This is a genomic window from Nocardia sp. GCM10030253, from assembly GCF_042675075.1.
In the GTDB taxonomy this organism is placed as follows: domain Bacteria; phylum Actinomycetota; class Actinomycetes; order Mycobacteriales; family Mycobacteriaceae; genus Nocardia.
Map to the genome: position 1 here is coordinate 628786 of NZ_JBHTDL010000004.1, position 229113 is coordinate 857898.

Here is a 229113-nt window from a genome sequence, read left to right on the forward strand (position 1 = left end):
GGGTCGTCGTTACCGGCAAGCGGGTCGGACTTGCTGCAGTCCATCGCCGCCATCGCGGCTTGCTGGACGGCCGGGTCGGTGCTCTGCCGGACGGCCTTGGCCGCGGCGATCTCCTGCTGCGCCTGTTGCTGGGCCGTGCCGGTGGGCGGGGCGGACGGGGTAGGCGGGGCGGTGGGCGCCTGCGCTGGGAAGACCCTCGGCTGGGGCGTGGGCGCCTCCTCCATGGCGGGTGGTGCCTCGGTGCTGGGCGGCGCCAAGGGCGTCGCGCCGGGGAGCGGCTGCGCTCCGGGCGTCGGCTGCTGAGGCGTCACGCCCTGGCCCGCCACCGGCGTGGCCTGCAACACCGGACGGATGTAGAGCTTGGCCGTCGTCGCCAGCGCGCGCGCCTGCTGCCCGTCGTCACCCGGCACGGTGATCACCAGGTTGTCACCATCGATGACGACCTCGGAGCCGGAGACACCGAGGCCGTTCACTCGATTCTCGATGATCGCCTGTGCCTGTTTCAGGCTGTCCTGGCTCGGCTTGCTGCCGTCGGGGGTCCGGGCGGTCAACGTGACCCGGGTACCACCCTGTAGGTCGATGCCGAGCTTCGGCGTCGGGGCCTTGTCACCGGTGAAGAACACCAGCGCAAAGATCACACCCAGCAGCGCGGCGTAGACGCCGAGCAGCCGGAGCGGATGCGCCGATCCCTGGGAAGGTGGCACAGTACGTCATCTCCTAGGCGGGAAGTCGAGGGTGGAACAGGCGGGCACGCACCAGCGGCGCCGGGTACCCGGAAGCGTGCCCGCGGGCATCATCCGGCGCGCGGGCTCACCGATAACCGGTAGGCCGGTCAGTCCTTGGTCAGCCGGGTCTCGGTCTGGTCCGCGGACTCTTCGACAGCCTCGGTCGCGGCCTCGTCGGTCGCGGCCTCGTCGGTCACGGTCTCGTCCGTGGTCGCGTCCTCGGTACGCACCTCGCGGATGGCCTGGCGCAGCCACGTGGTAACGACCTCTTCGGCAATCTCGAGATCGACGGTGATGTCGTCGAGATCGACCACGGTGCCGTACAGCCCCGACGTGGTGGTGACCTGATCGCCGACCTTCAGGCTGTCCTGCATCTCGGCGACCTTCTGCGCCTCACGCTTCTGGCGGCGAGACATCAGGAACATCGGCACGAACAGGGCTAGCAGCAGGAGCGGAAACAGAAGTTCCATCGTCGAAGTCAGTCCCTAGTCTGTGGGTGGGGGTGGACAAGTATCTCAACAGTCTGCCAGCTCGTGTCATCACTGCCACACCGGCACACCCTTGACGTCCCGATTCGCGCTCCGGCCGGTAATTCGGCGGGCCGCTGCTCGGTTGCCGGGCAACGGAGACGAACCAGTCGGCATCAAACTTCTCGTCGAAAGCGCAAGGTAGATGAATCTTGTTGCGTTACAGTTAATCTCGCAGGAAATTCACCTTACAGGACGTCCCGCCTGCGCTGCCGGGAGCCTGTCTTCGCACGAACTCATCGCTTTACCGAGCCCGTGGATCGGGACGTTCTGTGCATTCAGAAAGAAGGACGATGATGAAGCAAGAAGCCAGAATCGACGTCAAGACACTTTTCCAGAAGGCAGCCGGTGACCTGTCCGCGCCGGAGCTGTACGAATTGGCCAGGATCGCCGAATCCGGCCCCTGGTTCGGCATGCCCGCCGCCAGAACCAACGGGGCCGCCCGCCAACCGAACTTCGAATGGCCGCTGGTCTCCGAGCATCCCTACCTGGGCAAACACGGAAAAGGTACGGCGGCGGTCCATCTCGCGGACGGTCACGACCGGCTGGTCCGCCCGCTGATTTTCGCCGACGGATTCAGCTACGGCGCCAGCGACCTCGATGGCCTGTGGAACTGGTTCAACGAGCCCTATTCGGACGCGGGCGAGCGCCTTTTCGACCAGTTGCTGGCGGCGGGCATCGATATCGTGCTGCTCGGCTTCGACACCAGGCACGACTATGTGCAGGTCAACGCGGGTGTGGCGCGGGCTTGCATGGCCAAGGTCATCGCCGAGCGGCAGGGCAACGCGCCGCTGATCACCGGCGGTGTCAGCATGGGCGGCTTGATCACCCGCTATGCGCTCGCCGCCATGGAGCGCGACGGCGACGACCACCAGACCGAGACGTATCTGTCGTGGGACTCACCGCACAACGGCGCGTGGATTCCGCTGATCCTGCAGCAAATGGCCTACTTCTTCGAATTCTTCGAGGCCCTCACACCGGGAAAGCCGAGTAAGGCCGATCTCATCCGCAGCCCCGCGGCACAGCAGCTGCTGTGGGCCTGGGTCGACGACTCGCGGTATTCGGGTCCGGTCGCGACCGCCTCGCCGCTGCGTGCCCAGTTCCTGCAGGAACTGGCCGACCTCGGCGGATTCCCGCAGCGACCGGTCCGGCTCGGCGTCGCCAATGGCCGCGCCGACGGCGCCGGGCTCGGCCTGACGCCCGGCGAAGTCGTCTTCGACAAGAAGTTCCTCGGCGGCCTGGTCGGCAGCGCGACGGCGCGCTTCCAACCGGACTATGGCACCGAACAGCCGATCGGCGGGATGCATCTGGGATTGACCACGCGTACATCGACGACCACTGAGGTCGCGCCCTTCGACGGAGCTCCCGGCGGCACCCTCGATTCCTTCGGTCAGATCGCCACCACGCTGGGTATCGAGCTGGACGAGTCCAAGCGCTGGAGCTGTTTCGTCCCGTCGGTGAGCGCGGTCGCGCTGAAATTCGACCCGGTCACCTGGCCGGTGCGGCTCGACAAGGACCTGCGAGAGGTGACGCAGGAACAGACCGCGCTCACCGAGTTCTGTTGCAACGATGCCAATTCGGAGCACTCCGTGGTGACTCCGACGCTCGCGGAATGGGTCCTGCGAAAGATCGCCAAGTAGCGGATACCGGGCGAGCCCCGCGGCCGGAGTCCTCGGCCGCGGGGCTCGCGCAACGGGGCGCTTGTTACGCGGACTTGCCGTAGCTGTAGTCGTCCAGCGGGAACGTGACCGCCTCGCGGTGGGCATTGAGGGTGCTGGTCGGACGCAGCAGCGCGGCCTCGCCGTGCTGGTTGAAGTAGTAGCTGCGTGCGGTCGAGCAGTCGCCGCCGTAGAACACCGAGGAGCCGAGCTTTTCGGTCACCCGGTCCAGGAAGTGCGCGTTGGCCCGCTCGGTCACCTCGAAGGTTGTCTCGCCACGACGGAATGTTTCCTTCAGCAGCCTGCCCATGTGCTTCATCTGCGCCTCGATGGTGGTGAAGTACGACAGGCCGCTGTAGGAGTACGGGCTGTTGAGGCTGATGAAGTTCGGGAACTTGGGCACGGTGATGCCCTCGTAGGCCTGGAAACGGTTGTCGCGCCAGAACTTTCCGAGGTCGAGGCCCTCGCGGCCGATGATCTCGATAGCCGGGAAGTTCACGTCCCACAGGTTGAAGCCGGTGGCCAGGATCAGGGTATCGATCTCGGTCTTGTGTCCGTCGACGGTCACGATGCCGTCGGCCTCGACGTGATCGATGGAGTTCGTCTCGAGGCGCACGTTCGGCCGGTTGAAGGTCCTGAAGTACTGATTGGAGAAGGTCGGACGCTTGCAGCCGAAGTCGTAGTGCGGGGTCAGCTGCTTGCGGGTTTTCTTGTCGCGCACCTGCGCCCGCAGATGCGCCTTCGCCAGCACGCCCGCGGCCTTGTTCAGCGGCTTGGCCTGCTTGAAATGCAGCACGCCGACCACCATCAGCGCCTCCAGCATGCCGGTGTTCACCAACCTGGCGGCCTTCTGGGTGGCGGGCACGCGCGCGAACAGCTTCTGCACCGGGCCGGGGATCGCGGTATCGACCTTCGGCACCACCCAGATCGGGGTGCGCTGGAAGACGGTGAGTTCCTCGACCTTCTTGGCGGCCTCGGGCACCAGCTGCACAGCGGTGGCGCCGGTGCCGATGATCGCGGCCTTGCGACCGGTGAGGTCGAAGTCGTCCTCCCACGCGGTGGTGTGGATGATCTTTCCGGCGAAAGAGTCGATGCCAGGGAACGGCGGGGTGTAGGGCTGGGAGAGAAAGCCGGTGGCGGTGAGAAGGTAACGGCCGGTGATGGTTTCACCACCTGCGACGGAAATCACCCAGTACTGGTGCTCTTCGTCCCAGCGGGCGCCGTCGACCACGGTGCCGAAACGCATCCGACGGCGCAGGCCGTACTTGTCGGCGATGAACTCGGCGTACTTCTTGAGCTCCTTGCCCGGCGCGAACAGTCGCGTCCAATACGGATTGGGCTCGAAGGAGTACGAGTAGGTCACCGAGGCGATGTCGACCGCCAGACCCGGGTAGTGATTGACGTGCCAGGTGCCGCCGAGATCGTCTTCGCGTTCCAGGATGACGAAATTGCTCAAACCGAGCCGGTCGAGCTCGATGCCCGCACCCATTCCGCCGAAACCCGCACCGACAACGACCGCATCGAACTGAGGCGCCACGTCGAACCTCCTGCTGAGTGAAACATGAAAATGTGAATCAATCCTCACGGAATGACACATCATTCCGTTTGTGAACACAGTATCATCGTGAAGGTGACGAAGCCATCCACGCGTGCCGAGCGACGCAAAGCCGAACTGCGCCAGGACATCATCGACACCGCCTTCGTCTGTTTCGCGGAGAAGGGCTATCACGCCACCGGGATCGCGGACATCGCCGGCGTCCTCGGCATCGGGCACGGCACCTTCTACCGGTACTTCAGCAACAAGCGCGACATCATCGATCACGTCATCGACGACCTCGCCGGGCGCATCGTGGCTGCCCTCGGTACCGAGAACGCCCCGGACGCCGCGGCCTCGCTCGATGACTACCGCGCCCAGCTCGACCGCATCGGCGCCGCGCTCAACCACATCCTCGTCGAGGACCGCAGGGTCGCCCAGCTGCTGCTGTTCCACGCCACCGGTATCGACGACGAACTCACCGCCCGGCTCTACGGCCTGCTCGACATGGCCGATGCGCTGACCGCCGGATACCTCTCGCACGGCGTCGAACTCGGCTACCTGCGGGCCGACCTGGACACCACCAACACCGCCAAGGCCGTCACCGGCATGCTCATCGCGGGCATCGTGCACGGACTACGCAGCCCCGACCCCGCAGCCGTCAACGGACTCAACGAGGCAATCCGGCGGCTACTCATCGATGGAGTCCGCAAAGACTGATTCCGGTAGCGACGCCGAAGATCCGTTGTGGCGCAAGAACACTCGGGCGGCAGCGGTCAGCCGCAGGCGGTCGGCCGAATTTCAGCGGGTACACGGACGATTTTGGAGGCTAGTGTGAACACAGATCGACGGTGTCCACATGGGGGTCGCAGGTGTTCGCAAGAGACCGGGGAGTACGAAGAATTCGTATTCGGCCAGAGCAGGGCGATGACCCTGAAAGAATGTCGCGCGTGACCCCCGAGGACGTGAGCCGGACCCATTTCCCTATGCCACCGCTCGGACACCGCGGCTACCACGCCGATGAGGTCGACGCCTTTCTGGAGCTCGTCGCCGCCACCCTCGAAGGGCGGGGCACCCTAACCGCCGACGACATCCGGCACGTCGCGTTCGACGCACCTCGGTTCGGTGGGCGCGGATACCAGGCCGACCAGGTCGATGAATTCCTCGACCAGATTCGGATCGAACTGGAATACCGGCAGCTCGGCACCCGCCCGGTGCCGGCATCCGGTAACGGCTCCGGGCCGCTGCTGACGCCCGACGACGTCCATCGCATGCGATTCACCCAGGCCCCCATCGGTCGACGCGGCTACGACACCGAAGAGGTCGACGCATTCCTCGACCTGGTCGCCGCCACCCTCGCCCACGGCGGCCCAAGCAGCCTCACCGTGACCGATGTGCGCGCGGTACGGTTCACCGAGGCCAGGCTCAGCACCCGCGGGTACGAGCACGGCGAGGTGGACGCATTCCTCGACCTGGTCGTCACGGCACTCCAGCGCGCGGCACATCACCACCGCTGAGCCGGTCCGCTGTCGCGCAGTTCGTCGGATTCTCCATCACCGCCGAGCAGGGTGGTGATGCGTTTGAGGGTGGGTTCGAACATGTGCTTGAGGGTCGGTTCGATCTGTCGAAGCGCTTCCTCGCAGACCCAGTTGCGCAGCCAGTCGCAGAATGGGTATTCCACCAGATCGATGATGTGAGATTCATCGGTCTGCGTCTTCTTCGAATCGGTCATCCGGCGTCTCCCTGCCGTCGTGGACCTCCGCCTTCCACGTTGGCGAGTGATAGTCGATCACCAGTCGGTTGTCGTGTCGATCCCTCGGCCCCGAGCACCCGCGACGGGATGGGCCACGAAAGATCAGTTACAGCCTGGTGCCTGTGTCCTGGGTAAACCACCACCCTGAGGGCTGGAGAATCCTCACCCTAGGGTGTGGTTTCCACAGCTGGTGGCAGTGCAGTCCAATCCCTTCGGTATTGAACCGTTTGGTGTGCGCAGCCTGTCACACCATAGCACCTATAAACCACTTAAAAGTTATGGTTCATGTAGCATGAAGGTCACATATCGCACCATGGAGAGTGGATGTTACTTGCGGAGCATCTGCTCGGTGTTGAACCGCAAGGAACCGGTAAACCGTGTTATGTCTGTTCACCGCAAACGGAACAGAGAAGGATGATCATGACCAAATCTGCATCGCCGCGCGGGACCAGCGCATTCAGTGTGCGCCTGCCCGATGAGGACTATCAGACGCTGACCAGCCTCGCGAAGCTCCGCAACAAGTCGGTCGCGGAACTCGCCCGGGAGTTCCTCCTGGACGGCATACGCAATGCGCTCGACCCGGTCGTGATCGAGCGGATGATCGAGGAGGAGAAGCAGCGGCTCCTGCGAGCTGCGGAAGAGATGCGCGGAGCGCGGGTCACCGGTAGCTGATCTCCGATCGAACCGAGCGCGTACACACACGCGGAAGGGGGACGGCGAAAGCCGCCCCCCTTCCGCTTTTATGAACTAGAGAACCGTTGGTGCTTGTGCAATCAATGGTTCTATATATACGATGGTGCTATACCCACAGTGGGTGCCCCGGAAACCGGAGAAAGACTGAAGGAGCGGAATCATGGCGTGGTATGTATGCAAAGTCGGCAGTGTCGGCCCCGCGGAGGACGGTGATGTCTTCATCAAGCTGGATGATGAGGGCGATGGGTGGTCGGGGTTGCGGTGGTTCAAAGCGACAGGCGCGGTGCGGAAGGAAATGCTGGCGGTCGCGTTGACGGCGCTTCCGCTGGGCCTGTTGGTCCAGGCCAGACTTGCGTCGGCGACCGAGTACAGCCTGATCGAGCGGCTCTACATTCGTCGTTCCGCATAGGGCTGGGTGGTCACCATGAGCGCCTTCCCGGAACGACTCGAGCTCGGCACCAGCAGCCCGCTCACGTTGGAACCCGATGTACTTTTCGTCAGGATGTCCGAGACCACGGCACCGGCTCGGCGTCGGCTGCAAACGACACTGTCCGACCTGCGCCTCGACCGCGCGGGGACTCGGCCGGAGGCTGCCGCCGACCGCCCAGACGGGGTGCTCAACGAACCACCGAACCGTTCCTGGCTTCGCACCACGGACGCAAGATCAGTGGAAAGGGCCGAGGTCGCTGCGGTGCAGGTGGCCGACGACGTCGAGTGGGTCGCTCCCGTCTATCGCGTGGGTACGACGCCCGGACCCGCAGGGTTGGTCGCGCCTCTACCCACCGGGCTGCTGGTGCGACCGGTCCCCGGACAAGACCGCCCAGCGGTCGAGGCCGCCCTGGCGGCCGAGGGCCTGGAGTACTCCGCGCAACTGAGCAAGCACCTGACCGGTTTCCTGTACTTCACCTACCGGGACCCGGCGGACCGCTCCATCTATCAGACGGCGCCTACGATCCCGGGCCGATACCCCGGCGTCGTCGCCACCGTGCGCTTCGAGATGATGCCCATGCTCTCGCCGCTAACCGCCGAACCCGATGACATGCTCTACCCGCAACAGTGGAACATGACCCAGATCCGAGCCGGCGGTCCGGGAACGACCGGGTGGACTTTCACGACCGGCCGGGCCGACGTGCTGATCTGCATCATCGACAGCGGGGTGGACCTGGAACATCCCGACCTGCGGATCCAGGGAGACGGCATCAACCTGGGAACCATGAGCGGCACCGGAGCACCGGCAGGGGCCCGCGCTGACCGGGGGCACGGGACAGCATGCGCGGGTGTCGCTGCGGCCGTATTCGGGAACGCGCTCGGCGTCGCCGGCCTGGCCGGAGCGTGCCGCGTACTCCCAGCGGCCTTCAGTGACGGGTCGGACATGGAGGTGGCGAACGGGATCGGCTGGGCGATCGACAACGGAGCGGATGTCATCAGCATGAGCTTCGGTTGGTCGGCAAGCTTCGATTTCGACGTCATCGACGCCGCGATCGCCAGGGCTGTGGAGGCTGGGGTCGTGATGTGCGCGGCCACCGGCAACGACGACAGCAGCGTCGCCAACTACTACCCCGCCCGACACCCCGATGTGATCGCGGTCGGCGCATCCGATGAGGTCGACAATCGCAAATCCGCCAGCAGCCCCGACGGCGAGTGGTGGTGGGGATCGAATTTCGGGCCCGGTGTCTCCGTCACTGCGCCCGGTGTTCTCATTCCGGCGACCGATCTTCGAGGCGCCCGCGGGACCGACGACGAGGGTCTCAACCCGGACGGCGACTACTTCCTTAGTTTCAACGGCACCTCGGCCGCCACCCCGCACGTCGCGGGCCTGGCCGCGCTGATCCGGTCACTTGCACCGCGACTGAACGCGGTCGAAATCAGGGACACCATCGAACGCACCGCAGCCAAGGTGGGAACGATCCCATACGCGAACGAAGACGGATTCCCGAACGGAACACGCAACGATGAAATGGGCTACGGCCGAATCGATGTTTTTGCTGCACTGAGCGACGTGTGGGAATTCGACCTGAACTTCGACGTTTTCTATGTCCGCGCCGGCGTACTCGAACTGCTGCTTCTCCAGTGAAAACTGAGGCCCGGTTCGCAGGATGCCTCGCGGTAGGCGGGTTGCGGCGGCCGACGGCCGCCGCAACCCGCTGGCTTTGTGGTGAGATTCTGGCACGGGGTCGGGCACCCATGTTCAGCGAAAACCACCGTAGCGCTGCTGTCTTCCTGTCATCCCGACGAATGCCCGGTGTATCGCGCTGCGGGGCAACGTCAGTCGAAGAGGTCCAAGGTCGGTTGTGGTTCGCGACCGCGGACTTCGATCGAGCCGAATACCAGGTCCGGCGGCGGGACCAGGCCAAGGTGTTCCCACGCCGCGGCGGTGGCGACGCGACCGCGCGGAGTGCGGGCGACCATGCCCGCGCGGACGAGAAAGGGCTCGCAGACCTCCTCGACGGTGGCCGCCTCCTCTCCTACTGCGACGGCCAGTGTCGAGACTCCGACCGGTCCGCCGCCGAAGCTGCGGACCAGCGCGGCGAGCACCGCTCGGTCCAGACGGTCGAGGCCGAGGACATCGACGTCGTAGACCTCGAGCGCGGCTCGCGCGATGGGCAGGGTGATCAGACCGTCGGCGCGCACCTCGGCGTAGTCGCGGACCCGGCGCAACAAGCGGTTCGCGATGCGCGGCGTGCCGCGCGAGCGCCCCGCGATTTCGGCGGCCGCGTCGGTTTCGATGGTGACGCCGAGGATGTGCGCCGAGCGCTGCAGGATGCGCAGCAGTTCGCCGGGTTCGTAGAAGTCCATGTGGCCGGTGAAGCCGAAGCGGTCGCGCAGCGGGCCGGTGAGCGCGCCGGAGCGGGTGGTGGCCCCGACCAGGGTGAATGGGGCGATGTCGAGTGGAATCGAGGTCGCGCCGGGGCCTTTGCCGACGACCACGTCGACACGGAAGTCCTCCATGGCCAGGTACAGCATTTCCTCGGCGGGACGTGCGATCCGGTGGATCTCATCGATGAACAACACATCGCCCTCGACCAGATTGCTGAGCATGGCGGCTAGATCGCCCGCCCGTTCCAGCGCGGGGCCGGAGGTGATGCGCAGCGCGGTGCCGAGTTCGCCCGCGATGATCATCGCCATGCTGGTCTTGCCGAGACCGGGCGGTCCGGACAGCAGGACGTGGTCGGGGGTGCCGCCGCGCTGTTTAGCGCCACGCAGCACCAGGGTGAGCTGTTCGCGCACACGCGGTTGGCCGATGAAGTCGTCGAGGGACTTCGGGCGCAGGCTGGCCTCGATCTCGCCGTCGGACTTGAGATAGCTTGCGGTGACCTGAGATTCGTCGTCCGCCTCGGGTTCGGTGTCGTCGTAATCCATGCCGCGCTACCGGTTCTTGCCGAGGGCGGCGAGGGCGGCGCGCAGCGCGGTGGAGGTGTCGGCGGCGGGCTGTTCGGCCAGTACCGCGTCGACCGACTGCTCGGCCTGCTTGAGCGAGAAGCCGAGCCCGGTCAGCGCCTCGACGACCTGGTCGCGCACCGGCGTGATCACCGGGGTCGGCGTGGCACCGGGCGGACCGGACTGCACCGGAACGAGATTCACCTTGTCGCGCAATTCGACGACCATGCGTTCGGCACCGCGTTTGCCGATGCCGGGGACGCGGGTGAGTGCGGCGACATTGCTCTCCGCCAGCGCCTTGCGCAGCGCCTCGGGTTCGAGCACGGCAAGCACGGCCATGGCCAGCCGGGGGCCGACGCCGGACACCGTCTGCAGGAGGCCGAACAGGTCGCGGGATTCGGTGTCGGCGAATCCGAACAGCGTCATCGAGTCCTCGCGAACGATCATCGCGGTGTACAGCCGGGATTCCTCGCCGCGGGTCAGTGTGGACAGCGTTGCCGGCGTGACGTTGAGCCGGTAGCCGACGCCGGCCGCCTCGATCACCACGTGATCGAGCGCGATCTCCAGTACTTCACCACGTACCGACGCGATCACCTGCGTACCGCCTTCCGTTGTTCAGCAAGCCTTTCCGCATACCGCCGCTGCGCCTCGGCCGCCTGTGCCTCGGCCTTGGCCATCCGATCCAGCAACGGCGCCCGCCAACAATGGCAGATCGCCAATGCCAGCGCATCGGCCGCGTCCGCTGGTTTCGGCGCGACTCGGAGGCCGAGAATACGCGTCACCATCGCCGTCACCTGAGCCTTGTCCGCCGTGCCATTGCCGGTGACGGCGGCTTTCACCTCACTGGGTGTGTGGAACGCCACCGGTATCCCCCGCCGTGCCGCCGCGAGCGCGATCACCCCGCCCGCCTGTGCGGTGCCCATCGCCGTGCGCACATTGTGCTGCGCGAACACCCGCTCGATCGCCACCGCTTCGGGTTTGTGGGTGTCCATCCAGAGTTCGGCGGCATCCGCGACGCCGAGCAGGCGATGCGCCAAATCCATGTCCGGCGGGGTGCGCACTACATCGACGGCCAGTGCGGTCACCTTGCGGCCGAGCCCGCCCTCCACGATGCTGAGGCCGCACCGGGTGAGCCCGGGATCGACACCCATCACCCGCACGAAAACACCCCTTCGGACACGCGAACAGTTGTTCGAAGTCTAGAGGACATCGAACGCCGCCAGCGACAGCGACACGGCGCGGAGGGCGATTTCGGGAGTGGCGGTCAGGGCACCGCAGGCGCGAGACCGAGCAGCGCCGGTTCGGTGGCGCGCGAGGCCCATTCGTGCGCGGGGTTCGCCACCAGGCGCCGCGACTGTAGGTCGAGAAGTCCGCTGACGAAGGTGACGGTCGCCGACAGTTCGCCATCGGATCGGGTGAAGGTGTGCTCGACGCGATAGGTCTTGCCGCCGCCCCAGATCCATGAGCACGACACGTCCACCGAGTCACCGGCGCGCAGTTCGCGGTGGTATTTGATCACCGTCTCGAGGTTGACCGGCCCGAGGCCGGAGCTCAGTAGGTCCTCGACGGATATCCCGGCCGCCTGCACGCAGGCGAACCGCGCGTGGTCGGCGAACTGCTGGTACGCGGCGCCGGTGACATGTTGTTGGAGATCGAGGTCGGACACGCGGACGTCGATCCGAACCCGAAACGGCTCTAAAGTATTCGTCACGGCACCACCATGACAGCACCCACCGACATGTTTCGCCCGCGCTCGCCCCGGTCCGACCCATATTGCTCGATGTCGCCACGCACCGGTTCCAGCGCGACCATGACCGAATTCCGTCCCCGAGGCGGCGCGCCAGAGGCCGATGGTTTCGTGGAATCGTCTGATTCGGCTTGGCTATGCCCCTACGATCCGAAGATGAGCAACTCTGTTAAGGCAGTCCTCGAGGGCGGGCCGGAGGACTTGCAGGCCCGCATCGTTCCCATCACCCCACCGGGGATCGAACTCAAGATCTTGTTCAGGGGCGGCTACGAGCATTTCAAGGTGACCGCCAGGCACCAAGACACCCCCGAAGGCAGCCTGCCCGTCTATGAGTGGACCTTTCGCACCGAGATTGCGGAGTGAGCGCCGAGCGGTCACAGTGTCACCGGAGCGGATTCACTGCCTGTCTCGAGGAATGACCTCGACAATCCCGTAGGTGCCCGTTGTTCGAGCGCCGCTTGCCGCGCCTGCCACTCCTGTGCCGCAACCGCCGCTAACGTCCACCAGCGGATCTGAACCCCAACTATCAGAGCAACTTCCATCACGGACTATCGGTGTTGCACGGTGGCTGCCACTGACCATCGAGTTGGTGGCAGTCGCCGTGCTCATCGCGGCCCTGCGGTGTCGCACGCGAACGGTGAAGACTCACATGCGGCATCGGCCGATCTGTCGAGGCTATGGACGGACCGTGCGCTCGTGCGACCGCAGGGTGGAGGCGGTTTCTTGGGCGGGGTCGGGGCGGAAGGTGCGGCGGTAGGTGCGGGGCGAGACGCCTATTGCTTCATTGAGGTGTTGGCGTAGCGAGCCGCCGGTGGCGAAGCCGACCTCGCCTGCGATGCGGTCTACCGGGAGGTCGGTGGTTTCCAGGAGGTCGCGTGCTCGGAAGATGCGCTGCTGGATGAGCCAGCGGCCGGGGCTCATGCCGACCTCGTCGCGGAAGCGGCGGGCGAAGGTCCGCTTGCTCATGCGGGCGCGCGCGGCGAGATCGTCCATGGTCAAGGGCAATCCGAGGTTTTCCAGTGCCCAATGGCGGGCGGCCGCGGTGCCGGCGGAGGTCGAGGGCGGCACCGGCTGCTCGATGTATTGGGCTTGGCCGCCGTCTCGCCATGGCGGGATCACGCAGCGGCGGGCCACCATGTTGGCGACTTCGCTGCCGTGGTCGCGACGAACCAGGTGCAGGCAGAGGTCGATGCCTGCCGCCGCGCCCGCCGAGGTGAGAATGTCACCGTCGTCGACGTACAACACGTCCGGATCCAGTCGCACCTTCGGGAAGGTGCGGCGAAACAGTTCGACTTGATTCCAATGGGTGGTCGCGGGCCTGCCGTCCAGCAGGCCGGCGGCCGCGGCGACGAACGCGCCGGTGCAGATGGACACGATTCTCACCCCCGGCCGAATACGCGCGAGGGCGTCCGACACCGCGCGAGGCAGCTCGCCGTCGAGAGTCATCGCGATGTCGCACGCGGGAATGATCACGGTGTCGGCGATATCCAGCGCACTGCTGTCGTGTTCGACGGCGATCGCGAAATCGGAGCGGGTCGCCACCGGCCTTCCGTCGACCGAGCAGGTCCTGACCTCGTATTTGTCCGGGGCGGTACCGAATACCCTGCTCGGGATGCCGAGTTCGAAGGGATACACGCCGTCCAGCGTCAATACGACCACTTGGTGCGGCGCCGCACTCGCCGAAGCATCCACCACCATGGCACGATCATATCGAAGAATGGCAATCGTGCCATTTTCTTTGATCGGCGGCCGCGGGCATTGTCAAGTGCATGAGCGGAAACAACACGATGCGCGCGATCAACCAGCACGTTCTCGGTGGGCCCGAGGTTCTCATCGAGGTGGACTTGCCACGTCCGGTGCCCGGCCCCGGCGAGATTCTGGTCCGAGTGCGGGCGGCAGGACTCAACCCGACCGACTGGCGGCATCGCGCCGTGCCCGGCCTGTTCCTCCCGGAGCCGCCCTTCGTACTCGGCTGGGACGTGTCCGGCGCGGTAGTCGCCACCGGCATCGGCGTCACGCTCTTCGCGCCGGGCGACGAGGTCTTCGGCATGCTCCCCTATCCGGACGGCCACGGCGCGCTCGCTGAATACACGACCGGACCCGCGCGCGCCTTCGCACGGAAACCCGCCGCACTGGACCACATCCAGGCCGCCGCGATCCCCCTCGCCGCCCTCACCGCCTGGCAGGCTCTGGTCGACACCGCGAACCTGACCGCCGGGCAACGCATCCTTGTCCATGCCGCCGCGGGCGGAGTCGGACACTTCGCCGTCCAAATCGCCAAGGCCCGTGGCGCATACGTGATCGGCACCGCAAGCGCACCCAACCACGATTTCCTGCGCACTCTCGGCGCCGACGAGGTGATTGACTACCGCACAACAGATTTCGCCGAATCAGTCCGCGATATAGACGTGGTCCTCGACTCGATCGACGACGACAACAGCCTCCGCTCCCTGCGCACCCTGCGCCCCGGCGGCCTGCTGATCTCCCTGCGCGCCTTCGGCCCGACCGATCTGGCCGCCGAGGCCGAAAAGTCGGGCGTGCGCGCGGTCCGCATGCTTGTGGAGGACGATCACGCTGGCATGGCCGCACTCGCGCAACTGGTAGAAACCGGCGCATTGCGGCCAACGATCGCGGGTGTCTTCCCGCTGGCCGACGCCGCAAAAGCACACGCGCTCGGAGACACCGGCCGCACGGTAGGCAAGTTGGTGCTCACGGTGCCGTGAACCGAGGCCGGCGCCGGACACAGCTCGACGCAATCCGGCCCTACTCTCGTCCTGGTGAACCCCGCTGACGGGGTGACCGGCATATGCATCGGGGCGGCCCGCGCACTGCGGACCGCCCCGATAGCGGCGGCTACTTCCTGCCGCCGAGCAGTGGACTACTCGTCGTCGAGCTCCGCGATGACCTCGTCGGACAGGTCGACGTTGGTGTAGACGTTCTGCACATCGTCGCTGTCTTCGAGCGCGTCGACCAGCTTGAACACCTTGCGGGCGCCGTCCACGTCGACCGCGACCGACACCGACGGCTGGAAGCCGGATTCGGCCGAGTCGTAATCAATTCCGGCGGACTGCAATGCGGAGCGCACGGCGATCAGGTCGGACGGGTCGCTGATGATCTCGAAGGTGTCACCGAGATCGTTGACCTCCTCGGCGCCGGCATCGAGCACGGCCATGAGGACGTCGTCCTCGGACAGGCCGTTCTTCTCCAGCGTGACGACACCCTTGCGGTGGAACAGGTACGACACCGAACCCGGGTCGGCCATGTTGCCGCCGTTGCGGGTCATCGCGACGCGCACCTCGCCCGCCGCGCGGTTGCGGTTGTCGGTGAGGCACTCGATCAGCACCGCGACACCGTTCGGCCCGTAACCCTCGTACATGATCGTCTGCCAGTCGGCGCCGCCGGCTTCTTCGCCGCCGCCGCGCTTGCGGGCGCGCTCGATGTTGTCGTTGGGGACCGACGACTTCTTCGCCTTCTGAATCGCGTCGAAGAGCGTCGGGTTACCGGCCGGGTCACTGCCACCTGTGCGGGCCGCCACCTCGATGTTCTTGATCAGCTTGGCGAAGAGCTTGCCACGCTTCGCATCGATCCCAGCCTTCTTGTGCTTGGTGGTGGCCCATTTGGAGTGGCCGCTCATTCCCTAACTTCCTCCAGGTCGACTGCACGTCTGACTGTGCGCACGGTACCCGTTCCGCCCGGGTAGACAACTTCCCCAGCCTACTCGGCCTATCGCGGCGCCTTCTCCAGGCTCACGTTGCGTTGCGATTCGAGCTCGCTGCGTGCGATTCGAGCTATGCGGCGCGAACCAGATCCACGAACATGCCGTGCACCCGCAGATCCCCGGTGACCTCCGGGTGGAACGAGGTCGCCAGCACATTCCCCTGCCGCACCGCGACGATGCGTCCGGCGAACGGTCCGCTCGGCACCGTGGCCAGCACCTCGACGTCGTCGCCCGCGCGCTCTACCCACGGCGCCCGGATGAACACCGCGCGTATCGGGCCGTCGTCGAGACCCGTGAAGTCCAGATCGGTTTCGAACGAGTCGACCTGACGGCCGAAAGCGTTGCGGCGCACCGTCATATCAATGCCGGACAGGTGCTGGGCGTCGGGGCGGGTATCGAGCACCTCGGAGGCGAGCAGGATCATCCCGGCGCAGGAACCGAAGGCGGGCATGCCATCACGCAGCCGGGCGCGCAGCGGTTCGAGCAGTTCGAACACCTCGAGGAGCTTGCTGATGGTGGTCGACTCGCCGCCGGGCAATACCAGCGCGTCGACGGCGGCGAGCTCGGATTCGCGGCGCACCAGTACCGGTTCGGCACCGCACAAGGCGAGCGCCGCGACATGTTCACGCACGTCGCCCTGCAATGCCAGCACCCCGATGGTGGGTCGGGAAGGGGCCTGCTGCCCTCCGGTGGCGGGTGCGGCGACCGAGGATGCGTTCACGACGCAAAGCTTACGAGCCGCCGCGATGTGGTCCTGCTCACGGTTGCCGTCAACGTTTCATCAAGGCCGGGTCGATCTGCGCGAAACAGGTCGACACTCGCTTTTCATCGCGGGTCTGCTCGCCGTCCTCGTCGCCTCATACCGGCAAGTGATCGCGGCCTTCCCGAACGGTGGCGGCAACTATGCGGTGGCGAAAAGCACCTCGGCCACCACACCAGCCTCGTTGCCGCGGCCTCGCTGATCGTCGACTACGTGCTCAATGTCGCGGTATCGCAATGAAATTCACCGGAGGCGCGTGGCTGATCGTGCTGGTATTGCTCCAGCGGGAACTGCGTCGAATCACCGATACCGTCGACTGCCACCTGCGCCTTCAGGTGGTGTGAGCCTGACCGAGTTCAGGCCGGGTGGTGCGGGTCGGCCAGCAGGCGGCGCTCGGGTCAGTGCTCCCGCAGGGTGCGGATCAAACCTTCCTGCACGACCGCCGCGACCATTTGACCCTCGCGATTGAAGATCTTGCCGCCGGTCAGCGCGCGGCCGAAGCCTGCCGATGGCGAGGACTGGTCGTAGAGCAGCCAGTCGTCGGCGCGGAACGGGCGCAGAAACCACATGGCGTGGTCCAGCGACGCGTTCTGAGTCTCGTCGTCAGGGTGGATGACCTTGGAGGAACCGAGCAGCGTCATGTCGCTCATGTAGGCGAGCGTGCAGACGTGGAACAGCGGGTCGTCGGGCAACGGATGCCGGTAGCGGAACCACACCTGCTGCTGGGACACCACACCGTCACGGCGCGCCACGTTGTCCTGCGGCACCGTGCGGATATCCCAGTGCTCCCATTCCCGCATCGCCCACAGTCGCTCCGGGCTCATCGTGGTGCTGGCGTCCGGCAGGTGGTCGGGCGCCGGCACGGCAGGCATGTCGTCCTGATGCTCCGGCCCCTCGTCGCCGGTGTGGAACGACGCCGACATCGTGAATATCGCGGCACCGTCCTGCACGCCGGTCACCCGGCGGGTGCAGAAGGACCGGCCGTCACGGATCCGCTCGACCAGGTACACCGTCGGCTGATCCGGATTGCCCGGCCGCAGGAAGTACCCGTGCAGAGAATGCACCTGGTACCGCGGCTCCACCGTCCGCACCGCCGACACCAACGCCTGGCCGGCAACCTGTCCGCCGAACGTGCGCGGGAGCTGGGTCTTCGTGGAAGCACCACGGAAGATGTCCCGCTCGAGCCGCTCGATTTCCAGCGCCTCTTCGATTGTCGCCATGAGCTGACATTAACCCGACACCACACACCGCTCCCGCCCGGCTGGCCGGTCACCACCGCCATACCAGCCGGCACCGCATCGCGCGACATCGGCCGCCCGGGCGGCGGCACCGACCCGATTCGGGTTTGTTGTGATTGGCGGGTGCCACAGTTCGCAGCGATCACCCGAGACGGCCTCATCGAATTGGTGACCACCCGTATCCTCGAACTGCCCGGTCGGCTGGCGATCGCGATCGACGGCGCCGACGCCGCCGGACCGATCCCGCTCGCGGACCACATCGCGACCACCCTGCGCGCCACCGGCCGCGCCGCCGACGTGGTCTCCCTGCATGACTACGTCCGCCCCGCCTCGCTGCGCATGGAGTTCGGCCGCGACGACGAACTGTCCTATCGCACAGCATGGTTCGACTACGAAGCCCTCCGCCGCGAAGTCGTCGACGCCCTCCACGACACCGCCCGCTGGCTTCCCGCCCTCTGGGACGAACACGCCGACCGCTCAGCGCGCGCAACCATCCGCCCCGCAGGCCCCGACGCCGTCGTCCTCATCGCGGGCCCGATGCTGCTCGGCCGCACCCTCCCCTTAGACCTGACCCTCCACCTGGATATGTCCGAACCCGCTCTCCGCCGCAACACCCCACCCGACCACCAATGGACGATCCCCGCCCTGCTCCGCCACAATCACGAAAACCCGGACACGCCAACCTTCTTCGTCCGTTGGGACCACCCCCGCCGCCCAGCCCTCCGCACCGACGCACCTCGCTAGGCCGCTTACCCACGAACGGGACATAGTGGTTCGCGCACGTTGCCGCAGGCATGCCCCGCTCGTCGGCGAATCAGACCGCTTGCCGGGATGGCTAGGTGAGGCGGTGGCCGCCGTCCACGTGCAGGACTGTGCCGGTGATGAAGGAGCCGCCAGGGGCGATGTGGGCGTGCTTGGCGCCGAGGGCCGGGCCGATCAGCTTGGCCGCGACGAAGTTTCGGCCGATATCGGCGTCCAGTGAGCCGATGGGCTGATACGCGCCGCTGGCGTCCGCTGCCGTCGTCACGACGTGGTCTACCGGGCCGACGTTGGTGAACAGTTGCTCGAGATCGCGCTCTCGGGTGATGTCGGCAACGACCGAACGTCCATGTCGCACTATCTAATTCGCCTTAGCCGCGACCTAACGGCGCAGGTCAGAGGGCTCCGATCGGTTTCAGCCGCACGCCACCGACTGCTGTCCGAGGTTGGTCAGCATGGTGCAGGACCAGGCTTTTTGCACCTTCCACTTACCGTCTTCCGCGACGAACGGCACGTCGACGATATTCTCCTGGCCGTTGACGATGAACTTCGCCTTGGCGTTGACGCTGTCGCCGAACGCGGTGACGTCGGTGACCGTGATCTGCACGTTCGCGCTCTTGGCGGCCTCGGCCAAGCGGCCCGGCAGTTCCGGATCGGCCTCCGCGCCCTGCACCAGTTCGAGCTTGTCCGCGTTCGGTACCGAGGGATCCAGCGCCCGTGTCAGCGCCGTGTTCAGATCGGCCGCGCTGGGGATCGGCGGCAGATTCGAGCTCGCCACCGCGGAGGTCGTGGTGCGTGGCGTCTTCGGCGGATCCTTCGGATCATCGCTGCCACATGCGGTCAGGCTCAGCATCGCGGCGATCGCCACGGCGCCGATGGTGATCTGTCCGGTCCTACGAAGCTTCAACTGCTCGTCCTTTGCATTCGATTGGTCGCGTGTCACCCCGACACCGATGCGGCACGAACGTCCGCATGGGCAGACGGGCATCGAATCCCGAAGCTATCCAACAACTCTGTGGCGGCCATAAGGTAATCGTGTGGCCCGCCCAAGGCTTCAGCCAGAACTGGTCAGCGGCTGGCGTACGAGCGCGTCGACCACCACTCGCACCGCTGGATTCCGGTTGGTCGAACGCCGTGCATCAGCGTACGTGACCACCAGCGGTGCGCCAGGCGGCCATCTACGCGCACGAGCGGGGACTCCGCTGAGTCCCCGCTCGTCGCGGCAGTTCTCGGGCTACGCGGAAATCACCAACCGCGCTCGGCGAGCCGGTGGTCGACCGGGAGCTCCTCGACATTGATGCCGACCATGGCTTCGCCCAGGCCGCGCGAAACCTTGGCCAGCACGTCGGGGTCGTCGTAGAAGGTGGTCGCCTTGACGATGGCGGCAGCGCGCTCGGCCGGGTTGCCGGACTTGAAGATGCCCGACCCGACGAAGACACCCTCGGCGCCGAGCTGCATCATCATCGCGGCGTCGGCGGGGGTGGCGATGCCGCCCGCGGTGAACAGCACGACCGGGAGCTTGCCGGTCTGGGCGACCTCGCGGACCAGCTCGTAAGGAGCCTGCAGTTCCTTGGCGGCGACGAACAGCTCGTCCTCCGGCAGCGACGACAGCTTGCGGATTTCGCCGCGGATCTTGCGCATATGGGTGGTGGCGTTGGAAACGTCGCCGGTGCCCGCTTCGCCCTTGGAGCGGATCATGGCCGCGCCCTCGGTGATGCGGCGCAGCGCCTCGCCCAGGTTGGTGGCGCCACAGACGAACGGAACGGTGAAGTTCCACTTGTCGATGTGGTTGGCGTAGTCGGCGGGGGTCAGCACCTCGGACTCGTCGATGTAGTCGACGCCGAGACTCTGCAGGATCTGCGCCTCCGCGAAGTGGCCGATGCGGGCCTTGGCCATCACCGGGATGGAGACGGCGGCGATGATGCCGTCGATCATGTCCGGGTCACTCATCCGGGACACCCCGCCCTGAGCACGGATATCGGCCGGGACTCGCTCGAGCGCCATGACCGCGACCGCACCGGCGTCCTCGGCGATCTTGGCCTGCTCGGGGGTGACGACGTCCATGATCACCCCGCCCTTGAGCATCTCGGCCATACCGCGCTTCACGCGGGCGGTGCCGATGGTGTTGGTGGTCTCGGGCGTGGTCACGGCAAACTCCTGGGTCATGTGCGCCAATCGGGTCGCATGGACGGAACGACACCGATTCTAGGCGGGCCCATCAGGCCACTTGATAGCCAGTTGAACACCACTGGCCTTGCCGCGACCAGGAAGTCTCACCCCGGACCGGTTGGACTGGACCGATACCCAACGGGTGTGGAAACGGATTCGCCGGGCCGACGAGAAGTTTCGTCGACCCGGCGAATTCCGAGCTCATGATCAGATCGGGCCGACCACCAGCAACTGAGCCCAATGCTCCGCGGCAGTGGGACCGATCAACGGCAAGAGGAAATCGAACAACAGGTAGGACATGTACTACTTACCTCCACGCACCAATGGTTCATCCCACCTCGGTGGGATCACGACACCGAGTTTCCGAGTGCCTCCCGTTAGCACTACCCCGGCCGTGTCAATCCAGTCGCGACGCTATCACGATCGTGAAACACATCACAGTGCAGTGTGATCGGCAGTTCACCATTCGACTTGTCGCCCAATCACTCAGCGGATCGAACGGACCTCGGGATCGGAGCCACTCGAGACGACCGCCGCGGCCTCGGACATCAGCTGGTCCAGGTGATAGGGGTAGACGGTTTCGCCGGATTGGTCCAGCGCGACGATGTCCGCGGCGGTGCACCACTTGTTGCCGGTGATGGAGCGGCGTTCCACCGCTGTCATGTTGCCCGGCTGTGGTTCGTAGGCACGAACGCGGAGTGCGAAGAACAGTTCCTCGGCGCGGATCAGGTCGCCGTCGAACGGGAACACCGCGACGCGTCGCCAGATCGGGCCGCTCAGTCCGTCCGGGTCGACCCGGTGACCGGTCTCCTCCCACAGTTCGCGAACGGCGGCGGTGCGCAGGGTCTCTCCTGGTTCGACGCCACCGCCGACGGTGAACCAGAACGAGATGTCCGGTGTCTTGGGATCGTGCCCGCGCATCAGCAGCACGCGATCCTGTTCGTCGAGCAGCACCACCCGCGCCGAGGTGCGAATGGTGTCCACCGCGAGCCCGGTCGATGCGGCGGGAGTGGCACGTTCGGTGATCTCGAAGTAGGTCGGCAACGGCGCGGTGCCGCCCAGGTGCAGGATGCGGACCGGTCGCCGGGTGCGCAGGGCGAGGGTGTCGCGAACCGCGTCGTTGTGGAAGCGGCGGGCGATCAGCACCCGGGCCTCGGCGTCGGCGAGTTCGGCCACCTGCTGTGGCCGAAGCTCAGCGATGTCGATCGCGGAAAGTGCTGACGAGAGCTGGTTTTCGACGGTTTCGCGGTCGTTGCGGCCCGCGCGCTCCGCCCGATCGGCCAGCGTGGACAGGAGTCTGGCCTGTTCGGCCGACGCCGGATCGGACACCGGTCCGGCGATCGCGATCGCGACCGATCTGGCCACCACCGCCCGCCTCGCCAGCGCCGAATCCAGGGCCTGCCAGGACTGATCGGAACGCACGTGCAGGCGGTCGAGCCGATTGGCCGTCGAGTACGCCCAGATGCCTATCGAGACGATCACCGCCGCGATCAGCGCGAGTACAAGAACCGTTGTCGCGGAGAAGGTGATCATCCGGCGGCCCGCACTCGAACGTCGCCGACGGTCACCGTCTCGTAAACCCGCAAGATCTGTTCGGCGACCACCGGCCAGTCGTATTCGCCGACGATCTGGGTCGCGTTCTGCACCAACGCTTCCCTGCGCACGTCATCGGTGAGCAAGCCGTCGATCGTGGCGGCGAGCCGAGCCGAATCACCCACCGGCACCAGCACACCCGCGGCTCCGTCACGCAGCACCCGCCGGAAGGCGTCCAGCTCACTTGCCACCACGGCAGTTCCGGCGGCCATCGCCTCGATCAGGATGATGCCGAAGCTCTCACCGCCGAGATTGGGGGCGCAGTACACATCCGCGCTGCGCATCGCCGAGGCCTTCTCCTCGTCCGACACCTGGCCGAGGAAACGCAGGTGCTCGGCCAGCGGGCCTGCCTCGCGGCGCAACCGCTCCTCGTCACCGCGTCCGACGATGAGGATCTCGAGATCCGGATGCTTGCGCACCAGCGCGGGCAACCCGCCGAGCAGTACCTCCATCCCCTTGCGCGGCTCGTCGTAGCGGCCGAGGAACAGCACTGTCCTGCCCACCCGCGGATAGCCGGGCAGCATCGGCGCCCGCGCAAAAGCCGGCACGTCGACGCCGTTCGGGATTTCCACCGCGTCGGAGCCGAGCGCCTCGACCTGCCAGCGGCGCGCCAGCTCGGAAACCGCGATCCGACCGCTGATCTTCTCGTGATACGGCCTGAGCACACCCTGAAAGGTGCTGAGCACCAACGATTTCGTGGTCGAGGTGTGGAAGGTGGCCACGATCGGGCCCTCGGCGATCTTCAGCGCGAGCATCGACAGGCTCGGCGCGTTGGGCTCGTGGATGTGCAGCACATCGAAGTCGTTGCCGTCGATCCAGCGGCGAATCCTGGTGTATGCCATGGGGCCGAAAGACAGCCGCGCCACCGATCCGTTGTACGGGATCGCGACCGCGCGACCGGCCGACACCACAAAGTCGGGTAGCGGCGTATCTTCGGAGGCGGGAGCCAGCACGCTCACCTTGTGACCACGTTCGATGAACACTCGCGCCAGTTCCACGACATGCGCCTGCACCCCGCCGGGAACGTCGAACGAATAGGGGCAGACCATGCCGATTTTCATGGCGTGTCGTCTCCCCTGCCGTGTGCGTCGAAGGCAGCCTGCGCCTCGGCAATCCTGGCGCGTCGCTCCGGCGAGAGGTCGTTCTCCCATTGTGGCTGCAGCATGTGCCAGTCGGCGGGATGCTCGGCGATATTGGCCGCGAACCGATCGGCCAATGCTTGCGTCGCCGCCGCCACACCACCCGAAACATCCAGTGGAGCTTCGGTTTTCATGCCCCACCCCTCACGGCCGTCAGTGTCGACGGTAAACCACAGGTGCACCGGGATCAGCGCGGCGCCGGTCTCGATGGCCAGTTTCGCCGCGCCCGCGGGCATCCAGGTCGTCTCCCCGAAGAAGGTCACCGGGACGCCACGACCGGTGAGGTCGCGCTCCCCCATCAGGCAGACGGCTTTGTTGTCGCGCAGCCGCGCCGCCAGCTCGACGAACGGTGGCTGTTCGCCACCGGTCAGCGGGAACACCTCGAAACCGAGGCTTTCCCGGTAGGCGACAAAGCGCTCGAACAGCGATTCCGGTTTCAGCCGTTCCGCGACGGTCGCCAGCCCGCCATGGTTCTGCACGAGCCAGACCCCAGCCATGTCCCAGTTCCCGGAATGCGGCAACACCAAGACCGCGCCATCCCCCCGCGCCAGCGCCGCTTCCAGGTTTTCCACCCCGTCGACGGTCAGCTTCGCACCGAGCGCCACATGGTCCATCGACGGCAGCCGGAAGGCCTCGCGCCAGTACCTGGCATACGAGCGCATGCTCGCTCTGAGCAGCTCATCGGGTACCTGCTCGGGCGGAACCCCTGTCACCCGAGCGAGATTGCGCCGCAGCTGTTCCGGGCCGCCATTGCGCGTTGCCCGATCGGCGCCCCAATCGAACAGCCCGCGCGCGGTCGAATCCGGCAACGCGCGCACCAGCCGCCAACCCGCCGCATACCCCGCGGCCCCGATCCGTTCCCCGATACTCACAACCACTCCTGCGGAACACAAGCCAAGTCACGACTGGTCATGCGGTTTCCTGGGATTCCGCGGCTGGACGGGGCGGGATCACGTCCCGCGCGCCTGGCGAATTGCGGACCGCAAGCAGCCGCTGAAACACGGTCACGATGCTGAGTACCGCGAGAATCCACATCGCCACATACACGGCCAAGGTCAGCCATTCGAGCCCCAAGTAACCGCCGATACCGGTGAGTCCGGCGCCGACCAGCACAATGATCAGCCGGTCCGGTCGCTCGATGAGCCCGCCGTCCGCGGACAGACCGCTCGCCTCGGCGCGCGCCTTCGCGTACGAGATCACCTGCGAGGTCACCAGCACCACCAGCGTCACCACGAACAGCGGCTTGCTGTTCTCGTGGTACACCGCCCACCAAGCCAGCCCGGCGAAGATCGCGCCGTCGGCGACCCGATCGCAGGTGGCGTCCAGTACCGCACCGTATTTCGTGCCGCCGCCGCGCGCGCGGGCCATGGCGCCGTCGAGCATGTCGAACATGACGAACAGCCAGATCACCATGGTTCCCCAGAACAGGTGTCCGGTCGGGAACAGGGTGACCGCGGCCACGATCGAGGCCACCGTGCCGATCACGGTCACCGCGTCGGGCGTGAGCCCGGTCTTGACAAGCGCCTTACCCAGCGGCGCAGTCGCTTTGGAGAACGTCTCGCGGCCGAAGAAGCTCAGCACTTACTCGACCTCTTTCCACGCTTCGGCGAGCAGGGCCCTGGTTTCCCGCAGCAGCTGAGGCATCACCTTCACCCCGCCGACAATGGTGATGAAATTCGCGTCCCCGCCCCAGCGCGGCACGATGTGCTGGTGCAGGTGATCGGCGAGCGAACCGCCGGCCACCCCACCGAGATTCAGACCGACATTGAATCCGTGCGGCCGAGAGACCTGCTTCATCACCCGGATGGCCTGCTGGGTGAACGCCATCAGCTCGGCGCTCTCCGCCGGCGTGAGGTCCTCGAGGTTGGCCACCTTGCGGTAGGGCACCACCATCATGTGCCCCGGGTTGTACGGATACAGGTTGAGCACCGCGTAGACCACTTCACCGCGCGCGATGACAAGGCCGTCCTCGTCCGACATCTTCGGGATATCGGTAAACGGGTGTCCGGTCGCGTCTTTCGGGCTCGGGGTGGCCGCCTCGGCGATATACGACATCCGATACGGCGTCCACAGCCGCTGCAGCCGGTCCGGCTCGCCGGCCCCGGTATCCACGATGCTCCCCTGCTCGGTCGGTTCCGCGGTATCCGCGAGCCCATCCGGCACCGTGCGCTCGCTCATGCCAAGCCCTTCTCCGCCAGTACCTCGAAGCCCTCGGCAGTCGGTGAAGCGTTCTCCCGGTTGGCAATCCACGCCACGATGGTGGCGACCGCGGCGGCGACCGGCACCCCGTTGACCTGGGTGCCGTCGCGGAAGCGGAAGCTCACCGCGCCCGCTGTCACATCGCGCTCGCCTGCCAGCAGCATGAACGGGATCTTCTGCGCGGTGTTGTTGAAGATCTTCTTCTGCATCCGGTCGTCGCTGCGGTCGACCTGCGCACGGATCCCGACGTCCTGCAGCTTCTCGATCACTCGATCCAGGTGCGGCGCAAAGGCTTCCGCGACCGGGATGCCGACGACCTGCACCGGCGACAGCCAGGCGGGGAAGGCGCCCGCGTAGTGCTCGGTGAGTACGCCGAAGAAGCGTTCGATCGAGCCGAACAGCGCGCGGTGGATCATCACCGGCCGCTGCTTGGTGCCGTCGGAGGCGGTGTATTCGAGGTTGAACCGCTCCGGCAGGTTGAAGTCCAGCTGAATGGTCGACATCTGCCAGGTACGCCCGAGCGCGTCCTTGGCCTGCACCGAGATCTTGGGGCCGTAGAACGCGGCGCCGCCGGGATCGGGCACCAGATCCAGTCCGGAAGCCGAGGCGACCTTGGACAGGGTTTCGGTCGCCTCTTCCCAGATCTCGTCGGAGCCGACGGACTTCTTCGGGTCCTTGGTCGACAACTCGAGGTAGAAGTCGTCGAGGCCGTAGTCCTTCAGCAGATCGAGCACGAACTGCAGGGTGCTGGTCAGCTCGGCATGCATCTGCTCTTTGGTGCAGTAGATGTGCGCGTCGTCCTGGGTCATGCCGCGCACCCGGGTGAGGCCGTGCACGACGCCGGACTTCTCGTAGCGGTACACCGAGCCGAATTCGAACAGCCGCAGCGGCAGTTCGCGATACGACCGGCCGCGGGCCCGGAAGATCAGGTTGTGCATCGGGCAGTTCATCGGCTTGACGTAGTAGTCCTGACCGGGCTTGCGGACGGTGCCGTCTTCGTTGTACTCGGCGTCCAGATGCATGGCAGGGAACATGCCTTCGCGGTACCAGTCCAGGTGGCCGGAGACCTCGAACAGATGCCCCTTGGTGATGTGCGGGGTGTTGACGAACTCGTAGCCCGCGGCCACGTGGCGTCGGCGCGAGTACTCCTCGAGCTCCTTGCGGATGATGCCGCCCTTGGGGTGGAACACCGGCAGGCCCGAGCCGAGCTCGTCGGGGAAGCTGAACAGGTCCAGCTCCAGGCCGAGCTTGCGGTGGTCACGGCGCTCCGCCTCCGCCAGCAGGTGCATGTGCTCGTCGAGGGCTTCCTGGGACTCCCAGGCGGTGCCGTAGATGCGCTGCAGATCCTCGCGATTCTGATCGCCGCGCCAGTAGGCGGCGGAGCTGCGGGTCAGCTTGAACGCGGGGATGAACTTGGTGGTCGGGATGTGCGGGCCGCGACACAGGTCGCCCCACACCTTCTCGCCGGTGCGCGGATCGAGGTTGTCGTAGATGGTCAGCTCTTTGCCGCCGACCTCCATGACCTCCGGGTCGTCGATGCCGGACTTGTCGCTGATCAGCTCGAGCTTGAACGGCTCCTTGGCCAGCTCGACGCGTGCCTCGTCGATCTCGACCACGCGACGCGAAAAGCGCTGCGCGCCTTTGACGATCTTCTTCATCCTGGATTCCAGCTTGGCCAGATCCTCGGGGGTGAAGGGCTTGTCGACCTGGAAGTCGTAGTAGAAGCCGTCCTTGATGAACGGGCCGATACCGAGCTTGGCCCCGGGGAACTCCTGCTGCACCGCCTGGGCGAGCACGTGCGCGGCGGAATGCCGGATGACGTTGCGGCCGTCGTCGCTACCGGCGGCGACCGGCTCCACCTCGACGTCGGTGTCCGGGATCCAGGACAGATCCTTGAGGCCCTCCGCGTCGCGGACGACGACGATCGTGTCGGGTCCCTTGGTCGGCAGGCCCGCTTCGCGTACCGCGGCGCCCGCCGTCGTCCCGGCCGGCACCCGGACGAGGGCGACTGGGCTGATAGGGGCTGAGGTGGTCACGGCAGCGGACTCCTTGGCGTTCTGGTGGGCGGGCTTGTTCCCGCGTGTCATCGGCCGGATACAAGATTGCTCCAGCGCGGACCATGCTATCGGCACGATGGCGGCTGCGCGCAGCCCGCCTCGCTCCCTTGTCAGCTCTCCGTGGCGAGCTTCTCCAGGAGGGCCTTGCGCTCGGTGGCGGGGCGTTTGGGGCAGCTTGTGCACATTTCGCAACCGGGGACCTCGAACACCAGGCAGCAGGAGATGCGGCGCACGAAGGTGCGGCCGCCGACCTCGACGAAGCGGGGCGCCGGCAGCTTGTCGCCGATCTCGGCGGCCAGTCGAGTGCCCGCCTCGGGTATACCGGCATCCAGTGCCCGATTGCCGATCGCGTCGGCCACGATCGCCCAGAGCGACGGCACGCCGGCGCCCGATACCGCGGCGACCGGAGTGATCACGGCGGTGAGGGTTTCCCGCAGCGCGGCGCCGCATTCGACAGCATCGTCGCCGGGGGCGGTGATCTGGACGCGGTCGACCCCACCGTCGGGTCGGACCTCGCATTCGATCCGGTCCAGCACCGGCGCGGCCGCAGCTTCCTCGTGCGCGTAGGCACGCGCGATCTGCTCGACCAGCGCGGAGGCCACCATGCACCACCACAGGGTGCCCGCGATCCGCGGTGAGGTGGTGCCCCAGGACTGGCCCATCTCCGCGATCCGCGCGGCGAGCCAGTCCGGTTGGGTGAGTGTCCGTCCTTGGACGGTGTTCACCGAGAGAGGGGACTGTGCAACCACTGCCATTCGACTCCGATCCAGCCGCCGAGCAACCCGAATGTTCCCAATATCCATAGTGTCGCGACGACGAGCGCGAAGGTAGCCGCCGCCGCGAACACCCGCATAGCCGTACCCCGGCTGGAGTACCAGGCCATACCCTGCCGGTACTTGCCTCGCAGCCAGCTCAGTGCCCGGCGTGCCCAGGCGAATTCAGTGGCCAGGATGCCGAGCCCGGCGAAGACGATCGCCCAGCCGGGTCCGGGATAGGGAATCGCCAGGATTCCGAGCACCAGCACCGCGGCGCCGACCACCGCGACCCCGATCCGGTAGGCGAGGTTCAGAGTAGGTCGCACGGTCAGTCGCGCGCGGAAGGCGCGCCAGCCGGTCGGTTCGCTGGTCGATCGAGGTTCGAGCTCGGTGATCACCCTGCCAGCCTACGAGCGATCCGGCGGTCGCGAATTCGGCTCGAGCACCGACGAACCCGTCCGGACCATGATCCGGACGGGTTCACGTGTTCGCCATCTCAGACGAGCTCGGGTGTGTGGCTGTGCTCGGCGTCGTCGATCTGGACGAGCCCGTCGACGGTGATCTCGATGACGCGGGCGCTGGCGATGTCGAAGAACAGGCCCGACACCGTCACACCACGCTCGGCGACGGCAGCGCGAACCGCCGGATGCCGGTGCAGGGTCTCCACCTGGACCGCCACGTTCACCATTCCGAGCTGGTCCACCGCACCGAACCCGGCCGCCTCGGCCGCGATCGCCACCGGGTGCCCGAGGCGGAAGCGCTCCAGGCTCGGGTCGGCATGTGCCAGCCAGGGGCCGATTCCAGGGCCGGTGTCGGTCCCGGAGTACAACGCTTTCATCGCGCCGCACGACGAGTGGCCGCAAACCACGATGGAGCGCACATTCAGCTCCTGCAGCGCGAATATCAGCGCGGCCTCCACCGACGCGTCTCCGGTCAGCGGAACCAGGTTGCCCACATTGCGCACCGTGAACATGTCACCGGGTCCGCTGTTGGTGATGACGTTGGGCACGATCCGCGAGTCCGAGCAGGTCAGGAAGAACGAATCCGGGTCCTGCGAGTCGTGCAGGTCATCCAAATGCGGCCGCACCACATGCGCGTGACTGCGGTGGTAGGCCGCGACACCCGAGGTGACCCGATCGATGTTCTTGTCGTCGCTGCGCCATGGGCCCAGGATCTCGTCCATCACAGCCCGACCGAAGCCGCGCGCGGGCGGACCCGCCGTCGCATGGGCCATTCGCGCGCTACCGATCTCCACGAAACCGACAGTGCCGCCACTGCTTTCCTGCTGACGGACCCATTCCTCGATGGCCTCGAAGGCGGCGTGATCGAGGAAGTCCACGGTCATCTCGACGGTGACGTCCGCACCCGCGGGCACCTTCGCCAACTCCGCGGACAGCTTGGGCAAGGCGAGGAAGGTGCAGGAACCGTCGATGGTGACCAGCCACCGTCGCGAACCGGGGATCTGCATGGCGGCAACGGCCACCCGCACAACCCGCCACAGCAGCAACCCGAAGGCCAGCGCAAGACCGATAATCACGCCTTCCAACAGGTTCAAGAACACCACGGCGACCACGGTGACGGCGTAAACGAGCAGGTCACCGGTACGCCTGGCGAGCTTGATATGGGCCAGCTTCACCAGTTGGATGCCGATCACGATCAGCAGGCCGGCCAGCGCGGCCTTCGGAATCTGCTGCACGAGTCCGGCCAGCGCGACCGAGAACAGCAGAATCCAGAACCCATGGAGCACGGCGGAGACCCTGGTACGCGCGCCCGCCTGCGCATTGGTGGCGCTGCGGACGATCACGCCGGTGACCGGCAGACCGCCGAGCAGACCGGAGACGACGTTGGCCGCACCCTGGCCGATGAGTTCCCGATCGAAATTGGTCCGATTGCCGGTGTGCATCTTATCGACGGCCACTGCCGAAAGCAGGCTCTCGACACTGGCGATGAGTGCGATGGTCAGCACCATGATCGCCACTGCCGCCCAGTTACCGCTCGGCAGCTTCGGCAGCTCGATCGCGTCGAACAGCGAACCGCTCAACACAATTCGCTCAGCACCCGTCGGCAGCAGCAGGGATAGCACGGTGCCTGCGAAGACCGCGACCAGCGGCCCGGGGACCGCACGCACCCGATCCGGAACATAACGCCACCCGAGCATGATCACGATGACGACCGCGCCGATGAACGCGTCGCCGCCGTGTAGGTTCATCAACTGCCCCGGCAGTTCGGCGATGTTCTTCCAGGCGGAGCTGTGTGAGGAGCCGCCGAGCAGCACATGGATCTGCTGTAGCGCGATGGTGATACCGATGCCCGCCAGCATGGCGTGCACGACCACAGGCGCGACCGCGAGCGCCGCCCGGGCGATTCGGCTGAGCCCGAACAGGATCTGTAACAGACCAGCGGCCACCACGATGAAACAGGTGACACGCCAACCGAATTCACTGATGGACTCGGCGACGACCACGGTAAGTCCCGCAGCGGGGCCACTCACCTGCAGCACAGAGCCGCCGACCGTACCGGCGACGATACCGCCGACAACAGCAGCGATGAGTCCGGCGGCCACGGGGGCACCCGAAGCCAGGGCGATGCCGAGGGACAGCGGCAAAGCGACCAGGAACACCACGATCGAGGCGGGCACGTCGTGGCGGAGGACAGACGCCACCCAGCCGGATCGAGATCCGGAACTACGGCCTTCCCCCGATGCGGTGGACGGTGACAGTGGTGTGGCTACATCGTTCTCGACAGCCATTGACTTCTCCTTCGCCGAACTCGGCAGGCGCCGAGGTCGGTTGACGATCAACATGTCCAGCAGGGCATAAGACCGCGAACCGGCATCTCGCGGTGAAGCAGTTCCCGACGCGAGGTCGAGATGTAAATCCCAACAAGGGTATTGGTAAAGACTTAGCAAAGCCTGAGAAGTAGCCCAAAAGTGCCTGGCCCCATAGTCGGACGATGCCGTGACGTTCAGCACATCCGCTCCGGCCGACCGCAATGGTGAGCCGAAAGCGCCACCGCTACACGGGTTCCGCGGCGACACGGCTACCCGCATCGTCGAACTCGGCGATCCCGTCGACAGTGACCTCGATGACCCGCGCCGTAGCTATATCGAAAAACAGCCCCGACACCGCAACACCGCGTTCTTCGATCCCACCGCGCACCGCCGGGTGCGCGTACAACCGCTCCAATTGCAGCGCGACATTCACCATGCCGAGCTGGTCCACTTCGCCGAAGCCGGCGAATGCCGCGGCGTCGGCCACCGGGTGCCCGAGCCGGAACCGGTCCAGACTCGGCCGCGCATGCGCGAGCCAATCGCCGAGGCCGGGTCCGGTCCGCACCTCGCGGTGCAGCGCCTCCATCGCGCCGCAGCCGGAATGCCCGCACACCACCACCGCGCGCACGTCCAGCTTCTCCAGCGCGTAGATCAACGCGGCCTCCACCGACACATCGCTGCCGCCCGCCGGGACCAGATTGCCGACATTCCGGACGGTGAACAGGTCACCGGGACCGCTGTTGGTGATGACGTTGGGCACGATGCGGGCATCGGCGCAAGTCAGGAAGAAGGAGTCGGCGTCGGGCCGGTGACGCAATCCGTCCAGGTGCGGCCGCATGAGATGGGCATGGCCGCGGTGGTAGGCCGCGATGCCCGCCGCTATCGGATCCTCCCGGTTGCCGCTGCGCCGCCACGGCCCGATCGCCTCGTCGATGACCTGCCGCGAACGCCCGCGCTCCGGCGGGCCCGCTTCCGCCCGTGCCATCCGCGCACTACCGATTTCGACGAATTCGACTATCCGACCATCGGATTCGCGCTGCGCGGCCCAGTCGGCGATCAACTGATAGGAGCCGTGGTCGAGGAAGTCGACGGTCATCTCGATGGTGACCTCGGCGTCGGCAGGCACCTTGGCAAGTTCGGCGGTCAGCTTCGGCAGCGCAAGGAAGGTGCAGGTGCCGTCGATGGTCACCACCCAGCGCCCGGCGCCGGCCACCGGTTCAGCGATGATCGTCACCCGGACCACCCGCCACAACAGCAGCGCGAAAGACAGCAGCAGGCCGATCACCATGCCCTGCAACAGATTCAGGAACACCACGCCGAGCACTGTCGCCAGGTAGACACACAGGTCGCCGGTGCGGCGAGCCAGCCGGATGTGCGCCAACTTCACCAGTTGCACGCCGATCAGAATGAGTAGCCCGGCCAGTGCCGCCTTGGGAATCTGCTGAACCAGTCCGGCCAGCGCGACCGCGAACAGCAGGATCCAGACACCGTGCAACATCGTCGCGGCCCTGGTCTGCGCCCCCGCCTGGGCGTTGGTGATGCTGCGGACGATCACCGAGGCGATGGGCAAGCCACCGAGCAGCCCGGACACCATGTTCGCCGAGCCCTGCCCGATGAGTTCACGATCGAAATTCGTCGGCTTGTCCGGACGCGACTTGTCCACGGCTACCGCCGACAGCAGGCTCTCCACGCTGGCGATCAGCGCGATCGTCACCATCGTCACCGCGATGGCGGACCAGCTGCCGGTCGGAATCGCGGGCAGGCCGATCGAATCGAGCAGCGACCCGTCCAGCACGATGCGCTCGACATGCGTCGGCAGCACCAGCGAAAGAACCGTTGCGACGACGACTGCGACCAGCGGCCCCGGCATGACACGCACCGGGCGCGGGACGAACCTCCAGGCGATGAGGATGACGATGACAACCACACCGATGGCGAGGTCACCGCGATGTACCGACATCAGCTGATGCGGCAAGGCGGTGAGGCTGACGAACGACGAACTCAGCGAGTTGCCACCGAGTAGCACATGCACCTGCTGCAGCGCGATGATGACGCCGATGCCCGCAAGCATCGCGTGCACCACCACCGGCGCGATGGCGAGTGCGCCGCGCGCGACCCGACTCAGGCCGAACAGGATCTGCAGCACACCCGCCCCCATGGTGATGAAACAGGTTGCCGCCCAGCCGAATTGGTGCACGCTTTCGGCGACGACAACGGTGAGACTCGCGGTCGGCCCGCTCACCTGCACCGCCGAGCCGCCGAGCAGCCCGGCGACCACACCGCCGACGACAGCCGCGATCAGACCGGCGGCGACGGGCGCACCGGAGGCCACCGCGATACCCAGCGAAAGCGGCAGTGCGACAAGGAAAACCACGACCGAAGCGGGCAAGTCGTGGCGGCCGATAACGGCGAGACGTTCGGGAAAACCTGCGCGGAGCGGCGACGTCCGTGGTGCGGAATCGGTGTCGGTGGACATATTTCTCCTTCGCCGGAACGGCGGGAGCCGATCCGGTTCATCGGTCGAACATGTACTGGCATCGAAAGCGAGCGGCGGGCGAAGCTGTTGCTTCGTGGAGCAGCGACCCGATGACGCGAAGGTCAGCCAAATAGTAAAGACTTCGCAAAGCGTATGGAAAGCTTTTGGGACAAACGTTGCCAACTGCTATCAAACTGTGACATAGGTCACAGTACGGTAACCGATGGTTTGCCCTCGGACGCGACGTGGGGAGACCTGCAGGTCAGGTCGAACGCGCCCGACCTGATCAGCACGGTTCAGTCGCTCCGATCGCGGCTTGTTCGGGTTTGTCATGCGGGTTGAGGACGAACGCCGATACCGCTCCGGCAAGCGCGAGGGCGCCAGGCTGTTGATGCCACCAGATGCTTCGGCGTTCTCGCCGGTGACCTTCGGCGCTCGACAGACAAGGCCGCGATTGCGGCGACCAGTAGGCCGAGAATCCACCAATCCGCGATGCCGACGACCAGGACAAGCGAGCCCTCGACATGCAGTATCCCGCGCGCCCGCCGATCGTCGATGCCGGAGCCGACGACGACGGCCACCGACCAGTCGATCGACGGATAACGTCGGAAAACTGGCCGATATGGGCGACACCGATGCACACGGCGCATCAAACAGTCTTGACATCAATGGCCATCGTTAGCCAAAAATTGGGCGCTTATTAGCCAGATTTCCCAGTGTCGAGAAGTAGCGGCATATGCGCTCGACCAGGTTGCCGATATTATTCGACCGCTTGTGCTGCCGGAATCCGATCCGGCCGATGTTAGCTAGTGAGGTCTGCAATGAAGCGGAGCGATGAATTCGCCGATGTGGCGCCTACCGGGTCTCAGACCCGGATGGCAGATCTGCCATTGCGAAGAGGATTATTGAATAGAACATCGTATCGCGCGCCGCAGCTGTCCGTTTCCGTACGGATGAATACCAATGAGAGCCCTTTCCCGCCGACGTCATGGGTTTCCGAGGACATATTGGCGTCGCTGCGAGAGGCAGTTTCATCGCTACATCGATATCCCGACAGGGACGCGATCGAATTGCGGACCGACTTGGCCGACTACATCTCCCGACAGACCGGAGTCGCTGTTGAATTCGACAACATATGGGCGGCCAACGGATCACTCGAGATATTACAGCAGTTGATGCAGGTCTTCGGCGGCTCCGAGCGCAGCGCATTGAGTTTCGTGCCGAGCTACTCCATGTACGCGAGCATCGCGACCACCACGGAAGTCGAATGGCTGGAAATTGCTCGCGATGCCGATTTCTCACTCAACATAGACAAGGCACTCGCGGCAATTCTCGAACATGCACCCGACATCGTGTTCTTGACAAATCCACACAATCCCACCGGACAGAGTATGGCGATCGCCGACCTGCAGCGGATTCTCGAGGCAGCATCGGGCATCGTGATCGTGGACGAGGCTTACGGCGAGTTCTCCTCAGTACCCAGCGCGATCGGCCTGATCGACAGGTTCCCCACACGTCTGATGGTGACCAGAACCCTGAGCAAAGCATTCGGCTTCGCCGGCGGACGCCTCGGATACCTTGTCGCCGCTCCCGAGGCCATCGAAGCACTGAAATTGGTGAGTCTGCCATATCACCTATCGGCCCTGACCCAAGCCGCAGCGCGGGCGGTCTTGCGCCACGCCGACGAGATAATCGGACACGTTGCGGAATTCACGAAGGAGCGAGAACGCATTACCCGCGTTCTGCGCCACCACCGATTCGATGTGGTGGATAGTGCGGCCAACTTTCTCCTGTTCGGACGGTTCACGGACGCGGCACTGGCCTGGCAGTATTATCTCGACCAAGGTGTCCTGATCCGCGATATCGGCATACCCCACTATCTACGCATGAGCATCGGTAATGCTGCCGAGAACGACCGGTTTATCGAGATCACCCAGAGTCTGGAACCCATGGACCCGTGAACGCTTGGTTCAGCAGATCGGGGTCGCGTGCGGTGCGACAGGTCGCGCTCCAGCGCATTGTGCACTGCGTGCGGGATCTCGTGTCGTGGCAATGATCGTGCACCGCGCCCGGCGGGTCCTGAGGTGTGTCCAGGCACGTTTGCACGCCTGGACGATCGGTGCTGTCTCCAGGTGTTGCACAGCCGTGATGGCCACGAGCTGCGACTCGAGACAACCCCGACGACTTGCTCGACCGAGCGCCGATCGCGGCGCACGCCGGCCTCGCACCAAGCACAATCCGCGCTGACATCTCTCACGGCCGACTCGGCGAGCCGGACGACACCGAGGACGGCATTCAGCGCTGGAAGCGCGCGACCCACCGACGCGATGATCGAAAGACCGACGGCGGTACCCACACAAGAGGGGCCAAGAATCTGTCAGGATTGATCGGTGCCGCTGTGGCGCATACCTGATACGTGAAGGAGGAGGATCATGGCAAGCCAAGAGTCTTACCCTCAGTATCATCGCGGAACCGCATACAGGCCTGGAGACAGGGTTAGCAACCAGGGCACAAACTTCGAAGTGAAGCCGTTCCCGGAGGGGAGTTGGGCTTGCCAATCTCCACCGCATTACGAGCCAGGCGTCGGCACTCGTTGGCAAGACGCATGGACACCGGTGTAGGACGAAAGCAGAATCAAGATTCCGGTCGGCTAATACAGCCGCGGATCGTGAACCAGACGGAAATCGTGTCGTGCTCCCGGGCCGCCGGTCGCAGTGATTCGCGGCCCGGGACTTCACCGACCGGGGCATCACAGTCGCGGGCGGTCCGGTCTGTGAGCATGGCGCTATGCCATGGCGTCACCACATGCGCTTCGTCGCCGACCATGGAGATCACGCGGAGTGGGATCCTGCCGTTCCCTATCCGTTCGGTCCGGTCGCTGCCCTCATGACGCCGATCCTTTCACCGCCGTCGGTCATTCGCCGCCCTCTCGGATCAGCTTGTGCAGTTCGTTAGCGGCACGACCGGCCACAGCGGGGTCGGGATTGTTCATGGCTTCCTCGACAAGGTGATGCCTGCGCGCTCTGCTGCGATGCTCCAGCAGCTCCCGGAACAGCGCCGCCAGAGTCGGTTGGTAGGCGTCGTCGTAGTAGACCGGGAAAGTGTTCGATGGCATCGGTCGGTCGTAGTCCTCTGCATCCCAGTCGTATTCGGCGTCGTACAGCCATTGCCGTAGTTGCTCATCGGTTGGACGTTCCACCATCACGAAATCACCTCTTCCCAATACCCGGTCACCCGTTCGATCCTCCCGTCTCGTCATACATCCCGCGTAGCGCGTTCGGATCCCACGTCACCGCGAACGGGTCGTCGCCATCGGGTTTGTCTACACGATCACCCTGCTGATCGTCGCCCCTGACGTCCCGCGGGATAACGCCCGCCTGATCGTGATGGCTTGGAGCACAACACTTTTCCGTGTCCCTGGCACCCGCCGGCCTCTACGGTCTCGGCAGTCCTCGTCGAGTAACCGCGCCAGCAGCGTGATTCAGGCACCCGTGGATCCCATCCCGGACGTCCGACCAAACGCCCCGACCCTGCCGTGCAGAGTCGGGGCGTGCTCGGCGTTTACGCCAGAACCTCAGCTGGCCGTAACCGTAGGTCCATCGCTGGTGGTGACGCTGATGTGGGGTTGCTCGGCGATATGTGCTCACACGATCGCAAAGGCAAACCGTCCTCACCGATCGGCACGGCTTGCTGTTCAGCGTTCCAAATTTGTAGGCGACAACAGACTGATCCACATTGATCCAGGCGTTTTGGTGTGGTCTTCGGCAGGCACAAAAAAGCCCCTCGCTCAGGTTCTTGGCCTGATCAAGGGGCTTTTCCGGTGGTGGTCCCAGCTGGTTTCGAACCAGCGACCTTCCGCGTGTGAGGCGGACGCTCTCCCGCTGAGCTATGGGACCGAACTCTGTCGTTCGAGTGGCGCCGAAGCGTCATCCGAACGAGGAGGAACATTAGCACGCACCACCGGCGGTCTACCAAATCGCCACCTGGATATCGCGGGATGCCATGCCGCACTTGCGATCGAGCGCGGTTGAGGCACGGGTTCCGACGCACCTATCGCACTACTCCAGCAACGCAACTCACGTTGGCGACCCGACCGACTGTTGACGACTCCCACCTACCAGGCAACCTCCTCGACACGCCCGCCTCGGCGAAAGCCTTTACGCCCTCCTGACCGGTCCGACCCGCCTTGCCCCAACGCCAGGCGGGCCGCGGACATCCCCTACGCCCTAGCAACGCCGCCAGCGAGCCGACGAACGCCCGTCTACCTCAATCGGGCGCTATCCGCCGCCCAACACCCGCAGCAGCCATCCGAACAACACCGGTGTGATTCGAATTCAGCCCCCTCTACCAGCGGATTTGTACCTTTACGCGAACGTCGTCTAATGTTTCATCTCGCAGCACGGAGGACAGCAAGACGGCCTCTGAGATGCAAAATGCGGATGTAGCGCAGTGGTAGCGCATCACCTTGCCAAGGTGAGGGTCGCGGGTTCAAATCCCGTCATCCGCTCGAAGAGTAGGGCCAGGCAGTAACTAAGCCTTCCCCCTTCGCACGGTGGAGTGGCCGAGTGGTGAGGCAACGGCCTGCAAAGCCGTGCACACGGGTTCGATTCCCGTCTCCACCTCGCGCGATTAGCTCAGCGGGAGAGCGCTTCCCTGACACGGAAGAGGTCACTGGTTCAATCCCAGTATCGCGCACCACCGTTTTACCAGATCAGACCCGGTTTTTGCCGGGTCTGATTTTGTTTGTGCCCAACGCTTGGCCCAATCGCCGGTTCGCGCGGTCTCACAACGTCCGGCATTACACCAGCGGTCGGGGGTTCGATCCCCTCCGCGCCCACAGAAGAAGTTGCAGGTAGCGAGATCGCGATGCTCGCGAGAACGTTGCCCTACGAGGTCTAGATGGGGCAAACGTGGGGCACGGACCCGTAAATGGCAGCGCGCCCGACGTGGTGGCCCACGACCGGCAGTCGCACACATTGCAGCAACGGCACTCCTCCAACCCCAACCCCAACCGCATCCATGTCCGGTGCCGCCGGTCAGCGGCCCTCGCAGCGACCGGTCAACGAGAACGCCCGCTGATGTCGACCACGCGCGTGGGCGCAGCTACGACACGTTCATCGTCAGGAATCACGGAATGTCGACGAGCCGCCACCGCCTTGCCAAATACGCATATTGGCGCACCGCCCCAGCCCCGGTTTACGTCGGCCTGACGGTGATGGCGGAGGAGTTTGAGCTCCGGCCGCCAACGACGAACGCCAGATTCGTAGTTCCGGCAGGAGCGTCGATGGCAGCGGTTACCGCAACCCAGAGCGCCGACAGTGAACCCGGTTCCGGAATGCCCAGGTCGACATCCTTGAAGTTGAGAGTCGCACCATCGGGCGACAGGTTCCCGGGGTAGTTCCGTATGGCGCGAACGTGGTCGAACACGGTCAGGTGATAAATGGCGCCCGTTTCGGGCTCGAACCGGAGTCTGCGTCCCGGCGGGAGGGTCACAATGATGTCCTGCCCAGGCACGGGGCCGCTACCCTCGTTCTGTACCCGCGCCCCTGGATATCCAACGTTGCCACCTGCAACCAGTTCGACCGGCTCCCAGGGTGACACCGAAAACTGGATTTGAGCGGAAGTTTCAATGACCATGTCGTTCTCCTTAGCTCGAGCGTTCTGGAGAGAAGCCACAGTTCGCATCGATTCTGTCTCGAGGACACCTCGGGATAACGCTGATACGAGCAAGAGCGAACTGGGCAACTCTTCGTCCGCTACATCGAGGACGCCATCGGCAAGACCCTAGGGAACTTATGTTCGAGTATTGGAGTGACGATCTTTGCTATCCGCGGTATCTCGGGTTGCCTCGTTCGGCCGTTCTTCCCAGCGTTTCCGCGAGAGCCGAGGCGATGAGGGCCGCGGCCCGATCATCGTCGTGGACCAGTTGCTGCAGATGTCCAGCGCGATAGTCCCGGCCGCTCCTTTCACTTCAATCGAAAGGGCACTTTCGTCCTTATTCCGCCAACCGACTAGCCCAAGTCGCGGGCACGAACCCGACGTTCATAAGGGCAACGGGTCGCCTGCCTGTTCCGCCACCATGTAGGCGGCGTACCAATCGGGCCAGTTTTCATCACGCTGGCCACCTGTTCTTTTCTCATGCTCGCCGTGAGCGACGGACGCGCGCCGCATCGCGCTGGCAAGATCCTGCGCGGAGGCGAAGTTCGTGGCGGTTGACGCGATCCGGCCAGGCAATCGTGTGGTGATCTCCTGGAACAGCCAGCCGTTGCCGTCGGGATCGCTGAACGATGCAAACGAGCGGTAACTGCCGCGGTCGGGGTCTGGACCGTTCACCCGGATCCGTCCGAACAAATAGGGCTCGTCAGGGCCGACGTGCACGCCGTCGCCGCCGTGGAACACCTCACCGATCTCGACGCCGCGACGGAGCAGAGCGTCGCGGGCGGCCCCGATGTCGGAGACGATAAGATACAAACCCTGGGCGGAGCCAGGAACCGCCGAGGTCACGTTCTTGCCGAAGATGACTGATGCCGGAGAGCCTGGCGGCGTGTACTGGATCACGCGAAAGTCGTCTCCGTCGGCCAAGTCGGCGTCGAGCCGCCATCCCAAGTCGCCATAGAAGCGCTTGGCGCGATCGACATCTGAAACGGGAATGACAACGATCTCGAGCTTCATGTCGAGCATTGCGGTTTCGCCGGGTGCTCCAGGATCGGTCATATCAAACTCCTTTGGTTTGGATGACTTGCGGTGATTCTCAGCGACGGCACAAAGGCGGGAATCGTGAACTTCCTCGCCGGCGACCACTACTCACCAGGTCGCCGCTATTTACGCACTGCTGCATGATCGCCCCTGCGTTACTTGTTGTCGATCACTGGATTGAAGAGGACATCGTCGCGAAGCAGGTGTTCCAGTTCCAGCTGGAATGAAAAACATGGTCGGCGGGCCTGGCAATAGTGAACCACGGAATCGCCGAGCCGCGCCGCCGCCGCACAAGCTCGATATCCAACTGGTGGAGCCTGGCATTCCCATGGGGCGGCTCTACCATGGACCGCGGGCTGGCGCGCACGGCCGGACAGGCCAACATCCTGAAATGCCGCCGGGCGGGTGAACCGATCTGAACCACGCTCGCGACCAACAAGCGAGAGCTTCTGCGGCCCAAGACATCCTGTCATGCCGAAATCCGTCGTTCAGCTGCCAGGGACTTCGCGGAGGAGCGTCCGGCCTGAGGCGCGTCTAGGGTCGGGGCATGTCGCTCGATCTGATCGTCGTCTCGAAACGTCTGGCAACGGTTGGTCTCGCGGCTGTGACCGCGCTCGAGCAACGCCTGGGTGTCGCGATGCCGCCCGGGTACGCCGAGCTCATGGCGATCTACGGCGAGGGCAGCGTCTGCAACACGCTCGACGTCTGGGGGCCGGCGCGCATTCTGGAGCGCCTCGACGAGGCCCGAGAGATTTGGGCGGAGTGCTGGTTCTGGGAGCACCCGGAGCTGGTGCAGGCCGATTTCGCCGCCGCGGTGCCGGTCGGCGGCTCGTCGAGCGGTGACCAGGTGGCACTGGTGCCGGGACGCGGTCTTGTCGTGCTGCCGCGCCATTCGGACGACGCGATCGATGTGGGCACGTCGTATACCGAGGCTGTGCGTTGGTTCTGCACCTCGGGGCGTCTCGTGGCGGCGAGTGAGGTGCTGTGGTTCGAATCCTGGACGCAGCAGAGCTGCTGGGAGAACTGGAGCGGCGATGAGTTCCACCAGGTACAGGACGCGATCGCCGCGTTGGACCTGCACGTCGCGGTCGACGCGTCCCGCGAGGACGCGAGAACGTTCCTGATCCCGGCCATGGGCGGTCATGTGTATGTCATGGAAACCTTCGGTGACGGGGATTTGTATGTGCACGTGCGCTTCGAGCCGGAGTATGTGGCGCTCTATGCACGGATCGAGGTGGCTTTGGCCGGAGTCGGGGTGACCAGAGTTGCGCGCTGGGGTGCGGAGCCAGCGGCCTAGTCTCCGAACAGGACCCGCCGCAAGGCTTTCCCGGACAGGGGCCGCGGGATGGCCTCGACGGCATGGCAGGTCGTCGGGCCTTTCGGTTGTCCGCGCCGGACGTCCTGCAATGCCGCATACCGCGCTGACCGAACCGGCTGTCAGCAGACGCCGTTGCATCCAACGCACCATGGTGCGTCTACGGCGGTGGCATTCGCCGCGCCCGGCGCTGGCAGTCGCATAACGCTGATCGAGGGGCGGGCGGCAGTCGTTCTCTCCGCACGTGACTGGTAGCGAGACCTATTCGAAAGTTGCGGAATTCGCTGAACAGGTGGAGCTGCGTTGCCCTGAACGAGCATTCGAGGTGTGAGCGACCGAAGCTGTTGCAGGACTATGTCATCGACGATGGAGCTTTCAAACCCACAGGAACTGGCGCGAGAGCCGTGCCCAGCTGGCCAGTTGCGTGGCGTAGAGCAGGACTCCGCCGACCCAGGCAAGCCAGTGCCATGCCGAGTCCACCACTGGTAGGACGCAGACCAGGCTGGCGAGCGGAATTACTGGAATGACCAGGATGAACGCCATCTTCATCGGGAGTTGACTCCAGCCGGTGCGGTAGATCGTGCCGCGTATGTAGCCTTCCCAGCCGAAGACGCGGTCATCTTGGCATTTTTCGACGAGCACTGGCCGTATCCGCTCGTTGATGTACTCGCCAAGGTGCTGAGCGTGAATTGTGTAGGTCTGGTACAACAGGCCCAGCGCCACCGAGACGTAGGGGACCACCAGTAACAACTGAGGCGGAACTCGCTGCGAGAGTATGAAGGTCACGATCGCGGCGGTGGCGGTGATGTTGAGACTCATGACTGTGCGCTGCCCTCGTCCCAGCTCATCCAACTCGTGTCGCAGTGCCGAGAACTCGGCCAATGCGGTATCCACGACCAATTTCACTGGCTCGTCCCGAGATTCTGCACTCATGGAATTCCTTCCGGCGGTGGAACCGGTGGCGCTGCAATCAATCATGCAGCACACAAGCTGAGAAGGAATCGAATTCCGCTGAGGCGGGACGGCTTTGTCGTTCTGGATGGTCGGCACGTCGGTCCAGAGACACCCAAGCGCCTACCTATCGACGAAGGAAAGGTAGGCGCTTCTCTCTGAGAGCTGATCTCAACCTAGGAGCAGGACGGCGCGCCACCGAACCGCCTGAACCCGCACCGCATACCGCGTGGTTCCCAACGGCCACGCGGCCCGCGCCCCAGGTTCGACGGTCGGTGGCCCTATCGCGGAGTCCACAGAGGACGCCGCGACCAGCCACCAACTGCGCTGCCTCGGCCCCGCACCCGTCAGGCGGCGTCCAGAGCCGCAGCGATCTTGCGCGCCATCACAACCACCGCAGGACTGGGCCCACCCTTGCCGGACCCGACGACGGCTTCGACAGCGACCAGGACCGTGCCACGGAAGTTGTCGACCTCGCCCGGATACTGCTCACCGAGCACACCCATCGCCGCGGTCAAGCTCGGCAGCACCTGGTCGGCGAGTTCAGCGACGGACTTGCCTGGCAGATGGATGTCTCTGGACTTCGCGGCAAGCACATGCCCGACCAGCCCAGTCGCCGAAGTCAGCACGATCGAGGCATGCGTGACGGCTTTGTGTGGCGCACCGGCGGCAGCCAACAGCGACACCGCACCGTAGGCGGCGGTACGCAGGATGCTCTTGTCCTGGTCGGTCAAAGTGATGGTGATGGACATGTCGTGTACTCCTCGAAATCGGTTGTGGGCACCGACCCGAACCGTGTCGGTGCCGGTCGTTGTGTTCGATGTACACACAGTCACCGAGCGGACTGACATCGACCTGACACACACCTGACACCCCCACTGACACCACGATCAGCCATCAACACGCCAGCCAACCCCGCTGACGATCACACAACCCGAGACCGCTGTGGCTCAGAACGTCTGCAATGCAGCTGTGCGCGGACGGCAAGTGACGCCGTGGCGTCGGATTTTCGCCGATACGCCATCTGACCCGTTCGAGCTGCCGTCAAGATTCACCGATAACGACGTCAGATATCGTCGGCCTCCCCACGGTTCGGCTGCCCGTGCAGAGAGGTATGCGATCCAACTGGTTTGGCGTATTGGGCTCATCGGTGGGCGGTAGCCGCGGCGACGCCATAGAGGTCGCTGATCACGATGGCGTCGAGGTCGATGGTACTGGCGATCATCGCAGTGTTTCGGGCAGCCATTGTGCTCGTTTCGGTCCTGAAAGTGTTGCGGCAAGCCAGATTTGGGCCGGACCACCTCAATGTCGACGAGGAGGTGACGTTTCGTCATCCATTTCGATAACCGGCTATGGCCATGCTGTTGGCGGGGTTGACGACGAGATATGCATCGACGTCAGGCTGTGTAAGCCTGGTGATGCTGCTTCCGTGCCGTCGAGCCAGTTCAGGAAGTTGATGATGCTCCGGATCCGGCATCGGCTTCCCTTATCTGCGCCTTTGCGTATCTGCCCCTTTCCGGAAGGGGCCGCGCGTTGCGCGGCGGCGGATCACGATATCCGTCACTCGAGGCATCAAGAGTTGGGCCAGGCGATGGGTGTGCCACCAGATGAGGTCCCGGATAGCCCGATGAGGGCGACATCCATCACGACGGCCTCGCGTACGCCGTATTCTCACGAGGCAGTGCCTCATGAGAGAGAACCCAATCGGTTACTAATCCAGGAGGTCGACATGCGAACCCAAGACAAGATCAGCACGGGCACGTTCCGCATCGCTCTGGACAACTTCGTCGTAGAAACGGTGCACAGCGTGTCAGGTCTCGGCAATGGGCAGGATCACAAACGGCCGGGGGCCGAGCCGGGCCGTGAGGTGACCATCACCCGGAGCATGGACAAAAGCAAGATATTCACCGACTGGATCCAACAGTCACTGCAGGACCACAACGCTGCTAGGAAGAACATCACGATCACCATGCTGGACAACTATGGCAAGCCCTACCGGCAGATCAGTCTGGCGAACGCTTGGGTAAGCACATGGAACGAGCCTTCGTTCAATGCCGGTAACTCCGGGCCAGCGGATGAGAAAGTCAGCCTCTGCTATGACGAGATGAAGGTCGAGTAGCGCTGTTCGGTCAGTGGCTCGACTGCGACGCCTGCATGCCAGTCGAGATGCCTCCATCGGGTCCGCGTCGGTAGGCATCCGTAGGTAGCCCGCTCGAAGTGACAATGCCGTGCCAGTCCGGTGACAGAAAGCGACCGACGGGTAGGTCGACTGCCAGCTCGGTGATGGTGCCGGTGACAGACCACTCCGTCGAATGGCATGGTCGATGGGGCTGCTCAGACCAGTCGAGCCATCGGTTTGACGCGACGAAGGGCGGCGTTCGTGCCCGCCTTCAATGGGCATGAGCGCCGCCCTGTTCAGGACCGGTCTGCCGGGCTACTGCTGCATCTGTTCGGCTTCTGCTACCACCTATCGCTCCTGCGCGCCGTTGAGGTTGTGCAGCCTGGGTCGCGCTGAACTGACCCTCGTAGATGTTGTGGCTCACCCATCGCCGGGCTGCTATTTCGGGGGTGCGGAGGTGGTGGGCGCGACAGCAGCGTGGATGGTGACCTCCGGGGCCGGCGCGCCTGGTACCGGTGGAGTCCGAATCTGGTCGACCACCGGCGTAACTGCGTCGTAGACCGTGGCCGCGAGTGGCTCATCTCGGGCGGACGCACCACCATGCGCGTTGTAGTCCAATATTTGGAGATAGTCGACCATTTGCGGTCCGGTCAGCTCGATGGTCACCATCCCGCTTGGATCTTCAGTCAGGCTCTTGGGCTTATCGAGATTCTTTTTCGGGGAACCGCCGGAGTTGGTCCGGGTCCACAGATCCTTGGTCATGTGGAGTTTGAACACCTGCACACTGGCCGCCTTGCGTTCCCGGTCGCCCTGTTCCTTCGGCGAGACCGTACAACCCGCACCGGTCATGGCCAAAACGCCAATCGTTAGTACTGTGACAAGCAGCCGACGAGCCGACGCACTACGCATAGCCATCCCCCGTGTTATCGCATCGCAGATCGATCTGCACTGCCATGGTCTACTCAGAGTACGCACCACCACCGACAAGGAAGGCCCGCAGAGCGAAACAGCTTGCCCCACGGCGTATTCCGGGAAGCGATCCGGGACCACCACCCCGGCAAGGCTGATGCAGCGCGGCCAGCAATCAACCTGCCGCGCCAGACGTCGACGCGGTACTGCGCGGTTGATAATCCTTGGGGCAGAGTCGATTCCACACGAACCGAGAGGGAAGAACCTTGGCTGGATGGTGGAAGAGGTTGTTCGGCAAGAGCTCCGGATACGTTCCACCCGGCTACACCGAGGAGGAGATGGCCCGTATCAACGCTCAGTTCGACGAATTCAACCGCAAAGCGCGCCAGGCCGACGCCGAATTGCGGGCCAACCCCTACCATCCCGACCCGAGCGACAATTCCGGCATCGAATCCGCCCTCCGCGCCGCGCGGCCGGAAGCATGGCACCGACTGTGGTCCGCCGTCGACGAAGTCCTCACCGAGGACCCGGAGTCCCAGGCGAGTTGGCGGTTCGAGAATTCCGACGGCTCCCTGTCGATGCCCCACGTCGACTACAGCGACGCGATCAATCGAATGACCGAGACCCTCTATGCCGTCGATGCGATCGTGAGCTTCCCGTGGATGAAATGGGACTTCAAGAGTGCTTACCCGGACGGTCATGGCCTGGACACCGCCCCGGTCGCCGATGCCGCCCGCGTGCTCACGGCCGTGGTCCGTGGCGAGCGCTTCAGCGATGGCACAATCCTCGCGGCACTGCACGACGGCACCCTGCCCTCCGCTCTGCAACGGCTGCGCACCTGGTACGAGCAGCAAGCGAACCATTGATCCGAGGGTGTGTCGGGTCGTGCGGCTAGTGTCGACCTGCCTACTTACTGTGAGGCGACCGCTCTGGCCACGGGCCGCGCCAAGTGCTGCGGGAAATCCGAGCGCGACCCGTCAGCGACACCGGCGGGCGTTGAGCCGGGCGGCCTGGCGCGTCAGGTAATCGCGCTCGGCGAGGTTGGGTGCCTTTTGGGCCGCCTCGGTGTACAGCCGGGCCGCGGTCGCCAGGTCGCCGTCGCGCTCGTGGAGGTACGCCGCCACCGCAGCGTGGCGGGGCAGTGAGTCGTTCAGCGCCGCGAGCGCCGCAAGGCCGGCGCGCGGTCCGTCGGCCTCGCCGACGGCCACTGCCCGGTTGAGCCGGACGACCGGGCTGGCGGTCAGGCGGGCGAGCTCGTCATACCACTCGACGATCTGCACCCAGTCGGTCTCCTCGGCGGTGGGCGCGTCGGCGTGGAGTGCCGCGATGGCGGCCTGGGCCTGGAACTCGCCCAGCCGGTCGCGGGCGAGGGCCGCCTGCAGGATCTCGACACCCTCGGCGATCGACTTGGTGTCCCACCGGCCGCGGTCCTGCTCGGCGAGCGGCACCAGGCTGCCGTCGGGCGCGGTCCGGGTGGCGCGCCGGGCGTGGTGGAGCAGCATGAGGGCGAGCAGCCCCGCCACCTCGGGGTGGTCGATCGCGGCCGCGAGCTGCCGGGTGAGCCGGATGGCCTCGGCTGCGAGGTCGACGTCGCCGGAGTAGCCCTCGTTGAAGACCAAGTAGAGGACGCGCAGCACAGTGGCGACGTCGCCGGGCTGGTCGAACCGCACGCCGGAGACGGTGCGCTTGGCCCGGCTGATGCGCTGCGCCATGGTCGCCTCAGGCACCAGGTAGGCCTGGGCGATCTGGCGGGTGGTCAGCCCGCCGACAGCGCGCAGCGTGAGCGCGACCGCGGACGACGGCGTCAGCGACGGGTGGGCGCACAGGAAGTAGAGCTGGAGCGTGTCGTCCACCGCAAGCGCGGGCCCGGGCGCCGGCGCCTCGTCGACGAGGTCCTCACGTCGGCGGCGGGCGGCGTCTGCCCGGGTCGCGTCGAGAAACCGGCGCCAGGCCACGGTGACCAGCCAGCCCTTCGGGTCCTGCGGCGGGTCGGCCGGCCAGACGCGGACCGCCTCGACCAGCGCGTCCTGCACGGCGTCCTCGGCCGCCGCGAAGTCGGCTCCACGGCGGACGAGGATCCCGAGCACGCTCGGCGTGAGGCTCCGGAGCAGGGCCTCGTTCATCTGAGAGGTCACTCCGTGATGGTGGGCGGCGCGGCCAGGAACGGGCGCACCTCGAGCCACTCGTGGATCGGCTCCCCGCCCGCCCCAGGGGCGGCCGACAGGTCCCCGGCCAGCTCGACGGCGCGCTCGTAGCTGTCGACGTCGATCACCATCCAGCCGGCGATGAGGTCCTTGGTCTCGGCGAATGGGCCGTCGGTGACCGGCGGGCGACCCTCGCCGTCGTACCGGACGAACGTCCCCTCGGGGGCGAGCGCCTGACTGTCGACGAACTCGCCGGTCTCCTCGAGCCGGGCCGCGAAGTCGTGCATGTACCGCACGTGGGCCGAGATCTCCTCCGGCGTCCACTGGTCCATGGGCACGTCGTTGACTGAAGCCGGGGCGCCGCGGTAGTGCTTGAGCAGCAAATACTTGGCCATCGTGTTTCTCCTCGATGCTGGTGCGACCCATTTTGGTCACTTCACCGCGGGGACGGAGCCAGTCACGGGTTCTCGACATTTCCGTACAAATTTTTGGCTCTCGTAGAGAGTTCGCAACGCGGTGGCCACGCCGCAACGTGTCATGGGCACCCCAGCCGTCGGGTACCTGACCACAGTGTTCGAGCTCGAGGGCGGTGGTGATCGCGACGCCGGTGTGGTCGCTGACAGTCAGGGTCTCGGTTACTCCACGGTGGCCAGAATGTTGTTGGTGAGCCACCCCAGCACGGGCTCGGCGGGATATCCAGAGGCGGTCACGAAGATATCGTTGCAGCCGCTGACGCGTTGCATCTGGTCCCGCGCTTCACCCAGCGTCGCGGTGATCGACACGAAACCGATGGCTTCGGCAAGCCCCTTGTTCGCGGAGCTGGCCAGGAGATCGTCGAGCGAGGCCTGCGCATATTCTTCCGGCGTCACGGTGCGCGCGTACGAGTCGAGCAGTGATTGGTGAATGACGAATTCGACACTTCCTTCGTCATCAAGGATGGGGACGCGCTTCTTGCCGGTCACTGTGATGATCGCCGCGATGGACTCCAGGGGGATTGCGCCGATCTGTTCACCGCTCGTGGTCGCACGGACAATCATCTGGGCTCGACGGATCATGACGTCCGAGACGGAATCATCCTTCTTATACCCACCCGACAGCCGTAGCGTCGATTGGGTTGCAGCTTCGAGGTTCTCGCGTGCGAAGTAGAACGCCATGACGGTGCCCACCCATGTCCCGAACAGGGGTAGCACGGACGAGAACACGAGCTGTGAAACGCTGCCTTGGTCGCCGGGCTCTGCCATGGTCACGACAAGGACCGATAACGCGGTGATCGCCGCAAGGCTCAGACCGACCACCCATGCGGCCAACCTGGTTCTGAACGTGGTTTCCTTGGTGCTGCGGAGTTTCAAATGCTCGCTTCTCTCTCGAAAAGTTCCCGGTCCCGATCACACCGCGCACTTGATTGCGTCATCGGCGATCTCGCCAACCGCGCCCATTGGTTGCTTCCAGCCACACCGCGACCTTTCCGGCTCTTCCGCCAGAGCACGAAGCACATGTTTCTCGTTTCGTAGACGAGAGTCTTTCCGGTTATCTCTGCGTAGGCCGTCGGTGCAGTGCCGACCCAGGCGTCCGTGAACTCACACGCGGCATCACGGGGGCGATTCGTGCGCGGTTCGTACCCATGCGGATCCCAATCTGCCGAGGTAGACCAGCGAGACGGGTCTACCGTACGGCCACCTATTCGTTCTCAAAGGCAAGCCGGATCGGACACACCGAGCGGGAGCGCGGATCGACAGCTCGACCAACGATCAAGCCGCATCGGCTCGGGCATGCCGCGGTGGAAGCCTCCGGCCTGTCACCGAACATCCGCTCGTACCGCCTATCGAGCGGTTCGGAACACGCACGCGTCGATTACCGCGCGTCTGATTCGTCCCCAGCGGGCTAGAGGTGTCCGGGCAATCTGTCGCAGCGGCAACACGCGGAGAGCGGGCCGATGGGCGGCCACTCTCTGGGGTGATTTCCGCACCCCCGGCGGCCAAGCCACCTCCCAAGGGTGCCTTCTGGATCGAAGGCGTTTGCTCGAACATTAGTTCGGACAGGCAGATCGACAACTTCCACCAGAGAGATCCACACTTGACACACTTCATCAGCCGCGCGGCAGCAGGATTGTTCGTCGGAACGCTGACCGCCGTCGGCATCGTCGCTGTTCCCGCCACAGCCAACGCCGCGCAGCCGGACGACATCGTCACGATCCAGCAGGTTTCCAGTGGCCGCTATCTCGATGCGTGGAACGACGGCACGCACGATTACAACGTCGTCACCCGACCGAAGCAGGGCGACTCCAGCCAGCAGTGGCGCATCCACTGGGATGACAGCGGTACCGGGACCGGCACGGTGCAGCAGGTGAGCAGCCAACGCTACTTGGACGCCCACGAGATCGAGTCCCTGGACTACCGCCTGGTCACCCGACCTGTCCAGAACAACCCCACCCAGGTTTGGCACATCCAATCCATCGGCGGCGGAAAGTACACGATGCAGCAAGCCTCCAACAACCGCTATGTGGACGCACACGAGTACGCCGAGAAGGACTTCGGCGTTGTGAGCCGTCCGGCACAGAACAATCCGACCCAGCAATTCGTGCTGGTCGTAGTCGGCCACTGACCGTGAGATCGCCCCTGTTCCGCCGCATTTCTTCGGATGCGGCGGAACAGCTGCGTTTCAGGCGCCCGGCAGCGCCGGCAAGGGCTGGAGCCTTCTCGCCGTGCCCTCACAGCAGAGAATCCGCGGTCACCACCTGACATCGGGACTTGCGGACGTTCTCGATACGGATGGTGGGGGCACCACGGGCCCACTTGACGCAACCAGTTGGTTGCAATAGATTGAGTAGCAACCGGATGGTTGCTACTCATTGGAGGCTGTTATGGGATTTCCTGACCAGATCGTGCGGACGGTTGAGCTCGCGCACCCGCCGGCCAAAGTGTGGGCTGCGCTGACTACGGCCGAAGGGCTCGGCACTTGGTTCGGTCATGCGGCGACGATCGACCTGCGGCCCGGTGGCGCGGCGCAGATGTCGTGGACCAGCGGCGATAAGGCATCCATGCGCATCGAGCGGGTCGAGGAGCCGACGGTGTTCGGCTTCACCTGGCATATCTATGGTCTGCCGGAGGACGACCCGCGCCGCACCTATGTCGAGTTCACGCTGGAGCCGGTCGACGCCGGAACGCGGCTCACCATGGTGGAAACCGGCTTCGCTCAGTTGTCTGCGGAAAGCTACCGCGAGGCGTTCGACGGCAACACCAAGGGCTGGGCGAGCGAACTGGGCGAGTTGGTCGAATACCTCGATGCCGCCTGACATCGAGGCGATTGCCGAGCAGGTCTTCATCGCCTTGGCCGACCCGAGCCGACGCGGCATCCTTGCTGCGCTGGCCGCCAACGGCCCGGCCACGGCAACAGATCTGGCCGATCGACTACCGATCACTCGGCAGGCGATCGCCAAACACCTTGCGCTGCTTGCCGACGCGGGCTTGGTCACGGCCGAACCCGGCGAGCGGCGCCGAGTCCGATACCGACTTCACTCCGCACCAATGCAAGTGGCTCAACAGTTTCTGGCCGCACTGGCCCGCGATTGGGACGGCCAACTCGACGCACTACGCAAGCTTCTCGACGAAAAGGAACGATCATGAGTGATCAAAATTTCACCACTACCGTCACGGTAGACCGAACAACAGCCGAAGCATTCGATGCCATCAATAATGTTCGCGGATGGTGGTCGGAAGACATCGAAGGTGACACCGAAAAGATCGGCGACGAGTTCTTTTTCAACCTCGAGGATGTGCACCGTTGCAAGATGAAGCTGACAGAAGTCGTTCCTGGCGAAAAGGTCGTTTGGCATGTCTCGGACTCCTGGATCGACTTCATCGAGGACAAAACCGAGTGGGATGATACAGAGATTGTTTTCGAAATCTCCGAGAAGGACGGCGAAACCGAAATTCGCTTCACTCACGTGGGTTTGGTTCCCGCAATCGAGTGCTTCGATATCTGTTCGAACGCTTGGGGCTCGTATGTCACCGGCAGCTTGCGGAGCTTGATTACTACAGGAAAAGGCGACCCGAGCCGGAAAACCGATACCTTCGATACCGAATTGCTTAAACACCAGAAACAAGGTTGAGGACAATTCTGGCCCGGCGGAGACCGGGCCAGAGCAACAATTGGAGCGTCAGAGCAGCGCTGCTTCGCCACAATCCGGAGGGCGGCGGCCGGTCCAAAGTCTCGGAAGGCAGCCGCTTCGGCGGCTGTTCGGGGAGTCCACCGCGGCGCACGTCCCCCGCAAATCCGGCTTCGACGATGGCGCGTTCGGCTGCGAGCGCGGGAGCGGCCGGGATGTCGGTGCGCAGGGTTACGCTTTGCCACGTTGAAGTTGTGGAGTCGAGGTAGGGGGTTGCCGCGTTGACGATGGATCGAGACGTTGCACCGGGCGGCGATAGCCAGGATGACGCAGAGTTCGAGCTGGTCGACGACATCGAGGGGGATGTGTCGTTCGGGCTCGAGGAGATCAATGAGTTGTTGGGCGAGTTGGTCGAGATGCACGGGGATCGGAAGCGACGGGATGCGGAGATCGTGGGGTTTCGGTTGGGGGTGAGCGGGGAGACACCGGAGACGTTGGCGCGGATCGGGGCGCGATATGACTTGTCGCGGGATCGGATTCGGCAGTTGCATACGCGGGCGGTGGGGCAGATCATTCGGGCAGCGCAGTTGAGTGGACATCGGGCTGCGGGGGTGTTCGGGGCGCGTTATCCGGTGGGGACGCGGGATCAGCAGTTGGTGCGGGCGTTGTTGGTGGAAACGTATGCGACAGACACCGATATCGCGGCCAATGAGTTGTCGTATTTGAAGCTGAGGCTTGCTGGGCATGCTGGGGAGGACGCGCGGCGGATCGCGGGATTCGTGATGCAGCGGATCATGGCCTGGCAGAAGAAGACCAATCGGCGGCTGGCGAAGTTGCACAATGTGGAACCGTCGGCGACCAGCGAGGTGCATTCGTGGTTGGGACAAGTGGATTGGCCCGGGTCGGGTGTCGCCACTGCGCTACCGCGGGAATCGGCGCGGGTCGTCGACGGCGATGATGATGGGCGGGGCAGGTTCTATCTGGGCAAGGTCGGCCGCGAAGTCCCGTTCGACTCAGGGCTGGAGGCTCGGCTGTTGCGGACGCTCAACGCGAGCGATCTGGTCGCCACGTTCCTGGAGCAACCGAGCGCCATCGAATACCAAGTAGATGGCACGGATCGAGTCTTCTACCCGAGCATCGTCGCCGAATTGGCAGACAAGCGGGTCGTGCTGATCGACGTTCAACCGCTGGGACACGTTGGCTTTCATGTCAATCGGGCCAAGTCGGCCGCCGGCCGCGGGTACGCGCACGCCAACGGATGGGGATGGCTCGTATGGACAGGTAGCAAGCTCGGCCTGCCGGAACTGGCTGGGCGGCAGGTCGATTCGCAATCCGAGAGCGGCCTGCGCGAGCTGGTCGAGGATGGACCGGTGCGGTGGCCCGCGATACAGCAGCTGCGGACAGCGACCGGACTCGAGTTGCTCGACCTCGTCACTCTGACCCTGCGCGACGAATGGCGTTGGGACCGTGCACCATTCCGCTTGACCGCCGGGCACTGAATCGGCCGCGTCGATATCGGCCGTGCGCCAGGGTGACGCGCTTGTCGCAGTGCAGGCGCGCGGATGGATGAGGACGCCGGCTCGATGTTGGCCATCGACATAGATCGCAGTGACCACTGCTAGCCGGAGTATCGCCGACAACCCCGGTCACACAGTCACGCGCGGATGATGCCCTGGCCTTCAGCGCACCACCATCGCACCCGCCAAGAAGGTGACGATCAGCATCATGGCGCAGCAGGTGATCAGTTGCCAGTGACTGATGGTCTGTTGGAGGTTGACGATCGTGGCGCGCAGGCTGGTGTCGAGTCGGTTGTGGTCGGCGAGTCTGCGGTGTGCTTCGGCCAGTGAGTCGGCGTGATCCTGGGTGGATTCCTCGGCGCGCTCCAGGCGTGCGGTGAGCTTCATGATCTGTTTCTGCTTGTCCCGCACCGATTTCCGGGACAGGGCCAGCGTGGTGCGCTGATTGACCAGCTCTTGGCGTTGGCGGGCGATGACGCTGGCCTGCGTTCTGGTGTGGTGTTCCCAGTCGGTCACGGTTGCCCATCCTCCTGTCGTCACGTCGCGGTAGCCCCACACAATGTCACCGGTGACCCAGCCCCGAAGAAAGTCACGCAGTTCATACGGTTCGCGTTGTGGCACAACTACCGCACTGTGCTCGGCATCCACCATTCCGAGGTCGATCAGGTAATCGCAGGCGGGCGGCGCGAAGTCCGCGATCCCCACCGCGGGCAGATACGCCACCCAATAGCCCGGCGCGCACAGCCACAGCACGCCGTCGCACCCGGCCGCACGCAGCCGCGCCGTGTGTTGCTGTGCCGAATCCCGATCCAACGGCCCGCTGCGCACCTCGATGGCGAACTGACGGTCCCCGGCCCGCCAGTAGATGTCCACCGGCACGTCCCCGACGCGTCGATCCACCTCGGCCTCGTCGGCGCCGTACGCAAGCAGTCTGGCGGCCAGCCAATACTTCAGCCGCCGGATATTCCATTGCGCGTCGACACATTCCGGGCACCGACAGGCATATCCGGCCTCATCCCGCACCGGTCCGCCATCACGTCCCTCGGACACCCGGCCTTCGGATGTGCGACCGTCCGATATACCCAACTCGGCGAGCATCGCCCGACGCCCGCAAGGAGTATCTACTCGCTGCTTCGTCCTCACGCGACCACTCCCCTGCCCAAAACACCGCGGTTCTGGCGACCTCGATCACCAGCCATAGATCAAGAGTGCGTCAGACTCCCAGCGCCCGCCAGTCCCCTTTACCCCGCGCTCGGGTGCGCCACAACTGGTGAACTGCCGCCGACCAGGCCATGTGTGGTGCGTCACAAGGGATTTCGCAGCGACATACGAGAGCATCACCACATAAATTCCGGCGGATTGACACTTACCGCCATTTCGCGACGCGGCCGGGCCGCAGCTTCCGACACCAGCAGGCCGCCGACCTGGTACATCGCCAACCCACGACAAAGCCACCGGATCGTCGGGCAGCCTGCCGACCTTCTACCGACGACAACGGGTCCGCGGCAAGTCACCGCCGTCCGAGAAACTGGTACAGCCCCCTCGACATAGTCGCTCGTCTCGACCGCGATCTACTATCGGCGATCACCGCTGCAGCGATAGCGCACAACAGCGAGTAGTTTCCCATGCGAACGAAAGTGCCGCGGCCCAGCGAGCGTTCGTGCCTCGAGCCGCGTATCTACCGATCGACGGATAGAATCGGCCGGCCACGGGCGGAGTTCGGGCACATACGGGGAAGAAGGTATACGAATGGACCACGACGAGCAGGGTGGCGACTCGATCGGCGCGCTCTTGTCGAGCCTCGCGACGACCCTGCGTGAAGTCAGCGACAAGCTGGACGCTGTGGCCGCCCGCGTGGACGATGATCGCGATGATCGCGACGTGGTCGAGCGCCTTGCGAAGCTGGAGGCGTGGGCTTTTCGTGCCGGCGACGATATGGCGAAGCTGGATTCGCGGTTGGAACGCGTCGAATCCGGCGCCGCTCCGAGCCAAGACAAATCCGAGTCCGCTACCAGCGGACTCGATGCGGGCCGTCCGGATTCGTCGAAGCTGCCATCGCGCGCACAACGCCGCGCGGCGACCGCGATACCGCCTGCCGGTGACCAGTCCGAACGAACGCCGACAGCGCCGTTCGAACTTCCTACGAGTGCGACACGCCGGGACCCGGCTCCGGCCGTGACTCCTGATACCCGGATCGAACCCGCGGTGCCCGCCTTGCGCAACGCACGGCTCGAACCCCCAGCTCCCACAGCACAGAACGAGCAGGTCGAGCCCGCCACGATCACGCCGCGCGCGCCGCGAGTCGAATCGACGGCGACCCCGTTCCACAACGAGCCCTTCGGTCCCGCAACGCACAGCGAGCCGATGGGCACCCGTAACTCCCGGGTCGAGCAGGCACCGACCTTCGGCAACGAGCGCCTGGAACCGCCGGCCCCGAGCACCCGCAGCGAATGGCTGGAGGCCACCCCGAGCGTGCACTCCGAGCGGCCCGAGCCACGGAGCAGCGAACGCCTCGCTCCCCCCGCACAGGCATCCCGCAACGACTGGACCGAATACAGCACACCCGCCGCCGGCAACGGCCGCCTCGAATCCCCCACGACCGCACCACACAACGATCGGGTCGAACACGGCACCACCGGATCGAGCAACGGCCGCGTCGAATACAGCGCGCCCGCTTCGAGTAACGGCAGGCTCGAAACGCCCGCGCTCCGCCCCGATTCCGGCATGACCGCGCCCCGCAACGACCGCGAGGAGAACGTCGCCATCCCGCCGGGCGCCCACCGCGCCGCCGCCACCGAAGACACCACGCACGTGGACAAGCTGCAGGCCATGCTCGACGAGCTCAAGCGCAACGGCCCCTTCGGCGCCCGCCCCGAGACGCCGTCGCAGGGTGAAATGCCTGGTATCGACCCGCATTTCGCGGTGCGAACCGAGGGGTAAACCACGCACCTGCCGCTGACCGGATGCCATAGATGACACCGATCGCCATGCTTCGGCGGAGCGCATTTGCCGCAAGCGCCCCGACGTCGGCGTCGCGCTCGCCCGCAGTTCAGGGTGGCCGCGCGGCATCGGCGCGAGACAGAAGCTCGGTTCAGCCCAGCCGCCGATGAAAGGTCCGACTGTCAGTGGCCGTGCACGGGTTTGGGGTCCGCCGCATCCACGGCGCTGGTGAGGGCGGTGCGGATCAGGTTGCGGAACCAGCGGTGACCGCTGTCGGCGGTGTTGCGGGGATGCCAGGCCATGCCGATGGCGACCTCAGGTAGCGGTAGCGGAATCTTGAAGGCGCACAAGCCCAGCGCGGCCAGTGTGGTGGCGCTGAGGGCGGCGGGGGCGGGACAGATCAGGTCGCCCGCGCGGACGGCGAACAGCGCGGTGGTGAGGTCCGGGACGGTGGCAACGACGCGGCGAGTGCGGCCGTGCAGTGCCAGTCGGTCATCGATGGGGCCACGGGCGCGACCGAGGCGAGAGATGGACAGGTGCGCGGCCGAGGCGAACGCCGCGACCGTGACGCGGTCGGTGATGAGGGGGTGGCCGGGGGCAGCGACCCCGACCACGCGGTCACCGAGCACGCGTTGCACCGTCGTCTCCGGATCGGTGTGGTCGATGACACCGACCTCGATATCGACTCGGCCGTCACGTAACGCTGCGGTGCCTTCCGGACTGTCGGGCAGGAAATGCACTGTGACGCCAGGGGCTCGGGTTCGGACCGCGGTCAATAGCGGGGCGGCCAGTTCGGTCAAGACCGTGTCGCTTGCCTGCACGGCGAAGCTGCGCTTGAGCCCGGCGGGGTCGAGGGCGCCCCGCGGGGTGAGTAGCGCGCGCCCCTGCTCGACCAGCACGCTCACGTCGTAGCGCAACTCCAGCGCGCGAGGTGTCGGCACCAGATTGCGGCCTGCGCGCACCAGCAGTGGATCGCCGAGCACGCGGCGCAGCCGGGCCAGGGTTCGGCTCATCGCCGGGGCCGAGGTGTGCAGCCGCTCCGCCGCCCGGGTGACGCTGTGGGTGTCCAGCAGCGCATCCAGAGCAACCAGCAGGTTCATGTCCAAGGCTTCCACACCTGGATTATCACCAGTGGAAAGGCAAGTTACCAACATTGCACTGGCGATAATCCGCGCGACCTCCTGGCAGTGCGGTGGGACGACGCCGTCGTGCCGATCTCGAAATCCCCTGCCGGTAGGTCGTATCCACCCACGTCCACCCACGTGGTGCCGCGCCGGGCGGCGGCGCGCTTGGCCTTCTTCGATCTCACGACACGAACCGCGCGGCACGGATCAATGTTCGTCCCGAAGGACACGAACCGTGCTTCGATCCCAGCTCACGACTGTTGTACGCAGGACGCACCTATCGTTGGTGCCCCCGGCCGGCGCATCCAGCGATGGGCACGAGCTCACCCCGTGGTCGAAACTCGATACCAATGACATCGTCGATGTCATCGATCTGTGGCCGGTCCACGCGACGTCGCTCGACTCCAATGCCGGACTGCCGTGCATCAGCGTCGAGGACGGCCCAAGGCGAGCTCGAGGCGATCGACCTGGAACTCCACGCACAGCACGGCGGATCTCGGCGGGCACCGCGATCTATATCGGGCCGCATTCACTCCCTACGGCACGAATGCCTACACCAGCAACAAACGGGCACCATCTGTTTCGGTGCTCGAACTCGCCGGCCGGGGCACATTTCCTGGCGCTCGGCGACGCGGGCCTGTCACCCGATAGTTCGTGACGACACCCGCCATGAACATCCCGCGGGCCGGAGCGCAACGTGTACCGCACAGGTCACCGCTGTCGGCATCGAGCCCGTCCGTGCCACCGGCCGTCTCCTGGCTGGCCAGTGACGATTCGGCAACATCGGCTCGCCTTCGGCAACGGGCTGCTGCCGATGCGCGCGGCATGGCCTACATTCCGGCCGCCGCCTATGTTCCGGCCGACACCTGAATTCCCGGCGCGGCTTCGTTGGCCTGCGTCCGCCGCTCACCGAGGCCACGGTAGGACGACGGTTTGACAGTCCGGAACCATTGGGCGGCGCGTGTTCTCAGCGGTAGTCGGTAGTCGAGGTCGGCGAGCATCTCGTCGATATTGTGGATGGAGAACGGCGTGACGGCGGTGCCGTGCGCGTGGTGACCGTTGGTGCGTTCGGACATCCAGCTCAGGCGTTCGTCGACCTGGGTGCGCATGTCGTCGACCGCGGGCAGGGCGAGCCGACCGCGGAGCAGTGCGGCGGTCCAGTGCGCGGCAACCTCGGCATTGAGCGCACTGATCACCGAGGAGTTGTAGCCGACGAAGGTCAGGTTCGGGACGCCGACCGGCAGAATCTGGCGGTACAGGCGGAAATTGCCGTCGTCGTCGGTGAGCTGACGCTGGATGTACGGGGTGAGGAATGGGACGCGCTGATGGAATCCGGTGGCGCATATGACGACGTCGGCCTGGATCGCCTCGCCGGAGGACAGTCGCACGCCTGGTCCGTCGTCGCCCCCGAGCATTTCGGTGATGGTGGCATCGCGATGGACCGCGATGCGGCCCGCCGTCACCTGCTCGTAGAAGTTTTCGGTGGTGAGGCTGACGGTACTTTCCGCGATCTCCTCGAAGCGGCCCTCCGGCACGAGACCCAGCTCGCGCAGCTTCATGTGCTTGGTGACGAGTTCCTGGATCACATCGAGGTTGGTGTCGCGGAACGAGTGGCCGCGGCCGTGCAGGAAGCGTTCGAACCGGCCGAGTTCCTGATAGCGGAAATGCGCCTCCCCCATCCGGGTCAGCATCAGTCGCTCGTAGTCCAGGACGCGGGCCAGCTTGCGCGGCATCTTCCACAGCAGCCGTCGTGCGACCACATTGGTCGAGGCCGCCACGTGGCTGACCGCCTCGGCGATATCGCACGCGGACTTGCCATAGCCGACGACGACGACCGACTTGCCGCGCACGGATTCGACATCGTGGAATTTGGAGGCGGGCCCCAGCTGCCCGCCCGCGCGGCGGAAGCGGTCGGCACCGTGGAAGTCGGGAACCGCGGGATCGCTGAACACGCCGTTGGCGATCACCAGGTGGTCGCAGGAGGTGCGGTGGATACCGCCCTTGTCACGAATCTCCAGCAGCCAACCGCTGTCGACGGGGTCGGCGGCCACCACTTCGGTACTGAGCCGCAGGTGCTCGCCCAAGCCGTTGTGGTGGACGTACCCATCGAGATACGCCTGCATCTGCTGTCCGTCGGGCACGCGTGGGTAGTCCGCGGGCATCGGATAGTCCGAGAAGTGATAGGTGTGTTTGGTGTTCTGCGCGCGCAGCCCCGGATACCGGCGCGTCGCGCTCCACACACCCCCGACGTCCGGGGTCCGGTCGAATACCTCGACCGGAAAACCCTCCTGTCGCAATACCTTCGCGCAGGCGAGGCCTGCGATGCCCGCACCTACGATCGCGATGCGGTTCCCGCTCGTCATGGGACGGAGATTACGTCGCCATCGCCCGTGCGGCAAAGCCCGCCTTGGTTTCGCTCGACTGAACGCCGGGGTAACAAGCATCTTGGCCTTGCCGCGCGGCACCGTAGTGATATTGCGTACACGTCCGCGTTCGGGTTTCGCACCGGCAGGCGCCGACAGGGGGTATCGGGTCAGGATTTCACGCGGCACCGTGGCGCCTTCCATGAGCGAGAAGCCCGCGCCGATGCACCGGCATACCCCGCCGCCGAAGGGCAGCCGGGTGTTCGGCTCGACCTCCGCATTGCCACCGTCATGACGGCTTCGGGTGCGCTGTCGTCATCGACGCGCACCGCCGCGATAGCCTGCTGCGGATCGGAAGCCGTAGACGTGGCGGGTACGGGTGAGTCGTCAAGCACCGTCGACGCAGGGCAGGCGCGCCTGCCAGGTCGACCGGGAGGTCTTATCTCGATGGTCCTGCTCCGGTCGCGAGTTGTCTTGCGCCCCTTCGATACTGGCACGCGATGCCGAGACCGGCCACAAGTTGCGACTCGGACGTCCCCGAACCTGCGGGCTCGCGAGGCACCCGGGCACTGTTGCGCGACGCCGACCATTCACCGGGCATGAGGCCGTTGGTGTCGTTACCCTCCGGGAATGAGTTCGATTGCGCCTGTGCTGCGCGGCGCCCGAATCGCGAACTCACTCGCGTTCGGATTGCAGGGTTTCTTCTTCGCCGTGGTGCTGACTCACTTGCCGCAGCAGAAGGAGCGGTTCGACCTGTCCGACGGACTGATCGTCGGGTCGGTGGTGTTGGTGTCGCTGCTCGCGGGCTGCGGCAGTGTGGCGGCCGAACATCTTGCGATCCGCTGGTCGAGCCGAACCACGGTGCGCATCGGCCTGCTGGGGATCGCGATCACCGGCTGTGCGCTTGCGATGGCGCCGAACCAGATCGTGCTGCTTGTGGCGCTCGGACTATACGGAATCGCGGTCGGCATCGTCGATGCGAGCACCAATATGCAGGCGGTGTTCATCCAGCACGGATACGGCACCTTCATCTTGTCGTCGTTCTATGCGGCCTGGAGCGCGGGGTCGATCACCGGTGCGCTGTTCGTGTCCGGCTGCGAGGCATTGGACGTCACGTTGCGCGAATCGGTGCTGACAGCGGCGGGTGTTGTGCTCGTGATCGGGTTGGTGCTCGGGCCCCGGCTGCTCGGCACTCGGGAAGCCGAAGCAAGTCCGGCGGAAGTGGCCGCGACCGACGGCGAATCCGGAGCAACGAGGACTGTCCCGCTCTCGGCGTATCTCTTGTTCGGCATCGCCATGGCCATGGTGTTCGCGATCGACCTCGCGGTCGGCAACTGGTCCGCGCTTTACCTGACCGATGATCTACTGGCCAGCTCGGCCACCGCGGCCTTGGCGCTTGCCGCCTATCAGGGCACCTCGCTGATCGCCCGGCTCACCGGTGACATCTGGGTCCGACGCTTCGGACCACGCCGGGTGGTGCAGGTTGCCGCCTCGATCGGGGTGGTCGGCCTTGCGGTGGTGGTGGCCGCGCCCGGGCCGTTAATCGCCATCATCGGCTTCCTGGTCGCCGGAATCGGCATGCCGGTGATCGCGCCGCTGTGTTTCAGCGAGGCAGGACAGCTGACCAGCGGTCGCGCGTTGGATGCGCTGATGGCGCGGCTGAACTTGTTCAACTACGCGGGCACGCTCGTGGGTGGCGGTGTGGTCGGCGCGATCGCCGCCGGGTTCGGGCACCGCGCCGGATTCGTCATTCCACTCGTGTTCGCGGCGGTCCTCATCGCGCTCGCGCGCGTATTCCATTCGCGTTCCGAAGCTGGCAAGTTTCTCGCGTCGGGTGATGATCATGCTGTACTGGACAGATGAGCAACATCCCAGTCACCGTCGACCGGGCCGGACTGTGGGACGCCGAGGCCCTCAGTGACGTTGCGGCCGCGACCTTTCCACTCGCCTGCCCGCCCGGTGCCACCGCCGACGACATCGAGATCTTCATCAGCGATGTGCTGTCCGGCGAGCGCTTCGGCGAGTACCTGACCGATCCCAGCCGAACCGTGCTCAAGGCGGTCGCGGATGGTGCCATCGTCGGCTACGCGATGCTGCACACCGGCGACCCGACCGATCCCGAGGTCGCCAAGGCGGTGGACCTGCGCCCGGTCGTCGAGATCAGCAAGATGTACGTGCTGCCGGGCCATCACGGCAGCGGGGTGTCGAAGGCGCTGATGCGCGCCGTGCTGCAACGCGCCCGCGAGGACGGCGCCCAAGGCGTCTGGCTCGGCGTCAACCAGGAAAACACCCGTGCCCAGCGTTTTTACGCCAAGCACGGGTTCACCAGGGTCGGCACCAAGACCTTTCACGTCGGCAACCAACTGCACCACGACTTCGTGATGCGAATGGCGTTCTAACTCTTCACAAAATCCACCAGCGCCGCATGGAACGCCGGCTCGATCACCGCCATCAGGTGGTCGCCGGGCACCACGGTCAGAGTGCCGTCGGGTAGGGCGGCGGCGAGGCGTTCCGGTTCGGCGGCGAACGGGTCGGCGGCGCCTGCCAGGACCAGGCTGGGCACCGTGATGTCGGTCAGGGTTTTGATCGGTTCGTCGTCGAGGCCGGCCGCGACCGCTTCGATGGCCTCCCGGTCTGCGCCGACCACGTCGGCGAGAATCCGGAACATCATGGCGATCGAAGACGCGCCCGCGCCGTCGCCACGCATGGCCGTGCGCAGGTCGTCGATATCGATGACGCGGCGATCGACGCCACCACAGTCGAGGACACCCGAGCCGATCCCACCGACGACCAGCTTCGTCACCCGCTCGTCGGCGGCCGCGACCAGCAGCGAGATGATCCCGCCCATCGAATAGCCGACTTGCACAACGCGATCGAAGCCCAGCTCGTCGTACAGCGCGCTGACGTCCTTCGCCATCGCCGCCCACGAGTACCGCGCGGTGTCGTGTGGTTTGTCCGAGCGGCCGTGCCCGCGCGCGTCCAGCGAGACGACCGTGTGCCCGGCGGCCTGCAAGGCGCCGACCACCCCGGTGCCCATCCAGTTGGCGTTGGTGTCCGCCACCACCCCGTGCTGCAACACGACCGGGATCCCTTCGCCCTCCCACATGCGGTAGTTGAGCTCCAGTCCATCCCAGGTCTTGAACTTCGTCATGACCGGATCGTAGTGGTGTCGACCCCAAGGGTTGACAAGTTCTAGATGTTCAGTCTTTACTGAACACATCAGTTCTTGCGGAATAAACAAGACCTACAGAACGTGATCAAGAACTTCTCGAAGGAGCATCATGACCAGCGCCGCGATCCGCACCGAAGGCTTGACCAAGCACTATGGCAAGCATGTCGCACTCACCGATCTGAACCTCGAGGTCGGCCAGGGCGAGGTATTCGGGTTTCTCGGCCCCAACGGCGCGGGCAAGTCCACCACCATCCGCATCCTGCTGGATCTGATCCGGCCTACCTCAGGACACGTCGAGGTGCTCGGCGTCGATCCCCGCGCGGGCGGTGCGGAACTGCGTAAGCGCATCGGCTACCTGCCGGGCGAGCTCGAGATCGAGGGCCGCAATACCGCCCGCGACCTACTCGGATTCCTGGCCGACCTGCGCGGCACGGTCCCCGCGAACCGGATCACCGACCTCGCCGACCTGCTCGATCTGGACCTGTCCAAGAAGGTCGGCGCGATGTCCAAGGGCAACAAACAGAAGGTCGGCATCATCGCCGCCTTCATGCACAACCCCGACCTGCTCATCCTCGACGAGCCGACCTCCGGCCTGGATCCGCTACTGCAGCAACGCTTCCTGGATCTGGTCACCGCGGCCAAGGACAACGGGCAGACGGTGTTCATGTCCTCGCACATCCTCAGCGAGGTACAGCAGACCGCCGACCGCGCGGTCATCATGCGAGCGGGCCGGCTGCTCGGCACCGAGAACGTCGAGGATCTGCGTCGGCGCTCGCCACGCTCGGTCGAGCTGGTGTTCGGCGAGGACGTTTTCGCCGACGATTTCGCCGCGCTGCCCAGTGTGCGCGACCTGATCATCGACGGAAAAACGTTGCGCTGCACCACCGAAGGCGAGGTGGACGAGCTCTTCAAGACGGCGGCCAAGTACCACTTGGTCAGTGTGCTCTCCACCGAGCCCGACCTCGAAGAGATCTTCTTCAGCCTCTACGGCCGCTGATCCGCACCAGCTCCCGAACCACCGAAATACTTATCGCACAGGAGAACTCGTCATGACCCGCTCGGTTTTCACCCAGACATTGAAGGAACAGCGGCGCGGCCTGATCGGTTGGTCGATCGGCCTGGCCATCGTCCCGATGATGTACCTGCCCAACTTCCAGTCGCTGCAGCAGCAGGGCTCGCTCGACATCAAGCAGAACAAGATGTACGAGGCACTGGGTATGGGCGACTTCGCCAGCGCCACCGGCTATATGCAGTCCATGGTGTATGCGATGATGGGCACGCTGTTGCTGCTCATCTTCGCGGTCACCTTCGCAGCGCGATCGGCCGCTCAGGAAGACACCGGAACGCTGGATCTGCTACTGGCCCAACCGGTGAGCCGTCGGAGCCTGCTCGCGCAACGGTTCGCGGCGCTTGCGGTGCAGACCGGAATCGTCACCGCCGTCTTCACGCTCAGCATCGTCGCCGGAGCGAACGCGGGGCAGATGAACATTCCGGCAGGCAATATCGTCGCCGCAAGCGCGGGGCTCGGCCTGCTCGCCCTCGTAGTCGGCGCGATCACCCTACTGATCGGCGCGTTCACCGGAAAGCGTACGCTGACACTGGGATTCGCCGCGTTGGTCGCGCTGGCGGCCTACCTGGCCAACAACCTCGGCGGGATGTTCGAGGGCGCCGAATGGCTGCGCAAGCTGTCGCCCTTCTACTACGCGATCGGTGATTCGCCACTGGTAAACGGCTGGAACGGCATCAACCTCGCGGTGCTGGTCGCTGTGGTGGCCGTCGCCGTGGTGGCCGCACTCGGCGCCTTCGACCGCCGCGACCTAGCGGTCTGACTCCACCAGAACGGGGCGGGCCGACACGGCCCGCCTCGTTTTACCCATATCGATACCATCGAAGGGATACTCGACCGATGAGCGAGCCGACCCAGGACCCCACCCCCGAACAATTGGCCTTCGTCGAGGATTTGGCGCTCGTATTCGAACGGATGGGTCTGGTCCGGATGGTCGGCCGGGCCGCATCCTGGCTGCTGATCTGCGACCCGCCCGAGCAGACGTTCGGCCAGATCGCCGACGCGCTGCAGGCATCGAAGGGCTCCATCTCGAGCGCGCTGAAGACCCTGGTCACCATGCGCTGGGTGGACAAGACGTCCAAGCCGGGCGACCGAAGGGATTACTACTCGATCCGGCCCGGAATCCTCCCGGACCTGCAGCGCCAGCAGATCTCCCAGTACACCGACCTCACGGACACGACTACGCGCGGCCTCAGGCTGTTCGACGACCCGAACGGCGAACAAGCCGCCCGAGTCCGTGACATGCACGAGTTCTTCCTTTTCGTCACCAAGGAGATACCCGCACTGCTCGATCGCTGGGATGCCGAGCACCCGCGCTCCTGAGCGCGAACACCTCGGGCCGAAATCAGGCCAGCATCTTCGTCTTCAGCGCGGCGATGTCGGCGGACGACAGCTTCAGGCCGTCACGGACGTAGTTGTAGAAGCTGCCATAGGTCCGGTCGGCCTGGTCGAAGGCGGCGTCGAGCCACGGCTGCCGGACACCGTTGATGGTGTCGTCGGGGCCGGTGTTGCGGTACTGGTTGGACAGCAGGTAGTCCTGGTTCACGGTGTCGCGGTCGACGCCGAGGATGGTCAGCAGGACCGCGGAGGTCCAGCCGGTACGGTCCTTGCCCGCAGTGCAGTGGAACAGCACGGCACCGTCTTCGGTGTCGATGATGTCGCGCAGCACCGAAGAGAAGGCCTGGTTGGCGCCGGGGGCGGTGATGAAGGCGCGATAGAGATCGTCGCCGCCGGTCAGCGTGGTGATCAGGGTCTGCGGCGGGGCCTGGCCGATGACGTCGTCCCAATGGGCGGTGGCGCCCGCGGGCACCTTGTCGGGACCGATGGCGCGTTCGTAGACGGTGCGCAGGTCGTCGACGTAGCGGACCTGGCGCTGGGTCAGGTCGGCGAGGTCGACGGGTGTCGCGTTATTGAGTTGGCCGGTGCGGAAGACCAGGCCGGTGCGCACGAAGCGGCCGTCGGTGGTGCGATAGCCGCCCGCGTCACGAGCGTTCTGCACGCCCTGCAGGTTCAGCGAACGGTCGAACGTGGTGACCGTCGCGCTGGGCTGGTCGGCGAGAGCGACACCCGCCACGGGCCCGAAGGCGACGGCAAGACCTGCGGCGAGTGCCACCGGGACGCGGATCGAACGGCTGACCATGACAAGTGCTCCCATCGATTGAGCGAACAGTCCCCCGGTTTCGACACAACTTTCCGTGCCACGCACCGGCACAGAACGTGAGCTGTGCCATCACGCCGCGAACGCCTGCTAGGCGGCCGCGGCCTCGAAACGCGACAACGCCAGCAGTCGCGAGATCGCGCGCAGGTACTTCTTGCGGTACCCGCCCCCGAGCATCTCCTGCGAGAAGATCTCATCGAGCTTGGCACCGGACACGGTGACCGGGATGCTCGCGTCGTAAAGCCGGTCGGCAAGGACCACGATCCGCAGCGCGACAGCCTGATCGTTGACCTGGTGCACGTTCGAGATGAACACCGACGACACCCCGGAGATCAGCGCGCCGTACTTCGACGGGTGCAGCGTGCTCAGATGCTTCAGCAGTGCGTCGAACTCGTCGAGCGTGGATCCCGATGTGGCGATGGCTCGTTCGGTCAGCAGCTCCGGCGAGGTCGGCTCCGGCGCGGGCGGCAGATCGCGGTGACGATAGTCGGGACCGTCGACACGCACGGGCTCGAAGATGGAGCCGAGCTTCTTGATTTCACGCAGGAAGTCCTGCGCGGCGAAGCGGCCCTCGCCCAGCTGACCTGGCAGCGTGTTGGAGGTCGCGACGATGGACACACCGCGCGCGGACAGCTCGGTCAGCAGTCGCGATACCAGCATCGTGTCGCCGGGATCGTCGAGTTCGAATTCGTCGATGCACAGCACACTGTTGGCCGACAGCCGCTCGACGGCATTGTTGAACCCAAGCGCGCCAACGAGATTGGTCACCTCACCAAAGGTGCCGAAGGACTTCGGCGCGGGCGCGCTGTGGAAGATGGAGGCGAGCAAGTGGGTCTTTCCGACGCCGAAGCCGCCGTCGAGATACAGCCCGGCGCCGCTGATCGGCTTCTTCTTGCCGAACAGACTCTTCTTGTTCACCGCTTGGTTGATCTTGGCGACCTGACCGGCGAAGTCCTCGGCCTTGCGGACCGCGGCAGCCTGGCTCGGCTCCTTGGGATCCGGGATATAGGAGGCGAAACTGACCTCGTCGAACATGGGCGGGGGCACCATCTGCGCGACCAATTGGTCTGCCGGAACCTCCGGATGGCGATCGACAAGGCGTTCTTGCATAGACGGAGCCTAATGACGTGGTGTGATGTTGCTTCATGCAGCGTATCCACAATGCGATCCAGCTCACAGGGTTGAGCGACAACGACCTCGCCGAGCTGTACGCCTACCCCACTCAGGTCGACGCGCCCTGGGTCCGAGCCAATTTCGTGTCCAGCATCGATGGCGCCGCCACCAGCGGCGGACTGTCCGAGGGCCTCGGCACGCCCGCCGACAAGTCGGTGTTCACGATGCTGCGCGAGCTGGCCGACGTGATCCTCATCGGTGCGGGGACCGTGCGCGCGGAAAACTACGGCGGCGCCCGCACCGACCCGCGGCGGCGCCGCGCCCTCTACGACCGCGGTATGGGCGGCCATCGCGAAGGCGCACCGCCGCCGATCGCCGTGCTCACCGCGAGCGCCGCGATCGAGCCCGGCTCGCGGCTGTGCACCGACACCACCGTCGCGCCCATCATCATCACGACCGCTGCCGCGCCACCGGACCGCAAGCAGCGGCTGAGCGACGCGGGTGCGCGGGTGGTCGAGGCCGGCGACATCGCGGTGACCCCGAAGGGGCTGCTGCGCGCGCTCGAGGAGCTCGGATTGCGCCGCGTGCTGTGCGAGGGCGGCCCGCACCTGTTCGGCGAGCTGCTGGAGGCCGAAGCGATCGACGAACTGTGCCTGACCACCGCACCCGTGCTGGTCGGTGGCACGGCACGGCGAATATCGCTGTCCGCACACGAGTTCCGCACCCCCATGGCGCGCAAGCACATCCTGCTCGACGACGACGGCACGATACTCACCCGTTGGGCTCGTCGCTGACTCGCGGGTCACCCGCACCCGGTCGGCTCTTCTACGCCTCCTTTGTGAAACAACCGGAGGAACCTGGCAGGCTGTAGCGCATGCGCTGGACTCGGGCCGCCGTGCTGGCCTCGACACTCTCGATCATGATCGCCGGATGCGGTGCGGGACCCTCCGATCGCCCCGGTGTTGCCGTCGAGCGCGCGCCCGCCGTCGGAGGGCCCGCCGCCACGTCGACCGCGCCACCGCCGCCGACGGCCGAGCTGCCCAAGACCGACCTGAGCTGGCGGGACTGCACGGCGCCGACGCTCGACCTGCTCGGTCTCGGCCCCGCACCCGCGGGCCTTGTCCTGGACTGCGCCGAGTTCTCGACACCGATCGACGGGACGGGCGCCGTGCTCGGTAGCTTCCGCGCCGGTGCCGTGCGTGCCCGGCTGCCGCAGACCCCGGCTGACGTCGCCCCGCTGGTACTCACCTCGGGTGCGGATCGATCCTCCTCGGCCACACTGGCCGGGCTGGCTGTCGGACCGGCGAGTTCGCTGTTGGCAACGCGCCCGATCGTCGCGGTGGACCGCCGCGGCCTCGGCACCTCGCAGCCGATCGACTGCCTGCCGGCCGACGTACGCAAGGGCCTGGCCGACAACGCCCAATTCGCGCCGGGCGCAACCGATCCCGCCGAGGCGGTAACCGGGTTCAGCCAAGACGCCACCATCGCCTGCCGCGACTTCCTGCACCCCTACGAGGGCGCCTTCGACGCCCCGCACGCCGCCGACGACATCGAACAGCTGCGCAAGCTGTGGCAGGTCGAGCACATCGACCTGCTCGGCAGCGGCAACGGCGCCAAGGTCGCGCTCAGCTTCGCCCGCAGGTACGGCGACCACCTCTCGCGGCTGATCCTGGACTCCCCCGAAGCCGTCGGCGCCGACGCGACCACCCGGGCCGAACAGCAGGTCCAGGGCGCAGAGGCGGCGCTGACCGCATTCGCGCAGCGCTGCACCGGAATCAACTGCTCGCTCGGCGCCGACCCGCGCGCGGCGATTACCGAGCTGGTGAACCGGGCTAGCACCGGCGGACTCGGCGACATCTCCGCGAACGCGCTGTTGACCACGGTGTCCGGGTTCCTCGGCGGCCCGCGCGGCGACCAGGCCAATCGCATCGCCGAACTCGCCGACGCGCTCTCGGCGGCAGGGCGCGGCGACCGTGGCTCGCTCGGGAACCTCATCCTGCGCGAATCCGCCGCGACCGCGAGCGACGGACAGTTCGTGAACCGCTGCACCGACAATCAGACGCCGCCGTCCCCGAGCCGGGCCAAGGAACTCGGTGTCGAATGGGGCCAGAAGTATCCGGTCTTCGGCAAGGCCGCCGCGATCGCCATGATGGATTGCGCGGCATGGCCGGTCGCGAGTGCGCCGCCGCTGCCGACGAAGCTGGACCTGCCGGTTCTCGTCCTCGGTGGGGTCGCCGATCCGGTGGTCGGCAACGGTGGCCAGGCCTCGGTGACCGGTGCGCTCGGCGCCGCTGGCGCCCGCCACGCCTCGGTGACCTGGCAGGGCTGGGGGCATCCCGTCTTCACCCATTCCGGCTGCGCCCAACAGGCGCTACTCGACTATCTGAAGGACGCGAAGCTGCCGAAGGATGGCACCGCGTGCCCCGCATGACCCCCTGAAATCGGCGCGCCGGACAGGTCCCCGCTACCGTCAGCCGCGATCCGGTGTACCGTGCCCCAGTGTTACTTCGACAGCTCGAGCCACGCACCGCTCGTACCACCGCCGAAGCGATAAAATTCGCACTCTGGCCTTTAGCGGTCATGACTGTGCTCAATCGAGTCTTCATCAAGGCTGTCAACGGGTTCATCACCGACGACTTCAAGCCGGTCTACAACGCGTCGCTTGCCTTCCTCAACGGCAACCCGGTGTACACCGCCAATTTCGACTCGGTCGACCCGCATTACCTGTACCCGCCCAGTGGAACTCTGCTGATCGCGCCGCTGGCGCTGGTCGATCCGGAGAAGTCGCGCTGGTGCTTCATCCTGCTGAACGCCGCCGCCATCATCCTGGCCTGCTACCTGCTGCTGAAGCTGTTCAAGTTCACGCTGTCCTCGGTGGCGGCTCCGGTGCTGCTGTTCGCGATGTTCATCTCCGAAACAGTCACAAACACACTGGTTTTCACCAATGTCAACGGATGCATCCTGCTGGCCGAGGTCGTCTTCCTCCATCTGCTGCTACAGCGACGAGACCTATGGGCAGGCGCATTACTCGGATTGAGCATCGCGGTCAAACCGACGCTGGCACCGCTGATCCTGATCGCGGCTGCCCGGCGACAGTGGAAGGTCTTCTACCCCGCGATCGGCGTGCCCGTCGCGCTGACCGCGATTGCCTGGCCGCTGTCGAAAGATGCGGACAAGTTCTTCACCCGCACCGCTCGCTACATCGTCGAATCGAGGGACTACTTCAACAGCGCCATCGTCGGCAACGCGGCCTACTACGGTCTGCCGCTGTGGCTGACCTGGGGCATGCGCATCGTCATGGGCATTCTCGTCGCCATCACGCTGTGGCTGCTGTACCGCTACTACCGCGAGGACGAGCTGTTCTTCGTGACGACCTCGTCCGGTGTGCTGATGACCGCGTCGTTCCTGTTGCCCTCGCTCGGGCAGATGTACTACTCGATGATGCTGTTCCCGCTCTTGATGTCGGTGGTGCTGCGCAATTCGGTGATGCGCAACTGGCCGGCCTGGTTGGCGGTGTTCGGGTTCATGTCCTACGACAAGTGGCTCTCGGACCGCTGGCAGGGTTTCGGCCGCAACCTGGAGTATCTGCGCATCACTTTCGGCTGGGGTCTGCTGCTCATCGTGATCTTCTGTGTGCTGGGTGACCGGTACCTGGCAGCCCGGCGGGACGGTCGACTGCGGTTCGGCATCGACCCGACCTGGATGTCGGCGCCCGATTCCCACGACGACGCCGTCGCAGACCCTGCGCCGCGGCGTTCGATCGAGACGGCCGCCGAGGACACCGACCCTGCCGACAGCGAACGATCCGAATTTCGGGCCGAACCGCAGGCGAGCGTGCTCAAGTAGCGACACGGTTTGCGGCGCGGCGGCTGAAAACCTATTAGCGTGGAGCAATGAGTTCTGACGCTGACACGTCCATGCCCGCGCCTCGCATCCAGCTGACGCCACAGGAGTGGAAAGCCAAGCTGAATCCTGAGGAGTACGCGGTGCTGCGGCAGGCCGCGACCGAACGCCCCTTCACCGGCGAGTACACCGACACCACGACCGAAGGCGTCTACGTGTGCCGGGCATGCGGGTCCGAGTTGTTCCGCAGCGACGAAAAGTTCGATTCGCACTGCGGCTGGCCGTCGTTCTTCGACCCGGCGAAGTCGGAGGCGGTGATCCTGCGCTCCGACGACGCCCTCGGCATGAGACGGGTCGAAGTGCTGTGCGCAAACTGCCACAGCCACCTCGGCCACGTGTTCGAGGGCGAGGGGTACAACACGCCCACCGACAAGCGCTACTGCATCAACTCGATTGCGCTGCAGCTGCACCCCTCGGGCAACGCAGCGCAGTAGTCTTCGGCGCTCAGCGGAAGGGTACGGACTGCGGTTACGGTGCGCATGCCCCGAAATATTGGGGCATGCGGTTCGTTCTGCCGCGTTTGCTCAGCAATTGCACTTCTGGCTGCCGAAGGGCGGCGGGCCCTGATCCGAATCAAGGCGGGTTTTCGCGCGCCAGGCTCAGGGCAGCGCGGCGATGAGCTTGTCGACCTCTACGCGCGGACCGGTGTAGAACGGGATCTCTTCGCGCACATGCAGGCGGGCCTCGGTGGCCCGCAGATCACGCATCAGGTCCACGATGCGGTGCAGTTCCGGCGCCTCGAAGGCGAGGATCCACTCGTAGTCGCCGAGGGCGAACGAGCTGACGGTGTTGGCGCGCACATCCGGGTAGCCGCGAGCGGCCTTGCCATGGTCGGCGAGCATCTTGCGGCGCTCGTCGTCGGGCAGCAGGTACCACTCGTAGGACCGCACGAACGGGTAGACGCAGATGTAGTTGCCCGGGTCTTCACCGGCCAGGAACGCGGGCACGTGGCTCTTGTTGAACTCGGCGGGCCGGTGCAGCGCCACATTGCTCCACACCGGAGTGCTGGCCCTGCCCAGCTCCGTGGTGCGACGGAAGTCCGCGTACGCGGCCTGCAGATCCTCGACGCGCTCGGCGTGCGTCCAGATCATGAAATCGGCGTCGGCGCGCATTCCCGCGACGTCGTAGATGCCACGCACGACCACGTCCCGGTCGGCGAGCCCGTCGAAAAACGCCTGCGCATCGGCAACGGCCTTGGCTCGATCTTCGCCGAGCACACCCGGTTTCACCTGGAACACCGAGAACATCAGGTACCGAATGGTGGAGTTGAGGGCCTGGTAGTCGAGTCGCGCCATGCCACCCATCGTGCCACCCGCCGGAACGAGGTTGACCGCGGGCCGATCGAAGCCGCCGTGCTCCCGATCGGGATAGGCCTCACCCGCGGCCCGTCACGAGCGAGAGCGGATCCGAGCCGCGTGCCGACCAACCACCCCCCGGGTGTCGCCTGCTGCCATCCGGTGACGCGGACCAGCGTCAGCCGTAACGACCAACCGCAGGGGTGCCGCCTGTTGCACGCGACGGCACGGGCCCGGTGTCAGCGACCCCGCCCTGTTCGGAGACCTGGCATCGGCTGTATCGCGTCAGCCGCGTCCGCCGGCGATTCGCTGGGCGGCCGCCGTACCCGAGGCTACGCAGGCGGGGACGCCGACGCCGTGGAGGTAGGCGCCCGCAATGGCGAGACCTTCGAGATCCGCTACAGCCGACTCGATTTCGGCGACACGTTCGGTGTGGCCAGGTGCGTATTGAGCGAGCCCGCCTGGCCAGCGTCGGACCAGGGCGCCGACCGGCTCGATGGTGGCGCCGGTGACGGTGGCGAGGTCTTCGGCAGCGGCGGCGATCAGGTCGGCGTCGGACCAGGACAGAGTGGAATCGTCGCCGAATTTGCCGAAGGAGACACGCACGGCGGCAGTTTCGCGCTGCGCGAGGTGTGTCCACTTGCGGCTGGACAGGGTGAAAGCCTTGGCTCGCAAAGATTCTCCGGTGGCAACAAGGATGCCGGAGTGCTGCGGAAGCGCGGTGTCACGCGGAAGTGCCAGTGCGACAAGGGCAGACGAGGAAAGTTCGATGCCTGCCGCTGCCCCGGCCGCAGCGGGTGAGAGCGTGCGCAGCAGGCGGGCGGTCACCGGCGCCGGGGTGGCGAGTACCACCGCATCCACCGCGCCGACCGGGTCGACGACCCAGCCCCGCAGGCCGCGTGCGAGTCGGGTCACCGGTGTCGCGGTGACGAACTTCGCGCCGGAGCGAGCCGAGAGTGCTTCCAGGAGAACCTGATAGCCGTCGCGAATGCCCCCGAAGACAGGCGCGTTGGACGGCGGCGGCATAGCGGCGGCCACCGCATGGGTCAGGCTGGGTGCGCCGTCGTCGAGTGTCGCGGCCAGTGTCGGCACTGCCGCGCGCACGCCGATCGAACGGGAACTGCCCGCGTACACCCCGCCGAGGAGCGGGTCGACGCTGCGCTCGGCGACTTGGGCACCGAAGCGGTCGGCGATCAGGCTGTAGACGTCGATATCGGCGTCGGGGTACCAGGCCATCGGCCTGCTGGGCTCCTGGTCGATCCGTGCGAGCGTCTCGGCGTCGACCAGTCCTCGCATGGACTCGGCGTCCGAAGGGATCCCCATCAGGGTTCGCTCCGGCATCGGATGCGCCCTGCCCCCCGACCAGAGCAACGGACGCAGCCCCGCCGGAACGACCAGTTGCTGCTCCAGCCCGAGCTCACGCAACAGCTCAGGCACCTCGGGCCGTCGGCCGACGAACGCCTCGGCCCCGAGATCCAAAGGCTCCCCGGCCAATTCACCGGTATACAGAATTCCGCCCACTCGATCGGCCCGATCGATGACCACGATGTCGGCGCGCGGCCCGAGCAGCGTCCGCAACCGATACGCCGCCACCAACCCGGTGATTCCGCCGCCGACAACCGCGATTCTCATACCTGCGACCGTAACCTGCCCGCTACTCACCGACTATGTCGCCACGGACAACCAGGTCTACGTGCTCACGGGTGCGATCGGCCGCGAAGTGGGTGTCCTCGGTCGCCATCCACTGCTCCCACAGCGGCAGGGTGTGCACGCCGTCTCGGTCGAGACCACGCGCCAAACGCACCGCAGCCGGTGTCTCGACCCACACCGCGAACGACAGCCGATCACGCACAGCGGCACGAGCGGAGGACACGCCTTCCAGCACGATCACCCCGCCCGGCGTGACCTCGTGCCACTCGGCAAGGGCCCGATCGACCCAGTCATAGCGTTGATACCGACCGGACCTGCCACCGGCGATCGGTTCGAGCACCTGCTGCTCCAGACGCGGCCACCACGCGAGCTGATTGTTCTCGGCCGCGAAATCGTCGGTGTGCACCACCTGGGCCCCGCACACTGCCGCCAAAGACGCTGCCAGCGTGGACTTCCCGGCACCACCCGGCCCGTCCACCGCCACCAGTCGCGTCGATCCCAGCCGCGGTTCGCTCACGAACACCCGCGCGGCAATCTGCGCCACCGACACCACCACTGTACGAACGCCTCCGATGATCAACTCTGTTCCCAATGTGGCCGCCGACACCACCTGCCGACGAGTCGACTCGGCTGACGGCTCGGTCTCGAGCAGTCGCGCGCCGGGCAGCGGCCGTTCGATCGAGCCCCGCGCGACTGGATTCATCCGACTCGATGCATCACACGCAGCTGGTGGCGAGCTTGCTGCCCCGGGCAGCTCAGAGTTCGTGGACGAGCTCGACCAGGGCAGTCAGTACGCCAGGGTCGGTGTCAGGGAGTACGCCATGGCCGAGGTTGAAGATGTGGCCTGCCGCGCCCATGGTGATCGCTTCATCGGCCTCCCGGACGATCCGGCGCGCCTCCGCCTCGACGGCTGCCGACCCGGCGAAGAGTACGGCGGGATCCAGGTTGCCCTGCAACGCTTTTCCGGGTCCGACGCGACGCACCGCTTCGGTCAGCGGTACTCGCCAATCGACGCCGACGACATCGGCGCCCGCCTCCCCCATCGCGCCGAGCAGCTCACCGGTTCCGACACCGAAATGGATGCGCGGCACGCCCGCGGCGGCGACTTCCGCGAATACCCGCTCGGAGTGCGGCAGGACGAAGGTGCGGTAGTCGGCGAGGGAGAGCGCGCCCGCCCACGAGTCGAACAGTTGTACCGCGTCCACGCCCGCGGCCAGCTGTGCCTGCAGGAAGGCGATAGTGATGTCGGTCAGTACGCCGAGCAGCTCGTGCCAGGTCCCCGGGTCGGCGTGCATCATCGCCTTGGTGCGCTCGTGGTTCTTGCTCGGACCACCCTCCACCAGGTACGAGGCGAGGGTGAACGGCGCGCCCGCGAACCCGATCAGCGGCGTGTCGCCGAGCGCATCGGTCAACAGCTTCACCCCGTCGGTGACCGCGCCCACTTCTTCGGGGCGCAGTCGCGGCAGTGCCCGCACATCGGCGGTGGTGCGCACCGGCGACGCGATCACCGGACCGACACCGGGCACGATGTCGAGGTCGATGCCCGCGGCCTTCAACGGAACGACGATGTCGGAGAACAAGATCGCCGCGTCTACGCCGTGCCTGCGGATCGGCTGCATAGTGATCTCGCACACCAGCTCCGGATCGAAGCAGGACTCGAGCATCCCGATGCCCTTGCGCAGTTCGCGGTACTCGGGCAGCGACCGTCCGGCCTGGCGCATGAACCACACCGGCCGACGGCTCGGTGCGGCGCCAGTGGCGGCGGCCAGGAACGGGGCATCGGTCAACCGGCGGCGGGTGTGAGTGTTCATCACCGTCATCGTAAGCGGGCGACCGCCTCGCCTTCGCCCGGCCGGGCGGATATGCGACTGCCCTGGCGGATCGGCCGGGCATAGCTCAGCAAGGCGAGCTGCGCCCGATGCGCGAATGTCCCCTTCGCTCGGCCGACACAGGCCTCGGACAGACCGCGCCCGACTGTGTTGAATGCGGCTTGGCGGCGCGCCTCCGACCGCGTCGGGTGGACTAGGTCTACCGTCACTTTCGTGACACCGCTCGACTTCCGCGACGGAGCCGCACCGACCGAGGGACCCGATGAGCCAGCTCAATTTCGCGCCGCGGTCGAGGCGATGGCCACCGCTGCCGTGCACCCTCGGATCGAGCTGGCACCGATCCGGCCGCCGCAACGCCTGGCACCCTATTCGTACGCGCTCGGCGCCGAAGTCAAACACCCCGAAACCGCTGTCGTGCCAGTCGATTCCGAGGGCGATGCCTTCGGCAGGCTGATCCTCCTACACGATCCGGACGGCGACGACGCATGGCACGGCATCTTCCGACTGGTCGCCTACATCCAGGCCGACATCGACGGCGCGCTGGCCACCGACCCGCTGTTGCCCGAGGTCGCCTGGAGTTGGCTGGTCGACGCGCTCGAGACCCGCAATGAGCCGTTCACCGCGTTAGGCGGCACCGTCACCTCGACGAGTTCGGTGCGCTACGGCGACATCGCAGGGCCGCCGCGCGCGCACCAATTGGAGCTGCGCGCGTCATGGACGGCGGTCACCACCGAGATGCGGCCTCACGTGGAAGCGTTCTGCGAAGTGCTCGCCTATGCGGCCGGATTGCCGCCCGCTGGTATCACCCATCTGCGACCAGAGTCCTATACCAGCAACGACCACATCTGACCGCCACGTAAAGTTCAGATTTATGCCGGTAGCAGACGAGCCCGATCAGGGCAGCACAGCGGAAGACAACGCAGCAGAGCCGCTGCTGGTCCCCGCGGAGGGTGTACCACCCGTCCTCGCTACCGCGCGCGAGATCGTCGACGCCGCCGCCCGCCTTGCCGCGGGTACCGGTCCGCTCGCCGTCGACGCCGAGCGTGCGTCCGGTTTCCGGTATTCGGCCCGCGCTTACCTGATCCAGCTGCGCCGTGCCGGGGCGGGCAGCTTCCTCATCGACCCGATTCCGGTGACCGATGCGCTCGCTCCACTGGCCGAGGCGATCAACGACCTCGAGTGGGTATTGCATTCGGCGGACCAGGATCTGCCCGGCCTCGCTGAACTCGGCCTGCGTCCGACGCGGCTGTTCGACACCGAATTGGGTGGCAGGCTGGCCGGTTTCGAACGCGTCGGGCTCGCGGCGATGGTCGAAAAGCTGCTTGGCAGGGCGCTGCGGAAGGGCCATGGGGCGGCCGACTGGTCCACCCGGCCGCTGCCCGATGAATGGCTGAACTACGCAGCGCTCGATGTCGAACTGCTACTCGAGCTGCGTGGCGAGGTCGCGAAGGCACTCGACGAGCAGGGCAAAACGGATTGGGCTGCACAGGAATTCGAGCACGTTCGAATCACCGAGCCCAGCGCGCCGAAGGCTGATCGGTGGCGGCGCACCTCTGGCATCCACACGTTGCGCCGCACCCGGCAACTGGCCATCGTGCGTGAATTGTGGAACACCAGGGACGGATTGGCGCGCTCCCGCGACGTCGCGCCCGCCCGCATTCTGCCGGACGCGGCGATCGTTTCCGCCGCGACCGCGGAGCCGCGCACCATCGCCCAGCTACGTGCGCTGCCGGTCTTCGGCGGACCACGTCAGCGGCGCTATTCCCGCGAATGGCTCGGCGCCGTCGACCGCGGCCGTACGCTGCCCGACAGCGAGCTGCCGCCGCTGACCCAGCCGTTCGACGGGCCGCCGCCGGTGAACCGATGGGAACGTCGCGACGCCGCAGCCGCCGCCCGGCTGACCCGGGCGCGCGCAGCGATGGGTGAGCTGTCCGATGAACACGCGATCCCGGTGGAGAACCTGCTCTCCCCCGACCTCGTGCGCCGCCTGTGCTGGGATGGACTGCCGGACTACGACCGCATCCCCGAGTCGCCCGCCGAACTTTCGGCGGCGATCGATGGGTTCCTGAAGTCGGGCGGGGCGCGTCCGTGGCAGCGCGAATTGGCGGTGCCACGGCTGACGGCGGCGCTGACTCCGGAGACTCCCGGCGCATAGCGTGCGTTCCGAGGTCGATGGCGGCTAGGCGGACCGCCACCTCGAGTCAGGGATTAGTCGTGACCGCGCCCTCGACTGTCCGCTTGAAGACCTCCAGTCCTTGATCCATGCTCGCGCCGAATGCGATGGCGAGTTCGTCGGGCAGCACATCGTGGATCCAGACGAATCGGCTGCCGTTGTCCTGCGGGAACACCTGCATCGACGCATTGTTGTGTTCCGGCGCGATGCTGTCGCCGACGATGGAGTAGACGAAGCGACGCTCCGCCTCGTCCAGCTCGATCAGTCGCTCTCGCAGCACCGTTCCATTCACGAACGTGGCCACCCGCACTTCGGGCGAGTCGAGCCGACATTCGGTGACGAAACCCGGCGCCATGCGAATCGGCCCCTGGCCGAAGTCGCCGATGATGGCCCACACGTCCTCGACGGAGGCTTCGACGAAGATCTCTTTCTTGACCGATCCCATGGCCGACTCTCCCTTCAGGGCTTCATGCCCGTCGTTGATAACTATCGTTAAAGAAACGGTAGTTAGTTAACCGCCTAACGTCAATGGGTAGTTATCCTGTATTCATGCCCGCCAGAATCGAAACCACGGCCGCCGAGGACCTCACCCCAGCGGCGATGCGTCGCCTGGTGGAGTTCGTCAACACCCGCCGCGCGGACGGCGACGCCATCGGCACACCGGACCAGCTGGCGACCTGGCTCCACGAACACGCACTACTGCCCCGCGACACCGCCGTCACCGCACACGAACGCGACCGCGCGGCCCGAGCCCGAGAAGGACTCCGCGCCCTCCTCGCGCACAACAACGCCGAACCCGTCACGAGCCCACGACCCGACGGACTCGACCCCACCGCACACACCGACCTCGCCGCACTGACCGCCGAACTCCCGCTGACACTCGATGTCACCAGCACGCCCCCCACCCTGGTGCCTGCCACCCACGGACCGGTCGATACCGCCCTGGCCACTCTCCTCGCCGACATCGCCACCGCCGTCGCCGCAGGCACCTGGTCCCGACTCAAAACCTGCCGCGAACCGAGCTGCCGCTGGGCCTTCTACGACCACTCCCGCAACCGAGGCCGCACCTGGTGCTCGATGAACGTTTGCGGCAACCGCGTGAAAGTCCGTGCCTCCCACCGGCGCAACTCGACTCGATAGCCCCCTCGAGTCCCTGGACGGAGAACAACCCGCAGTCGAACCGCCGCCTGCCTCGGTGATGAGTGGATCCAGGACGGGCTGCCGCATGTCGAGGGTGAGTATGAGCGCGTCCTGCGGCTTGCCCTTCGCACCCGGAGCACGAGCTGCTGGCGTGCTGCGCGCCCAGAGTGTCGGACACTCAGCCGGCGTCGAGCCAACCCGTAATACGGCGGGCGATATCGGTGGGTGTGAGACCCAGCTCTTCATGAACCTGGGCACGCGACGCGTGGTCCAGGAAGTGTTGGGGCACACCGAGATCCCTCGTCGGCACATCCAGCCCGGCGCCGCGCAGGCGGGCGGAGATGGTGGAGCCGATGCCGCCGTGCAGGCCGCCGTCTTCGAGTGTTACCAGGAGGCGGTAGTTTTCGGCGAGTTTGACGATGGTGTCGGAGACCGGGAGGACCCAGCGCGGGTCGATGACGGTGATCGAAACGCCTTCTGGTTCCAGAAGATCGGCGACCTGCAGGGCCAGTTCGGCGAAGGCGCCGACGGCCACGACGAGGACGTCGCCGCGCTGGGTTTGGGCGGAGCCGCCGTCACGGTCCGGTAGGCGGAGGACGTCTACCCCGTCGAGGCGCTCCACTGCCGAAATATCTTCGACGACACTGCCCTTCGGGAACCGGATGGCAGTGGGGCCGTCATTGACCGCGAGTGCTTCGGCCAGTTCTTCGCGCAGGGTGCCCGCGTCGCGTGGTGCGGCAACCCGGATTCCGGGAATGATGCCGAGCACCGACAGGTCCCACATGCCGTTGTGGCTGGCGCCGTCGTTGCCGGTGATTCCCGCGCGGTCGAGGACCACGGTCACCGGCTGCTTCAGCAGCGCGACATCCATCAGCAGCTGATCGAAGGCACGGTTGAGGAAGGTGGAGTAGATCGCGACCACCGGATGCATGCCGCCGAGGGCGAGCCCGGCCGCCGAGGCCATGGCGTGCTGTTCGGCGATGCCGACATCGAACATTCGCTCCGGGAAACGCTCACCGAATGCCGAAAGCCCGGTCGGTCCCGGCATGGCAGCGGTGATGGCGACGATGTCGTCGCGACGTTCCGCGAGCGTGATGAGCTCTTCGGCGAACACCGAGGTCCAGCCGAGCGCCTTCTTACCGGCCAGCGGCCGTCCGGTCAGCGGGTCGAGCGGGTCGCAGGCGTGCATCTGGTCGGCCACGTGGTTTTCCGCGTGCGAGTAGCCACGGCCCTTCTGCGTCACCACATGCACGACGACGGGGCCGCCGAAGTCCTTGGCTCGGCGCAGTGCGGCCTCCAGCGCGACGCTGTCGTGCCCGTCCACCGGGCCGACGTACTTCATTCCGAGATCGCTGAACAGCTCCTGCGGACTGACGGCGTCCTTGATCCCGGCCTTCACCGCGTGCACCATCGAGTACGCGGATTCGCCGACCCGCGGGATGCTCTTGAGGATGCGCTTGCCCGCGTCGAGCGCGTGCTCGTAGGCGGGTTGGGTGCGCAGCGCGGTCAATCGGTCGGCAAGGCCGCCGATGGTCGGCGCGTAGGAGCGGCCGTTGTCGTTGACCACGACGACCACCGGACGGTCTGGAGCGGCGGCGATATTGTTCAGCGCCTCCCAGCACATGCCGCCGGTGAGCGCGCCGTCACCGACGACCGCGACGACGTGCCGATGCTGACCGGTCAGCGCGAAGGCTTTGGCAAGACCGTCGGCGTAGGACAGCGAGGCCGAAGCGTGCGAGGACTCCACCCAGTCGTGGGCGCTCTCGGCGCGGCTCGGATAGCCGGACAACCCGCCCTGCTTGCGCAGCGTGTCGAACTGGTCTTTGCGACCGGTGAGGATCTTGTGCACATAGGCCTGGTGCCCGGTGTCGAAGATCAACGGATCGGCTGGCGAGTCGAAGATCCGGTGCAACGCGATGGTCAGTTCCACCACGCCGAGGTTGGGCCCGAGGTGACCACCGGTCGCCGCGACCTTCTCCACCAGGAACTGGCGAATCTCCGCCGCCAGCTCCGGCAACTCGGCCATGCTCAGCCGGCGCAGGTCTTCGGGCGTATCGACCCGGGAAAGCACTCCCACCTGAACTCGCTCCCTCCGGATAGCGCATCTGATCCGATCAGTCTACGGAGTGGCTCCGGATCCTCCGCACGAGCGGAGTACCCACCTGCCGACATGGCGCTGAAATGTGAGCCTCCACACGAATCGTCGGCCGGACGGCAAACCGTCCGAAGACACGCGTACGGCCGAACTTCCGACCACCGTACAGGTCGCACGAGGTCCATACGAAGACACGCGCTCGGCGGACGAAGGTTCGACCACGGCACATACGCTACCGCGCCTACAGTGATCCTGTGGCCGAGCCCGAGCAGCAGGTTCCGCAGGCGGTCGACCCCGGCGTCGTGGCACGCATCCTCACCGAGGTCTACCAGCTGTGCCGGGCCGACGACTCCGGCGCACTGGCCGACTACATCCCGGAACTCGCAGCGGCGCAGCCCGATTCGTTCGCACTGTGCCTGGCCACCGCGGACGGCCGGGTGTACGGCACCGGAGATGTCACCACCTCGTTCACCATCCAGTCCATCTCCAAGCCGTTCACTTATGCGCTCGCCCTGGCGGATCGGGGTCCCGCGGCAGTCGCCGAGCGCATCGACGTGGAACCCTCCGGCGAGCCGTTCAACGAGATCAGTTTGGACCCGGTGACCGCGCGACCGCGCAATCCGATGATCAATGCCGGCGCCATCACCGCCGCGTCCCTGATCACCGGCCACGATCCGGCCGACAAGTTCGAACGCGTCCGGCGCAGCTACTCCCGCTTCGCGGGACGCGAATTGACGATGAACGAGGCGGTGTACGCTTCCGAGGCACGCACCGGCTTCCGCAACCGCGCCATCGGCTACATGCTGCGTTCTTTCGGCATTATCGACTCCGATCCGGACGAGGCGGTCGACCGGTACTTCCGGCAGTGCTCGCTCAACGTCACCTGCCGCGACCTCGCGTTGATGGCGGCGACGCTGGCCAACAACGGGCTCAACCCGGTGACTCACGAGCGCGCGTTGTCGGTCGCGCTGGCCGAGCAGGTCCTCAGTGTGATGACCACCTGCGGGATGTACAACGCCGCGGGCGACTGGGTGACCACCGTCGGATTACCCGCGAAGAGCGGTGTCGGCGGCGGGATTCTCGCGGTGCTGCCCGGACAGATCGGGATCGCCGTCTACTCCCCACGCCTCGACGACCGCGGCAACAGCGTGCGCGGCGTCGCCGCCTGCCGTGAGCTGTCGAGGCGGCTGGAACTGCACTTTCTGCACGTCACCCGCTCCGGGCGCACCGCGATCCGCGCCGCGTATTCGGTGGCCGAGGTGCCGTCGCGGCTGCAGCGCACCACCGACGAGACGGCGGTGCTCGCCGAGCACGGTGACCGGGCACGCGTGTACGAACTACACGGCGACTTGCTGTTCGCGGGCGCGGAACGTGCGGTGCGCGCTATCGAGGAGCAGGCGGGCGAGCTGGAAGCGCTTGTGGTCGACCTACGCCGGGTGGGCGAGGTGAGCGAGATCGCCGTGCACATGCTCGACGAACTCCAGAACGAACTGGCGGCGGCAGGCTGCCGCGTCGCGATCGTCGACCCCGACAGCAAGATGGGGCACCTCGTCTCCAGCCTGGATCCGAACGACCCACGCGGACGCGTGTTCATCGACCGCGACACCGCCACCGAATGGTGCGAGGACATTGTGCTCGACCACCATCGGCCGGAAGGCGAACCGGCGTGCACCTCCATGCCGATCGAGGACCATCCCGTACTCGCCGCGCTCAACCACGACGACCGGGCGCGGCTGGCAAAGGATTTCGAGGTGCGCACCATCGCCCGCGGCGAAGTGATCGCGCCCCGCGGCAGCACCCGCTCCGGCCTGTACCTGATCCTGGAGGGTCGGGTGCGGATCACCTTCGAAGGCGCCGACGGGCGCACGCACCGGCTGGCGTCGCTCTCGGCCGGAATGTCGTTCGGCGAGATCCCGATGCTCGTGGGCACACCGTTCGTCAACGAAGCCCACGCGGAAAGCGGCGTGCGCGTCGCGGTGCTCAGCCCCGAACGGTTCGATGTGCTCACCGAGACGGCACCCGAGCTGAAACTTGCCCTGCTCGAGCGGCTGGCAGCCGGCGCATACGCACAGATAGACGCCGCGGTACGAGCGATCGCCGTGCGCGGCGGGGACTACTGAGCCGCAGTGACCTACGCGGGGCGGGGACGTTTGCGACGCATCGACCGTTGAGCCTGCGAAATGACGATCCGACAGAATCAGGAGAGCGCCGTGAGCAACAAGAAGTCCGACTCCGACGAGTCCGCCGCCACCACGGGCACGGTCACCACCTTCGGGACCGGGACCGCGCGCGCCACCCCGGACCTGATGCGGGTCACCATCTCGATCGAGACCAGAGCGAGCAAGGTCGCGCTCGCCTACGGGCAAGCCGGTGAGCGGGTGGCCGCCGTCACCAATTCGCTGCGCTCGGACGGAGTTTCGGGAGCCGACATCGCGACCAGCGGGCTGTCGGTGCGCACCGAGACCGTCTGGATCGAAGGCGGTGGCTCCAAGATCACCGGCTATCTCGCCACGACCGACCTGACAGTGGTACTGCGCGATATCGGCGAAAGCGCCGACCCCGGACCCGCGACAATCATCGCCAACTGTGTCGAGGCCGGCGGCGACGATGTCCGCTTGGGTGGCCTCAACCTGACTTTCGCCGATCAGGAGCGCCTGCTGACCCAAGCCCGCGACGCGGCATGGGACAACGCCCTGGCCAAGGCCGAGCAATACGCCGGCCGCGCCGCACGCACCCTTGGACCCGTCCTGGAGATCACCGAGAACACCACCTCGGCACCCCCCGCGTATCCCCGCGTCAAGATGATGTCCGCACCCATGGACACCGCCTACGGCGCCGCCCCGGTCCCCGTCGAACTCGGCGAATCCGAGATCACCGCCACCATCCGCGCCACCTGGCAACTCGGCTAGACCTAACCACAAGCGCACAGTCCCCGCACCCCTTGTCGCAACCAGACACCCGCTACACGGGGTGTGCGGTGTTGACACGGGGTCCGGATGCCGTCCGATCGGGTTGTGGCGCGGTAGCGCAACCACAACGAGTCTTCGCGCTGGAAGCTGCCTGCCTGGCGGTAGCGAGCCATTCACCCCGCACCCTTTGTCGGAACCGGACACCCGCTATACGGGGTGCGCGGTTCTGACACGGGGTGCGAATGCCGTCCGATCGGGTTGTGGTCGGTCACGCAACCGCAGCCGGTCTTCACGGTGGAAGCTGTTGCCTGCCTCCCTGGCCTGCCGGTAGCGACGCCCGCCCCACACCCTTTGTCGCAGCCAGACACCCGCTATACAGGGTGTGCGGTGTTGATACGGGGTGCGGCCGTCCGATCGGGTTGTGGTTGGTGACGCAACCACAGCCAGTCTTCACGCTGGAAGCCGTGTGCCTGCCTGCCCAGGCTGCGGAAGACCAAGCCGGGTACCGCACACGACGTGCCCAGCACTGCCCGGAAAACCCTGGTAGGCGCGCCTTCTGGACGTCTCTTAACCCGCTCACCCGGTATGGATTACCCTCCATTGGTTGGCCGGGGCAGTGCTGGGCGCGTCGTGTGCCGTACCCGACTTACCTCCCGCAGTCAGTCGACAGGCAGCGGCTTCCAGCGTGGTCGACCGGCTGTGGTTGCGTTGCAGACACTCACGAGTACGCGACGTTGATCGTCGAGATTGCCCGGCGTGCGGAAGCGTGGGCCGGTCGGACGCTGTCAAAGCGACGAGATACCTAAGGCAGCAACATATTCCGGCAATCCGATCGGTCGATCGGATTTGCCACTACGCGACGAGAGCCTCACCTATATTGAGATGTCGGTGGCCCCCGTCACAGTCGCCGGTGAGGATTCCGCATGTCGTTCGTGCTCATCGATAAGCCGCGTCCCCATATCGCACTAGTGACGCTGAACCGGCCTGACCGGATGAACGCGATGGCCTTCGATGTGATGATTCCACTGCGTGAGGCGCTCGAAGAGGTCAGTGCGGACAACGATGTGCGCGTCGTAGTGCTCACGGGAGCGGGACACGGATTCTGTTCCGGCGCGGACCTGCAGAGTGCGGGGCGGGTGCCCAATACCGAGGGGCTGACCGTCACCAGCGTCGCGCGGCGCTCGATGGATCTGCTCAACGATGTGATGATCACCCTGCGGCGAATGAACCAGCCGGTCATCGGCGCGATCAACGGCGCCGCCATCGGCGGCGGATTCTGTCTCAGCATCGCCACCGATATTCGGATCGCGGGCGAGGACGCCTACTTCCGTGCCGCCGGGATCAACAATGGCCTCACCTCCGCGGAACTGGGCATCAGCTATCTGCTGCCACGCGCCATCGGCTCCTCCCGCGCCTTCGAGATCATGCTGTCCGGACGGGACGTCGATGCCGCCGAAGCGGAGCGCATCGGCCTGGTTTCCCGCACTGTGCCCACCGCGAAGCTCCTGGAAACCTGCTACGACCTGGCAGAACGGATTATCGGCTTCAGTCGCGTCGGCACCGAGCTCACCAAACGGATGCTGTGGAGCGGCATGGAGGCGGGCAGCTTCGAATCCCACATGCAGCACGAGGGCATGGCGCAGCTCTACGTCCGCCTCACCACCGACAATTTCGACGAAGCCATCCGCGCGCGCCGCGACCGCAGGCCACCGATCTACGACGACTGACCGACGGACCCGATCTTTATGACCGGTGTCCGAGCCCTTTCACCAGCAAGGTCACCGTATCCGCGCCCATGTGGCGGTCTTCGGAGATCTCCAGGTACTCCGGTGACTGCGCCCAAGCCCGGAACGCCGATTCGTCGGGAAACGACATCAACACCACCTTCTCCCGATCCGATGCCCCCTCGACCACCTGCGGGCTCTCGTCGGCAGCCAGCAACGTACCCGAGTATCGAACGAAGATCTCCATGAAGCGCGCCTGGTAGCGGTCATACGCGGCACGATCGGAGAACTTCAGCTGTGCGACGACGTACACGGTCATGCGCGCGACTCTATGCCGCCGACTGTGCGATCAACGCTCCAATAGCGCAAGACATTCGACATGGTGGGTGGCCGGGAATGCGTCGAAGGCACGCAGTTCGGTGAGCCGGTAGCCCGCCGACTGGTACAGCCCGAGGTCGCGGGCGAACGCGGCGGGGTCGCAGCCGATGTGGATGATGCGGGCCGGATCGTGCTCGGTCATCGCCGAGACGACTTCCTTGCCCGCGCCGGTGCGTGGCGGATCGAGCACCACCACTTCCGGTGCGGCACTGCCCTGTTCGGTCAGCCAGCGCTCGACGCGGTCCGCGCGCAGATCTACCCAGGGCAGATCCAGCAAGGCCGCGTTGCCGTCGGCAACGGCCGTACGCGCGGATTCCGCGGCGAGCACCGACCCGTCGGGGCCCACCTGCTCGGCCAGCCGTGCCGCGAATACCCCGGTGCCGCTGTACAGATCCCAGGCGAGATCGCCGGAGCCGAGGCCGGACCACTCGGCCACAATGTCGGAATAGCATTGCGCGGCACCATGATGCGCCTGCCAGAATCCGGTTGCCGAGAGTTCCCAGCGACGACCGGCCACATACTCGACCGTGCGCCCGCTGCCTTCCAGCACCGACTCGTCGCGCGGGGCATGGGTCGCGGCACGGCGCGCCGACGCGCTGCGCCGTTCACTCGCCTGCCCCTCGCCGTTGCGCTGCACGCGCCGGTCGGGTCGTCCGCTGTCGCGCCGACCGCGGCGGTCACCGCCACGCTCGTTGCTCCGTGGCCGTTCACTCCCCCGCCGTTCGTCCCCGCGTCCGCCTGCCGAAACCACCACCGGCACATCGAGTTCGACGATATGCCGGATCCCGTCGCCGTCGACCGCGATCACCAGATCGGCGCCGGGCGTCCAGGATTGCTCGGCCACGCCGTCCAACGCGCCCGAAACCGGTTGCGGGCAGCGCAGATCGGCGATCACATCGGTGCTGCGCAGCCGATGCACCCCGGCCCGGCCCTGCGCGTCCACCACCAGCCGAACCCGGGTGCGCCAACCACTGGTCTCGTCGGTGGAACCGGTGATCGGTTCCACCGTGATATCGCGCTCAACGCCCGCAATCCGGCGCAGTTGTTCGGCGACCACCGCCGCCTTCAATGCCCGCTGCGCGGCCGGTGTGGCAAAAGAGAAGTCGCAGCAGCCCGCACCGCCCGGCCCCGATACCGGACAGGTCGCGGGAACTCGATCCGGTGACGCTTCGAGGATCTCGATGGCGTCGGCCCGGCAGAACGAGCCGCCGCGGTCCTCGGTGACCTTGACCCGCACCAGCTCACCGGGCAGTCCGTGCCGGACGAAGACCACGCGGCCGTCGTGGCGGGCGACGCAGAAGCCGCCGTGTCCGGGCGGGCCGAGTCGCACCTCGAAGGTGGTATTACGCCAGTCGGTCATCCGTTGCGGTCCTCGTATCCGCGGCGCACGGCGCCCGGCGCATTGATCAGGCCTGCCTGCCGCGCCCGCGTGGAGGAACTCAGCTGCCACGGCACGCTGGTCACCATCACACCCGGCTCGAAAAGCAGCCTGCCCTTGAGCCGCAACGCACTCTGGTTGTGCAGCACCTGCTCCCACCAGTGCCCGACCACGTACTCCGGAATGAACACCGTCACCACATCACGCGGCGAATCCTTGCGGACCCGCTTCACGTAATCGAGCACCGGTTTGGTGATTTCACGGTACGGCGATTCGATCACCTTCAGCGTCACATTGATGTCGCTCCGCTCCCACTCTCTGACCAGCCCTCTGGTGTCGGCCTCGTCGACGTTCACCGTCACCGCCTCGAGCGTGTCCGGGCGGGTGGCGCGGGCGTAGGCCAGCGCTCGGCGGGTCGGCAGGTGCAGTTTGGACACCAGCACGATCGAGTGCGTGCGGCTTGGCAGCACGCCGTCCCACTCGTGCTCATCCAACTCGCGCGAGACCGAGTCATAGTGGCGGCGAATCATCTTCATCACCACGAAGATCGCGACCATGGTGAAGATCGCGATGTAGGCGCCCGCGAAGAACTTCGTGACCAGCACGATGATCAACACCGCGCCGGTCGCGGTGAGTCCGATCGCGTTGATGACCCGCGAACGCTTCATCCGCGCCCGCTGCGACGGGTCGGTTTCGGTGCGCAGCAATCGAGTCCAGTGCCGCAGCATGCCCGTCTGACTGAGCACGAACGACACGAACACGCCGACGATGTAGAGCTGGATCAGCTTGGTCACCTCGGCGCCGAACATCACCACGAACGCGATGGCCGCGCCAGAGAGGAACAGGATGCCGTTGCTGAAGGCGAGCCGGTCGCCGCGAGTGTGCAGCTGCCTCGGCAGATAGCGGTCTTGCGCCAGAATCGAACCGAGCACAGGGAATCCGTTGAACGCCGTGTTGGCGGCGAGCACGAGGATCAGCGCGGTCACGATGGTGATGAAGAAGAACCCGATCGGGAACCCGTGGAACACCGTCTCGGCGATCTGCGCGATCAGTGTCTTCTGATGGTAGTCGGCGGGCGCACCGGACAGCTCGGACACATTGTGCGCGTACACGATCCCGATCTTCTGGGCCAGGATGATGATGCCCATCAGCAGCACGATCGCGATGGTGCCGAGCAGCAGCAGGGTGGTCGCGGCGTTGCGCGACTTCGGTTTCCGGAAGGCGGGCACACCGTTGCTGATCGCCTCGACACCGGTGAGCGCGGCACAACCGGAGGAGAACGAGCGCGCGATCAGGAATGCGAACGCCAGGCCGTACAGATGCTCTTCCTCGGCGTTCAGCTGGAAGCCCGCCGATTCGGCCTGCAGGTCTTCCCCGAGAACGAAGATTCGGAACAGCCCCCATGCGAGCATCGCGAACATACCGACGATGAACGCGTAGGTCGGAATCGCGAATGCGGTACCCGACTCGCGCACGCCCCGCAGGTTGATCGCGGTCAGCACCGCAATGGCGACCACGGCGAACAACACCTTGTGCGTATCGACGAACGGGATCGCCGACCCGATATTGGACGCCGCCGAGGAAATCGACACCGCGACGGTGAGCACGTAGTCGACGAGCAGCGCACTGCCGACGGTGAGCCCCGCATTGGGGCCGAGATTCGTAGTGGCAACCTCGTAGTCACCGCCGCCGGAGGGATAGGCGTGCACGTTCTGCCGGTAGCTCGCCACCACCACTGCCATGACGAAGGCGACCGCGAGTCCGACCCATGGGGCGTACACATAGGCCGAGATTCCGGCCACCGACAAGACCAGAAAGATTTCCTCCGGCGCGTACGCGACCGACGACATGGCATCGGAGGCGAACACAGGGAGCGCGATTCGCTTCGGCAGCAGGGTGTGGCCCAGCGAGTCGCTACGGAAAGGCCTACCCAGCAGCACCCGTTTAGCTGCCGTCGTCAACTTGGACACTGGAGCGAGCATAGATCCCCGAACGGTTGATCGCGCCCGGGGGCGGTCCGCGCCGCAGGTTTGACTCGAGGCCAGAGGGGGAAAGTGGGCCATGGACGCACTCGGCGGGTACGGTTTTGCCGAAGACAAGCAGACCGAACGGCACGAACGGCTGCGTCGCCTTCGCTCGACCCGGCGCCACGGGCGTCGACGGACCTTGTCCGGCTGTTTAGATCGTTTCCAGGAACGAGGTTGCACGGTGTACGTAGTGGTCATGGGGTGTGGGCGCGTCGGCTCGTCGCTGGCACGCGCCCTGGTCCGGGTAGGTCACGAGGTCACCGTGATCGATCGGGACCCGAGCGCCTTTCTGCGCCTCGGCGAGGACTTTCCGGGTGAAGAGGTGGTCGGCGTCGGTTTCGACCGGGACGTGCTGATTCGCTCCGGAATAGAGCGTGCCGACGCGTTCGCCGCGGTGTCCTCCGGCGACAACTCCAACATCATCTCGGCGCGGGTGGCTCGCGAAATGTTCGGAGTGGAGCGCGTTGTCGCCCGCATCTACGACGCGAAACGCGCCGCGGTCTACGAGCGCCTCGGTATTCCGACGATCGCCACGGTGCCGTGGACGACCGACAGGTTCCTCACCGCCCTCATCGGCGACAGCGGCACCACGACGTGGCGCGACCCCACCGGCACGGTCGCCGTCGCGCAGCTGACGCTGCACGAGGAGTGGTACGGGCGGACGGTGCGCGACCTGGAACACACCGTCGGCGCCAGGGTGGCGTTCATCATCCGATTCGGTCAAGGGCTGTTGCCCGATAGCAAGACCATGGTTCAGGCCGACGACATCGTCTACGTCGCCGCCACCTCCGGCAGCGTCGGCGAGGCCGTCGCACTGGCCGGTAAGCCCCCAGCAAGCGAGGACTGAACATGAAAGTGGCGATCGCCGGAGCCGGCGCCGTTGGCAGATCGATAGCCAGGGAGCTTCTGCGCGGCGGCCACCGGGTGATGCTGCTCGAGCGTCAGCTCGACCACATCGACCCGACCGCCATCCCGGACGCCGTCTGGGTGCATGCCGACGCCTGCGAGCTCGCGCTGCTCGAGGACGCGGGGCTGGAGACCTACGAGGTCGTCATCGCCGCCACCGGCGACGACAAGACGAACCTCGTGCACAGCCTGCTCGCCAAGACCGAGTTCGGGGTACGCCGCGTCGTGGCGAGGGTCAATGACCCGCGCAACGAATGGCTCTTCGACTCCTCCTGGGGCGTCGATGTCGCCGTGTCGACGCCACGACTGCTCGCCTCGCTGGTGGAGGAGGCGGTATCGGTCGGCGACCTGGTCCGGCTGATGACGCTGCGGCAGGGTCAGGCCAATCTCGTCGAGATCACCTTGCCCGCCGACACCGCGCTGGCGGGCAAGCCGGTGCGCACGCTCACCCTGCCGCGGGATGCCGCCCTCGTGACGATTCTGCGCGGCGGCCGGGTGATCGTGCCGCAGCCCGACGACCCGTTCGAGGGCGACGACGAGCTGTTGTTCGTGACCTCCGTCGAGGCCGAAGAGGATCTGCGAGTGGCGCTGTCCCACCACGGCATCAAGCCCTGACTCCCCGACACGGCTGGATGCGAACGCGGATCCAGCCGTATCAGGCAGCTGCGAGCTCGGCGCGCAGCTTGTTGAGCGCGCGGTGCTGCATCACCCGAACGACGCCGGGGCTGGTGCCGATCGCCTCGGCGGTCTGCGCCGCGGTCCAGCCGAGCACGATCCGCATCACCAGCACCTCGCGGTGCGCGGGCGCCAGGATCTTCATCAATTCCCTTGTCACGTCGCGACGTTCGGAGGCCAGCGCCCATTCCTCGGGACCCGCCGCGGTCGACACGGTGTCCGGCACGTCGGCCATGGGGTAGCTCGGGTGCATCTGGGAGCGCCGGAACGCGTCGGCGACCTTGTTCGCCGCGATCCCATAGACGAAGGCCAGGAACGACTTTCCTTGATCCCGGTAGCGCGGGATGGCGTTGACGGTCGCCATCAGGATCTCCTGCACCACATCGTCGGCCGTCACGTGCAGATGCGAGGTATTGCCAAGGCGCGCACCGCAATACCGGCGGACCAGCGGATGGACCACTCGCACGATCTCGGTGACGGCCTGCCGGTCGCCCGCTGCGGCGGGTCCGATCAAGGTGTCCAGTTCCGCCGACACGCGGCGACTCTCCGAGAGGGCCGGGCTGTTGTGGCTGCGGGTCTTCGACAGTGCCGCAATGTTGTGCTCGGTAGCCATCTTCCGAGTCCTTTCGCCGATGTTGCGCTTTTTGTCTCGCAACGATCGTCTGATGAACTCGGCTCACCAGCCAGTACCCCCAGGGTGGGTACTCCCCCACCTCCGCGGTGCGTGTTACCCCACCCCGGCGTGCATCCCGAGGACCCGGGGGCCGAACTCCTAGGCCGCTCGGGCGACAGACCCGCGCCGCACCGGCATATGGCCGGCCCGGCGCACGGCCCACACCGTGACCGCCAGCGCGACCGCCGTCAGCGGCCAGCCCATCGCGATGCGTGCGGCGGCCAGCCAGCCCGTGTGGTCGGAGTCGTAGAGCTGTGACTGCACCAGGTAGCGGGCGGCGAACACCAGCACCCAGGTGGTGGTCGCGACGTCGTAGAGACGCACCACGCGCCGATCGGTCCGCCAGTCGGAGCCGTGACCGTTCAGCACCCCCCAGATGACGCCGACCAGCGGCCAGCGCACCAGAATCGACACCAGGAACACGCCGGCGTACACCAGGCTGGTGTAGATGCCGAACAGGAAGAAGCCCTTGGCCTCACCCATCCGGTAGGCGATGAACGCGCAGATGCCGACGCCGAGGAAACCGGAAATGGCGGGCTGAATCGGGCTGCGGCGCACCAGCCGCCAGAGGAGAATCGCGGCGGCCACACCGAGGGCCGCCCAGATCGCCGCGGTGAGGCCGGCGAAGGTGTTCACGGGGACGAATACGAGTACCGGCAGCGTTGAATAGATCAGGCCGCTGAAGCCACCCAACTGCTCGAGCAGCGTCTGCTCGACCGCTTCCTCCGCCGCGTCGAGCGGGTCCGCGGGATCTACCTGCCGGTGCCGACCGGAATCGGCCGCCGCACCGGTTCTGGTGTCGACGGACTCACGGAGCCCGGTGTCGATCGGCTTGTCGGCGGCGTTCTCGTTGCTCGATGGCATACGTCAGCTGTTCCCGCGCAATTCGTAGTAGGGGTTGTAGATCACCTTACGGCCGTCGCGGTCACCCACGCGGCCACGGACCAGGATGCGACGACCCGGCTCGATCCCGGGGATTCGCCTGCGCCCGATCCACACCAGGGTGATGGCGTCGGTACCGTCGAAGAATTCTGCCTGAACACTGGCGCCCGCGGACTTCGGACACGCCTCGACACTCCGTAGTCGGCCGAGCATGGTGGCTTCGTCACCACGTCGACACTCCGATGCCCGGCACGCTCCGGAGGCATCGGCGGTCTCGGCGAGTTCCTCGGCGTCCAACCGATCGATGTCCTCGGTCAGTCTGCGGCCCAAACGGCGAAAATAACCTGAGGCAGCGGATGGCATTGCACGCTCTCCTGCATGGAGCAATGACGACGTGGGTCGCACGCCATCGTGGTTTTCCGGTAACGACCGGCTGTTGGCCGTATACCCGCCACTGTAGATGGGCAACCCTGCCCCCGCTACGCTCGGTCCGATGTTCGAGACCCAAGCTCCCGCGGTTGTCGTCGCGCTGCCGGGCACCGGATCCGACGCCGACTTCGCGCGCCGCGCATTCGAATCCGCCTCTTCAGCCCGCAAAATCGCGTTCATCGCGGTGGAACCCGACCCGCGCGCCGTTGTCGCGTCGTGCCGGGCCGCCTTGGACGCCGCAGCCCGTTCCGGGCCGCTGCTGGTGACGGGGATCTCGCTCGGCGCCGCGATTGCGCTGGAGTGGGCGGCTGAGCACCCCGGCGCCGCCGTTGGCGTCGTTGCCGCCCTGCCCGCCTGGACCGGATCCGACACCGCCGCCTGTCCCGCCGCGCTCAGCGCCGCCGCGACGGCCGCACAGTTGCGTGCCGACGGTCTAGAGACGGTGCTCGGGCGGATGCGGGCAAGTAGCCCACGCTGGCTGGCCGACGCGCTCACCCAGTCCTGGCGGGCCCAGTGGCCGCATCTGCCCGACGCCCTCGAGGAAGCCGCCGACTACAAGTGGCCGGGCGCCGAGCGGCTCGCCACCCTCGACATCCCGGTCGCCCTCGTCACCGCGGTCGACGACCCCGTGCACCCGCTCGCGGTCGCGGAGGAATGGGCCGCGCTCATCCCGCGCGCCGAACTGATCCGGATCACCCTCGCCGAACTCGGCGAAGATCCGGCGATCCTCGGCGACATGGGTCTGGCCTCATTCCGCTGAGAGACAGCTGAACACGCAGGGCCGAAAGTGCCGCTCAGATACCGTTCAAGCCGAGTTGCTGCATGGCGGATCCGTCCGCACCACGCCGTGGTTCCTGCGGCATGCGCGGCGGGATGACCGCGGTGGGCCCGGCTTGGGCCGCTGCGGCTTGGGCGGCAGCCGCCTGCTGTTGCGCCTCGACCTGCTGCTGATGGGCGGCGGCGAGTTGCTCGGCCAGTTCCTGTGGCAGCACGACCGCGAGGGGTTCGCGGACCGGCATCGGGTCGTCGCCGCGGCGAATCACGGTCTCGCTGAGGATGGCTCGTGCAGCCGCGACCAGTGGTCCGCCTTCATCGGCGGCACCTGCCGGGCCCGCCGCCACCAGGCGCACCATCCAGCGATGCCCGTCGACTCCGATGAATCGCAGGTCGGCGCCCTCGGTAATGGCGAGCAACTCGCGGCCCCACGGTCCGGTCTCGACCGCGACCCTGGCGCCGTCCTTGCGTAGCGATTCGGCGAGATCGGCTGCCACCGTGCGCCATTGGCCTGCCGACTTCGGCGCCGCGTAGGCCGCGACGGTGATCCGGCCGTGCTCGGTCGCCAGGTGCACTGCCTGCGGGGTGCCGTCGGGGGTCATCTCGACCTGCAGCTGGCCGCCCGGCGGCACCGGCAGGATCACCGATCCGAGGTCGAGGCGCTGATCGGCCACATCCTCAAGCAGCTCGGCGACATCGTTGTAGTCGTAGGGGCCGGACTTCGCCGCGTCCGTGTCGGCGTCGTCGTCGTATTCGACTGCGTTGCGGCCGGCCACGGCGTACTCGGCCGGAACGTAATCGGCTGGGACGATGGGGTTCTCGTCGGTGATGGGCTCATCGTCGATGATGATGATGGGGTTCTCGTCGGTAATGGGCTCGTCGTCATAGCCCTGTGCGTACTCGGCGTCGACGTACTCGGCCGCGTCGTCGTACAGGTCATCGGCGTACCGATCGTCGGACTTCTTCTTCTTTCCGAACATTGCTGTCATGCCTCCTTGCCGACCCGGCCCGCCCCATCGGCCTGCGCGGTCAGACTCGCGTGACCGCCGCTCGACCCGTAACCGCCCGCGCCGCGCGCGGTCTCGTCCAGCGTGTCGACCTCGACGAAGTCGACAAGCTCCACCCGCTGCACGAGCAGCTGCGCGATCCGGTCGCCCCGGCGCAGCTCGATCGGGGTGCGCAGGTCGTGATTGATCAGGCACACCTTGATTTCACCGCGATACCCCGCGTCGACCGTGCCCGGAGTGTTGACCACCGACAGTCCGGTCTTGGCGGCCAGCCCCGACCGGGGATGGATGAGGCCGACCGTGCCGACCGGTAGCGCGACGGCGACGCCGGTGCCGACCAGCACCCGCTCGCCCGGCTCCAGAATGACATCTTCCGTGGTGCACAGATCCACGCCGGCGTCACCGTGATGGGCACGCGTGGGCATGGGGATGCCGGGATCAAGCCGCAGCATAGGTATGGGTGAAAGTGCGCTCACGTTGGTCGAGCCTACGCGTAAGCCGCTGACCACCGTGACTTAGTGTTGAGTCGTGTCGGACCAGCCCAATCCCGTGACGACGGACCACGAAAACAACAGCCAGCACGCCTACCGCGAGCGCCTGTGGGTGCCGCTGTGGTGGTGGCCGGTGGCCTTCGCCATCACCGGGCTGCTTGCCGCCGAAATCCATATGGGCGCACCTGGCGTCCGGGCGTGGCTGCCGTATGTGGCGCTGTTCCCGGTGCCGGTGTGGGTTCTGGTGTGGCTGAGTCGCCATCGGGTGGAAGTCGCGCCGGATTCGACCGGCACGCCGGAACTACGCGTCGATCGCGCGCATCTGCCCGCGAACTTCGTGGCACGCACGGCAGCGGTCGCCCCGACAGCGAAAAGCGCGGCGCTGGGTCGCCAGCTCGACCCGGCCGCCTACGTGCAGCATCGACCGTGGATCGGGTCGATGGTCTTACTCGTGCTCGACGACCCGGACGATCCGACGCCGTACTGGCTGGTCAGTACGCGACGGCCCGACCGGGTCCTTGCCGCGCTTGGCATACCTGGCAAAGAGCCGGGCGTGCCGAGCGCGGGCTGACCTCGATCTCGCTGGGAGATCAGGCGGCGCAGTCCATGCAAATCAACTGACCGCCGCTTTCGCTGGCCAGCCTGCTCCGGTGATGAACCAGGAAACAGCTGGAACAGGTGAACTCGTCTGCCTGTTTCGGGATCACCCGAACCGTCAGCACTTCCTCGGACAGGTCCGCGCCGGGAAGCTCGAACGACTCCGCGGTATCGGATTCGTCGATATCCACGACGGCGGACTGTGCCTCGTTGCGACGAGCCTTCAGCTCCTCCAGCGAATCTTCCGACACTTCGTCGGTTTCGGTGCGCCTCGGTGCGTCATAGTCGGTTGCCATGTCGTCTTCCCCTCGTCCTTACTCCGTATATCCCGGATCGGCCGCATCACTCCCGATTCCTCTCGGAATCGCGATGACCCGCGCCGCCCCGCCGGTGGTGCACATCACACGTGCACCGGTCACCTATCAGGTCGGACCCATTCGATCCATCACTGATAGCGTTTGGTGAACGCAGGACATGCCCTGCTTGTTCCCGCGACCGACCACCAATTTCGCCGCCGGTGATTCGATCTGGGCCGCCAGACAATAGCGGACCACGCGGCAAAAGTCGCAATCAAAACACAGACGAGTCGAAACCGACGGCGAATCGACACCGTTCGTGGAACTCGCCGAGACCTTGCGCACCGTGACCGAGACAATTTCGTACAGTGTGCACGTGGTTTCACTGATCACCGAAGGCAGCGCAACGGATCAACGGGGTCAACCCTTCCTCCGGCGGCGTAATCAGCCATGGCTCATCCTGGTCGGCGTTTTGGTGCTGATCTGCACAGTTGTGTGGATCAGGGCTCTGACGACGCAGGACGACAGCGGCACGGCCATGTCGTGCAACTCTCCGAGCCCGGCAACCGACGCGAAAGCGTCGCCACCTGGCCCATTAGGGCAGCGGGTCGGATCGTCGCGACTACAGGACGTCGATCCGGCGCCGCTGGCCTCGTCCAAGGTCCGGGTGCTCAACGCCAACAGCAAGAGTGGTCAGGCATCGCACATCGCCTCAGCCCTCGGCGATCTCGGCTTTGCGAGTCCGCCTGGGCAGCAATTCGGTAACGATTCGGTCTACGTCAATGGCGATCTGGAGTGCACGGGCCAGATTCGCTTCGGCGTGAACGGCCGCCCGGCCGCCGCCTCCGTACAGCTGATCGCGCCGTGCGCCGAGCTGGTCGAAGATCAACGCGGCGACGACTCCGTGGATCTGGTACTCGGTTCGGTATTCGGTGAGTCGCTGCGGCCGAGTGCCGACGCCGAGGAGGTGCTGCGTTCACTGAAGAACCCGGCACCGGGTGGGTCGCCATCGATCGACGGCAAGCTGCTGGCGGCCGCGCGACAGAGTCGCTGCTGACCGCAGGCTCCGACACTCGGCGCTGAACCGTTCAGCGCCGAGACCGCCGCCTCGATCGCCTCAGGCGTCGGGAATCGGGTCGGTGGCGCCGACTCGATCGAGCAGTTCGACCAACTCATCGGCGATTCCCGGTGCCGCGGCGACCACCAGATCGCCCGCCGCGCCGGGGCTTGTCGCCGACGGCAGGACGACCCGCGCGCCCGCCTCCGCGGCAATCAGGGCCCCCGCAGCCCAGTCCCACGCATTGAGCCCGTGCTCGTAGTAGGCATCGACGCGTCCGGACGCGACCAGGCACAGATCGAGGGCCGCCGCGCCGAAGCGCCGGATGTCCCGAATGTTCGGCAGCACCTCGGCGACCAATGCTGCCTGTCTGGCGCGCCGGTGCGCGCCGTAGGCGAATCCGGTGGCCACCAACGCCATCGACGCCGATTCGACCGGCGTACAGCGCAACTCTTCGACAGTGCCGTCGGCATCCTCACGCACCGCGCCGAGGCCGAGCCCAGCGCTGTAGGTCGCCGCCCTCGCGACATCGACCACCGCGCCCGCGACCGGACGTCCGCCGCGAACGGCGGCCACCGACACCGCGTAGCCCGGGATGCCATACAGGAAGTTGACGGTACCGTCGATCGGGTCGACCACCCAGTACACCGTGTCCTGCGCGCCCCCGGCCAGGCTGCCGCCGCCCTCCTCGCCGAGGATGGGGTCACCGGGACGCAGGTCGGCGAGCAGTCGTCGGATCAGTTCTTCGGTCTCGGTGTCCACGATGGTCACCGGGTCGGTCGGATGTCCCTTGGTCCGCACATCACCTGCGACGCGCGCACCGTCGGGACCGAATACCTCGGGGCGGCGCGCCCGGACATGCGCGGCCGCCGTCTCGGCGAGATGGACGGCGATCCGGCGCAACTCGACCTCGTCTCCCGAGAGCGTCGAGGTGACTTCCGAAGTGACTGACGACATGGATTTCGGCACGGCCTCCATCGCATCACAGATCCTCGCCGAACGCGTAGCAGCGCACGCCATTACTCTTGTCGTGCACGACACAGCGCCGTCGTCGGGCACAAGCTCATTCGCGTGCCTTCCAGCCGTGGTGAGGACTGTGCGGCGGCGTCATCATCACACCGGCCAGCACAGGGAACGAGGGAATCGTCATGTCCGCTCGGGGGCACGCATTCGGTATCGATATCGGTGGCAGCGGCGTCAAGGGCGCCGCGGTGGATCTTGGCACCGGTGAGCTCGTCCATGAGCGGATCAAGATCGCGACACCGCATCCGTCGACACCGCAGGCGGTCGCCGACACGGTGGCCAAGGTCGTCGCTCAGGCGGATTGGGACGGCCCGGTCGGGATCACGCTGCCGTGCGTCGTGCTCGACGGCGTCGCGCGGACCGCGGCCAATGTCGACAAGGCCTGGATCGGCACCGACGCGCGGGCATTGTTCGCCGCCGCCCTCGGTGGCCGCGAGGTCACCGTGCTCAACGACGCGGACGCGGCGGGACTCGCCGAAGATCGCTACGGCGCGGCAAAGGATTTCGCCGGCCTCGTGCTGCTGCTGACCTTCGGCACCGGCATCGGCTCGGCGCTGATCTTCCACGGCACGCTGGTGCCCAACAGCGAACTAGGCCATCTCGAGATCGGTGGCATGGAGTCCGAGCATCGCGCCGCCGCCTCGATCAAGGACCGCAACGGCCTGTCCTACGAACAGTGGGCGGCCGAGGTGAGCACGGTGCTCAGCGGGCTGGAGAACCTGTTCTGGCCGAAAGTGATCGTCGCAGGTGGTGGCATAAGCCGCGATGCGGATCAGTGGATTCCCTTGCTGACCAACCGAACTCCGGTGGTTCCCGCGCATCTGCGCAACTCTGCGGGCATCGTCGGAGCGGCCATGGCCATCGACGCAGGCATCGCGCCTTGATCCGATGCGGCGTTTTGTGCGCCGAGCCGAGGTTACGAGGAACCGCCAATGCGACAGGTGGCCATGGGTACCCTGGTTCGATCGTTACAATGGAACGTACTCCGGCGCCGAGCCGGAAACCCCCAGCCCGGCACTCCGCCGGTGAAACCCGACAGACCGCTCCGCCGGAACACCACTCTGGCGTGACGCCGCACGAGACCGTCACGAAAGGGCGTACGTGGTAGCCACGACCCGTCAGACCGCCGATTCGGCCGAGGCCGACTCCGCAGATGTAACCGAAGCACGGCCGGTCCGCAAGGCTGCCGCGAAGAAGGCTCCGGCGAAGAAGGCCGCGGCCAAGAAGGCTCCGGCGAAGAAGGCCGCAGCGAAGGCGCCCGCCAAGAAGGCCACCGGTAAGAAGGCCGACGGCGAGCCCGGCGAGGAGAACCTCGACGAGGAGTCGCTCGAAATCGAGGACCTCGGTGATCTGGAGGTTTCCGAGGACGATCTCGTCGAGGAGGAGGTCGTCGACGACCCCGCCGAGGAGGTCGCCGACGATGAAGCCGAGGCCGAGCCGACGGCCGCCGACAAGGCCTCCGGCGACTTCGTCTGGGACGAGGAGGAATCCGAGGCACTACGGCAGGCCCGCAAGGACGCCGAGCTCACCGCCTCGGCCGACTCGGTGCGTGCCTACCTCAAGCAGATCGGCAAGGTCGCGCTGCTCAACGCCGAGGAGGAGGTCGAGCTCGCCAAGCGGATCGAGGCCGGCCTCTACGCGGCGGAGAAGGTGCGCGAGTTCGCCGAGCAGGGTGAGAAGCTGCCGGTCGCGATGCGCCGCGACTACACCTGGATCGTCCGCGACGGCAACCGCGCCAAGAACCACCTGCTCGAAGCCAACCTGCGCCTGGTGGTCTCGCTGGCCAAACGCTACACCGGCCGCGGCATGGCGTTCCTGGACCTGATCCAGGAGGGCAACCTCGGTCTGATCCGCGCGGTGGAGAAGTTCGACTACACCAAGGGCTACAAGTTCTCCACGTACGCCACGTGGTGGATCCGGCAGGCCATCACCCGCGCCATGGCCGACCAGGCCCGCACCATCCGCATTCCGGTGCACATGGTCGAGGTCATCAACAAGCTCGGCCGCATCCAGCGCGAGCTGCTCCAGGACTTGGGCCGTGAGCCCACCCCGGAGGAGTTGGCCAAGGAAATGGACATCACGCCGGAGAAGGTGCTGGAGATCCAGCAGTACGCGCGTGAGCCCATTTCGCTGGACCAGACCATCGGCGACGAGGGCGACAGCCAGCTCGGTGACTTCATCGAGGACTCCGAAGCCGTCGTCGCGGTCGACGCGGTGAGCTTCACGCTGCTGCAGGATCAGCTGCAGTCGGTGCTGGAGACACTGTCCGAGCGCGAGGCGGGCGTGGTTCGGTTGCGCTTCGGCCTCACCGACGGCCAGCCGCGCACGCTCGACGAGATCGGTCAGGTGTACGGAGTTACCCGTGAGCGCATCCGGCAGATCGAGTCGAAGACCATGAGCAAGCTGCGCCACCCCAGCCGCTCTCAGGTGCTGCGGGACTACCTCGACTAGATCGAAACGGTTCCGACAGGCCCGTATCCGCTCGGCGGATACGGGCCTGTTTCGTTATCCGGCCGCTAACCAATTCGCATTTCAACTAAACCGCAAAGTGACCGAAACCACTTCTGCGGATTGGCTTTTCGAGGCTCGAGCCTTCCCGTCCTGCCGTATCGTCTGACCCGCCGTTGTTTCAATAGCCGGATGTTCTCAGTCCGGTACAGGGGGCGTTGCGTGCTAGATATCCACCATTTCAGTTACGGGTTGTTGACCCCGCTCTTGGCCTACACCATCTCCGTGACCGGATGCCTCCTCGGATTGCAGTGCGCGGCAAGGGCGCGCACCGGGGAGAGCCGCATCGGCTGGCTCGCCGCCGCCGCGATCTCCATCGGCGGCACGGGCATCTGGGTCATGCATTTCATTGCGATGCTTGGCTTTTCGATCCGCGGCACCGAGATTCGCTATGACATCCCGCTCACCGTGATGAGCGCGATCACCGCGATGGTGGTGGTCGGCATCGGCCTGGTCATCGTGATCAGACCACAGCCGACAGTGATCGGCCTGCTGACAGGCGGGGCGATCACCGGCATCGGCGTCGGTGCGATGCACTACACCGGGATGTACGCCATGAAGTCGGATGCGGCCATCACCTACGACGCGAAACTGGTTGCGCTTTCGATGGTGATCGCCGTGGTCGCCGCGACGGTGGCACTCTGGTTCACGTTGCGCGTCACGGGTTTTCCGGCCACCGTCGCCGCAGCGCTGATCATGGGTGTCGCGGTGTGCGGCATGCACTACACCGGGATGGCGTCGATGCACGCGCACCGCAATGACCATGCGATGCCGCCGTCGGGCACGGGCGCGATGGAGCTGATCGCCCCGGTCATCGTGGCGATCAGCGTTGTCAGCATGTTGTTGCTCATCAGCGTCAGCCTCACCGACATCGAGCGCAATATCGACCTGCCGCCCCTGAAGCTGAGCCCAGTTCGCACGGAAAGCAGTGCCGCGCGCAGGATTTCGATCGCGCAGCCGGAACCGCTAGAACCCGCGACCGCGTACTGGCCGACCATCGAGGTCAGTCACGACCGGCCCCGATCGAGATGATCTCCCCGGCGCCCACCGCATCGATGCGCGAGGTGTCCTTCAGATCGACCCCGGACCTGCCGAGCACCCGTGCGCCGGAAACCAAGCCCGCCACCACCTTTGCCGCCTGCGCGTAACCCAGCCCCTCCGGCGGGTGGATATTGGAGATGCAGTTGCGGTCGGCGTCGGTACGGCCCGACCGTGGCAGATGGGTGAGGTAGATGCCGAGGCTGTCGGCCACCGACAGTCCCGGCCGCTCGCCGATCAGCACGACAACCGTTGCCACGCCCATGGCTTCGGCAATGTGGTCACCGAGGGCGACCCGCGCCTGCGTGGCGATCACCGGTGCCGCGATCGAATACCGCGGCGCGAGTTCCTCGATGAGCGCTTCGACCATGGCGGGGCCGTGCTCGGTCAGTGCGCGCGGCGAAAGCCCGTCCGCCAGTACGAATCCGATCTCGGCGCCGCTGTGCGGCACCTGCGACAGCGCGGGCTCGCCGACCGCCGACGCGGCGGGCAACCGACCCAGATCCGGCCTGCGCAGGTACTCGGCACGGTCGCGCGCCCTGCTGCGCACGTGCGCAGCGGCCCCAAGACCCAGGCTCGCGACCTGATCGGCCAAGTCGTCCACGCCCAGCGGGGTGTGCACCGCGTCTCTGGCAGCCGCGTGCGCGGCACGGAACTCCAGCACTCGGCCCGTCGGCAGTGCGTCACCGGTTCGACCGAGCCCGATCCTGGCCTGGGTGGTGCGGCGTAGTTCCTGCCAGAATCGTTGCTCCGCAGCGTAATCCGACAGCACGACAACGTCCGCGTCTGAACCTTCGGTGCTCATCGTGTCCCTGCCAACGCGCGTAGCGGCGAGGCGAGCGGCTCAACGGGCAACACTCGACCGGTGGCATCGATCATGCCGAGCCCGTCCAGCCACGTTTCGAATTCGGGGGCGGGGCGTAGTCCGAGTGTGCGGCGTGCGTAGAGGACGTCGTGGAAGCTGAGGCTTTGGTATCCGAGCATGATGTCGTCGGCTCCGGGTACGGCGATGACGAATGTGGCTCCTGCGGTGCCGAGGAGGGTGAGCAGGGTGTCCATGTCGTCTTGGTCGGCTTCGGCGTGGTTGGTGTAGCAGACGTCGACGCCCATGGGCAGGCCGAGTAGTTTGCCGCAGAAGTGGTCTTCGAGGCCGGCGCGGATGATTTGTTTGCCGTCGTATAGGTATTCGGGGCCGATGAAGCCGACGACGGTGTTGACCAGTAGTGGGTCCAGGTCGCGAGCGACGGCGTAGGCGCGGGTTTCGAGGGTTTGTTGGTCGACGGGTTTGCCGCCGGTGCCCAGGTGTGCGCCTGCTGAGAGTGCTGAGCCTTGGCCGGTTTCCAGGTACATGACGTTGTTGCCGATTGTGCCGCGTTTGAGTGATCGGCCTGCTTGGTTCGCTTCGCGCAGCAGTGCGATGTTGACGCCGAAGCCGGCGTTCGCGCCTTCGGTGCCTGCGATGGATTGGAACACCAGATCGACTGGGACACCTTTCTCGATCAGTCCGAGGGTGGTGGTCACGTGTGAGAGGACGCAGGATTGGGTGGGGATGTCGAAGCGCTGCCGGATCTCGTCGAGTAGGTGCAGCAGGTCGGTGGTCGCGTGTGGTGAATCGGTGGCGGGGTTGATGCCTATTACCGCGTCGCCGCAGCCGAGTAGCAGTCCGTCCAGTACTGCCGCGGCGATGCCGCGTGGGTCGTCGGTGGGGTGGTTGGGTTGTAGTCGGGTGCTCAATCGGCCTGGTAGTCCGATGGTGGTGCGGAAGCCCGCGGTTACCTCGACCGCGCGGGCGACCGCGATCAGGTCCTGATTGCGCATGATCTTGCTGACCGCCGCCACCATTTCCGGTGTCAGGCCCTTGGCAACGGCCGCAAGCGTCATCGCCGCACACTCGCCCGCCGAGACCTCCAGCAGCCAGTCCCGCAGTCCACCGACTGTGAGGTGCGAGATCGCTTGGAACGCGGCGCGATCGTGGGTGTCGATGATGAGCCGGGTGACCTCGTCGGACTCGTACGGCACCACGGGATCGTTCAGGAACTCCAGCAGCGGCACCTCGGCGAGCGCCCACTGGGCGGCGGCCCGTTCTGCGTCGGATTCGGCCGCGCAGCCCGCGAGTTCGTCACCGCTGCGCAGCGGGGTCGCCTTGGCCATCAGTTCGACGAGGCCTTCGAAGGTGTAGTTGGTGCCGCCGATCTGCTGGTGGTAGCGCGTCATTCGAGTTCCTCCTCCGCCTTGGCCAGGGCGGCGAATTCCTCGTCGGGCGAGTTGGCGACCAGCCGGTGGCGGCTGTAGAGGCCGAAGTAGGCCATGAACCCGGCGAAGGCGAGCAGGGTCCAGGTCGCGGCTGTGCGATCGACGAGGAAGGTGGCGATGACCGCGGCGCAGGCGATGACGAGGGCGAAGGCCGTGGTGAGGATACCGCCGGGGGTGCGGTAGGGCCGCGGCATGTTCGGCTCGCGGACCCGTAGCACGATGTGGCTGATCATCATCAGCACGTAGCTCAGTGCCGCGCCGAAGACGGCCATGTTCAGCAGCATCGCGCCCTCACCGGTCAGCGACAGCGCGAAACCGATGACACCGGGCACGATCAGTGCGAGCACCGGCGCTTTACGGTTGTTGGTCACCGACAGGCTGGTCGGCAGATACCCCGCCCGCGACAGCGCGAAGGTCTGCCGCGAGTAGGCGTACACGATCGAGAAGAAGCTCGCCACCAGCCCGGCCAGACCGATGTAGTTGACGATCTTGGCGGTGCCGGAATCACCGAGCGCTTCGACCAGCGGGTTGCCCGAGGCCGAAATCGCCTGCGCGCCGAGCGCGCCGGTGGCCAGCAAAAGCACGGCCGCACCGGTGACGATCAGCACCAGCATGCTGATGATGATCCCCTTGGGCACGTTCTTCTCCGGCTCGCGTGCTTCCTCGGCAGCCAGCGGCACACCCTCCACCGCGAGGAAGAACCAGATCGCGAACGGCACCGCGGCCCAGATCCCGAAGTACCCGAACGGCAGGAACGACGAACTGCCCACCGCGTTCGGATCGGCCGGGATATCGGTGAGATTCCCCGCGTCGAACAATCCCCACGCCGACACCGCGAACACCGCGAGACCGACCAACGCGATAGCGGTGATGACGAACATCGCCTTCAGCGCCTCACCCGCACCCGTCAGATGCACACCGATGAACAACGCGTACACGGCCAGATAAACCCACCAACCATCGGTGATGCCGAACAGATTCAGCGATTCGACATACGCGCCGATGAACGTCGCGATAGCCGCGGGCGCGATCGCGTACTCGATGAGCACGGCCGCGCCGGTGGCGAATCCGCCCCACGGCCCGAGCGCACGCCTAGCGAAGGTGTAACCACCACCCGCCGCGGGCAACGCCGAGGACATCTCAGCCATACCGAGCACCATCGCCAGGTACATACCCGCGATCACCACGGTGGCGATGAGCAGGCCACCGAAACCGCCCTGTGCCAAGCCGTTGTTCCAGCCGGCGTAGTCGCCGGAGATCACATAGCTGATGCCGAGACCGGCGAGGAGTAACCAGCCCGCGGACCCCGACTTCAGGGTTCGCTTCGCGAGGTAGGCACTGTCCTCGGTGTGGAAGTCCTCATGGGCGGGCTTATTGGTGGGGATCGCCATCGCGACCTCCTTCTTGCTGGATGAATCACAGGGTGTTCTGGGATGTTCCGCGATCGGGAACGGGGCAGGCATCGGCCGCTTCTGCGACGACCTGCGGTTGGGTTGGTGGTGCGGGACGTTCGCCGCGCTCCCAGCCCGCGCCGGTCACGGTGTCGACCGTGGCCAGCGCAAGGAGTTCGGCTTGCTCGAAGACTCGTCCGCGACTGAGGAATCGGAACCCCTCGGGCGATTCCAGGCTGAATCCGGAACCACGGCCCGACACGACGTCGAGGACGAGCTGAGTGTGCTGCCAGGCGGCGAACTGCGGGCCCGAGATCCACACCGGCGCGATATCGTCCGGTTCGGGCGGAGTATCGGGCAGCTCGTCGACCAGCAACCGCAGATCGAGCAGTCCGAGCAGCACATCGCGGTCGCCGACCACGAATTCGCCTGCTGGGTAGCACATCGGAGCCGAGCCGTCACAGCAGCCGCCGGACTGGTGCAGCATCAGCGGCCCGTGCAGACCACGGAGGCGACGGAGCAGATCCATCGCCGCCGCGGTGGCACGCACCCGCCGGGGGACCGCATCGACCATCAGAAGAAGCCTTGCGCCTTCGACGCGTAGCCGACCAGCAGGTTCTTGGTCTGCTGGTAATGGTCGAGCATCATGTGGTGGTTCTCGCGGCCGATCCCGGACTGCTTGTAGCCGCCGAACGCCGCATGGGCGGGGTACTGGTGGTAAGTGTTGGTCCACACCCGCCCGGCCTGAATGTCACGGCCGGCCCGGTAGGCCACCGCGCCGTCGCGCGACCACACGCCCGCGCCGAGTCCGTAGAGAGTGTCGTTGGCGATCTTGATGGCGTCGTCGTAGTCCGCGAACGAGGTCACCGAGACGACGGGTCCGAAGATCTCCTCCTGGAAGATCCGCATCGCGTTGTGCCCCGCGAAGACCGTCGGCTGCACGTAGTAGCCGCCGGACAGGTCGCCGCCGAGGTCGGCGCGCTCACCACCGGTGAGCAGCGTGGCGCCCTCACCCTTGCCGATCTCGATGTAGGACAGGATCTTTTCGAGCTGATCGTTGCTGGCCTGCGCGCCGATCATGGTCTCGGTATCGAGCGGATCGCCCTGCCGAACGGCCTTGGTGCGCACCACGGCCGCGGCCAGGAATTCGTCGTAGATATCGGCCTGGATGAGCGCGCGCGACGGGCAGGTGCAGACCTCGCCCTGATTGAGCGCGAACATGGTGAAGCCTTCGAGCGCCTTGTCCTGGTAGTCGTCGTTCGCGGCGAGTACATCGCCGAAGAAGATGTTGGGGCTCTTGCCGCCGAGCTCCAGGGTGACCGGAATCAGGTTCTGTGAGGCGTACTGCATGATCAGGCGGCCGGTCGTGGTCTCACCGGTGAACGCGATCTTCTTGATCCGCGGGCTCGACGCCAGCGGCTTGCCCGCCTCGACGCCGAAGCCATTGACGATATTGAGCACGCCGGGGGGCAGCAGGTCGCCGATGAGGCCGATCAGGAACAGGATCGAGGCGGGGGTCTGCTCGGCGGGCTTGAGGACGACGGCATTACCCGCGGCGAGGGCGGGCGCGAGCTTCCAGGTGGCCATCAGAATCGGAAAGTTCCACGGAATGATCTGGCCGACCACCCCAAGCGGCTCGTGGAAGTGGTAGGCGACGGTGTCGACATTGATCTCCGACAGCGAGCCCTCCTGGGCGCGGATGGCGCCGGCGAAGTAGCGGAAGTGGTCGATCGCGAGCGGGATGTCGGCGGCCAGAGTCTCACGGATCGGCTTGCCGTTGTCCCAGGTCTCCGCGAGGGCGATGGCCTCGAGGTGCTGCTCCATCCGGTCCGCGATCTTGTTGAGGATGACGGCGCGCTCCGCGACCGAGGTCTTGCCCCAGGCGGGTGCGGCGGCGTGGGCGGCATCGAGGGCGAGCTCGATGTCCTCGGCGGTGCCGCGGGCGACCTCGCAGAACGGCTGACCCGTGATCGGGGTCGGATTCTCGAAGTACTGGCCCTTGACGGGCGCTACCCATTCGCCGCCGATCCAGTTGTCGTAGCGGGCCTGGAACGACATGGCGGCATCAGGTGTTCCTGGGCGGGCGAAGACGGTCATCGAATGCTCCTCGTTCTGCGGACAATTTCCTGCGTCAGGTGTGATCCGGAACACTAGAAGCATCCATGTTGCACGACAGTTGCAAGTATTTGGTCAGATGCCCAGTTTGTGATCGAGCAGCGTCAGCTGCATTTTGACCTGGGCATACATCGAGGACTGCCGGTCGAGAGAGGCGAGGTAGGCGGTCCACGCCGCAATGTCTTCGCGCCCGTCGACCGAACTGGTCCAGCGGGCGAGCAGGCGGCGATCGCCCGCCCTCAGCAGGGCGGCGCGCAGGCGACCGCGCAACTCGACGCGCAGTTCGTCGATGCCGGGCGCGAGCGAGCGCGGCAGGACCGGTCCGGGGTAAGCGCGCAACGCCGCCGCGGTATCGCCGCGGGCGAGTGCGCGTCGGACCTCGTCGACATCGGTGTCGAGGTCGATCAGCAGTCGGTACGGGCGGGAGCCGAGGTCGCCTGCGCCCAACATCTTTCGCACCCGGGACAGCTCCGCTCGCACCGTCACCGGATCCAACTCCGATTCATCGAGCAGCATGGCGAGATGGTCTGCGCTCAGGCCCTCCGGGTGGTTGGCCAGGAGCAATAGGATCTCGGCATGTCGCTGTGACAGGCGGATGCGCTCGCCACCGCGGGTCAGGCTCGGCCGGTCCGAACCGAGCACCTGTAGGCGTGCGGTCGTGGGGTCGAGCGGTTTCGGCGAGTTGAGCAGGTGTAGTCGCAGCTCGGATTCCGCGGCCAGCACTGTTGCCCTGATCAGCGACAACACCTCCGGCGCGGCGACTCGTGGGCCGCCGGTGATGTCGATGGCGCCGATGATCCGGCCGCTGAGTGGGTCGTGCACGGGCGCGGCGGAACAGCTCCATTCGTGCACAACGCGGCTGAAATGTTCGGCCCCGAAGATCTGCACATGGTGATCGAGGGCGAGTGCGGTGCCCGGTGCGTTGGTGCCGACCCGGTCCTCGCTCCAGTCGGCGCCTTCGACGAAGTTCATCGCCAGCGCCCGGTCCTTGGCCTTCGAATCGCCCTCGACCCAGAGCAATCGCCCCTTGGCATCACTGATGGCGACGAGCAGTCCGGCCTCGGCGGCGTCTTCGACCAGCAGTTTCCGCACCACCGGTCGAATCAGCGCCGTCGGATGCGCGGTCCGATACCGCTGCAGTTCCAAACCGTCGAGATCCAACCCATCGCCGAAGCTGTCCGGGTTGACGCCGTTGTTGCGGCTGCGGTGCCAGGAATCGAGGACAACCGGCCGCACTGAATCACCGTCGGGGCGGACGGTCGGCAGCCGGTCGACACCCTCGAGGAAGGAGTGGTGCGCGGACGACACTCGCCGCGCCAACTGCGTCACGTCATCATCCGGTCGAACGGCGACCCAGGGGTTGCCGTGCGCTGCTGTGCTCAATCGGTTTCCTTCGTGTTTGCCCGCGACCACTGTAACGCCGGTCACATGTCCTTTTGCTCGCGGGCATACCGCAGGTGATTTCCGGCTGGTATGGAGCTAAAGGAGGGAGCGCCCGTGCTTGTCGACCAGCGCTCGCACCCACCGCCGACTCGGTTCCAGATATCTCTGTCGAGCCTCGGCGAACAGGCGCACGCTGGCGGGGCCTGGCCAGTCGGGGGGCAGCATGTCGTCGGGCAAACCTGGATCGAGGTAGGGGATGATCCGCCACTCGTCGAGTAGGGGAATGAATCGTGCGAAGGCGTTGTGGTCGCTGGTGTCGTCGAACTCGAGGACGTCGTGGTGACGCTCGTGGAAGGTTCGGTGCCTGTCCGCGAGATCGTCCAGGTCCCACCATTGCGCGGCCGCGTCCCGCACTGTGCCCGGCACGGCGGGGTCGGTCGCGCGAAACGAGGTCACGTATTCGTCGAGTCTCAGTGCCGTGACGATCGCGGCTGCTTCCACTGCGAGATATTCCGGGTAGATCCACAGGCCCGCGGACACCGTGCCGCAGCCGATCGACGACAGCCGGCGCCGAAGCTGGTGCCGCGCCGCACGTTCGGACTCCGGAATGCCGAATGACATCAGCCGCCATGCGTCACCTGGGACCATTTGGCGGAATCCGAAGATGCGAGGGTCGCCCCGCGAGAACATCGCTGTCGCGGCGTCGGTCAGGCAATAACCACTGCGCCCGCTCCGACTCTCGGCGTGCAGCACGCCCTTGGCTTTCAGTCGCGTGACTGCCGTGCGGGTGCTCTGTGCCGGAATCCCCAGGAGGACAAGCAGTTCGGTGAAGTCCGCGATCGCGATCCACCCGCCGAGGTCGCGGACGTACGCGCCGAGAACCGTGCGGGCCAGCGAGGTCGCGCTGCCCGGCCGCGAATCGAGGTCGTCGAGAACGGCGCCCGCGATAGCGGGCTGTCGATCAGTGCGTGATGAGTTCATCGCGGATCGCCTTCACTCCGGCGAGAACCTCGCCGAATGTGGTGCTCAGCGGACTGAGGCCGAGCCGGATTCCGTGGGGCGGACGGAAATCGGGAATGACGCCACGCCGCCACAGCTGTGCGGTGATCTCCTGGAATCGGGGATGGTCGATTGTCACGTGTCCGCCGCGGCGGGTGGAGTCCAGCGGTGATGACACCCGGACCCCGAGCGGGAGCAGCCAGGTCCGTGCGAGTTCGAGGGCGAATTCGGTGAGTGCGACCGATTTCGCTCGCACGGCCGCCATACCGACCTCCTCGATCAAGTCGAGGGTGTCCTGGATCGGGATCATTCCGACGATCGCGGGAGTGCCGCTGATGACCCGTCGGATCCCCGGGGCCGGGACGTAGCCCTGCGCCATATCGAACGGGTCTTCGCGACCCATCCAGCCCCAGATCGGTTGCGTGAAATCGGCCTGGTGTGCGGCTCCGACATAGGCGAACGCGGGTGCGCCGGGCCCGCCGTTCAGATACTTGTACGTGCAGCCCACCGCGAAATCGACTGTCCACCTATCGAGTTCGATCTCCACCGAGCCGGCCGAATGACACAGGTCGAGCAGCAGCAGAGCTCCGGCGTCATGGACGGCGGCACATACGGCGGGGGCGTCCAGGAGGTACCCGGACCGGTAGGCGACGTGACTGAGCACGACGAGTGCGGTGCGTTCCGACAGGACGTCGGTCACCTCTCGTGCTGTGACGCCGCCGTCGAAATCGGGTTCGATCCACCGCAGCGTCAACCCGAGCTCACTCGCGATGGACTCGAGCAGATAGCGGTCGGTAGGAAAGTTGTCCCGGTCGAGGACGATCTCGGTGCGGTCGGGCCGCAGCGTGATGGCGCCGCGGGCGAGCTTGTACAGCAGCACGGTGGTGGAGTCGCCGACCGTGGTCTGCCCGGCGGCCGCGCCGAGGACCGCGGCGCCGATCCGGTCACCGATGGTCAGCGGCAGGTCGAACCATCCCTCGTCCCAGCCGCGAATGAGTCGACCGCCCCACCCTCCGGTGACAAAGGCGGCGAGTCGTTCGGCGGTCGCCCGGGTGGGACGGCCGAGGGAATTGCCGTCGAGATAGGCGACGATCTCCGGGTCGTCACTGCCGAGAAACCTGGTGGGATACTCGCGCAGCGGATCGGTTTCGTCCAGTTCGCTTGCGCGCATGGCGAAGTCGGTGGGTGTCGTCGTCATATGGTCACCGTCCGATCTCGGTGCGTACGGCGAACAGTTCAGGGAAGAAAGTGAGGTCGAGTGCGCGTTGCAGGAACCCGGCGCCGCTGGATCCGCCTGTCCCGCTCTTCATCCCGATGACGCGCAGCACCGTGCGTAGATGCCGGAATCGCCACAGCTGGAAGTTTTCCTCGAGATCTACCAGTTCCTCGAATGTTTCGTACGCGGACCAATGTTCTTCCGGGGCTTCGTAGATCGACTTCACCAGGGGAAGCAGATTCGGGTCCATGACGTAGGCCACGGTGACGTCCCGGTCCAGTGTCGAGCGAGGCACGTCGAGCCCGGTGCGGGAGAGGTGGCGCCAGAATGCGTCGTAGAGGCTCGGCTCGTGCAGGAGGGTCGCCAATTCGTCGTGTGCCGCGGGATCGGATTCGAAGACCGGCAGCATGCCGGCGTTCTTGTTGCCGAGGATGAACTCGATGGCACGGTACTGATGGGACTGGAAGCCCGATGCGTTGCCGAGGAAGTGACGGAACTGGGCGTATTCGGTGGGCGTCAACGTCGCGAGCACGGACCACTGCTCGGTGAGGGTCTTCTGGATGTGCTTCACCCGCGCAATGCATTTGAGCGCGACGCCGATGTCGTCGGCGTCGAAAGCCGCACGTGCTGCCCGTGTTTCGTGCAGAACCAGTTTGAGCCACAGTTCGGTGGTCTGGTGCTGAACGATGAAGAGTAGTTCGTCGTGATGCTCCGGTCGGCTGACCGGGTGCTGCGCGCTGAGCAGGGTGTTCAGGTCGAGGTAGGCGCCATAGCTCATGCGGGAGCTGAAGTCGGTGACTATGTCCCGTTCGAGTGCGCGTGTGTTGCTGTGGAGGGTCATCGGGGGCCTCGTCGTTCTGCTGCGGTCTCCACACCGTATTGCATTATTATGACGCACGCTAGAGTTGTGTCATATGGAGGGCTGGATGAGTCATCGTGATCTACGCGTTGTCGTCGGGCCAGGTGCCGTCACGGATCTGCGCACCGCCGACGAGCTGCTGTCGCGATCCTTGAAGGCCCGCGGAGTGACAGGCGAACTGGTGCCGACGGCGAGTGCGTCGGAGTTCGAGACCGCCGTCCACGCCGCCGCACCGCTCGGCGAGTTCGTCGTGGTGCCAGGTTCGTTGTCCCGCAACCTCGCCGACGTAGCAGTCATCCGGGTGGATTTCGGGCAGTGTGAGTCCGATCGTTCCGCGGGAGTGCGCGCACACATCCGTGGGCGCGGGCTAGGCGGTCTCCGTTATGCCGTCGACAGCTGGTACTTCCATCGCTTTCACCCGCCGACGGTCGTTACCTACGGGCGGCACCCCCAGCAGCGTGTGGAGATGCGAATCCCGTCCGGCCCAGGGCCCTTTCCGGTGGCGGTGCTGATTCACGGCGGGTATTGGAAGCCGTGGTGGGACAGCGATCTGATGGACGCGATGGCAGTCGATCTCACCGCGCGCGGCTACGTCACCTGCAACATCGAATATCGCCGTCCCGCCGAATCCGACTGGGCTGCAACGACGAATGACGTGGCGACGGCATTTGCCACGATCGCAACGACACAGCGGACGCACCGGCTCGACCTCGATCGTGTCGTCGTATTCGGTCATTCGGCCGGCGGGCAGCTGGCGGTGCGCTTGGCAGCCGATACCGCGACATTGCGACCTGCGTTGGTGGTGAGCCTGGCGGGAGTGCTGGATCTACGGATCGCGGACCAGCGCAGGCTTGGGGACGGCGCGGTATCGGCCGCGCTCGGACACCGGTATTCCGACGAATCCGAGGTCTACCGCCGGTCGTCACCGATCGAGCGGCTGCCGATCGGCGTGCGCCAACTGGTGGTGTGCGGGCTCGACGATGAACCGGACCTGCTCGAGATCAGCAGGCATTACACCGACCGCGCGAAAGCGTCGAACGATCGGGTCGACATCCTCGAGTCGCCGGGTGGCCATTTCGCGGTGATCGACCCGGAAAGCGAGATCTGGCAGCAGACAGCCGAACGAGTATCCGAGTTGTTGTGAGAACGGGTTTCCAGGTCAGCGACTCGATGTCCAGTAAGGTCGGAAAGTGTGCTGCATCCGGAGTATCCGATAGCCACCCGGCGACTCTTGCTTCGACCCGCGACCGTCGCGGACATCGATGACATACATGCCTACAAATCCCAGCCGGAAGTATGCCGCTACTTGCCGTATGAACCGATGTCTCGCGAGGATGTCGCCGAGCGGATATCAGGGGTGTGGTCAAGGACCGAACTGACCGAAGCAGGGCAGGCGCTCAATCTGTGCGTCGAGGAGACGACGTCCGGTCGGTTGCTCGGAGACGTCGTCTTGTTCTGGCGTGACGCCGGGAACCGTACCGGTGAAATCGGATACGTGTTCTCTCCCCGAGCGGCAGGGCATGGTTACGCAACAGAGGCGGCTGGTGCGCTCTTGGGATTGGGATTCGAAGGACTGTCGCTGCATCGCATCACGGCAAAGGTGGATGCACGCAATGACGCATCCACCCGAGTACTGGAGCGGATCGGGATGCGTCGCGAAGCGGTGCACCTGCAGGACTGGTGGTCCAAGAACGAGTGGAGCGACACCGTGGTGTACGCGATGTTGGAACACGAATGGCGCAGCCAGGTCTTTCACAGCTGATACTGCGACAGCTCCAATGCCGCCATCTCATTCTCGATGGCATTGGCGGCGAAATTCAGTCCCATGGACCGCAATTCGCACACCCGTCGATGCAGCGCACGAATGCCTCCCGATTGGGCCGCGATATCGGCGACACTGATCGGCCCATCGATGGAGGCCGTCACCGATCGAAGCTCCATGTCATCCCACCTTCCTGACGCGCGCGATCCGGACGATTCGCGCAACCGAGGCGCTTCGGCATGACGATGCCCGGTTAGGTAGGTGCCGGGCATCGGTAGTGACGGCGCTACCGATGCCCGGTACCTACCTATTGGACAACTCTTACGGCGACCCACCTCTTTTCTTGCGCGACATCGCCTGCGTTTGGAGTTCCGCATTTGACCACCCCACAGCCTCCGTCTCAACCCGAGATGAGCTCGGTCCCGCATCACAGCTCGCCCGTCGACACCGACCAAGACCTCGTTCCGATGTATTCGCCGGAGTTCGCCGCAGACCCGCATCGCGCCTACCGGGAGATGCGCCGCCGCTACGGCGCCGTCGCGCCAGTGGAACTCGCGCCGGGCGTGCCCGCGACCTTGGTGATCGGATACCGCAACGCGGTGCGGATCCTCAACGATCCCGAGCATTTCCCCGCCGACCCCCGCACTTGGCAGCAGACCATTTCCGCCGAGTGCCCCGTGCTACCGATACTCGAGTGGCGTCCGAATGCGCTGCGCAGCGCGGGGGCCGAACACGCCCGCTATCGGCAGGTCATTGCCGACAGCATCAACGGCGTCGATCTGCATGCCCTGCACGCCACCGTGGAGGGGATCGCGGTTCCGCTGATCGATGCTTTCCGCGAGACCGGTGCGGCCGACCTGATCAGCCAATACGCCTTCCCGCTCGCATTCGACGCGATCAATGCCATGCTCGGCTGCCCACCGGAGATCGGGCAGCGGGTCGCGAGTGCCACCGCCGCGATATTCGAAGGCAGCGATGCCGCGCAGGGCAACGGGATGCTGTCAGAGGCATTGGGGGAGTTGATCACTAGGAAACGGGCCGAACCCGGCGACGACATCACCACGCGGTTGCTCCAGCACCCGACCAAGCTCGATGAGTCGGAGCTGATCCATCAGCTCGTCATCCTGTACGGCGCGGGAATCGAACCGCAGCAGAATCTGATCGCCAATACGCTGCTGTTGATGCTCACCGACACCCGCTTCGCCGGCGACGTCCTCGGTGGCAGTCTGTCGACACGCGACGCCATCGACGAGGTCTTGTTCACCGACCCGCCGCTGGCGAACTTCTGCGTCAGTTATCCCCGGCACCCGATTCTGCTCGACGGCCTCTGGTTACCCGCCCACGAACCAGTCGTTATCAGCATGTCCGCCTGCAACAACGACCCTGCGATCAGCGCCGGTCAACTGACCGGCAACCGCTCGCATCTGGCGTGGAGCGCGGGACCGCACGCTTGCCCCGCCAGATCCGCGGCGTATCTGATCGCCCAGGACACAATCGACCAGCTCCTCGACGCCTTGCCCGACATGCAGCTGGCTGTCCCGGCCGCCGAGCTGGTTTGGCGACCGGGTCCGTTCCACCGTGCTCTCACCGCACTGCCTGTCGTCTTCCCCAGCTCTCCGCCGCAGCACGTGTCCTGACGCGGGAGGGTGGTCGTGGCTGTGGCAGCGGTCTCGCTAGGAGACAGCCGTGCGGGCGTTTCGCTCGCCGTGGTTGTCCGGTTGTGCACCGGCACTGAACTCGGACATGTTCGCGGGCTGGGCGAAAGTGTCGGCTAAAGCATTGGCCAGCACAGCATCTTCCTGCGCGGCAAGCATCAGCGCCTGCATCGCGGGGGGAGGGTCGAGCATCGCCATCGTCCAGCGCGCCGCGGGATGGGCGATGGCGGTCAGCCAGGGCTGTGCTGTCGATTCCATCCAGGCTCGGTCGTACAGACCGCTGGTATTGCTCAGAATTGCTTCGCTGTAGTGGAAGGCGCAGTGGACGGCATTGTTGGCGCCCTGTGCGCCGCCGGGGTCCATCCGGCACACGACATCGCCGCCACCCAGCACCGGTGCGCCGGACGGCAGGGTTCCGACCGGCTGCCGCATGGTCGGCGTCACCGCACCGACCAAAGTGGCCCCGCTGTCGGTCACCTCGGCGCTCCGGTACCGATCGGCAAGTGCCGCGGGCAGATAGCGATTCAGCAGGTGCGCGGCCTGCCGCCACCGCTCGGTGGCGCTGCCGTGCGGGCCGAACACGTCCAGTCCACCAGCGGGTAAAGCCTCGAAAAGTAGCATCTCGCAAGGCCTTTCTTGCCCCGGCGGGCCGGTGAGTCCCGGATAGGAGATCACCTCGCCGTACCCGGGGAGCGATACATAGGTTCCCATGTTGTCCGCGTCCGGCTGTACCCCGTCGAGGTAGAACACCGCCAGTCTGCGCTGCGGGCCGGTCGCGACATCCCATGCCGGGTCGGCAGGGAAGCATGCGGCGAGTTCGCGTGATGCTCGAGTCACGATCGTCAGGTCGTAGTCGGCGGTTCGCCGATCGAGTTCCGGCAGCGGCAGGTCGGTGATCTCCAGATCGCCACCCGCGGCGACGAAGTCGGCGAGCCGGCGGGCGAACACGGTCCGCTGGTCGACGCTGCGGGCCGGTCGACTGAGGCGGCCGGTCCAGCCTGCCACCGGATTGCGGTCGATGGCCATCGTGAATCGGATGCCCTTGATCTCAGGGGCGGTCGCGTCCCAAACGCCGAGGCCGGCTTGCGATTCGAGATCCAGTGTCGTGGGGAACTTGACCTGTGTGCTGGTCACGGAGCCGGACAGGATGGCCTCGGCGTTCCGATCGGTCACCAGGGTGACCGAGGTGCCGCCGCGCCGCAGTTGATGAGCAAGAGGTAGGCCACACTCGCCAGCCCCGAGTATCTGTACTCGTCGCATGTTGGATCCTTCCGGTCGTGGAGTCGCCTTGGCGATGGGGCAATACTCGATGGATAGGTAGGGCTCGCACATCGGTGGATGCAATGCGATGGCTTGTGGCGCGCGTCTCTCATCGGGTGCGGCCCGACGTCGACTCGTTCGTGCGGTCGGCGCAGGGCGACTACTGTGCATCGATGTGTCTGTGCGACGGTCATCGGGCATTGGTGCTCTGCCAGCGGCTACCAGTGATTTCGTCGGTCGAGAACGCGAGCTGGAAAAGATCGCGACGCTGCTGCTGGATTCCGCGCGCCTGATCACACTGATCGGTTCGGGCGGGATCGGTAAGACTCGCCTCGCCACCGAGGCCGTCCACCGCTACCACAAGGCCCGACGGGTGCCGGTCTATTGGGTGCGGCTGGCTCGACTGTCCAAGGCGTCCGACGCGACAGCGGTCGAGGACGAGGTCGCGCAGGCGATCGTCGATGCCGATTTCTCCGGTCGATCGGCGTGGGCTGCCCTGGTCGACACACTCACCCGCTCCGATGCTGTCGGCCGCAAGTGGCAGACGATCCTGGTGATGGACAATTGCGAGCATGTCCTGGACGGGGCAGGCCGATTGATTGCCGAACTGCTCGACGCAGTGCCCGGCCTTACCGTGCTGGCGACCAGCCGCGAGGCGATCGGGTGGGTAGACGAGCAACTGGTGCCCGTCGGGGCGTTGCCAAGGGAACAGGCGCTGACATTGTTCCGCAAACGCGCGGAGCTGGCGGGTCACGCCATCGCGGATGATCAACTCACGCTGGCGGATTCGATCTGTCGGCGCGTGCACAACCATCCGCTCTATATCCGGCTGGCCGCCGGTCGGCTACTGCGCCAACCGCTGCCGATGATCCTGCGCGATCTCAGCGGAGGCGTGACGGATCGACGGCTGCAGTGGTCGCATGGTCCCCGCGTCGGCGCCGATGAGCGGCATCAAGGCATTCGCGATGTCATCGGGTGGTCGTTCGAACTCTGCGGAGACAAGGAACGTCTGCTCTTCGAGCGGATGTCGGTGTTCGCCGCGGGCTACGACGTCGACCCGGACGACGGCGGCGCGTCGGCTCTCGATGTCGGAGCAGAGCGGGAAGCGATCGAGGAAGTTTGCGCCGACCTCGACCTCGCCGCTGACGGCGCGGAAGTGCGCATCGCGAGGGACGAAGTCGAGGGCCTGCTCGAGCGTCTGGTGGATCAGTCGCTCGTCTCGGTCCACCTGACATCGACCTCGGTTCGTTATTCGCTGTTGGAGAGTTTCCGTGTGTTCGCTCAGCAGCGACTGCGCGAGCGGTCGACGGGCGGGGAGTGGGTGCGGCTGACCCGCAGGCATCGTCGCTACTACCGGGACAAGGTTGCCCGCGCGCAGGCAGAGTGGTTCAGCCCGGCGGAGCAGCAGCTGCTGGATTGGGCGCGCGCAGAATGGGACAACCTGCTCTGCGCGATGGACGGCAGTCTTGCCGCGCCCGAGGAAGCCGCGATCGGTCTCGAAATCGCGATCGGACTTATCTCGATGCGTGTTCCGTTCTTCAGAGGTTCGCTGCGCGAGTCCCGTCGTTGGGCGGAGCGGACGTTGGCGGCCACGCGCGACCTCGATCCGGCGCCGGTCGAGCTCCAGGTATCGGCCATGGCTTTGATCGGCTGGATCAGCATGTGCCAGGGCGAGCACGACGATGCCGAGCGGATGCTCGACGAATGCGTCGCCGCCTGTGTCGGGGACCCTGAAGTCCTGGCGAGCTGGCGCGATTCTCCCGAGCGTGATCTCGGCCTTCCCGCGCCGGTGGAATTCACGAGAGGTGGCGAGCTGCTGCTGGTGCGGTGTGACGCGCGCGCGGTGGCGGTGCTGGGGAGCGCGCGCGAGAAGTTCACTGCCCGAGGCGATCTCGGCGGTGCGGCGATGAGCGAGTTATTCGAGGCGATGGCCGCGGGGTTTCTCGGCACCGCGGCGCAGGCGCTGGACATCGCGCGGCGTCATCTCGACAATGCCACCGCCTCGGAGGCGGGGTGGGCGAAGTCCTGGGCCGAATTGGCCTGGGCTATCGCGCTGACCAAACATGGTGATCCGAATGCGGCACTCGCGGTCGTACGCACAGCACTAGCCGATCAGCTCTCGATGCGTGATCAGTGGGGTGTCATCTGGGCGGTGCATATTCGGACGTGGGCGCTGGCGCGGATGGTCGAGGACGCGCGGTCGGTGAACGGCGCCGCATCGGATCGAGTGCGGGCATGGGCCGCGGAAATCGCGCAGCTCATCGGTGGGGCGTCCACAATGCGGCAGCGGGTCGGGGTGAATATCGCGAACTTGGGCCCCTTCGCCGCCGAGACCGTCAAGGCCATCGACATAGCTCGCGATGTGCTCGGGCCCAAGGACTTTGCCGCCACCGAGCTCGAGGGCTCGATGCTGCGGCCTGAGCACGGCGAGGTGGTGCGGCTGGCTTTGGGCGCGCTGTCCCTGGACAAGCTGAAGGTGGATCATCCGGTCCGGCAGAGCCGCCGGTCGCCATGGCACGAGCTGTCGACCGCCGAGCAGGAGGTAGCCACATTCGCCGCGGCCGGCTGGACCAACACCGCGATCGCCGCCCGTCGCGGAAGCTCGTTCAAAACCGTTGACGCTCAGATGGCCACGATCTTCCAGAAGCTGATGATCACCTCCCGAGCCGACATCACCACGCTCGTTCCCGCCGACCACCGAGCTGAGGTAGCGAGGGCGGCCGCAGGCCGACCGCCGGATCAGCGGCAGCGGAAACCTCGGCCCCGAAGCTCCTGAACGCTCCAGCCGTCGGATCGCTCGGATCTGCCTCGCACAGTGCCGTGCTCAACGAATCTGGATGTTCCTGCTGGTGCTGCGGAGCCAAGCGTCGACGATGCTGGTGGCCACGTCTGGTGTGGGATCGGCCTTGATCATTGCGCTGAGGCGTTGGGCTTGTGCTGTGGTCGGTAAGAATCCGATCAGAAGAGCAGGGAGAAGCAGGCGCCTGGCCAATAGTTCCTGCGGTGACGTCATATGTGGTCTGCGGACGACCGAGACGTTGACCCGAATTGCGTGTTCGTTGCCGGAGGGGACTCCAGGCCGATCCGTCTCTATCGCTGCGTAACGAAATCCATGTGCGAGGTTACAGGCCGAGCAATTCATGGGGCCACGGCTGAGCCGATCGCCGCAGTAGTCGCAGGCGATCCGGTCAAAAGCCGCATCGACCACCCGCCAGTCATGTCGATCGGGTTCTCCGGCGACGAGCCGGGCTACTTCTTGTTCACACTCGCCATTCCAGTCGTGGAAGAACTGTTGCCACTCGTCGTCGATGATGTCGTCGATGAGGTGCGAACATCGGCGGCACTGAGGCGCTCCACTGTACTCGTAGCCACTGCATTCGTCACACCGGACAAGGGCGGCACCGACAGTTGGTCTCATGGGCCTGAATCCTTGTACGGCCGTGGCGCTGTCGCCAGCAAATTTGGCGGAAGCGGGCAACTCTGCATTGCAGGCTCCCCAAATTCCGCGCGAGCTCCGCTCGGTGTCCTGTCGCAGTAGTTGGTGAAGTTACGGCCCACCCGCCCTTCGGTTTTCGGCAACAGCAGCTCCCACTGCTTGTCCGTCAACACCTGATACCGATCAGTCACCAGCCTCGCCACAGCGGACAAGCCCCAGCGGCCCACCCCGAACGGACTACTCAGTCGATTGGGAGACAGAACCTAGCGTGCCTGCGCACGGATTCGTGGAAGCTCGAAACCTCCCACCTGGCACCGACGAATCGGTTCACCAACGAGCAGGCGCACACCGCGATGCAACGGCACATCGAATGCGGCACCGACACGTGCGCCGCCAAGCGCGCAGCGCGAGCCGTCCTGCTCGAGGCCGGGAAGATCCAGCTCGACCTGAGGGTGGGGCGATGATGGGCGAGCTCTGCGACGAAACGCCACGCTGGCAGCTGTCACCAACAGAGCCCGCCTGGATCGCCAGCCGCGAACGAGCACACGGCATCGTCACCATCCGCGACATCCCCGCGGACGATAAAGAAGCCGCAGCGGACTGGGCGATGGAACGCCTCGGGATTTAGACCTCGACACGATCAAGCCGCCCCCGCTGGGAGTGGGCCTCTTCCTTGTGCCGCGGTGCGGTCAGTCCGTCAAGGTGAGTACCTTCGCCTGTCCGGAGACGACGATGTCGTTCTGATCGACCAGGGCCACCCGTAGCTGCATAACCGCACCCGACTGCAACGGTGCTTCGCCGGTCGCGCCCGTCAAGGGGATGGTGGCGACGTGTCGGGTGCCGTCGCAGGTGGGATTGTGCTGGGAGCCGAGGGCTGCGGGACGTTCCGCGGTGGGTTCCCCTGCCATCGCCTGGATGGTTTTCACCCCGGCGGCGGCGTCGCAGTTGTAGCTGACCGCGACGGTGCTCGGTGTGGCACCGGTGATGTCGACGGTGTCTTCGGCGAGCGCGGGGGCGGCGGCCAGTACCAAGGCCGCGCCCATCGCTGCGAAAACGGTCGCGATGCGGGCAGAGCGCTGACAATTCCGAGTAGTCACCATGGATCTTCGTTCCTTCCGTGTGGCGGAGACGGATCGCTGACACAACCAGAAGAAGAACGCGGCCCTCATCTCACCGCACGCTTCTATGGTCCAACTTCAGGCCGCGTCGCGTGGAAGAACCGCCCTGACCGGCGCGTCGGTCGCCGTCAAGGCCTGATTCGGCAGGGCGAGGCGGCGGTCGCGGCCGGCGGCTGAGGGTCGGTTAGCTCACACTCTGCGATATTTATGCAGGGAAAACCGCCGATCCATGGCATGGTTGTCCAGTGAGATCAGGCTTATCGCAGTGATCCGCTTGGCTCATCTACAGAAAAGAATTAAAAAGCAATGACTCAAGGCAGTGTGAAGTGGTTCAACAGCGAAAAGGGCTTCGGCTTTATCGCGCAAGACGGTGGCGGTCCTGACGTCTTCGTTCATTACTCCGCCGTGTCCGGCTCGGGATTCAAGTCCCTTGAAGAAGGACAGCGCGTGGAGTTCGAGGTCGGCCAGGGACAGAAGGGGCCGCAGGCCCAGGACGTCCGCGCTATCTGATCGACGCAGCTTGGTAAAGCCTCGCACCCTCTGGGTGCGGGGCTTTTGCGCGTTTCGGCCACGGGCTGGCTGCGGCGCGCTATCTATCCGCCGCACACCGCCGTACTGATCGCCTTGCGGCGCAACGGGTTACCGCGCCGGGTCCGTCGGCAACCTGCTCGGCCGCTGTTGCGGCGAGTCCGAAAGTCCGCGCCGGGCAACGTGGGGCAGTCGCGAGCAGGCGGTGCGGGCGCTCGGGCGGGGGCCGCGTCGAACTCGGCGACGACCCCCGTCCGGCATGCTTCGCCGCCGCCGTGCGCATCTTCGGCGGCCGCGAAATTCGCGTCGTCGCGCTATGTGTCCGCGGCGATCAGTTCCCGATCCGGCTCTTCCGACGGTCGGTCGTCGGCCGGGAGTTCCTGGCTGCGGCGGCGTGGCCGTTGGTAGGCCCATTGCAGCAGGCCGATTCCGACAACGCCGGCCGCGGCGGTCGCGATGCCGATCTGCCAGCCCGGCGGACCCCAGGTGAGGATCAGCTCGGCGTTGTCGGTGCCTGCTGGAATGTCGACCTTCAGGAAGGTGCCCGCCACGGTCGTCAACGGTATGTCCTTGCCATCCAAGGTGATTCGGTGGCCAGGCCAAGCCAGCCGCGCGAACACGACACGACCGCCGCTGAGCGAGGTGACTCGGGTACGGCTGGTAAAACTGTCGCCGGATGTCGGCGCGGCGGTCACACCATCGGTATCGGCGATCACGCCGTTCTGGGTGGAGATGAGGCCGTTTTCCCGTTCCAGTACCGAGATGTAGCGTTCGTGGCCCGGGTAATCGACCCACTTCCAGCCGGATGGCGCGGCGTGGTCGCTGGCGTCGGGATACTGTGCTCGATGCAGCACTACCCGGTCGACCTTCATCAGGTCGACAATCGTTCTGCCGGTGGACGGTTCGGTGGCGAAGGCGCGGCGGAACGCGTCCGGGCAGGTGCTGCCGTCCCAGGCCATACACAACACGGCGCTGAACGCGGCGTGGCCGATGGGGGTGTAGCCGTTGACGTAGTCGAGCTCGAGGTTTTTGGCGTAGTTGCCGATGGCGAGCGACCCGTAGGCGCCTTCGAGGTTCTTGTCCGCCGGTCCCAGCAGTGCGCGGTCGGCGAGTTGCAGTGTGACACCGTCGAAATCGGGGAACGCCGCGGTCATCGCCGAACGCCGTTCCGGGAAGTTGTAGGACATGGGGGTCGGTGGGGCGCCCTGCACCTGGGCGTAGGCGATCGGGAACATGGCCACGATTGTCAGCACACACGCCAGCGCCGTTCCCCGGGTGCGGGCGAGCCATACCACCCCGGCGCCGACTGCGGCGACCACCGCGACCGCGACGATATGGCGCACGATAAGCGACGGAGCTGCCGAGAAGGAACGCACGAACAGCAGTCCGATGAGGACCGCGGCGGCGATGGCGCGGCGCCGCAACGACGCGAATGTGCCGTAGCGGCTGAGCAATACGCAGACCAGGACGAGCAATGCGAGGGCGACCATCGGTAGCACGCGTGCCGGCCAGCGCAGTGGGCCGATCGCGCCGGGGCCGGCGGTCCACATCAGCACCGCCGACGCGAAGAGAACGATCCCACTGAACTCTCGGACCGACTGCCTCGCCGCCTGCCAGCCGATGAATGCCAGCGCCGGAATGAGGAACCAGGCTATGTAAACCATCGGCAGTGGCTGGACATGACCCCACCATGCGGTAAACGCGGGCGTAGTGCTCGGCAGGCTCGCGTTCAGCGACTCCGACCAGGGCACCGTCAGGAATGGATCGTTATGGATCTGTGCGCTGCCCCGCCAGGTGGCCTGCGAGGAGAGTATCCCGGGCAGGTTGGCTACCGCAGCCGCCAGTGCGGCGCAACCGGCCGCCGCCAACAGTCGCATCGATGGCGTCCAGTGCCGCTGATAGATGACCTCACCGGCGGCGACCGTCGCGATCATCAACCCGGATTCGACAGCGGGAAAGGCGTATTGAACCGAGAGCGCCAGATAGAGGAAGGCGAAGACCGGGATCGGGCCACTCTGGCCGCGCGCGTAGCGCACCGCTGATGCCCAGGCATGCACCAGCCACGCCGTGGCCGTGTGCGAGGTCACCCAGCTGGCCTCGTCGAAGAACAGGAACCAACCGCTCAACGGGAAAGCGACGCCCGCCACCGCCGCCCACGGGGCTCGGGCGCCGTAGGCCAGGCAGATTCGGAATACGCCCAGCCCGGCGATGATCGAGAAGACGAGTTTCACCACCGTCGCGTACACAGCGAGGTTGTCCATCGACGGCGCGATCAGATAGATCAGCAACTGGGGCGGGTTGTACAGCCCGGCCTCTTCCAAGGCGTAGTTGCCTGCCATCCATTCCCACGGCACGAGCGCGGGAAAGGTCCCCTCGCGCAGTTGCCTGCCGAGCATGACCCACATCGGGGCGTACTGGGCTTCGGTGTCGTCGGTGTAGTAGTGCCGAGCGTCCGCCAGCAGCACCGCCACGTACCCGGCGATCACTCCGACTGCGGTAACCGCCCCCCACTTGTGGATCTCTTTTCGCGATTCGATTACCGCACTTACCCTCACGAACTCCGGACCGTATTCGAATCGAGCAAACAGAGCAAGACGAAGAGATGGCCGGGTGCCCGCCAGCGGTAGGACGATGTCGATGACGTCGGCTCGAATCTCTGTTGTTGGCGGCTGAGCTTGACCCTGACACGGTGAGAGGAACTTTGCTGGAGCCGTGTCCACATACATCGGGTCCGGCCCGTACTGCTACCGGGTGTGGGCCAGTGCGCAGCCCTTCAGGGCGGTGGTGAAGGCCCCACGCGGGAGCCCGCCAGGGCCGAGCGTGCTCTAGACGGGGCGGTCCTGTTGCTCGATGTACTGCCGCAGCAGCGAGATCGGTGCGCCGCCGACCGACCCGGCGAAGTACGACCCCGACCACAGCCTTTGGGCGCGCCAGTAGTTGTGAACCAGGTCGGGGAACTCTTGGCGCAGCCTGCGCGAGGACACGCCTTTGAGGGAGTTCACCAGCCGCGACAACGCGACCTTCGGGTGCGGGCAGGTACTTTGCGTCGTTCGTGGTCGAGGTCACCGGCGAGGCGCTGCCCGGACGTGTTTCGCAGGTCGGCATCGACCTTGGATTGACGACGTTCGCAGTACTCAGCGACGGACAGACCATCGCCTCGCCGTGGTTCTTCCGTCGGGCTGAACGAAGGTTGCGGAAATCGCAACAAGCGTTGTCCCGCAAGGAGAAAGGCTCCAGCAACCGGGTGAAGGCCCGGCTCAGGGTCGCCAGGGCTCACGCCACGGTGGCCGATACGCGCCGCGACTTCGCGCACAAACTGTCTACGGCGATCATCCGCGAAAATCAAGCGGTGTACGTCGAGGATCTGTGTGTGAAAGGGCTTGCGCGGACCCGCCTGGCAAAATCTGGTTCTGGATGGTCAAGCGCCGCCGGTCGGCGTCATCGAGACGCTGACCGGATCGCCGTTCGGCGCGCAACTCGAGGGTGGTGTGATCCCGTTCTTCGATCCTCGGGGGTGGCATCCGGAGATCGGGGTGGACGCGGCGATCGAACTGCTCGGGTGGTCGTGTGTCCGTAGCGATGGTGGTTCTCCGGCGGCCGCACTCGAGCGACTTCGAGTCACCTGTCGGCAAGGGCCCGTGCTGGTCGGCCCGCTGGACTTGGGCCTCATGCGGTATCGACCGGGATCCGGGGCCGCGATCGGCGCGGACCACTACGTGGTGGTGTTGGCTGTCGAGCAGGACACGGTAGTTCTCCATGATCCGCAGGGGCACCCCTTTGCCACGTTGCCGTCCGCCGATTTTCTCGATGCGTGGCGCGCCGAGAAGGTCACCTATGTCGATACACCGTTCGTCATGCGGTCGGGCTTTATTCGCGAGCAGGTGTTTTCCCTTACCGAGTCACTGGAATCGTCGATTCCACGAGCCATCGAATGGCTGGGCGGAGCGTCGGATGCCGTCGAGGGACTCGGCGATCTTGTGGCGAGTGGACTCGACCCCGAGGTTCGAAACCTGCTGGCGATTTTCGGTGTTCGTCTCGGGAGTCGGCGCCTGCTCGACGCGTCGGCTTGCCTGGCAATGCTCGATCGCGCCGATGCCGCGGCCATCGCCGCGGCGCAAGCGCGCGTTCTCGGCGGCCTTCAGTATTCGCTCGTCGCCAACGACGATGCGACTCTGATATCAGGCCTGCGGCGGCTGGCGCCCGAATATGACCGGCTGCGAGGAGCGTTGGCGCGGTCATGGGGTTCCGGTAGTAATCGCCGAAAAAACAACGGATATGGCGTAGGCCCAGGTCAGGGCTGTCGCGTTGAGGCAGCTGTTCGGGGTGGCTACTGGTCCTGCTGATCTTCGAGGACTTGGGCTTGGAGGCGTTCGCGAAGGTCGATTTCCTCGGGCGTCATCGGTTCGCCGGGGCGGCGGATGCGGGCGGACTTGGGCCGCATCGGCAAGCCGTCGCCCGCAGTGGCTTGCTCGGCTTCAGCAAACGCCCGGTACAGGGAGGCGACGGACGGGGACTTGCCCGCGTTCTGCCCGGTCTTGATGGTGAGTTTCTTCGCGATGTCCGGGACGGGGACGCCCTTGTCCTTCAGTGCGAGGGCGAAGGTGAGTGAGTCGTCGTCGATGACCTTGGGTCGGCCGCCGTGGTTGCCCTTGGCGGCGGCGATCACTTGGCCCTCGAGGGTTTTCTCCCGGATGTAGTTGCGTTCGATCTGCCCGGCGACGGCCAGGACAGCGAAGAACATCGCGCCCATGCCGTTGGGGTCGTAGATGCCGGTGAGGGGGCCAGTGAGCAGTTCGAGTGCGATGCCGCCGGTCTGGAGTTCCGCGGACAGCGCCATCAGCTCGGCGGCGTTGCGGGCCAGGCGTTTGAGCTCGTGGACGGTGAAGATGACCGGTGTCTCGGGCGCGGCTTCTTTGAATTGGTGGGCCAGGTCCAGGGCCTTCTCCAGTTCGGGCCGGACCTTGACCCGGGTGCTGATCTGTTCGTGGAAGATCTTGTGGCACTGCGCGCGGCGGAGGGCTTCGAGTTGGCTGGCCAGTTCCTGGCGGGCGGTCGATGTCCTGGCGTACCCGATCCGAACCGGCCGCTCGGTCCGCACGTCCGGGACCACGGCGAGCGCGGGACCCCGGGCCCATGTCCGGCCGGGGCCACGATCGGCGGGAGTCGGCACGTCGAGTTCCTCATGCAGTGCGGGCACCAGGACGAAGCGTGGGGTGTGGTACTTCGCGGCGGTCATGCCGCTTCGGGTTCGGCACGCGCTGCCGGCAGGTGCGTCGCAGTTGGGGCAGCGGTGCCGTTCTACCGCGGTGGCGGCCTGATCCGACGTCAGTTCCATAGAGGAAAGTCTCTCAGAAGTGTCTCGCACAACGTGGGAGTTCCGAGAGGACTTTTGCGAATGGTGGCCTGCGGTTTCGTGACCGCTGCGGAGGCGCTCGCAGAACTCTCGTATCTGATCATTTGTGCGAGGGGACCCGTGCACCAGTGAACTCGCCTAACGGAAATGGGCAGGATCTGTCGACAAGATACGAAAGCCGTTGACGCGAGGACCATTCCGGGCTGCCGCCCTACCCACGTGACGGACAACGGGGCGTTCGTCATATGCCTTGTCGACGTGCAGTTTCGCGGGTTTGCGCCGACGCGGCCCGCGTCGCGACCGCACGGCCAGGATCGCTTTGAACAGCGGGCGCAACACTGCGGCGTCGTTGGTGTTGGCTGCCGAACACTCACGGACAGAAGGGCGTGAGGGCGTAGCCGCGTTCGTCACCACCAGGGCTTCTCGTCGCTGGGACCAACCGCTCCATGGTGGGGAAGATAACCGGCAGCTTTCGGCGTCGGACAGAACGCGGCTGCTATGTCGGTCGCCAACATTGATATCTGACATCAGCGAGTCGGTGATCCATCAACCATCGTCAGGGCGCACAGCACGCTGTGCGCCGACGGCGTGGACCGGGGAGGGCTGCTCAGCCGGAATATTCGTTGACGCCCAGAGCGAAGTCCCAGTGGCCCACCCCGTTGCCGGCGAGGCCCACCGTGACCACCCCCACTCCTTCCAGCCAGTGCGCCATTTTCAGGCCGCCGACGTCCAGCGGGCGCAACCCGAGACTCTCGATGAATGCCGCCACGCCCGCCTTGGCCTGCGCATTGTCGCCAGCGATGAAGACGTTGGGCCGACCCTTCTCCAGGACATTACGGAAGACGGTGTTGAATGCCTTCACCACGCTGGTACCGGCCGGGGCCACCTTGGCGACTTCCTGCGCGATCGAGGTCTCCTCGCTGTGGGCCAGTCCGTCGAACGTGGCGTTGAAGGGGTTGCTGATATCGACGATGACCATGCCCGCGAGGGCGTCTCCGTACTCGACGACGACCGGAACGACACCGTCGTACAACACGGCCGTGATGACGATGTCCCCGGTCGGGACGGCACCCCACTTTCCCGCCGTCGCGCCGCCGCCGAGAGTCTTGGCCAGGTCATCGGCCTTGGACTGATCGCGGCCCATGACCTCGACGGTGTTGCCGCCCGCTACCGCCAGCGTGCCGATGGTACGGGCCATGTTCCCCGTACCGATGATGGTGATGTTGCCCATGAGGTGTGCTCTCTTCCTGTTCTCGAGGTTTTGCTGTGTCTCGTTCGTGCCGTGCCGGGTCGGGTCAGGGACAGGGGACGAGGGCGTCCCGTGATCGTTGTTCTCCCTTGGTGCGCAGTTCCCAGGACTGCGACCTGGTGTATGAGACCTGGTCGGCACGCCGACCCGCAGGTCCGACTCGGCGTGCCAGATCATCAAGGCAATTCACGGCTTGCGGTCGGCCATCCCGACGATGCGGTCCAGCAGGTCAGATGGCGGTGGTGCCGCCGTCGGTGACGAGTTCCAGGCCGTTGACGTAGCTGGAGTCGTCGGAGGCGAGGAACAGGGCGACGGTGGCGATTTCTTCGGGGCGGCCCATCTTTCCGCGGGGGATGAGGGACTCGAATGCGGCCCTGGTTGCCTCGTCGAACAGTTCTTCCTGTTTGGCGGTGGCGACCTGGCCGGGGGTCAGGACGTTGACCCGGATCTTGCGGTCGCGCAGTTCGTTGAGCCAGACGCGGGCCCATGCCTGCTGGACGGCTTTGCTTCCGGCGTAGAGGCTCCAGCCGGGGAAGGCGCCGAGAGAGGCGTTGGATCCGGTCATGAAGATCGAGCCGTTGTCGTTGAACAGCGGCAGTGCCTTCTGCACGGTGAACAGGGTGCCGCGCGCGTTGAGCCAGAAGGAGCTGTGGAACTGTTCCTCGGTGATCTCGCCGAGGACGGCGGGTTCGCCCATCCCGGCGCTGGCCCACAGCACGTCGATCGAGCCCTTTTCCCGCTTGACGGTGTCGTACAAACGGTCCAGGTCGTCCAGGTCGGAGGCATCGCCCTGCACGGCGGTGACGTTGCGGCCGATCAGCTCGACGGCGTCGTCCAGAGCTTCCTGCCGTCGGGCCTGGATGAAGACGTGCGCTCCTTCCTCGACGAAAAGTTTGGCGCCGGCCAGTGCCATGCCGGTGGATCCGCCGGTGATCACCGCTACCTTGCCATCGAGCTTTCCCACGATCACTCCTTTTCCGCAGTTATGTAAACCGTACTGTTTCCTTAACGTATCGGAGGGTCAGCTGTGGCGCAAGCTATGTACACCGATAGGTACCCGCGGGCTACGCTGGGGGACATGACGGAATTGGAGAAGGGCCCCCTGGGTCGACGCCGCGGCAGGGGCGCACGTGAGCGCATCCTCAGCGCGTCACAGCAGCTGTTCCGCGATCACGGCATCAACCGCACCGGCATGGACCAACTCTGCGCCGCGGCCCAGGTGTCCAAGCGGACGGCCTACCAGCACTTCACCAGCAAGGACGAACTCGTCGCCGAATACCTGCGCCGATTCGATCCCGACGTCATGCCCGGAGTGTTCGACCGCACCGACCTCACACCCCGCGAACGACTCCTCGCCGCGTTCGACATGCCCGCGTCCACGCCCCTGTGCCCCTACATCGCGGCGGCCGTCGAACTCCACGACCCTCAACACCCCGCATCCGAGTACGCACGCGACTACAAGACCGCCATCGCCGCGCGGCTCACCGAAACCGCCCGCGAGGCCGGTGCCACCAACCCCGAACAACTCGGCGAACAACTGGCGCTGCTCATCGATGGCGCCTCGGCCCGCACCCGAGTCCTCAACAGCGAATCCTTCCCCACCGCCGCCGCCATCGCCGCCGTCCTCATCGACAACGCCATCCCCGCGTCATCTCCACGGCAGCCCAGCGATGACCGCGGAACTACCGGGTCTGCTCCCGTTCCGGTGGGAGGCCAATGACAGCCCGGGCACGCCTCGTCGGCCGGGACGAGGACGGCCCTGGCCACGGCATGACGAGAAGTAGCCTGCCGTCCGTCGCCGGCGGCCTGGCGTTTCGGCTGCCGAGACCTACGTCCAGATAGGCGACGCCGTGTTCGACGGCGGCGTGAACTTAGTCGAGTTCCTCGACTACGCGGACGGGGCCATCGAGTACGGATTGCCACTGCGGCAAGATCTGGCCCTAGATCGATCTGACCGCCCTCACGTCAGAACAGAGTGTCACGCATCCGCAGGGGCCGGTACCCGGTCGGCCCGAGCTGGGCCAGCTCCGCGTCGATGTCGACCTCGATCGCGCCGAAGAAGTTGATGTTCTCGCTGTGGGCGGGGGACACATGAGCCAGCACCTCGTCATCCACCCGGCGGCCCTCACGCCGCATCTGCTCGACCGCGAGCCCGAAATACTCTGTCGTCCAGGCGACTACCGCATTTGTGGCGAGGGTCAGGCACCACATTTGTTCGGCCTGGTCCTCGAGATGCCGGGACCGGATCATGCCTTCGTGGGCGTAGAGCAGGCCGCGTTTGAGCGCGTGGACCGACTCGCCCCTGTTGAGCTGGCGGGCGATCTTGCGCCGATAATCCGGGTCCGACAAATAGCGTGCGGCGTAGATCGTACGGCGAAGCGCCCCATACTCTTTCAACGCCGCCGCCAGTGAGTTCTGTCGACTCGACGCCGACAGCTTCCCGACCAGCAGTGACGCGGTGGCGTGCCCGAACTTCAGTGACCCGGTCAGGCGAAGCAGATCGTCGTAGTGCTCGCTGATGAGGTCCAAGTTGAGTTTGCGGGTGAACAGCGTTCCGGCGCATGGGAACCGGGCCTCGATGTCTGCCCGCGACCCCGGCCGGTACAGGGTGATCTTGCCCAGATCCCGGATGCGGGGCGAGAGCTGCATCCCGAGCAGGTCGAACAAGGCGAAGTTGACCAGGGTCACGCCATGGGTATCTGTCGCGTGCTCGGTGATCGGCAGATCCTTGGCGTTGCCCAGAATCTCGTCCAGCACGTAGTGCGCCTCACGTCGCGTCGTGACGATCACCTTGGTGCCGTAGGTGGTGTGCTGATCAGTGACGTGGGTGTAGGTCGAGAGACCCTGCTCGGCGAAGAAGTGCGGAACCGTGCGAGCGGTGGTCGAGCGGCCGCGAGTCGGGAACCGCTGCCCGTCACTCGAGGACAGCGTGCCGCCACCGAAAGTCGCGGTCAGCGGCAGCCTTTGGTGATAGTCGATGATCGCCAGGTTCGCCGCCCGCAGCGTCTCCTCCCGCACATGCCATTCCTCGGTCCACCGCAGAATCTCGTAGGAGATGCCGCACGCATCGGCCATACTGCGCAGCCCGAGGTTGGTCGCATTGGCCAACAGCACCGCGATGAGATTGCGTTTGAGGTCCGTACTGCGGGCCTGCTTGCCGGTGGCGTGGGTGAAACAGTCCAGGAAGCCCGTGCGTTTGTCCAGCTCGATCAGCAGCGACACGATCGGCGCGAACGGCAGCATCTCGATCAGCTCCGCCTTGAGTGCGGCCGCCTCAGCAGGCACATCCTCCGCGGTCAACGGCGAGATCACCAGGTCGCCTTCCTCATCCAAACGCACCGGGCCCTCACCGTGGGTCAGAACCTTCTCCAGCTCACCGACTGAGGCGTGTAGTTCATCGACCATGTCCGCCAACGCGCGGGCCGGATCAGCGGATTTGCCGACCAGGCGGCAGAACTCGGCGCGCTGGGGCTCCCACTGGGCCGGGGTGAGCAGATACGACGCCGGATCGGCGTAGCGGCGTGAGCCGGGCACGAACACATCCCCGGTACGCAACCCGTCACGCAAACCAAGTAGCACACACAGCTCCCAATAGTGCCGGTAGGCGGTGGGATTGCCGGATTTGAGGGCCTCCTCGAGGTAGCCGCGCCACTTGGCTGGCACGAATCCTGTTGGAGCCTCGTCGAACACCTTGCGGCGCCCGGTCGCGTTCAGCTCCCGCAGCATCGCCACGGCGATCAGCAGCTCGGAGGCCGCGGTGCCGCCGGAGAACCCGACCGAAGACAGCACGTGCGGGGTGAACTGGCGCAGATAGCTGTAGGAGGTATTCAGGGCGGCCAGGTGCCCGTGATCACGCGGCAACCGGGGTTTGGCTTGGGCTATCGCCGCCCGCAGGCGCTCCCACCCGATCTTCTCGCCTCGGATCAGCCCACCGATCTGTTCATCAGCGATCCCCGCGTCGGTGACGATCAACAGCAACTCGTCCAGCAGGGCTTGCCGGTCCTCCCCAGCCTTGCCGCGTTCGGCCAGATCGTCCTTCATTCGGCGTTCGGCGGCACCGAATTTCGCCGAGATCGCCTGATCGAACAACGCGACCACCTCATCGAGCACGTCAGTCCCCGACTGTGTCAACACCGTGAGCAGGATCGGATGACGGCGCTGCGGATCCCGGCGTTCCAGTGCCTGGCTGGTCAGCCGATGGCCCATGGTGGCCAGGAACCGGCGTCGCTCGGCGGGCAGCACCGACATGTCGAGGCGGTCCGCGCCCAGGTTGCGCAGGAATCCGAGCTTGTCGACTTCGGCTTTCACCGCCGCCGCGGACGCCTCCACCGGCCGGTCGAGAGCCACCGTAACCGCGACATCTGCAGCGAGACGTCGTTGACCCGCAAGCCGTCCAACTCCGCGCAGCGTTGCGGGGTGAGTTCGTGCGCGAGCCGGTCGTAGGTTTCGCGCTGGGCTTGCTCACGGGCGTGAGCGACCCGCTCCACCAGTACCACCGGGCCCGGCCGGATCACCTTCGCTGAGATCAGGTATTCACACCCCAGCCGAAACAACAAGGTCGGTGAATCGTGCTCCATCGCCCGCGCCAGCAGGAACTCATCGAGGTCCTTCAGCTCCGTCGTCCCCGGGGCTCGCCAGCCCAGATACTGCGCCACCAAGCGCAGGTGCTCTGTTCGTGTCTGTGCCCGGGGGCCGTAGGAACCGATCTCGCTCGCATCGACATTCAGCTCAGCAGCCAACCGGGCCACCGCCACCGGCGGTGCCGTCGACACCTTGTCCGGCACGAACCCCAACCACGGCAGCGTGCACAGCGCAACGGCGATTCCCAATCGGTCCGCCGGGCCACGGCCCCGGCCCGGCGCGACGAACGCCAAGTCCGACTGGGTCAGCTTGAAGAACCGGTACAGCTCCTCGCGGCTGATCTCCGGGAACTCCCGCAGACGCGCCAACTCTTCGTCCGCGAATACCCGCGTCGCCACGAACCCCTACCTCCACCCGCGCCAACAGCCCTATCAGCGCCAAGCCAAGCACTACCAGCCCAAACCCGCATTCCGGGCACGAAACCCATTTTCTACCAACCGATTACGCATATCCGTTGTTTTTTCGGCGATTCCTACCAGAACCCCGTCATAGAGGCTCAGGGGCTGAGCAGCCGCCGGCGTATCGAACGGGCACAGCGACGAGGGATACCCGACCGGCGCGAAGCTGAAACGCCACGTCAGCAATTTCCCATAGTTGGGAACGGCTTGTTATTGCGCCATCGGACTTACGGGATTGTAGGCGGGCGCTTATGGTGGGTTCGCGCTTCCGAATTCTGCACATCGAAATCTGTTGGGTCTCATTGGTTTTACCTGTGTGATACATAACGGTGGTTGATAAACGATCTTGATACTTGTGCTATCTCTCCTTTGCGAAGGTTGTTGATCTGCGCCGCGCAGAGATTTCATGCGTAGGCTCCGGCGGGAAGTTGCAGGCAATCAGACTGTTGTACAGTCGCGGCAAGAATGGAGTAAGTCCATGGCTATGGGGGCCTTCACTTTTCAAAATAGTTATGGCTATTCCGAGCGGATCGAGAACCCGGGTGAGTATCAGACCTACAACTTGATCGTTGGCAGTGGTTTGGTGGACAACCAGACGAGTGCCACTGTCACGCTGTACTCGGAATCCGATTGCCGCGGTGACTCCGAATATCTGTACTCGCACAGTAGTAAGTACCTCACCAGGGGTTTCAAGAGCTTTAGATTCACGAGCTGACGGTCCAGGAGGTGTGCAAATCCCGCGGTCCGGACGGCGTGGGTGCGCACTCGGGGTGCAGCCTGTCGGGCAGGTCTGTCCCGGACATTCGGCGGCCAACCCGCAGCAGGCAACCATCGAGCATCCTGCCGGGTTGTCGGGGGTGTGGCACCGGATCTCGGGTCCACTTGTGATCATGATGGGGCGGTAGGACGCATCTTCCCGATGGTGGGAAGGTCTTCGTTGCTCGGTGGGAGGAGACTGGAGTGGGTCGATAGCGAAGCGTCGATCAATCGCTCTCGGCGGCAGTGAAGTACGAGCAATCTGCCGTCACGTGCGCAGGAAAGTTGATGATCCCATGCTCGACTCGCGTATTTTTTTCCTACTGGTCGTCTTGATGGTCCTTGTGGTGACAGTCACCATCAGCGCGATTCACTTACGGGCTGCGCACCATCCACCGGGAGATCGCAATGTCGGGATTCGAAGGTCGACCGCCGGCGTGACCGGCGTATCGACGAAAAAGGTCGTGCGACAAGATGTCTGGCCTGCGGTATGGACACACGAGCCACCTCTGCGACCGTTCACGATAGCGGAGGCGCATCGTGAAATGCAGCGGCACTGTAATTGTGGCGTAGACATCTGCGACCGCAAGGCTGCGGCGCTCCGGGCATTGGTCGAAGGTGGAAAGGTCAAGCTGGATTCGTCACGGCATCGAATGTAGCCAGTGATGGGCCCGGCCTTCGGCGATGTCGCCTGAGGGCAGCCACCGCGATGGCGATAGTCCACTTCGCCGAAATCGACACCGCATGCGACAGCGTTGCGGAATAGCGCTGGGAGAAGCGCCCGTACCCCGACGGAACCAGGCCCGCATTACGCCGGTGTGAATCGGCGCGGGTCCCTGTGATCAGCGATCGGCGGCCATGGCGGCGTGTGGTGTGCCCTCGGCGATCAGTGCTCCGTCCCGCAGGAGCAGGCAGTGGTCGGCGCGCATCGCCTCGTCGTGGTCGTGGGTGGCCTGGACGACGGTGACGCCGGCGGCGCTGATCTCGGCGAGTGCGCGCGAGATCTCTTGCTGGGAGCTCGAATCCAGTCCGGCGGCCGGCTCGTCGAGCAGCAGCAGGTTCGATTCCTGGGCGAGTGCCTGGGCGAGCAGTGTGCGCTGGCGTTGCCCGCCCGAGAGCGTGTCGAGGCGGCGGGTCGCGAGATCGGTGATGGCCAGGCGTTCCATGCACTCGTGCACCGTTGCGCGGTCCTGGCGGGACAGCCAACGCCATGGTCCGCAGTGCGCCCACCGTCCCATCGCGACTGTCTCGCGGACGGTGAGGGGCAGCGTGGCGGGTACGGCGGTGTGTTGCACGACAAACCCGGGGCGCTCCTTCGAATCCCGCCATATCGTGCCCGCCTGTGGCGCGACGACGCCCGCGATGACGCCGAGCAGCGTCGATTTTCCTGACCCGTTCGGGCCTACTACGGCGGTGACCTGCTCGCGCGGGATGGTAGCGGTCACTTCGTGCAGCACGGTCCTGCGTGGGTAGCCGGCGGAGAGTCCGCGGATGCGGACCGCGTCCAGGGCGGGAGTGTGGGACATGTCACCTCGCTTGTAATGATAATCATTTTCATCATAGTGTGACCGACCATGGAGTGGCTGTTCGCCCCGTTCGAGGTGGCCTTTGTGCAGCGGGCGCTGTGGGGCGGCCTGCTCGTATCGTGCGTGTGCGCACTGGCCGGGACCTGGGTTGTAGTGCGCGGCATGGCTTTTCTGGGTGATGCGATGGCGCACGGCATGCTTCCCGGTGTCGCCGTCGCGGCGCTGTTGGGCGGCAACCTGCTTCTCGGTGCCGCGATCAGTTGTGCGGCGATGGCATTCGGTGTCTCGGCGCTCGGTCGCAACCGGCGCTTGTCCGCGGACACCGGGATCGGACTGCTGTTCGTCGGGATGCTGGCGCTGGGGGTGATCATCGTTTCCCGCTCGCAGTCCTTCGCGGTCGATCTGACCGGGTTCCTGTTCGGTGATGTGCTGGCCGTGCGCGATCGGGATCTCGGATATCTGACTGCCGCACTGCTTGTCGCGGTGACGGTCGCGATCCTCGGGCATCGCGCGTTCGTCGCGCTCACCTTCGACCCGCGCAAGGCTCATACGCTCGGTTTGCACCCGAGGCTCGCACATGTGGCGCTGGTCGGCCTGGTGACACTGGCGATCGTCGCGTCGTTCCACATCGTCGGCACCCTGCTCGTTTTCGGGCTGCTCATTGCCCCACCGGCGGCAGCGACGTATTGGGCCGACCGGATTCCGGTCATCATGCTGATCGCCGCGCTGCTCGGTGCGTTGTCCACCATTGTCGGACTGGTCATTTCGTGGCATGCGAGTACCGCGGGCGGTGCGACGATCGCGGCGGTCGCCGTCGGGTTGTTCTTCCTATCGGCGCTGGTTGCCGCTGTGCGTGATCGGTTGCGCGGCAACGGCGTCCGGTCCGCGCCGGTACTGGCGAGCGTGCTTGCGGCGGTGCCGCTGGTCGGCTGTGGATCCGGTGCGGAGAGTGCGCCGCCCGAGGACCTGCCGCACGGCTATGTGGCGGGCGCCGAGGAAACCTCCGATGTGCAATCGCGTCTGGTCCTCGCCGACGAGCGGACCGGCGCGATCCAGGTGCTCGATCTGATCACCGAGAAAACCTCCGAGGCCGGTCGAGCGGAGGGGGGTGTGCGGCGGATTGCCGGCGACGGCAGGTTCGCCTATCTCGGCACGGTCGGTTCGGGACGGATCGTGGACACCGGCGGGTGGACGGTCGACCACGGCGATCACGTCCACTACTACCGCGCCCCGGTCCGCGAGATCGGCGCTATCGAGGGTGGCCGGGTGGCGGCAGTGCACAGCGACGGGGCCCTTGCGGCAGTGGTTTTCGAGGATGGCGGCACGATTCTGCTGGACCGGCCCGCCCTCGAAGGCGGATCGGTGTCCGAGGTGGGCCGGATCGGGGACGGCGCCGCGGTGCCCTATGCCGAACATCTGCTGGTAGCCCTACCGGGCGGGCGCGTCGAAGTCCGCACCCGCGCCGGCGCGCCGGTGACTGTCGCCGCCGAGCCGTGCGCGAACCCACGCGGTCGGGCCGTGACCCGCCGCGGAGTCGTCTTCGGTTGCGCCGACGGCGCTTTGGTGGTGACCCATCGCGACGGAGCGTTTACCGGAGAGAAGATCCGCTACCCCCGGGAGGTGGCAGCAGCGGATCGCGCCGTCGAGTTCACCCACCGCCCCGGCAGTTCGACGCTGACCGCGAAGGCTGGTCAGCAGGGTCTCTGGTTGCTCGATGTCCGCAAGAAGGTGTGGACGTTGGCATCGGTCGGTCCGGTACTGGCCGTGAACACAGCGGGGGAGGGATCGTCTGTGCTGGCGCTGACCCGCGATGGTGTTCTGCACAGTTTCGATCCCGAAAGCGGCACGGAGACAGCGCGAATCGTGTTACTCGATCCGGTAGCCGACGGCGCGACATCACCGGTGATCCAGGTCGATTCGAATCGCGCCTACGTCAACGACGCGCCACGCCGGTCGATATACGAAATTGCCTACAACGACAATTTGCGCATCGCACGCACATTCACCATCGACCTCGCGCCGACGCTCATGGTGGAGACCGGCGAATGAGAGCCGTGATCCGAGTAATAGCCGCCTTGGCCGCGCTGCTGCCGGCGCTGACCGCTTGTACCGAAGGCGGTGGTGAGCGCACCGGAATCGTCGTCACCACCAATATCCTCGGTGATCTCACCCGCTCCATCGTCGGTGACGCCGCCGAGGTCACCGTGCTGATGGCGGCGAACGCCGACCCGCACTCCTTCGCGATCTCCGCCAAGCAGGCAGCCCGGCTCGACCGTGCCGGGCTGGTCGTGTACAACGGCCTCGGCCTCGAGGAGGGAGTGGCCCGCAACGTGGCCGCAGCCGAGAACGCCGGTGTCCCAACGGTTGCCGTCGCCGATCACATCGACCCGCTCAGCTACAGCTCGGACGAGTCGGCAGGCCCGCCCGATCCGCACTTCTGGACCGACCCGCGTCGGGTGCGTCGGGCTGTGGAGGTGATCAGCGCCGAGATCGTCGAGCATGTCGATGGTATCGATGCCGCGGCGGTTCGGGCCAGGACCGATCGGTATCTGGCGGAGATCGATCAGCTCGATCACTGGATGTCGGAGAGCTTCGCCCCGATTTCCGCCGAGCGACGCAAGTTGGTAACCAATCACCACGTGTTCGGTTATCTGGCACAGCGTTTCGGCTTTCAGGTGGTCGGCGCGGTGATTCCCAGTGGGACGACACTCGCGTCGCCGAGCTCGTCCGACCTCAGCGCACTGGCCGACGCGATCCGAGCCGCCGCCGTCGCGGCGATCTTCGTCGACGCTTCGCAACCCGACAGGCTCGCCCGTGTCCTCGCCGAACAGGCGGGCGTGCGGGTGCAGGTCATCGGGCTTTATACCGAATCACTCACCGAACCAGGTGCGGGCGCGGGCACCTACCTGGAAATGATGCGGGCCAACACCGCTGCGATCACCCGCGGGCTCGCCGCGCCCTGAACTGGAGAACACAGCACGAGAAACGGAGCAGCACATGCATATTCGGTCACGGGCCACGACGAGGGTGACGCTGTCCGCGCTTGTCGTTTCGGTCGTCGCCCTGAGTGGTTGCGGCACGGATGATTCGAAGGACGCGCACGCGCCGGGGGGCGAGCCGATCGCGGTCACCTACGACGGCGGCATCTACGTCCTGAACGCGATGACACTCGCGCAGACCGGTGAGGTGAAACTCGACGGCTTCAATCGGTTGAACCCGGCGGGAGACGATCGCCACCTCATGGTGTCGACCAAAGACGGCTTCCGGGTGCTCGACGCGTTCGACGCCGAGTTCACCGGCGCCGAGTTCCCTGCTGCCGAACCGGGTCACGTCGTGCGGCACGCAGGGCGCACCGTCCTGTTCGCCGACGGTACCGGAGAAGTCACCTCCTTCGACCCCGAGAAGCTCGGCAGCGGCAAACCACCGACAAAGGTCTACCGGGCTGCCGCGCCGCATCACGGTGTGGCGGTCGAACTGGCCAACGGTGATCTGGTCGTCACCCTCGGAACCGAGGACAAGCGTGTCGGCATCGCCGTGCTGGACAAGAACCGCACGGAAATCGCCCGCAACGAGGACTGCCCCGGCGTGCACGGAGAAGCCACCGCCAAGGACGAGGCCATCGTGATCGGCTGCCAGACAGGGGTTCTCGTCTACCGCAACGGCGTCATCACCAAGGTGACCAGTCCGACGCCGTACGGCCGCATCGGCAACGCGGCGGGCAGCGCGGCATCCCCGATCGTGCTCGGCGATTACAAGCAGGACAAGGACGCCGAACTCGAACGCCCGCAGCAGATCTCGCTCATCGACACGACCACCGGCGCCCTCCGTCTGGTCGATCTCGGCACCAGCTACACCTTCCGGTCACTGGCCCGCGGCCAGCAGGGGGAGGCGCTGGTCCTCGGCACCGACGGCCGCATCCACGTGATCGACCCGGTGGCGGGCACCGTCACCCGCACCATCCCGGTCATCGACTCATGGCAGGAACCACTGAAGTGGCAGCAGGCCCGACCCGCGCTCTTCGTGCGCGGCGGCACGGCCTATGTCTCCGACCCGGTCACCAAGAAGGTGCACCGAATCGACCTCGCAACAGGCACGGTCACGGCGACCACCACATTGGCCGCCGCTCCGAACGAACTCAGCGGCGTCACCGGGCACTGAAACAACAGGTCGTGCGGGGCGTTGGGCGGCAGTCCGTCCCGACGCCCCGCGAGACCGCGCTCTCGACTCGTCAATCGTTGCTCAACCAGATCTCCATCTGTTTGAGCCCGACGCGGATGCGGCTCTTCACGGTCGGTAGGGGGATCCCCAGGAGGTCGGCGACCTCGCGGTAGCTGTGGTCACCGTAGTAGGCCAGGGCGATGGATTCGCGTTCGCGTGCGTTCAGTCGCGCCAGATTGTCTCGGACGGATTGGTGATCGAACTGCTGGTCGACCTGTTCGGCGACGACGTCGTGACCGGGCCTGAACTGGGCATTGCCGTAGGTGTTCTCCCTGTCTGTGATGGCTTGCTCGGACCGAACCAGGTCGACCGCCCGCCGATGCGTGATCATCATCAGCCAGGTCAGCGGGGCGGCCCGGGTGCCGTCGTAGCGATCGGCGGTGGTCCATGCCTGCAGATAGACCTCCTGGGTGACCTCCTCGGCAAACGTGCGACTGTGAACGATGTGGACCGCGAGCCCGAATACCCGTTGGCTGGTCGCGTGATAGAACTCGGTGAAGGCCGCTCGATCCCCTGCGGCGATCGCGCCGAGCAGCTCGCCGAGATGGTGCCGGGAACGGTCTGGGAAGCCAAGGTCCGGCGGTCGCGGCAGCGTGTCTGTCCGAACGGCTTTGTTGGGTATCGTGACGACCATTGCTGCCTCCTCATTCTGGACGTCCCAGATATCGTCCAGTCATGCCGCGCCGGCAGTGTGGGTGCAGACGCGGCCTCATAATGCGCACCGACGCAAAGCATTCGAGCTGTCCGCAATTCAGTTCGAGCGGTAACACATCTGCGTGTCATCGCTCGAAAGGGTTTAGAGACCGAGGGGTTTGTATATTACCGAGCCGGTGCGGCGCGCGATGGCATATTAGAACCAGATTGGGGGCGAACTTCGGGCATTCCCAACTCGGGGTACGGATAATCTCGATCTTCCAGGTTCTGACGTGCGATATCCGCATTCGGTACGCGATCGCTACTTTTTGTGAGAATTGTCCGTTTTATGGCAGCAAACCCGCTCTTGCGGGGCGCGAACCCGCCTCGAGTCGTTGAACTCCTTGCGGTCGGCGATGGGTCGAACGATCCCCTGTCCGTCGGTGCCGATGGCGGCGGCACGTGATTTGGGGCTCTTGCCCCTTGGTGACGTGCACAACAGGTCGGAGCGAAGTCTGTTGGAATGTGGATAGCGTCGCGGCCCGCTCAGCTGTCTACTTGTCACCAGTCTGGTGATCGGACGGCTGGATCACACGCATCGAGGTGAGGGGCTATATGTTCGGGGTTTCCCGCAGGTTCGAATGGGTGGCGGTGCCGTTGACGGCGCTGTGCCTTTCGGTGTCCGCCGGAGTCGCCGTGGGCGATCCGTTCCCGACATTTCCGCCGGATCGAAATCAGTTGCCGCAGTTGCCCGCTGAACCGCCGCTCTACGACTTGCTGCCGATTCCGGTGCCCGACGAGGATCCGTGGTACGACGATCCGGCGGACTTGGCGTCCTATGAGCCCGGTCAGATCATTCGTACCCGCACTGTGCAGACCCGCATTCTGGGTATCCCGTTCCCGGTCGACACCAAGCAGCTGCTCTATCGCAGCAACGACGTGCACGACAACCCCATCGCGACGGCAACGTCGGTGATCACCCCGGGCATTCCGTGGTTCGGCAGCCCCCGCCCGGTTGTTTCGTTCCAGGAGGCGATCGACTCGACCGACTCGTCGTGCAATCCGTCGTACACCCTGCAAACGGGCACGATGAAAGAAAGCCTGCTGACGCAGTATTGGCTGATGCAGGGCTTCGCGATCAACATCCCTGACTTCGATGGCAAGTTCAACACCTTCAACACCTTCGACGAAGGCAAAATGGTGCTGGACAGTCTTCGTGCCATGAAGAACGATGCGACGCTGGGTCTTACGAATTCCGGGATCGCGCTCTACGGCTACTCCGGCGGCGGCTCTGGTTCGATGCGCGCGGCCGAACTGCGCGAAACCTACGCCCCCGATGTGCGACTGCTCGGCACTGCTGTCGGCGGCACGCCAGGCGATCTGCAGTTGCAGGCGCGCTACGCGACCATGCAGCAGCCCGGGCTCACCGGAATCAGCAACTTCACCATGTGGCTCGGCTTCGCGGGCCTGTCGCGCGAATTCCCCGAAGCGTTCGATGCGAAAAAGCTGCTGACCGATGAGGGACAACGGATTCTGCAAGATGTGCAGAGCCGCTGCGTCTACACCATCGCACTGACCGGAATGTATCGGCCTATCAGCGACTACTACCAGCCCGGCAAGACGTTGGAATCCATCCCTGAGGTCATGCAGATACTGAAGGAGCAGAGTCTCGGCCAGCAGATTCCGGATAGTCCCATCTTCTGGTTCCACGGGATGTGGGATGAGCTGATCCCGCCGTCGGTGGTGCTGCCGGTGGTCAACGAGTACTGGAATCGTGGCGCCGATCTGCGGTTCTACACGATGCCCTTGCCGGAGCACGTCACCAACGCGGTCGCGGGGTGGCCGCCAGCGGTGGCATGGACCAGCGCGATACTGCGTGGTCTCCCGCCGGGCCCACGATTCAAGGCGGATTTCCAGATCCCGGGTAGTCCTGGGCTGCCGGGTAGCTGATGGCCTGAGCCTGTCGATCGCGCCCTCTCCCGGCGAATGGTCGAATACCCACGCTCGGAACCGAGGCGACTTCGCGTCCGACTACTGGAGTTCGAGGCCGTCGACTGGGCGGCGCGGCTGGGAGGAGAACGGCAGTGCAGCAGACACACCCGCGGGTCCGAACGGACCGGGCGGCGGTGGCGTCGGTGACCGGTGTGCTGACCGCGGCCATGGGCTTCTCCATGTTGCAGTTGTTCCTGCTCGGCGCCTTGGGCCCGCGGATCGTGCCTGACCTCGGTATGTCAACGGCACTGCTGGGATTCACGGCGACGGTCGGGTTCGGGACTGCCGCATTGCTCTCGCCGATGGCGGGGCGTGCGGTGGATCTACTCGGCCCGCGGCGATGTCTGGTGGCGTTGCTGGGGCTGGTCGCTGTCGTGCTGGCAGCGATCGCCGCGGCGCCGAGCTACCTGGTGCTGATGCTGGCCGTCGGTCTCGGTGGTGCTCCACAGGCATTGGCGAATCCGGCGACGAACAAGGCGATCTTGGCGGCGGTGCCCACACCGCGGCGCGCCGGCGTGACGGGTACCAAGCAGTCCGGTGTCCAACTCGGCGCTGTCGCCGCTGGGCTCCCGCTGACCGCGTTGGCTGCCGCTGCCGGGTGGCGGGCCTCGGTGTGGGTGGCCGCGGGCGTCGCCGTACTTGCCGCGTTCTGGGTCTGGCGGGCGTTGCCCACCGATCCGCGCCGAGATGAGCAGGGTGCCGACAGTTCCGGGGTCGGTACCGAACGATCGAGCGTGGTGCGCTGGCTGGCCGCGTATTCGCTCTTCCTCGGTGCCGGGATGGCCTCGATCAACACTTATCTCGCGCTGTTCGGAGAGCGGCGGCTCGGGCTCGACGCGGCGACCGCGGGGACATTGGTCGCGGTGCTCGGTGCAGCCGGAATCGCGGGCCGCATCGGCTGGGCCAGGGTGGCGGGCAGACCGGGGATGGCGGTGGTGTTGCCCGCGGGGTTGGCGTGTGGGTCAGCGGGTGCGGCATTGCTGTTGGCCGCGGCTCCGTTCGTCGACGGGCTGGTGTGGGTTGCGGTGATCGCGGTGGGCACGTTCGGCATGGCGGGCAACGCGGTGTCGATGGTGTTGGTGATCCAACGGGCAGCGCCGGGTCGTGCGGGGCGGGACTCGGCGCTGGTAGCGGCGGGCTTCTTCGCCGGATTCGCGGTCGGCCCACCACTTTTCGGTGTCCTGGTGTCGGCGATCGGGTACAGCAACGGGTGGCTGACGGTCGCCGCGGAATTCGCTACCGCCGCGGGAGTGGCGGCACTGTGGGCACTGCGGGATCGGGTGCGGGTATGAGCGAGACCGTGCCCGATCGCTCGACGGCCGCATCGGAGCAGGCGCTGAGCGGCACCGCGTATTCCGGTGTGGTGTCGACCTCGGAGCGAGAATGGGCCGAGGCCGCCCTTGCCGCGGTGTTGGACCGTGCCAGAGTCACGTATGCGACTGTCGGCGAGCGTTTTCCGCTCTATGCCGACAGTGCGTCGGGTGACTGGACGAGCACCTCGAAGGGGTCGTGGACCGGTGGATTCTGGGCGGGACTGCTCTGGTTGCAGGCCCTGTACACCGGTTCGGCCGAGGACCGGTCGGCGGCCTCCGCGGTCACCCGCCGGTTGGCCTACTGGGTGGAGGCCGATACCTCTACCCGCGGGCTGATTCTCTGGTACGGAACGGCTTTGGCGGTCAAGGGCGATGCAGCTGTGCTGCTGCGCGCCGAGGCGGCCCAAGCCTGCCTGGCGGCCTTCGACCACACACTCGGTGTGCTGCCGTGGGGTTCGGCGTTCGGTGGCGAAAGATTGTCGGCCCGTGTCGATGGGGTACCCGGCGTGGTGCCGTTGTTGGGATCAGGCTCTGATGTCGGCCGGGCGGCGGCTCGTACGCATCTGGACACCCACCTTCGGCTATGGCAGGCGCAGCCTGCGGGGACACCGGCTTGGTCGTGGACCGATAGCGAATGGGCACCGTGTGCACAGCCGCGGACGGGCTGGAGCCGCGGCCGCGCCTGGCTGTTGCTGGCGCTCGCCGACGCATCGTGGTACCTCGATCGCGACTACCGCGTGGTCGCCGAGCAACTGGTGGACTACAGGTTGCCGTTGGTTCCGGCCGCCCACGCGTCATCGGGTGTCGCGCCGGATACTTCGGCGGCGGCGATCGAGGCGGTGGCGTTGCTCAAGTTGGCTGCCGTACAGGAGATTTCGCAGCACGCCGCACAGCTGCGAGACAGGGCTACCGACATTCTTCGGCATCTGGTGAGCGAACATCTCAGTGGCGCTGGTGGCGCCCGCCCGCCGGGCATGCTGCTGAACGGCTGCTACGACCTCGACCGCGGGCTGGCCGTCGGTCATGAACTCATGTGGGGTGACTACTTTCTCGCGCTCGGGCTGGCTGTCCACGTCGGGTTGGTAGCTCCGTTCGCCACCTGAGCGCGATCAGCGCAGCACCCGCCTGGCCACTGCCTCGATGTGCAGTTCGTCGGGTCCGTCGAGGATGCGTGCCATCCGACCCATACGCAGCAGGGCGGGCAATGCGGTATCGGGGCCGAGTCCGGCGGCGCCGTGTACCTGGATCGCGGCGTCGGCCACCTGTTGCAGCGTTCGGGCCGCGGCGACCTTGGCGAGACCGGCTTCCACTCGAGCGTCGTGGCCCGCGTCGATCAGCGTCGCCGCCTTGTGCACCAGTGGGCGGGTGCTGCGAATAGCGAGCAGGGATTCGAATACATGCTGCTGCACAAGTTGTCGGTCGGCCAGCGGCCCACGGGACTGGGTTCGGCTGCGCGCACGATCGCACATGAGCTGGAAGGCGCGCTCCGCCTGCCCCAACCAGCGCAGACAACGCAGTGTGCGCCCGAGTTGCAGGCGTTCACCGGCAATCGCCAACGCCCGACCCGGCTCGCCGATCAGATGGTCGGCGGGCACGCGGACCGCGTCCATGGCAATCTCCCACTGGCCGCCCACACCCAACACCGGAAGTTCCCGGAGAACCCGGAAACCGGGTGAATCGGTGGGTACGAGAAACAAGGAGAGGCCCTCACGGCTCGGTGCGGTGCCGTGGGTGCGCGCGAGCACGGTGACCAGATCGGCGTCGGCAGCGCCGCTGACGAACCACTTACGGCCGGTGAGCGTCCACGAACCGTCCGGCTCGGCGGTCGCCTTGGTGGCGGTCATGGCGGGATCGGTGCCCGGAGTGTCGGGTTCGGTCATCGCGTACGCGGCCTGCAGTTCCCCGGATACCAGCCGTTCGAGATAGGTCGCACGTACGCGATCGGCGCAATGTCGTTGCAGCATCCGCACATCCAGCAGCGCCGCCGAGCCGAGCGCGCGGGGCCCGTGGTCACTGGCGCCCTCCGCTTCGGCCAGGCGCACGTAGTCGGCGAAAGGCAGTCCTTGCCCACCGAGTTCGACGGGCAGTGGCAACGCCCACAATCCCGCGGCCCGCGCCGCGGCCCGCAGTTCGGCCAGCGTCGCGGCCGCCGTCGGCCCACCCGCATCGAGCCGCTGTTCCTGGGGCACCACCTGCTCCTCGACAAAGGCAGTCACTCGGTCGCGCAAGGGCGCTCGAGCAGTACCCGACGGTGCGGATTCCGGTGCACCGACTGTCGGCACCGCGCTCGATGTGAAGGTCGTCATGATTTCTCCTCCGCGTTGACCGGGAACCCGAGGGCTCGACGGTCCGACTGCTCTTTCCGTGGAACTGGTCGCAGGCGACCGCCGCCGAGTTCCCGCGAAGGCGCGACCGTTCAAAAGGAGAGCCATGACATCCGGCACCATGCGGACATCCAGCACCGGCCAGATATCACTACCGCTGCAGGGCATGCGGTTGCACGCCGCGGGTCCGCCCGGCCCGATCGCGACGGCCGTCGAGCATCTGCGGTTGCTCGGCGCGCAACCGGTCGCCGGCGACGGCAATGCACTGACCCTCACCGGGCCGGACGGTGCGACGGCGGAGGCCACGGTGTCCTGGGGTGCGGCCGGTGGGCAAGTGTGCGACGAGGCGACCGTGCAGGCCGCGGCGGGGCTGATGCATGTGCACGGCCGCCGCGACGGGTCACCCCGTGGGCTTGCGGTCGATTACGCCGCAACCGCGACCGGAATCCTCACTGCGCAAGGACTTCTCGCGACCTTGATCGGGCGGTCGCGCGGCGCGACCGCGACCACCGCCGATATCGCGGTCGATCGGGTGGCCCTGCTGACCGTCTCGCAATATCTCGCGGCGGCGTGCGCGGACGATGACGAAGCCACCCCGATTCGCCCGGGTGGCCCGCCGTTCACCACCGCCGACGGTGTCCGATTCGAAGTCGAGGCATTGGATGTCAGCCTGTGGGCCGACTTCTGGCTTGCCATGGACGCACCGGCTGACGCGTTGCGAAAAGGCTGGCGGCCCTTCCAGTTTCGCTACGCGACTGCCTGCGCACCCATCCCCGACGACCTGCACAACGCCACTGCGCGGCGCACCTGGGCGCAGGTCCGTGCGGCCGCCGAAGCGACCGGCGCCGACGTATGCCGACTACACACTTTGGCCGAGCGTGCCGAGGAGATGCGCACCGGCGGCGAGGACACCACACCGTGGGAGCTGGCGCTCGGCGCTGAAAGCCGCACGGCCGGTGTCGGATCCACGGCAACTGCCGACCGTCCGCTCGCGGGCATGACCGTGCTGGAGGCCGGGCGCCGCGTGCAGGCCCCGCTGGCCGCGCACCTGCTCGGACTGCTCGGCGCCGATATCGTGCGCATCGAGCCACCGGGTGGCGACCCGCTGCGGGGCATGCCGCCCACTTGCTCCGATATCTCCGCGCGCTGGCTCGCGCTGAACCGGGGCAAGGACGCGGTGGAGATCGACATCAAGTCGTCGACCGATCGAAAACGACTGTGCGAGTTGGCCGCAGGGGCGGATGTATTCCTGCACAACTGGGCGCCCGGCAAGGCCGAGCAACTCGGGTTGGACGCCGGCACCCTTTCGGCCGCCAATCCCGGCCTGATCTACGCCTACACCAGTGGGTGGGCCGGGCGGCTGTCCGACGCGCCGATGGGCACCGACTTCATGGTGCAGGCTCGCACCGGAGTCGGGGAGGCGGCCCGGCCCGCCGACGAACCCGCGGTGCCGTCGCTGATGACGCTGCTGGATGTGCTCGGTGGGATGCTCGGCACCGAAGCGATCCTCGCTGGTCTCCTCGTCCGCGAACAGACCGGGCGCGGGGTTCGTGTCGAATCCTCGCTGCTGGCCGCCGCGAACCTGCTCACCGCGCCCGCACTGCGCCGCATCGACGACGGCCTGGATCCGCGTCGCCCGGCCGGGTTCCGGCGCCCGCTGCCGGCAGCGGATGGCTGGCTCGCCCCGGCCGACAGCCATGCGACCGCGGTCGCCCCGCACGCGGACCGGCTGCGCGGCCTGACCACCGCCGATGCCGTCACCGCATTGCGCGACAACGGGATCGACGCCACCGCGGTCACCACCGATCTCGCCGAGCTGCCAGGCGATCCCAGGTTCGCCGGTGCCCTCGGCACCGATACCCATGGGGCCGTGGCCGTTTCGTCTCCCTGGAGCTTCCGATGACTGTCGTTCTACACGATCTTGTCCCGCACCGGCTGCGCCGCGCGTGGGCCGCGGATGGCGCCTGCCCGGACCTCGACCTGTACTCGCTGTTCCGCGCGCACCGATGTATGGACCCGCACCGCACCGCGCTGCTCGACGCCAAGGGCAAGGTTTGCTACACCCGGCTCGACACCCTGGTTCGACGCTTCGCGACCGCGCTTGCGTCCGAAGGCATTCGGCCAGGAGACGTCGTGGGCGTGCAGCTGCCGAATTGCCGCGAGGCCGTCGTCACGGACCTGGCTCTCGCGGCGCTGGGCGCGGTGGCACTGCCTTTCCCCGCCGGCCGGGGTATCCGCGAGGCCGAGTCGTTGTTGCGCCGTGCCGAGGCCGTTGCCGTCATCGCGGCGACCGAATTCCGCGGCAACGCCCATGCCGCCGAGTTGGCCGGACTGCTCGGACAGCTGCCCGCGTTGCGGTTCGTCGCGGCCGTCGGCAAGGGGACTATCCCGGAGCGATGTCTCTCGTTTGCGGAGATGCTGCGGACCGACGGCGACGCGTTCGTCCCGGCGCGCCCTGACCCGGATGCCGCGGCCCGGATCCTGGTCTCGTCGGGTTCGGAGTCCGAGCCGAAAATGGTTGCCTACTCCCACAATGCGCTGGCCGGTGGCCGCGGGAACTTCATGGCCTCGTTGCTGACCGACGGCGAGCCGCTGCGCAGCCTCTTCCTGGTTCCGCTGGCCTCGGCGTTCGGCAGCAACGGCACGGCGGTCACGCTTGCCCGCCACGGTGGCGCGTTGGTCCTGCTCGATCAATTCACCCCCGAGGGCGCGCTTGCGGCGATCACCCAGCAGCGCCCCTCCCATGTCTTCGGTGTTCCCACCATGGTCCGCATGATGCTCGAACATGGCGTGGAAGAAGCGGATACGTCGTCGATCTCGGCGTTGGTGCTCGGCGGTTCGCAGCTGGATCGGGCCACCACCGAGGAGGCCGAACGGGCCTTCGGGTGCTCGGTGGTCAATCTCTATGGTTCGGCCGACGGCGTGAACTGTCACACCGATCGTGGCGAAACCGACACGGCGTCACCTGGTTCCGGTGTCCTGGTCGGACGGCCCGATCCGCGCGTCGCGGAAATCCTTATCGCCCAGGTCGACACCGGCGACATCGCGTCCGCGGGCGAGACCGGTGAGATCGTGGCCCGCGGACCGATGACTCCGCTGTGCTATGTCGGTGATCCGGAACTCGACGCCCGCTACCGCACCGACGACGGCTGGGTTCGCACCGGCGATCTCGGTGTTCTCGACCTCGAAGGACGGCTACACGTGGTCGGCCGGCTCAAAGAGGTCGTCATCCGTGGCGGTGCGAACATCAGCCCCGCCGAGGTGGAGCAGCTGCTCGCCGTACACCCCGACGTGCGCGATGTCGTGTGTTTCGGTGTGCCGCACCGAGTGCTCGGGGAGCAGTTGGCCGCGTGTGTTGTGCCGCGACCGGGCCGCCAACTCGACCTCGAAGAGTTGTGCGCTCACCTGCTCGCACAGGGCATGGAGCGTGGGAAGCATCCGGAATCTTTGCTACTGCTGGACGCGCTGCCGCTGACTCCGGCAGGTAAACCCGACCGGGCGGCGCTGCGGAAGCTGCACACCGCGACGGTGCACTGAAAACCTGTGCAGTCCAGGCAAGCCTTGCGCCGAATCGGTGAATAGGCTGGACGAAGGCGCGCACCGGACTCGGTTCGCAGTTTCTGGGGCTTTGAAACTGCTGCGGGGCAGTCACATCGGTGACTGCCCCGCAATCCGCACCGGTGATCAGGACCCGGACAGGGCCTTCGTCAGCGTGGCGGCGGCCGCACGGTAGACCGCAAGCAGGTCGTAGTCCTGGCCGGGAAAGTTGACGATCGCGATCTGCTTTGCGCCGGAGTCCGGCAGCACCGTTCCGGTGGACATGTGCGCGTTGTCCAGCACGAGTTCCGGCTTCTTCGCCGCGAGCCCGCCAAGCTGCCCGGGTGTCACGGCTTCGGGCCCGTAGGTGCCCACCACGTCCGCTCCGGCCAGCTGTGCCGCCCAGGTCGAAAAGACCTGTGCGACAACGGTCGGTTGTTTGCCGGCCGGCCAGCTGGCCCGAACGTCCTTGCCGAGCTTGTCGTATTCGGCAGCGAAGGCCGTGGTCCACGCGTCGGCTTCGGAGGTGGTACCGAATTCCTTGCCGAGTGCCCGCACCTGAGCGGTTACCTTGTCGGCGGAGTTGTCGAGATTCACCTCGATCAGCTTCGCGTGTGAGCCCGCCGCCTCCTTGATCTTCGCGGCGAACGGCTCGAACGGTGCGTACAAGACGAAATCCGCCGCCGCCACCGCGGTCAGGTCCGATGGCTTGGGGTCGTAGTCGGGCGCGTGATGCACGGATGTGGGCACGATGACCTTCACATCGTCGATGCCTGCCGCTTTGGCGAACCCAGCTTCCCAAGCGGTGGTCGCTACAACTGTCGGGTGCTCGCCGCCGTGGCTGTGATCCTGCTGATCGGCGGTGCTGGAGCAGCCGCCGAGCAGCACACCTGCGACCACAGTGAGTCCTATCGTGAGGGTGGTCAATGGACGGGAGTGCGCCATGACGTGTTTCTCCGTTCGGGAATGAGGTGGGCCGCGAGGGCGATTGCCCCCGCGGTGAGGACGAGGACCGGCCCGGGGGGCAGGTCGAGAGCGAGAGCCAGCAGGAAACCCGCGAGGTTGACGGTGACGCCGATTCCGATGGCCCAGCAGATGATCGAAGTCAGTGAATGCCCCAATCGGCGCGCTGCCAGCGCGGGCAGCAGGGTGAGTGCATCGACCATCAGCGCGCCGGTGAGCCGGATGCCCCCGGCGACCGCGACCGCCACCAGCACCAGCAGCACCAATGTGAGTCGTTGCACCGGTACACCGGAGACCAGCGCCAGTTCTCGATCGTGCAGTAGCAGCGCCAGATCGCGCCGTCGCCACCAGAACAGCGCGGGCACCACCACGGCGAGCGCCGCGAGCACCACCACGTCCTGGACGCGCACCGCCAGAATGGAACCCCACAGCAGCGAGAACGCCGCCGAAGCGTTCACCCCGGCCACCGAGAGCACCAGTAGCGCCGCGGCGATCGCCAGACTCATCAGCAAACCCATTGCCCCGGAAAGGCTTTCCGGGCTGCGAGCCAGCGGACTGATCCCGGCCCCCGCCACCGCGCAGGCGACCAGCCCGCACAGCGCCGGGTCGAGGCCGGTCAGCATGCCGACGGCGGCGCCGAGCAATGCGACATGCATCATCGCGAACCGCACCGGAATGATGTCGAGCCCGACGATCACCACTCCGATTACCGGCAACCCGACCGACCCGAGCAGCAGGGCCACTCCAGCGCGTTGCACCGACGCCATACCGAACAGGTCGGCCAGCTGAGCGGGGCCGTTCACGCCACCTCCCGCAATCGGCCTGCTGCCATCTCGAGGACGCGGTCGCAGCGCTGTGCCAGCGCGCGGTCGTGGGTGACGACGACAAGCGTGACACCGAGCCCGGCGAGGACGTCGGCCGCTTCCTCCTGACCCGCGAAATCCAGTGCGGCCGTTGGTTCATCGGCGAGCACAACGCCTGCCCCCGCAGCCACACATCCGACGGCACGCGACAGGTGCATGCGTTGCAGCTGTCCGCCCGAGAGTGTGTCGAGCGGGCGATCGACCAGCGCGCCGACACCCAGTCGGGTCGCCATGGCCTCGGCGTGCTCACCGCTACCTGAGCTGGCCAGCAGTTCACCCGCCAGCAGCGGGAAGCGTCCCGCGGCGGGTCGCTGCGGAATCCAGGCACAGATCCGGCGCCGCCAGGCTTGCTCGGCACCGCTGTTGCCGCTGCGTCCGCCGACGACGATCTCGCCCCGAGCGGTGGCGTGCAGGCCGAGCACCGCACGCAATAGAGTTGTCTTGCCCGAACCGTTGGTGCCGGTCAAGGCGATTCGCTGCCCGGCGGCGACATCCAGATCGACGTCGCTGACGACCTCGACGCGACCGTGTCGGCACGACACTCCGGCCAGTCGCAGCTCCAGTCCGCCCATCACATCACCTCCGCCACGGTCGCGTCGATCGGGATTCGTGCCCGCGCACGAGGCAGTAGTCGGACCGGCGTGACGATCGGTTCCCCGGATTCGCGGGGAGCGAGGGTGTCCGCGGTTTGCAACAGAGTGATGAGGCTTTCGCGGGCCCGCGCGACTCTCGAACGAATGGTGCCCACCGGGCAACCCACCGTCTGCGCCGCCTCGGCGTAGGAGAGACCGAGTACCTGGGTGAGGACGAAGGCCTCCCGCCGCTCTCCGGGCAGGCTGCGCACCAGATCGGCGATCGCCGTTTCCTCTGGGAAATCCGGTGTCTGGTGATCGCGGCGGTGGTCGAGGGCCGCCTGCCAGTCTTCCAGCTGTGCGTTCTTCGGCCGTGCCGCCGCATTGCGGAATCGGTCGACGACCACTCGCCGGGCGATGGATAGCAGCCAGGTTCTAGCGGTGGATCGGCCCGCGAATCGCGGCAGGCTGCCCATCGCTCGAAGGAAAGTCTCCTGAGTGAGGTCGTCGGCGGACTGGACATCGGTGAGGTGCGCGACGAATCGCCACACGTCACGCTGAGTGGCCCGGATGAATTGTTCGAGCGCATACCGGTCGCCGGTTCCGGCCGCCATCGCGAGGGCGGTCAGTCGTTCGTCGGACATGAGGGGGTTCCGTACCGACACACCCGACAGGCCGGGGATTGTAGGGAATTGCCGCTGCATAGCAGCGGCGTTCGGAATATCGAAGGCATAGGCAGAATTTCCGTTCGGCGACGCCATAGAGCACGGCGTCGAAAAGTCCGGCCGTCGGACTCGTATCGGCGTACCGAAGGGGCACACCGGTCAGCGGTCGACGGCCGCTGGGCGGAAAGGCTCGCCGTCTGCCGCACCCGCGACGGGGTGCGCGAGACATGGCGGCTACGTCCACCATTCGCATACGCCGGACCGTGCGATACGTCGATCGACGATCGGCACGTGCGGGTTCGGCGCTATGGCACCGGCACCGTCGTGGTCACCGGTGGTGGACTCTCAGCGGAACGCCACACCGGCGGGCGGTCCACGCCGCGCCACGACATAGCGCAATAGGACACTGTGCAGCGGTGACACACTGTCACCGAGGGTGATTCGAACACCGGATCCGGCATCGGCTACGACCGGGTGGACGAGCATCAGCAGCAGCGGCGCCAGCGTCCGCGCGTAAAGAGTTGCCAGCAGTGTGAACAGTGCGGTCTCACCGCACCAGAGCCACACCGCGCAGACCGCGGCAGCCAGGCCGTGTGCGGCGATCATCGCAAGCGGATCGCCGTGTGCGGCAGCGGTTTCTGCTGCTGTGGCCGCTGCGTGGGAGGAGCCATGACCACCCCCTGAGACGGAATGCACACCGAACCACAGATGCAGCGCCGCCTGCATCGCCAGCAGGCCACCACCGATCGTGAGTATCCCGCGTTGCCGATCGGCCACTGCCCAGGCCAGTGATCCGGTCGCGGCGAACGCCAATACCAACGCGGAGAACGACACCGCGTGGCCCGACATCTCCGCGTGCCCGGCGGCCGACAGCAAGACCCCGATCGCCGCGAACATCGCGGCGCGCGTCACCCGTGTATATCGCGACACGGGAAGACAGTTCATAGCACCGCTTATCGTCGCATCCGTGGCTCGGCCGGAACGAGGAGGGTTCCGGCCGGTAGGAGAATCTCCGCTCAGCCGATGCTGAAAGGCCGGTCCCACACGGTGATCCAGGTGATGGCGAGCTACTCGCGATCTCGGGTCGTCAGCCCGGCTTCCAGCAGGGCAAGACAGTCGTCGAGCAGTTGTCGGTGGCGTTGCATGAATCCCTCCGACAGGTCGTCGGCCGCTGTTGTCCATGCGGCGATCGCGACGCCGACGATGGCGCCCGCGAGGGTTGTGGTGGGGAGGTCTGGTCTGGAGTGGCCGAGGCGCTTGGCCAGTTCGTCGGCCAGCCTCGGGATCGAGGCGGCCATTTGTGCGGGAACTCGCGCGCGGAGTTCGGGGACGGTGCGCAGTAGTTGTTCGCGCTCGGCGCTCATCGCCTTGTCGTCGGGTGCTGCCGAGTCGATCAGTGTGCGCACTGTTTCGCGAAGTGCCCGAACGGGATTGATGCCCTCGAGTGTTTCCGGGAGCGCGTCGAGCACCGCGAGGTCAGCGACGTCGTGCAGCACGACATCGGCCTTGGTCGAGAAGTAACGGAAGAAGGTCACGCGCGACACACCCGCGGCAGCGGCGATCTGGTCGACGGTGGTTGCGGTGTAGCCCTGCTCGCGAAACAGCCGCAACGCTTCGCGTTGCAGCGTGGCCTGTGCCAGCGCCTTCTTCCGTTCACGATGCGACCCGGTGGCCGCGGCCGAACGGCGTTGTGTCGTCACGGGGTACCGAACCGGCTGTTCATCCGGCGTAGTTTATCGAGGTCGCCCGCCTCGCCCATCGTCATACCCCAGAGTTGGTGTGCCGCGTGGAACCCCATGTCCTCGACGAGGGCGCGCTTCCACGGGCGCGTGGCGATCGCGTGGGTCAGCCGACGTGAGCTGCGCGGCCGCGCCATCATCATCTCGGCTATTTCCCAGGCCCGTGGCAGCAGTCGATCACGGGGGAGTACCTCGTTGACCAAGCCCAATTCCATTGCGGCGCGACCACTTATCGGTTCACCCGTGTACATGTAATACGACGCGCGCTTGACCCCGATGGCGCGCTGCAGGGTCAGTGCCATGCCGTCGCCGGGTACGCCACCGGCGAGGAAATGCGGATCGAAGAAGTCAGCGTCCTCGACGCACAACGTGATGTCGCAGGCGGTCGCGAATTCGCAATGCGTCCCCGGCCCGTTGACAGCGGCGATCGTCGGCACGTCGATGGCGAACAGGAGATTCTGCAGCAGCGACACCATGTCGTCGTGCATCTTCAACTGACTGTCGATGGTCCATTCGGGGAAGGGCGTGTGCCACAGCTGCGACGGATCGCCGGTGTGCCACCAGTCGCCGGTGCCGGTGATGATGACGACCTCGTTCTCGGGATCATTGCCGACCTCGGTCCACACCCGATGCCAGGCGTTGTGGCCGCGCCAGCTGTGTCGGAACGGCCCGCCATCGGTGTGCATTCGCAGTTCGATGACCCCGTCGCGCCGTGTCATCACGAAGAACTCCCGATACCTCTCGGCGTACTCCTCGAAGGATGTGTACCCCGCGCGGCCGTCGAACGGGGACAGGTTTTCGGTCACGGGGGATCCTCTCGTTGCCGCTGAGCGGGCATCTTCAGCTCAAGAAAATGATACTAGTCTCAAATGATACGAGTATCATTTTGGCATGAATGATCAGCTCCTGGATCTCGCGCGTGACGTAATGGGCTCGCCCCTGGTCTATCTCGTCGTCTTCGCGATCGCGGCACTGGATGGAGTCCTGCCGATATTTCCCAGCGAAGTCGTGCTGCTCGTCTCGGGCGCCTTCGCGGCGACAGGACGGCCGAACATCGGCTTGCTGATCCTCGCCGCTTCGGCAGGGGCTGCGGCCGGTGACCAGCTGAGCTATCGGATCGGCAGGCATGCGGGGCGGCCGGTACTGCGCAGGTTTCCCGAAGGAACCAAGCGCCGCAGAGCGGTTGGCTGGGTCGCCGGTGTGCTGGAACGCCGCGGCCCCGTCTTCATCGTGATCGGCCGATTCCTGCCCGGAATGCGGTCGATCATGACGCTCACCGCGGGCGCGGTCGGCGTCCCGCCGCGAACCTTCACCGCGTTCGACACCGTCGGGGCACTGCTCTGGGGCGTATCGGGCGCATTGCTCGGCTACTTCGGCGGCAACACCTTCCAGGATTCACCACTCGCGAGCCTCGCCTTCGTGACCGTCCTGGTGGCGGTGGTGATCGTTCTCGGCGAACTGGGGCGCAGGCTTCAAGCGCCGAATGCCCAGAGCGCACCGGGCCCGAAGTGTTCGCAGGGCCAGAGTTGATGACGGGCCTTGGCGCGGATGCTCATTCTCGACGGTGCCGAAATGCCGTCGGGAGATCACCTGCCGTGGTGGTCGCGCCTGCGGACTTCCTCTTCGTGTTCGCAGATTTCGCGCTCGAGGTTGTGGTGAACTACGCCGTTGCTGCGTGATCGGCGAAGAGCTGCCAAGTCGCGCATGAGTTCTAGATAGTCTTTTTCATCCGTTCGGCGCATCACACACCCGGACGCGGCTGGTGGCGGACGGTAATCGGAAGCGGTGCAGCGTCATATCCGACGCTCCTGCCTCGGCCACGAGTCGGGCCGGCTGTTGCTCGGAGACGTCGTGGTTTCGGCTATCCACGAACGAAGTGCCTCCGGCTTTCTCAACGTTACACGTAACCGCTCGCTGACGACCCGCGCCGAATAGCCGGGCGTGGGCGCTGTCGCCAGCGGAAACCCCGCTGTGGACCGGTGTCCGAAAACCGCGTGATTTCGTGACGGTGGTGATCTACGTTCGGTGAATGTGGCAAGGCGTTCGGTCCGACGATCGGAAGGCGGTCGGCGCTGCCGCCGTCACGGTGGTGCTGTGGGCTTCGGCATTCGTGTTCATTCGTGCTGCGGGAGAGGACTTCTCGCCGGGCGCGCTCGCGCTTGGTCGACTGTTGACGGGGGCTATCGCGTTGGTGGCGATCCTGATCGTCACGGGGGAGGGCATGCCCGCTCGGGCCGCGTGGCGGGGGATCCTGATCTCGGGTGTGCTCTGGTTCGGGGTTTATATGGTCGCTCTGAACTGGGGTGAGCAGTACGTCGATGCGGGGACTGCGGCGATGGTGATCAACATCGGGCCCGTGTTGATCGCGGTGCTGAGCGGATTGGTACTCGGGGAGGGTTTTCCCGCGCGGCTGATGGCGGGGATCGCGGTGTCGTTCACCGGCGCGGTGGTGGTCGGGTTGTCGAATTCGGGTGGTGGCGGTAACGCGGTGCTCGGTGTGATCCTGTGCCTGACGGCGGCGGCTACGTGGGCGGTATCGGTGGTTGCGCAGAAGCCCGCGCTTGCCCATGCGTCGGCACTGCAGGTGACCACCGGTGGCTGTGTCATCGGGACGATCGCCTGTCTGCCGTTCGCGGGTCAGCTGTTCCGTGAGGTCGGCGCCGCACCGGTCTCCTCGACGTTGAGCATGGTGTATCTCGGTGTGTTTCCAACGGCTTTGGCGTTCACCACCTGGGCTTATGCCCTCGCCCGCACAACCGCGGGCAAGATGGGCGTGACGACCTACGCGGTTCCGGCGCTCGTCGTGCTGATGGCGTGGATCGCGCTCGACGAAGTCCCCGCCCCCCTTGCCGTTGTCGGCGGATTGTTGTGCCTGTCCGGTGTGGCGATCACGCGGTCTCGACCTCGGCGCCCGAAAGACGTCGAGCCGCAGGATGTGCCGACTCCGGCGTGACGGAGGCCCGTATGTCCGACCGGCTCCGGCCGAGGCTGTCAGGTGGGGGCCTCGCGCGCTTGTCCGAGCAGGGTCTGTTGACGGACTGCGCCTGTTAGGCTGCGCCGAGCGAGTAGAACGTGTTGCAGAAAGTGGTGATCGTATGGCGCAGGTGAAGCTGATTTTCGCGCTGTGGGGTGTCGGAGATCTGCTGACTCCCGAACTGGCCACGCGGCTGAGGGCGGCGGGGGCCGAGGCGGTGCAGGTCAATGTTTCCGACGCCGCGGTCGCTGATGCCATGGTGCGGCTCACTGCCTTCGACTCGCCGATCCAGGCGGTGGTCAGCGTCTGGACGCACGAGGATCAGGATGTCGATCCCGTGGTCGACGCGCTCGGATCGGTCGCGGACCGGGTTGTCGGGTGGCGGGTCGAGGCCGTGTCGCCGATCGAGCTCCCGGTCGTTCCCATCGGAGAGCGGGCGCCGGGTCTGTCGAACATCGCCTTTCTGCGGCGACCCGACGATCAGCCCTATGACGAATGGCTGAACTACTGGCGCAACCAGCACACCGAGATCGCCATCGCCACACAGGCGACATTCGGTTACGTCCAGAACCGGGTGCTCGGCGCTGCGACGGATGGCGCACCCGAGGTCGCCGCCGTGATCGAGGAGCTGTTCCCGATCGAAGCCCTCACCGATCCGCACGCGTTCTACGGCAGCGGCGGTGACAATGCGGAGCTGGCCCGCAGGTTCGAGCGATTGATGGACAGCGTCGCCAAGTTCGGCGCGAACAAGAACATCGACGTAGTACCAACGAGTCGCTACCGCATTCTCTGAATCGAATACCTTTCGCATCGGGTCGGCCCGAGTTTCGGGCGGCCCGTCCATCGCGGCCGTCCCTACTCGTTTAGGCTGGCGATTCATGGAAATGGTTGCGCACGACGCTGATTCGGTTCCGGCGGCGGTCGGTGGATATACCAACGGGCTGGAGGTGATCAGGGCGCGGCGTCTGCTGTTCGTCAGCGGTCAGATCCCGGAGGATCGGGACGGGAACGTGCCGGACGACGCTGCGGCCCAGTGCCGACTGATCTGGGCGAATATCGTCGGAACGCTGGCGCATACCGGGCTGACCGTCGCGAACATCGTCAAGGTGACCACCTATCTGAGCGACCGCTCGCTCGCCGCGGCCAATACCGCCGTCCGCACCGAGGTCCTCGGCGACCACAAGCCCGCGCTGACGGTCGTTCTCGCCGGGATCTTCAACCCGCAGTGGCTGCTCGAGATCGAGGTCATCGCCGCAGCCTGAGCAGGGCAGGGCGGTCCACAGCACTGGGCGAGGGACCTATCCGCCCGAGTGCTGAAGCTCGGCGGGCCAGCCGTGAATACCGAAATGCGCACCGCGCCGGTACAATTCGATGCCCGCACGGGTGTAGGGCACGGTATCCGCGGGAAGCTCATCGACGTGGACCCACTCCAATGCAGAGCACTTGTGCGGTTCAGCATTGAACGGTTCCCCCTCCCAACGCTCGGCGTAGAACACAAACCCGACTCGTGAGTGTCCCTCGGGAGCCCGGTATTGCAGTGAGGTCGCCATGCGAAGATCGCTGCGGCGCAACCGGATTCCTATCTCCTCTTCGGCCTCGCGGATCATGGCCAGCTCGAGGTCTTCCCCCTCCTCGAGCTTGCCGGAGGGCAGGTTCCATTGCCCGTCGGCATATCCGGTGTTGCACCGCTGAGCCAATAGCACTCGATCGTCGCGGATCAGCAGCAGCACGTCGACGACGATGGTATAGGGCACGGGGTCCTTCCCTGGTTGCGCGATGGTGTCGCGCAGCAGGCTACCCACCACCCAGGGTGCGCGTCTCGGCGACAACCCAATCGACGCGCCCGCTGGTTTCGAGACCAACGTTGAGCGAGGGGACCTGCCCGCCCGATTGCTGAAAGCTCGGCGGGCCAGCCGTGACAGCCGAGATGCTGACCCCACTTCGCTGTGATATGTGGTCTGATATGTTCCCGGCATGTCTCGCCGCGATGAGAAGACCGTCGGCCTTGTTCTTGTTACCTACGGAAGCGCTGAGGATCTACCTCCGTTTCTGGAGTCGTTGCCCGAAGCAGTCGAGCCGCTAGCGCTCGAGGTCGTCGGCGTCGACAACGCATCCACCGACGAGAGCGTGGAGATACTCGAACAGTTCGGCGCGCGTGTCGTCCGTAATCGGGAGAACGTCGGCCTCACCCGTGCGATCAACCAGGGTGCTGCCGAACTGGACACCGAATGGCTGTTGATCGCAAATCCGGATACACGGCTGGATCCGGGGGCCATCGCCGCTCTGGTGGAGACTGCGCGCTCGGACAACCGCATCGGGTTGATCGGACCGAGGGTGTCTCGGCTGGACGGCTCGCCTTACCCGACCGGACGACGATTCCCTTCGATCGGTATCGGGATCGCGCACGCCGTCCTCGGGTCGGTGTGGCCGTCCAATCCGGCGACGCGCGCCTACTTCGGCAATCCGGTGACGACTGTGAGCGACGTGGACTGGATCTCCGGATGCTGCATGCTCTTCCGCCGCACGGCTTTTGATGCCGTGGGCGGATACGACGAGCGCTATTTCATGTACTTCGAGGAAACCAAGATCGCCCTGGACATGCACCGCGCCGGGTACCGAGTGGTCCTCGACCCACAGGTGGAAATCCGGCACCGCGAGGGCGGCAGCACTCGTCACGCGCCGTTCCGGAAGGTGCGTAACCACCATCGCAGTGCCCTGCGGTTCTACGTCGACTACAACCGCAGGACGCCCTGGATTTTGTTCACGCCGTTGGTGGCAGCCGGTTTGGTTGTCCGCGGCGCGGTGTCGGTGGCGCGGACCGCGTTGGCGCGCGGTCGCTAGTCAGGTGGCGGTCGTGGAGGCGACCGCCACAGCGACCCGTTTGGGTTCGACGATGCAGCCGTCACGCTGATCCCGCCGGGCCCACTCAGCGACCTGACGGAGTATCTCGATCTGCTCGGCTGCGGTGGGTGTGCGGTCCCAGGTGGGGATGTTCGCTGCGAAATAGGTCGGGTACTCCTCGACCGGGATGCGTAACTCACCGTCAAGGAAGTCGACGCTCAAAAGACCCCAGAGCGGCGCGAGGGTCTGCTCGAGGGTTTCGGCATTGACACGGGACGTGGTGAATACGGGCTCGCCCCAACCGAACTCGCTGTGGATGAGCTGGCGGTACTCAGCTGTATGAGGGTAGGCGTGCAACGAGTTCGCGGTCGCCAGGTATGACCCGGGATCGCGTAGTACGCGACGTGCTTCGCTCATCGCGGCTTGCAGGTCGCTGATGTGGCTCAGCGTGTGAATGCAGGTGATGACATCGAAGCTGTCGTCGGGAAACGGCAGATACTCGGCGTCGCCCGCCGTGTATCGCTTGCGAGGAGTGTCGGCGATCGACGGGCGAACGAGGTCCAGGCCGAACAATCTGCCCGCATGCCCGATCCGCGCGAAGTGTTCGATCAGATGCCCAGTGCCGCAACCGATATCGAGCACGTCGACTTCGTTCGGCACTCCACAGCGCGCCATGACCGCAGCTGGCAGATCGATCGGGATACTGCTGTAGCGGGTGTGGACATCGATTTTGGTCTCGAGCACACAGCCGTCCATGTACACATCGCGGAACTCCATTTTGCCTTTCATCGCAGCCACCATCCTTCGTGATTTGCTGTCCAGATCACCGTTTCCTCGAGACCGGTTTCGAAATCGATCGCTGGGACCCATCCGAGCTCGCAGCGGGTCTTGTCACCGTCGACGGCGTATCGGTAGTCATGGCCAGGTCGATCCGCGACGAACGAGACCGCCTCGGCGGCAGGGATTCCCAGCTGAGCGGCGATGCGACTGACAACATCGAGCGTGGTGAGCTCGCGGTCGCCGCTTATCAGGTACGACTCGCCGCCGACGCCACGTTCGAGGCCAGCGATCAAGCCCGCGGCGGCGTCGGTGACGTGCAGCCAGGTTCGTGACTGTTGTCCTGTTCCGTAGATGCGGGCGCGCTCGCCGCGCAGCAGACGCGTTACGGTGACCGGGATCAGCTTCTCGGGGTATTGCCAGCGACCGAACAAGTTGGAGCAGTGGCAGATCACCGCGTCCAGGCCGTGGGTAATGGTGTAGGCACGGACAAGGTGATCGGCGGCGGCTTTCGTCGCTGCGTAGGGGTTCCGGGGCCGGTACGGTGTCGACTCGGTGAACGGCCGGCCGGTTGCCTCCCCGAAAACTTCGTCGGTGGAAACGTGCAGCAGTCGCCGTCCGCCGAGCGCCCGCAACGCGCGCAGTAGCACCGCCGTGCCGTTGATATTGGTGTCGACGAAAAGGCCATCGTCGGCGATCGACGCATCGACGAATGTCTCGGCGGCGAGGTGGATGACGGCCTCGCAGCCGGCGACCAGCGTGGTGACCAGCTCCGCATTGAGCACGGTGCCCTGCACAAACCGAATACGCTGTGAGGCCGGGAGTGCCTGCGGTGCTGCGGTATAGCGAATGCTGTCCAGCACAGTGACCTCGGTGACGTGACGCGTGCGCAGCAGCTGTTCGACGGTGTGGACGCCGACGAAGCCGAGGCCGCCGGTGACGAGCACTCTCATACCGGAACCTCAATCAATTCCGTCGCGATTGAGAGGTATTCCTGGGCGGTGAGCACGTGAACCTCGTGACTGCGCGTGTTGAACAGGAACGCGAACCCGTCTTCCTCGCGGATCCGATATTGACTGGGCGTCTGCCGGGCCCTGTGGCTCAGGTCGTCGAGTGAGACGCCCAACGCAGCGGGCACCGGGATATCCTCGGCGACCTCCTGCACCGGCGCGGCCAGCACACCGCGCTCGACCGCGTTGATGTCGTGCAGGTCGGTCAGGATCAGTGGCGCGTCAGCACCGATGTGGAATTTGCGTGCGACCTCCTCGGCGCGCGTGAACGCGGAAACCTGTTGTGTCGGTGCACGAAGGATCTGCGCAAGCGACGACTCGTTGACGTTTCCCACGTTCTCATCGCTCCGCCAGGTGCGCCCCCATGCACGAATCTGTGTGCGGACGTCACCGTCTGGCCGCACAATTCGCAGCCAGCCTTTCCAGTTCTCGGTGAACTGGTGGATGCCCATCGTCCGTGACCCGAGCGGGTGGACGAGCCCGTCGTTGAACAGCACCGCAACCTGCGGCACCTCCTCGGCGACCTGCTCGACCATTGCAAGCACCTCGGCGAACTGGTGCGCGGTGAGTCCGCGGTAGTTCTGCATGGCGTGCCCGGCGGTGCAGACCGGGGTGATGTGATGCGCGGTGACGCCCTCGTCGGCGAGGAGGCGTGTCAGTTCCGGCCACCGGGTGTGGTTGGTCGCGTCGACGACGGAGATGACCGCGAGGTTGTCGTTGACTTTGCGTAACTCGCGGAGCCCGCGGATCGTGCGCTCGTAGGCTCCTTCACCGCGGTTGCGGTCATGATCCTCACCGATGCCGTCGAGGCTCACGCAGATCCGCGACAGGTTCGCAGATTCCATCGCTCTGAGCAGCCTCGGTGGTGTCGCCATGGCGTTGGTGATCAACAGCAGGCTCGCGAATTTCAGGCGGGTCGATTGTTCGAGCAGCGGCACCAGGCCTGGCCACAGGGTCGGTTCTCCGCCGGTGATGGTGATCTCGAAAGTCCTGAGTTGGTCGGCCGTTTCGAGTAGATCGAGGATCACCGCCGGGTCCACGACCGGACCGCGGTAGTCGGGACCGGAGGATGAATGGCAGTACCAGCAACTCAGCTGACAGCGCCTGGTCGTGTCGAGGTTGATCCGAACCGGCGCGGTCGGGTGGGCGAGGTCCATGGCGGGGTCTCCTGTTGCTTGGGCGTGGAATGGTTGAAACCTCGGCGGAGCGCGAATAGCTCCACGTCGTGCAGGAAGGCGGGGGAAACAGCCGCGTCGAACCAGCGGCCGCTCAGGCGGTCGAACGCCAGTTCCTCGGCGCGCATGAACTCGCGGACCGCATCCATCGCTTCGCGTTCGCCGCGGTGGTTCTGGCGCACTTCGCGCACCGCTCGGAACAGGTCCGCCGAGTCGAACAGCATGAGCCCAGCGCAAACGGTATTCCCGGGAGGCTGTGGGGGTTTGTCCAGAATCTCGGTGACCCGGCCGTCGTCAATCGTGACGACACTGAAGTGTTGCGGAGAGGCAGACTCGGCCACGGTGATCATGCAGGGAGCGGGGTCGGAGACAAAGCGTTGCACCGCCGAGCGCGGCGCGACCTCGAACAGATTGTCACCCCACAACGTCGCGACGAACGGGTCCTCAACGCTGTCTTCGCATCGCTGCAGAGCGTCGGCGGTCCCCAGCGGATGCGGCTGGATGACGTAGTCAATCGACAGGTCTGGTACTGCGCGCCCAAACAGTCGTCGGAAGTGATCCGAATCATCAGGTCTGACGACCGCTGTCACGGTCCTGATGCCGCAGCGACTCAGCAGCTCCAATCCGTATTCGGCCATTGGACGGCCGCCGATAGGGATGAGGTGCTTGTTGCCGGTGTACGCGGGGCGCAGGCGGCTCCCGCTTCCTCCGAGCAGCAGGATTCCGTGCACTTGTGGCTGATTCAGCACTGCGGCTGTCTCCTCGTTAATTCTTGGGTGGCAGCGGGGATTGCCCGTCGATGACTGCGGAAACCAGGTCAGTCCACCGAGTTCCGAGGTATCCGACGTGCTCCCAGGCAGCGTGCAGTTCGTCGGGAGTGTGCTCGGTTTCCAGCGCAATCTCGGCGGCAACATGGGCCTCCGCCATCTGATCGACCGCTGTACCAATCCGTTCGGTCGATTCGCACGGGTGCGGCGGTGCAGGGATGTGAAGGGCGACCCAGCTGTCGATGAGTACAGCGACTTCTTCACGACGGTGATCAATTTCGGAGGCTCTGGCCGGGTTGATCAGCCGGACGCGATGCAGATGAGCGAGGGATTGCGCCCACCGCAGGATCAGGTGGTCACCAGGCGTGTGACCGCATCGACCGCGGAAGGCTGCGACCAGCTCGCTGAGCGCGGGCAGCGTTGCGCGGACGCAGGTGGTTCGCATCGGAAACACCACGTAGTGAGCTCGTGAGGCCATCATCGCGGTTCAGTCGAGGACCGTCGACAAGCAACCGAATGCGGCGAGGTACTGCATGCATTCCGCCCCATGTCCTGCATGCTTGGAAAGCACGAACGACGCTCGCTGCCTATCCATTAGGACGTGCTCCGCAGCACAGTCCGCGTGCTCTGACTCCCACCGGTCGTAGGCGCTCATAAACGTCGGCATGTCGTGCCTCCCAGGCGTTGGTTCGGGAGCACACCCGGCCGGGCCCAGACAAGTCCGGACGGGTTGTGAGCTCGTCTGGCGCGCTTACGCGAATCCGAGATGAGGTATCGGGCCCGGCACCGGGTGTGCAGACTCCAGATTCGTGGGTGGGGCGGGCGACCCCAACGCCCAAGAGGGCTAGCCCCAGTGGGGCTTGCGTATTCGATGTGCTCAAGCGCTGTTCGGTCTGTGGATCACGTTTCCGCACGTAAGACGGCTTCGACGCATAGGCTGAATCTGTGGTTGTTGGGGGACGCGGCTGCCGCGCATGCAGGGCAGCCCTACCGGCACGAGAGGCTGGCGGTCTCTGCGCGTCATGCGCGCACGCCGCTGGATTCAAGCGGATGCTGCCTGCCAACTTCTTCGACAACCCCGCCCTCCGTAAGGCGCTGGCAGACCATGATTTTGGTCCGGTATTTGCCGTCGTTCGCGATCAGACCGGTTTGTCACAGTTGCAGCTGAGTGCGTTGCTCGACCTCACTCAGTCTCGAGTCTCGGCTGTAGAGCGCGGTGAGCGGCGCCTGACCAGCGCCAAGCTGATCGCCCGGATTTCCGAAACCTTCGGCATCCCAGCTTCACTCCTTGGCTTCTATTCCGAGTCTCCGAGTAGCCTGGCCAGCGAGGAGGTGACTTGGGTGGAACGTAGAGATTTCATCACCTTGGTAACCGCGGCGGCGCTGGGTTCACGCCTGCACCCGGAACTCGAACGGCTTGGTGCATTGCTTCCAGGACGGCTTGAACCAGTTACCCGGCCCCACATCGGATCCGCCGACGTCGTCGCCATCGAGGCAATCACTGACGGCTTCCGGCGATGGGACCTCGCGCACGGCGGGGGGCTGTGCCGTACGGCGGCCCTGACTCAGCTGCATCAGGTCCGAGCGCTGGAGGGCGCGGCATGCGCCTCCAGCATCCGTACGCGACTATGTATCGCAACCGCCGAGCTGGCGAGCATGGCCGGATGGCTCGCGTACGACATCGAAGAACACGACTCAGCCCGCAAGCTCTGGACGTACGCCTTACAGACGGCGCACCGCGGCGAGGACCACCCGCGTAGCACCGATCTGACCGTCAGCATTCTGCTGGATATGGCGCACCAGTCGCTGCACTTGCGGCGGCCGCAGGAAGCACTGAAATTCACACAGCTGGCCTCGGCGACTGCGGTCAACCGAAGATATCCAGTCAGCACGATCACCGCTGGATATATCGCGGCCGTAATGGGCTGGTGCTGGGCGTCATTGAGCGAGGTCGCAGCGACCGAGCGTGCGGTCGGACTGTCCGAGGACCACTACGCGTCCGCTGACCCGGACACGATGCCGCCGTGGGCGTGGTTCGTGACCACCGCGGAAATCGCTGCGCAACAGGGTCATTCGATGTACCTGTTGTCGCTCACCGAACCAGATTTCGCGCTCATCGCAATCGATCGGCTGTCGATCGCGGTCAGCGAACATGCGATGGAGCATGCACGTAGCCGCGCTGTCGTTCTTCCCACGCTCGCCGGTGCGTGTCTCCAGGCTGGTGATTTCAAATCAGCGGCCAGTTACGGCCGTGACGCGATCACCGCGATCACTGAGCTGTCGTCGCAGCGTTGCTATGTGCGGCTTCGCGACCTGGACACTATCGCGGCCCGCCACGATAGCGACGCGGATGTCGCCGAGCTGCGAGGCGGCATTCGAGCGGTCCTCGCGACCACCTAGTGACATCCGATAGCGAGCTGCCGGGGCGTGAAGCCCTGCGGGCGGCGTGCAAGGAGTTCGGTGTAAACGATGAGGGTGCGCGTTTGCTTCACCACCGATCGAACGCAGTGTGGTTACTCCCCACACAAAACGTGGTCGCGCGTTTGGCACCCAACACCTCCTATCGGCGGGAACGTGCCGATGCAGCCATCGCTGTCACACGTTGGCTCGAGTCCGTCGAGCAGCCGATTGCCCTGACTCCGGTCGCCGGGCGGCAACCAGCGGCCAACCCCGACGCCATCGCGACGTTCTGGCCGTATCGGCCGTCGGACACCCAGGCCGGGCCCGCAGATCTCGGTGCACTGGTCCGGCGGCTTCACACAGTCGGCGAGCCACCGTTTCCGGTTCCGCGATATCAGCCACTGCGACGGCTTTTCGAAGCGCTGGCCCTTGACGACAAGCGGTCCGTGTCAGCGCTTGCCAGCAAGGATCGGGCATGGTTGCGAGATCGTGCTGACACGGTGGTTGCGGAGTTTCACAGGACCCGGTTCCCACTGGGTGAGGGGCTCATCCATGTCGATGTCCACAGCGAAAACGCGGTCTCGGATCGCGGGCGTTGGGTGCTGATCGACTGGGACCAATGCTGTATCGGTCCTCGCGAACTCGACCTGGTGAACGGCCTACCCGACCACTTCCACCAACCTGTCAACGACCGCAACCTGTTCGCGGCCGCCTACGGGTACGACCTACTCGAGTGGCCTGGCTGGACCTTGCTGCGTGACCTCACGGAACTTCATTCGGTGGCTTCCTATATCCGGCTCGCGCCGAGCAAGCCTGCGGCGGCCGCCGAGCTTCGCTGTCGCTTCCAGTCGCTGAGGACCGGCGACGATGCGGCCATCTGGCATGCGATCTCATAACTGGTTGAAGTCGGCGCCGTCGTCGTCAGGCATGTCGGAAAGATGAACGGCCAGAATTATCCAGGTCGCTCACTGATGCGAGGGCGTATTGCTGAGTGGGATGGGAACAGGCCGCTGTGGGTCTGTTGGACCCGCCGCGTTCGCATCGGGAGGCCGAGTTCACATGCCAGAGGATGTCGGCACTATGCGGATCGACGTACACACGCACTACTGGACCGACGACCGTCGTTGTCGATAGGGGCGCCCGCATATCTACGGCTGGCCCCGGTGCTCCGGATCAGTGCGGTGAGGGGCAGGGTAGTGGTTTGCCGTCGGTGCCGTTTCCACCGATCGAGCCACCACAAGTAGCTCCACCTGGGCACCACACCCAGGGGTGGGACTGTGCCCACCCCCGGGGTAGCTGGGTGATACCTCAGGACCCTATCTCCAGGGCCGCAGACAGCGGATAGTCATAGTCATCCCCTATGACGATCTCCACTGCTAAGGAAATACGGAATGCAGCCCAGTTACGTTCAGCACGTTAGGCAGCAAGTTTCCATTTACGGAGATACTCGGTCGTACACCTATCTGCGTGAGGCCGGACGCGAGCTCACTGAGGAGATCGTCACCTACCGTGAGCTCGATCGCGACGCGAGGGCTGTGGCCGCTTGGCTGGCCGATCGCCCGGAATCGACGGAGCCTGTCGTACTGCTCTACCTCGACGGCATGGCGTTTCTGCGTGCCTTCCTCGGCTGCCTGTACGCCGGCGTCATAGCCGTGCCGGCGCCCGTGCCGCACGATGAGCGCAGCGCGCAACGGGTAGCGAGTGTGGTCGCGGATTCCGGTGCGCGGTTGGTGCTCACGACCACCAACTTCCAGTCGATGGTCGCGGCCGCGACGGACGCGGTCGTCGCGGCAACCGACGTGCCGCTCGGCGACCCCGACGCGTGGCGGATGCCCGATATCGACTCGGGAACGATCGCGTTCCTGCAGTACACGTCGGGTTCGACCGGTACACCGAAGGGTGTCGTCGTGACACACGGCAATCTCATGCACAACGAGGCCGCGATCACCGCGAACGGGGGGCTCAATGATGCCGCGACCGGCGTCAGCTGGATCCCGCAGTTCCATGACATGGGACTGATCGGCATGCTGCTCGGCACGATGTATGCCGGAGCGAACCTGGTGTTCATGTCGCCGACGACCTTCCTCAAGCGCCCGGCGCGCTGGCTTCAGGCCATCGACAAGTACCGCGCAACCTATACCGGCGCGCCGAACTTTGCCTACGAACTCATCGCCCGAAGAGTTACCGACGAGCAGTTGGCCGATCTCGATCTGTCTACGCTCGAGGTCGCCCTGTGCGGCGCCGAGCCGGTCCGCGAACGAACCATGGCGGCGGTGCTCGAGCGGTTCGGGCCCGTGGGCTGGCGGCCGACAGCATTCCTGCCTGCCTATGGCCTGGCCGAGGTGACGCTGCTCGCCAGCGCCAGACAGGAGGTCAACGCGGCACCCGTCGTCATGGACCACGGAAATGACGGCAGGCTGGTCGGCTGCGGGAGCGCGGCTCGCGGTCTCGACATCCGCATCGTCGACCCCAATACGCATCAGCAGGTGCCGGACGGCAGTGTCGGCGAGATCTGGATTCGCGGCGAGAGCGTCGCCGCCGGGTACTGGAACCGCCCGGAGGAGACCCGAGAGACCTTCGATGCCCACATCGGCAGCGAGGGGCCGTTCCTGCGCACAGGTGATCTCGGTCTGCTGCGTGACGACGAGTTGTTCGTCGCGGGCCGCCTCAAGGATCTGCTGATCGTCAACGGCCGCAACCTGTATCCCCAGGACATCGAGGAGCTGGTCGGTGAGTTACACCCGGCGCTCACCGCAGGGGTCACTGTATCCGTCGACGCGGGCGGGCGGGAACGACTGGTCGTGGTGCAGGGCGTCAAGAAGGGGCTGCTGGGCGACACCACGTTCGCCGAGCTGACCTCGGCGATCAAAATCGCGGTCGCTCGCGGATTCGACGTGCCCGCGCCGAATGTCGTTCTCGTAGACACCCGATCGGTGCATCACACCACCAGCGGCAAGGTCCAGCGCAGCTCGATGCGCGCCGCGTTTCTGGAGGACCGCCTCACTGGCGTCCTGCACGAGGATCTCGAACCGGCACTGAGCCGATCACTGACCGTCTGACCGACCTGTCCCAGCCCAGGAGTCGAAATATGTTCAGCACAAACATCACCCACCCGACGACGATCCAAGGTTGGCTTGTGGAACGCATCGCCGACTACACCGAACGTGCACCGCACCAGGTGGATCCGACGGTCCCGCTCGCCGAGCTCGGCATGGACTCCGTATCGGCGGTGACCATGTGTGGCGAGATCGAGGACAGGTGGTTGCTGGACGTCGACCCAACTCTGGTCTTCGACTACCCCACCATCGCTGATATCGCCGGGTACCTTGCCGCCGAGGTCAGCGTCGCGGCATGACCGATATCGCCGTCGTCGGCCTCGACTGCCGGTTTCCGCAGGCACCCGATCCAGCTGCCCTGTGGCAGCTGCTGATCGATGGACGTGACGCGATCTCGGAGGTTCCGGCAAGTCGCTGGAACGTCGACGACTTCCACGACCCGGCCGGTGCACCCGGCACGATCAACACCCGCAGCGGCGGATTCATCGACGACGCGGACGCTTTCGACCACGATTTCTTCGCCATCACGCCGCGCGAGGCCGAGGCGATGGATCCACAACAGCGATTGCTGCTGCAGGCGACCTGGCGGGCCTTCGAGGATGCCACACTCGACCCGCGCGCCCAGTCCGGTTCGCGGACCGGGGTTTTCGTCGGCGTGATGGCCAACGAATGGGCGAACCTGCAGATGAGCGACTACGCCGCGATCACGCCGCAGCACGGATCCGGCAACGGATACTTCATGACCGCCAACCGGCTGTCCTACCAGTTCGACCTGAAGGGCCCGAGCATCGCGGTCGACACCGCCTGTTCGTCCTCGCTGGTTTCTGTCCACCTCGCCTGTGCCGCGCTGGCTTCCGGCGAGTGCGACCAGGCCGTCGCCGGTGGCGTGAACCTCGTGCTGACACCGGCGATCGGTGTTTTCTATACCCAAGCAGGTTTGTCCGCGCCCGATGCCAGGTGCAAACCGTTCAGCGGCAACGCCGACGGAATCGTCCGCGGCGAGGGTGTCGCCGTGCTCGTGCTGCGGCGGCTTGCCGACGCACAGGCCGCGGGTCTGCCGATCTACGCGGTGATCAAGGGCAGCGCGGTCAACTCCGACGGGCGCAGCAACGGCATCACCGCGCCGAACCGGTGGGCGCAGCAGGACGTGATCGGCGCCGCGTATCAGCGCGCCGGGGTCCGGCCGGAGGATGTGGATTTCATCGAGGCGCACGGCACCGGAACGGTGCTCGGCGACATGATCGAGGTCAATGCGCTCGGCAAGCTGCATGCGAAGAACCGGGTGCGGCCCTGTGGAATCGGTTCCATCAAGGGCAATCTCGGTCATACCGAGGGCGCTGCGGGAGTCGCGGGCCTCATCAAGGTCGTGCTGAGCCTGCACCACGGTGTTGTTCCGTCGTCGAGATTCGCCGACCAGGAGAACCCGCGGCTGCGCATGGAGCGGCACGGTCTGCGCCTGCTCGCCGAACCGATGCGGCTCGACGGGCCTGCGCACGGCGGGGTCAGCGGCTTCGGTATCGGCGGCACGAATGCGCACGTCGTGCTGGCGAGCGCCCCCACGGCCGAGACTCCCGCGACGTCCAGGGGTGATGTGCTTGCCGCCGAGGCTTCGGCGGCTTCTGGGGGCGGCGCACTCGCCCCCGAGACTTCCGCAGCCTCTCGGGGCGGCGTACTCACGCTGTCGTCGGACAACGAGGAGGGGCTGCGGCGCAACGCAATTCTGTTGGCCGAGGCGTTGGATTCGATGCCGGAGGATCGGTTCGCGCAGCTCTGCTGGACGAGCAACCAGGTCAAGTCGTCGGGCCGTAGCCGGCTCGCGATCGTCGCGAATGACCGCGAGGATGCGATTGCGAGACTGCGTGACGGTGCGGAATCAGGTGTCGCGCAACCGATCAGCGTCGGCTGGCTGTTCACCGGTCAGGGTTCGCAATTCGCCGGAATGGCAAGGGTATTGGACGCGGCGAGCTTATCGTTCCGGCGGGCACTCGCGATGGTCGATGACGCCATGGCGGCCCATCTCGGCCGCTCGGTGCGTGACCTGCTGCTCGACGAGAGCGCCGACATCGACCGCACCGAACTCGCGCAACCCGCGATCTTCGCGATGGAATACGCACTGGCCAAGTCGCTTGCCGACGCGGGCGTCCGGCCCGCGTGGCTGATCGGTCACAGCATCGGCGAATTCGCGGCAGCGGCTGTGGCGGGAGTGTTGGGCCTCGATGACGGGTGCAAGCTGGTGGTCGCGCGCGGGCGACTGATGCAGCGGTTGCCGGAGGGCGGCGCGATGCTCGCCGTGCGGGCGGCCACCGAACAGGTCGCCGATGTGCTCGCCGCGGAACCTTCGGTCGCGCTGGCCGCCGTCAACGGCCCGAGGGATCTCGTCCTCTCCGGTGCCGTAGAAGCGATCACACGGATTCGCGCAGCCCTGGCCGAGCGTGCGGTGATCGCCAAGACCCTCACCGTGTCCCACGCGTTCCACAGCCCGCTGATGGAACCGATGCTGGCGGAGTTCGAGGCCATCGCCCACGAATGCACCTACCGTGCACCCAACCTGCCGATCTACTCGACCGTGCGCGGGCGGCTGCTCGACGCACACGAGGCGATGGATGCCGCGTACTGGACCGAACATGTCCGTGCCACGGTCCTCTTCGGCGACGCTCTCGAGGGCGCACTCGCCACCAGCCCCACGCATATCGTCGAAGTCGGTCCGCGCGGTGTGCTGGCCTCGCTTGTCGGTCGGATCCGGCCCGATCTGGTCGCGCGCTGCCTGACTCCCAGCCCAGGACCCAGCGCGACCGGCAACGAGCTCGCCGAGACCATCGCCGCGCTGTATCGCGACGGATTGGACCCCGACTGGGACCAGCTCTACGAACCGGCACAGCGCATCCGACGTCGGCTGCCCGTGTACGAGTTCTCCACCGAGCATCGGTTCTGGGTCGAACCACCCACTATCAGTGGGACCTCCGCATACCACGTCGAACCGTTCACACTTGCGACGAATTCCGCGCATCCCGTCGAACTGCCCACTCTCGCAACGACTTCCGCACACAGCGAGGAAACGAAGATGGACCAATTGATCGCGCTCTTCCGCGAGCAGAACGCCGTACTGGCCAGCCTCGTGGCGGCACCCACCGAAGTTCGCGCGCCGCATGCCGTTGCCGCGCACGCTGTTTCCGGGCAGCCTGGTGCGCAGACTGCCCTCACCCCGGACGCGGTCGCCGGCATCGTACGCGCGGAACTGGCCAGGGTGAGCGGATTCCCGGTCGACCGACTCCGCGAAACCCAAACCCTCAGTGACGGTCTCGGATTCGATTCGCTCATGCTGACCGACCTGTTCGCAGGTCTCGTCCGCAAGCTCCCCGGACTGACCATCGACCCGACCTGGTTCACCGCGATAACGACGCTCGGCGACGTGGTCACCTACGTCACGGCTCAGGTCGCACCCGCGCCCGCTACCGGCGCGCCCGCGCCCGCTGGCGGCGCACCCACTCCCACCACCAGCACGTACGTTCCCACCGTCGCCGCACCCGGGCCTGCGGCCGTCGCACCGGAGTACCTGATCTCCGACTTCGCCGAGGTGAAGGCCATCGCCGATCAACTCTCCGGCGCCGAAGCGCTCGGCCTGTCCAACCCGTACTTCCTGATCAACGACGGCGTCACCAGGGACACCTCGGTCATCGGCGGTACGCAGGTAGTCAACTTCTCCAGCTACAACTACCTGGGCATGTCCGGCCACCCGGCGGTCGTCGCGGCCGTTCAGGACGCCGTCGCCCGCTACGGTAGCTCGGTCTCGGCCAGTCGCGTGCTCTCCGGTGAGAAGCCGGTGCACCGCGAACTGGAGGCCGAACTCGCCGCCCTGCTCGGTACCGAGGACGCGATCGCGCTCGTCGGCGGCCACTCCACGAACGTCACGATCATCGGCCATATCGTCGGGCCGGAGGATCTCGTGATCCACGACAGCCTGGCGCACGACAGCATCCTGCAGGGCTGCAAGCTGTCTGGCGCGACCCGTCGGCCGTTCCCGCACAACGACCATGCCGCCCTCGACGGGCTGCTGACCGAAATCCGGCACCAGTACCGCCGGGTCCTCATCCTCATCGAGGGTGTCTACAGCCAGGACGGCGATATACCGGATCTGCCCGCGATCATCGAGGTCAAGAAGAAGCACAAGGCGCTCTTGATGATCGATGAGGCGCACAGCGTCGGGGTGTTGGGCGCGAACGGCGGCGGGATCGGCGAATACTTCGACGTCGATCGGCGCGATGTCGAATTGTGGTCCGGCACAATGTCGAAGGCACTCGCCGGATGCGGTGGCTATGTCGCAGGCAGCGCGGAGCTGATCCGCTTCCTGAAGTACACGACGCCCGGATTCGTCTACAGCGTCGGCATGACGCCGATGAATGCGGCCGCCTCACTGGCCGCGATGCGACAACTGCGGGCCGACCGTGAGCCGCTCGAACGCCTGCGGCACAACTCGCGGCTGTTTCTGCGGCTGGCCCGCGACGCCGGGATCAACACCGGCGACAGCCACGACACACCCGTCATCCCGTGCATCGTCGGCGACTCGCTGAAGACGCTGAAACTGTCGAACGCACTGTTGCGCCGCGGTATCAACGTCAACCCGATCATTTACCCTGCGGTTCCGGAAGACCTCGCACGCCTTCGGTTCTTCGTCACGGCCTGCCACACCGAAGACCAGATTCGCGACGCCGTCAAGGTCCTCACCGAGGAGCTCGCGCTGCTCGCGCAACACTGACTCATCGGATTGATGTGCCTGCTCGGCCTCTTCGGGGCCAGATAGTTGACATGCGTAATAATGGAGAGTAAATAATTGCGTTAGCAATAATCCTCTTGTCAACTAAAGGGAGAATCTTGATGTACGCGATCACGCAAGACACGTTCGGCGGACCCGAGGTGCTGTACCGCACCGAGGTCGAGCGTCCGCAGCCCGGCCCCGGCGAGGTGCTGGTCCTGGTGCGCGCGGCGGGGGTGAACCCGGTGGACGCGGCTGTTCGCGCCGGGCACTTCCCACCGTTCCCCGCGCCGCCGTTCGCGCTCGGCTGGGATGTCGCGGGTGTTGTCGAAGCAGTGGGCGCCGGGGTGACACGTTTCGACGTGGGGGCGGAGGTGTTCGGGATGCCACTGTTCCCGAAGGCCGCGGGCGCATATGCGGAATACCTTGTGGCACCGGCCGATGAACTGGCGTTCAAGCCCCGCGCGCTGTCGATGTCGGAGGCAGGCGCGTTGCCGCTGGCTGGGCTGACGGCATGGCAAGGCCTGGTGCGCATCGCCGGGAGCGAGCCGGGGCAGCGGGTGTTGATCCACGCCGCGGCCGGTGGGGTCGGGCATCTGGCGGTGCAGGTCGCCAAGGCTCGCGGTGCCCACGTCATCGCTACCGCGCGCACCGAGAACCATGCGTTCCTGACCGAGTTGGGTGCCGACGAGCTGATCGACTACACCGCAACCGATTTCGCTACCGCGACCGATCCGGTGGACGTGGTGTTCGACCTGGTCGGCGGCGAATACGCGCCGCGCTCCCTGCGCACGCTGAACTCTGGCGGCCTGCTGGTCACCACGGTCGGTCACAATCCAGGACTGACTCGTGTGGAGGCCGAACAGCACGGTATCCGATTCGAGACCGTATTCGTCCACCCGTCGGCCGAGGATCTCGCCGGTCTCGCAGCTCTCGCCGAAGCAGGCAAGCTGCGCGTCCACGTCGAGCGGGAGTTCGACCTCGCTGACGCCGCCAAGGCCCATGCATCGACCGGAAACGCAAGGGGCAAGACCGTTCTCATTCCCTGACGGCTTATCCAGGGTGACGACCCCGGGCGGCACGACCCGCACCGCGCCGTGCCGCCGCTACTCGGCGCGGCGGCCGATCTCGGGGAATCTGTCTCGGAGCTGGTCCATACACCGACGAACTTCTTCCAGTTCTCTACGGAAGAGCTGCGCCTCGGCTGTCGATCGGAGAACCCCCCGCTTGGTCGTCAAGGCTTGGATCGTGGCGGTCAGGGTCGCGGCCTCCTGGCTGAGCAAGTCGTAGAACACCCGCGCCTGCGCTACATCGGATTCGTCGAGCACCTGCTGCTCGGATCAATCTGCCTGCGCCGGAAGATGTTCGGTAGTTCGACCGTTATACACCCCGTCGTTTCCCATGGTTCATGATCGCGTCCGACGGGCCGTTAGTCAATGGCCCGTCATGCGGCGTGAGTAGTTGATCTTGAAGGGGTCGTCGACCGGGCCGATCGGCCTCGGGCCGGGTTCTGAAGTTGGATCTTCGGGCTCGTCGGCCTGATCGGGTCCGCGTCCTTCGGGTCGGTCGACCTCAGCTCGGCGGGGTCTGTGAACCCATGCGACACCGGCAGGTCTTGCGCGTAGGCAGTACGTGAAGTCGGGCGGAGTTCGGCGGTGTCAGCGCGGACTTCGCCCTGGTCCGCGCCAGAGATCTCGACACTGCGTAGTAGCCACGCCCCGTCTAGTGTCGGTCCGGTGACCACCACGACCACGCCTGCACCAGGGCGATTTCGACTGTTCGGCAGCGCCATTCGGTTGGTGAGCGATCCGCTGCGAGCGCTGGCCGAACTGCCCGCCCACGGCGACATCGTGCCGATAGGGATCGGACGATGGCAGGCATTCGTCGTCTGCGACCCAGAGTTGACGAAGCAGGTGCTGGTCGACGACCGGACCTATGACAAAGGCGGCGTGCTCGCCGAGCGGGCCAGGGAGATCGCGGGCAACGGCCTGGTCACCTGCAGTCATGCCGACCATCGCCGCCAGCGGCGGCTGGTGCAGCCCGCTTTCCAACGGGACCTGCTGGCCGGCTATTCGGAGGTGATGGCCGAGCAGGTCACGGCGGTGACCGAAACCTGGCAAGACGGCGGGACCGTCGACGCGCTGGCGGCCATGTATACGATCACCACCCGGATCAGTTGCGCGACGATGTTCGCGACCGAAGTACCCGCCGACCGCCTCGCCCAGGTGACGCGCGACCTCGACGTCTTCATGTCGGGGGTGTATCGGCGTGTTCTCCTCCCACCGCTGCTGGACCGGCTTCCCACGCCGGGCAAACGCCGCTACGACCAGTCCGTGGCACGCCTGCGTGGTCTAGGGGAGGAGATCGTCGCCGATGCCAAGTCCGCCGACGGCGGCGCCATCCTGTCCGTCCTGTCGGCGGCTCGCGACGAGCACGGCGACGGGCTTTCCGAGGTAGAGCTCGCCGACCAGGTCGTGACCTTCTTCGCGGCCTCGGTCGATACCACCGCGGTCGCCCTGGCGTGGGCGCTGCACCTGCTGGCGGGTCATCCCGGCATCGCGGACCGAGTGCACCGGGAGGCCGACGCGGTGCTGTCCGGCCGCACCGCGACTGCCACCGACCTGCCCGCGCTGGAGCTCACCGCGCGGGTCGTCATGGAGACCCTCCGGCTGTATCCCCCGCTGTGGTTTCTCACCCGCGTCACTACGACCGCCACCGACCTCGGGGGACACTGCATTCCGGCGGGCGCGACAGTGGTCTGTAGTCCATACCTCATTCATCGCCGCGGCGACCTCTACCCGGACCCGGGACGTTTCGACCCCGACCGGCATCACGACCAACGGCCCCGCGCTGCGCTGGTTCCGTTCGGAGTCGGTGCCCGTAAGTGCATCGGGGAGAGCTTCGCCATGGCCGAAACAACCCTCGCACTGGCTACCCTCGCCTCGCGGTGGCGCTTCGAAGCAGTGTCCGACACGCGTACCAAGGCCGCACCCAGGTTCGTGCTTGCTCCACGGACACTCCGTCTGCGTACCATCACGCGCTGACCGAACCGCGCTGGTCGCCGGCCGAATCACAGCCATCTCCCCGCAATTGGGAAACCGTCCAGTCTGTGTCGTCCATAGACTCCTCCACGGTGAATGGCCTCCACCGAACGACCGGGGCCGGAGGCGGGCCGCCCCCGGATCCCGGGTCGGCTCGAACGATAGGAAGAGGCCACAGATGACTGCCCTCGAGAATGACACGCAGGTGAGCGACTTTGTGCGCGGCGACTCGGAACTGCTGGAAACAGATCTCCGGGTATTCCTGGCCGACCTGACGGTCTCGGCGTCGAAGGTGGCAGGGGCGGCCTACGGGCCGCGGGAGCTGGACACCGCGCTGCGACAAGCATTCCACGACCCGATCACCGACGCACTCGGCTCGAAGGTGGGACAAGAGGCGCTGGCGCCGGCGGGCGGCCCCGGCTTCCGGCCGTCGATCGTGTACTGGGTCTTCCGCAACTACCGAGGTTTCGCGGGCACCGGCGAGGCGGTTGCCGACTTGGCGGTTATCCGCAGGGTCGCGGTAGCGGTCCGAATTCTGTTGAAGGCCGCGGTCGTTCTCGACGATATCGAGGACGGCAGTGCGGTGCGATACGGCGAACCCGCCTTGCATGCCACCCACGGGGTGCCGCTCGCCCTCAACACCGGAGCCTGGATGGTGCTTGCCGCGCTGCGCCATGCACAATCACCCGCCGTCGTGAGCTACCTCGTGCAGGCCGTCGAAAACGGCTTCATCGGTCAGGCGATAGACATGTCCAGTCGGCTGGCCGAGGTCCGGCGCGACATCGTCGCGGCGGAGGTGAACGATCGAGTGAAGTTCTGGGAATCGGTCGCGACGCTGAAGACCTCGACCCTGTTCCGGATGCCGCTCAACGCGGCCGCGACCGCATTGGAGGTACCCGAGGACGAACTGACCGTTCTCGACGACGCGATGCGGCAACTGGGCTTGGCTAGCCAGATCTTCAACGACCTCACCGACTTCGTGCCCGAGTTCGGCGGTGCGAACACCCACGAGGACTTCGACGGGCTCACCAACCGGGTATGCCTCGAACTGCTCGGCTCGCAACCCGCGCCGCCCGAATTCGCCGCCGACATGGTCGGCGACCGGCTGAAGAACTTCACCCTCGGTCACCCCAGGCTCGGTGCGACGCTCACCGAGCTCGCCGCGCAGGCGGTCGAGCTCAAAGAGGATGCCAAGAGCCGAATTCACCAACTGTGCCGATCGACCGACAGTGCAACGTATTTCGACATGACGATCGATCGCAAGGGCCATGTGATGGATCGGCTGTACGCGGCGGTTCGCGCATGATCATGCAGCGGCTGCGCGCCGAAACCCGGGCCTGGCACAATGCTCTGGAAGCAACACCCTTCAATCTCGAACTCCTGAGCCGGACACTGTCGCTCGGCCGATATGTCGGCCAGCTGCGGGCCTACCGCATCATCCTCGACACACTCGAGACCCGGTTGGCCGGTTCGGAAGACCCGATCGTCACCGCGGTGTGGCGCTCCGAACTCACCAAAGTGCCTCTGCTGGACCAGGATCTGGAGTTCTTCGATTCTGTGCCCGCCGACGACATCACCGCCGCGGCGGTCGTCGTCGCGGAGCGGTTCGCCGATGCGATCGCCGACCGCATGACCGCGGACCCCGTCTCGTCGCTCGGGTTCCTGTACGTGATGGAAGGTTCCACGATGGGCGGATTGGAGCTGACCGCACATGTCCGTGCGACGTTCGGACTGACGGACGGTCGTGGCCTCACCTATTACAACAGCGGTGACCGACAACGCTGGGCCGCCATGACCACTCGGATGAACGACGCCGTTGTCGACGAACCCCGGCAACAACTGGTATTGACGGCGGCAGACACGGGCTACCGGGCGATAGCTGACACGCTGGCCGCGCTGTCCAGGCCGGATCACGAAGAATCGACGCCTGGTGAGTAGCGTCGATCGTTATGGGAGCTCCTCGATCCGCTTTATCCACGGTGGGCACACGGAAGCTCGCCGCGGAATGCATCACCGATATTCCGGTACTCACCCGACGCCTGCTCGCGGCGATCTTCACGGACAACCCGGAGTGGACCGACTACACCTCGGTACCCCGTGCGGATCTGCGTGACGGTTGCCGCCGCTATCTGACTCGAATTCTGGAACTGCTGAGCGGTGCCGCGACCGATCCCGAGCGGGACGACGTCGCCGCATCGATCGGCAGGCGCCGGGCCGAGCAGGGCGTGCCACTGGAAGCGATGCTCCGCACGTTCCGGCTCGGTGGGCGGATCGTGTGGGAAGCGTTGCTGGACAACGCCGAAAGCGTCGGCTCGCAGCCGCACGAGATCCGTGAGGCGGGCACCGCGATGTGGACAGTGATCGACGGGTTGTCTTCGGCGCTGTCCACGTCCTATCGCAATACCGAGCTCGAGCAGGTGCGCAGGGACGAGCGACGTCGGCACGCGCTGATCGAGGATCTCCTGGCCGGGCGCGCCCAGGATGCCACGTTCGCGGCGCGGGCGGCCCGTGAGCTCGAGCTGCCCGCGCACGGCGCGTACCTGGTGGTGGCGGCGGATGTACGGGCGGACGGACGGCCCGCGCTGGTCGGTCCCGAGACCGTCCTGGCGGCGTTGGGGATCCGGTCGGTCTGGCACATCCGTGTCGACAGCATGATCGGGCTGGTATCGCTGGAGCACCGGGACATCGCCGCAGTGTTGGACCCCTTGCGTCCCCTTGCCAGAGGCCGGGCCGCTTCGTCCCCTGCGGTCCCAGGGCTGGCTCAAGTAGACACGGGCCACGCGCTCGCCAGGATCGCCATGGACACGTTGCCGAAGGACGCGGTCGAGCTGGTATCGCTGGAGGAGCGCTATCCCGAGGCGCTGCTGGTGAATTCTCCGGATCTGACCGGACTGCTGGTCACCCGCACCCTCGGCCCGGTGTTGGAGCTGCCGCCCAAAGAACGCGATGTGCTGCTACAGACCCTCGCGGCCTGGCTCGCCGAAAACTGCTCGGCGGCCAATGCGTCGGTCCGACTGCACTGCCACCGCAATACGGTGCTCAATCGACTGCAGCGCATCTCCGGCCTGATCAGCCGCCCGCTGGACGGGCAGCGCGCCTATCTCGAGCTCTCGCTCGCATTGTCGGCGCTCGAACTCGCGGGGCGCACCGACTGACCCGGTATCCGGGCGGATTGGAGCCGGGCAGATTGGGCGCAGCGCCCAATTTCACGGCCCGATTGCTGGGCTTCGAAGGCATTGTGTGTGCATTCCTGGCCGACCAGACTCGATCGAAACGACCTATGCCACAACCTCGGTGTAGTCGGAATCGTTCGAGATTGAGGAGCACCACGAGTGCCGGAGTTCGATCTGCTGGTGATCGGTGGCGGGCCGGGCGGCTATGTGGCCGCTATCCGCGCGGCCCAGCGCGGCCTGTCGGTGGGCTTGGTGGAGAAGGAACGACCAGGAGGAGTGTGCCTGAACTGGGGCTGCATTCCGACGAAGGCGATGTTGCGGTCGGCGGAGGTGTTCCAAACGGTCAGGGACGCAGCCGATTACGGCGTGTACGCCGACAATCTGCGTTTCGACTTTCCTGCCGTGCGGCAGCGCAAGGACGGCATCGTCAAGGAACTCACCGACGGCGTTGCCGGGCTGCTCGCGGCCAACGGTGTCACCGTCATCGAGGGGCACGCCCGCTTCACCGGACCGACCACCGTTGACGTGCACGAGGTGGGTCCGTCTCCGGTGGGTCCCGACGGCCCGCGCTACGCCGCCGCGCCTACCGCGCAGATCCGCCAGATCACCGCGCGCGACGTCATCGTCGCGACCGGATCGGTCCCCGCGCGCCTGCCCGTTCCCGGCGTCGAGTTGCCCGGGGTGATCACCTCGGATGGCGCATTCGGCCTGACGTCCGTTCCGGACCGGCTCGTGATCGTCGGAGGCAGCGCCGTCGGCGCCGAATGGGCGAGCCTGTTCGCCACTTTCGGCAGCGATGTCACCATCGTGGAGATGCAGGACCGCCTGGTACCGGCCGAAGACGGCGATATCGGCGCGGCACTCGGTCGGTCCTTCACGAAGCACGGCATCACTGTGCTGACCGGAACGACGGTCGCCTCGATCGCACAGGGCGAGGCGCTGCGGGTCACCGTCGAAGGCAAGCACGCACGTGAACTCGACGCCGATGTGGTCCTCGTCGGGGTCGGCCGTCGACCCAACACCGCCGACCTCGGGCTCGACCGTGCCGGAATCGCCACCGACGAAAGGGGATTCATCCCCGTCGACGATCAGCTGCGTACCGGCGTCGATCATGTCTACGCGATCGGCGATGTCACCGGTCGCGCGTTGCTCGCGCACGTGGCCTCCCATCAGGGCCTCACCGCGGCCGATGTCATTGCCGGACATGACCATCGCATCGACTACACCGCGATCCCCGCGGCGACGTTCACCCATCCCGAGATCGCGAGCGTCGGCCTGACCGAGGCCGCCGCCCGAGCGGCCGGACACGACATCGTCACCGCGCGTTTCCCATTCGCGGCGCTGGGTCGTGCCAAGACCTTCGGCGACGCCGAAGGATTCATCAAAATAATTGCAGGACAGCAGCATCAGGAAGTTCTCGGCGTCCACATCATCGGTCCGTCGGCCAGCGATCTGATCACCGAGGGCGCTCTCGCGATCACCCTGGAGGCGACGCTCGACGAACTCGCCGACACCATCCATGCCCACCCCACCCTCGGCGAGATCGGGATGGAGGCCGCGCTGACCGCGCTCGGCCTGCCCGTGCACATCGCGCCGCGGCAGCGCTGAGGAGGACCACCGTGACCGAAACAATCGACCGCGCCCCCAACGCATTCGCCGTGGAGGAACCCGACACTCTGCGCGGCTACCTCCGCGACATGATGTTCGTCCGGCGCTTCGAAGAGCGCGCCGCGCAGGGCTATTCGCAGGCCAAGATCGGCGGCTACTGCCATCTCAATCTCGGTGAGGAAGCCACCGTCGTCGGACTCGGCGCGGCGATGCGGCCCACCGACTATCTGTTCACCAACTATCGCGAACACGGCTACGCCATCGCGAAAGGCATCGAGCCCGGCCGGGTGATGGCCGAACTGTACGGACGTACCACCGGCACCTCCAAGGGCTGGGGCGGTTCGATGCACATGTTCGACACCGCCTCTCGCCTGCTCGGTGGATACGGCATCGTCGGCGGTCAGCTCCCGCTCGCCGTCGGCGCCGCGCTTGCCATCGACTACCGCGGTGACGACGACGTGGTGGTGTGCCAAATGGGCGAGGGCACAACGAATATCGGGGCATTCCACGAGTCGCTCAACATCGCGGCACTGTGGAATCTGCCGGTCGTGTTCGTCATCATCAACAACCAGCTCGGTATGGGTACCACGGTCGAGAAGTCCTCCGCCGAGCCCGAACTGTACAAGCGCGCGGCCTCCTACCGGATGCGTGGCGAGCAGGTCGACGGCACCGATGTACTCGCGGTGCGCGACATTGCTCAGGACCTGATCGACACGGCACGCCGCGAGGGCAAACCGGCGCTGCTGGAGACGGTGAGCTACCGGCTCAAGGGCCACTCGGTGGTTGACCCGGCGAAGTACCGCAGCGGCGAGGACACCGCCACAGCCCGCGAATCCGACCCGGTCGCGCGGTTGCGCGGCGATCTGATCGCCGCGGGCGTCCTGGACGAATCCGATGTCGCGGCTATCGAGCAGTCGGTAGAGGAAGAGGTGGACGCGGCGGTGGCCTTCGCCGACGCGAGCCCGCACCCGGACCCGTCGACCCTGTTCGACTACACCTACGCCACCCCGGTGGCGGGAGCGTCGCGCAGGCTGCCCGCCGATCCGCTCTTCTGACCGCACGCTCATCTGAAACGCAAAGGACAACCGTGCCTGTCATCACCTATCGCGAAGCGCTGCGCGAAACCCTGCGCCAGGAAATGCGACGCGACGAGGACGTCTTCCTGATCGGGGAGGAGATCGGCGTCTTCGAAGGCTCCTACAAGATCACCGCGGGCCTGCTTGCCGAATTCGGCGAGAAGCGAGTGCGCGACACTCCGATCGCCGAAGAGGGTTTCGTCGGCGCCGCCGTCGGCGCCGCCATGCTGGGCCTGCGCCCGGTCGTGGAGATCATGACGATCAATTTCTCGCTGCTCGCGCTGGACCAGATCGTCAATCACGCCGCCAAGATCTATGGCATGTTCGGCGGGCAGACCAGCGTGCCGATGGTCATCCGCACCCCGGGCGGCGGCGGTCAGCAGCTCGGCGCGACGCACTCGCAGAACATCGAGCTCTACTACGCGTTCGTGCCCGGCCTCAAAGTGGTCGCCCCGAGCACCCCGGCCGACGCCCGCGCCTTGCTGCGGGCGGCGATCGAGGACGACGATCCGGTCCTCTTCCTGGAGAACCTCGCCCTCTACAACACCAAAGGTGAAGTGCCAGAGGATCTTCCGCCAGCCGAAATCGGCAAGGCGGCCGTCACCCGCGAAGGCGCCGACATCACGCTGATCGGCTACTCGCGGATGGCGACGATCGCCACCCAGGTCGCCGAGCGGCTGGCCGCCGAATCCGGCATCTCCGCCGAAGTGATCGATCTGCGCAGCCTGCGCCCATTGGATCGGGACACCATCGTGGCCTCGGTGCGCAAGACCGGCTGTGCCGTTGTGGCAGAGGATGATTGGCTGACATACGGGATCGGCGCCGAGGTCGCGGCGACCATCTCCGACGGCGCCTTCGACTACCTGGACGCACCGGTCCGGCGGGTGGCCGCGGCGGAGGTACCCCTGCCGTATGCCAAAGCACTCGAACAGGCCGCGCTGCCCTCCGCTGAATCCCTGCACACGGCCGCGCTGGAAACGCTCGCCGCCGTCGGCCGCCGTCGCTGAGAACCGAGGACAACACCATGCCAGAAATCACCATGCCCCGGCTCTCCGACACGATGGAGGAGGGTGTCCTCGTCGCCTGGCTCAAACAGGTCGGCGACAAGGTTGCCCGCGGTGACATTCTCGCCGAGATCGAGACCGACAAGGCCCTGATGGAGCTCGAGGCCTACGACGACGGCGTGCTCGAACAGATCCTGGCCGAACCCGGGACACGAGTATCCATCGGCAACCCGATCGCAGTGATCGGTGACGGCAGCGGGACGTCCACGAAATCTGCTCCACCGGTGAATGTTCCGTCGGCGCAGATCGAATCGACAACCGGTGGTGCGCTTTCGACGCAGGTGACCGAAGTCGTTCGTACGCAGAACACTTCGCCGACAGTGACGAAGCCGGGCGGCCGACTGAAGTCGTCTCCGCTCGCACGCAAGGTCGCACGCGAATTGGGCGTCGATCTGGCTGCGGTGACCGGGACCGGCCCCGCGGGCCGGATCACCCGACAGGATGTGGAATCCGCTCAGCGTCGAATCGACACTGTGCACCCCGAGGCCGCGGCTGCCGAGCTGGCTGGAGAATCGGTTGCCGTGCAACAGAATCCGGCATCTCATGCAGTGTCGGACTCCGAGGATTTCGAAGAAGTGCCGCTGACCACCATCCAGCAGGTGTCGGCCAAACGTCTCACGGAGAGCAAGCAGCAAGCACCACACATCTACCTGACGAGCGCAATCGACGTCACCGACCTGCTTGCATTCCGCGCCGATATCAACGAGACACTGCGGATCGCCGGTGCCGGGAAGATCAGCGTCAATGACCTGATCGTCAAGGCGGTGGCCGCCACACTGCGCTCCGACCCCTCGGTGAACGTCTCCTATGCGGGCGACAAACTGTTGCGGCACAGTGGAATTCATCTCGGAGTCGCCGTCGCGATCCCGGCCGGACTTGTCGTGCCGGTGATCCGCGACGCCGACCGCAAGAGCGTCTCCGCGATCGCCGCCGAGAGCCGGGACAAAGCGGAAAGGGCCCGCGCCCGCAAGCTGCGTGCTGACGAAATGAGCGGTGGCACTTTCACGATCTCCAATCTCGGCATGTTCGGCATCGAGCAGTTCACCGCCGTGATCAACCCACCCCAGGCCGCCATCCTCGCCGTCGGTGCCGCCGCGGACGAGGTGCGGCTGATCGACGGTCAGGTCGTCAACCGCAAGATTCTGCGCGTGACCCTGTCTGCCGACCATCGTGCGGTCGACGGCGCAACCGCCGCCACGTTCCTCCAGCAACTCAGGGGACTGCTCGAACACCCACTCCGCATCGTTACCTGAGCGGCTGCGTGATTCCGGGTACGTACCGCCGGGTAGCTGCATACGCTCACTGAGCTTTTGTTGTTCGACTGCCTGGAGTTTCTCCGATGACGATGTCCCCGTCCTCAGCCCACAGCCGATCCGGTCGTGCCCAGCACGGTTCGCCGATCGACACCGATGGCCCACGGGCGTCGTTGTATTCACCGGAGTTCGCGGCGGATCCGCATGGCGCCTATCGCGAAATGCGGGAACGGTATGGGTCTTTGGTGCCGGTGGACTTGGCGCCGGGTGTGCCTGCCACGTTGGTGATCGGCTACTACACCGCGGTACGGATATTCAACGACGAGGACCATTTCCCGGCTGATCCGCGCATCTGGCAGCAGGACATTCCGACGGGCTGCCCGGTGCTGCCGATGATGCAGTGGCGGCCGAACGCCTTGCGCAACGCGGGCAACGAGCACGTCCGCTATCGGCAAACCAATACCGCGGGCCTCGACAAGGTCGATCAGTACCGACTACACGACACCGTGGCCCAGATCGCGACCCCGCTGATCAATTCGTTCTGTACGGCGGGGTCCGCGGATCTGGTTCGCGGGTACGCGTTTCCGCTCGCGTTCGCGGTCCTGAACGCCATGCTCGGTTGTCCGGCCGAGATCGCGGAGCAGGCCGCGACCGGTATGGCCGCGGTCTTCGAGGGCGTCGACGCGGACCGTGGGAACAAGATGCTTATCGGAGCGCTGCTGGAGCTGACTCAGCTCAAGCGCGCCGAACCCGGCGACGACGTGACCACGCGGATGGTGCAGCACCCGGCCGGGCTGAGCGATACGGAAATGGTGCACCAGTTGGCCACGTTGTACGGCGCGGGCATAGAACCGCAGCAGAATCTGATCGTCAACACTCTGCTGCTGATCCTCACCGACGAGCGGTTCGGCGACGATGTCCTCGGCGGTAGCCTCTCGACCAGGGACGCACTCGACGAAGTGTTGTTCACCGATCCGCCGATGGCGAACTTCTGCATCAGCTTTCCGCGGCAACCGATCCTGATCGACGGCGTCTGGCTGCCCGCCCACCAACCGGTTGTCATCAGCATGGCCGCCTGCAACAACGATCCCGAGATCAGCACCGTCCAGCACTCCGGCAATCGCTCCCATCTGGCCTGGGGTGCCGGACCACATGTCTGCCCCGCCAGTTCGATGGCGTACCTGATCGCCCAGGACGCCATCGACCAACTACTCGACGCTCTACCCGAGATAAGGCTGGCGGTACCACCTTCCGAGCTGATCTGGCGGCCGGGCCCGTTCCACCGGGCATTGACCGCTCTGCCGGTAGTCTTCCCGAAGTCACCGCCGCTACCACTGATGTAGGCGCGCAATCGCGGAGGGTCGCGGCCAGGATGCTGCCGCGACCCGAGCTAGAGGCGCGCTCGCGGAGCGTTGTCATCGCCAGGCACGTCGGGTACCCGGCATACCGGCATGTCCTTGTTCATCCGGGACGACCCCGAGCACCTGATGGATCCCGAGGCCGCCGTCCTCGAAGCCCAACGCCGAGGCCGCCATATAGAGCCGCCACACCCGTGCGCGTCCGTCGCCGACAAGCGAGACCGCTCGATCCCAAGCACCTTCCAGATTGGCGACCCAGTGGCGCAGGGTCAGCGCATAGTGCTCGCGTAGCGCTTCCACGTCGCGGACCTCGAATCCGGCGCGCTCCATGGCCAGCGCGACCTCGCCGACATCGAGAAGCTCGCCGTCCGGGAAGACGTAGCGTCCGATGAAGGAACGGCCATGCATGGTCGACCCGCCCGCGGAGGAGATCGCGTGGTTGAGCAGACGTCCTTCGGGACGCAGTAGGGCGCGCAGGGTGTCGAAGTACTCCGCGGCGCGCGTCGCTCCGACGTGCTCGAACATGCCGATCGAGGAGATGGCGTCGAACTTCTCGCCACGGAGTTCGCGATAGTCGGCGAGTCTGATCTCGATGCTGGTGGACAGCCCCGCATCGGCGATTCGCTCGCGGGCGAGTTCGGCCTGAGCTTTGCTGATCGTGACACCGACCACCTGCGCACCATAAGTCGAGGCCGCGTGCATGGCCATGGAGCCCCAGCCACACCCGACATCGAGCAGGCGCATACCGGCACGCTCGGCCAGACCCAGCTTGCGACAGATCAAATCGTGCTTGGCGCGCTGGGCGTCTTCCAGCGAAACCGTGGCGTTCGCACCGCCGCGACCATCGTCGTTGTCCGCGGCGAACCGTGCGCAGGAGTACGTCATGCTCGGCCCGAGCACCAGACGATAGAAGTCGTTGCCGACGTCGTAGTGATGGCTGATCGCCGCTGCGTCACGACGCTTGGTGTGCAGGTGTCCGCGCCGGGGCCGAGCCTCCTCCGGCGGTGGCAGAGGTGGTCGACCGAGCGCGCCGAGTTGCCGCGCCGCGCCGATGGCCTTCCACGCGGCGTCGAGCCCGAGGCGAGCGTCGCGCGGCGCCGTCGACTGCAGTGCGCGAAGCATCGTGAAGATATCGCCATCGAGATCCGCGGTGCCGGAGACGAAAGCCCGGCCGAGGCCGAGTTCGCCAGGCGCCCACACCAGGTAACTCAGCGCGTCTTTGGACCGCACGCGCATGGTGCCGCGACACTCACCCTCGGGGAGAATTGTGCTGCCGTCCCAGAACTCGAACCCCACCGCCGGTCGGGACCCGAGCGCGGCCCGCAGCAAGGGTTGGAAGACGTCGGCGACTGTTGGCTTGTGGCCCATACGATCCACTATGACCCGCGATGCCCGGTACGCAGGACAACGACGCGGCATGAGTGGACGGCCCCGGTTTCGCGTGGGGTGTTGCTTGGCGCCGAGCGCGGGCAGCGTGCCGGATAGCCGCCATTCAGGAGAGAATCGGGTCATGGGTATCGACCTACAGTTGCACAACAGCCGCCCGCAGTGGCCCCGTCGACACTCGAGGCGCAAGCCGACTGTGGTCCGTCAGTCCCATGAGCACGGAGCCGCGCTGGCTCAGTTGATCGCCGAACTTCCCGCTAACACCTCAGGCAAGCTCTGGATGGTCGACCCGTATAACGACACGGTTTTCAACGAGCAACAAGCTGCCGTCGCGCTCGGCGAGATCCCAGATCTTCTCGACCGCTGCACCGACAACTCCCACACCGAAGCGGTCCGCGACCTCGCCACCTACCTGAACGACTGTGCCACGACACCCGGCAGCTACCTCGTTTTCGTCGGAGACTAGCCACACCACATAGGTGCCGATCAGGCCGGATCGAGCGCGGGCACCGGGATCTGGCGGTGCGCCCGGCGCCGGTAGTGGGTGGACCCCGGGTAGATGTCTATGCCCCGCCGGTAGTAGCGCTCGCGCTCCTCCCCGTGCAGTTCGTGGGCTACGACGCACCGAGAAACGGTTCAGGGGCAGCCCACAATTCGCGGCCCCCGCTGCGCTCTGCCGCCGGGATTCCCAGGACCGGAAAGGGTTCGCGAGGTGCGTCCGGGGACGATGCTCGAATGTCGAGCATTCGTAACCTCACTCCCACGGGCTGGGGCGCCGTCGCTATCGCCGTTGTGTTGTCGGGGCTGATCGTCAGCTGCGGACCGGATCCCGAGCAGTCACCGCGTCCGCCGAAGATCGCATTCGCTGACAGCTGGCAGTCGGTCTACGTGATGAATCCCGACGGCACCGGGGTCACCCGGATTGCCGACGGCAGCGAGCCGAGCTTTGCTCCCGATGGCTCGCGGATCGTGGTCGGTGGTCGTTCGATCTCGACAATGGATCCAGACGGCAGCAATGTCGCGAAACTCGCCGACGGCGGGTACAACCCCACGTTCTCCCCAGATGGCACCCGGCTCGCCTTCGGGCGCGGTGGCGTCATCTACGTGATGAACACCGACGGCGGTGAGCTGAAGCAACTCACCGCTACCCCCGATCCGTTCGGCGGCGCTGCCCCTGCCGCGGCCTCGTCGCAGTATCCCGCATTCTCGCCTGACGGTTCGAAGATCGTGTTCACCAGAAGCGCCGCGATCTGGGTGATGGAATCCGACGGAACCGCCGCACGGCAGCTGCTGGCGGATCCGCATTTCAATTCCGAGCCGGTCTTCACCCCGGACGGAGCCGGGATAGTGTTCACCAGCAACCGGGGTGGCAAGGACCGGTCGGAGATCTATGTGATGGACGTCCACGGTGACCACGTCCGACTACTCATCGACGACTCCACGGGGCAGCCCTCGGTCTCCCCGGACGGCACGATCCTCTTCGCCCGTTACACCCGTGATTCAGCGTCCAGAAACCATGCCGAGGTCTGGGTGATGAACAGCGACGGCAGCAACCCGCGCCGCCTCACTGATCCGCAACAAACTGCGCAGCACCCCAGTTGGGGCGCGGGAACAGATTCGTGACCAGGGGGGAAGGTGAAAGTTTCGCACGCACCCTTACCGCAGCTCGCCCGCGCGGGCGCTCGCCACGTTCGTGCGGAACGGACACGAGTCGTCGTAGTCCGCGGGCCAGCCGTCTTCGTCGACCTCGCAAACCGTCCCGTCCGCATAGTGAACTACCGCGTGGCCGCTGTCCGGAGCGACAGCAAGCTTTCGTGCGGTGTCCTCGTTGAAGACCGCGAGCAGAGCCGCGACCGAGGAGGCGAGTTCGCTTCGCCGGGAATGGACTTCGAACAACACCCACCCCGGCGTAGCCGCAGGCAACTGCTCCTTGCCCGGCCACCGGTAGGCCGGAGAGGCATCGGCGCGATTCTGGACCCGCAGAATGCGGACATGGCTGTGCACCAGCCGCCAGATGGCGACCTTCCGGCCGTCCGCAGATTCGGTGGTACGCAACCTGTCTCGGCGCATCACAGCGCCTCCCGGTTGGTGCGCCCGATGCCGGGGGAGTCGACGCCCCGGCACCGAGACGATTCGGCGGCCGCTGGCTGGCCTGCCCACTCGCGTAGGGCGATAGCGAAGCTCTCGACTACATCGACTGGTGCGCCGACGTAGGTGGTTGGTGGTCCGGTGAACGGGTCTCGTTGCGGAAGCGCATTGTTCGGCATCTGCCGACCTCCGGGGCATCGACTGCGATTCAGGTGCGCCCGGTGCCGTGAAAGTTTTCGATGGAGGGGAACAGAAACTCTCTGTCCGGGCGTGCAGCCAAGCAAATACCCGGCAGCAGCGACGGACCATCGAAATTGGATGATTCAGAAGGATTCGTCAGAAACCCCTGCGCGCTATCCGTGCGTGGCAGCACAATCGTCCGGAAAACACCGTTTCGCCATCCAACCAGGAGGCTCGCAGTGTCCACAGATGGCTCCAAGGCGTCGAAGCATGCCTTCAAGCCGGAAATCTCGGTCAGCTCAACGGTCCCTCGGCGGCAACTAGGGCGACATCTGCGTGAGTTGCGTCAGCAGACCGGGATGTCTATTGCCCAAGTCGCGAAGCTGATCGAACGTGGGGCAACAACGCTTCAGAGACTGGAATCAGGCACGGCGGACCGAATCCGGTTGTGGGACATCGAGGCACTGTGCCGTGTCCTCGGTGCCGACGAGATGACCACGGAAGGGCTGAAGGGCCTTGCGCAGCAGGGCAACACGGAGAGCTGGTGGCACGAATACGGGGATCTCATACCTGAGGACTTCGATGTGTACATCGGCCTGGAGTCGGCAGCAAGCATGCTCACTTCGTTCCAAGAGCTCGTTCCTGGGTTGTTCCAGACGCCCAGCTACGCCGAGGCTTTGATCCGCGCGGTGTATCCGGACGACCCCGCCGCCGAGATCACTCGCCGAGTCGAGATGAAGATGCATCGCCAGAAGCTCATCACGAGAAAGGGGCATCCCGCGACCGTGGATGTCGTTCTCGATGAATCAGTCCTCCACCGCATGGTGGGCAGCCCCAAGACAATGGCCGACCAACTGCGCTACCTGGCCGATCTCGGAACTAGGCCCAACGTCACGATACGAGTCCTGCCGTATTCGGCCGGTGTACCGCTGGGAGATCTCACCGGGCCGTTCACGATCGTGGACTTCGACGCGGATTCCAAGGGCAAGCAAGAGCCATCCGTGGTCTACGTCGAGAACTACACAGGGGACATCTACCTGGAGCGACCGGACAGCGTCGATCGCTACCGTTCAGCGCATGCGTCAATCAGTCACGTAGCGTTGGCTGTGCAGCCGAGTAGGGACCTGCTTCGGCGGGTAGCAAAGGAGTGACGAGCGTGAACGTTGACCTGTCCAAGGCTCACTGGTTCAAGAGCAGCCGCAGCGGGGGAAGCAAGGATTGCGTAGAGGTCGCCTTCCTTGACAGCGGACACGTCGGTGTCCGCGACTCGAAGAATCCGACCGGCCCGGCGCTGGAGTTCACCCCCGGCGAGTGGGACGCCTTCACCGCAGGTGTGAACGACGGCGAGTTCGAGCGCTCGTAACCCTGAACGTGGCACAGCGAGGCCGCAGCTCATTGGTGTTGAGCTGGGGCCTTACTCGCGGTTGAGACGAACGTTCGGACATCCACCAACATGAAGAGGCGCCCAGCGCGCGTCATTCACTACACCGTCGTACTAGCCGGGAGCCCGAGACGTCGTCGTGGTCGGATTTACCGCTGTCGGCCGGGTTGATTCAAGGAAGGCCTGCGGCACTACGATCGCTGGGGTGAGCCGATTCGCCTGGGACCACAATGCCTACTACCACCGGGTCTTGCTGCGTCAGCTCCCGAAACAATGCGGGGACGTGCTGGACGTGGGCTGTGGTGCGGGCGCCTTCGCCAGCGAGCTCGCCGCCCGTGCGCGCCACGTCGACGCGCTCGACTGCTCGCCGGACATGATCGCGGCGGCCGAACGCACTGTGCCCGATAATGTTTCGTGCATCCGCGCCGATTTTTTGCGTGAAGACATCGTCCCCGAAGGTCGCTACGACGCGGTCTTTTCGGTCAGCGCGCTGCACCACACGCCGCTTCCGCAGGCGCTGTCCCGCATGGCGGTTGCGCTCCGCCCTGGCGGGGTGCTCGCCGCGATCGCGCTGCCCAAGATCGACCTGCCCCGCGAAATCCCCGTCGAGCTCGCCGCATTCGCGGGCCAGCGCATGTTCGCCGCCGCATTCGCCACGGCAAGGGCCGCGAGCGGACGTGGCTGGTACGCGCTGGAGCCCACGCACGACGCGATGCCTGTCGTGCTGGACCCGCCTCTCACCACGCGCCAAGTCCGGGCCGAGGCGATCACGGCCCTTCCCGGCGCCGAGGTTCGCCGCTTACTCTTCTGGCGCTACCTGCTGGTCTGGCGTAAGCCCAGCTAGAAGAGGGATGATCGGCGAATCGACCTGTGCGCGCTAGTCCAAACTCAGCGGCACAGTCGAATCAGCCGAACGATTGCTTCCTGACCCGCGAATTCGGCTGTCCCGCAGCTCAACCACGGACCGGGAGCTCGCATCCGTCCGGGCCGCAGACATCCGCGCCGCCGACCATCTGCACGGCAGGCTCGCGGTCTGCCCATGCTTGGTTCAGCGCTTGGACGAACACTGCGGGCGGCTGAGCGCCGGAGACGCCGAACTTTCGGTCGATCACGAAGAAGGGGACACCGGTGGCACCGAGCTGAGCTGCCTCTTGTTCGTCGGCCCGTACCTCGGCTGCGTAGGCATCGGGGTCGGCGAGTACCGCGCGGACGTCCGATTCGTCGAGTCCGGTGGCGACGGCGATCTCGACCAGCCGCTCGTGACTACCGAACAAGGACTGCTGTTCCGCGAAGTTCGCGCGGTAGAGGGCGTCGAGCAGTTCGTCCTGCTTGCCCTGTGCCAGTGCGTGGTGCAGCAGCCGGTGCATATCGAAGGAGCTGCCGTAGTCGCGTCCTTCGGTCAGGTATGGCAGGCCGAGCTCGGTGGCCTGGGCGCCGATGCCGCGTTCATTGGCCGCCGCCTGCGCCTGGCTGATCCCGTACTTGTGCGCGATCTTCGCAATGACCGGACCGGATTCGTCGGCCGACAGCGTCGGATCCAATTCGAACGAACGATGCACCACCTCGACATCGTCGCGGTGCGCGAAGTCCGTCAACGCCTGCTCGAAGCGCTCTTTGCCCAGGTAGCAAAAGGGGCAGTTGATATCGGTCCAGATCTCGACCTGCACGGTCATCCTCTCTCGTTCTCGCCCCGACCCCCATCTGGCAACATCTCGGCGACCACGTCTGTTCCCTCCACGTGGTAGTTGGGCAAACAGATCTCTTCTGATACTGCAACGGCACTTGCCTGAGTAGGTGCTGGTGGATCTGATGTGTGGTGTTGGACCGTGTTGTGGCTGAGTTGGATTCGGTGATGTCGTGGATTGGTGGCCGATTCGGTCGCGCCGAGGACCCGTGCTGGACGCCACAGGTGGGGAGACTCAGCACTTAGACATTTCGGACTTCAAGCAAAGGGTCGAGTGTCCGGTCACGGCAAGGGGTGTGCCCAGGCGTCGTATAGGTCGCGTAGGTAGTCGCGGTCGTCGAGCTCGATCATGTACGCCAGGTTGAGGGCCGGCGTGCAGGAGCCCTTATTCTCGGTCTTGTACAAATAGCAGTAGCCGGCATAGGGGCTGGTGCCGTCGCGCGCGCCCGCTTTGTACACCCACTGCGAGGGTGCGGCCCGGCGCAGCACCTCGCCCCAGTACCACTCCGCGCCCGCGCTGAACGTTGCGTGCTCCGGCGCCTCGAACAGCGTGTCGGTCGGCGTCTCGCGGAACACCGCCGTCACCAGCGCGTCGAGTGAGGCGGGCGAGAAGTCCCAGGCGCCGTCGGCGCCGTACCGGGCTACCCAGGCCGGGAACTCACGTTCCCGTTCTGCCAGCCAGGCGTCCAGATGTTCCGACCGGGTCGGGACGAACGGGTCGACACCCGGGGTGTACGCCTTGGCGGGTGCCCAGCTGGGCCGCGCCGCCGCGTGCTCCTCGGCCGCCGCCGCCCAGGCCGCGTACACCCGGCTGAACTCTTCGCCGTCGCGACACTGGACGGCGGCCGCCACCAGGCGAAACGGGTCAGTCGCCGACAGACCGAGCGCCTCGTCCGGCTTGGCGAGGGGCAGTTGCTTCCAGATCCAGCGGCCGCCGGTCACCCGGAGCAAGGTCTCGCCGAGGTAGGCGGTCACGGCGTCGAGGAAGGGCCGCGCCGCCGGGGCGGTCAGCTCTGCGGGGTCGTCGAAACGGGCCAGGACCTCTGCCTCGAGCCGGGGGAGCGAGTCGGCGGAGAAGTCCAGGCTGAAGTCGGCGGGGAGCTGGAAGTCCGCGAGGCCAGCGATCCGTGGATGGGCGCCCTGCACCCAGTCGTCGAGCCGGTCCTGCGTGTCGGCGCGGTCAGTGGCCATGCCGGCAGTCTAGATAGTTCGTACTAGGGCGTGTCCTGTCGATCATCGGAGCCAGATCATGATGGTCTAGCTCCGAGTACTGCAACGGCACTTGCCTGAGTAGGTGCTGGTGGATCTGATGTGTGGTGTTGGACCGTGTTGTGGCTGAGTTGGATTCGGTGATGTCGTGGATTGGTGGCCGATTCGGTCGTGCCGAGGACCCGTGCTGGAGGCCGCAGGTGGGGGAGACTCAGCACTTAGAGGTCGCGCAGATCGGTGATCTTTAACACTTCGCGGGTACTGGGCTGTTCAATCCTCATCCTGATCCAGGATGGCCGGGATAGTGGGGTATGGAGTTTGTGACGTTTGAGAATGTTCGGGCGGCGGCTGGGCGGCTCGGGGGCATCGCGCTGCGGACGCCGTTACTGCCGTTCTCCGAGAACACGGGCCAACCGTTGTGGCTCAAGCCGGAAAGCCTTCAGCCGATCGGGTCGTTCAAGTTGCGCGGCGCGATGAACGCGATCGCCTGCCTCGACGCTGAACGGCGGGCCTGCGGTGTCATCGCCTACTCGAGCGGCAACCACGCCCAGGCCGTCGCCTACGCCGCAAAGCGGTACGGCGTACCCGCGGTGATCGTGATGCCCGACGTCGCGCCGCGCATCAAGGCCGAGGCCACCCGGGCATATGGCGCGGAGGTGGTCGAGGTACCCATCGGCGATCAGATCGCGAAGGCTCACGCCTTGGCGGCCGAGCACGGGCTCGCTCTGATCCCGCCGTACGACGACGGCGAGGTCATCGCAGGCCAGGGCACGGTCGGGCTGGAGATCGTGGAAGACCTTCCGGACGTGGACGTGGTGCTGGTCCCGGTCAGCGGTGGCGGTCTCGCGTCCGGGGTCGGTGTGGCGGTCAAGGCGCTTCGCCCGCAAACCCAGGTGATCGGCATCGAGCCCGAGCTGGCTGCGGACACTGCCGAGGGGCTGCGTCTGGGTCAGCAGGTCGACTGGCCGGTAGCGGACCGGGCCCGCACGATCGCCGATGGGCTTCGCGCACAGCCGTCCGAACTGACGTTCGCCCACCTGCGCAAGGTCCTCGACGGCATGCTGACCGTCAGCGAAGACGAGATCCGTGCGGCGGTCCGGGTCCTCGCACGCCAAGCCCGCCTGATCGCCGAACCTAGCGGCGCCGTAACGACCGCGGCCTACCTCTTCCACAGCCACGAACTACCGCCCGGAAAAAAAGTGGCCATAGTCTCGGGCGGCAATATCGACCCCGTCCTCCTGACCACCCTCTTGACCTGAACCAGGGGTAGTGGTGCAGGCGAACATGTTCGACGACGGCGCGGTCGCCTCGGGTGCGTTGCGCGGCAGCGACCCTTCTGCCGCTGATCAGCGGACCGTGACGGCGACCTCCTGGATGAGATTGTTTCCCATACCCAGAAGGTTCCATGGCGGCGCGGTCGGTTGCGTGTTCCCGTCCGCGTCGGTGGCGCGACAGCTCAGCAGGTATTCGCCCGGGTGGGCGTCCCACGCATAACTCCATCTGTACCAGGCGAATTCGGCGAGGGCGTGACCCAATCGGGCGTCGTGCCATACACCGTCGACGCCTACTTCCACGCCTGCCACGGGGGCGGTGCCGCACCACGCGCGGCCACGAATGCCGACAGTACCGGCTTCGACCGTCCGCCGCCGGCTCTGGAAATCGGGAATGCCGGGCGGAACCATCAACGCGCGCACTCTGATTCGTGAAACCGGTAGTCCGGGATCGTCGCTGTCCTGTTGATAGCGGTAGGCCGCCTGCTGGATCCCGGTGAACGGCTGGTCGACGATTTCTATATTCCGTAGCCATTTGACGCTCGTCATGCCGTACCACCCGGGTACGAGCAGTCGCAGGGGAAAGCCGTGCTGGGGTGGTAGTGGCACGCCGTTCATCTCGTATGCGAGCAGTATTTCGGGTCTGCCGCATTCGCCGATGCCGAGCGAGCGCTGGTAATTGTGCTCGACATTGTCCTGGAATCCGCGATCAGCCCCGGTGAAGACAACTTCGACCGCCCCGTCCCGTATACGGCACTCATCGAGAATGCCGCGCAGTGGAGTGCCCGTCCACGACGCCGTCCCGATCGCCTCGAGACCCCATGGCTGGCTGACGTTGCGCGGGTCCATCCCGATGCGGCCATTGCCCGCGCATTCCAGCGTGACCGGAATAGTTGTCGCTGGTCGCGACCTGATGTCGTCGAGTGACAGCTCGAGTTCTCGCTCGACGCTTCCGGTGACTCGCAACCGCCAGGTCGATGGGTCGATTGCTGGGATGTCGAAATGAATCAGCAGGTAGTGCATGCCGATCGGCGTGATGTCGTACCGCATGCCTTCCAGCTGCATCCCATGGTTGCGCGTCGCGAGTGCGAGCTCGTCGAACCGGACTCCCTGTGCGCGCGAGACGAGTTCGGTCATGGGCTCGGGCTGATGTTCTGATTGAAGTGGAACAGGTTGTCCGGGTCATAGGCGCGTTTGGTGTCGGCGAGCCGCTGGAAATTCCCGCGGTAGTTGTCGTGCACCCGGGACCGATCGTCGTCATCCATGAAGTTGATGTATCCGCCCGGCTCGGAATACGGCGCTGTCGCGTTGTAGTAGTCGCGTACCCACTGGATGCGCTCGGCGTCGACTGCGGGATCGTGCCAGGAGGCCAGGATCACCGTCGCGAACGTTGCGTTGCGGTAGGCGAATGCCGTGTCTTCGGCGGGGACTCGGTGGCAGGCTCCGTTGATCGGATACATGTGCATCGTCGCGCTCACCTCTGGCACTTTCGGGCCGTAGACCAGGTGCTGTTCGATGGCGGCATCGGTCAATTCGGTGACGAAGCTGCCCTTCCAATAGCTGCGGATGCCCTTGGGGAAGAGCCCGTCGAACGCGGTGTTCAGCGCTGGATAAGGCATCGGCCCGACCATTTCGGCGACTCTGGGCGCCAAATCTCGGAACGGCCCCATCGCTTCTTCGCCCTTGTCGAGCGGTCCGGCCCAATGCACGATCGCGGCGCAGAAGGTGTCGCCGTGCCGGTCGGCGGGGATGAACTCCAGCGGTGGGGCGATCTGGAATGCGGGGAACGCGCCGTACGCTGCTGACGCAATGGGGATGAAGTCGCGGAAGAATCGCAGCAGCGCACCCGCGTACTCGAGTTCGTAGAAGAAGAGGCCGACATATACCTTGTCGACGGGGTGTAGCCGGAACTCGAATGAGGTGACAACGCCGAAGTTGCCACCGCCACCGCGCAGCGCCCAGAAGAGGTCTTCGTTCTCCGTCGGGCTCGCGGTCCTGATTTGCCCGTCTGCGGTTACCACGTCGGCCGACAGTAGGTTGTCGATCGTCAATCCATATGCGCGAGAAAGATATCCGATTCCGCCACCGAGCGTGAGTCCCGCAACGCCGGTGGTCGAGACGATCCCGCCGGTGGTCGCCAGCCCGTACGCGTGTGTCGCGTAATTGAAGTCTCCCCAGGTTGCCCCGGCCCCGGCCCGTGCGGTGCGTGAATTCGGATCGACGTGCACGGCGCGCATCAGCGACAAATCGATGACCACTCCGCCGTCGTTGGTGCCGAACCCGGGCGCGCTGTGCCCGCCACCTTTGATCGAGAGATCGTGGCCGGCGTCCCGGGCGAAGTTCACCGCGGCGACGACGTCGGCGGCCTGCTCTGCCCGCACGATGACCAGCGGATGGCGATCGAACATGCCATTGTGGACTGTGCGTGCTTCGTCGTAACCCGGATCGTCCGAGGTAACGACGGGCGCGCGTACCTGTTCGCGCAATTCTTCTACAGTCGTGCTCATCGTTCTCCTTCCACCGTGCGGGGAATGCCGCGGAAGTGTTGACGAATAGTGCTCGGCAATGCGGCCGACATCGCTTTTCGCAATTCGGAATTCGGTGAAAGGCGGACGCTCTACTCTGCGTTCCGTAATCTCGCCGCTAGTTGCCTATTTTAATAAGAATCTCGCCGATCTCCCGACCCGCGGTCGCCTCCATCGATCTTGATGGAGGTAGGTAAAAGTATAGAACTCTCCGGAAGTGGCGAAAAGAGCTCGAAGCCGTTCCGGCTGCCTCCGGCGTTCTCGCCCTCGCTGCCGTGAGCAGATCTGCTCACGGCAGCGAGGGGCGATTTCTGGGCTGCCACTGGGGCACGGTGGACGCATGGCCCACGATGACAACACTCGGATGTTCAGCTGGCGCGCTCGTGAGCAACTGCTCAGCCGCCGGATATTGGTGCTCGACGGTCCGCTCGACGACGACAATGGGACGCTGCTGATGACGCAGCTGCTCACGCTCGCCGCGGAGAACCCGGAGGCAGGCGTTTCGCTGTGGATTCATTCCCCCGGCGGATCGGTTCCCGCGATGCTCGCCATCCGCGACGTCATGCGTCTGGTGCCGTGCGAAGTGTCGACACTGGCGCTCGGATTGGCATGCAGTGCAGGGCAATTCCTGTTGTCCTCGGGCAGCAGGGGCCGGCGTTTCGCCCTGCCGCGTGCCAGGGTGCTGATGCATCAGGGATCGGCCGGTATCGGCGGTAGCGCGGTAGAGGTCGAAGTCCAGGCCGAGGACCTGCGCTACACGGTGGACACTGTGCTCGGCCTCATCGCCGAGGACACCGGGCAGCCCTTCGATCGGATCTACGAGGATTCGCTGCACGACCGCTGGTTCACCGCGACACAGGCCAAGGAGTACGGCTTCATCGACCACATCGTCGACTCGTTCGGGCAGATCGTTCCGCAACGTCAGAAGATCGGAATTTCGGAATGACCAGCTACACGATTCCCAATGTCATCGCGCAGCATCCGCGCGGCGGTGAACGCATCACGGATATCTACTCGCACCTGCTCGCCGAACGGATCGTCTACCTCGGCACACCGATCGACTCGGGAGTGGCGAATGCGTTGATCGCGCAGCTGCTGCACCTGGATTCGGAGGGGCCGGAGCAGGAGATCAACCTGTACATCAACTGCGAGGGCGGCGACCTGTCCTCGATGCTGGCGGTGTACGACACCATGCAACACATCAGTGCACCCGTGCAGACGACATGCGTCGGCCAGGCCATCGCCGTCGGTGCGGTGTTGCTGGCGGCCGGGGCTCCCGGCCGCCGCGCCATGCTGCCGCATGCCCGAGTGGTGTTGCACCAGCCCGCATCTCGCGGGCAGGGCGCGATTCCCGACCTGATCCTGCAGGCCGACGAGCTGGTGCGGATGCGCGCGGAGATCGAGTCCATCCTGTCGAAGCACACCGGACAGTCGCCGGAAAGGCTGCGGCACGACACCGATCGGGATCGAGTCTTCACCGCGCAGGCGGCGGTCGACTACGGGCTCGTCGACCGCCTGTTGGAAGCGCGTACCTGACGCTGAATTGCCTTGCGCTGCTCGGTGTCTCGCGGCGAACTAGGCCGCGAGCGCCAGCAGTGTCGGCGCGGTGGCGGAACGCGGCGCGGACCGGGGGAGGAAGGTGGACCGGTGGTGCGCGCGCAACTCGTCGGCGACCTGCGCGGTCAGCCCGCCGAGGGTGGTGCCGAGGGCTCCGGCCAACGCCGCGATCATCTCGCTGGACGGCTCTTTGCGACCACGCTCCACCTCGGACAGGTACTGCGGCGAGACGCCCGCGCGACCCGCCGTCTCGACCAGCGTCTCGTGCTGGTCCTGGCGCAGCGTGCGCAACCGCTGCCCGAGCACCTCGCGCCACAATGGCTCCCGATCGGACTGCCGCTCCGGTTGCCGCGTCCGCTCGTCGCGTCCACCGGGGATCGAGTGAAGTCTCGGATGCTCGGTCATATGCAGAGCGTAAGGCCAGCTGCGTTCGGTCTGCCTAGTTATTACGCTCTGGGCGTACGAACTCTGTGGACAATGCCCGCCGGACTGGTCACGGGGTGCCTTTCGGTGGTGGGTCGAGGTGGATCAGCCGAACTGGATGGATCGCCCGCCCCCGCAGAGCGCATCTGCTGAAGCGACGGCCGATCCCGGTCGCCAGCTCGCCGGTCGCCGGGAATCGAGTCGGCGATGTCGGGTGATGTCGTCGTTCGAGCTACGTATCAGCTTGTGCCGTCGGCATATTCGGCGATCTGCTCCATCACCTCCTGAAATTCCGCCGAGACGTGCAGCTCGAGCTCATCGCCGGACTTGCGGACATCGGCAGCGAGTTCGATGATGCCGTCGTGCCACCAGTAGACCGACGGGCTCACGGGGGAAGGCCGTTCGGCGTGAGTCACCATCGCCATGTTCGCCAGCGTGCCCACGCTGACGTAGGCGTCCATGCCATCGAGCGGGTGAATAAAGACCGTGCCCTCGCACGGAACCACGAATGCCGCACCCCACCGTCCGACCACCGGATACTCGCCGAGCCAGCGCGCATGTGCGCTGGCATAGTCGGCCGAGCCATAGAGGCCGAGGATCCGCTCGTCTTCGACTTCGAGATCTTCGACCGTGAGAAGTCCGTCGTCGTGTGTGTTGTCCTCCGCGATCTCGAACAGGTCCTGTTCCTGAATCCGCCAGTGGGACAGGCGGTCATAGGTGACGCTGACCATCGTATTGACCTGATCGATCACCACCCGCTGCGCGAGTCCGGGCGCAAGGGTTCGTGACACGACCGGGATACCGACGTCCTCCATATCCTCCGGGTACATCCGCGCCCGCAGCAGTGGCCGTATCCGGTCGAGGTCTGCCATGTCGAGCGGGGCCGTCGCAGTGACGTCCAGCTCCGCGAACATCGTGCTCAGATGATCAGCTACCAGGGCAGGCCACTGATCCTCCGGCTCCGGGGCCACCTTGCGGCGCAGATTGTCCAACGACAACTCCCAGTCGGACACGCCGCTTCCGGACAACATCACTGTGTCGGATTCGATCGTGCAGGAGTAGCCGTGGTCCTGCACGATCGCTACGACCAACGTGAGCAATAGATCCGAGGAATCGGCGGCGGGTTCGCCCGCCTCGACGCGAGACCACAGCTGCGTGAACTGCTTGCCATCGCGGACGCGCACCGCCTCGATGATGTACTCCAATGGCGCAAGCCGCGCCCGCTCCTCGTCGAGCGCGACATACGGCATGCCCGCGAGTTCCCCTTGCCCCCATACCCACTCGCCGCCGCGGGCCCGCAACAACGTCTCGCCGAGGTACCCGACGGCGGCCTTGACGACCGGCAAGGTGGTGGGCTGCTTCATTCCGTCCAGGTCCGGCAGCGCCGCCAGGACGAACTGTTCCAATTCGGCCAATGACCCCGGCGAGTAGTCGCCGTGGAATCCCGCCGAATAGGTGGCGAACACATCCGCCACCAACGGCTCCAGCTGCCGCTGCCAGGCCGCCACTCGCTCTTCGTCGGTCTCGGCCGATACGTCGATCCAGAAGCTCACATCACCACTCCGGTAGGCAAGGCCACACGAGAACCCGTGAGCCGCACCGCTTTTTTACAGCCTCGGCTCGAGGCGGGCAACCGCGAGCTTGCCAAGGCTGGCATCCGAGGCTCGTACGGGTCGCTGGCCACTGTTGCTCGCAAGCTCACACCTACATATTCGGCAGAGCGCACTGCATCGAGTACGACGGCCTATTCCGTGTGGATGAGGCGGTCGCCGCTCGCCGGGGCGCCGACGCCTTCGACTGAGGTCCGTGCGCCACAGCAGAACTGGTGTGGGCGACTACCGCACACCAGTCCGCTGTTGTCGGTGTCGATTCTGAAGTCAGTCTGCCGAGACCTCGCTGCGGTCACCGCTCCAGAGGGTGTGGAACTTGCCCTCGGAGTCGATGCGCTCGTAGGTGTGTGCACCGAAGAAGTCGCGCTGGCCCTGGGTGAGTGCCGCCGGAAGTCGCTCGGCACGCAGGGCGTCGTAGTACGACAGTGACGACGCGAACGCGGGCACCGGAATGCCGAGCAGGGTTGCGGTGGAGACGACGCGGCGCCAGCTGTCGATTGCCGTTTCGATCGCTTCGCGGAAGTACGGTGCGAGGATCAGGCTCGGCAGGGCGGGATTCTCGTCGTAGGCCTCTTTGATCCGGTTCAGGAATCGGGCCCGGATGATGCAGCCGCCACGCCAGATCGTCGCCAGGTCGCCGGGATGCAGATCCCAGTTGTACTCCACACTGCCCGCGGCGATTTGGTCGAAGCCCTGCGCATACGCGACAACCTTCGACGCATAGAGTGCCTGCCGAATGTCCTCGGTGAACTGCGCTACGTCGGTGGGCTTTTCGGCCAGCTTGCCGGAGGCGAGGCCGACCGCGGCTTTGCGCTGTGCCCGGGACCCGGACAGCGCCCGCGCGAATACCGCCTCGGCGATACCGGTGACCGGAATACCGAGATCGAGCGCGGCCTTCACGGTCCAGCGGCCGGTGCCCTTCTGCTCGGCCGCGTCGACGATGACATCGACCAGCGGCCTACCCGTCTTCGCGTCGACCTGGTTCAGGACCTCGGCGGTGATCTCGACGAGGTAGCTCTCCAGGTCTCCGGAGTTCCACTGCGTGAACACATCGGCGATCTGCTTCGCGCCGAAGCCGAGCGCATCGCGGAACAGGTTGTAGGCCTCGCCGATCAGCTGCATGTCGGCGTACTCGATGCCGTTGTGGACCATCTTGACGAAATGCCCGGAGCCGTCGGGGCCGATGTGGGTGCAGCACGGTGTGCCGTCGACCTGCGCCGCAATCGATTCCAGCAGTGGGCCGAGCGAGTCGTAGGACTCCTTCGGGCCGCCCGGCATGATCGAGGGGCCGTTGAGTGCACCCTCCTCGCCGCCGGAGATGCCGGCGCCGACGAAGTTCAGGCCGCGCTCCTTCATGGCCGCTTCACGCCGAATGGTGTCGGTGTAGAGCGCATTGCCGCCGTCGATGATGATGTCGCCCGGCTCCATGGCGGCGGCGAGCTCCTCGATGACGGCGTCCGTCGGATCGCCCGCCTTGACCATGATCAGCACCCGGCGCGGCTTCTCCAGCGCCGCGACGAATTCCTCGATGGTCTCGGTGCGCACGAAGTCGCCGTCGGCGCCGTGTGCCTCGAGCAAGGCGTCGGTCTTGGCCACGCTGCGGTTGTGCAGCGCCACCGTATAGCCATGCTTGGCGAAGTTTCGGGCAATGTTGCTACCCATGACTGCCAGGCCGGTAACCCCGATCTGTGCGCGCGCTGTAGAGGTCGCCATGAATCCGCTCTCTTCGTTCGACAGGTGCAATTGCGTGACCGCGCGAAGCTGTTCGGCCTCGACCTTTCTACCCCTTCGGCCACCAGCATGACGAACACACCCGCCAAGTCGACGAGTCGGGCGGCCGCGGCGGGCCGTCGGCATGGTTGCTGGATTCTCGAACGCGGCGAACTGCCTCCGCCGTCCTACCGCTGCCTGCGTTGCCTATCCCCGGCGTGGTGTGGCTAAAGCTCCAAGCGCCTTCCAGACTGGGAAACATGGACAGAAGACGGCAGCTGGGTGAGTTCCTGCAGGCACGTCGTGCCCGGCTGCGGCCGGAGGATGTCGGACTGGTCCGGCACGGCGAGCGGCGGCGGGTACCCGGGCTGCGGCGCGAGGAGTTGGCCCTGCTGGCCGGCGTGAGCTCGTCGTACTACTCCAGGCTCGAGCAGGGCCACTCGCTCAATGCCTCTTCCGAGGTGTTGGACGCGATCGCTGGCGCCCTTGGCCTGGATGCGGCCGAGCGCCGTCACCTGCACAACCTCGCCAACTCTCCGCGCCGCCAGGGAGGCGGGCGTCGGCCCGCGCCGGAGCGGGTCACACCAGCGGTGCGTCAGCTGGTGACAGCGCTGGCAGACATCCCGGTCCTTGTCCTCGGTCGTCGCGGTGACGTCCTGGCCTGGAACCGCACCGGCCACGCGTTGTACGCCGGACACCTGGATCCGGACAGCCCGAACCGCCCGGCCGCGCGGCCCAACATGACGTGGTTGGTGTTCTCCGACGCCCACACCCGTGAGTTGTACGCGGACTGGCAGGCGAAGGCGAAGGACGTCGTGGGCAACCTCCGGCTGGCGGCCGGCCACAATCCCGACGACCCGCTGCTGGCATCACTGATCGGCGAGTTGACGGTGCGGAGCCCACAATTCAGCGCGATGTGGTCCGACCATCGCGTTCGGGCCTGCGATGTCGGTGTCTACGAGATGCGGCACCCGCTCGTGGGTTCCATGACGGTCACCCAGCAGACCCTGCATACCGAGCAAGGGCAGAAAGTCGTCGTCGCGACTGCGGAATCCGGCTCAGCTTCCGAGCACGCGCTCATTCTCCTGGCACGGACCGCTATACCTACCGGCGACAACTCGGGGGTCGATTCCGTGGCACGGAAGAGCGCACGTCTTACTGGAAATTAGGCACTTGTCGCCCAATAAATCACCGGGCGGATATTGCGGCCGCAGTCGAAATGGCGGCCCCGCAAAGTAATTCGACACGATTCGGTACCAAGAACTTCCTTGTGCATACCTGTATTCGGCGTGCCCGAAAAACCTGAAAGGAATACGGAATTCGACGCAACTGCGGGACTGCTTCTGGCCGCATACAGGGCAGGACGTCACACACATTCAGCAAACCGAACACCGGACAGGAAAGTAGAAACATGAGTGACATCACCTTCGGTGACGTGGAAGTGACTCGGGTCGAGGAGATGCACGGGCCGGTCGGCATGACCCCGGACGTGTTCTTCCCCGACTCGACGAAGGAGGAATGGGACGAGCACCGGTCCGTGCTCGTCCCGGAGTTCCTCAACGCGGACACCGACATCTGCGAGGTCGCCGTGCAGACGTGGGTCCTGCGCAGCGAGGGCAGGACCATTCTGATCGACACTGGCGTCGGCAATCACAAGGAACGCCCTTACGCCCCGTCTTGGGGACACCTGGAGCTGGACTTCCTCGGCAACCTCGCGCGCGCCGGTATCCGCCCGGCCGAGGTCGACATCGTGGTCAACACCCACCTACATGTCGACCACGTCGGGTGGAACACTCGCCTGGAGGGCCAGTCCTGGGTACCGACGTTCCCCAACGCGACGTATCTGATGCCCAAGGCGGACTTCGAGTTCTGGAATCCGGCCAACAACCCGAAGATCGCCGGTGGCGTCAACCAGAACGTGTTCGAGGACAGCGTCGCGCCCGTGTACGCCGCCGGTCAGGTCACGCTCTGGGAGTCCAGCCACACCATCGACTCGAACCTTCGCCTACAGTCCGCGCCCGGTCATACCCCCGGGTCGAGCATCGTCATGCTGGCCTCCGGCTCCGACCGCGCTGTGTTCGCCGGTGACCTGCTGCACTCTCCCTTCCAGGTCATGCGGCCGGACCACAACAGCTGCTTCTGTGAGGACGCGGACGCCGCCCGTGCCACCCGCCGAGAGATCCTCGGCTGGGCCGCTGACAACAACGCGCTGGTGCTGCCAGCCCACTTCGCAGGGCACGGCGCGCTCGAGGTGGCCCGCGATGCCGACTCGTTCGACATCAAGCGATGGGCTTCGCTCGACCGGCTCTGAAGAGCGAGACGGAACGAACCGCGAATCCGCCGTCGTGCCACCCCCCGTGGGACGGCGGCGGGTTCGCCGATACCGCCCACCGAACCGGCAACGGGAGAAGAACAACAAGATGGCATCCTTCGGCCTCGACATCACCACTACCTCCGGTCCGGTCCGCGGACTCCGCCTCTCGGGTGGCGCAGTCTTCTTCGATGTGCCCTACGCGGCAGCCCCCACCGGAGCACTCCGGTTCGCTCCGCCCCAGCCACACGCGTCCTGGACGGACATCCGGGACGCCACCCACCAGGGCCCCACCGCGCCCCAGCCCAGGCGTGACGTCTTCGGCGCCCTTGACATGTCTCCGTATTTCGGTCCCGGCTGGATTCCCGGCGCCGACTACCTCACGCTCACCATCCGGGCTCCCGCCACGCAGGACCGGCCGGCCCCCGTCATGGTCTTCGTGCACGGCGGCGGATTCGTCGCGGGATCCACCCGCGCCGCGCTCTACGACGGGCAGTCCTTCGCGCGCGACGGCGTGGTGCTGGTCACCGTGAACTACCGCCTCGGTATCCCTGGCTTCCTGCACCTGGGCGACGCGCCCGATAACCGCGGCATGCTCGATGTCCTCGCCGCACTGCGCTGGATCCATGACAACGTCGCCGCTTTCGGTGGCGACCCCACCAACGTCACACTCTTCGGCCAGTCCGCGGGCGCCATCCTCGTCGGGGGCATCCTGGCAGACCCGGCCGCTCGTGGGCTCATCCGCAGGGCAATCATCCAGAGCGGCACCGGAACCGGCGCGTTGACGCCCGGCCAGGCACAGCGCGTCACCGACGCGGCCGGCCACGAACTCGGGCTAGACCCCACGACAATGACCATGGCCGATATCCCCGACGAACGCTTCGTCGAGATCATGCCCCGTCTCGGCGCCGTGGACCTGAGCATCCACGACACGTTCCACCCGCTCGGTGGCCTCACGCCGTTCAGCCTCGTCCTCGACCGGCAGCCTGCCGACACTCTCGCCGCGGTGCACGGCGCCGACGTGGACCTGCTCATCGGCTCGAACACTGAGGAAGGCAACCTCTACCTGGCCACTCAGGGCGGCCTGATCGACACCAGCGAAGCCGATCTCCTGGCCGCTGCCGCAAGGTCGCATCGACGCCCCGCCGAACTCGTCCACACATACCGAACCCGACGCCCCGGTGCCTCCAACACAGAACTGCACTCCGCCATCGTCAGCGACGCCCTGTTCGGGAACGGCACGAGGTCCATGGCTGCCGCCCACGCCACCACGCCCGGTGCGAGGACGTTCCTGTACGAGTTCACCTGGCGATCGAATGCCCTCGACGGCAGGCTCGGTGCCACCCACGTCATCGAACTGCCGTTCGTGTTCGACCGCGTCCAACTGCCCTCGCTGCACGGCCCGCAGGCACTGCTCGGCAGCGCTGAACCACCCACTGACCTCGCGCGTCGGATGCACCAGGCGTGGGTCAGCTTCGCCACCACCGGCGATCCCGGCTGGGCACCTCACAGCCCCGCCCACCGCGACACGATGCACATCGGCGAGACCTGGGAACTCAGCACGCAGGCACGGTCTCCGGCATTCTGATCGATCAACTGCTCGGCAGCCGGCTATCACCATCGTTCGCGATGTCGTGGCACAGCTCGTCGATCACCTGCTTGCGCACATGGGACACGGTGACGATGCGGGCCCGGTCGCCGACGGTGGCCAGATGGTACTTCCGACAGATCCATTCGGCGGGCCGATCGAAATTGACCATGATCGACGAGGGATTTCGAGTCGGGCGCACCCCGATATCTGCGAGCTTCTCGACCGCGCGCTCGGCCATCTCGAGAGAATTCCGCGCACTGAGCTCCAGCCCCGAAATACCGAGTGCGGCCAAGGATTGCCAGATCAGCGCGACAGCCAGCCCGCTTCGGCAACCGGCGAGGGTGGCATCGGTCGCGCCGATATACTCGCCCGCCACTTCGGAGGTGACCAGTTCGGACCGGCAGAGCGCGAGCGCGCTCGGCATCGGCATGCCCAGTGCCTTGTGCATGCACACGGTGACGCTGCCGACTTCGTCCCGGACGAAACCCCACGATTCCCGTTCCGGTGTGAAGGGAAGTATGAGACCGCTGAGGGCGGCGTCCAGGTGCACGTAGACCCGGCCCGCCGCCGAGGCCGCCGCGATGATCGCATCCACATCGTCGATCGCGCCCGTCATCGTGGTGCCGATGTTCGCAACTACGACGGCGCCGCGGCCCGCGTCGCTAACGCATTCGCGGGCCAGCGCGTCGACATCGATCCGCCCCTGCGCATCGCAGTCGACGACGACCAATTCCTTGCGCATCAGCCTGGCGCTCTTGCTGATCGAATAGTGGGTCGCTCGACTGCAGTAGATCCGGGCTTCGGGTAGCAGGTCGCATCCGCGGTCGAGGCCGAACTGGTTGGCCTCGGTGCCACCGCCGGTCACATAACCGTAGGTCCGACTCGGATCTGCGTTGGCAAGGCGGGCAACGAAATCGACGACGGCGAGCTCCATTTCCTTGACGCCGACGCGTGCTTTGTCCTCGCTGTCCGGGTCGCCCACGTTAGTGGCGAAGATGTCGAGCAAACCGGCGAACCTGCTGAAGCCGAAGTCGAGATTGGCGGGAAACCCCACTATGTACGGCGCTTCGGCCCGCATGTCGGCGATAAAGGAATCGAGCGGCTCGAACGATTCCTGAGCTGGACGGGGGGAGTGGCCGATCTGATACCGGCCGGCAGACGAAAGGTTCATACGGCTCCAATTCGCCGGTGGGGGATGGCTATACGAGTTCGATCGGCAAGGTGGCATACCCGTGCAGAAAGTTCGAATACAGCGGTCGCGGTCTTCCCTTGGGGATGATGGATCGGGCCGAGCGTCGCATCTCGTCCAGCACGATGGCGATCTCCAAGCGCGCGAGATGCGCGCCGACACAGAAGTGCGGACCGTATCCGAACGCCAGATGGGGATTGGGCTTTCGATCGAACCGTGCCGCGTCGGGATCGGGGAATCGGGTCTCGTCCCGGTTCGCGGCGGCATTCCACATCGTGACGATTTCTCCCGCGGCGATCCGCGTGCCGTGTATCTCCACGTCGGTGTTCGCGACGCGTCCGAAATGCATGGTGGGAGCGAAGCATCGGATCACCTCCTCGACCGCGGTGCCGAGGTCATCGACTTCCTTGAATCGATCCCACAGTCGCGGATCCGCGGCGAATTCGTGTATCGCGTTGATCATCGTCAGCCGACTCGTCTCGTCGCCGCCCAAAATGATGCTGTAGCAATTGGTGACGATCTGGTCGTCGGACAGCGGCACGCCCTCGAACGTTTCGGCGATCAGGGCCGTGATCAGGCCGTTCGCCGGGTGCTGGCGCTGCGATTCCACGTGGTCGAGCAGGCAGAGCAGTATCTCTTGGCGGGCCGCCGAGGCCGAGATATCCGACTGCGCCGCATCTTCGGAGCTGAGCGCCTGCTTGGTCAGCGAGACGAGCAGATCGTGATCGCTCTCCGGAATGCCGAGCAGATCGCAGATGGTCCAAATCGGGATCCGGGAGGCAATCTCCTCCGCGAAATCGAAAGTACCCGAACCCGTCCACTGGGCCAGTAGTCGCCTGGTGCGCTCCTGAATGCGAGGTGCCAACGCGCGCACCGCATCTCGCGTGAGCGCCGATGTCATCAGCCGGCGCAGTCGAGTGTGTCGGGGCGGGTCGGTCACCGCCAGCATCTTGCCCGCCGCGTTGTCCCGGCCCGCCAGCAGCGTGAGCAGGACATTCCCGCGCTGTGAGGTGAATCGCTTGCTGTCGCGATAGATGGTCACCGCAGGGTCGTACCCGCAGACCACCCAGAAGGCGGGGTGGTCGGGCGAACTCTCGTGCCGGAAGATCGGCTGCCGACTGCGTTGGTCGCGCCAGAATTCCGCAATATCCTCGCGCAAGTGTGTTGTCGGGTCGGTGAGATCCCAGACGTGCGTGTCATCCAGGCTCGTCGACCGGACTGCGCCGGTCATCTTCCGCTCACCAACTCCGATTCGGAAATCGACAGCAGCGCGGCCAGTTGCCCGGGTGATGGGGCTTCGAGCAACATACGCATTGTCATCTCCACACCGAGCGCAGTCCGGATCCGCCGGGTGAGCTTGGCGGCTTCCATTGATTCGCCACCGAGATCGAAGAAGCTGTCGGCGGGATGAAACTCCGGCAAGCTCAAGGTTTCCGCGAACAGTTCGCACAGCACCCGCTCCGCAGGCGTCATCGACTCCGGTGCCGGGCGTATCGAGTCGGGCCGCTGCACCGATTCCGTCAAGGCGGCGTAGTCGGTCTTTCCATGTGGCGTACGCGGCATTTCGGCAAGGGTCTCGACTCGATCGGGCCGCAGGTAATCGGGCAGGTGTTCAGCGAGGAACCCACGGACCTCGCTCGCGCTGATCGCGTCGTCGACGACTACACAGCAGACCAGCTGGGTCTCGGTCGCCACGACCGCCGACTGGCGAACGCCGGGGCACCGGAGCGCGATGGCCTCGATCTCACCTGGTTCGATGCGGCGACCACGCAACTTGATCCGCCGGTCCATGCGCCCGATGAATTCGAGCTGTCCATCGGGGAGTTGCCGGACGAGATCTCCTGAGCGATAGAACCGTTGACCGGTCGCCGGATCGTCGACGAACGCCGCGGCGGTCTCCCGTGGCAATCCCAGATATCCGCGCGCCACCCCGAGCCCGCCGATCCACAGCTCGCCCGCGGTACCCGGCTCCGCGTCCGTGCCATCATCGCCGACGATCCGCAACGCGGTGCCGTCGATGGCGCGGCCGATCGGGATGTGTTGAGCCGTACCGACCAGCGGATCGCTGATGGTGGCGCACACCGTGGTTTCGGTCGGGCCATAGGAATTGATGAGATGGTGCCGAACGGTCCATTCTTCGACCACGGCCGAGTTCGCGGCCTCGCCCGCGACAATGAGTCGAAGGCCCGGCGGCATCTGGTGCTCCGGTATCGCCGCGAGTACCGACGGCACCATGATTGCATGGGTGATGTCTTGTGCGACAATGACTTCGGCGATGCTCACGCCGTCGGTCAGCTGATCGTGCGAAGCGAACACAGCAGTCGCTCCGGCACCGAGCGTCGAGGTGATCTCCGCGATCGAGGCATCGAACGAAGCCGGGGCGAATTGCAGCATGCGGGTGCCGGGCCGCAGGTCGAGTGCCTGTGCGGTGGCGTCCGCCATGGCCGCGATACCCCGATGCGGCACGGCGACACCCTTCGGCGCTCCGGAAGATCCTGAGGTGAAGATGATGTATGCGAGATCGCCCGCGTCGATGATCGGGTAGATCGGTAGATCCCGCACAGCGGAATCCGCGGCTTCCGGTGGCGGAATCGGCACCGTAACAATCTCTTCCGGCAGCGTCGGTGGTGCGGATCCCGGCTCGAGCAGGGCGACGCGCACCGTGCATACCGCGAGCATCGAGCGCGTTCGTTCCGGTGGCTGGTCCGCGGCCACTGGCACATACACCGCGCCCAGCCGCCAAATCGCCAACATCGCGGCGGTCGTGAATGGACTGCGTCGCTGTGGCACTATCACCGCGATCGAATCCGAGTCGACGACACCGGCTTTCGTCAAATCCCGGCAGATTCGACCGACCCAGTGATCCAGGTCTTGGTAGGTCAATGTAAACTGGCTATCTATCAGCGCGACCTCATGTGCCGCACCGAGTACTCGTTCGTCGAACCGTTGCAACCAGGACCGATTCGGTGGTTGAAGCGGCACCTCATCAGGTGTTTGCACGGTCGTGACTGTAAGCGACCGAATGGTCTGACGTGTTACGGAACCACCAACAATGGGAATAGCCTGGGGTTTACACGCTGGTCAGTGGTCATGATGACACCGGCTGGACAGGAAGTCGATGATCACGCGATTGACTTCCTCGGGCCGCTCGAGGTAACCGAGGTGGCCGCATCGGTCGATCTCCGCATATCGGGCGCCGGGGATTGCGGCGGCAACTTCCTGGCAGTACTTCGGCGGCGCCAGTTGGTCGTCGGTGAAGCCGATGACCAAGCTGGGCACAGTGATTCGCGCGTAGTCGGCGAGTCGATTGCGTGAATAGTCGATTCCGAGCTGTGCGCGCACGCCGGGCGCTGCCGTCGCCGAGGCCGAGAATTCGAACATGTCGAGCCAGTGTCGGGCGGCTTCGGGGTCCTCGAGCGTACGGGGTGACAGATTGAGCGTTGCCTTGATCGTCGCGGCGTACTCCGGCGGCAATCGGATATCCCGATCGTGGAGAGCCAGTTCACCGGCATTGTGCGCGAGCAGCATCGGGTGCGGTCGACCTGCTGTCGCCATCATGACCGCTCGAGTAGTCAACTCGGGGCGCCTGAGGGCTAGTTCCTGCACCACCAGAGCTCCCAGCGATGTGCCGACGACATGCGCGGGCGCACCGAGGTACTCGATCAGTGCGGCCGAATCGGCCACCAGATCGTCGAGGGTGATGCCCTCGGCGCTCTCCTCCGACGGGGCGATCCCTCGATTGTCGACCGTTGCCACCCGGAATCCGGCCTGTACCAGCGCTGGAACTTGATGGGTCCGCCAGACTCGACCCGGACTGCCGCTGCCCATGATGAGTAGGACCAGCGGGCCCTCGCCGATCACGTGGTAGCTCAACCGGATTCCATTGAGGATCGCTATCGACATGAGCTTGTGCCACCTGGTCCGCAGACTCGACGAGTCGCGCCGAGCCCGACTTCCGCGCAGAAAGTAGCAGCGCCGCGTCGCGCTCATCCAACTTTCAACTTCCCAGTAGTGGGAGGTTGCAGCGCCGACATGCCCCGTCGCCGACCGATGTTCTTCGGCGAGTCGATCAGCCTCGGACGTGCAGGCCGAAACCCTTGCTGCCCCGGGCTTCCAGTCCTTCGCGCAGCCGAAGTGACGGCAGCTCGTAGTCGCCGCCGTTCTGCTGGCGGAAGGGGATCGGGTCGGTCTCCTCCAGTGTCAGCAGGCGCTGCTCCCATAGCTTGGCCGCGTCGGCGAAGTCCTCTGGCGATACCCGCGTCGTGCCGTACATGACGAACGGTGGCAGCACGTCCATGCCGGGGTGGTAGAGGATCCCATGGTGGATCGGGAAGAGCAGGTCGTCGATGGGGCCGTTGATTCCGCGATCGGTGTAGTGCGACTCGCGGCCGCCGATCGTCACCGACAGCATCGCCCGTTTGCCCGCGAGGGTGCCCTCGCCGAAGCGCTCGCCGTACTTGGTGGCGTTGTGCTCGCCGACGCCATAGGCGAAACCGTAGGTGAAGACTCGGTCCACCCAGCCTTTGAGGATCGCGGGCATCGCGTACCACCACAGGGGGAACTGGAAGATCACCGTGTCGGCCCACAGGAGTTTGGCCTGTTCAGCGGCGATATCCGCGGTGAGTGTGCCAGTCTCGTACGCGCGGCCGGAGTCGTGGACCACATCGAGCGGGTGGGTCGCTGCGGCCCCGAAGTCTTCCGCGTCCACACCGGACTTCCAGCGCATCGCGTACAGGTCGCTGACCTGAACCTCGTGCCCGGCCTTCGTCAAGGTGGACACCGCGACGTTTTTCAGCGAGCTGCTCAGCGACTGCGGCTCGGGGTGGGCGTGGACGATGAGTGTCTTCACTTCTGCTCCTTCGGATCGGTCGATGTCGATCTTGAGGGCTGCCGAGGACGGCGTTCAGGGGCGCTTCTTCCATCGGACCGGACTTCCTGGTATCGACAGGACCACCCTCGCCGACGGGCGAATCGGGATACTGGAGTGATGGATGATCTTGCGGACTTCCTGCGTACGCGGCGGGCGCGAGTCGATCCGGGGTCTGTCGGCATCCCGGTCGACTCGCGCCGCCGCGTCGAGGGGCTGCGTCGCGAGGAGGTCGCGCACCTGTCCGGGGTGAGCGTCGACTACTACGTCCGCCTGGAACAGGGACGGGCCACGCAGCCCTCCGCGCAGGTCCTCGACGCGCTCGCTCGGGTCCTGGGACTCGACGAGGTGGAGAGCGAGCACCTGCACCGGCTCGCGCGCAGGCCGCAGCGCCCGGCCAGGTCGGCACATGGCGGACGGGTTCGGCCCGAGCTGTTGCGCGTCCTCGACCTCATCGCCGACGGCCCCGCGTTCATCGTCGACCACCGACTCGACGTCGCGGCCGCCAACCCACTCGCCGAATTGCTGTATGGCCGCTCGATGAAGGGCCTGAATATCGCCAGGCACATCTTCCTGGACGCGGACGGCCGCACGCTCTACGCCGACTGGGACGCCTGCACCCGTGACACCGTCGGGCAGCTGCGCCTCGCGGCAGGGAAGTACCCCGACGATCCGCGCCTGACGTCGCTCATCGGCGAGCTCGCCGTGCACAGCGACCGTTTCCGCAAGTTGTGGGCGCGCGCCGACGTACGCAGTCGCACCCACGGCCGAAAAGCCTACGTACACCCGTTGATCGGGGACCTGGAGCTGCACCAGGAGAATTTCACGTTGCCGGACGAAACGGGTACCGAGCTGATCGTCCTCTCGGCCGCGCCGGGGACCGCCGCACACGACAGCCTGCGCATGCTGGCCAGCCTCGGGGTCACGGGCGACCTGCGGAACAGCAAGACCTCGGATCAGCGGTCGACAACGGACTCATAGGACGTGCCGGGTCCCCTCGGCCCACTCGACGAACGGTACAAGAGCATGCAGCCCCCAGGCGTTCGCCGCAGCCGCGTCCCGCTCGCCACGTGCCGGGGGTTGTGAGGTCTCCGTGTCGCGAACGCTGGTCGGCTGCACCGGGATTGCTTCGAGCTTGTCGAGGTCGTCGTAGTCCTCGGGCCAGCCGTTCTCGTCTATCGCGGACACCGAACCGTCCGCACGCTGAAACGTCGCTTTGCTTTCCAGCGGAGCGAGCGCGAGCTTTTCGAGGGTGTCTTCGTGGAATTCGCTGAGCAGCGCCTGGACCGAAGGGGTGATGTCGCCGGTTGGCCGGAACGGGATTATTTCGGACATCTACACCGAATGCCTTACTGCATAGGGAAGCTCGTCCATTCGCCCTGCGTTACACCCGCCATTGCCGCCTTCGGGCATCGAATCGCAAGGCCCTATGTAGCGCGGGTGGTCGAGAGGCGACACGGCATCCCAGTACTGAGCCCGCACAGCGTTCCACAGCCCGAACAGGCGCGGGAACCACTCACGTACCTGCGGCAGATCGGGCCGGTCATTCCCCTCGCCGAATAGCACAACGCCCGGGTCACCGTTGCGTATGTCGACAATCGAGCCGTCCGACCTCATCCGATAGGCCGCCGTCGTGCCGTCGTGGTCGATCAGCGATTCGATTCGGATCTGGTGTGCACCGTGGACGATCTTCCACAGGACCGTGTGATCTCCGAATGTTGTGTTGTGCAACATGGCTCGCCTCCCCGTCTGCGACTAGGACCGGCCACTGGTCGAAAGTGTGATTCGGCCTCGGTCGGTGATTTGGTATCCGCTACGACTGAACAGGCCGCCGTGAATGATGAGCCCGGCTGATTGGAGGCGCAGGACCGTGTTGCGGGCCTGTCTGCCGGTGAGTCCGGCCGCCCTCACCAGCGAATCGACAGACAAGATTCCGCCCGGCTCGAGCGCTGCGAGTACGGCAGCCTGAGCCTCGCTGAGTCTGGTAGTCGTAGCCATGAGGCAAGGGTGTGCCAAGCGCCGACGTCAGTGCGCTGCAACATGAAACTCGGGAGAACTCGCCCGAATCGCCAGCTCGCGTTGTGCAACGCCACCTAGGATCGGGGCATTCTGCAACAGACAAGGACGTCAGGATGCAACGAGGGGGAGCGTGTGCCTGACTACGACGAACCAGAGGAAACGGGCAGCACCCTGCCGCGTAGGCAGCTCGGCCGGTACCTGAAAGAGGCGCGTGAGGCGACCGGGCTCACCGTGGAACGGGCTGCCGCCCTTATGGAATGGAACAAGTCGACCTTGAGCCGTCTGGAACGTGGGGTGACTGAAAAGGTCAGAGTCCGTGACGTTGCAGCGCTGTGTGAGAACTACGGCCTCGATGAGGAGAAGACCGATGCGGCCAAGCAACTAGCCGAACAGGCCCCGGCTCGTTCGTGGTGGCGAAGCTACAGCGATGTGATCGCAGCGAAGTTCAATACCTACGTCGGGCTGGAAGCTGGCGCGGCCGAACTGGCGATCTTTCAACCTCTGATTGTGCCTGGCATTCTTCAGACTGCGGAGTACGCGGGCATCCTTGATAGGCAGTACTTTCCGAAGGACTCGGATGCCGAACTGAAACGCCGGATAGCGCTTCGGATGCAGCGTCAACATGGTGTCACGCGCCAGCGTCATCCGGTGCAGCTGTCGGTGGTACTGCATGAGACTGTGTTGCGTACCGTCGTTGGCGGGCCGCGCGTGATGGTTGCTCAGTTGCGGCACATTGCCGACCTGAGCACCCGTGAGAACGTTCGGGTTCGAGTGTTGCCGTTCCGCGCGGGGTTCCCTACTGGCATCGTGGTGTCGCAGTTCATCATCATGACGTTTCCCAAGGACAGTAGGGGTAAGCCGGTCGAACCGACCATCGTGTTTGCTGAGAGCTTCACTGGGGACGTCTATCTTGAAGGGTCGGAGGACGTACGCCGATGTCACCAGACGTTCCGTACGTTGCTGGCTGCGACGCTGGACGATCGCCCAAGCCGTGACCTGATCAGAGAGATAGCAAGGGAGCATGACAGTGAACGTTGACCTGACCGGGGCACAGTGGTTCAAGTCCAGCCGCAGTTCCGGGGGGAGCGAATGCGTCGAGGTCGCTTTCCTTGCTGGGGGCAAGGTTGGAGTCCGAGACTCCAAGAATCAGACCGGCCCTGCGCTGGTCTTCACTCCTGGCGAGTGGGAAGCTTTCACCGCCGGGGTGAATGACGGCGAGTTCGACCGCCCGTAGTCCCGAGAACGAGAACGGTCACTGGCTTCAATGCTGGGGCCGGTCCGGTCTATTCAGCGCATGACGACTCCGATGTCGATCACGGGGTGCTCGGCCGGGTCGAGCCAGCGGAGGAGCGTGGGTAGATCGGCGGCCGGGATTGCGACGCAGCCCGCAGTGGGTTGACCGTTGGTGGCGTGCAGGAAGAATGCCGAACCTGCGCCCGGGATGACCGGGGCGCGGTTGTAGTCGATGACTATGGCGTGGTTGTAGATCGGGCCGATTTCGCCCAAGTTTTCGCTGGCGGTTTCGTCGAACGGGCAGGATCCGCGGTCGCAGTGGACGTGGGTGTTGTAGTGCCGCGAGTGGACATCGGAGACCCACCAGTCCGAAGTGCCGACCCGGCGGTAGGGGAGCAGGGCATCGTCGGCGGTCTCGAGTCCGAAAACCTCTGTGATGGTCCATGTTCCGGCCGGAGTGCGCGAGGAATTCTCGTTGGCGTTGCCGATTCCTTCGGCACCGACTCGGGCGGGCACGGGACCGATGACCGCCCGCCACCCGCCATGGAGGCGTTCCCATGCGGTCAATGTCGCGGTGGTGGCGCCGGAGTGGTCGGCGACGACCGTGACGACCTGGTTCGCGTCGCCGTCGTAGGGCAACGGTAGTTGGCGCGGGGGTACTTGCGCACCGCCGCCGCCGATGTACACCGCCGCGAAAACTGCGGCTGCGCAGCCGACGCGCAGCCGAGTCCGAGTAGTCACCATAGGCACATGATGGCGGACGGATCGAGGAGGCGAGAGCAGGAAACTCCTCGGGCGGGAGCGCTACCCGCCAGCGAGCTACACGACCACCGGGTTCCCGGCTAGCTCTTTCTCTTTCTACCCTTTCCGTTCCGGACGACGAACCGAGGTAAATGAGGGACTATTTTATCGAAAGCTTCCGCGAAGGCGCGGCCGAGTTTCTGGCGCTTGGTACTCTCGGGGCCGAGCTTGCGGCCGTCCTTCGTGTAGCCCTCGGGAGAATCCCACTTTCTCTTGCCCGATTTTCGGTCAGCGAGCGTCGGCTTCGCGGGCTTCGGCTTCGCGGGTTTGCGGCTGCCCGACTTGCCCAGGGGGCGCTTAGCGGTAGTGGCGGTTGCTTCAGACTTGTTCCCAGGTCTAACTGACATGAGCACTCCTAAGGGTGTGCAGTTGTGATCAGTCCGACACTTGCGAGAAGCCCTTCGATTTTATGTGACCGAGCGGCTGTCGGAAGGGGAAACGGTTCTGCGGCGCTGTGCTCGGGAAGTGCGCGCGTCGCGTGAGGCGGTCATCCTGCTGGCAGGTGCCACTCGCTCGCCGGTCAGGCGGCTGGGCAGTGGGCTGAGGGGGAAGGGTTCGCTGGGTCTGTTGGATCGGGCGTGGCATCGGTTCGGACCGAATGCAGACTGGTCGGTTGCCCCCGGAAACCCATCCGGCACACCCGACGTGTCGAAGCCCTTGTATGCAGGCGGAGATGCAGCGTGGCGGGTGTCGTATCCGCGATGGACTGGACAGACGGACATGCCTGACCGGAAGTGAGGCCCGATGACCGATACCGAGCGGCCTGTCGACGACCTGCTCGACCTCGCGTATCCCTACGCATTGGACGCGGTCGACGAGACCGAACGCAGGCACATCGAGGAACGCGTCGGAAACGCGGACGCCGCGACGGCGGCGGCGTTCACGGCCACCGTGGGCGATATCCACGAAACACTGGCCACCATAACGGTTTTGGACGAGTCGATGCCGCCGCCGGAGCTGGCGGTGCGGATATTGCGGGTGGTCGCGAAGCAGACCACGGCCGTCGCGAAGCGTCGAGCCGAGTTGTTCGGCAGGCGGCCCTCACGGCGACTGCTCCGCTCCGCCGCGGCGTTGATCGTCGCCGTCGGTATGGGTGTCGCGGTCAGCGCCGGCCGGAGGGCTCGGTTCGGATCACCCGCGGCTTAGTGAGGGTCGTGCGCGTGGAGCCGAGCCTGCACTTCGGGCCGGCGCAATGGCGGTACGGTTTTCGGGGGAACCTTGCGGTCCGGTAGTTGGGCGAGCAGTCGGGTGGTGGCCGCCGCTATGTCGGCGACGGCGGCATCGACCGCGGGACGGTTCGTTTCGGAGATGCTGGACAGGCCGCCGACCTTGCGGACGTATTGCAGGGCCGCCGCATGTATTTCCTCAGGTGTCGCCGCGGGCTCCAGCCCACGAAGACCAGTGATGTTTCGGCACATGCTTCGAGGTTAGCCGTCAGTTTCGAGGGTTTCCCGTGGGTGGATCGGGAGGGCGCGTGCCAGCCGGTCGAGCCAGCTGTCCACGCCGCCGCGGACCGACGGGTGGGCACGGCAGAATTCCGTCCAGTTCACCTGCCAGCGGCGGATCGCGTCGGGGCCGAAACCGTGGGCGTGCGGACCGAGCACCTTGCGTAGGAGGCGGGGTGTCAAATGGGTCCGCTCGGATTCGGCGAGGAGCACGGCGTCGTAGAGATCTTTGCCCGCGGCGTGGCCTTTATCGGTCGCGTCGACGTGCAACCACAACAGCTTCCAAGCCAGTGACAGCTCCCGGCTCGCCGTGACAACGGGGGTCGGTTGCCCGCCGTCGGCGCGCGGGATGGCCGTCCAGACCGGTGTGTCGGGAATTGTTTCGTCGGAGGCGAAGTCCAGCCGTACCTCACCCGCTTCCCGGTCGTCAGCGGTGTACCAGGGCACGAGGAGTCGCATGCCGAGGGTGTCGTAGCCGGCGTAGGCCCACTGTCCGTCCTCGTCCACGTCATCCGCGTCCAGCCACAGCATGCCGCCTGCCACGTGCGGATTGCGCCGTATCGACTCGACCACTGTGTCGCGCAGCGAACTCGGCGTGTATTCGTCGACGCGCATCCAGCGCAAGCCCTCCGGGGGCAGTAGCGGCCGGATCCCGAATGTTCCGAACTCCTCCGCTGCCCACATCTGGTACTCGGCGGCACCCTCCACTGCCGCGGGCCACTGCTGAACTGTCGCGATGTCGTCGAGGTAGGGGAACGGATCGAGTGGATCCGGAAAGCTGGTTTCGGACAGTTCCGGCACAATCCAGTCCAAATCGCCCGGCGGTCGCGCTCGGTCCCCCAACCAAGCCTGCAGCGTCATACTGCCGCGCAGCACCAGCCCGGCGCCCACCTCCGAACCGGCGATCAGGGCGAGCAGGTGGTCCAGTACTCTTCGGTGGGCTTCGTCCGGAGTCATCGCGCTGCTGCGTCCTGCTCCACGATCCAGCCCGCGTCGAGAGCCGGGTGGCTGTCGTGGACGACGAACTCTCGCTCCACCTCGATGGCCGGAAATCCGGCGGTCTGAAGGACTTCGAGGAGGACCCGGAGCCGCTCGCCTGCCTCCGGCAGGCCGATGTCACGGCATCGCTGCGTCACGAACCGCTCGTGTCGTCCGTTGTCCGCCGACCGGCGGGCGTTGCGTGAGAGGTGCGCGGCGTGCGGTTCGGCGAGCTTCCGCACGCGGGACAGGTCTGTCTCGTCGTGCAGGACGAGCTTGACATGGTGCTCGAAGTAGCAACCCGAGGGCAGCGCGGCGGCCTCGTCGGCCGTCTGCGGTACGCCCCTGTTGAAGGGGCTCGCCTCAATCTTGGCGCGTGTTACCGGGAAACCGGCTGCTCCCAATGCTTTCGAGTACTCTTGCACCGCCTGAGCTGATTCGTCGAACGTCCCTGATCGTGTGAATGTGAGCATCGGCTGGTCGGCTACCGCGCCACGGTCGAGCACGATGCGCGCGTACCGCATGTCGTTGGCCTCGGCCCAGTCGATCAGCCGCGATTCGTCCGCTGTGGTGAGCAGGACTGTCAGGTGCGCCTCGAAATCTCCGGCGAACATATGTTCGAAATCCACGGATCAACCGTAGCAAAATTGTGCCAGGGTTCCCAGGCGATACGACTGGGGCTGAGCGGTCATATGAAACCGCCCCAGCTCGAGTTGGTGCGTCAATTCTATGTGCTCAGCGGCTATTTCATCGGGCGCCGATGAATTCGCCGATGGCGCAGCCGATGGCGGCGCCCGCGCTGATCACCCCGGAGTTCGAGACGTTGTGCAGAGCGATCCACTCAGGTGAGTAGCGCCGGAACATCCGGAATGTTCGGGCCTCCCGGCCACAACGGTTCGGCCTGTGCGGGCGCCACCACGAGTCCTGTGGAAGCGATCCCGAGGAAGACCACGAGCCGGGCTGCCCAGCTGACTGAAAGCTTCGTGCTCATCGAGTCTGCAGCAAATGTCGAGTTCGATGCCATCCGGCGGCCCGTCGAGTCACGGAATCGCGGCGGCGGGAATATCCTCGGAGTAACTAGCCGAAAGTTCGTATCGAGGTCGTCGTGGCGCATAAAGATCCGCTTCCCACGCAACGCGACCTGACCTCAGGGTTCGCGGCGGAGCTCGATGCCGCCGGGTTCACGGACGCTGTCGAGATCGGTCGTGGCGGATTCGGCGTGGTGTACCGCTGTTTTCAGGCGGCGCTGGATCGCACGGTGGCGATCAAGGTGCTCACCGCTGATCTCGAATCGGAGAATCTCGAACGGTTTGTTCGTGAGCAGCTTGCCATGGGCAAACTGTCCGGCCATCCGAACATTGTGAGCGTGTTCGAGGTTGGGTCGACGGCGACCGGGCGGCCCTACATCGTGATGCCGTATCACCCGCACGGCTCGTTGGATGCCCGAATCCAGGACTATGGCCCGATCGGCTGGCAGGACGTCCTGCACATCGGGGTGAAGATCGCGGGCGCGCTGGAGACTGCGCATCGGCGCGGGATGCTGCACCGTGACGTGAAACCCGGGAACATCCTGCTCACCGAGTACGGTGAGCCGCAGCTGGCCGATTTCGGGATCGCGCGGCTGGTGGGCGGTTTCGAGACGACCGCGGGCACCATCACCGGTTCGCCCGCCTTCACCGCACCGGAGGTCCTGCAGGGGCGTACCCCGGATGTGACGGCCGATATCTACAGCCTCGCCTCGACGCTGTTCTGTGCGGGGACCGGTCATGCCGTGTTCGAGCGGCGCAGCGGCGAACAGTTGGTTGCTCAGTTCCTCCGCATCACCAAGCAGCCGATACCGGATCTGAGCGATGCGGGACTGCCCGCCGACGTGACGGACGCTATCGAACGCGCCATGTCCCGTGACATCGACGAACGGCCGTCCTCCGCAGCGGCATTCGGCGACATGCTGCGCGAGATCCAGGCCAGGTACGGGATGTCGCCGGACGAAATGCCGATTCCGTTGGCCGCGGCGGAACCTGTCGGACAGCGACCCGCGGCGACGCCGACCGGATCCGGCCGGCGTCGCACCTCGGGGGTGTTTTCCGCGCGAACGACCCCGCCGGTTCCCGCGACACGGTTGCGGCCGCCGGTGCCAACCCGCCCGCTGGTCGAACGGGCGCGGCTGATCGAATTGCTGCGCCAGGGAGCAGGCCGACGGCTGGCAGTCATCCACGGCCCCACCGGTTTCGGCAAGACCACGCTCGCCGCGCAATGGTGCGAGGCTTTGACCTCCGACGGTGTCGCTGTGGCGTGGCTGACCGTCGACGACGACGACAACAATGTCGTCTGGTTCCTGTCGCACCTCGTCGAAGCCATTCGCGCCGTGCGTCCTTCGCTGGCGCAGGAGCTCGGCGTGCTGCTGGAGGAACACGGCATGGAGGCCGGGCGATTCGTATTGACCTCGCTGATCAACGACATCGATCGGCGCGGTGAGCAGCTGTTCGTGGTGATCGATGACTGGCACCGAGTGAGTGATCCCGCCACCGCAGGGGCGTTGCGCTTCCTGATCGAAAGCTGCAGTCCGGCCCTGCGAACCGTGGTGACCAGCCGCAGTCAGACCGGTCTGCCGATGAGTTCGATGCGAGCGCGTGACGAGCTGGTCGAAATCGACCCCACCGCACTGCGTTTCGATGTGGACGAGGCTCATACGTTTCTGGTCGACCTCGGTGGACTCGAGCTGGACCGCGGCGATGTCGAGGATCTCACCGAGTCGACCGAAGGTTGGGTCGCGGCACTGCAGCTCGCGGCGCTGTCGTTGCGCGGCAGTGACGATCCCGGCGCACTGATCGGTCACCTGACCGGGCGACACCACGCCATCAGCGAGTTCCTGGCCGAGAATGTCCTCGACACCCTCGAACCGGGGACGCTCGATTTCATGGTGGCGACCTCGATCACCGAGCGCACCTGCGGCGAACTGGCCGCGGCGCTCACCGGCGTTGCAGACGGACAGGTCCTGCTCGAGCAAATCGAACAGGAGGATCTGTTCCTGCGCAGGCTCGACGGTGGGCAGTGGTTTCGATACCACCACCTGTTCCAGGAATTTCTGCTGCAGCGGCTCGAACGTGATCGGCCGGAACGGATCACCGAGCTGCATCGCACGGCGTCGCGATGGTTTGCCGAGCACCGGCACGTGAGCGAAGCGGTCGATCACGCACTGCTGGCAGGCGATGACAAGCGCGCCGTCGAGATCGTCGAAAAGGACGGGATGTCGCTGCTCGAGTACGGGCAGTTCGCCAGCCTGATCGGCCTGGTCGGCAAACTGCCCGCGGCGATCATCGAGACACATCCTCGACTGCAGCTGGATCTGGCGTGGGCCAACATCCTGCTGCACCGCGCCGTGCCCGCGGAACGCGCACTGCGGCTTGCGGAGTCGACCCTGGACCGCGGCGCCCTCGACGAGACGGTGACGGCGAATCTGCGTGCCGAAGCGGGCGTGGTGCACGCGGTGGTGACGGTGCGCGCGGATGTACTGGCCGGTGTCGATGACATGCTGGCGCCCTGTCTGGCCCGTGCGGATGACCTGTCGCCATATGTGGTGGCCATCGGAGCGAACGTCGCGTCTTTCGCCGCGGGCTATCGCCACGACTTCGACGAGGCGCTGCGCATACAGGAGTGGTCCGCGCCGTACATGCGGCAGAACAAGGGCTACTACAACAATGTGCACGGGTTGTGCTTCCTCGGTCTCGCCGCCAGCCTGCGGCTCGACATCGCCCGTGCGGAGCAGTATTTCCGGCGGGCGCTGAAGGTAGCCAAACAGTCTGGTGGCACCCACTCCTACGGCGCGCGACTGGCCGGATCGCTATTGGGCGAACTGCTCTACGAGCGCGGCGAGATCGTGGCGGCCGAACGGCTGCTCGACGAGGGCTACAAGTTGGGACCGGAGGCGGGCGTGGTCGATTTCAAGCTGGCCCGCTACGTGGTGGGAGCTCGCATCAAGGCGCTGCTGGGGGACCGTGCCGCCGCGATCCGCAGGCTGAACGAAGGTGCCCGTGTCGCACGATCGATGTCGTTGCCGCGGTTGCGGGCGGAGGTCGAGAACGAGCGGCTGCGGCTGGGTCTGCCACCGAACCCCGAGTCCGGTCCGCTGCCGGTCGTCGACTACGCCGGCCGCCGTACGCCGATCGATCCGATCGACGAATTCACGGTGCTGTACGAGGAATTCACCGCGATCCGGCTACTGCTGGCCGAAGCGTCGCCGCAGCAGACCGAACTCGCCTGTACCTGGGCGCAGGAATGGGTGGACCGCCTCGAAGCGGTCGATCGCCCGAGGGAACTGCTGAAAGCCCGTCGCCTGCTTGTCGCCTGCCTGGCCGCCGCCGAGCGGACCGATACAGCGAAGACGTTGCTGGCAACGATCACCGCGCAATGCGCCGAGCTCGGTTCGGTCCGGTACCTGCTCGACGGCGGACCCTACGTCCTGTCGACGCTGGCGGCGCTGCGTGCGGACCAGATCGCGGGGCGCTGGCATCCCGCCTGGCCGGACGTGCCCGAGAAGTTCCTGCTCGCATTGGTCAATGCCGATACGGCACAGACGATCTGACGCAGACTTTGCGCGGTCGATTCACGCCGTGCCCGTCAAGTCTTCTTCGCGATGTAGTAGCTGTTGAAGATATCGGCGTCGATATGCTGGACGTCGATGGAGGCGAACCCCGCATCGCCCAGCATGCGGGTCGCGACTTGCTCACCCCACATGGTCCCGAGACCTTCACCGCCGAGCGCCAAAGACACTGTCATACAGTGCATCGTGGAGATGGCGTACATCCCTGGTCCCAGCGGATGGTCCATGTTCTCCTCCAGGTTGCTGGAGGCCTGAATGTCCACCATCAGGAAGGTGCCGTCATCTTTCAGCGCCGTGGCAATGCTGCGCAGAACCTGCGCCGGGTGGGCCTGATCATGGATCGCATCGAACGCGGTGATCAGGTCGAACCTGCTGGTGACTGCGAGATTTGTGACGTCGCGAACCTCGAAACTCGCGTTGGCCAGCCCCATCGCCTGCGCCTCCGCGCGGCCGGCCGCGACACCCTCCTCCGAAAAGTCGTAACCGACGAACCTGCTGCTTGGGAACTCCCGGGCGAGCAGGTTGATGGCGTGCCCGCTGCCACAGCCCACATCGGCGACCTCGATGCCCTGGCGTAGCCGCTCGGGAAGTCCGGGGACAAGAGTGATCGTGACGTCGATCAGTGCGGCGTCATGAATCGCCGCGCTTTCCTCCTTCATGACTTGCTGAAATCGGCCGAACTTCGAGTACGGGACGCCGCCTCCGTGCTGGAAACAATCGACGATCTCGGGCTCGACACTCGCGGCCAGGGGAATGTACTGCGCGAAGGCCGCGATATTGTCGGGACCGGCCGCCCTGGTCAATGCCGCGGCGTGCGCGGGCGGCAGCACGAACGTGTGGTCGTCGGGGCTGTACTCGACGACCTTTCCGACCGTGAGCGCGGCCAGCCATTCGCGCACATACCGCTCATTCATATTCGCGGCCCGCGCAATATCCGCGCTCGTTGCGGGAGGCAATGAGCTCATCGCATCGAAGAGGCCGGTCTGGTGACCGATGCTGATCATGAGGGTCAGAAATCCGTCGTTGAGAACCTCCAGCATCCGACCACCGAAAGCCTCTGCGCGCGTGGCGAATTCCGAATCGTCGATGGGCGCGGGGCAATCTGTCGTGAAAGTTTGTGCGCGGTCCGACATGGCATCTCATCGTTTGGCGTAGTCGGCGAAGCCCTGCCAGTCGATCATGACGCAGGGTTCGTCTCCGACGATCCACGCGTCATGGCCGGGTGGGGCGATCATGAAGTCGCCGGGCCCGTATTCCTGTTGCTCGCCGTCGTCCATGGCCACCACCATCCGGCCCGAGACGCAGTAGCCCGTGTGGGACGCCTGACAGCTGTCGCTCTTGACGATCGGCTTGACATGAACCGACCACCGCCAACCGGGTTCGAAGACCGCGCGACCTACCGGGCAGTTGTCGAGGTTGACGAGATCGAGTTTGCCCTTGCCCTGCTCGAAAGTGCGGGTCTCTTCGGGCGAATCGAAATTCTTGCGCACTAGACCGGACATGGCTTGTTCTCCTCGGGAAGCTAGTCGCCGGCGGTGAGGTAGTTGTGGACCTCGTACGTGCGAATCTCTGGTGGGGTGTCCATGCCGACTTCCTTGGTGATGGGTCCGATCTTCTCGTCCGAAAACACCTGGAACATTTCGGCGGTCTTCCATACGTCGGTGACCCGGAATCCGTTGTCGGTCTTCGTTACCCAATGAAAGAGTGCGCCCGAAGGGCCTGGTCCTCCCGGCTGAAGTCCCATCTTCGCGACTACCTGGTCGTACTGTGCCAACGTCGCACCGGTAAAGGTGAGCTCAATCGCAACGGCCATTTCATCCATCTCCTTGCATCTGGTTTCGGTGTGCTGAAGGGAATCCGCCGCATCGGGACGACTTGCGTGATCCCGGACTCGACCGGCGTCGGTGGCTAGAGGCAGCAAAGGCTGCGGCGACGTTCGTTGGAGACAGACGCTGTGTTGTTGCTGCCATCGCACGCCACCGCTCTACGAGGTCGACTCGACAAACAGTTCCGGACGCCGTCTGTATCGTCCGTTCTCGGTGCGACACTCACCCCGCCCGCGGTGCTGTCGGAAAGCTGCTTACCACTCGACGCACCTGGATGTGACGCGCATCACAGCATACCCAGGGGGTGTGTCAGCTGCAAGGTAGCTGCGAGGGCCATCCAAGTATGGAGGGTGCCAGCCGATGCCCGATTGCGCCCTGGATCAGCGCAGATCCCAACTGTCGACGGGGCCGCGCCGACGCCCCATCTGGCGCCGCCGGAAGAACACCTCCTCCACCGACATCGATGGAATCACGTTCGTCATAGCTGCCAGCGGGGTGTCGAGTTGGAGTTCGTGGATGCGCCATTCCAGGCCCGCTCGGCGTTCCGGTGGCAGCGTTGCCCAGATCGCGCCGATGCGGGTGTGTACGTCGACATCGGCGGCCGCGAGTACCGGCAGCAGCATCGGCCACAGGTGGGCTTCGGTAGCGAGGGAGGGCAATGCGGCCACCGCCGGGTCGGACATATCCGCGAGCAACCGCGCGGCCCGTCGCTGGGTGTCGGCACCGACCTGCCCCAGCAGCCGGAACAGCCCGCGCCAGATAGTGGGCTCGGAGCGGCCGTCGAGGGCGCCGATGATTGCGCCGAGTGCCGCGTCGTTGCCCACGATCGGATTCGCGGCCATCTGCTGCACCGCCGTTGGGCTGAGGTGGTCGGTGAACGTGAGCAGCTCCGGTATCGCTCCCACGTGGATGGCGGTGACGATGAGGTTGCTGATGGATTCGGTGGAACCGATGGTGAACATGATGTCGCCGATCTCGGTGACCACGTCCGCGTCGCAGCGTGCGAACGCGGAAAGGGCCGCGAGTTGGAGACTCGACGACCCGACGAGCACGGTATGGACGATCCGCGGAATCCGTTGCCACTGTCCGGTGAGCAGCCGGCGCAGGATGGCGCTGACGGCCTCCGCGGAGAAGGCGTACCCGGCGGAGAAGATCAGGCCCTCGTCGTCGTGCACGCCCTGCTCGATGGCATCGATCAATGCCGGTGTGGCATAGGCGAGAAACGGCCCGGCCGTGATGAAGTCCCTGCGCCGCAATACCTCGTTGAGGACGTGCACGATGGGTTCGGGTGGCGCAACGTCGGCGATCTGGCCGACGGTACGCGGATCCATATACGGTGCACAGTCCGCCGCGTACGACGTGCCGAGCAAGGAGACCGTCTCGGCCGCTTTCTTCGGATACACGACGCCGATGGCGCCCGCGGCGCGGCCCGTCATCATCGGTGGCACGATCCGCTGGACCAACGGCATCGAGATGCCGAGCGGAATGATCGGTACCAGCTTGCTGATTCGGTGGAATGTTTCGGCGTGCTGATCGAAGATGATGCCCGCCATGCGTTGTTGCAACTCGTGCAGGTGCGCGGCGCCGAGCCGTTCCAGGTGCGCCAGTCGCTCCGCGGGTACATGCAGTGTGCGCGCCAGCAGCATGATCTGGGCGCGGATTACCAGGTCGCTCATTAGTGGCGGCGGTCCCCGAACATGATCCGTTTCGCCGGTCCGCGCAGCGGCCGGGGTAGTGACCCGACCACCATGTCGATGGACTCCGACAGTGCATCCGTCTCTCGTTGCCTGGCCCCGCGGAACAACATCAGCAGGTCGGCGGCCTCCTGATCGGAGAGTAGATCGAGCGTCGACAACGGGCCGCGTAGTTCGTGTTCGAGCTCGGTTCTGACGTTCATGCTGCTCCTTGTTGTGCTTGCCTCCGGCAGCCCGGATTACCCGCGGAGACCGTCGTTGAATCATAGGCGTGGCCGTGCGTTCCACTGCGAAGGTT

Annotated in this window: 210 protein-coding genes, 4 tRNA genes and 5 pseudogenes (1 of these 219 only partly in view); 99 read left to right on the top strand and 120 right to left on the bottom strand. The window is 65.7% G+C overall.

All coding sequences use genetic code 11. The features are described 5' to 3' along the window. On the bottom strand, positions 1-704 hold the beginning of the coding sequence (gene secD, locus ACFQZZ_RS06985; protein WP_378675583.1) for a protein translocase subunit SecD. The gene continues 991 nt to the left of window position 1, outside the view; 704 of the gene's 1695 nt are visible here — the first part of the coding sequence; its start codon is at positions 702-704; its stop codon lies beyond the left edge, outside the window. A gap of 128 nt (positions 705-832) precedes the next feature. Continuing rightward, entirely contained in the window at positions 833-1195 is a 363-nt protein-coding gene (yajC, locus tag ACFQZZ_RS06990) for a preprotein translocase subunit YajC (protein WP_378675586.1), read from the bottom strand. 350 nt (positions 1196-1545) lie between these two features. Between yajC and ACFQZZ_RS06995 the strand changes: the two genes are divergently transcribed. Then, positions 1546-2892 (top strand): hypothetical protein, encoded by a 1347-nt coding sequence (locus tag ACFQZZ_RS06995; RefSeq protein WP_378675589.1) that lies wholly within the window; start codon positions 1546-1548, stop codon positions 2890-2892. Positions 2893-2956: 64 nt separating this feature from the next. Here ACFQZZ_RS06995 and ACFQZZ_RS07000 read toward each other — a convergent pair whose 3' ends face one another. Then, positions 2957-4447, bottom strand: a complete 1491-nt coding sequence (locus tag ACFQZZ_RS07000) for a flavin-containing monooxygenase (protein ID WP_378675592.1) — start codon at positions 4445-4447, stop codon at positions 2957-2959. A 51-nt stretch (positions 4448-4498) separates the two neighbouring features. On the opposite strand from ACFQZZ_RS07000, the gene ACFQZZ_RS07005 reads away from it, so the two are divergent. Both ACFQZZ_RS07005 and ACFQZZ_RS07010 read left to right on the top strand, forming a co-directional pair. Continuing rightward, complete coding sequence (locus ACFQZZ_RS07005; protein WP_378675595.1) at positions 4499-5164, top strand: TetR/AcrR family transcriptional regulator; 666 nt, start codon at positions 4499-4501, stop codon at positions 5162-5164. A 221-nt stretch (positions 5165-5385) separates the two neighbouring features. Continuing rightward, positions 5386-5961 carry a DivIVA domain-containing protein gene (locus ACFQZZ_RS07010; protein WP_378675598.1) on the top strand — a complete coding sequence of 192 codons (576 nt, stop codon included), beginning with the start codon at positions 5386-5388 and terminating at the stop codon, positions 5959-5961. On the opposite strand, the gene ACFQZZ_RS07015 is transcribed toward ACFQZZ_RS07010, so the two are convergent. Then, on the bottom strand, positions 5949-6176 hold the full coding sequence (locus ACFQZZ_RS07015; protein ID WP_378675601.1) for a hypothetical protein: 228 nt from the start codon (positions 6174-6176) through the stop codon (positions 5949-5951). The two genes, ACFQZZ_RS07010 and ACFQZZ_RS07015, sit on opposite strands and share 13 nt — an antisense overlap. A gap of 441 nt (positions 6177-6617) precedes the next feature. Here ACFQZZ_RS07015 and ACFQZZ_RS07020 point away from each other — a divergent pair, with 441 nt between their 5' ends. From ACFQZZ_RS07020 to ACFQZZ_RS07030, 3 genes are all read left to right on the top strand, one after another. Continuing rightward, entirely contained in the window at positions 6618-6869 is a 252-nt protein-coding gene (locus ACFQZZ_RS07020) for a DUF6290 family protein (protein ID WP_378675604.1), read from the top strand. A gap of 181 nt (positions 6870-7050) precedes the next feature. Beyond that, positions 7051-7299 carry a hypothetical protein gene (locus ACFQZZ_RS07025; RefSeq protein WP_378675607.1) on the top strand — a complete coding sequence of 83 codons (249 nt, stop codon included), beginning with the start codon at positions 7051-7053 and terminating at the stop codon, positions 7297-7299. Between the two features lie 15 nt (positions 7300-7314). Further along, a complete protein-coding gene (locus ACFQZZ_RS07030; RefSeq protein ID WP_378675610.1) occupies positions 7315-8964 on the top strand; it encodes a S8 family serine peptidase in 1650 nt (549 codons plus the stop codon). A 191-nt stretch (positions 8965-9155) separates the two neighbouring features. Here ACFQZZ_RS07030 and ruvB read toward each other — a convergent pair whose 3' ends face one another. From ruvB to ACFQZZ_RS07050, 4 genes are all read right to left on the bottom strand, one after another. Next, on the bottom strand, positions 9156-10250 hold the full coding sequence (ruvB, locus tag ACFQZZ_RS07035; RefSeq protein ID WP_378675613.1) for a Holliday junction branch migration DNA helicase RuvB: 1095 nt from the start codon (positions 10248-10250) through the stop codon (positions 9156-9158). Between the two features lie 6 nt (positions 10251-10256). Beyond that, positions 10257-10862, bottom strand: a complete 606-nt coding sequence (ruvA, locus tag ACFQZZ_RS07040; protein ID WP_378675616.1) for a Holliday junction branch migration protein RuvA — start codon at positions 10860-10862, stop codon at positions 10257-10259. Beyond that, positions 10859-11428, bottom strand: coding sequence for a crossover junction endodeoxyribonuclease RuvC (gene ruvC, locus ACFQZZ_RS07045; protein ID WP_378675619.1), 570 nt, complete (start codon positions 11426-11428; stop codon positions 10859-10861). The genes ruvA and ruvC overlap by 4 nt, the downstream gene beginning before the upstream one ends. A gap of 104 nt (positions 11429-11532) precedes the next feature. Then, positions 11533-11979 (bottom strand): acyl-CoA thioesterase, encoded by a 447-nt coding sequence (locus ACFQZZ_RS07050; protein ID WP_378675622.1) that lies wholly within the window; start codon positions 11977-11979, stop codon positions 11533-11535. Between the two features lie 192 nt (positions 11980-12171). Between ACFQZZ_RS07050 and ACFQZZ_RS07055 the strand changes: the two genes are divergently transcribed. After that, positions 12172-12378 (top strand): DUF5988 family protein, encoded by a 207-nt coding sequence (locus ACFQZZ_RS07055; RefSeq protein WP_378675625.1) that lies wholly within the window; start codon positions 12172-12174, stop codon positions 12376-12378. 312 nt (positions 12379-12690) lie between these two features. Here the strand turns inward: ACFQZZ_RS07055 and ACFQZZ_RS07060 are convergent, their stop codons facing one another. Beyond that, positions 12691-13713, bottom strand: a complete 1023-nt coding sequence (locus ACFQZZ_RS07060; protein ID WP_378675628.1) for a GlxA family transcriptional regulator — start codon at positions 13711-13713, stop codon at positions 12691-12693. Between the two features lie 71 nt (positions 13714-13784). On the opposite strand from ACFQZZ_RS07060, the gene ACFQZZ_RS07065 reads away from it, so the two are divergent. Then, a complete protein-coding gene (locus ACFQZZ_RS07065; RefSeq protein WP_378675631.1) occupies positions 13785-14738 on the top strand; it encodes an NADP-dependent oxidoreductase in 954 nt (317 codons plus the stop codon). 155 nt (positions 14739-14893) lie between these two features. Here ACFQZZ_RS07065 and ACFQZZ_RS07070 read toward each other — a convergent pair whose 3' ends face one another. From ACFQZZ_RS07070 to ACFQZZ_RS07080, 3 genes are all read right to left on the bottom strand, one after another. Beyond that, a complete protein-coding gene (locus ACFQZZ_RS07070; RefSeq protein ID WP_378675634.1) occupies positions 14894-15649 on the bottom strand; it encodes a YebC/PmpR family DNA-binding transcriptional regulator in 756 nt (251 codons plus the stop codon). Positions 15650-15803: 154 nt separating this feature from the next. Continuing rightward, entirely contained in the window at positions 15804-16454 is a 651-nt protein-coding gene (gene pdxT, locus ACFQZZ_RS07075; RefSeq protein ID WP_378675637.1) for a pyridoxal 5'-phosphate synthase glutaminase subunit PdxT, read from the bottom strand. Between the two features lie 437 nt (positions 16455-16891). Further along, on the bottom strand, positions 16892-17713 hold the full coding sequence (locus ACFQZZ_RS07080; RefSeq protein WP_378675640.1) for an acyl-CoA thioesterase: 822 nt from the start codon (positions 17711-17713) through the stop codon (positions 16892-16894). A gap of 141 nt (positions 17714-17854) precedes the next feature. On the opposite strand from ACFQZZ_RS07080, the gene ACFQZZ_RS07085 reads away from it, so the two are divergent. Next, positions 17855-18475, top strand: coding sequence for a hypothetical protein (locus ACFQZZ_RS07085; RefSeq protein ID WP_378675643.1), 621 nt, complete (start codon positions 17855-17857; stop codon positions 18473-18475). A gap of 91 nt (positions 18476-18566) precedes the next feature. Here ACFQZZ_RS07085 and ACFQZZ_RS07090 read toward each other — a convergent pair whose 3' ends face one another. The 13 genes from ACFQZZ_RS07090 to ACFQZZ_RS07150 all read right to left on the bottom strand — a co-directional run bounded on the left by ACFQZZ_RS07090 (position 18567) and on the right by ACFQZZ_RS07150 (position 33648). Continuing rightward, positions 18567-18848, bottom strand: a complete 282-nt coding sequence (locus tag ACFQZZ_RS07090; protein ID WP_378675646.1) for a hypothetical protein — start codon at positions 18846-18848, stop codon at positions 18567-18569. 57 nt (positions 18849-18905) lie between these two features. Beyond that, entirely contained in the window at positions 18906-19397 is a 492-nt protein-coding gene (locus ACFQZZ_RS07095) for a hypothetical protein (RefSeq protein ID WP_378675649.1), read from the bottom strand. A gap of 338 nt (positions 19398-19735) precedes the next feature. Continuing rightward, positions 19736-20638 carry a pyridoxal 5'-phosphate synthase lyase subunit PdxS gene (gene pdxS, locus ACFQZZ_RS07100; RefSeq protein WP_378675652.1) on the bottom strand — a complete coding sequence of 301 codons (903 nt, stop codon included), beginning with the start codon at positions 20636-20638 and terminating at the stop codon, positions 19736-19738. A gap of 507 nt (positions 20639-21145) precedes the next feature. Continuing rightward, complete coding sequence (locus tag ACFQZZ_RS07105) at positions 21146-22189, bottom strand: NUDIX domain-containing protein (protein WP_378676449.1); 1044 nt, start codon at positions 22187-22189, stop codon at positions 21146-21148. Further along, the gene (locus ACFQZZ_RS07110; RefSeq protein ID WP_378675655.1) at positions 22189-23313 is read right to left on the bottom strand and encodes a glycosyltransferase family 4 protein; all 1125 of its coding nucleotides are present in this window, start codon (positions 23311-23313) and stop codon (positions 22189-22191) included. Before ACFQZZ_RS07110 ends, ACFQZZ_RS07105 begins: the two co-directional genes overlap by 1 nt. After that, positions 23310-24263 (bottom strand): phosphatidylinositol mannoside acyltransferase, encoded by a 954-nt coding sequence (locus ACFQZZ_RS07115; RefSeq protein ID WP_378675658.1) that lies wholly within the window; start codon positions 24261-24263, stop codon positions 23310-23312. The genes ACFQZZ_RS07110 and ACFQZZ_RS07115 overlap by 4 nt, the downstream gene beginning before the upstream one ends. A 37-nt stretch (positions 24264-24300) precedes the next feature. Continuing rightward, positions 24301-24972 carry a phosphatidylinositol phosphate synthase gene (pgsA, locus tag ACFQZZ_RS07120; RefSeq protein ID WP_378675661.1) on the bottom strand — a complete coding sequence of 224 codons (672 nt, stop codon included), beginning with the start codon at positions 24970-24972 and terminating at the stop codon, positions 24301-24303. Next, the gene (locus ACFQZZ_RS07125) at positions 24973-25569 is read right to left on the bottom strand and encodes an HIT family protein (protein WP_378675664.1); all 597 of its coding nucleotides are present in this window, start codon (positions 25567-25569) and stop codon (positions 24973-24975) included. Further along, complete coding sequence (gene thrS, locus ACFQZZ_RS07130; RefSeq protein ID WP_378675667.1) at positions 25566-27677, bottom strand: threonine--tRNA ligase; 2112 nt, start codon at positions 27675-27677, stop codon at positions 25566-25568. Before thrS ends, ACFQZZ_RS07125 begins: the two co-directional genes overlap by 4 nt. Before the next feature lie 80 nt (positions 27678-27757). Then, positions 27758-28372 (bottom strand): (2Fe-2S)-binding protein, encoded by a 615-nt coding sequence (locus ACFQZZ_RS07135; protein WP_378675670.1) that lies wholly within the window; start codon positions 28370-28372, stop codon positions 27758-27760. Then, positions 28369-28800 carry a TIGR02611 family protein gene (locus ACFQZZ_RS07140; protein WP_378675673.1) on the bottom strand — a complete coding sequence of 144 codons (432 nt, stop codon included), beginning with the start codon at positions 28798-28800 and terminating at the stop codon, positions 28369-28371. Before ACFQZZ_RS07140 ends, ACFQZZ_RS07135 begins: the two co-directional genes overlap by 4 nt. 98 nt (positions 28801-28898) lie before the next feature. Beyond that, positions 28899-31151: a SulP family inorganic anion transporter gene (locus ACFQZZ_RS07145; protein WP_378675676.1), complete on the bottom strand. Its 2253-nt coding sequence runs from the start codon at positions 31149-31151 to the stop codon at positions 28899-28901. Positions 31152-31416: 265 nt separating this feature from the next. Beyond that, complete coding sequence (locus tag ACFQZZ_RS07150) at positions 31417-33648, bottom strand: SulP family inorganic anion transporter (protein WP_378675679.1); 2232 nt, start codon at positions 33646-33648, stop codon at positions 31417-31419. An 875-nt stretch (positions 33649-34523) separates the two neighbouring features. Between ACFQZZ_RS07150 and ACFQZZ_RS07155 the strand changes: the two genes are divergently transcribed. After that, positions 34524-35609: a histidinol-phosphate transaminase gene (locus ACFQZZ_RS07155; RefSeq protein WP_378676451.1), complete on the top strand. Its 1086-nt coding sequence runs from the start codon at positions 34524-34526 to the stop codon at positions 35607-35609. 953 nt (positions 35610-36562) lie between these two features. On the opposite strand, the gene ACFQZZ_RS07160 is transcribed toward ACFQZZ_RS07155, so the two are convergent. Together ACFQZZ_RS07160 and ACFQZZ_RS07165 are read right to left on the bottom strand one after the other, a co-directional pair. After that, a complete protein-coding gene (locus ACFQZZ_RS07160; RefSeq protein ID WP_378675682.1) occupies positions 36563-36850 on the bottom strand; it encodes a hypothetical protein in 288 nt (95 codons plus the stop codon). 619 nt (positions 36851-37469) lie between these two features. Further along, a tRNA-Val gene (locus tag ACFQZZ_RS07165) sits at positions 37470-37544 on the bottom strand. 539 nt (positions 37545-38083) lie between these two features. On the opposite strand from ACFQZZ_RS07165, the gene ACFQZZ_RS07170 reads away from it, so the two are divergent. From ACFQZZ_RS07170 to ACFQZZ_RS07180, 3 genes are all read left to right on the top strand, one after another. Next, positions 38084-38155, top strand: a tRNA-Gly gene (locus ACFQZZ_RS07170). 44 nt (positions 38156-38199) lie between these two features. Further along, positions 38200-38270, top strand: a tRNA-Cys gene (locus ACFQZZ_RS07175). Position 38271: 1 nt separating this feature from the next. Then, positions 38272-38346 (top strand) — tRNA-Val (locus tag ACFQZZ_RS07180). 498 nt (positions 38347-38844) lie between these two features. On the opposite strand, the gene ACFQZZ_RS07185 is transcribed toward ACFQZZ_RS07180, so the two are convergent. Beyond that, complete coding sequence (locus ACFQZZ_RS07185; protein WP_378675685.1) at positions 38845-39285, bottom strand: hypothetical protein; 441 nt, start codon at positions 39283-39285, stop codon at positions 38845-38847. Positions 39286-39690: 405 nt separating this feature from the next. Beyond that, on the bottom strand, positions 39691-40362 hold the full coding sequence (locus ACFQZZ_RS07190) for a VOC family protein (protein ID WP_378675688.1): 672 nt from the start codon (positions 40360-40362) through the stop codon (positions 39691-39693). A gap of 529 nt (positions 40363-40891) precedes the next feature. On the opposite strand from ACFQZZ_RS07190, the gene ACFQZZ_RS07195 reads away from it, so the two are divergent. Continuing rightward, on the top strand, positions 40892-41641 hold the full coding sequence (locus ACFQZZ_RS07195; RefSeq protein WP_378675691.1) for a hypothetical protein: 750 nt from the start codon (positions 40892-40894) through the stop codon (positions 41639-41641). A 393-nt stretch (positions 41642-42034) separates the two neighbouring features. Here ACFQZZ_RS07195 and ACFQZZ_RS07200 read toward each other — a convergent pair whose 3' ends face one another. Beyond that, positions 42035-42592 carry a hypothetical protein gene (locus ACFQZZ_RS07200; RefSeq protein ID WP_378675694.1) on the bottom strand — a complete coding sequence of 186 codons (558 nt, stop codon included), beginning with the start codon at positions 42590-42592 and terminating at the stop codon, positions 42035-42037. A gap of 365 nt (positions 42593-42957) precedes the next feature. Next, a complete protein-coding gene (locus ACFQZZ_RS07205; protein WP_378675696.1) occupies positions 42958-43362 on the bottom strand; it encodes a hypothetical protein in 405 nt (134 codons plus the stop codon). 977 nt (positions 43363-44339) lie between these two features. Between ACFQZZ_RS07205 and ACFQZZ_RS07210 the strand changes: the two genes are divergently transcribed. Then, positions 44340-44729 carry a phage tail protein gene (locus tag ACFQZZ_RS07210; RefSeq protein ID WP_378675699.1) on the top strand — a complete coding sequence of 130 codons (390 nt, stop codon included), beginning with the start codon at positions 44340-44342 and terminating at the stop codon, positions 44727-44729. A 438-nt stretch (positions 44730-45167) separates the two neighbouring features. Here the strand turns inward: ACFQZZ_RS07210 and ACFQZZ_RS07215 are convergent, their stop codons facing one another. Next, positions 45168-45578 (bottom strand): hypothetical protein, encoded by a 411-nt coding sequence (locus ACFQZZ_RS07215; RefSeq protein ID WP_378675702.1) that lies wholly within the window; start codon positions 45576-45578, stop codon positions 45168-45170. A gap of 347 nt (positions 45579-45925) precedes the next feature. Here ACFQZZ_RS07215 and ACFQZZ_RS07220 point away from each other — a divergent pair, with 347 nt between their 5' ends. Next, entirely contained in the window at positions 45926-46504 is a 579-nt protein-coding gene (locus ACFQZZ_RS07220; RefSeq protein WP_378675705.1) for a DUF6508 domain-containing protein, read from the top strand. Positions 46505-46615: 111 nt separating this feature from the next. On the opposite strand, the gene ACFQZZ_RS07225 is transcribed toward ACFQZZ_RS07220, so the two are convergent. The 3 genes from ACFQZZ_RS07225 to ACFQZZ_RS07235 all read right to left on the bottom strand — a co-directional run bounded on the left by ACFQZZ_RS07225 (position 46616) and on the right by ACFQZZ_RS07235 (position 49131). Beyond that, positions 46616-47761, bottom strand: coding sequence for an RNA polymerase sigma factor (locus tag ACFQZZ_RS07225; protein WP_378675708.1), 1146 nt, complete (start codon positions 47759-47761; stop codon positions 46616-46618). Positions 47762-47769: 8 nt separating this feature from the next. Further along, positions 47770-48177 (bottom strand): YciI family protein, encoded by a 408-nt coding sequence (locus ACFQZZ_RS07230; RefSeq protein ID WP_378675711.1) that lies wholly within the window; start codon positions 48175-48177, stop codon positions 47770-47772. A gap of 240 nt (positions 48178-48417) precedes the next feature. Then, positions 48418-49131, bottom strand: coding sequence for a hypothetical protein (locus tag ACFQZZ_RS07235; RefSeq protein ID WP_378675714.1), 714 nt, complete (start codon positions 49129-49131; stop codon positions 48418-48420). A 724-nt stretch (positions 49132-49855) separates the two neighbouring features. On the opposite strand from ACFQZZ_RS07235, the gene ACFQZZ_RS07240 reads away from it, so the two are divergent. The 5 genes from ACFQZZ_RS07240 (at position 49856) to ACFQZZ_RS07260 (ending at position 53386) form a co-directional block, all read left to right on the top strand. After that, a complete protein-coding gene (locus tag ACFQZZ_RS07240) occupies positions 49856-50383 on the top strand; it encodes an RICIN domain-containing protein (RefSeq protein WP_378675716.1) in 528 nt (175 codons plus the stop codon). Between the two features lie 259 nt (positions 50384-50642). After that, positions 50643-51074, top strand: a complete 432-nt coding sequence (locus ACFQZZ_RS07245; protein WP_378675719.1) for an SRPBCC domain-containing protein — start codon at positions 50643-50645, stop codon at positions 51072-51074. Further along, the gene (locus ACFQZZ_RS07250; protein WP_378675722.1) at positions 51064-51405 is read left to right on the top strand and encodes an ArsR/SmtB family transcription factor; all 342 of its coding nucleotides are present in this window, start codon (positions 51064-51066) and stop codon (positions 51403-51405) included. Before ACFQZZ_RS07245 ends, ACFQZZ_RS07250 begins: the two co-directional genes overlap by 11 nt. Next, entirely contained in the window at positions 51402-51890 is a 489-nt protein-coding gene (locus ACFQZZ_RS07255; RefSeq protein WP_378675725.1) for an SRPBCC domain-containing protein, read from the top strand. The genes ACFQZZ_RS07250 and ACFQZZ_RS07255 overlap by 4 nt, the downstream gene beginning before the upstream one ends. Before the next feature lie 284 nt (positions 51891-52174). Beyond that, positions 52175-53386, top strand: coding sequence for a sigma factor-like helix-turn-helix DNA-binding protein (locus ACFQZZ_RS07260; RefSeq protein WP_378675728.1), 1212 nt, complete (start codon positions 52175-52177; stop codon positions 53384-53386). Positions 53387-53566: 180 nt separating this feature from the next. Here the strand turns inward: ACFQZZ_RS07260 and ACFQZZ_RS07265 are convergent, their stop codons facing one another. Continuing rightward, positions 53567-54547 carry a hypothetical protein gene (locus ACFQZZ_RS07265; RefSeq protein WP_378675731.1) on the bottom strand — a complete coding sequence of 327 codons (981 nt, stop codon included), beginning with the start codon at positions 54545-54547 and terminating at the stop codon, positions 53567-53569. Positions 54548-55153: 606 nt separating this feature from the next. On the opposite strand from ACFQZZ_RS07265, the gene ACFQZZ_RS07270 reads away from it, so the two are divergent. Next, complete coding sequence (locus tag ACFQZZ_RS07270) at positions 55154-56344, top strand: hypothetical protein (protein WP_378675734.1); 1191 nt, start codon at positions 55154-55156, stop codon at positions 56342-56344. A 182-nt stretch (positions 56345-56526) separates the two neighbouring features. Here ACFQZZ_RS07270 and ACFQZZ_RS07275 read toward each other — a convergent pair whose 3' ends face one another. Further along, on the bottom strand, positions 56527-57450 hold the full coding sequence (locus ACFQZZ_RS07275) for a LysR family transcriptional regulator (protein ID WP_378676454.1): 924 nt from the start codon (positions 57448-57450) through the stop codon (positions 56527-56529). Between the two features lie 866 nt (positions 57451-58316). Further along, positions 58317-59831 carry a flavin-containing monooxygenase gene (locus tag ACFQZZ_RS07280; RefSeq protein ID WP_378675737.1) on the bottom strand — a complete coding sequence of 505 codons (1515 nt, stop codon included), beginning with the start codon at positions 59829-59831 and terminating at the stop codon, positions 58317-58319. A gap of 630 nt (positions 59832-60461) precedes the next feature. On the opposite strand from ACFQZZ_RS07280, the gene ACFQZZ_RS07285 reads away from it, so the two are divergent. Together ACFQZZ_RS07285 and ACFQZZ_RS07290 are read left to right on the top strand one after the other, a co-directional pair. After that, the gene (locus ACFQZZ_RS07285) at positions 60462-61694 is read left to right on the top strand and encodes an MFS transporter (protein WP_378675739.1); all 1233 of its coding nucleotides are present in this window, start codon (positions 60462-60464) and stop codon (positions 61692-61694) included. A gap of 5 nt (positions 61695-61699) precedes the next feature. Beyond that, positions 61700-62230, top strand: coding sequence for a GNAT family N-acetyltransferase (locus ACFQZZ_RS07290; protein ID WP_378676457.1), 531 nt, complete (start codon positions 61700-61702; stop codon positions 62228-62230). Here the strand turns inward: ACFQZZ_RS07290 and ACFQZZ_RS07295 are convergent. After that, a complete protein-coding gene (locus ACFQZZ_RS07295; protein WP_378675742.1) occupies positions 62227-62982 on the bottom strand; it encodes an alpha/beta fold hydrolase in 756 nt (251 codons plus the stop codon). The two genes, ACFQZZ_RS07290 and ACFQZZ_RS07295, sit on opposite strands and share 4 nt — an antisense overlap. Before the next feature lie 130 nt (positions 62983-63112). On the opposite strand from ACFQZZ_RS07295, the gene ACFQZZ_RS07300 reads away from it, so the two are divergent. From ACFQZZ_RS07300 to ACFQZZ_RS07310, 3 genes are all read left to right on the top strand, one after another. Next, on the top strand, positions 63113-64000 hold the full coding sequence (locus tag ACFQZZ_RS07300; RefSeq protein WP_378675744.1) for an ABC transporter ATP-binding protein: 888 nt from the start codon (positions 63113-63115) through the stop codon (positions 63998-64000). 52 nt (positions 64001-64052) lie between these two features. After that, entirely contained in the window at positions 64053-64832 is a 780-nt protein-coding gene (locus tag ACFQZZ_RS07305) for an ABC transporter permease subunit (protein WP_378675746.1), read from the top strand. 77 nt (positions 64833-64909) lie between these two features. Next, positions 64910-65392 carry a GbsR/MarR family transcriptional regulator gene (locus ACFQZZ_RS07310; protein WP_378675748.1) on the top strand — a complete coding sequence of 161 codons (483 nt, stop codon included), beginning with the start codon at positions 64910-64912 and terminating at the stop codon, positions 65390-65392. Positions 65393-65414: 22 nt separating this feature from the next. Here the strand turns inward: ACFQZZ_RS07310 and ACFQZZ_RS07315 are convergent, their stop codons facing one another. Together ACFQZZ_RS07315 and zapE are read right to left on the bottom strand one after the other, a co-directional pair. Continuing rightward, the gene (locus ACFQZZ_RS07315) at positions 65415-66224 is read right to left on the bottom strand and encodes a tyrosine-protein phosphatase (protein ID WP_378675750.1); all 810 of its coding nucleotides are present in this window, start codon (positions 66222-66224) and stop codon (positions 65415-65417) included. 93 nt (positions 66225-66317) lie between these two features. Further along, the gene (gene zapE, locus ACFQZZ_RS07320; protein ID WP_378675752.1) at positions 66318-67337 is read right to left on the bottom strand and encodes a cell division protein ZapE; all 1020 of its coding nucleotides are present in this window, start codon (positions 67335-67337) and stop codon (positions 66318-66320) included. Between the two features lie 35 nt (positions 67338-67372). On the opposite strand from zapE, the gene ACFQZZ_RS07325 reads away from it, so the two are divergent. The 4 genes from ACFQZZ_RS07325 (at position 67373) to msrB (ending at position 71677) form a co-directional block, all read left to right on the top strand. Continuing rightward, on the top strand, positions 67373-68134 hold the full coding sequence (locus tag ACFQZZ_RS07325) for a pyrimidine reductase family protein (protein WP_378675755.1): 762 nt from the start codon (positions 67373-67375) through the stop codon (positions 68132-68134). An 80-nt stretch (positions 68135-68214) separates the two neighbouring features. Next, a complete protein-coding gene (locus tag ACFQZZ_RS07330) occupies positions 68215-69771 on the top strand; it encodes an alpha/beta hydrolase (RefSeq protein ID WP_378675758.1) in 1557 nt (518 codons plus the stop codon). A 68-nt stretch (positions 69772-69839) separates the two neighbouring features. Continuing rightward, entirely contained in the window at positions 69840-71186 is a 1347-nt protein-coding gene (locus ACFQZZ_RS07335) for a glycosyltransferase family 87 protein (protein WP_378675761.1), read from the top strand. A gap of 47 nt (positions 71187-71233) precedes the next feature. Beyond that, positions 71234-71677: a peptide-methionine (R)-S-oxide reductase MsrB gene (msrB, locus tag ACFQZZ_RS07340; RefSeq protein WP_378675764.1), complete on the top strand. Its 444-nt coding sequence runs from the start codon at positions 71234-71236 to the stop codon at positions 71675-71677. A gap of 165 nt (positions 71678-71842) precedes the next feature. Here msrB and hemQ read toward each other — a convergent pair whose 3' ends face one another. From hemQ to hemE, 4 genes are all read right to left on the bottom strand, one after another. Next, a complete protein-coding gene (gene hemQ / locus ACFQZZ_RS07345) occupies positions 71843-72538 on the bottom strand; it encodes a hydrogen peroxide-dependent heme synthase (protein WP_378675767.1) in 696 nt (231 codons plus the stop codon). A 285-nt stretch (positions 72539-72823) separates the two neighbouring features. Continuing rightward, positions 72824-74170 carry a protoporphyrinogen oxidase gene (locus tag ACFQZZ_RS07350; RefSeq protein ID WP_378675770.1) on the bottom strand — a complete coding sequence of 449 codons (1347 nt, stop codon included), beginning with the start codon at positions 74168-74170 and terminating at the stop codon, positions 72824-72826. Positions 74171-74192: 22 nt separating this feature from the next. After that, positions 74193-74891, bottom strand: a complete 699-nt coding sequence (locus tag ACFQZZ_RS07355; protein WP_378675773.1) for a uridine kinase — start codon at positions 74889-74891, stop codon at positions 74193-74195. Between the two features lie 52 nt (positions 74892-74943). Then, entirely contained in the window at positions 74944-76008 is a 1065-nt protein-coding gene (gene hemE, locus ACFQZZ_RS07360; protein ID WP_378675776.1) for a uroporphyrinogen decarboxylase, read from the bottom strand. A gap of 306 nt (positions 76009-76314) precedes the next feature. On the opposite strand from hemE, the gene ACFQZZ_RS07365 reads away from it, so the two are divergent. Both ACFQZZ_RS07365 and ACFQZZ_RS07370 read left to right on the top strand, forming a co-directional pair. Further along, on the top strand, positions 76315-76866 hold the full coding sequence (locus ACFQZZ_RS07365; protein WP_378676460.1) for a DUF3000 domain-containing protein: 552 nt from the start codon (positions 76315-76317) through the stop codon (positions 76864-76866). Between the two features lie 22 nt (positions 76867-76888). Then, on the top strand, positions 76889-78172 hold the full coding sequence (locus ACFQZZ_RS07370) for an HRDC domain-containing protein (RefSeq protein WP_378675779.1): 1284 nt from the start codon (positions 76889-76891) through the stop codon (positions 78170-78172). Positions 78173-78218: 46 nt separating this feature from the next. Here the strand turns inward: ACFQZZ_RS07370 and ACFQZZ_RS07375 are convergent, their stop codons facing one another. Then, a complete protein-coding gene (locus tag ACFQZZ_RS07375; protein WP_378675782.1) occupies positions 78219-78635 on the bottom strand; it encodes an SRPBCC family protein in 417 nt (138 codons plus the stop codon). Between the two features lie 104 nt (positions 78636-78739). Here ACFQZZ_RS07375 and ACFQZZ_RS07380 point away from each other — a divergent pair, with 104 nt between their 5' ends. After that, the gene (locus tag ACFQZZ_RS07380) at positions 78740-79330 is read left to right on the top strand and encodes a CGNR zinc finger domain-containing protein (RefSeq protein ID WP_378675784.1); all 591 of its coding nucleotides are present in this window, start codon (positions 78740-78742) and stop codon (positions 79328-79330) included. Between the two features lie 178 nt (positions 79331-79508). On the opposite strand, the gene dxs is transcribed toward ACFQZZ_RS07380, so the two are convergent. Continuing rightward, entirely contained in the window at positions 79509-81407 is a 1899-nt protein-coding gene (gene dxs / locus ACFQZZ_RS07385) for a 1-deoxy-D-xylulose-5-phosphate synthase (RefSeq protein ID WP_378675787.1), read from the bottom strand. A gap of 272 nt (positions 81408-81679) precedes the next feature. Between dxs and glsA the strand changes: the two genes are divergently transcribed. The 3 genes from glsA (at position 81680) to ACFQZZ_RS07400 (ending at position 86061) form a co-directional block, all read left to right on the top strand. Next, positions 81680-83545: a glutaminase A gene (glsA, locus tag ACFQZZ_RS07390; RefSeq protein ID WP_378675790.1), complete on the top strand. Its 1866-nt coding sequence runs from the start codon at positions 81680-81682 to the stop codon at positions 83543-83545. 90 nt (positions 83546-83635) lie between these two features. Next, complete coding sequence (locus ACFQZZ_RS07395; RefSeq protein ID WP_378675793.1) at positions 83636-84334, top strand: SIMPL domain-containing protein; 699 nt, start codon at positions 83636-83638, stop codon at positions 84332-84334. 923 nt (positions 84335-85257) lie between these two features. After that, entirely contained in the window at positions 85258-86061 is an 804-nt protein-coding gene (locus tag ACFQZZ_RS07400) for an enoyl-CoA hydratase (RefSeq protein ID WP_378675795.1), read from the top strand. A gap of 16 nt (positions 86062-86077) precedes the next feature. Here ACFQZZ_RS07400 and ACFQZZ_RS07405 read toward each other — a convergent pair whose 3' ends face one another. The 3 genes from ACFQZZ_RS07405 to ACFQZZ_RS07415 are packed head-to-tail and all read right to left on the bottom strand — an operon-like array spanning position 86078 to position 89784. Continuing rightward, positions 86078-86377 (bottom strand): DUF1330 domain-containing protein, encoded by a 300-nt coding sequence (locus ACFQZZ_RS07405; RefSeq protein ID WP_378675798.1) that lies wholly within the window; start codon positions 86375-86377, stop codon positions 86078-86080. Between the two features lie 30 nt (positions 86378-86407). Then, positions 86408-87796 carry a class I SAM-dependent RNA methyltransferase gene (locus ACFQZZ_RS07410; RefSeq protein WP_378675801.1) on the bottom strand — a complete coding sequence of 463 codons (1389 nt, stop codon included), beginning with the start codon at positions 87794-87796 and terminating at the stop codon, positions 86408-86410. Beyond that, positions 87793-89784: an APC family permease gene (locus ACFQZZ_RS07415; protein WP_378675803.1), complete on the bottom strand. Its 1992-nt coding sequence runs from the start codon at positions 89782-89784 to the stop codon at positions 87793-87795. Before ACFQZZ_RS07415 ends, ACFQZZ_RS07410 begins: the two co-directional genes overlap by 4 nt. Before the next feature lie 238 nt (positions 89785-90022). Here ACFQZZ_RS07415 and ACFQZZ_RS07420 point away from each other — a divergent pair, with 238 nt between their 5' ends. Together ACFQZZ_RS07420 and ACFQZZ_RS07425 are read left to right on the top strand one after the other, a co-directional pair. Next, complete coding sequence (locus tag ACFQZZ_RS07420) at positions 90023-90688, top strand: potassium channel family protein (protein WP_378675805.1); 666 nt, start codon at positions 90023-90025, stop codon at positions 90686-90688. A gap of 2 nt (positions 90689-90690) precedes the next feature. After that, positions 90691-91362, top strand: coding sequence for a potassium channel family protein (locus tag ACFQZZ_RS07425; RefSeq protein WP_378675807.1), 672 nt, complete (start codon positions 90691-90693; stop codon positions 91360-91362). Positions 91363-91402: 40 nt separating this feature from the next. On the opposite strand, the gene ACFQZZ_RS07430 is transcribed toward ACFQZZ_RS07425, so the two are convergent. From ACFQZZ_RS07430 to ACFQZZ_RS07440, 3 genes are all read right to left on the bottom strand, one after another. Continuing rightward, entirely contained in the window at positions 91403-92035 is a 633-nt protein-coding gene (locus ACFQZZ_RS07430) for a sigma-70 family RNA polymerase sigma factor (RefSeq protein WP_378675810.1), read from the bottom strand. Between the two features lie 159 nt (positions 92036-92194). Next, positions 92195-92959 carry a DUF3159 domain-containing protein gene (locus tag ACFQZZ_RS07435; protein WP_378675813.1) on the bottom strand — a complete coding sequence of 255 codons (765 nt, stop codon included), beginning with the start codon at positions 92957-92959 and terminating at the stop codon, positions 92195-92197. A gap of 3 nt (positions 92960-92962) precedes the next feature. Continuing rightward, entirely contained in the window at positions 92963-93340 is a 378-nt protein-coding gene (locus tag ACFQZZ_RS07440; RefSeq protein ID WP_378675815.1) for an OB-fold nucleic acid binding domain-containing protein, read from the bottom strand. Positions 93341-93470: 130 nt separating this feature from the next. On the opposite strand from ACFQZZ_RS07440, the gene ACFQZZ_RS07445 reads away from it, so the two are divergent. Continuing rightward, a complete protein-coding gene (locus tag ACFQZZ_RS07445) occupies positions 93471-94166 on the top strand; it encodes an alpha/beta fold hydrolase (protein WP_378675818.1) in 696 nt (231 codons plus the stop codon). 34 nt (positions 94167-94200) lie between these two features. Here the strand turns inward: ACFQZZ_RS07445 and ACFQZZ_RS07450 are convergent, their stop codons facing one another. Together ACFQZZ_RS07450 and dut are read right to left on the bottom strand one after the other, a co-directional pair. Continuing rightward, positions 94201-95160, bottom strand: a complete 960-nt coding sequence (locus ACFQZZ_RS07450; RefSeq protein WP_378676462.1) for a DUF3710 domain-containing protein — start codon at positions 95158-95160, stop codon at positions 94201-94203. A gap of 5 nt (positions 95161-95165) precedes the next feature. Further along, positions 95166-95663, bottom strand: coding sequence for a dUTP diphosphatase (gene dut / locus ACFQZZ_RS07455; RefSeq protein WP_378675821.1), 498 nt, complete (start codon positions 95661-95663; stop codon positions 95166-95168). A gap of 52 nt (positions 95664-95715) precedes the next feature. On the opposite strand from dut, the gene ACFQZZ_RS07460 reads away from it, so the two are divergent. Then, positions 95716-96249, top strand: coding sequence for a DUF3093 domain-containing protein (locus tag ACFQZZ_RS07460; RefSeq protein WP_378675822.1), 534 nt, complete (start codon positions 95716-95718; stop codon positions 96247-96249). Between the two features lie 19 nt (positions 96250-96268). Here ACFQZZ_RS07460 and ACFQZZ_RS07465 read toward each other — a convergent pair whose 3' ends face one another. After that, positions 96269-96571 carry a DUF4193 domain-containing protein gene (locus ACFQZZ_RS07465; protein WP_062988999.1) on the bottom strand — a complete coding sequence of 101 codons (303 nt, stop codon included), beginning with the start codon at positions 96569-96571 and terminating at the stop codon, positions 96269-96271. A 376-nt stretch (positions 96572-96947) separates the two neighbouring features. Between ACFQZZ_RS07465 and cei the strand changes: the two genes are divergently transcribed. Next, on the top strand, positions 96948-97628 hold the full coding sequence (gene cei / locus ACFQZZ_RS07470) for an envelope integrity protein Cei (RefSeq protein WP_378675825.1): 681 nt from the start codon (positions 96948-96950) through the stop codon (positions 97626-97628). A 60-nt stretch (positions 97629-97688) separates the two neighbouring features. Here the strand turns inward: cei and ACFQZZ_RS07475 are convergent, their stop codons facing one another. After that, complete coding sequence (locus ACFQZZ_RS07475; protein ID WP_378676464.1) at positions 97689-98585, bottom strand: inositol monophosphatase family protein; 897 nt, start codon at positions 98583-98585, stop codon at positions 97689-97691. Positions 98586-98776: 191 nt separating this feature from the next. Here ACFQZZ_RS07475 and ppgK point away from each other — a divergent pair, with 191 nt between their 5' ends. The 3 genes from ppgK (at position 98777) to ACFQZZ_RS07490 (ending at position 102191) form a co-directional block, all read left to right on the top strand. Beyond that, a complete protein-coding gene (ppgK, locus tag ACFQZZ_RS07480) occupies positions 98777-99535 on the top strand; it encodes a polyphosphate--glucose phosphotransferase (RefSeq protein ID WP_378675828.1) in 759 nt (252 codons plus the stop codon). 217 nt (positions 99536-99752) lie between these two features. Beyond that, the gene (locus ACFQZZ_RS07485) at positions 99753-101102 is read left to right on the top strand and encodes an RNA polymerase sigma factor (RefSeq protein WP_378675830.1); all 1350 of its coding nucleotides are present in this window, start codon (positions 99753-99755) and stop codon (positions 101100-101102) included. Between the two features lie 282 nt (positions 101103-101384). Next, a complete protein-coding gene (locus tag ACFQZZ_RS07490; RefSeq protein ID WP_378675832.1) occupies positions 101385-102191 on the top strand; it encodes an MHYT domain-containing protein in 807 nt (268 codons plus the stop codon). On the opposite strand, the gene eutC is transcribed toward ACFQZZ_RS07490, so the two are convergent. The 9 genes from eutC to ACFQZZ_RS07535 form a co-directional block, all read right to left on the bottom strand. Beyond that, positions 102163-103002 carry an ethanolamine ammonia-lyase subunit EutC gene (gene eutC / locus ACFQZZ_RS07495; protein ID WP_378675835.1) on the bottom strand — a complete coding sequence of 280 codons (840 nt, stop codon included), beginning with the start codon at positions 103000-103002 and terminating at the stop codon, positions 102163-102165. The genes ACFQZZ_RS07490 and eutC overlap by 29 nt on opposite strands. Further along, the gene (locus ACFQZZ_RS07500) at positions 102999-104411 is read right to left on the bottom strand and encodes an ethanolamine ammonia-lyase subunit EutB (RefSeq protein WP_378675838.1); all 1413 of its coding nucleotides are present in this window, start codon (positions 104409-104411) and stop codon (positions 102999-103001) included. The genes eutC and ACFQZZ_RS07500 overlap by 4 nt, the downstream gene beginning before the upstream one ends. Next, on the bottom strand, positions 104408-105841 hold the full coding sequence (eat, locus tag ACFQZZ_RS07505; protein WP_378675841.1) for an ethanolamine permease: 1434 nt from the start codon (positions 105839-105841) through the stop codon (positions 104408-104410). Before eat ends, ACFQZZ_RS07500 begins: the two co-directional genes overlap by 4 nt. Positions 105842-105866: 25 nt before the next feature. Further along, the gene (locus ACFQZZ_RS07510) at positions 105867-106415 is read right to left on the bottom strand and encodes a DUF779 domain-containing protein (protein ID WP_378675844.1); all 549 of its coding nucleotides are present in this window, start codon (positions 106413-106415) and stop codon (positions 105867-105869) included. Continuing rightward, positions 106415-107938, bottom strand: coding sequence for an aldehyde dehydrogenase (gene adh / locus ACFQZZ_RS07515; RefSeq protein WP_378675847.1), 1524 nt, complete (start codon positions 107936-107938; stop codon positions 106415-106417). Before adh ends, ACFQZZ_RS07510 begins: the two co-directional genes overlap by 1 nt. A 93-nt stretch (positions 107939-108031) precedes the next feature. Beyond that, entirely contained in the window at positions 108032-109339 is a 1308-nt protein-coding gene (locus tag ACFQZZ_RS07520; RefSeq protein ID WP_378675849.1) for a transcriptional regulator, read from the bottom strand. 96 nt (positions 109340-109435) lie between these two features. Further along, positions 109436-110320 carry a PaaX family transcriptional regulator C-terminal domain-containing protein gene (locus ACFQZZ_RS07525; RefSeq protein ID WP_378675852.1) on the bottom strand — a complete coding sequence of 295 codons (885 nt, stop codon included), beginning with the start codon at positions 110318-110320 and terminating at the stop codon, positions 109436-109438. Further along, on the bottom strand, positions 110301-111536 hold the full coding sequence (locus tag ACFQZZ_RS07530) for a kynureninase (RefSeq protein WP_378675855.1): 1236 nt from the start codon (positions 111534-111536) through the stop codon (positions 110301-110303). The genes ACFQZZ_RS07525 and ACFQZZ_RS07530 overlap by 20 nt, the downstream gene beginning before the upstream one ends. Positions 111537-111540: 4 nt before the next feature. After that, complete coding sequence (locus ACFQZZ_RS07535) at positions 111541-112395, bottom strand: tryptophan 2,3-dioxygenase (protein ID WP_378675857.1); 855 nt, start codon at positions 112393-112395, stop codon at positions 111541-111543. 85 nt (positions 112396-112480) lie between these two features. Here ACFQZZ_RS07535 and ACFQZZ_RS07540 point away from each other — a divergent pair, with 85 nt between their 5' ends. Together ACFQZZ_RS07540 and ACFQZZ_RS07545 are read left to right on the top strand one after the other, a co-directional pair. Beyond that, a complete protein-coding gene (locus tag ACFQZZ_RS07540) occupies positions 112481-113557 on the top strand; it encodes an alpha/beta hydrolase (RefSeq protein ID WP_378675860.1) in 1077 nt (358 codons plus the stop codon). A gap of 48 nt (positions 113558-113605) precedes the next feature. Continuing rightward, complete coding sequence (locus tag ACFQZZ_RS07545; protein WP_378675863.1) at positions 113606-114175, top strand: GNAT family N-acetyltransferase; 570 nt, start codon at positions 113606-113608, stop codon at positions 114173-114175. Here the strand turns inward: ACFQZZ_RS07545 and ACFQZZ_RS07550 are convergent. Then, entirely contained in the window at positions 114166-114354 is a 189-nt protein-coding gene (locus ACFQZZ_RS07550; protein WP_378675865.1) for a hypothetical protein, read from the bottom strand. The genes ACFQZZ_RS07545 and ACFQZZ_RS07550 overlap by 10 nt on opposite strands. 231 nt (positions 114355-114585) lie before the next feature. Between ACFQZZ_RS07550 and ACFQZZ_RS07555 the strand changes: the two genes are divergently transcribed. Then, positions 114586-115812, top strand: a complete 1227-nt coding sequence (locus ACFQZZ_RS07555; RefSeq protein ID WP_378675868.1) for a cytochrome P450 — start codon at positions 114586-114588, stop codon at positions 115810-115812. 36 nt (positions 115813-115848) lie between these two features. Here the strand turns inward: ACFQZZ_RS07555 and ACFQZZ_RS07560 are convergent, their stop codons facing one another. Beyond that, positions 115849-117090: a styrene monooxygenase/indole monooxygenase family protein gene (locus ACFQZZ_RS07560; RefSeq protein ID WP_378675871.1), complete on the bottom strand. Its 1242-nt coding sequence runs from the start codon at positions 117088-117090 to the stop codon at positions 115849-115851. 175 nt (positions 117091-117265) lie between these two features. On the opposite strand from ACFQZZ_RS07560, the gene ACFQZZ_RS07565 reads away from it, so the two are divergent. After that, complete coding sequence (locus ACFQZZ_RS07565; protein WP_378675874.1) at positions 117266-119866, top strand: LuxR C-terminal-related transcriptional regulator; 2601 nt, start codon at positions 117266-117268, stop codon at positions 119864-119866. Between the two features lie 48 nt (positions 119867-119914). Here the strand turns inward: ACFQZZ_RS07565 and ACFQZZ_RS07570 are convergent, their stop codons facing one another. Beyond that, positions 119915-120508, bottom strand: a complete 594-nt coding sequence (locus ACFQZZ_RS07570) for a hypothetical protein (protein ID WP_378675876.1) — start codon at positions 120506-120508, stop codon at positions 119915-119917. A 478-nt stretch (positions 120509-120986) separates the two neighbouring features. Here ACFQZZ_RS07570 and ACFQZZ_RS07575 point away from each other — a divergent pair, with 478 nt between their 5' ends. Beyond that, positions 120987-121154, top strand: coding sequence for a hypothetical protein (locus ACFQZZ_RS07575; RefSeq protein WP_378675879.1), 168 nt, complete (start codon positions 120987-120989; stop codon positions 121152-121154). A 61-nt stretch (positions 121155-121215) separates the two neighbouring features. Here ACFQZZ_RS07575 and ACFQZZ_RS07580 read toward each other — a convergent pair whose 3' ends face one another. After that, the gene (locus tag ACFQZZ_RS07580; protein ID WP_378675881.1) at positions 121216-121626 is read right to left on the bottom strand and encodes a hypothetical protein; all 411 of its coding nucleotides are present in this window, start codon (positions 121624-121626) and stop codon (positions 121216-121218) included. Between the two features lie 324 nt (positions 121627-121950). Between ACFQZZ_RS07580 and ACFQZZ_RS07585 the strand changes: the two genes are divergently transcribed. Beyond that, positions 121951-122154, top strand: a complete 204-nt coding sequence (locus ACFQZZ_RS07585) for a cold-shock protein (RefSeq protein ID WP_327114982.1) — start codon at positions 121951-121953, stop codon at positions 122152-122154. A gap of 332 nt (positions 122155-122486) precedes the next feature. Here ACFQZZ_RS07585 and ACFQZZ_RS07590 read toward each other — a convergent pair whose 3' ends face one another. Continuing rightward, a complete protein-coding gene (locus ACFQZZ_RS07590) occupies positions 122487-124727 on the bottom strand; it encodes a hypothetical protein (RefSeq protein ID WP_378675884.1) in 2241 nt (746 codons plus the stop codon). A 270-nt stretch (positions 124728-124997) separates the two neighbouring features. Then, positions 124998-125198: pseudogene (tnpA, locus tag ACFQZZ_RS07595) on the bottom strand (IS200/IS605 family transposase); the annotation flags it as partial. Positions 125199-125224: 26 nt separating this feature from the next. Between tnpA and ACFQZZ_RS07600 the strand changes: the two are divergent. Together ACFQZZ_RS07600 and ACFQZZ_RS07605 are read left to right on the top strand one after the other, a co-directional pair. After that, positions 125225-125533: pseudogene (locus ACFQZZ_RS07600) on the top strand (RNA-guided endonuclease InsQ/TnpB family protein); the annotation flags it as partial. 19 nt (positions 125534-125552) lie between these two features. Continuing rightward, positions 125553-126515, top strand: coding sequence for a hypothetical protein (locus tag ACFQZZ_RS07605; RefSeq protein ID WP_378675887.1), 963 nt, complete (start codon positions 125553-125555; stop codon positions 126513-126515). On the opposite strand, the gene ACFQZZ_RS07610 is transcribed toward ACFQZZ_RS07605, so the two are convergent. From ACFQZZ_RS07610 to ACFQZZ_RS07620, 3 genes are all read right to left on the bottom strand, one after another. Then, on the bottom strand, positions 126500-127507 hold the full coding sequence (locus tag ACFQZZ_RS07610) for a recombinase family protein (protein ID WP_378675890.1): 1008 nt from the start codon (positions 127505-127507) through the stop codon (positions 126500-126502). The genes ACFQZZ_RS07605 and ACFQZZ_RS07610 overlap by 16 nt on opposite strands. A 625-nt stretch (positions 127508-128132) precedes the next feature. Further along, the gene (locus ACFQZZ_RS07615) at positions 128133-128756 is read right to left on the bottom strand and encodes an NADPH-dependent F420 reductase (RefSeq protein WP_378675893.1); all 624 of its coding nucleotides are present in this window, start codon (positions 128754-128756) and stop codon (positions 128133-128135) included. A gap of 247 nt (positions 128757-129003) precedes the next feature. Beyond that, entirely contained in the window at positions 129004-129738 is a 735-nt protein-coding gene (locus ACFQZZ_RS07620) for an SDR family NAD(P)-dependent oxidoreductase (protein ID WP_378675895.1), read from the bottom strand. A 114-nt stretch (positions 129739-129852) separates the two neighbouring features. Here ACFQZZ_RS07620 and ACFQZZ_RS07625 point away from each other — a divergent pair, with 114 nt between their 5' ends. Beyond that, positions 129853-130494 carry a TetR/AcrR family transcriptional regulator gene (locus tag ACFQZZ_RS07625; protein ID WP_378675898.1) on the top strand — a complete coding sequence of 214 codons (642 nt, stop codon included), beginning with the start codon at positions 129853-129855 and terminating at the stop codon, positions 130492-130494. 245 nt (positions 130495-130739) lie between these two features. Here ACFQZZ_RS07625 and ACFQZZ_RS07630 read toward each other — a convergent pair. Together ACFQZZ_RS07630 and aztA are read right to left on the bottom strand one after the other, a co-directional pair. Further along, positions 130740-133753, bottom strand: a pseudogene (locus ACFQZZ_RS07630) (Tn3 family transposase). A gap of 1658 nt (positions 133754-135411) precedes the next feature. Then, on the bottom strand, positions 135412-136095 hold the full coding sequence (aztA, locus tag ACFQZZ_RS07635) for a zinc ABC transporter ATP-binding protein AztA (RefSeq protein ID WP_378675901.1): 684 nt from the start codon (positions 136093-136095) through the stop codon (positions 135412-135414). A 48-nt stretch (positions 136096-136143) separates the two neighbouring features. Here aztA and aztB point away from each other — a divergent pair, with 48 nt between their 5' ends. The 3 genes from aztB to aztD are packed head-to-tail and all read left to right on the top strand — an operon-like array spanning position 136144 to position 140253. Continuing rightward, entirely contained in the window at positions 136144-138144 is a 2001-nt protein-coding gene (gene aztB, locus ACFQZZ_RS07640; RefSeq protein ID WP_378675903.1) for a zinc ABC transporter permease AztB, read from the top strand. After that, complete coding sequence (aztC, locus tag ACFQZZ_RS07645) at positions 138141-139058, top strand: zinc ABC transporter substrate-binding protein AztC (protein WP_378675906.1); 918 nt, start codon at positions 138141-138143, stop codon at positions 139056-139058. The genes aztB and aztC overlap by 4 nt, the downstream gene beginning before the upstream one ends. Positions 139059-139092: 34 nt before the next feature. After that, positions 139093-140253, top strand: a complete 1161-nt coding sequence (gene aztD, locus ACFQZZ_RS07650; RefSeq protein WP_378675908.1) for a zinc metallochaperone AztD — start codon at positions 139093-139095, stop codon at positions 140251-140253. A 70-nt stretch (positions 140254-140323) separates the two neighbouring features. On the opposite strand, the gene ACFQZZ_RS07655 is transcribed toward aztD, so the two are convergent. Continuing rightward, positions 140324-140947 carry a sigma-70 family RNA polymerase sigma factor gene (locus tag ACFQZZ_RS07655; protein WP_378675910.1) on the bottom strand — a complete coding sequence of 208 codons (624 nt, stop codon included), beginning with the start codon at positions 140945-140947 and terminating at the stop codon, positions 140324-140326. A 614-nt stretch (positions 140948-141561) separates the two neighbouring features. On the opposite strand from ACFQZZ_RS07655, the gene ACFQZZ_RS07660 reads away from it, so the two are divergent. The 3 genes from ACFQZZ_RS07660 to ACFQZZ_RS07670 all read left to right on the top strand — a co-directional run bounded on the left by ACFQZZ_RS07660 (position 141562) and on the right by ACFQZZ_RS07670 (position 145354). Further along, complete coding sequence (locus tag ACFQZZ_RS07660) at positions 141562-142896, top strand: lipase family protein (RefSeq protein WP_378675912.1); 1335 nt, start codon at positions 141562-141564, stop codon at positions 142894-142896. A 134-nt stretch (positions 142897-143030) separates the two neighbouring features. Beyond that, on the top strand, positions 143031-144230 hold the full coding sequence (locus tag ACFQZZ_RS07665; protein WP_378675915.1) for an MFS transporter: 1200 nt from the start codon (positions 143031-143033) through the stop codon (positions 144228-144230). Beyond that, a complete protein-coding gene (locus tag ACFQZZ_RS07670) occupies positions 144227-145354 on the top strand; it encodes a hypothetical protein (protein ID WP_378675917.1) in 1128 nt (375 codons plus the stop codon). The genes ACFQZZ_RS07665 and ACFQZZ_RS07670 overlap by 4 nt, the downstream gene beginning before the upstream one ends. 6 nt (positions 145355-145360) lie before the next feature. Here ACFQZZ_RS07670 and ACFQZZ_RS07675 read toward each other — a convergent pair whose 3' ends face one another. Continuing rightward, positions 145361-146557, bottom strand: coding sequence for an acyl-CoA dehydrogenase family protein (locus ACFQZZ_RS07675; RefSeq protein WP_378675920.1), 1197 nt, complete (start codon positions 146555-146557; stop codon positions 145361-145363). A 124-nt stretch (positions 146558-146681) separates the two neighbouring features. Here ACFQZZ_RS07675 and ACFQZZ_RS07680 point away from each other — a divergent pair, with 124 nt between their 5' ends. Then, complete coding sequence (locus ACFQZZ_RS07680) at positions 146682-148478, top strand: CoA transferase (RefSeq protein WP_378675922.1); 1797 nt, start codon at positions 146682-146684, stop codon at positions 148476-148478. Further along, on the top strand, positions 148475-150112 hold the full coding sequence (locus ACFQZZ_RS07685; RefSeq protein WP_378675925.1) for an AMP-binding protein: 1638 nt from the start codon (positions 148475-148477) through the stop codon (positions 150110-150112). Before ACFQZZ_RS07680 ends, ACFQZZ_RS07685 begins: the two co-directional genes overlap by 4 nt. A gap of 147 nt (positions 150113-150259) precedes the next feature. Here ACFQZZ_RS07685 and ACFQZZ_RS07690 read toward each other — a convergent pair whose 3' ends face one another. From ACFQZZ_RS07690 to ACFQZZ_RS07720, 7 genes are all read right to left on the bottom strand, one after another. After that, on the bottom strand, positions 150260-151057 hold the full coding sequence (locus tag ACFQZZ_RS07690) for an ABC transporter substrate-binding protein (protein WP_378675928.1): 798 nt from the start codon (positions 151055-151057) through the stop codon (positions 150260-150262). Beyond that, positions 151036-151878: a metal ABC transporter permease gene (locus ACFQZZ_RS07695; protein WP_378675930.1), complete on the bottom strand. Its 843-nt coding sequence runs from the start codon at positions 151876-151878 to the stop codon at positions 151036-151038. Before ACFQZZ_RS07695 ends, ACFQZZ_RS07690 begins: the two co-directional genes overlap by 22 nt. Continuing rightward, on the bottom strand, positions 151875-152510 hold the full coding sequence (locus ACFQZZ_RS07700) for a metal ABC transporter ATP-binding protein (protein WP_378675933.1): 636 nt from the start codon (positions 152508-152510) through the stop codon (positions 151875-151877). Before ACFQZZ_RS07700 ends, ACFQZZ_RS07695 begins: the two co-directional genes overlap by 4 nt. Beyond that, a complete protein-coding gene (locus ACFQZZ_RS07705) occupies positions 152510-153154 on the bottom strand; it encodes a sigma-70 family RNA polymerase sigma factor (RefSeq protein ID WP_378675935.1) in 645 nt (214 codons plus the stop codon). Before ACFQZZ_RS07705 ends, ACFQZZ_RS07700 begins: the two co-directional genes overlap by 1 nt. A gap of 366 nt (positions 153155-153520) precedes the next feature. After that, positions 153521-154105 (bottom strand): hypothetical protein, encoded by a 585-nt coding sequence (locus ACFQZZ_RS07710; protein WP_378675938.1) that lies wholly within the window; start codon positions 154103-154105, stop codon positions 153521-153523. 137 nt (positions 154106-154242) lie between these two features. Continuing rightward, positions 154243-154875 (bottom strand): TetR family transcriptional regulator, encoded by a 633-nt coding sequence (locus tag ACFQZZ_RS07715; protein ID WP_378675940.1) that lies wholly within the window; start codon positions 154873-154875, stop codon positions 154243-154245. Beyond that, positions 154872-155720, bottom strand: a complete 849-nt coding sequence (locus ACFQZZ_RS07720) for an enoyl-CoA hydratase/isomerase family protein (RefSeq protein ID WP_378675942.1) — start codon at positions 155718-155720, stop codon at positions 154872-154874. The genes ACFQZZ_RS07715 and ACFQZZ_RS07720 overlap by 4 nt, the downstream gene beginning before the upstream one ends. 85 nt (positions 155721-155805) lie before the next feature. Between ACFQZZ_RS07720 and ACFQZZ_RS07725 the strand changes: the two genes are divergently transcribed. From ACFQZZ_RS07725 to ACFQZZ_RS07740, 4 genes are all read left to right on the top strand, one after another. Further along, entirely contained in the window at positions 155806-156444 is a 639-nt protein-coding gene (locus ACFQZZ_RS07725; protein WP_378675945.1) for a DedA family protein, read from the top strand. 499 nt (positions 156445-156943) lie between these two features. After that, positions 156944-157867, top strand: coding sequence for a DMT family transporter (locus ACFQZZ_RS07730; RefSeq protein ID WP_378675948.1), 924 nt, complete (start codon positions 156944-156946; stop codon positions 157865-157867). Positions 157868-158009: 142 nt separating this feature from the next. After that, positions 158010-158681 carry a hypothetical protein gene (locus ACFQZZ_RS07735; RefSeq protein WP_378675951.1) on the top strand — a complete coding sequence of 224 codons (672 nt, stop codon included), beginning with the start codon at positions 158010-158012 and terminating at the stop codon, positions 158679-158681. An 85-nt stretch (positions 158682-158766) separates the two neighbouring features. After that, complete coding sequence (locus tag ACFQZZ_RS07740) at positions 158767-159150, top strand: RidA family protein (RefSeq protein WP_378675954.1); 384 nt, start codon at positions 158767-158769, stop codon at positions 159148-159150. Positions 159151-159186: 36 nt separating this feature from the next. On the opposite strand, the gene ACFQZZ_RS07745 is transcribed toward ACFQZZ_RS07740, so the two are convergent. Continuing rightward, entirely contained in the window at positions 159187-159642 is a 456-nt protein-coding gene (locus ACFQZZ_RS07745; RefSeq protein ID WP_378675957.1) for an NUDIX domain-containing protein, read from the bottom strand. Positions 159643-159862: 220 nt separating this feature from the next. Here ACFQZZ_RS07745 and ACFQZZ_RS07750 point away from each other — a divergent pair, with 220 nt between their 5' ends. Beyond that, a complete protein-coding gene (locus ACFQZZ_RS07750) occupies positions 159863-160729 on the top strand; it encodes a glycosyltransferase family 2 protein (RefSeq protein WP_378675960.1) in 867 nt (288 codons plus the stop codon). Here ACFQZZ_RS07750 and ACFQZZ_RS07755 read toward each other — a convergent pair whose 3' ends face one another. The 5 genes from ACFQZZ_RS07755 to ACFQZZ_RS07775 are packed head-to-tail and all read right to left on the bottom strand — an operon-like array spanning position 160730 to position 164903. Then, complete coding sequence (locus tag ACFQZZ_RS07755; RefSeq protein ID WP_378675963.1) at positions 160730-161518, bottom strand: class I SAM-dependent methyltransferase; 789 nt, start codon at positions 161516-161518, stop codon at positions 160730-160732. Then, positions 161515-162459: a dTDP-glucose 4,6-dehydratase gene (locus tag ACFQZZ_RS07760; protein WP_378675967.1), complete on the bottom strand. Its 945-nt coding sequence runs from the start codon at positions 162457-162459 to the stop codon at positions 161515-161517. The genes ACFQZZ_RS07755 and ACFQZZ_RS07760 overlap by 4 nt, the downstream gene beginning before the upstream one ends. Then, positions 162456-163673, bottom strand: coding sequence for a radical SAM protein (locus ACFQZZ_RS07765; RefSeq protein ID WP_378675970.1), 1218 nt, complete (start codon positions 163671-163673; stop codon positions 162456-162458). Before ACFQZZ_RS07765 ends, ACFQZZ_RS07760 begins: the two co-directional genes overlap by 4 nt. Continuing rightward, on the bottom strand, positions 163607-164440 hold the full coding sequence (locus ACFQZZ_RS07770) for a sugar phosphate nucleotidyltransferase (protein WP_378675972.1): 834 nt from the start codon (positions 164438-164440) through the stop codon (positions 163607-163609). Before ACFQZZ_RS07770 ends, ACFQZZ_RS07765 begins: the two co-directional genes overlap by 67 nt. Before the next feature lie 16 nt (positions 164441-164456). Continuing rightward, positions 164457-164903 carry a DUF4254 domain-containing protein gene (locus ACFQZZ_RS07775; protein ID WP_378675975.1) on the bottom strand — a complete coding sequence of 149 codons (447 nt, stop codon included), beginning with the start codon at positions 164901-164903 and terminating at the stop codon, positions 164457-164459. A 605-nt stretch (positions 164904-165508) separates the two neighbouring features. On the opposite strand from ACFQZZ_RS07775, the pseudogene ACFQZZ_RS07780 reads away from it, so the two are divergent. The 16 genes and pseudogenes from ACFQZZ_RS07780 to ACFQZZ_RS07855 all read left to right on the top strand — a co-directional run. Next, positions 165509-165733, top strand: a pseudogene (locus tag ACFQZZ_RS07780) (helix-turn-helix domain-containing protein); the annotation flags it as partial. A gap of 66 nt (positions 165734-165799) precedes the next feature. After that, positions 165800-166858, top strand: a complete 1059-nt coding sequence (locus ACFQZZ_RS07785) for an XRE family transcriptional regulator (RefSeq protein ID WP_378676466.1) — start codon at positions 165800-165802, stop codon at positions 166856-166858. After that, a complete protein-coding gene (locus tag ACFQZZ_RS07790; protein ID WP_378675978.1) occupies positions 166858-167754 on the top strand; it encodes a phosphotransferase enzyme family protein in 897 nt (298 codons plus the stop codon). The genes ACFQZZ_RS07785 and ACFQZZ_RS07790 overlap by 1 nt, the downstream gene beginning before the upstream one ends. Before the next feature lie 495 nt (positions 167755-168249). Continuing rightward, positions 168250-169917, top strand: a complete 1668-nt coding sequence (locus ACFQZZ_RS07795; RefSeq protein WP_378675981.1) for a fatty acyl-AMP ligase — start codon at positions 168250-168252, stop codon at positions 169915-169917. 29 nt (positions 169918-169946) lie between these two features. Next, a complete protein-coding gene (locus tag ACFQZZ_RS07800; protein WP_378675983.1) occupies positions 169947-170213 on the top strand; it encodes an acyl carrier protein in 267 nt (88 codons plus the stop codon). Continuing rightward, positions 170210-174667, top strand: coding sequence for an aminotransferase class I/II-fold pyridoxal phosphate-dependent enzyme (locus ACFQZZ_RS07805; RefSeq protein WP_378675985.1), 4458 nt, complete (start codon positions 170210-170212; stop codon positions 174665-174667). The genes ACFQZZ_RS07800 and ACFQZZ_RS07805 overlap by 4 nt, the downstream gene beginning before the upstream one ends. 119 nt (positions 174668-174786) lie before the next feature. Then, positions 174787-175713, top strand: a complete 927-nt coding sequence (locus tag ACFQZZ_RS07810) for an NADP-dependent oxidoreductase (protein WP_378675988.1) — start codon at positions 174787-174789, stop codon at positions 175711-175713. Between the two features lie 687 nt (positions 175714-176400). Then, positions 176401-177708, top strand: a complete 1308-nt coding sequence (locus tag ACFQZZ_RS07815; RefSeq protein WP_378675991.1) for a cytochrome P450 — start codon at positions 176401-176403, stop codon at positions 177706-177708. Between the two features lie 175 nt (positions 177709-177883). Continuing rightward, the gene (locus ACFQZZ_RS07820) at positions 177884-179011 is read left to right on the top strand and encodes a polyprenyl synthetase family protein (RefSeq protein WP_378675994.1); all 1128 of its coding nucleotides are present in this window, start codon (positions 177884-177886) and stop codon (positions 179009-179011) included. Then, a complete protein-coding gene (locus tag ACFQZZ_RS07825; protein ID WP_378675996.1) occupies positions 179008-179643 on the top strand; it encodes a biliverdin-producing heme oxygenase in 636 nt (211 codons plus the stop codon). The genes ACFQZZ_RS07820 and ACFQZZ_RS07825 overlap by 4 nt, the downstream gene beginning before the upstream one ends. A gap of 41 nt (positions 179644-179684) precedes the next feature. Next, positions 179685-180860: a PucR family transcriptional regulator gene (locus ACFQZZ_RS07830; RefSeq protein ID WP_378675999.1), complete on the top strand. Its 1176-nt coding sequence runs from the start codon at positions 179685-179687 to the stop codon at positions 180858-180860. Positions 180861-181037: 177 nt separating this feature from the next. Further along, on the top strand, positions 181038-182486 hold the full coding sequence (gene lpdA / locus ACFQZZ_RS07835; protein ID WP_378676002.1) for a dihydrolipoyl dehydrogenase: 1449 nt from the start codon (positions 181038-181040) through the stop codon (positions 182484-182486). An 11-nt stretch (positions 182487-182497) separates the two neighbouring features. Continuing rightward, positions 182498-183541: a pyruvate dehydrogenase (acetyl-transferring) E1 component subunit alpha gene (gene pdhA / locus ACFQZZ_RS07840; protein WP_378676004.1), complete on the top strand. Its 1044-nt coding sequence runs from the start codon at positions 182498-182500 to the stop codon at positions 183539-183541. Positions 183542-183582: 41 nt separating this feature from the next. Further along, on the top strand, positions 183583-184569 hold the full coding sequence (locus ACFQZZ_RS07845; RefSeq protein WP_378676468.1) for an alpha-ketoacid dehydrogenase subunit beta: 987 nt from the start codon (positions 183583-183585) through the stop codon (positions 184567-184569). A 17-nt stretch (positions 184570-184586) separates the two neighbouring features. After that, a complete protein-coding gene (locus ACFQZZ_RS07850; RefSeq protein WP_378676007.1) occupies positions 184587-185879 on the top strand; it encodes a dihydrolipoamide acetyltransferase family protein in 1293 nt (430 codons plus the stop codon). A gap of 86 nt (positions 185880-185965) precedes the next feature. Beyond that, complete coding sequence (locus ACFQZZ_RS07855; protein WP_378676009.1) at positions 185966-187222, top strand: cytochrome P450; 1257 nt, start codon at positions 185966-185968, stop codon at positions 187220-187222. 72 nt (positions 187223-187294) lie between these two features. On the opposite strand, the gene ACFQZZ_RS07860 is transcribed toward ACFQZZ_RS07855, so the two are convergent. After that, on the bottom strand, positions 187295-188605 hold the full coding sequence (locus ACFQZZ_RS07860; protein ID WP_378676011.1) for a class I SAM-dependent methyltransferase: 1311 nt from the start codon (positions 188603-188605) through the stop codon (positions 187295-187297). A gap of 142 nt (positions 188606-188747) precedes the next feature. Between ACFQZZ_RS07860 and ACFQZZ_RS07865 the strand changes: the two genes are divergently transcribed. After that, positions 188748-189089, top strand: coding sequence for a hypothetical protein (locus ACFQZZ_RS07865; RefSeq protein ID WP_378676014.1), 342 nt, complete (start codon positions 188748-188750; stop codon positions 189087-189089). Positions 189090-189109: 20 nt separating this feature from the next. Here the strand turns inward: ACFQZZ_RS07865 and ACFQZZ_RS07870 are convergent. Beyond that, positions 189110-189238: pseudogene (locus ACFQZZ_RS07870) on the bottom strand (nitroreductase family deazaflavin-dependent oxidoreductase); the annotation flags it as partial. A gap of 120 nt (positions 189239-189358) precedes the next feature. Between ACFQZZ_RS07870 and ACFQZZ_RS07875 the strand changes: the two are divergent. After that, positions 189359-190246, top strand: coding sequence for a hypothetical protein (locus ACFQZZ_RS07875; protein WP_378676016.1), 888 nt, complete (start codon positions 189359-189361; stop codon positions 190244-190246). Between the two features lie 33 nt (positions 190247-190279). Here the strand turns inward: ACFQZZ_RS07875 and ACFQZZ_RS07880 are convergent, their stop codons facing one another. Both ACFQZZ_RS07880 and ACFQZZ_RS07885 read right to left on the bottom strand, forming a co-directional pair. Continuing rightward, positions 190280-190693, bottom strand: coding sequence for a hypothetical protein (locus ACFQZZ_RS07880; protein ID WP_378676019.1), 414 nt, complete (start codon positions 190691-190693; stop codon positions 190280-190282). Continuing rightward, on the bottom strand, positions 190693-190890 hold the full coding sequence (locus ACFQZZ_RS07885; protein ID WP_378676021.1) for a hypothetical protein: 198 nt from the start codon (positions 190888-190890) through the stop codon (positions 190693-190695). The genes ACFQZZ_RS07880 and ACFQZZ_RS07885 overlap by 1 nt, the downstream gene beginning before the upstream one ends. Before the next feature lie 240 nt (positions 190891-191130). On the opposite strand from ACFQZZ_RS07885, the gene ACFQZZ_RS07890 reads away from it, so the two are divergent. The 3 genes from ACFQZZ_RS07890 (at position 191131) to ACFQZZ_RS07900 (ending at position 193116) form a co-directional block, all read left to right on the top strand. Next, positions 191131-192042: a helix-turn-helix domain-containing protein gene (locus ACFQZZ_RS07890; protein ID WP_378676024.1), complete on the top strand. Its 912-nt coding sequence runs from the start codon at positions 191131-191133 to the stop codon at positions 192040-192042. Between the two features lie 5 nt (positions 192043-192047). Continuing rightward, complete coding sequence (locus ACFQZZ_RS07895) at positions 192048-192254, top strand: DUF397 domain-containing protein (RefSeq protein WP_378676027.1); 207 nt, start codon at positions 192048-192050, stop codon at positions 192252-192254. A 223-nt stretch (positions 192255-192477) separates the two neighbouring features. Continuing rightward, entirely contained in the window at positions 192478-193116 is a 639-nt protein-coding gene (locus ACFQZZ_RS07900; RefSeq protein ID WP_378676030.1) for a class I SAM-dependent methyltransferase, read from the top strand. 109 nt (positions 193117-193225) lie between these two features. Here ACFQZZ_RS07900 and ACFQZZ_RS07905 read toward each other — a convergent pair whose 3' ends face one another. Continuing rightward, positions 193226-193945 carry a DsbA family oxidoreductase gene (locus tag ACFQZZ_RS07905; RefSeq protein ID WP_378676033.1) on the bottom strand — a complete coding sequence of 240 codons (720 nt, stop codon included), beginning with the start codon at positions 193943-193945 and terminating at the stop codon, positions 193226-193228. Between the two features lie 293 nt (positions 193946-194238). Beyond that, positions 194239-195147: a hypothetical protein gene (locus ACFQZZ_RS07910; protein WP_378676036.1), complete on the bottom strand. Its 909-nt coding sequence runs from the start codon at positions 195145-195147 to the stop codon at positions 194239-194241. 329 nt (positions 195148-195476) lie between these two features. On the opposite strand from ACFQZZ_RS07910, the gene ACFQZZ_RS07915 reads away from it, so the two are divergent. Next, positions 195477-196424, top strand: coding sequence for a threonine/serine dehydratase (locus ACFQZZ_RS07915; RefSeq protein WP_378676039.1), 948 nt, complete (start codon positions 195477-195479; stop codon positions 196422-196424). Positions 196425-196511: 87 nt separating this feature from the next. On the opposite strand, the gene ACFQZZ_RS07920 is transcribed toward ACFQZZ_RS07915, so the two are convergent. Together ACFQZZ_RS07920 and ACFQZZ_RS07925 are read right to left on the bottom strand one after the other, a co-directional pair. Then, positions 196512-197573, bottom strand: coding sequence for a sulfite oxidase (locus ACFQZZ_RS07920; protein WP_378676042.1), 1062 nt, complete (start codon positions 197571-197573; stop codon positions 196512-196514). Beyond that, positions 197570-198943: an FAD-binding oxidoreductase gene (locus tag ACFQZZ_RS07925; RefSeq protein ID WP_378676044.1), complete on the bottom strand. Its 1374-nt coding sequence runs from the start codon at positions 198941-198943 to the stop codon at positions 197570-197572. The genes ACFQZZ_RS07920 and ACFQZZ_RS07925 overlap by 4 nt, the downstream gene beginning before the upstream one ends. 358 nt (positions 198944-199301) lie before the next feature. Between ACFQZZ_RS07925 and ACFQZZ_RS07930 the strand changes: the two genes are divergently transcribed. Beyond that, complete coding sequence (locus tag ACFQZZ_RS07930; RefSeq protein WP_378676047.1) at positions 199302-199907, top strand: ClpP family protease; 606 nt, start codon at positions 199302-199304, stop codon at positions 199905-199907. Next, positions 199904-200497 (top strand): ClpP family protease, encoded by a 594-nt coding sequence (locus ACFQZZ_RS07935; RefSeq protein ID WP_378676050.1) that lies wholly within the window; start codon positions 199904-199906, stop codon positions 200495-200497. The genes ACFQZZ_RS07930 and ACFQZZ_RS07935 overlap by 4 nt, the downstream gene beginning before the upstream one ends. Before the next feature lie 39 nt (positions 200498-200536). On the opposite strand, the gene ACFQZZ_RS07940 is transcribed toward ACFQZZ_RS07935, so the two are convergent. From ACFQZZ_RS07940 to gndA, 3 genes are all read right to left on the bottom strand, one after another. Next, complete coding sequence (locus ACFQZZ_RS07940; protein ID WP_378676053.1) at positions 200537-200923, bottom strand: helix-turn-helix domain-containing protein; 387 nt, start codon at positions 200921-200923, stop codon at positions 200537-200539. Positions 200924-201180: 257 nt separating this feature from the next. Further along, positions 201181-202494, bottom strand: a complete 1314-nt coding sequence (locus ACFQZZ_RS07945; protein ID WP_378676056.1) for a hypothetical protein — start codon at positions 202492-202494, stop codon at positions 201181-201183. A gap of 324 nt (positions 202495-202818) precedes the next feature. Further along, positions 202819-204264: an NADP-dependent phosphogluconate dehydrogenase gene (gene gndA, locus ACFQZZ_RS07950; protein ID WP_378676059.1), complete on the bottom strand. Its 1446-nt coding sequence runs from the start codon at positions 204262-204264 to the stop codon at positions 202819-202821. 257 nt (positions 204265-204521) lie between these two features. Between gndA and ACFQZZ_RS07955 the strand changes: the two genes are divergently transcribed. From ACFQZZ_RS07955 to ACFQZZ_RS07965, 3 genes are all read left to right on the top strand, one after another. Continuing rightward, entirely contained in the window at positions 204522-205430 is a 909-nt protein-coding gene (locus ACFQZZ_RS07955) for a helix-turn-helix domain-containing protein (protein ID WP_378676062.1), read from the top strand. A gap of 242 nt (positions 205431-205672) precedes the next feature. Continuing rightward, positions 205673-206572, top strand: coding sequence for an MBL fold metallo-hydrolase (locus ACFQZZ_RS07960; RefSeq protein WP_378676065.1), 900 nt, complete (start codon positions 205673-205675; stop codon positions 206570-206572). A 109-nt stretch (positions 206573-206681) separates the two neighbouring features. Next, a complete protein-coding gene (locus ACFQZZ_RS07965; protein WP_378676068.1) occupies positions 206682-208160 on the top strand; it encodes a carboxylesterase/lipase family protein in 1479 nt (492 codons plus the stop codon). Positions 208161-208164: 4 nt separating this feature from the next. Here ACFQZZ_RS07965 and ACFQZZ_RS07970 read toward each other — a convergent pair whose 3' ends face one another. From ACFQZZ_RS07970 to ACFQZZ_RS07990, 5 genes are all read right to left on the bottom strand, one after another. Continuing rightward, positions 208165-209334 (bottom strand): aminotransferase class I/II-fold pyridoxal phosphate-dependent enzyme, encoded by a 1170-nt coding sequence (locus tag ACFQZZ_RS07970; protein WP_378676071.1) that lies wholly within the window; start codon positions 209332-209334, stop codon positions 208165-208167. A gap of 28 nt (positions 209335-209362) precedes the next feature. Next, a complete protein-coding gene (locus tag ACFQZZ_RS07975) occupies positions 209363-210583 on the bottom strand; it encodes a cytochrome P450 (RefSeq protein WP_378676073.1) in 1221 nt (406 codons plus the stop codon). Continuing rightward, positions 210580-212352 carry a non-ribosomal peptide synthetase gene (locus tag ACFQZZ_RS07980; protein ID WP_378676075.1) on the bottom strand — a complete coding sequence of 591 codons (1773 nt, stop codon included), beginning with the start codon at positions 212350-212352 and terminating at the stop codon, positions 210580-210582. Before ACFQZZ_RS07980 ends, ACFQZZ_RS07975 begins: the two co-directional genes overlap by 4 nt. Before the next feature lie 81 nt (positions 212353-212433). Further along, positions 212434-213255, bottom strand: a complete 822-nt coding sequence (locus tag ACFQZZ_RS07985) for an alpha/beta fold hydrolase (protein ID WP_378676077.1) — start codon at positions 213253-213255, stop codon at positions 212434-212436. Between the two features lie 166 nt (positions 213256-213421). Beyond that, the gene (locus ACFQZZ_RS07990; protein ID WP_378676079.1) at positions 213422-214201 is read right to left on the bottom strand and encodes an NAD(P)H-dependent oxidoreductase; all 780 of its coding nucleotides are present in this window, start codon (positions 214199-214201) and stop codon (positions 213422-213424) included. A 138-nt stretch (positions 214202-214339) separates the two neighbouring features. Here ACFQZZ_RS07990 and ACFQZZ_RS07995 point away from each other — a divergent pair, with 138 nt between their 5' ends. Further along, positions 214340-215200, top strand: a complete 861-nt coding sequence (locus tag ACFQZZ_RS07995; protein ID WP_378676081.1) for a helix-turn-helix transcriptional regulator — start codon at positions 214340-214342, stop codon at positions 215198-215200. On the opposite strand, the gene ACFQZZ_RS08000 is transcribed toward ACFQZZ_RS07995, so the two are convergent. Then, complete coding sequence (locus ACFQZZ_RS08000; protein WP_378676083.1) at positions 215195-215554, bottom strand: hypothetical protein; 360 nt, start codon at positions 215552-215554, stop codon at positions 215195-215197. The genes ACFQZZ_RS07995 and ACFQZZ_RS08000 overlap by 6 nt on opposite strands. Beyond that, positions 215555-215953 carry a hypothetical protein gene (locus ACFQZZ_RS08005; RefSeq protein WP_378676086.1) on the bottom strand — a complete coding sequence of 133 codons (399 nt, stop codon included), beginning with the start codon at positions 215951-215953 and terminating at the stop codon, positions 215555-215557. Between the two features lie 417 nt (positions 215954-216370). Here ACFQZZ_RS08005 and ACFQZZ_RS08010 point away from each other — a divergent pair, with 417 nt between their 5' ends. Beyond that, a complete protein-coding gene (locus tag ACFQZZ_RS08010) occupies positions 216371-217276 on the top strand; it encodes a helix-turn-helix domain-containing protein (protein WP_378676089.1) in 906 nt (301 codons plus the stop codon). Continuing rightward, complete coding sequence (locus ACFQZZ_RS08015; protein WP_378676471.1) at positions 217266-217472, top strand: DUF397 domain-containing protein; 207 nt, start codon at positions 217266-217268, stop codon at positions 217470-217472. Before ACFQZZ_RS08010 ends, ACFQZZ_RS08015 begins: the two co-directional genes overlap by 11 nt. Positions 217473-217525: 53 nt before the next feature. Here the strand turns inward: ACFQZZ_RS08015 and ACFQZZ_RS08020 are convergent, their stop codons facing one another. Then, a complete protein-coding gene (locus ACFQZZ_RS08020) occupies positions 217526-218215 on the bottom strand; it encodes a L,D-transpeptidase (protein ID WP_378676091.1) in 690 nt (229 codons plus the stop codon). Between the two features lie 801 nt (positions 218216-219016). On the opposite strand from ACFQZZ_RS08020, the gene ACFQZZ_RS08025 reads away from it, so the two are divergent. Then, on the top strand, positions 219017-219418 hold the full coding sequence (locus ACFQZZ_RS08025; protein ID WP_378676093.1) for a hypothetical protein: 402 nt from the start codon (positions 219017-219019) through the stop codon (positions 219416-219418). Here the strand turns inward: ACFQZZ_RS08025 and ACFQZZ_RS08030 are convergent. The 4 genes from ACFQZZ_RS08030 to ACFQZZ_RS08045 form a co-directional block, all read right to left on the bottom strand. After that, a complete protein-coding gene (locus ACFQZZ_RS08030; RefSeq protein WP_378676095.1) occupies positions 219415-219690 on the bottom strand; it encodes a DUF2277 domain-containing protein in 276 nt (91 codons plus the stop codon). The genes ACFQZZ_RS08025 and ACFQZZ_RS08030 overlap by 4 nt on opposite strands. 9 nt (positions 219691-219699) lie before the next feature. After that, positions 219700-220674, bottom strand: a complete 975-nt coding sequence (locus tag ACFQZZ_RS08035) for a nucleotidyl transferase AbiEii/AbiGii toxin family protein (RefSeq protein WP_378676097.1) — start codon at positions 220672-220674, stop codon at positions 219700-219702. Further along, positions 220671-221324 (bottom strand): hypothetical protein, encoded by a 654-nt coding sequence (locus ACFQZZ_RS08040; RefSeq protein WP_378676100.1) that lies wholly within the window; start codon positions 221322-221324, stop codon positions 220671-220673. Before ACFQZZ_RS08040 ends, ACFQZZ_RS08035 begins: the two co-directional genes overlap by 4 nt. Positions 221325-221536: 212 nt before the next feature. Continuing rightward, positions 221537-221686, bottom strand: a complete 150-nt coding sequence (locus ACFQZZ_RS08045) for a hypothetical protein (RefSeq protein ID WP_378676102.1) — start codon at positions 221684-221686, stop codon at positions 221537-221539. 114 nt (positions 221687-221800) lie between these two features. On the opposite strand from ACFQZZ_RS08045, the gene ACFQZZ_RS08050 reads away from it, so the two are divergent. Then, positions 221801-225277 (top strand): protein kinase, encoded by a 3477-nt coding sequence (locus ACFQZZ_RS08050; RefSeq protein ID WP_378676105.1) that lies wholly within the window; start codon positions 221801-221803, stop codon positions 225275-225277. A gap of 35 nt (positions 225278-225312) precedes the next feature. On the opposite strand, the gene ACFQZZ_RS08055 is transcribed toward ACFQZZ_RS08050, so the two are convergent. The 5 genes from ACFQZZ_RS08055 to ACFQZZ_RS08075 form a co-directional block, all read right to left on the bottom strand. Beyond that, positions 225313-226335 (bottom strand): class I SAM-dependent methyltransferase, encoded by a 1023-nt coding sequence (locus ACFQZZ_RS08055; RefSeq protein ID WP_378676108.1) that lies wholly within the window; start codon positions 226333-226335, stop codon positions 225313-225315. Between the two features lie 99 nt (positions 226336-226434). Further along, complete coding sequence (locus ACFQZZ_RS08060) at positions 226435-226797, bottom strand: cupin domain-containing protein (RefSeq protein WP_378676111.1); 363 nt, start codon at positions 226795-226797, stop codon at positions 226435-226437. 20 nt (positions 226798-226817) lie between these two features. Continuing rightward, the gene (locus ACFQZZ_RS08065; RefSeq protein ID WP_378676113.1) at positions 226818-227108 is read right to left on the bottom strand and encodes a hypothetical protein; all 291 of its coding nucleotides are present in this window, start codon (positions 227106-227108) and stop codon (positions 226818-226820) included. A 393-nt stretch (positions 227109-227501) separates the two neighbouring features. Further along, positions 227502-228797, bottom strand: a complete 1296-nt coding sequence (locus ACFQZZ_RS08070; protein ID WP_378676116.1) for a hypothetical protein — start codon at positions 228795-228797, stop codon at positions 227502-227504. Beyond that, positions 228797-229018 carry a hypothetical protein gene (locus ACFQZZ_RS08075; protein ID WP_378676119.1) on the bottom strand — a complete coding sequence of 74 codons (222 nt, stop codon included), beginning with the start codon at positions 229016-229018 and terminating at the stop codon, positions 228797-228799. Before ACFQZZ_RS08075 ends, ACFQZZ_RS08070 begins: the two co-directional genes overlap by 1 nt. Positions 229019-229113: the final 95 nt, after the last annotated feature.

What these genes read in the sequence shown, in the direction of transcription:
- yajC (WP_378675586.1), bottom strand. Translation starts at nt 1,195, where the DNA reads ATGGAACTTCTGTTTCCGCTCCTGCTGCTAGCCCTGTTCGTGCCGATG.
- ACFQZZ_RS06995 (WP_378675589.1), top strand. Translation starts at nt 1,546, where the DNA reads ATGATGAAGCAAGAAGCCAGAATCGACGTCAAGACACTTTTCCAGAAG.
- ACFQZZ_RS07005 (WP_378675595.1), top strand. Translation starts at nt 4,499, where the DNA reads ATGACACATCATTCCGTTTGTGAACACAGTATCATCGTGAAGGTGACG.
- ACFQZZ_RS07010 (WP_378675598.1), top strand. Translation starts at nt 5,386, where the DNA reads ATGTCGCGCGTGACCCCCGAGGACGTGAGCCGGACCCATTTCCCTATG.
- ACFQZZ_RS07015 (WP_378675601.1), bottom strand. Translation starts at nt 6,176, where the DNA reads ATGACCGATTCGAAGAAGACGCAGACCGATGAATCTCACATCATCGAT.
- ACFQZZ_RS07020 (WP_378675604.1), top strand. Translation starts at nt 6,618, where the DNA reads ATGACCAAATCTGCATCGCCGCGCGGGACCAGCGCATTCAGTGTGCGC.
- ACFQZZ_RS07025 (WP_378675607.1), top strand. Translation starts at nt 7,051, where the DNA reads ATGGCGTGGTATGTATGCAAAGTCGGCAGTGTCGGCCCCGCGGAGGAC.
- ACFQZZ_RS07030 (WP_378675610.1), top strand. Translation starts at nt 7,315, where the DNA reads ATGAGCGCCTTCCCGGAACGACTCGAGCTCGGCACCAGCAGCCCGCTC.
- ruvB (WP_378675613.1), bottom strand. Translation starts at nt 10,250, where the DNA reads ATGGATTACGACGACACCGAACCCGAGGCGGACGACGAATCTCAGGTC.
- ACFQZZ_RS07055 (WP_378675625.1), top strand. Translation starts at nt 12,172, where the DNA reads ATGAGCAACTCTGTTAAGGCAGTCCTCGAGGGCGGGCCGGAGGACTTG.
- ACFQZZ_RS07060 (WP_378675628.1), bottom strand. Translation starts at nt 13,713, where the DNA reads ATGGTGGTGGATGCTTCGGCGAGTGCGGCGCCGCACCAAGTGGTCGTA.
- ACFQZZ_RS07065 (WP_378675631.1), top strand. Translation starts at nt 13,785, where the DNA reads ATGAGCGGAAACAACACGATGCGCGCGATCAACCAGCACGTTCTCGGT.
- ACFQZZ_RS07070 (WP_378675634.1), bottom strand. Translation starts at nt 15,649, where the DNA reads ATGAGCGGCCACTCCAAATGGGCCACCACCAAGCACAAGAAGGCTGGG.
- ACFQZZ_RS07080 (WP_378675640.1), bottom strand. Translation starts at nt 17,713, where the DNA reads ATGGCGACAATCGAAGAGGCGCTGGAAATCGAGCGGCTCGAGCGGGAC.
- ACFQZZ_RS07110 (WP_378675655.1), bottom strand. Translation starts at nt 23,313, where the DNA reads ATGAAAATCGGCATGGTCTGCCCCTATTCGTTCGACGTTCCCGGCGGG.
- ACFQZZ_RS07125 (WP_378675664.1), bottom strand. Translation starts at nt 25,569, where the DNA reads ATGAGCGAGCGCACGGTGCCGGATGGGCTCGCGGATACCGCGGAACCG.
- thrS (WP_378675667.1), bottom strand. Translation starts at nt 27,677, where the DNA reads ATGACACGCGGGAACAAGCCCGCCCACCAGAACGCCAAGGAGTCCGCT.
- ACFQZZ_RS07145 (WP_378675676.1), bottom strand. Translation starts at nt 31,151, where the DNA reads ATGGCTGTCGAGAACGATGTAGCCACACCACTGTCACCGTCCACCGCA.
- ACFQZZ_RS07150 (WP_378675679.1), bottom strand. Translation starts at nt 33,648, where the DNA reads ATGTCCACCGACACCGATTCCGCACCACGGACGTCGCCGCTCCGCGCA.
- ACFQZZ_RS07155 (WP_378676451.1), top strand. Translation starts at nt 34,524, where the DNA reads ATGGCAGATCTGCCATTGCGAAGAGGATTATTGAATAGAACATCGTAT.
- ACFQZZ_RS07160 (WP_378675682.1), bottom strand. Translation starts at nt 36,850, where the DNA reads ATGGTGGAACGTCCAACCGATGAGCAACTACGGCAATGGCTGTACGAC.
- ACFQZZ_RS07185 (WP_378675685.1), bottom strand. Translation starts at nt 39,285, where the DNA reads ATGGTCATTGAAACTTCCGCTCAAATCCAGTTTTCGGTGTCACCCTGG.
- ACFQZZ_RS07190 (WP_378675688.1), bottom strand. Translation starts at nt 40,362, where the DNA reads ATGACCGATCCTGGAGCACCCGGCGAAACCGCAATGCTCGACATGAAG.
- ACFQZZ_RS07195 (WP_378675691.1), top strand. Translation starts at nt 40,892, where the DNA reads ATGTCGCTCGATCTGATCGTCGTCTCGAAACGTCTGGCAACGGTTGGT.
- ACFQZZ_RS07200 (WP_378675694.1), bottom strand. Translation starts at nt 42,592, where the DNA reads ATGAGTGCAGAATCTCGGGACGAGCCAGTGAAATTGGTCGTGGATACC.
- ACFQZZ_RS07205 (WP_378675696.1), bottom strand. Translation starts at nt 43,362, where the DNA reads ATGTCCATCACCATCACTTTGACCGACCAGGACAAGAGCATCCTGCGT.
- ACFQZZ_RS07210 (WP_378675699.1), top strand. Translation starts at nt 44,340, where the DNA reads ATGCGAACCCAAGACAAGATCAGCACGGGCACGTTCCGCATCGCTCTG.
- ACFQZZ_RS07215 (WP_378675702.1), bottom strand. Translation starts at nt 45,578, where the DNA reads ATGACCGGTGCGGGTTGTACGGTCTCGCCGAAGGAACAGGGCGACCGG.
- ACFQZZ_RS07225 (WP_378675708.1), bottom strand. Translation starts at nt 47,761, where the DNA reads ATGAACGAGGCCCTGCTCCGGAGCCTCACGCCGAGCGTGCTCGGGATC.
- ACFQZZ_RS07230 (WP_378675711.1), bottom strand. Translation starts at nt 48,177, where the DNA reads ATGGCCAAGTATTTGCTGCTCAAGCACTACCGCGGCGCCCCGGCTTCA.
- ACFQZZ_RS07245 (WP_378675719.1), top strand. Translation starts at nt 50,643, where the DNA reads ATGGGATTTCCTGACCAGATCGTGCGGACGGTTGAGCTCGCGCACCCG.
- ACFQZZ_RS07250 (WP_378675722.1), top strand. Translation starts at nt 51,064, where the DNA reads ATGCCGCCTGACATCGAGGCGATTGCCGAGCAGGTCTTCATCGCCTTG.
- ACFQZZ_RS07255 (WP_378675725.1), top strand. Translation starts at nt 51,402, where the DNA reads ATGAGTGATCAAAATTTCACCACTACCGTCACGGTAGACCGAACAACA.
- ACFQZZ_RS07260 (WP_378675728.1), top strand. Translation starts at nt 52,175, where the DNA reads ATGGATCGAGACGTTGCACCGGGCGGCGATAGCCAGGATGACGCAGAG.
- ACFQZZ_RS07270 (WP_378675734.1), top strand. Translation starts at nt 55,154, where the DNA reads ATGGACCACGACGAGCAGGGTGGCGACTCGATCGGCGCGCTCTTGTCG.
- ACFQZZ_RS07280 (WP_378675737.1), bottom strand. Translation starts at nt 59,831, where the DNA reads ATGACGAGCGGGAACCGCATCGCGATCGTAGGTGCGGGCATCGCAGGC.
- ACFQZZ_RS07285 (WP_378675739.1), top strand. Translation starts at nt 60,462, where the DNA reads ATGAGTTCGATTGCGCCTGTGCTGCGCGGCGCCCGAATCGCGAACTCA.
- ACFQZZ_RS07295 (WP_378675742.1), bottom strand. Translation starts at nt 62,982, where the DNA reads ATGACGAAGTTCAAGACCTGGGATGGACTGGAGCTCAACTACCGCATG.
- ACFQZZ_RS07300 (WP_378675744.1), top strand. Translation starts at nt 63,113, where the DNA reads ATGACCAGCGCCGCGATCCGCACCGAAGGCTTGACCAAGCACTATGGC.
- ACFQZZ_RS07305 (WP_378675746.1), top strand. Translation starts at nt 64,053, where the DNA reads ATGACCCGCTCGGTTTTCACCCAGACATTGAAGGAACAGCGGCGCGGC.
- ACFQZZ_RS07310 (WP_378675748.1), top strand. Translation starts at nt 64,910, where the DNA reads ATGAGCGAGCCGACCCAGGACCCCACCCCCGAACAATTGGCCTTCGTC.
- ACFQZZ_RS07315 (WP_378675750.1), bottom strand. Translation starts at nt 66,224, where the DNA reads ATGGGAGCACTTGTCATGGTCAGCCGTTCGATCCGCGTCCCGGTGGCA.
- zapE (WP_378675752.1), bottom strand. Translation starts at nt 67,337, where the DNA reads ATGCAAGAACGCCTTGTCGATCGCCATCCGGAGGTTCCGGCAGACCAA.
- ACFQZZ_RS07325 (WP_378675755.1), top strand. Translation starts at nt 67,373, where the DNA reads ATGCAGCGTATCCACAATGCGATCCAGCTCACAGGGTTGAGCGACAAC.
- ACFQZZ_RS07330 (WP_378675758.1), top strand. Translation starts at nt 68,215, where the DNA reads ATGCGCTGGACTCGGGCCGCCGTGCTGGCCTCGACACTCTCGATCATG.
- msrB (WP_378675764.1), top strand. Translation starts at nt 71,234, where the DNA reads ATGAGTTCTGACGCTGACACGTCCATGCCCGCGCCTCGCATCCAGCTG.
- hemQ (WP_378675767.1), bottom strand. Translation starts at nt 72,538, where the DNA reads ATGGCGCGACTCGACTACCAGGCCCTCAACTCCACCATTCGGTACCTG.
- ACFQZZ_RS07350 (WP_378675770.1), bottom strand. Translation starts at nt 74,170, where the DNA reads ATGAGAATCGCGGTTGTCGGCGGCGGAATCACCGGGTTGGTGGCGGCG.
- ACFQZZ_RS07355 (WP_378675773.1), bottom strand. Translation starts at nt 74,891, where the DNA reads ATGAATCCAGTCGCGCGGGGCTCGATCGAACGGCCGCTGCCCGGCGCG.
- hemE (WP_378675776.1), bottom strand. Translation starts at nt 76,008, where the DNA reads ATGACGGTGATGAACACTCACACCCGCCGCCGGTTGACCGATGCCCCG.
- ACFQZZ_RS07365 (WP_378676460.1), top strand. Translation starts at nt 76,315, where the DNA reads ATGGCCACCGCTGCCGTGCACCCTCGGATCGAGCTGGCACCGATCCGG.
- ACFQZZ_RS07370 (WP_378675779.1), top strand. Translation starts at nt 76,889, where the DNA reads ATGCCGGTAGCAGACGAGCCCGATCAGGGCAGCACAGCGGAAGACAAC.
- ACFQZZ_RS07375 (WP_378675782.1), bottom strand. Translation starts at nt 78,635, where the DNA reads ATGGGATCGGTCAAGAAAGAGATCTTCGTCGAAGCCTCCGTCGAGGAC.
- ACFQZZ_RS07380 (WP_378675784.1), top strand. Translation starts at nt 78,740, where the DNA reads ATGCCCGCCAGAATCGAAACCACGGCCGCCGAGGACCTCACCCCAGCG.
- ACFQZZ_RS07400 (WP_378675795.1), top strand. Translation starts at nt 85,258, where the DNA reads ATGTCGTTCGTGCTCATCGATAAGCCGCGTCCCCATATCGCACTAGTG.
- ACFQZZ_RS07405 (WP_378675798.1), bottom strand. Translation starts at nt 86,377, where the DNA reads ATGACCGTGTACGTCGTCGCACAGCTGAAGTTCTCCGATCGTGCCGCG.
- ACFQZZ_RS07410 (WP_378675801.1), bottom strand. Translation starts at nt 87,796, where the DNA reads ATGACCGACTGGCGTAATACCACCTTCGAGGTGCGACTCGGCCCGCCC.
- ACFQZZ_RS07425 (WP_378675807.1), top strand. Translation starts at nt 90,691, where the DNA reads ATGAAAGTGGCGATCGCCGGAGCCGGCGCCGTTGGCAGATCGATAGCC.
- ACFQZZ_RS07430 (WP_378675810.1), bottom strand. Translation starts at nt 92,035, where the DNA reads ATGGCTACCGAGCACAACATTGCGGCACTGTCGAAGACCCGCAGCCAC.
- ACFQZZ_RS07435 (WP_378675813.1), bottom strand. Translation starts at nt 92,959, where the DNA reads ATGCCATCGAGCAACGAGAACGCCGCCGACAAGCCGATCGACACCGGG.
- ACFQZZ_RS07440 (WP_378675815.1), bottom strand. Translation starts at nt 93,340, where the DNA reads ATGCCATCCGCTGCCTCAGGTTATTTTCGCCGTTTGGGCCGCAGACTG.
- ACFQZZ_RS07445 (WP_378675818.1), top strand. Translation starts at nt 93,471, where the DNA reads ATGTTCGAGACCCAAGCTCCCGCGGTTGTCGTCGCGCTGCCGGGCACC.
- ACFQZZ_RS07450 (WP_378676462.1), bottom strand. Translation starts at nt 95,160, where the DNA reads ATGTTCGGAAAGAAGAAGAAGTCCGACGATCGGTACGCCGATGACCTG.
- ACFQZZ_RS07465 (WP_062988999.1), bottom strand. Translation starts at nt 96,571, where the DNA reads ATGGCAACCGACTATGACGCACCGAGGCGCACCGAAACCGACGAAGTG.
- ACFQZZ_RS07475 (WP_378676464.1), bottom strand. Translation starts at nt 98,585, where the DNA reads ATGTCGTCAGTCACTTCGGAAGTCACCTCGACGCTCTCGGGAGACGAG.
- ppgK (WP_378675828.1), top strand. Translation starts at nt 98,777, where the DNA reads ATGTCCGCTCGGGGGCACGCATTCGGTATCGATATCGGTGGCAGCGGC.
- eutC (WP_378675835.1), bottom strand. Translation starts at nt 103,002, where the DNA reads ATGAGCACCGAAGGTTCAGACGCGGACGTTGTCGTGCTGTCGGATTAC.
- ACFQZZ_RS07500 (WP_378675838.1), bottom strand. Translation starts at nt 104,411, where the DNA reads ATGACGCGCTACCACCAGCAGATCGGCGGCACCAACTACACCTTCGAA.
- eat (WP_378675841.1), bottom strand. Translation starts at nt 105,841, where the DNA reads ATGGCGATCCCCACCAATAAGCCCGCCCATGAGGACTTCCACACCGAG.
- ACFQZZ_RS07510 (WP_378675844.1), bottom strand. Translation starts at nt 106,415, where the DNA reads ATGGTCGATGCGGTCCCCCGGCGGGTGCGTGCCACCGCGGCGGCGATG.
- adh (WP_378675847.1), bottom strand. Translation starts at nt 107,938, where the DNA reads ATGACCGTCTTCGCCCGCCCAGGAACACCTGATGCCGCCATGTCGTTC.
- ACFQZZ_RS07525 (WP_378675852.1), bottom strand. Translation starts at nt 110,320, where the DNA reads ATGAACTCATCACGCACTGATCGACAGCCCGCTATCGCGGGCGCCGTT.
- ACFQZZ_RS07530 (WP_378675855.1), bottom strand. Translation starts at nt 111,536, where the DNA reads ATGACGACGACACCCACCGACTTCGCCATGCGCGCAAGCGAACTGGAC.
- ACFQZZ_RS07535 (WP_378675857.1), bottom strand. Translation starts at nt 112,395, where the DNA reads ATGACCCTCCACAGCAACACACGCGCACTCGAACGGGACATAGTCACC.
- ACFQZZ_RS07540 (WP_378675860.1), top strand. Translation starts at nt 112,481, where the DNA reads ATGAGTCATCGTGATCTACGCGTTGTCGTCGGGCCAGGTGCCGTCACG.
- ACFQZZ_RS07550 (WP_378675865.1), bottom strand. Translation starts at nt 114,354, where the DNA reads ATGGAGCTTCGATCGGTGACGGCCTCCATCGATGGGCCGATCAGTGTC.
- ACFQZZ_RS07555 (WP_378675868.1), top strand. Translation starts at nt 114,586, where the DNA reads ATGAGCTCGGTCCCGCATCACAGCTCGCCCGTCGACACCGACCAAGAC.
- ACFQZZ_RS07560 (WP_378675871.1), bottom strand. Translation starts at nt 117,090, where the DNA reads ATGCGACGAGTACAGATACTCGGGGCTGGCGAGTGTGGCCTACCTCTT.
- ACFQZZ_RS07570 (WP_378675876.1), bottom strand. Translation starts at nt 120,508, where the DNA reads ATGAGACCAACTGTCGGTGCCGCCCTTGTCCGGTGTGACGAATGCAGT.
- ACFQZZ_RS07575 (WP_378675879.1), top strand. Translation starts at nt 120,987, where the DNA reads ATGATGGGCGAGCTCTGCGACGAAACGCCACGCTGGCAGCTGTCACCA.
- ACFQZZ_RS07580 (WP_378675881.1), bottom strand. Translation starts at nt 121,626, where the DNA reads ATGGTGACTACTCGGAATTGTCAGCGCTCTGCCCGCATCGCGACCGTT.
- ACFQZZ_RS07585 (WP_327114982.1), top strand. Translation starts at nt 121,951, where the DNA reads ATGACTCAAGGCAGTGTGAAGTGGTTCAACAGCGAAAAGGGCTTCGGC.
- ACFQZZ_RS07610 (WP_378675890.1), bottom strand. Translation starts at nt 127,507, where the DNA reads ATGGAACTGACGTCGGATCAGGCCGCCACCGCGGTAGAACGGCACCGC.
- ACFQZZ_RS07615 (WP_378675893.1), bottom strand. Translation starts at nt 128,756, where the DNA reads ATGGGCAACATCACCATCATCGGTACGGGGAACATGGCCCGTACCATC.
- ACFQZZ_RS07625 (WP_378675898.1), top strand. Translation starts at nt 129,853, where the DNA reads ATGACGGAATTGGAGAAGGGCCCCCTGGGTCGACGCCGCGGCAGGGGC.
- aztA (WP_378675901.1), bottom strand. Translation starts at nt 136,095, where the DNA reads ATGTCCCACACTCCCGCCCTGGACGCGGTCCGCATCCGCGGACTCTCC.
- aztB (WP_378675903.1), top strand. Translation starts at nt 136,144, where the DNA reads ATGGAGTGGCTGTTCGCCCCGTTCGAGGTGGCCTTTGTGCAGCGGGCG.
- aztC (WP_378675906.1), top strand. Translation starts at nt 138,141, where the DNA reads ATGAGAGCCGTGATCCGAGTAATAGCCGCCTTGGCCGCGCTGCTGCCG.
- aztD (WP_378675908.1), top strand. Translation starts at nt 139,093, where the DNA reads ATGCATATTCGGTCACGGGCCACGACGAGGGTGACGCTGTCCGCGCTT.
- ACFQZZ_RS07655 (WP_378675910.1), bottom strand. Translation starts at nt 140,947, where the DNA reads ATGGTCGTCACGATACCCAACAAAGCCGTTCGGACAGACACGCTGCCG.
- ACFQZZ_RS07660 (WP_378675912.1), top strand. Translation starts at nt 141,562, where the DNA reads ATGTTCGGGGTTTCCCGCAGGTTCGAATGGGTGGCGGTGCCGTTGACG.
- ACFQZZ_RS07670 (WP_378675917.1), top strand. Translation starts at nt 144,227, where the DNA reads ATGAGCGAGACCGTGCCCGATCGCTCGACGGCCGCATCGGAGCAGGCG.
- ACFQZZ_RS07675 (WP_378675920.1), bottom strand. Translation starts at nt 146,557, where the DNA reads ATGACGACCTTCACATCGAGCGCGGTGCCGACAGTCGGTGCACCGGAA.
- ACFQZZ_RS07680 (WP_378675922.1), top strand. Translation starts at nt 146,682, where the DNA reads ATGACATCCGGCACCATGCGGACATCCAGCACCGGCCAGATATCACTA.
- ACFQZZ_RS07685 (WP_378675925.1), top strand. Translation starts at nt 148,475, where the DNA reads ATGACTGTCGTTCTACACGATCTTGTCCCGCACCGGCTGCGCCGCGCG.
- ACFQZZ_RS07690 (WP_378675928.1), bottom strand. Translation starts at nt 151,057, where the DNA reads ATGGCGCACTCCCGTCCATTGACCACCCTCACGATAGGACTCACTGTG.
- ACFQZZ_RS07700 (WP_378675933.1), bottom strand. Translation starts at nt 152,510, where the DNA reads ATGGGCGGACTGGAGCTGCGACTGGCCGGAGTGTCGTGCCGACACGGT.
- ACFQZZ_RS07705 (WP_378675935.1), bottom strand. Translation starts at nt 153,154, where the DNA reads ATGTCCGACGAACGACTGACCGCCCTCGCGATGGCGGCCGGAACCGGC.
- ACFQZZ_RS07725 (WP_378675945.1), top strand. Translation starts at nt 155,806, where the DNA reads ATGAATGATCAGCTCCTGGATCTCGCGCGTGACGTAATGGGCTCGCCC.
- ACFQZZ_RS07730 (WP_378675948.1), top strand. Translation starts at nt 156,944, where the DNA reads ATGTGGCAAGGCGTTCGGTCCGACGATCGGAAGGCGGTCGGCGCTGCC.
- ACFQZZ_RS07735 (WP_378675951.1), top strand. Translation starts at nt 158,010, where the DNA reads ATGGCGCAGGTGAAGCTGATTTTCGCGCTGTGGGGTGTCGGAGATCTG.
- ACFQZZ_RS07740 (WP_378675954.1), top strand. Translation starts at nt 158,767, where the DNA reads ATGGAAATGGTTGCGCACGACGCTGATTCGGTTCCGGCGGCGGTCGGT.
- ACFQZZ_RS07750 (WP_378675960.1), top strand. Translation starts at nt 159,863, where the DNA reads ATGTCTCGCCGCGATGAGAAGACCGTCGGCCTTGTTCTTGTTACCTAC.
- ACFQZZ_RS07755 (WP_378675963.1), bottom strand. Translation starts at nt 161,518, where the DNA reads ATGAAAGGCAAAATGGAGTTCCGCGATGTGTACATGGACGGCTGTGTG.
- ACFQZZ_RS07760 (WP_378675967.1), bottom strand. Translation starts at nt 162,459, where the DNA reads ATGAGAGTGCTCGTCACCGGCGGCCTCGGCTTCGTCGGCGTCCACACC.
- ACFQZZ_RS07765 (WP_378675970.1), bottom strand. Translation starts at nt 163,673, where the DNA reads ATGGACCTCGCCCACCCGACCGCGCCGGTTCGGATCAACCTCGACACG.
- ACFQZZ_RS07775 (WP_378675975.1), bottom strand. Translation starts at nt 164,903, where the DNA reads ATGCGAACCACCTGCGTCCGCGCAACGCTGCCCGCGCTCAGCGAGCTG.
- ACFQZZ_RS07795 (WP_378675981.1), top strand. Translation starts at nt 168,250, where the DNA reads ATGCAGCCCAGTTACGTTCAGCACGTTAGGCAGCAAGTTTCCATTTAC.
- ACFQZZ_RS07800 (WP_378675983.1), top strand. Translation starts at nt 169,947, where the DNA reads ATGTTCAGCACAAACATCACCCACCCGACGACGATCCAAGGTTGGCTT.
- ACFQZZ_RS07805 (WP_378675985.1), top strand. Translation starts at nt 170,210, where the DNA reads ATGACCGATATCGCCGTCGTCGGCCTCGACTGCCGGTTTCCGCAGGCA.
- ACFQZZ_RS07810 (WP_378675988.1), top strand. Translation starts at nt 174,787, where the DNA reads ATGTACGCGATCACGCAAGACACGTTCGGCGGACCCGAGGTGCTGTAC.
- ACFQZZ_RS07820 (WP_378675994.1), top strand. Translation starts at nt 177,884, where the DNA reads ATGACTGCCCTCGAGAATGACACGCAGGTGAGCGACTTTGTGCGCGGC.
- ACFQZZ_RS07825 (WP_378675996.1), top strand. Translation starts at nt 179,008, where the DNA reads ATGATCATGCAGCGGCTGCGCGCCGAAACCCGGGCCTGGCACAATGCT.
- ACFQZZ_RS07850 (WP_378676007.1), top strand. Translation starts at nt 184,587, where the DNA reads ATGCCAGAAATCACCATGCCCCGGCTCTCCGACACGATGGAGGAGGGT.
- ACFQZZ_RS07855 (WP_378676009.1), top strand. Translation starts at nt 185,966, where the DNA reads ATGACGATGTCCCCGTCCTCAGCCCACAGCCGATCCGGTCGTGCCCAG.
- ACFQZZ_RS07860 (WP_378676011.1), bottom strand. Translation starts at nt 188,605, where the DNA reads ATGGGCCACAAGCCAACAGTCGCCGACGTCTTCCAACCCTTGCTGCGG.
- ACFQZZ_RS07865 (WP_378676014.1), top strand. Translation starts at nt 188,748, where the DNA reads ATGGGTATCGACCTACAGTTGCACAACAGCCGCCCGCAGTGGCCCCGT.
- ACFQZZ_RS07875 (WP_378676016.1), top strand. Translation starts at nt 189,359, where the DNA reads ATGTCGAGCATTCGTAACCTCACTCCCACGGGCTGGGGCGCCGTCGCT.
- ACFQZZ_RS07880 (WP_378676019.1), bottom strand. Translation starts at nt 190,693, where the DNA reads ATGCGCCGAGACAGGTTGCGTACCACCGAATCTGCGGACGGCCGGAAG.
- ACFQZZ_RS07885 (WP_378676021.1), bottom strand. Translation starts at nt 190,890, where the DNA reads ATGCCGAACAATGCGCTTCCGCAACGAGACCCGTTCACCGGACCACCA.
- ACFQZZ_RS07905 (WP_378676033.1), bottom strand. Translation starts at nt 193,945, where the DNA reads ATGACCGTGCAGGTCGAGATCTGGACCGATATCAACTGCCCCTTTTGC.
- ACFQZZ_RS07910 (WP_378676036.1), bottom strand. Translation starts at nt 195,147, where the DNA reads ATGGCCACTGACCGCGCCGACACGCAGGACCGGCTCGACGACTGGGTG.
- ACFQZZ_RS07915 (WP_378676039.1), top strand. Translation starts at nt 195,477, where the DNA reads ATGGAGTTTGTGACGTTTGAGAATGTTCGGGCGGCGGCTGGGCGGCTC.
- ACFQZZ_RS07920 (WP_378676042.1), bottom strand. Translation starts at nt 197,573, where the DNA reads ATGACCGAACTCGTCTCGCGCGCACAGGGAGTCCGGTTCGACGAGCTC.
- ACFQZZ_RS07925 (WP_378676044.1), bottom strand. Translation starts at nt 198,943, where the DNA reads ATGAGCACGACTGTAGAAGAATTGCGCGAACAGGTACGCGCGCCCGTC.
- ACFQZZ_RS07930 (WP_378676047.1), top strand. Translation starts at nt 199,302, where the DNA reads ATGGCCCACGATGACAACACTCGGATGTTCAGCTGGCGCGCTCGTGAG.
- ACFQZZ_RS07935 (WP_378676050.1), top strand. Translation starts at nt 199,904, where the DNA reads ATGACCAGCTACACGATTCCCAATGTCATCGCGCAGCATCCGCGCGGC.
- ACFQZZ_RS07940 (WP_378676053.1), bottom strand. Translation starts at nt 200,923, where the DNA reads ATGACCGAGCATCCGAGACTTCACTCGATCCCCGGTGGACGCGACGAG.
- gndA (WP_378676059.1), bottom strand. Translation starts at nt 204,264, where the DNA reads ATGGCGACCTCTACAGCGCGCGCACAGATCGGGGTTACCGGCCTGGCA.
- ACFQZZ_RS07955 (WP_378676062.1), top strand. Translation starts at nt 204,522, where the DNA reads ATGGACAGAAGACGGCAGCTGGGTGAGTTCCTGCAGGCACGTCGTGCC.
- ACFQZZ_RS07960 (WP_378676065.1), top strand. Translation starts at nt 205,673, where the DNA reads ATGAGTGACATCACCTTCGGTGACGTGGAAGTGACTCGGGTCGAGGAG.
- ACFQZZ_RS07965 (WP_378676068.1), top strand. Translation starts at nt 206,682, where the DNA reads ATGGCATCCTTCGGCCTCGACATCACCACTACCTCCGGTCCGGTCCGC.
- ACFQZZ_RS07970 (WP_378676071.1), bottom strand. Translation starts at nt 209,334, where the DNA reads ATGAACCTTTCGTCTGCCGGCCGGTATCAGATCGGCCACTCCCCCCGT.
- ACFQZZ_RS07975 (WP_378676073.1), bottom strand. Translation starts at nt 210,583, where the DNA reads ATGACCGGCGCAGTCCGGTCGACGAGCCTGGATGACACGCACGTCTGG.
- ACFQZZ_RS07985 (WP_378676077.1), bottom strand. Translation starts at nt 213,255, where the DNA reads ATGTCGATAGCGATCCTCAATGGAATCCGGTTGAGCTACCACGTGATC.
- ACFQZZ_RS07995 (WP_378676081.1), top strand. Translation starts at nt 214,340, where the DNA reads ATGGATGATCTTGCGGACTTCCTGCGTACGCGGCGGGCGCGAGTCGAT.
- ACFQZZ_RS08000 (WP_378676083.1), bottom strand. Translation starts at nt 215,554, where the DNA reads ATGTCCGAAATAATCCCGTTCCGGCCAACCGGCGACATCACCCCTTCG.
- ACFQZZ_RS08005 (WP_378676086.1), bottom strand. Translation starts at nt 215,953, where the DNA reads ATGTTGCACAACACAACATTCGGAGATCACACGGTCCTGTGGAAGATC.
- ACFQZZ_RS08020 (WP_378676091.1), bottom strand. Translation starts at nt 218,215, where the DNA reads ATGGTGACTACTCGGACTCGGCTGCGCGTCGGCTGCGCAGCCGCAGTT.
- ACFQZZ_RS08025 (WP_378676093.1), top strand. Translation starts at nt 219,017, where the DNA reads ATGACCGATACCGAGCGGCCTGTCGACGACCTGCTCGACCTCGCGTAT.
- ACFQZZ_RS08030 (WP_378676095.1), bottom strand. Translation starts at nt 219,690, where the DNA reads ATGTGCCGAAACATCACTGGTCTTCGTGGGCTGGAGCCCGCGGCGACA.
- ACFQZZ_RS08035 (WP_378676097.1), bottom strand. Translation starts at nt 220,674, where the DNA reads ATGACTCCGGACGAAGCCCACCGAAGAGTACTGGACCACCTGCTCGCC.
- ACFQZZ_RS08045 (WP_378676102.1), bottom strand. Translation starts at nt 221,686, where the DNA reads ATGAGCACGAAGCTTTCAGTCAGCTGGGCAGCCCGGCTCGTGGTCTTC.
- ACFQZZ_RS08055 (WP_378676108.1), bottom strand. Translation starts at nt 226,335, where the DNA reads ATGCTGGAGGTTCTCAACGACGGATTTCTGACCCTCATGATCAGCATC.
- ACFQZZ_RS08060 (WP_378676111.1), bottom strand. Translation starts at nt 226,797, where the DNA reads ATGTCCGGTCTAGTGCGCAAGAATTTCGATTCGCCCGAAGAGACCCGC.
- ACFQZZ_RS08065 (WP_378676113.1), bottom strand. Translation starts at nt 227,108, where the DNA reads ATGGCCGTTGCGATTGAGCTCACCTTTACCGGTGCGACGTTGGCACAG.
- ACFQZZ_RS08070 (WP_378676116.1), bottom strand. Translation starts at nt 228,797, where the DNA reads ATGAGCGACCTGGTAATCCGCGCCCAGATCATGCTGCTGGCGCGCACA.
- ACFQZZ_RS08075 (WP_378676119.1), bottom strand. Translation starts at nt 229,018, where the DNA reads ATGAACGTCAGAACCGAGCTCGAACACGAACTACGCGGCCCGTTGTCG.